Source organism: Paraflavitalea pollutisoli (assembly GCF_029360705.1).
Lineage (GTDB): Bacteria > Bacteroidota > Bacteroidia > Chitinophagales > Chitinophagaceae > Paraflavitalea > Paraflavitalea pollutisoli.
The window spans coordinates 173014-403699 of sequence record NZ_JARKMX010000003.1; the positions used below are offsets into that span (position 1 = coordinate 173014).

At 49.5% G+C, this 230686-nt stretch carries 207 protein-coding genes (1 of these 207 cut by a window edge); 118 read left to right on the forward strand and 89 right to left on the reverse strand.

Annotated features, from left to right (window positions below; translation table 11 throughout):
• Positions 1-158 carry the 3' portion of a FecR family protein gene (locus P2W70_RS08440; protein ID WP_276480999.1) on the forward strand. The gene continues 847 nt to the left of window position 1, outside the view, so 158 of the gene's 1005 nt are visible here — the last part of the coding sequence; its start codon lies beyond the left edge, outside the window; its stop codon occupies positions 156-158.
• A 122-nt stretch (positions 159-280) separates the two neighbouring features.
• Here P2W70_RS08440 and P2W70_RS08445 read toward each other — a convergent pair whose 3' ends face one another.
• Positions 281-751, reverse strand: coding sequence for a JAB domain-containing protein (locus tag P2W70_RS08445; protein WP_276481000.1), 471 nt, complete (start codon positions 749-751; stop codon positions 281-283).
• Between the two features lie 403 nt (positions 752-1154).
• Here P2W70_RS08445 and P2W70_RS08450 point away from each other — a divergent pair, with 403 nt between their 5' ends.
• Both P2W70_RS08450 and P2W70_RS08455 read left to right on the forward strand, forming a co-directional pair.
• Positions 1155-1451 (forward strand): hypothetical protein, encoded by a 297-nt coding sequence (locus P2W70_RS08450; RefSeq protein ID WP_276481001.1) that lies wholly within the window; start codon positions 1155-1157, stop codon positions 1449-1451.
• Positions 1448-1783, forward strand: a complete 336-nt coding sequence (locus P2W70_RS08455) for a hypothetical protein (protein ID WP_276481002.1) — start codon at positions 1448-1450, stop codon at positions 1781-1783. Before P2W70_RS08450 ends, P2W70_RS08455 begins: the two co-directional genes overlap by 4 nt.
• Positions 1784-2135: 352 nt before the next feature.
• On the opposite strand, the gene P2W70_RS08460 is transcribed toward P2W70_RS08455, so the two are convergent.
• From P2W70_RS08460 to P2W70_RS08490, 7 genes are all read right to left on the reverse strand, one after another.
• Positions 2136-2609: a hypothetical protein gene (locus P2W70_RS08460; RefSeq protein ID WP_276481003.1), complete on the reverse strand. Its 474-nt coding sequence runs from the start codon at positions 2607-2609 to the stop codon at positions 2136-2138.
• Positions 2610-2901: 292 nt separating this feature from the next.
• A complete protein-coding gene (locus P2W70_RS08465; protein ID WP_276481004.1) occupies positions 2902-3273 on the reverse strand; it encodes a MutS N-terminal domain-containing protein in 372 nt (123 codons plus the stop codon).
• Positions 3274-3312: 39 nt separating this feature from the next.
• A complete protein-coding gene (locus tag P2W70_RS08470) occupies positions 3313-3624 on the reverse strand; it encodes a J domain-containing protein (RefSeq protein WP_276481005.1) in 312 nt (103 codons plus the stop codon).
• Positions 3625-3882: 258 nt separating this feature from the next.
• Positions 3883-4263, reverse strand: a complete 381-nt coding sequence (locus P2W70_RS08475; protein ID WP_276481006.1) for a hypothetical protein — start codon at positions 4261-4263, stop codon at positions 3883-3885.
• Between the two features lie 49 nt (positions 4264-4312).
• Complete coding sequence (locus tag P2W70_RS08480) at positions 4313-4789, reverse strand: hypothetical protein (RefSeq protein WP_276481007.1); 477 nt, start codon at positions 4787-4789, stop codon at positions 4313-4315.
• A gap of 43 nt (positions 4790-4832) precedes the next feature.
• The gene (locus P2W70_RS08485) at positions 4833-5039 is read right to left on the reverse strand and encodes a hypothetical protein (RefSeq protein WP_276481008.1); all 207 of its coding nucleotides are present in this window, start codon (positions 5037-5039) and stop codon (positions 4833-4835) included.
• Positions 5040-5090: 51 nt separating this feature from the next.
• Entirely contained in the window at positions 5091-5330 is a 240-nt protein-coding gene (locus tag P2W70_RS08490) for a hypothetical protein (protein ID WP_276481009.1), read from the reverse strand.
• A 557-nt stretch (positions 5331-5887) separates the two neighbouring features.
• On the opposite strand from P2W70_RS08490, the gene P2W70_RS08495 reads away from it, so the two are divergent.
• Together P2W70_RS08495 and P2W70_RS08500 are read left to right on the forward strand one after the other, a co-directional pair.
• The gene (locus P2W70_RS08495) at positions 5888-6472 is read left to right on the forward strand and encodes a hypothetical protein (protein ID WP_276481010.1); all 585 of its coding nucleotides are present in this window, start codon (positions 5888-5890) and stop codon (positions 6470-6472) included.
• A 244-nt stretch (positions 6473-6716) separates the two neighbouring features.
• Positions 6717-7784 carry an AraC family transcriptional regulator gene (locus P2W70_RS08500; protein ID WP_276481011.1) on the forward strand — a complete coding sequence of 356 codons (1068 nt, stop codon included), beginning with the start codon at positions 6717-6719 and terminating at the stop codon, positions 7782-7784.
• Here the strand turns inward: P2W70_RS08500 and P2W70_RS08505 are convergent.
• The 3 genes from P2W70_RS08505 to P2W70_RS08515 form a co-directional block, all read right to left on the reverse strand.
• Positions 7781-8113 (reverse strand): hypothetical protein, encoded by a 333-nt coding sequence (locus P2W70_RS08505; RefSeq protein ID WP_276481012.1) that lies wholly within the window; start codon positions 8111-8113, stop codon positions 7781-7783. The genes P2W70_RS08500 and P2W70_RS08505 overlap by 4 nt on opposite strands.
• 84 nt (positions 8114-8197) lie before the next feature.
• Positions 8198-8602, reverse strand: coding sequence for a hypothetical protein (locus tag P2W70_RS08510; protein ID WP_276481013.1), 405 nt, complete (start codon positions 8600-8602; stop codon positions 8198-8200).
• A gap of 277 nt (positions 8603-8879) precedes the next feature.
• Entirely contained in the window at positions 8880-9557 is a 678-nt protein-coding gene (locus tag P2W70_RS08515; protein ID WP_276481014.1) for a hypothetical protein, read from the reverse strand.
• Between the two features lie 1224 nt (positions 9558-10781).
• On the opposite strand from P2W70_RS08515, the gene P2W70_RS34430 reads away from it, so the two are divergent.
• Positions 10782-11072 carry a helix-turn-helix domain-containing protein gene (locus tag P2W70_RS34430; protein ID WP_420832389.1) on the forward strand — a complete coding sequence of 97 codons (291 nt, stop codon included), beginning with the start codon at positions 10782-10784 and terminating at the stop codon, positions 11070-11072.
• A gap of 5 nt (positions 11073-11077) precedes the next feature.
• Here P2W70_RS34430 and P2W70_RS08520 read toward each other — a convergent pair whose 3' ends face one another.
• A complete protein-coding gene (locus tag P2W70_RS08520; protein WP_276481015.1) occupies positions 11078-11932 on the reverse strand; it encodes a HEPN domain-containing protein in 855 nt (284 codons plus the stop codon).
• Between the two features lie 380 nt (positions 11933-12312).
• Between P2W70_RS08520 and P2W70_RS08525 the strand changes: the two genes are divergently transcribed.
• Positions 12313-12891, forward strand: a complete 579-nt coding sequence (locus P2W70_RS08525; RefSeq protein WP_276481016.1) for a hypothetical protein — start codon at positions 12313-12315, stop codon at positions 12889-12891.
• 14 nt (positions 12892-12905) lie between these two features.
• On the opposite strand, the gene P2W70_RS08530 is transcribed toward P2W70_RS08525, so the two are convergent.
• Positions 12906-13328, reverse strand: coding sequence for a hypothetical protein (locus P2W70_RS08530; protein ID WP_276481017.1), 423 nt, complete (start codon positions 13326-13328; stop codon positions 12906-12908).
• Between the two features lie 233 nt (positions 13329-13561).
• Here P2W70_RS08530 and P2W70_RS08535 point away from each other — a divergent pair, with 233 nt between their 5' ends.
• The 20 genes from P2W70_RS08535 to P2W70_RS08630 all read left to right on the forward strand — a co-directional run bounded on the left by P2W70_RS08535 (position 13562) and on the right by P2W70_RS08630 (position 35532).
• Positions 13562-14434: an RteC domain-containing protein gene (locus P2W70_RS08535; protein ID WP_276481018.1), complete on the forward strand. Its 873-nt coding sequence runs from the start codon at positions 13562-13564 to the stop codon at positions 14432-14434.
• Positions 14435-15748: 1314 nt separating this feature from the next.
• Positions 15749-16168, forward strand: coding sequence for a hypothetical protein (locus P2W70_RS08540; protein ID WP_276481019.1), 420 nt, complete (start codon positions 15749-15751; stop codon positions 16166-16168).
• A gap of 343 nt (positions 16169-16511) precedes the next feature.
• Positions 16512-16838 (forward strand): DUF4134 domain-containing protein, encoded by a 327-nt coding sequence (locus tag P2W70_RS08545; RefSeq protein ID WP_276481020.1) that lies wholly within the window; start codon positions 16512-16514, stop codon positions 16836-16838.
• 10 nt (positions 16839-16848) lie between these two features.
• Positions 16849-17163: a DUF4133 domain-containing protein gene (locus tag P2W70_RS08550; protein ID WP_276481021.1), complete on the forward strand. Its 315-nt coding sequence runs from the start codon at positions 16849-16851 to the stop codon at positions 17161-17163.
• Positions 17164-17181: 18 nt separating this feature from the next.
• Positions 17182-19614: a TraG family conjugative transposon ATPase gene (locus P2W70_RS08555; protein ID WP_276481022.1), complete on the forward strand. Its 2433-nt coding sequence runs from the start codon at positions 17182-17184 to the stop codon at positions 19612-19614.
• A gap of 29 nt (positions 19615-19643) precedes the next feature.
• Positions 19644-20315, forward strand: a complete 672-nt coding sequence (locus P2W70_RS08560) for a conjugal transfer protein TraI (RefSeq protein WP_276481023.1) — start codon at positions 19644-19646, stop codon at positions 20313-20315.
• The gene (locus tag P2W70_RS08565; protein ID WP_276481024.1) at positions 20302-20940 is read left to right on the forward strand and encodes a hypothetical protein; all 639 of its coding nucleotides are present in this window, start codon (positions 20302-20304) and stop codon (positions 20938-20940) included. Before P2W70_RS08560 ends, P2W70_RS08565 begins: the two co-directional genes overlap by 14 nt.
• Before the next feature lie 4 nt (positions 20941-20944).
• Positions 20945-21577 carry a TerB family tellurite resistance protein gene (locus P2W70_RS08570; protein WP_276481025.1) on the forward strand — a complete coding sequence of 211 codons (633 nt, stop codon included), beginning with the start codon at positions 20945-20947 and terminating at the stop codon, positions 21575-21577.
• 50 nt (positions 21578-21627) lie between these two features.
• On the forward strand, positions 21628-22713 hold the full coding sequence (traJ, locus tag P2W70_RS08575; protein ID WP_276481026.1) for a conjugative transposon protein TraJ: 1086 nt from the start codon (positions 21628-21630) through the stop codon (positions 22711-22713).
• Between the two features lie 62 nt (positions 22714-22775).
• The gene (gene traK, locus P2W70_RS08580; protein WP_276481027.1) at positions 22776-23393 is read left to right on the forward strand and encodes a conjugative transposon protein TraK; all 618 of its coding nucleotides are present in this window, start codon (positions 22776-22778) and stop codon (positions 23391-23393) included.
• A 3-nt stretch (positions 23394-23396) separates the two neighbouring features.
• Entirely contained in the window at positions 23397-23888 is a 492-nt protein-coding gene (locus P2W70_RS08585) for a hypothetical protein (protein WP_276481028.1), read from the forward strand.
• A complete protein-coding gene (traM, locus tag P2W70_RS08590; RefSeq protein WP_276481029.1) occupies positions 23872-25158 on the forward strand; it encodes a conjugative transposon protein TraM in 1287 nt (428 codons plus the stop codon). The genes P2W70_RS08585 and traM overlap by 17 nt, the downstream gene beginning before the upstream one ends.
• A gap of 40 nt (positions 25159-25198) precedes the next feature.
• On the forward strand, positions 25199-26026 hold the full coding sequence (gene traN, locus P2W70_RS08595) for a conjugative transposon protein TraN (protein ID WP_276481030.1): 828 nt from the start codon (positions 25199-25201) through the stop codon (positions 26024-26026).
• A 19-nt stretch (positions 26027-26045) separates the two neighbouring features.
• Positions 26046-27473 carry a hypothetical protein gene (locus P2W70_RS08600; protein WP_276481031.1) on the forward strand — a complete coding sequence of 476 codons (1428 nt, stop codon included), beginning with the start codon at positions 26046-26048 and terminating at the stop codon, positions 27471-27473.
• A gap of 352 nt (positions 27474-27825) precedes the next feature.
• Positions 27826-28176 (forward strand): helix-turn-helix domain-containing protein, encoded by a 351-nt coding sequence (locus tag P2W70_RS08605; RefSeq protein ID WP_276481032.1) that lies wholly within the window; start codon positions 27826-27828, stop codon positions 28174-28176.
• A 182-nt stretch (positions 28177-28358) separates the two neighbouring features.
• On the forward strand, positions 28359-29033 hold the full coding sequence (locus tag P2W70_RS08610) for an HhH-GPD family protein (RefSeq protein ID WP_276481033.1): 675 nt from the start codon (positions 28359-28361) through the stop codon (positions 29031-29033).
• 139 nt (positions 29034-29172) lie between these two features.
• Entirely contained in the window at positions 29173-30414 is a 1242-nt protein-coding gene (locus P2W70_RS08615; protein ID WP_276481034.1) for a DNA cytosine methyltransferase, read from the forward strand.
• Positions 30415-30538: 124 nt separating this feature from the next.
• Positions 30539-32824: an ATP-binding protein gene (locus P2W70_RS08620; protein ID WP_276481035.1), complete on the forward strand. Its 2286-nt coding sequence runs from the start codon at positions 30539-30541 to the stop codon at positions 32822-32824.
• Positions 32805-34496 (forward strand): DEAD/DEAH box helicase family protein, encoded by a 1692-nt coding sequence (locus tag P2W70_RS08625; RefSeq protein WP_276481036.1) that lies wholly within the window; start codon positions 32805-32807, stop codon positions 34494-34496. The genes P2W70_RS08620 and P2W70_RS08625 overlap by 20 nt, the downstream gene beginning before the upstream one ends.
• Before the next feature lie 244 nt (positions 34497-34740).
• Positions 34741-35532 carry a hypothetical protein gene (locus P2W70_RS08630; RefSeq protein WP_276481037.1) on the forward strand — a complete coding sequence of 264 codons (792 nt, stop codon included), beginning with the start codon at positions 34741-34743 and terminating at the stop codon, positions 35530-35532.
• Positions 35533-35890: 358 nt separating this feature from the next.
• On the opposite strand, the gene P2W70_RS08635 is transcribed toward P2W70_RS08630, so the two are convergent.
• Positions 35891-36676: a DoxX family membrane protein gene (locus P2W70_RS08635; protein WP_276481038.1), complete on the reverse strand. Its 786-nt coding sequence runs from the start codon at positions 36674-36676 to the stop codon at positions 35891-35893.
• A 564-nt stretch (positions 36677-37240) separates the two neighbouring features.
• On the opposite strand from P2W70_RS08635, the gene P2W70_RS08640 reads away from it, so the two are divergent.
• Positions 37241-39034, forward strand: coding sequence for a T9SS type B sorting domain-containing protein (locus P2W70_RS08640; RefSeq protein ID WP_276481039.1), 1794 nt, complete (start codon positions 37241-37243; stop codon positions 39032-39034).
• A gap of 206 nt (positions 39035-39240) precedes the next feature.
• Here P2W70_RS08640 and P2W70_RS08645 read toward each other — a convergent pair whose 3' ends face one another.
• On the reverse strand, positions 39241-40341 hold the full coding sequence (locus P2W70_RS08645) for a BamA/TamA family outer membrane protein (RefSeq protein ID WP_276481040.1): 1101 nt from the start codon (positions 40339-40341) through the stop codon (positions 39241-39243).
• 256 nt (positions 40342-40597) lie between these two features.
• Here P2W70_RS08645 and P2W70_RS08650 point away from each other — a divergent pair, with 256 nt between their 5' ends.
• From P2W70_RS08650 to P2W70_RS08665, 4 genes are all read left to right on the forward strand, one after another.
• The gene (locus tag P2W70_RS08650) at positions 40598-40942 is read left to right on the forward strand and encodes a hypothetical protein (protein ID WP_276481041.1); all 345 of its coding nucleotides are present in this window, start codon (positions 40598-40600) and stop codon (positions 40940-40942) included.
• 97 nt (positions 40943-41039) lie between these two features.
• Entirely contained in the window at positions 41040-42044 is a 1005-nt protein-coding gene (locus P2W70_RS08655) for an ABC transporter transmembrane domain-containing protein (RefSeq protein ID WP_276481042.1), read from the forward strand.
• A 124-nt stretch (positions 42045-42168) separates the two neighbouring features.
• Positions 42169-43395, forward strand: a complete 1227-nt coding sequence (locus tag P2W70_RS08660) for an HlyD family secretion protein (protein WP_276481043.1) — start codon at positions 42169-42171, stop codon at positions 43393-43395.
• A 77-nt stretch (positions 43396-43472) separates the two neighbouring features.
• A complete protein-coding gene (locus P2W70_RS08665) occupies positions 43473-44957 on the forward strand; it encodes a TolC family protein (protein WP_276481044.1) in 1485 nt (494 codons plus the stop codon).
• Between the two features lie 12 nt (positions 44958-44969).
• Here the strand turns inward: P2W70_RS08665 and P2W70_RS08670 are convergent, their stop codons facing one another.
• The 3 genes from P2W70_RS08670 to P2W70_RS08680 form a co-directional block, all read right to left on the reverse strand.
• Positions 44970-45686 carry a porin family protein gene (locus P2W70_RS08670; protein WP_276481045.1) on the reverse strand — a complete coding sequence of 239 codons (717 nt, stop codon included), beginning with the start codon at positions 45684-45686 and terminating at the stop codon, positions 44970-44972.
• Positions 45687-45836: 150 nt separating this feature from the next.
• A complete protein-coding gene (gene ytxJ / locus P2W70_RS08675; RefSeq protein WP_276481046.1) occupies positions 45837-46172 on the reverse strand; it encodes a bacillithiol system redox-active protein YtxJ in 336 nt (111 codons plus the stop codon).
• A gap of 146 nt (positions 46173-46318) precedes the next feature.
• Positions 46319-47182, reverse strand: a complete 864-nt coding sequence (locus P2W70_RS08680) for an AadS family aminoglycoside 6-adenylyltransferase (RefSeq protein WP_276481047.1) — start codon at positions 47180-47182, stop codon at positions 46319-46321.
• Positions 47183-47276: 94 nt separating this feature from the next.
• On the opposite strand from P2W70_RS08680, the gene P2W70_RS08685 reads away from it, so the two are divergent.
• Positions 47277-48098 (forward strand): ATP-grasp domain-containing protein, encoded by an 822-nt coding sequence (locus P2W70_RS08685; RefSeq protein WP_276481048.1) that lies wholly within the window; start codon positions 47277-47279, stop codon positions 48096-48098.
• 18 nt (positions 48099-48116) lie between these two features.
• Here P2W70_RS08685 and P2W70_RS08690 read toward each other — a convergent pair whose 3' ends face one another.
• Positions 48117-49307 (reverse strand): DUF3738 domain-containing protein, encoded by a 1191-nt coding sequence (locus P2W70_RS08690; protein WP_276481049.1) that lies wholly within the window; start codon positions 49305-49307, stop codon positions 48117-48119.
• Positions 49308-49432: 125 nt separating this feature from the next.
• On the opposite strand from P2W70_RS08690, the gene P2W70_RS08695 reads away from it, so the two are divergent.
• Together P2W70_RS08695 and P2W70_RS08700 are read left to right on the forward strand one after the other, a co-directional pair.
• Positions 49433-50932, forward strand: a complete 1500-nt coding sequence (locus P2W70_RS08695) for a sensor histidine kinase (protein ID WP_276481050.1) — start codon at positions 49433-49435, stop codon at positions 50930-50932.
• Entirely contained in the window at positions 50929-51627 is a 699-nt protein-coding gene (locus tag P2W70_RS08700) for a response regulator transcription factor (protein ID WP_276481051.1), read from the forward strand. Before P2W70_RS08695 ends, P2W70_RS08700 begins: the two co-directional genes overlap by 4 nt.
• On the opposite strand, the gene P2W70_RS08705 is transcribed toward P2W70_RS08700, so the two are convergent.
• Entirely contained in the window at positions 51620-52414 is a 795-nt protein-coding gene (locus P2W70_RS08705) for a phytanoyl-CoA dioxygenase family protein (RefSeq protein WP_276481052.1), read from the reverse strand. The two genes, P2W70_RS08700 and P2W70_RS08705, sit on opposite strands and share 8 nt — an antisense overlap.
• Before the next feature lie 155 nt (positions 52415-52569).
• On the opposite strand from P2W70_RS08705, the gene P2W70_RS08710 reads away from it, so the two are divergent.
• A complete protein-coding gene (locus P2W70_RS08710) occupies positions 52570-52989 on the forward strand; it encodes a winged helix-turn-helix transcriptional regulator (RefSeq protein ID WP_276481053.1) in 420 nt (139 codons plus the stop codon).
• On the opposite strand, the gene P2W70_RS08715 is transcribed toward P2W70_RS08710, so the two are convergent.
• From P2W70_RS08715 to P2W70_RS08725, 3 genes are all read right to left on the reverse strand, one after another.
• Positions 52990-53613: a hypothetical protein gene (locus P2W70_RS08715; protein ID WP_276481054.1), complete on the reverse strand. Its 624-nt coding sequence runs from the start codon at positions 53611-53613 to the stop codon at positions 52990-52992.
• 31 nt (positions 53614-53644) lie between these two features.
• The gene (locus P2W70_RS08720; protein WP_276481055.1) at positions 53645-54913 is read right to left on the reverse strand and encodes a hypothetical protein; all 1269 of its coding nucleotides are present in this window, start codon (positions 54911-54913) and stop codon (positions 53645-53647) included.
• A 105-nt stretch (positions 54914-55018) separates the two neighbouring features.
• Positions 55019-55441: a secondary thiamine-phosphate synthase enzyme YjbQ gene (locus P2W70_RS08725; protein ID WP_276481056.1), complete on the reverse strand. Its 423-nt coding sequence runs from the start codon at positions 55439-55441 to the stop codon at positions 55019-55021.
• 329 nt (positions 55442-55770) lie between these two features.
• On the opposite strand from P2W70_RS08725, the gene P2W70_RS08730 reads away from it, so the two are divergent.
• The 4 genes from P2W70_RS08730 (at position 55771) to P2W70_RS08745 (ending at position 60464) form a co-directional block, all read left to right on the forward strand.
• Entirely contained in the window at positions 55771-57477 is a 1707-nt protein-coding gene (locus P2W70_RS08730) for a hypothetical protein (RefSeq protein WP_276481057.1), read from the forward strand.
• Between the two features lie 209 nt (positions 57478-57686).
• Positions 57687-58682, forward strand: a complete 996-nt coding sequence (locus P2W70_RS08735) for a lipase family protein (protein ID WP_276481058.1) — start codon at positions 57687-57689, stop codon at positions 58680-58682.
• A gap of 361 nt (positions 58683-59043) precedes the next feature.
• Complete coding sequence (locus P2W70_RS08740; RefSeq protein ID WP_276481059.1) at positions 59044-59328, forward strand: hypothetical protein; 285 nt, start codon at positions 59044-59046, stop codon at positions 59326-59328.
• Positions 59329-59372: 44 nt separating this feature from the next.
• Positions 59373-60464, forward strand: coding sequence for an ATP-grasp domain-containing protein (locus tag P2W70_RS08745; protein ID WP_276481060.1), 1092 nt, complete (start codon positions 59373-59375; stop codon positions 60462-60464).
• An 18-nt stretch (positions 60465-60482) separates the two neighbouring features.
• Here P2W70_RS08745 and P2W70_RS08750 read toward each other — a convergent pair whose 3' ends face one another.
• Complete coding sequence (locus tag P2W70_RS08750; RefSeq protein WP_276481061.1) at positions 60483-61082, reverse strand: FMN-dependent NADH-azoreductase; 600 nt, start codon at positions 61080-61082, stop codon at positions 60483-60485.
• 156 nt (positions 61083-61238) lie between these two features.
• On the opposite strand from P2W70_RS08750, the gene P2W70_RS08755 reads away from it, so the two are divergent.
• The gene (locus P2W70_RS08755) at positions 61239-61601 is read left to right on the forward strand and encodes a winged helix-turn-helix transcriptional regulator (protein WP_276481062.1); all 363 of its coding nucleotides are present in this window, start codon (positions 61239-61241) and stop codon (positions 61599-61601) included.
• Between the two features lie 153 nt (positions 61602-61754).
• On the opposite strand, the gene xth is transcribed toward P2W70_RS08755, so the two are convergent.
• The 7 genes from xth to P2W70_RS08790 all read right to left on the reverse strand — a co-directional run bounded on the left by xth (position 61755) and on the right by P2W70_RS08790 (position 68767).
• Complete coding sequence (gene xth, locus P2W70_RS08760) at positions 61755-62531, reverse strand: exodeoxyribonuclease III (RefSeq protein ID WP_276481063.1); 777 nt, start codon at positions 62529-62531, stop codon at positions 61755-61757.
• A gap of 168 nt (positions 62532-62699) precedes the next feature.
• Entirely contained in the window at positions 62700-63530 is an 831-nt protein-coding gene (locus P2W70_RS08765) for a copper resistance protein NlpE N-terminal domain-containing protein (RefSeq protein ID WP_276481064.1), read from the reverse strand.
• Positions 63531-63791: 261 nt separating this feature from the next.
• A complete protein-coding gene (locus P2W70_RS08770; protein WP_276481065.1) occupies positions 63792-64100 on the reverse strand; it encodes a hypothetical protein in 309 nt (102 codons plus the stop codon).
• A gap of 206 nt (positions 64101-64306) precedes the next feature.
• Positions 64307-64804, reverse strand: a complete 498-nt coding sequence (locus P2W70_RS08775) for a molybdopterin-dependent oxidoreductase (protein WP_276481066.1) — start codon at positions 64802-64804, stop codon at positions 64307-64309.
• A gap of 4 nt (positions 64805-64808) precedes the next feature.
• Positions 64809-65906, reverse strand: coding sequence for a cytochrome-c peroxidase (locus P2W70_RS08780; protein ID WP_276481067.1), 1098 nt, complete (start codon positions 65904-65906; stop codon positions 64809-64811).
• A gap of 9 nt (positions 65907-65915) precedes the next feature.
• A complete protein-coding gene (locus tag P2W70_RS08785) occupies positions 65916-67943 on the reverse strand; it encodes a TonB-dependent receptor plug domain-containing protein (RefSeq protein ID WP_276481068.1) in 2028 nt (675 codons plus the stop codon).
• A gap of 452 nt (positions 67944-68395) precedes the next feature.
• On the reverse strand, positions 68396-68767 hold the full coding sequence (locus P2W70_RS08790) for a winged helix-turn-helix domain-containing protein (RefSeq protein ID WP_276481069.1): 372 nt from the start codon (positions 68765-68767) through the stop codon (positions 68396-68398).
• A 110-nt stretch (positions 68768-68877) separates the two neighbouring features.
• Here P2W70_RS08790 and P2W70_RS08795 point away from each other — a divergent pair, with 110 nt between their 5' ends.
• On the forward strand, positions 68878-69096 hold the full coding sequence (locus tag P2W70_RS08795) for a DUF4287 domain-containing protein (RefSeq protein WP_276481070.1): 219 nt from the start codon (positions 68878-68880) through the stop codon (positions 69094-69096).
• A 327-nt stretch (positions 69097-69423) separates the two neighbouring features.
• Positions 69424-70281, forward strand: coding sequence for a sugar phosphate isomerase/epimerase family protein (locus P2W70_RS08800; RefSeq protein WP_276481071.1), 858 nt, complete (start codon positions 69424-69426; stop codon positions 70279-70281).
• A gap of 233 nt (positions 70282-70514) precedes the next feature.
• On the opposite strand, the gene P2W70_RS08805 is transcribed toward P2W70_RS08800, so the two are convergent.
• Together P2W70_RS08805 and P2W70_RS08810 are read right to left on the reverse strand one after the other, a co-directional pair.
• Positions 70515-72053, reverse strand: a complete 1539-nt coding sequence (locus tag P2W70_RS08805; protein ID WP_276481072.1) for an FAD-dependent monooxygenase — start codon at positions 72051-72053, stop codon at positions 70515-70517.
• A gap of 40 nt (positions 72054-72093) precedes the next feature.
• Positions 72094-72915 (reverse strand): helix-turn-helix domain-containing protein, encoded by an 822-nt coding sequence (locus P2W70_RS08810; RefSeq protein WP_276481073.1) that lies wholly within the window; start codon positions 72913-72915, stop codon positions 72094-72096.
• 197 nt (positions 72916-73112) lie between these two features.
• Here P2W70_RS08810 and P2W70_RS08815 point away from each other — a divergent pair, with 197 nt between their 5' ends.
• Complete coding sequence (locus tag P2W70_RS08815) at positions 73113-73475, forward strand: BlaI/MecI/CopY family transcriptional regulator (RefSeq protein ID WP_276481074.1); 363 nt, start codon at positions 73113-73115, stop codon at positions 73473-73475.
• Positions 73472-75988, forward strand: coding sequence for a M56 family metallopeptidase (locus tag P2W70_RS08820; RefSeq protein ID WP_276481075.1), 2517 nt, complete (start codon positions 73472-73474; stop codon positions 75986-75988). The genes P2W70_RS08815 and P2W70_RS08820 overlap by 4 nt, the downstream gene beginning before the upstream one ends.
• 143 nt (positions 75989-76131) lie before the next feature.
• Here P2W70_RS08820 and P2W70_RS08825 read toward each other — a convergent pair whose 3' ends face one another.
• Together P2W70_RS08825 and P2W70_RS08830 are read right to left on the reverse strand one after the other, a co-directional pair.
• Positions 76132-77043 carry an alpha/beta hydrolase gene (locus tag P2W70_RS08825; protein ID WP_276481076.1) on the reverse strand — a complete coding sequence of 304 codons (912 nt, stop codon included), beginning with the start codon at positions 77041-77043 and terminating at the stop codon, positions 76132-76134.
• A 901-nt stretch (positions 77044-77944) separates the two neighbouring features.
• Complete coding sequence (locus P2W70_RS08830; protein ID WP_276481077.1) at positions 77945-79351, reverse strand: polysaccharide lyase 6 family protein; 1407 nt, start codon at positions 79349-79351, stop codon at positions 77945-77947.
• A 188-nt stretch (positions 79352-79539) separates the two neighbouring features.
• Between P2W70_RS08830 and P2W70_RS08835 the strand changes: the two genes are divergently transcribed.
• The 5 genes from P2W70_RS08835 (at position 79540) to P2W70_RS08855 (ending at position 82612) form a co-directional block, all read left to right on the forward strand.
• Positions 79540-80145: a hypothetical protein gene (locus P2W70_RS08835; protein WP_276481078.1), complete on the forward strand. Its 606-nt coding sequence runs from the start codon at positions 79540-79542 to the stop codon at positions 80143-80145.
• 68 nt (positions 80146-80213) lie between these two features.
• The gene (locus P2W70_RS08840; RefSeq protein ID WP_276481079.1) at positions 80214-80543 is read left to right on the forward strand and encodes an ArsR/SmtB family transcription factor; all 330 of its coding nucleotides are present in this window, start codon (positions 80214-80216) and stop codon (positions 80541-80543) included.
• A gap of 60 nt (positions 80544-80603) precedes the next feature.
• Positions 80604-81449 (forward strand): arsenite methyltransferase, encoded by an 846-nt coding sequence (locus P2W70_RS08845; RefSeq protein WP_276481080.1) that lies wholly within the window; start codon positions 80604-80606, stop codon positions 81447-81449.
• 17 nt (positions 81450-81466) lie between these two features.
• Entirely contained in the window at positions 81467-81886 is a 420-nt protein-coding gene (locus P2W70_RS08850) for an arsenate reductase ArsC (RefSeq protein WP_276481081.1), read from the forward strand.
• 555 nt (positions 81887-82441) lie between these two features.
• Positions 82442-82612, forward strand: a complete 171-nt coding sequence (locus tag P2W70_RS08855; RefSeq protein WP_276481082.1) for a hypothetical protein — start codon at positions 82442-82444, stop codon at positions 82610-82612.
• 89 nt (positions 82613-82701) lie between these two features.
• Here P2W70_RS08855 and P2W70_RS08860 read toward each other — a convergent pair whose 3' ends face one another.
• Both P2W70_RS08860 and P2W70_RS08865 read right to left on the reverse strand, forming a co-directional pair.
• The gene (locus P2W70_RS08860) at positions 82702-83154 is read right to left on the reverse strand and encodes a hypothetical protein (protein ID WP_276481083.1); all 453 of its coding nucleotides are present in this window, start codon (positions 83152-83154) and stop codon (positions 82702-82704) included.
• Between the two features lie 92 nt (positions 83155-83246).
• Positions 83247-84647 (reverse strand): hypothetical protein, encoded by a 1401-nt coding sequence (locus P2W70_RS08865; RefSeq protein WP_276481084.1) that lies wholly within the window; start codon positions 84645-84647, stop codon positions 83247-83249.
• Positions 84648-84769: 122 nt separating this feature from the next.
• Here P2W70_RS08865 and P2W70_RS08870 point away from each other — a divergent pair, with 122 nt between their 5' ends.
• The 3 genes from P2W70_RS08870 (at position 84770) to P2W70_RS08880 (ending at position 87805) form a co-directional block, all read left to right on the forward strand.
• Positions 84770-86242, forward strand: coding sequence for an alpha/beta fold hydrolase (locus P2W70_RS08870; RefSeq protein WP_276481085.1), 1473 nt, complete (start codon positions 84770-84772; stop codon positions 86240-86242).
• Between the two features lie 94 nt (positions 86243-86336).
• Positions 86337-87212, forward strand: coding sequence for an AraC family transcriptional regulator (locus P2W70_RS08875; protein WP_276481086.1), 876 nt, complete (start codon positions 86337-86339; stop codon positions 87210-87212).
• A gap of 188 nt (positions 87213-87400) precedes the next feature.
• Entirely contained in the window at positions 87401-87805 is a 405-nt protein-coding gene (locus tag P2W70_RS08880) for an iron chaperone (protein WP_276481087.1), read from the forward strand.
• A gap of 129 nt (positions 87806-87934) precedes the next feature.
• Here P2W70_RS08880 and P2W70_RS08885 read toward each other — a convergent pair whose 3' ends face one another.
• A complete protein-coding gene (locus P2W70_RS08885) occupies positions 87935-88354 on the reverse strand; it encodes a helix-turn-helix domain-containing protein (RefSeq protein WP_276481088.1) in 420 nt (139 codons plus the stop codon).
• An 81-nt stretch (positions 88355-88435) separates the two neighbouring features.
• Positions 88436-90043 (reverse strand): tetratricopeptide repeat protein, encoded by a 1608-nt coding sequence (locus P2W70_RS08890; protein ID WP_276481089.1) that lies wholly within the window; start codon positions 90041-90043, stop codon positions 88436-88438.
• A 287-nt stretch (positions 90044-90330) separates the two neighbouring features.
• Between P2W70_RS08890 and P2W70_RS08895 the strand changes: the two genes are divergently transcribed.
• From P2W70_RS08895 to P2W70_RS08935, 9 genes are all read left to right on the forward strand, one after another.
• Positions 90331-91443 carry a Gfo/Idh/MocA family protein gene (locus P2W70_RS08895; protein ID WP_276481090.1) on the forward strand — a complete coding sequence of 371 codons (1113 nt, stop codon included), beginning with the start codon at positions 90331-90333 and terminating at the stop codon, positions 91441-91443.
• A 304-nt stretch (positions 91444-91747) separates the two neighbouring features.
• Positions 91748-92353, forward strand: a complete 606-nt coding sequence (locus tag P2W70_RS08900) for a TetR/AcrR family transcriptional regulator (RefSeq protein ID WP_276481091.1) — start codon at positions 91748-91750, stop codon at positions 92351-92353.
• A 382-nt stretch (positions 92354-92735) separates the two neighbouring features.
• On the forward strand, positions 92736-93950 hold the full coding sequence (locus P2W70_RS08905; RefSeq protein ID WP_276481092.1) for an efflux RND transporter periplasmic adaptor subunit: 1215 nt from the start codon (positions 92736-92738) through the stop codon (positions 93948-93950).
• Positions 93951-94061: 111 nt separating this feature from the next.
• Positions 94062-97217, forward strand: a complete 3156-nt coding sequence (locus P2W70_RS08910; RefSeq protein WP_276481093.1) for an efflux RND transporter permease subunit — start codon at positions 94062-94064, stop codon at positions 97215-97217.
• Positions 97218-97297: 80 nt separating this feature from the next.
• Positions 97298-98713 (forward strand): efflux transporter outer membrane subunit, encoded by a 1416-nt coding sequence (locus P2W70_RS08915; protein ID WP_276481094.1) that lies wholly within the window; start codon positions 97298-97300, stop codon positions 98711-98713.
• Between the two features lie 294 nt (positions 98714-99007).
• Positions 99008-101392 (forward strand): TonB-dependent receptor, encoded by a 2385-nt coding sequence (locus P2W70_RS08920; RefSeq protein WP_276481095.1) that lies wholly within the window; start codon positions 99008-99010, stop codon positions 101390-101392.
• Between the two features lie 3 nt (positions 101393-101395).
• Positions 101396-102316, forward strand: a complete 921-nt coding sequence (locus P2W70_RS08925; RefSeq protein WP_276481096.1) for a DUF4249 domain-containing protein — start codon at positions 101396-101398, stop codon at positions 102314-102316.
• 117 nt (positions 102317-102433) lie between these two features.
• On the forward strand, positions 102434-102904 hold the full coding sequence (locus P2W70_RS08930; RefSeq protein ID WP_276481097.1) for a (2Fe-2S)-binding protein: 471 nt from the start codon (positions 102434-102436) through the stop codon (positions 102902-102904).
• A gap of 52 nt (positions 102905-102956) precedes the next feature.
• A complete protein-coding gene (locus P2W70_RS08935) occupies positions 102957-105176 on the forward strand; it encodes a xanthine dehydrogenase family protein molybdopterin-binding subunit (RefSeq protein ID WP_276481098.1) in 2220 nt (739 codons plus the stop codon).
• Here the strand turns inward: P2W70_RS08935 and P2W70_RS08940 are convergent, their stop codons facing one another.
• On the reverse strand, positions 105177-105632 hold the full coding sequence (locus tag P2W70_RS08940; RefSeq protein WP_276481099.1) for a NanQ anomerase/TabA/YiaL family protein: 456 nt from the start codon (positions 105630-105632) through the stop codon (positions 105177-105179).
• Positions 105633-105810: 178 nt separating this feature from the next.
• On the opposite strand from P2W70_RS08940, the gene P2W70_RS08945 reads away from it, so the two are divergent.
• The 3 genes from P2W70_RS08945 (at position 105811) to P2W70_RS08955 (ending at position 109168) form a co-directional block, all read left to right on the forward strand.
• Positions 105811-106215, forward strand: a complete 405-nt coding sequence (locus tag P2W70_RS08945; protein ID WP_276481100.1) for a BlaI/MecI/CopY family transcriptional regulator — start codon at positions 105811-105813, stop codon at positions 106213-106215.
• An 18-nt stretch (positions 106216-106233) separates the two neighbouring features.
• The gene (locus tag P2W70_RS08950; RefSeq protein WP_276481101.1) at positions 106234-107970 is read left to right on the forward strand and encodes a M56 family metallopeptidase; all 1737 of its coding nucleotides are present in this window, start codon (positions 106234-106236) and stop codon (positions 107968-107970) included.
• Positions 107971-108148: 178 nt separating this feature from the next.
• On the forward strand, positions 108149-109168 hold the full coding sequence (locus tag P2W70_RS08955; protein ID WP_276481102.1) for a hypothetical protein: 1020 nt from the start codon (positions 108149-108151) through the stop codon (positions 109166-109168).
• 109 nt (positions 109169-109277) lie between these two features.
• On the opposite strand, the gene zwf is transcribed toward P2W70_RS08955, so the two are convergent.
• The 3 genes from zwf to P2W70_RS08970 all read right to left on the reverse strand — a co-directional run bounded on the left by zwf (position 109278) and on the right by P2W70_RS08970 (position 112350).
• Positions 109278-110783 carry a glucose-6-phosphate dehydrogenase gene (gene zwf / locus P2W70_RS08960; protein ID WP_276481103.1) on the reverse strand — a complete coding sequence of 502 codons (1506 nt, stop codon included), beginning with the start codon at positions 110781-110783 and terminating at the stop codon, positions 109278-109280.
• Positions 110784-110824: 41 nt separating this feature from the next.
• The gene (locus tag P2W70_RS08965; RefSeq protein WP_276481104.1) at positions 110825-111445 is read right to left on the reverse strand and encodes an HAD family hydrolase; all 621 of its coding nucleotides are present in this window, start codon (positions 111443-111445) and stop codon (positions 110825-110827) included.
• 146 nt (positions 111446-111591) lie between these two features.
• Positions 111592-112350, reverse strand: coding sequence for a S1/P1 nuclease (locus P2W70_RS08970; RefSeq protein WP_276481105.1), 759 nt, complete (start codon positions 112348-112350; stop codon positions 111592-111594).
• Between the two features lie 382 nt (positions 112351-112732).
• On the opposite strand from P2W70_RS08970, the gene P2W70_RS08975 reads away from it, so the two are divergent.
• The 3 genes from P2W70_RS08975 to P2W70_RS08985 are packed head-to-tail and all read left to right on the forward strand — an operon-like array spanning position 112733 to position 115341.
• Positions 112733-113527, forward strand: coding sequence for an MlaE family ABC transporter permease (locus P2W70_RS08975; RefSeq protein WP_276481106.1), 795 nt, complete (start codon positions 112733-112735; stop codon positions 113525-113527).
• Between the two features lie 12 nt (positions 113528-113539).
• Positions 113540-114316 (forward strand): ABC transporter ATP-binding protein, encoded by a 777-nt coding sequence (locus P2W70_RS08980; RefSeq protein ID WP_276481107.1) that lies wholly within the window; start codon positions 113540-113542, stop codon positions 114314-114316.
• A gap of 2 nt (positions 114317-114318) precedes the next feature.
• On the forward strand, positions 114319-115341 hold the full coding sequence (locus tag P2W70_RS08985) for an MlaD family protein (RefSeq protein WP_276481108.1): 1023 nt from the start codon (positions 114319-114321) through the stop codon (positions 115339-115341).
• 64 nt (positions 115342-115405) lie between these two features.
• Here P2W70_RS08985 and P2W70_RS08990 read toward each other — a convergent pair whose 3' ends face one another.
• The 8 genes from P2W70_RS08990 to P2W70_RS09025 form a co-directional block, all read right to left on the reverse strand.
• Positions 115406-115804 (reverse strand): ABC transporter permease, encoded by a 399-nt coding sequence (locus tag P2W70_RS08990; protein WP_338119826.1) that lies wholly within the window; start codon positions 115802-115804, stop codon positions 115406-115408.
• A gap of 121 nt (positions 115805-115925) precedes the next feature.
• Positions 115926-117200, reverse strand: a complete 1275-nt coding sequence (locus P2W70_RS08995; RefSeq protein WP_276481110.1) for a T9SS type A sorting domain-containing protein — start codon at positions 117198-117200, stop codon at positions 115926-115928.
• A 420-nt stretch (positions 117201-117620) separates the two neighbouring features.
• Positions 117621-118409 (reverse strand): NIPSNAP family protein, encoded by a 789-nt coding sequence (locus P2W70_RS09000; RefSeq protein WP_276481111.1) that lies wholly within the window; start codon positions 118407-118409, stop codon positions 117621-117623.
• Positions 118410-118619: 210 nt separating this feature from the next.
• The gene (locus P2W70_RS09005) at positions 118620-121493 is read right to left on the reverse strand and encodes an efflux RND transporter permease subunit (RefSeq protein ID WP_276481112.1); all 2874 of its coding nucleotides are present in this window, start codon (positions 121491-121493) and stop codon (positions 118620-118622) included.
• Positions 121441-121746, reverse strand: a complete 306-nt coding sequence (locus P2W70_RS09010) for an efflux RND transporter permease subunit (protein WP_276481113.1) — start codon at positions 121744-121746, stop codon at positions 121441-121443. Before P2W70_RS09010 ends, P2W70_RS09005 begins: the two co-directional genes overlap by 53 nt.
• Positions 121747-121891: 145 nt before the next feature.
• Positions 121892-122983: an efflux RND transporter periplasmic adaptor subunit gene (locus P2W70_RS09015; protein ID WP_276481114.1), complete on the reverse strand. Its 1092-nt coding sequence runs from the start codon at positions 122981-122983 to the stop codon at positions 121892-121894.
• A 23-nt stretch (positions 122984-123006) separates the two neighbouring features.
• The gene (locus P2W70_RS09020; protein ID WP_276481115.1) at positions 123007-124281 is read right to left on the reverse strand and encodes a TolC family protein; all 1275 of its coding nucleotides are present in this window, start codon (positions 124279-124281) and stop codon (positions 123007-123009) included.
• 159 nt (positions 124282-124440) lie between these two features.
• Positions 124441-124827 carry a hypothetical protein gene (locus P2W70_RS09025; protein ID WP_276481116.1) on the reverse strand — a complete coding sequence of 129 codons (387 nt, stop codon included), beginning with the start codon at positions 124825-124827 and terminating at the stop codon, positions 124441-124443.
• Positions 124828-125033: 206 nt separating this feature from the next.
• Between P2W70_RS09025 and P2W70_RS09030 the strand changes: the two genes are divergently transcribed.
• The 3 genes from P2W70_RS09030 to P2W70_RS09040 all read left to right on the forward strand — a co-directional run bounded on the left by P2W70_RS09030 (position 125034) and on the right by P2W70_RS09040 (position 130658).
• Positions 125034-127814, forward strand: a complete 2781-nt coding sequence (locus P2W70_RS09030) for a glycoside hydrolase family 2 TIM barrel-domain containing protein (RefSeq protein WP_276481117.1) — start codon at positions 125034-125036, stop codon at positions 127812-127814.
• Between the two features lie 72 nt (positions 127815-127886).
• Positions 127887-129050, forward strand: a complete 1164-nt coding sequence (locus P2W70_RS09035; RefSeq protein WP_276481118.1) for a helix-turn-helix domain-containing protein — start codon at positions 127887-127889, stop codon at positions 129048-129050.
• 114 nt (positions 129051-129164) lie between these two features.
• Positions 129165-130658 (forward strand): S41 family peptidase, encoded by a 1494-nt coding sequence (locus P2W70_RS09040; protein ID WP_276481119.1) that lies wholly within the window; start codon positions 129165-129167, stop codon positions 130656-130658.
• A 58-nt stretch (positions 130659-130716) separates the two neighbouring features.
• Here the strand turns inward: P2W70_RS09040 and P2W70_RS09045 are convergent, their stop codons facing one another.
• Positions 130717-132450 carry an amidohydrolase family protein gene (locus tag P2W70_RS09045; protein WP_276481120.1) on the reverse strand — a complete coding sequence of 578 codons (1734 nt, stop codon included), beginning with the start codon at positions 132448-132450 and terminating at the stop codon, positions 130717-130719.
• Positions 132451-132587: 137 nt separating this feature from the next.
• Complete coding sequence (locus P2W70_RS09050) at positions 132588-133901, reverse strand: OmpA family protein (protein WP_276481121.1); 1314 nt, start codon at positions 133899-133901, stop codon at positions 132588-132590.
• A 276-nt stretch (positions 133902-134177) separates the two neighbouring features.
• On the opposite strand from P2W70_RS09050, the gene P2W70_RS09055 reads away from it, so the two are divergent.
• Both P2W70_RS09055 and P2W70_RS09060 read left to right on the forward strand, forming a co-directional pair.
• A complete protein-coding gene (locus P2W70_RS09055) occupies positions 134178-135260 on the forward strand; it encodes a sensor histidine kinase (protein WP_276481122.1) in 1083 nt (360 codons plus the stop codon).
• A gap of 8 nt (positions 135261-135268) precedes the next feature.
• Positions 135269-136009, forward strand: a complete 741-nt coding sequence (locus P2W70_RS09060) for a LytR/AlgR family response regulator transcription factor (RefSeq protein WP_276481123.1) — start codon at positions 135269-135271, stop codon at positions 136007-136009.
• 209 nt (positions 136010-136218) lie between these two features.
• Here P2W70_RS09060 and P2W70_RS09065 read toward each other — a convergent pair whose 3' ends face one another.
• Positions 136219-136875, reverse strand: coding sequence for a J domain-containing protein (locus tag P2W70_RS09065; protein WP_276481124.1), 657 nt, complete (start codon positions 136873-136875; stop codon positions 136219-136221).
• 101 nt (positions 136876-136976) lie between these two features.
• Here P2W70_RS09065 and P2W70_RS09070 point away from each other — a divergent pair, with 101 nt between their 5' ends.
• The 4 genes from P2W70_RS09070 to P2W70_RS09085 all read left to right on the forward strand — a co-directional run bounded on the left by P2W70_RS09070 (position 136977) and on the right by P2W70_RS09085 (position 141137).
• A complete protein-coding gene (locus P2W70_RS09070) occupies positions 136977-137885 on the forward strand; it encodes a polysaccharide deacetylase family protein (protein ID WP_276481125.1) in 909 nt (302 codons plus the stop codon).
• Positions 137886-138099: 214 nt separating this feature from the next.
• Positions 138100-138837, forward strand: coding sequence for a LytR/AlgR family response regulator transcription factor (locus tag P2W70_RS09075; RefSeq protein WP_276481126.1), 738 nt, complete (start codon positions 138100-138102; stop codon positions 138835-138837).
• Positions 138838-139032: 195 nt separating this feature from the next.
• Positions 139033-140151: a T9SS type A sorting domain-containing protein gene (locus P2W70_RS09080; protein WP_276481127.1), complete on the forward strand. Its 1119-nt coding sequence runs from the start codon at positions 139033-139035 to the stop codon at positions 140149-140151.
• 320 nt (positions 140152-140471) lie between these two features.
• Positions 140472-141137 (forward strand): DUF4397 domain-containing protein, encoded by a 666-nt coding sequence (locus tag P2W70_RS09085; RefSeq protein ID WP_276481128.1) that lies wholly within the window; start codon positions 140472-140474, stop codon positions 141135-141137.
• An 80-nt stretch (positions 141138-141217) separates the two neighbouring features.
• Here the strand turns inward: P2W70_RS09085 and P2W70_RS09090 are convergent, their stop codons facing one another.
• From P2W70_RS09090 to P2W70_RS09105, 4 genes are all read right to left on the reverse strand, one after another.
• Positions 141218-142600: a glycosyltransferase gene (locus tag P2W70_RS09090; protein ID WP_276481129.1), complete on the reverse strand. Its 1383-nt coding sequence runs from the start codon at positions 142598-142600 to the stop codon at positions 141218-141220.
• A 214-nt stretch (positions 142601-142814) separates the two neighbouring features.
• Positions 142815-143450 (reverse strand): MgtC/SapB family protein, encoded by a 636-nt coding sequence (locus P2W70_RS09095; RefSeq protein ID WP_276481130.1) that lies wholly within the window; start codon positions 143448-143450, stop codon positions 142815-142817.
• A 5-nt stretch (positions 143451-143455) separates the two neighbouring features.
• The gene (locus P2W70_RS09100) at positions 143456-144010 is read right to left on the reverse strand and encodes a hypothetical protein (protein ID WP_276481131.1); all 555 of its coding nucleotides are present in this window, start codon (positions 144008-144010) and stop codon (positions 143456-143458) included.
• A gap of 35 nt (positions 144011-144045) precedes the next feature.
• Positions 144046-144606: an NADPH-dependent FMN reductase gene (locus tag P2W70_RS09105; RefSeq protein ID WP_276481132.1), complete on the reverse strand. Its 561-nt coding sequence runs from the start codon at positions 144604-144606 to the stop codon at positions 144046-144048.
• 471 nt (positions 144607-145077) lie between these two features.
• On the opposite strand from P2W70_RS09105, the gene P2W70_RS09110 reads away from it, so the two are divergent.
• The gene (locus tag P2W70_RS09110) at positions 145078-145278 is read left to right on the forward strand and encodes a hypothetical protein (RefSeq protein ID WP_276481133.1); all 201 of its coding nucleotides are present in this window, start codon (positions 145078-145080) and stop codon (positions 145276-145278) included.
• A gap of 177 nt (positions 145279-145455) precedes the next feature.
• Here the strand turns inward: P2W70_RS09110 and P2W70_RS09115 are convergent, their stop codons facing one another.
• Positions 145456-146007, reverse strand: a complete 552-nt coding sequence (locus P2W70_RS09115; protein WP_276481134.1) for a hypothetical protein — start codon at positions 146005-146007, stop codon at positions 145456-145458.
• Between the two features lie 156 nt (positions 146008-146163).
• Between P2W70_RS09115 and P2W70_RS09120 the strand changes: the two genes are divergently transcribed.
• A complete protein-coding gene (locus P2W70_RS09120; RefSeq protein WP_276481135.1) occupies positions 146164-146895 on the forward strand; it encodes a DUF481 domain-containing protein in 732 nt (243 codons plus the stop codon).
• Between the two features lie 79 nt (positions 146896-146974).
• On the opposite strand, the gene gcvP is transcribed toward P2W70_RS09120, so the two are convergent.
• Entirely contained in the window at positions 146975-149854 is a 2880-nt protein-coding gene (gene gcvP, locus P2W70_RS09125; protein WP_276481136.1) for an aminomethyl-transferring glycine dehydrogenase, read from the reverse strand.
• Between the two features lie 616 nt (positions 149855-150470).
• Between gcvP and P2W70_RS09130 the strand changes: the two genes are divergently transcribed.
• Together P2W70_RS09130 and P2W70_RS09135 are read left to right on the forward strand one after the other, a co-directional pair.
• Positions 150471-150950 (forward strand): nucleoside 2-deoxyribosyltransferase domain-containing protein, encoded by a 480-nt coding sequence (locus P2W70_RS09130; protein ID WP_276481137.1) that lies wholly within the window; start codon positions 150471-150473, stop codon positions 150948-150950.
• A gap of 120 nt (positions 150951-151070) precedes the next feature.
• Positions 151071-151805 (forward strand): O-methyltransferase, encoded by a 735-nt coding sequence (locus P2W70_RS09135; RefSeq protein ID WP_276481138.1) that lies wholly within the window; start codon positions 151071-151073, stop codon positions 151803-151805.
• Between the two features lie 40 nt (positions 151806-151845).
• On the opposite strand, the gene P2W70_RS09140 is transcribed toward P2W70_RS09135, so the two are convergent.
• Both P2W70_RS09140 and P2W70_RS09145 read right to left on the reverse strand, forming a co-directional pair.
• Positions 151846-152232 (reverse strand): hypothetical protein, encoded by a 387-nt coding sequence (locus P2W70_RS09140; RefSeq protein WP_276481139.1) that lies wholly within the window; start codon positions 152230-152232, stop codon positions 151846-151848.
• Between the two features lie 322 nt (positions 152233-152554).
• Positions 152555-153559: a virulence RhuM family protein/type II toxin-antitoxin system death-on-curing family toxin gene (locus tag P2W70_RS09145; RefSeq protein WP_276481140.1), complete on the reverse strand. Its 1005-nt coding sequence runs from the start codon at positions 153557-153559 to the stop codon at positions 152555-152557.
• A 130-nt stretch (positions 153560-153689) separates the two neighbouring features.
• On the opposite strand from P2W70_RS09145, the gene P2W70_RS09150 reads away from it, so the two are divergent.
• On the forward strand, positions 153690-154526 hold the full coding sequence (locus tag P2W70_RS09150) for a DUF3667 domain-containing protein (RefSeq protein WP_276481141.1): 837 nt from the start codon (positions 153690-153692) through the stop codon (positions 154524-154526).
• 46 nt (positions 154527-154572) lie between these two features.
• Here the strand turns inward: P2W70_RS09150 and P2W70_RS09155 are convergent, their stop codons facing one another.
• Positions 154573-155505, reverse strand: a complete 933-nt coding sequence (locus P2W70_RS09155) for a sterol desaturase family protein (protein ID WP_276481142.1) — start codon at positions 155503-155505, stop codon at positions 154573-154575.
• A 167-nt stretch (positions 155506-155672) separates the two neighbouring features.
• Positions 155673-156605 carry a sterol desaturase family protein gene (locus P2W70_RS09160; protein ID WP_276481143.1) on the reverse strand — a complete coding sequence of 311 codons (933 nt, stop codon included), beginning with the start codon at positions 156603-156605 and terminating at the stop codon, positions 155673-155675.
• Positions 156606-156746: 141 nt separating this feature from the next.
• On the opposite strand from P2W70_RS09160, the gene P2W70_RS09165 reads away from it, so the two are divergent.
• Positions 156747-157235 carry a YkgJ family cysteine cluster protein gene (locus tag P2W70_RS09165; RefSeq protein ID WP_276481144.1) on the forward strand — a complete coding sequence of 163 codons (489 nt, stop codon included), beginning with the start codon at positions 156747-156749 and terminating at the stop codon, positions 157233-157235.
• Positions 157236-157344: 109 nt separating this feature from the next.
• Positions 157345-159567, forward strand: a complete 2223-nt coding sequence (locus tag P2W70_RS09170; RefSeq protein ID WP_276481145.1) for a cation:proton antiporter — start codon at positions 157345-157347, stop codon at positions 159565-159567.
• A gap of 38 nt (positions 159568-159605) precedes the next feature.
• Here the strand turns inward: P2W70_RS09170 and P2W70_RS09175 are convergent, their stop codons facing one another.
• From P2W70_RS09175 to folK, 3 genes are all read right to left on the reverse strand, one after another.
• A complete protein-coding gene (locus P2W70_RS09175; RefSeq protein WP_276481146.1) occupies positions 159606-160856 on the reverse strand; it encodes an MFS transporter in 1251 nt (416 codons plus the stop codon).
• Between the two features lie 642 nt (positions 160857-161498).
• Positions 161499-162131, reverse strand: coding sequence for a deoxynucleoside kinase (locus P2W70_RS09180; protein ID WP_276481147.1), 633 nt, complete (start codon positions 162129-162131; stop codon positions 161499-161501).
• Between the two features lie 85 nt (positions 162132-162216).
• Entirely contained in the window at positions 162217-162702 is a 486-nt protein-coding gene (gene folK, locus P2W70_RS09185) for a 2-amino-4-hydroxy-6-hydroxymethyldihydropteridine diphosphokinase (protein ID WP_276481148.1), read from the reverse strand.
• A gap of 60 nt (positions 162703-162762) precedes the next feature.
• On the opposite strand from folK, the gene sppA reads away from it, so the two are divergent.
• The 6 genes from sppA (at position 162763) to P2W70_RS09215 (ending at position 167890) form a co-directional block, all read left to right on the forward strand.
• The gene (sppA, locus tag P2W70_RS09190; protein ID WP_276481149.1) at positions 162763-164517 is read left to right on the forward strand and encodes a signal peptide peptidase SppA; all 1755 of its coding nucleotides are present in this window, start codon (positions 162763-162765) and stop codon (positions 164515-164517) included.
• Between the two features lie 55 nt (positions 164518-164572).
• Positions 164573-165679 carry an ABC transporter permease gene (locus P2W70_RS09195; RefSeq protein ID WP_276481150.1) on the forward strand — a complete coding sequence of 369 codons (1107 nt, stop codon included), beginning with the start codon at positions 164573-164575 and terminating at the stop codon, positions 165677-165679.
• A gap of 22 nt (positions 165680-165701) precedes the next feature.
• Positions 165702-166196, forward strand: a complete 495-nt coding sequence (locus tag P2W70_RS09200) for an SRPBCC family protein (protein ID WP_276481151.1) — start codon at positions 165702-165704, stop codon at positions 166194-166196.
• Between the two features lie 36 nt (positions 166197-166232).
• A complete protein-coding gene (locus P2W70_RS09205) occupies positions 166233-166736 on the forward strand; it encodes a DUF2911 domain-containing protein (RefSeq protein WP_276481152.1) in 504 nt (167 codons plus the stop codon).
• 190 nt (positions 166737-166926) lie between these two features.
• Positions 166927-167559 (forward strand): HEAT repeat domain-containing protein, encoded by a 633-nt coding sequence (locus P2W70_RS09210; protein WP_276481153.1) that lies wholly within the window; start codon positions 166927-166929, stop codon positions 167557-167559.
• A 112-nt stretch (positions 167560-167671) separates the two neighbouring features.
• Positions 167672-167890: a toxin-antitoxin system YwqK family antitoxin gene (locus P2W70_RS09215; RefSeq protein ID WP_276481154.1), complete on the forward strand. Its 219-nt coding sequence runs from the start codon at positions 167672-167674 to the stop codon at positions 167888-167890.
• On the opposite strand, the gene P2W70_RS09220 is transcribed toward P2W70_RS09215, so the two are convergent.
• Complete coding sequence (locus tag P2W70_RS09220; protein WP_276481155.1) at positions 167887-168723, reverse strand: class I SAM-dependent methyltransferase; 837 nt, start codon at positions 168721-168723, stop codon at positions 167887-167889. The two genes, P2W70_RS09215 and P2W70_RS09220, sit on opposite strands and share 4 nt — an antisense overlap.
• Positions 168724-168772: 49 nt before the next feature.
• Complete coding sequence (gene bioA, locus P2W70_RS09225) at positions 168773-170050, reverse strand: adenosylmethionine--8-amino-7-oxononanoate transaminase (RefSeq protein ID WP_276481156.1); 1278 nt, start codon at positions 170048-170050, stop codon at positions 168773-168775.
• 90 nt (positions 170051-170140) lie between these two features.
• Between bioA and P2W70_RS09230 the strand changes: the two genes are divergently transcribed.
• The 4 genes from P2W70_RS09230 to P2W70_RS09245 are packed head-to-tail and all read left to right on the forward strand — an operon-like array spanning position 170141 to position 174191.
• Positions 170141-170701, forward strand: a complete 561-nt coding sequence (locus P2W70_RS09230; RefSeq protein ID WP_276481157.1) for an RNA polymerase sigma factor — start codon at positions 170141-170143, stop codon at positions 170699-170701.
• Complete coding sequence (locus tag P2W70_RS09235) at positions 170679-172304, forward strand: hypothetical protein (RefSeq protein WP_276481158.1); 1626 nt, start codon at positions 170679-170681, stop codon at positions 172302-172304. The genes P2W70_RS09230 and P2W70_RS09235 overlap by 23 nt, the downstream gene beginning before the upstream one ends.
• Positions 172305-172357: 53 nt before the next feature.
• Positions 172358-173623, forward strand: a complete 1266-nt coding sequence (locus tag P2W70_RS09240; protein ID WP_276481159.1) for an LVIVD repeat-containing protein — start codon at positions 172358-172360, stop codon at positions 173621-173623.
• A gap of 7 nt (positions 173624-173630) precedes the next feature.
• On the forward strand, positions 173631-174191 hold the full coding sequence (locus P2W70_RS09245) for a hypothetical protein (protein ID WP_276481160.1): 561 nt from the start codon (positions 173631-173633) through the stop codon (positions 174189-174191).
• 9 nt (positions 174192-174200) lie between these two features.
• Here the strand turns inward: P2W70_RS09245 and P2W70_RS09250 are convergent, their stop codons facing one another.
• Complete coding sequence (locus P2W70_RS09250) at positions 174201-174692, reverse strand: YdeI/OmpD-associated family protein (RefSeq protein WP_276481161.1); 492 nt, start codon at positions 174690-174692, stop codon at positions 174201-174203.
• Positions 174670-175626: a tRNA epoxyqueuosine(34) reductase QueG gene (gene queG / locus P2W70_RS09255; RefSeq protein WP_276481162.1), complete on the reverse strand. Its 957-nt coding sequence runs from the start codon at positions 175624-175626 to the stop codon at positions 174670-174672. The genes P2W70_RS09250 and queG overlap by 23 nt, the downstream gene beginning before the upstream one ends.
• Positions 175627-175835: 209 nt before the next feature.
• On the opposite strand from queG, the gene P2W70_RS09260 reads away from it, so the two are divergent.
• Complete coding sequence (locus P2W70_RS09260; RefSeq protein WP_276481163.1) at positions 175836-177323, forward strand: xylulokinase; 1488 nt, start codon at positions 175836-175838, stop codon at positions 177321-177323.
• 112 nt (positions 177324-177435) lie between these two features.
• Here the strand turns inward: P2W70_RS09260 and P2W70_RS09265 are convergent, their stop codons facing one another.
• Positions 177436-178491 carry a serine hydrolase domain-containing protein gene (locus P2W70_RS09265; RefSeq protein WP_276481164.1) on the reverse strand — a complete coding sequence of 352 codons (1056 nt, stop codon included), beginning with the start codon at positions 178489-178491 and terminating at the stop codon, positions 177436-177438.
• Positions 178492-178693: 202 nt separating this feature from the next.
• Here P2W70_RS09265 and clpB point away from each other — a divergent pair, with 202 nt between their 5' ends.
• Both clpB and P2W70_RS09275 read left to right on the forward strand, forming a co-directional pair.
• Positions 178694-181312: an ATP-dependent chaperone ClpB gene (gene clpB, locus P2W70_RS09270; protein WP_276481165.1), complete on the forward strand. Its 2619-nt coding sequence runs from the start codon at positions 178694-178696 to the stop codon at positions 181310-181312.
• A 209-nt stretch (positions 181313-181521) separates the two neighbouring features.
• A complete protein-coding gene (locus P2W70_RS09275; RefSeq protein ID WP_276481166.1) occupies positions 181522-182094 on the forward strand; it encodes a DsbA family protein in 573 nt (190 codons plus the stop codon).
• Positions 182095-182217: 123 nt separating this feature from the next.
• Here P2W70_RS09275 and aspT read toward each other — a convergent pair whose 3' ends face one another.
• Positions 182218-183918 carry an aspartate-alanine antiporter gene (gene aspT / locus P2W70_RS09280; RefSeq protein ID WP_276481167.1) on the reverse strand — a complete coding sequence of 567 codons (1701 nt, stop codon included), beginning with the start codon at positions 183916-183918 and terminating at the stop codon, positions 182218-182220.
• Between the two features lie 187 nt (positions 183919-184105).
• Between aspT and P2W70_RS09285 the strand changes: the two genes are divergently transcribed.
• The 3 genes from P2W70_RS09285 to P2W70_RS09295 all read left to right on the forward strand — a co-directional run bounded on the left by P2W70_RS09285 (position 184106) and on the right by P2W70_RS09295 (position 187650).
• On the forward strand, positions 184106-185536 hold the full coding sequence (locus tag P2W70_RS09285) for a DUF4403 family protein (protein ID WP_276481168.1): 1431 nt from the start codon (positions 184106-184108) through the stop codon (positions 185534-185536).
• A gap of 154 nt (positions 185537-185690) precedes the next feature.
• On the forward strand, positions 185691-186248 hold the full coding sequence (locus P2W70_RS09290; protein WP_276481283.1) for an RNA polymerase sigma factor: 558 nt from the start codon (positions 185691-185693) through the stop codon (positions 186246-186248).
• Entirely contained in the window at positions 186232-187650 is a 1419-nt protein-coding gene (locus tag P2W70_RS09295) for a porin family protein (protein ID WP_276481169.1), read from the forward strand. The genes P2W70_RS09290 and P2W70_RS09295 overlap by 17 nt, the downstream gene beginning before the upstream one ends.
• Before the next feature lie 74 nt (positions 187651-187724).
• Here P2W70_RS09295 and P2W70_RS09300 read toward each other — a convergent pair whose 3' ends face one another.
• Entirely contained in the window at positions 187725-188108 is a 384-nt protein-coding gene (locus tag P2W70_RS09300; protein ID WP_276481170.1) for an SET domain-containing protein, read from the reverse strand.
• Positions 188109-188153: 45 nt separating this feature from the next.
• Here P2W70_RS09300 and mgtE point away from each other — a divergent pair, with 45 nt between their 5' ends.
• The 4 genes from mgtE (at position 188154) to P2W70_RS09320 (ending at position 196426) form a co-directional block, all read left to right on the forward strand.
• Positions 188154-189536 (forward strand): magnesium transporter, encoded by a 1383-nt coding sequence (mgtE, locus tag P2W70_RS09305; protein WP_276481171.1) that lies wholly within the window; start codon positions 188154-188156, stop codon positions 189534-189536.
• Positions 189537-189570: 34 nt separating this feature from the next.
• Positions 189571-192033: a S9 family peptidase gene (locus P2W70_RS09310; protein WP_276481172.1), complete on the forward strand. Its 2463-nt coding sequence runs from the start codon at positions 189571-189573 to the stop codon at positions 192031-192033.
• Between the two features lie 229 nt (positions 192034-192262).
• The gene (gene glmS / locus P2W70_RS09315; RefSeq protein WP_276481173.1) at positions 192263-194098 is read left to right on the forward strand and encodes a glutamine--fructose-6-phosphate transaminase (isomerizing); all 1836 of its coding nucleotides are present in this window, start codon (positions 192263-192265) and stop codon (positions 194096-194098) included.
• Between the two features lie 90 nt (positions 194099-194188).
• Positions 194189-196426: a DUF4954 family protein gene (locus tag P2W70_RS09320; protein ID WP_276481174.1), complete on the forward strand. Its 2238-nt coding sequence runs from the start codon at positions 194189-194191 to the stop codon at positions 196424-196426.
• A 120-nt stretch (positions 196427-196546) separates the two neighbouring features.
• Here the strand turns inward: P2W70_RS09320 and P2W70_RS09325 are convergent, their stop codons facing one another.
• A complete protein-coding gene (locus P2W70_RS09325) occupies positions 196547-197776 on the reverse strand; it encodes a 4-hydroxy-3-methylbut-2-enyl diphosphate reductase (protein WP_276481175.1) in 1230 nt (409 codons plus the stop codon).
• A gap of 87 nt (positions 197777-197863) precedes the next feature.
• Between P2W70_RS09325 and P2W70_RS09330 the strand changes: the two genes are divergently transcribed.
• Positions 197864-199138, forward strand: a complete 1275-nt coding sequence (locus P2W70_RS09330) for an alpha-amylase family glycosyl hydrolase (RefSeq protein WP_276481176.1) — start codon at positions 197864-197866, stop codon at positions 199136-199138.
• A gap of 75 nt (positions 199139-199213) precedes the next feature.
• Here the strand turns inward: P2W70_RS09330 and P2W70_RS09335 are convergent, their stop codons facing one another.
• Positions 199214-200713, reverse strand: coding sequence for a trypsin-like peptidase domain-containing protein (locus tag P2W70_RS09335; protein WP_276481177.1), 1500 nt, complete (start codon positions 200711-200713; stop codon positions 199214-199216).
• A 304-nt stretch (positions 200714-201017) separates the two neighbouring features.
• Complete coding sequence (locus P2W70_RS09340; RefSeq protein ID WP_276481178.1) at positions 201018-202016, reverse strand: acyl-CoA reductase; 999 nt, start codon at positions 202014-202016, stop codon at positions 201018-201020.
• Between the two features lie 60 nt (positions 202017-202076).
• Between P2W70_RS09340 and P2W70_RS09345 the strand changes: the two genes are divergently transcribed.
• The 3 genes from P2W70_RS09345 (at position 202077) to P2W70_RS09355 (ending at position 203834) form a co-directional block, all read left to right on the forward strand.
• A complete protein-coding gene (locus P2W70_RS09345) occupies positions 202077-202424 on the forward strand; it encodes a 4Fe-4S dicluster domain-containing protein (protein WP_276481179.1) in 348 nt (115 codons plus the stop codon).
• Positions 202425-202881: 457 nt separating this feature from the next.
• A complete protein-coding gene (locus P2W70_RS09350; protein ID WP_276481180.1) occupies positions 202882-203286 on the forward strand; it encodes a hypothetical protein in 405 nt (134 codons plus the stop codon).
• 26 nt (positions 203287-203312) lie between these two features.
• Complete coding sequence (locus P2W70_RS09355; RefSeq protein WP_276481181.1) at positions 203313-203834, forward strand: hypothetical protein; 522 nt, start codon at positions 203313-203315, stop codon at positions 203832-203834.
• Between the two features lie 11 nt (positions 203835-203845).
• Here P2W70_RS09355 and P2W70_RS09360 read toward each other — a convergent pair whose 3' ends face one another.
• Positions 203846-204376 carry a hypothetical protein gene (locus P2W70_RS09360; protein WP_276481182.1) on the reverse strand — a complete coding sequence of 177 codons (531 nt, stop codon included), beginning with the start codon at positions 204374-204376 and terminating at the stop codon, positions 203846-203848.
• Positions 204377-204663: 287 nt separating this feature from the next.
• Between P2W70_RS09360 and P2W70_RS09365 the strand changes: the two genes are divergently transcribed.
• From P2W70_RS09365 to P2W70_RS09375, 3 genes are read left to right on the forward strand one after another with little or no spacing between them, the layout of a single operon-like run.
• Positions 204664-205665 (forward strand): D-alanine--D-alanine ligase, encoded by a 1002-nt coding sequence (locus tag P2W70_RS09365; RefSeq protein ID WP_276481183.1) that lies wholly within the window; start codon positions 204664-204666, stop codon positions 205663-205665.
• Between the two features lie 32 nt (positions 205666-205697).
• Entirely contained in the window at positions 205698-206519 is an 822-nt protein-coding gene (locus P2W70_RS09370; protein ID WP_276481184.1) for a PASTA domain-containing protein, read from the forward strand.
• A 17-nt stretch (positions 206520-206536) separates the two neighbouring features.
• Positions 206537-206845, forward strand: a complete 309-nt coding sequence (locus P2W70_RS09375; RefSeq protein WP_276481185.1) for a rhodanese-like domain-containing protein — start codon at positions 206537-206539, stop codon at positions 206843-206845.
• Between the two features lie 20 nt (positions 206846-206865).
• Here P2W70_RS09375 and P2W70_RS09380 read toward each other — a convergent pair whose 3' ends face one another.
• Both P2W70_RS09380 and P2W70_RS09385 read right to left on the reverse strand, forming a co-directional pair.
• The gene (locus P2W70_RS09380; RefSeq protein WP_276481186.1) at positions 206866-207498 is read right to left on the reverse strand and encodes an NnrU family protein; all 633 of its coding nucleotides are present in this window, start codon (positions 207496-207498) and stop codon (positions 206866-206868) included.
• A gap of 72 nt (positions 207499-207570) precedes the next feature.
• Positions 207571-208830, reverse strand: a complete 1260-nt coding sequence (locus P2W70_RS09385; protein ID WP_276481187.1) for a sensor histidine kinase — start codon at positions 208828-208830, stop codon at positions 207571-207573.
• Between the two features lie 320 nt (positions 208831-209150).
• Between P2W70_RS09385 and P2W70_RS09390 the strand changes: the two genes are divergently transcribed.
• Together P2W70_RS09390 and P2W70_RS09395 are read left to right on the forward strand one after the other, a co-directional pair.
• Positions 209151-211043, forward strand: a complete 1893-nt coding sequence (locus P2W70_RS09390) for an ABC-F family ATP-binding cassette domain-containing protein (protein ID WP_276481188.1) — start codon at positions 209151-209153, stop codon at positions 211041-211043.
• A 184-nt stretch (positions 211044-211227) separates the two neighbouring features.
• Entirely contained in the window at positions 211228-212757 is a 1530-nt protein-coding gene (locus tag P2W70_RS09395) for a M28 family peptidase (RefSeq protein ID WP_276481189.1), read from the forward strand.
• 125 nt (positions 212758-212882) lie between these two features.
• On the opposite strand, the gene P2W70_RS09400 is transcribed toward P2W70_RS09395, so the two are convergent.
• The 4 genes from P2W70_RS09400 to P2W70_RS09415 all read right to left on the reverse strand — a co-directional run bounded on the left by P2W70_RS09400 (position 212883) and on the right by P2W70_RS09415 (position 216595).
• Positions 212883-213839 carry a class I SAM-dependent methyltransferase gene (locus P2W70_RS09400; RefSeq protein WP_276481190.1) on the reverse strand — a complete coding sequence of 319 codons (957 nt, stop codon included), beginning with the start codon at positions 213837-213839 and terminating at the stop codon, positions 212883-212885.
• A 47-nt stretch (positions 213840-213886) separates the two neighbouring features.
• The gene (locus P2W70_RS09405; RefSeq protein WP_276481191.1) at positions 213887-215131 is read right to left on the reverse strand and encodes an MFS transporter; all 1245 of its coding nucleotides are present in this window, start codon (positions 215129-215131) and stop codon (positions 213887-213889) included.
• 224 nt (positions 215132-215355) lie between these two features.
• On the reverse strand, positions 215356-216078 hold the full coding sequence (locus P2W70_RS09410; RefSeq protein ID WP_276481192.1) for a DUF4197 domain-containing protein: 723 nt from the start codon (positions 216076-216078) through the stop codon (positions 215356-215358).
• 79 nt (positions 216079-216157) lie between these two features.
• Complete coding sequence (locus tag P2W70_RS09415; protein WP_276481193.1) at positions 216158-216595, reverse strand: acyl-CoA thioesterase; 438 nt, start codon at positions 216593-216595, stop codon at positions 216158-216160.
• An 86-nt stretch (positions 216596-216681) separates the two neighbouring features.
• Here P2W70_RS09415 and P2W70_RS09420 point away from each other — a divergent pair, with 86 nt between their 5' ends.
• The 3 genes from P2W70_RS09420 (at position 216682) to P2W70_RS09430 (ending at position 219126) form a co-directional block, all read left to right on the forward strand.
• Positions 216682-217008 carry a hypothetical protein gene (locus P2W70_RS09420; protein ID WP_276481194.1) on the forward strand — a complete coding sequence of 109 codons (327 nt, stop codon included), beginning with the start codon at positions 216682-216684 and terminating at the stop codon, positions 217006-217008.
• Between the two features lie 237 nt (positions 217009-217245).
• A complete protein-coding gene (locus P2W70_RS09425) occupies positions 217246-218187 on the forward strand; it encodes a hypothetical protein (protein WP_276481195.1) in 942 nt (313 codons plus the stop codon).
• Between the two features lie 165 nt (positions 218188-218352).
• The gene (locus P2W70_RS09430) at positions 218353-219126 is read left to right on the forward strand and encodes a BamJ family beta-barrel-assembly machinery protein (protein ID WP_276481196.1); all 774 of its coding nucleotides are present in this window, start codon (positions 218353-218355) and stop codon (positions 219124-219126) included.
• Positions 219127-219274: 148 nt separating this feature from the next.
• Here P2W70_RS09430 and P2W70_RS09435 read toward each other — a convergent pair whose 3' ends face one another.
• The 4 genes from P2W70_RS09435 to P2W70_RS09450 form a co-directional block, all read right to left on the reverse strand.
• Positions 219275-222523: a reprolysin-like metallopeptidase gene (locus P2W70_RS09435; RefSeq protein WP_276481197.1), complete on the reverse strand. Its 3249-nt coding sequence runs from the start codon at positions 222521-222523 to the stop codon at positions 219275-219277.
• A 282-nt stretch (positions 222524-222805) separates the two neighbouring features.
• Entirely contained in the window at positions 222806-223231 is a 426-nt protein-coding gene (locus tag P2W70_RS09440; protein ID WP_276481198.1) for a globin domain-containing protein, read from the reverse strand.
• Positions 223232-223448: 217 nt separating this feature from the next.
• Complete coding sequence (gene glgP, locus P2W70_RS09445; protein WP_276481199.1) at positions 223449-225101, reverse strand: alpha-glucan family phosphorylase; 1653 nt, start codon at positions 225099-225101, stop codon at positions 223449-223451.
• Between the two features lie 268 nt (positions 225102-225369).
• Positions 225370-226335: a hypothetical protein gene (locus P2W70_RS09450; RefSeq protein WP_276481200.1), complete on the reverse strand. Its 966-nt coding sequence runs from the start codon at positions 226333-226335 to the stop codon at positions 225370-225372.
• A 123-nt stretch (positions 226336-226458) separates the two neighbouring features.
• On the opposite strand from P2W70_RS09450, the gene P2W70_RS09455 reads away from it, so the two are divergent.
• Positions 226459-227133, forward strand: a complete 675-nt coding sequence (locus P2W70_RS09455; RefSeq protein WP_276481201.1) for a metal-dependent transcriptional regulator — start codon at positions 226459-226461, stop codon at positions 227131-227133.
• A complete protein-coding gene (locus P2W70_RS09460; protein ID WP_276481202.1) occupies positions 227123-229003 on the forward strand; it encodes an Nramp family divalent metal transporter in 1881 nt (626 codons plus the stop codon). The genes P2W70_RS09455 and P2W70_RS09460 overlap by 11 nt, the downstream gene beginning before the upstream one ends.
• A gap of 66 nt (positions 229004-229069) precedes the next feature.
• Here P2W70_RS09460 and P2W70_RS09465 read toward each other — a convergent pair whose 3' ends face one another.
• Positions 229070-230224 (reverse strand): PepSY-associated TM helix domain-containing protein, encoded by a 1155-nt coding sequence (locus tag P2W70_RS09465; RefSeq protein WP_276481203.1) that lies wholly within the window; start codon positions 230222-230224, stop codon positions 229070-229072.
• Between the last annotated feature and the right edge of the window lie 462 nt (positions 230225-230686).

Sequence of the window (230686 nt, forward strand, 5' to 3'; positions counted from 1 at the left end):
AACAATGGTACGCTGTCAGGTTAAAATTGTCTAAATACGGAGATAACTCAGCCCGCTATCATTTTGGCCCGGTATCCCGCAATCTTCCACTTGGGAAGGTATTGGGGAAGTTGAACAAGTTAACGGGAGACCGTTTCAGCGTAGTGGAGTTTCCATGATCCGTATAGCGATGGCTTAACGTTGGTGATAGTTCATAAGGAGAACATGTTTCTTCTAGGACTGAAGCAGGTAGGTTGTTTATGTTTTGAGTAGAATATCGAGTGAGTGATCAAAAAAGGGGTTATAACAACCCCTCGTCGGCAAATGAATAGTATTCTGTATCTGAAATGATGAGGTGGTCGAGAAAGTTTATGTCCAGCAGTTCTCCAGCTTCTTTTAATTTTCTGGTTATTTTTTGGTCTGACATACTAGGCGTCAGCCCTCCTGATGGATGGTTGTGGCAAAGAATAATTTGACAAGCGCAAGTCTTTAATGCTATTCCATAAATTATCCGAAGGTCTACGACGGTGGCGGAGATGCCTCCCGTTCCTAAATGAACGATTCCTAGGACTTTGCGCGATGCGTTAAGGAGTAAGATTTTGATTTCCTCAATAAATTGAATCCTGTCCATATTCCAATGGCCTAGAAAGATTTTGTAGCTGTCCCTGGAGGTTGTAAGTGTAGGCCGCTTTGAAGCCGGAATTTTATTACGGTAGGTAAATTCAATTTCCGCAACATTTTGCAAGTTGATATCAACTACTGTGTGTTCCATAATAAATAGTTTTAGCGTTAAAGAATTATGGAACAGTGCACCGGATGATCGCAAACAAGTCCAAACCAGCAGGCGGAATAAAAGACGGCTATGCGCGACGGATAGGTGTTTATGCCGAACTGTTTGGACGCTCTGCCGCGATCAGCCGAACTTTCGGAATAATTCGGAGAACGAAAAACTACTGCCTTCCTCATATCTGTTAAAGGTTTTAAAGAGTGTTTAGAATGATTTCATATTTGAATGAGTCAAAAAGATTCTTATGGAACATTGGATTTCGGGACAATGAGTTGAGATTCGCCTATTTTACCTGTGCGGATAAGGATACTGGTGAATTATCCATTCGTGTATTTAGTGAGATAGTTTTGTATTGATTAATGAATGGGTTTCACAAAAAAAGAAGTGTATGCTTAGTCAAAAGGAATTTGCAGTGTTGTATGAAACGGTCCTCGCATCGCCAGGTATGACCGATTCGGTGAAGCTGGTATTACACCTTCCGAGAAAGCAAGTATTGATTCTCTCCAAGATTATTGAAGTGGGAATTGCTGCCAAAGGAGATGGAGAAAAAGGCGGCTTACTCGCTTCTGTTGAAGGGCAATTGTTCGATGAATTGGCCGGGGTTAAAGACGAGCTGTTGCAAAAGGCCGGCTTAAAAGAAATGAGTGAACGGATCAATTCACTGATTTCGAAACAACCTTTATGAGGGGAACAGTATTATCCTGGAAACAGGCGATCACTCAGGGATATGAACCCCGGCAGTATGAATACCTGCCGGGGCCACTTCCCAATGACATATTCGATGCTATCCTTGATTTCAAAATTTGGGCAAAGGTGCCTGGAATTAACGGGTATTTTACCATTTCAGATACCGGAAAAAAAATTCAGTTGTCTGTTTACCTTTCAGCATCTCGCACGTACTACATTGGCAAACATTCCATCGACTTTTACCGGTGTCCGGTTGGTTGTCTTTATCAGCTGCAGATAGGGCGTACGGGAAAAGGCAAAACGGTGTTGCTAGACCTGATTGCTATTTAGTAGGGTGGCCTGGTCATTCTAATAAGCGAAAGCAATTGGTCATGGTAGATCTTTTTTTCGGTAGTGGAACCTAGGTGTTCCTCAAGGATCTTAAATAGCCAGAAGAAGAGATCATTGGGCGGATCATTAGTATAAGAAGAAATTTTACTTTCTGCAATTTCAAATGTCTTAAGCATTGTCTGAAATGACACAGGAAAGCTACGGGTGATCCCCATAAGAATGAAGACTAAGGGGAAAGTATAGCAACTCCGTAAGTGCTCAATTGCCAAACTGTCCCCGCTTTGCAGTGCTTTGATAAATTCGAGATGATAGTTCGGAGTCTGATCGAATTACTTATCCAAGGGTAGGGATTTTATAAGTTAGAAATTGGTGCAGAGACAGGATATGCGGTTTGGACCCAATTGTTGTTGTCGACTACAATTTTGATGAGTGATGAATCCTTACCGTTTTCGTCCCGTCCTATGATTCTACCTGCGTCCAGGAATCGATTATAGCTGCACACTTTAACGATTGGCTCGGCAGGCAATTGGTGTGCCTGGAAGATTAGTTCGGCAATCTCAGAAGGAGGAATTGTAAATTTTAAGGTTTGTAGCGAAGGCTTAAAAGGGGCGTAGTGCCGCCTCAGGATAACCTCCAGGCAATATGCAGTAAAGTGATAATCGGAAGGTGATGTCCACGGACCTGCTGCACGGGGTAACTGATACATGAGGTTGTGGGAGAGGGTGTTGAGGCTATTACGCATTTTTGCGAAGCACATAATAGCGTCGATGAATTTCTTTTCATCGAAATAGCCGGTAAATGCCGGTGGAGTGAAAGCGTTGTTCATGTTTGCAAAGGAATTTATTTGTTAATAAATCCAGCGTGAACAACAAAAAGACAGCATGAATGGGCAACTATTAGGCTGCTACCCAAAAGATAAAAAGCCGGATTTCTGTTGTCAAGGTCTGGCTTTCTCACGCCCAGATCTGGCAACGAAATCGAACCAAATATACGAAAATTAGGAACGTTAAAAGAGACTCTTTTTGGTGCTGGTGTTAAATGTTGGCTGGGAGCGTTTGCTTAAGGCATTAATAACCATCTGCCAAACGAAGCTGCTGCCCGCCAGGGCAGCAGCTTTTTTATAAAAAATCAAGCGGCAGCCGAAAGGCTGCCTGCTTGACGTCAGATTTAGAATAGTGTAAGCGCGGGCTTAATGCACCATCGGGGGAGTTTTCCTGTGAACAGACGCCAACCGATAATTGTCCTTTATTCAGGATGCCCACGTACTGATCGAAAGCATGTAGTGGGAATACGGTATGAACTACCGGGATGCGAGCAGTAGGCTCCCGTAGTGGCAGGTTCAGCAAATAGCTTATCAATTCTGCGTCCTCTCGAATTGATAAATAGGCACCTTCCGTTTTGAGCAGGATAATTGAATTGGGGTAATCAGCGGCCAAGCGCTGGCGAAGGTCTTGGATAAACTCGTTGATATTGTCTTGTGTGTTATTCATAGTCATATGTTGTTTGTGTGTGGTGAAAGTGACTACGTTTTAAGGATTGGTAAGAAGGGAGTAGGCGGCAATGAGCCTTTTACTAATCTCCTCCGCTTCTGAAATCCGGTGCTGATTCTTGTCAGGATGCCACTCGTTAATAAGGATTCGGAAAGCCTTTTTTATTGCGGCAATGGCGGCTGTTGGGGGAACGCCCAAAATTTCGTAAGGCGATTTCTCCGCATTGATCAAAACGCGGCGGGCTTCATCTTCCGTCATCCGCTCATTGAAGGCATTGCGCCATTTGTCGGGATCGCCAAAACCGCCCGTTGTGTCATAGGTTTTGTAGCCGTCTAAAAATCCTTTTGCCATAGTATTTAAGTTTTAATGATGTTTACTTCGCAGGGTTGTTCATTGCCGGGTAGCCCAAGTGCTTCGAGGTGCTTACAGTGGCGGTGTCTTTTCCAGCCGGGGCAGTTACAGGCCCAATGCCTTCTTCTTTTATTTTGAGATATAATGTAAAGGCGGTCTGAACTAGCGCTTTCAATCTGGAACCTGAATTGCCACTGGTCATTATCCGGCAGCAGGACGCTGCCGGATATCCTGAGTTGTAATTGCATAACGGTGGTTTTAATCGATGTAAAAAAGTAGTGTAGCGGCTTTCCTGAAAGGGTTTTGATCTGGTAGTGTTTTCGCGTAGCAGGCGATACAATGAGAAGTGTAGAGTGCGAGAAAACCGTCAAAAAGCTGATCGGCGAATAGGGTAGCTTTTGTAAGTCTTACGCCATACCTGTCAATACTGGTGCGTGTTTCCTTGGCCATATTGATCCAATCACGAGCGGAAAGAATGGGGTTAGGATTGTTGTCAAAAGATGTTTGCACCGTGTCAGGATCGGCGGTAATTTGGTCGCAATAGTCTTTCATGGCCTCTAAGAAAGCGGGAAGTTCTTCCGGCAGCAGGACGGCAAGGAGTTTTGCACGCTGCACATTGTTCATATTTTTCAGTGACATAATGTGATTTTTTGATGTTGATAAATGGAGGGAGAAGGAGTAACCATTGTTACTCCTGATCGATGATTTTGCGTCCTTGGGATGCGACGGACTGGGAACCGTATTTCGCGCGGATCTGTTCAAGGGTGCCGCCTTTACCGTGGCTTCTGAAAGCCTCATTTCGGTAGTACCAAGCCTTTTTTTGACTGGCGAAGAAATACCCGGCAGCTTTGATGGCATCTTTTACTGCGCGGGTATCACCGGTTACCCAAATCCAGTTGCCAACTATTTCGATGATGATACCGGGTAGGTGAATAATCTGTTCTATCTTCTGGCGGTACTCTTCGGACATCTTCAGTTCCTGATCAACTTCGGCATCTGTCATGCCTTCATTTTTGGAGATAAAGGCGCAGGCAAAAGCGTACTCTTTGTTAATCTCCTGCATGGTGGCCGTATCGCCTCCGCGATCCGGATGATGCTCTAATGCGAGTTGTTTGTATAGCTTCTTAACGTCTTCTAACGTGTTACATCCTGAAAAGTATTTCATAACAAGGCGCCTCTACCAACCCGGGCGCGTGGGTAGTTTTTGATCATGAATGAAAAAGGGTGAGTTTGCCCGCTGCTGTCTCTTGCACGGGTTTGCTGGTGCTGTGCTTGCGCAATAGGTAGTAGATGGTAACGTCTGCATTGCTGACAATAGCCCATGCAGCGGCAAGCGCTTTCGAACGGTTGCTTTGCCGGGTGCGTTGAATCTCCCATGACAGGTACATGAGGCGCGATAGCTGGTTAGCTTGCATACTGGTAAATTTTGAGGTGAAGAAAAAAGGGTACGGATGCGGGAGTTGTTTCTACTGTTTCACCAGTTCGTTGAGTTTTGCCTTTACCGCTTTGGCTGTCTCTCCGCGCCATGTGCGGGCGTTGGCAAGGAAATAGTTTACTACACTTCGACCGGTGTCAGCGCCGTAGTTGTCATTTACGCTTTGGCGGTCTCCCATGGCATCGAGGTATGGGAGGGCGCCGTAGTACACGGGACTACGGTCTTTGTGGATAATGGTGGCGATTTCGTGGAGCTTGTTAGGTACTTGCATAACCAAAAAGTTTTAGGTGAATGAAAGGCGGCATGTGCGCCGCGTTCTTTCTTTTTGGCACGCAAAGCGGCTAATTGCAGGACGAAGGCCGAAGAACAGCCTACCAGCAAAAAATACTACCGCCCTGGCGGTGGAGATTTTTTGCCAGGGATGTTCGCAGGCTCGGAGTAATGCAATACTGTATAGGGAAAATGAACCTGGTTGCAGGATAGGAAAGTGCACAAGAGTGCGACGCAACGGACGCTGGATTGATGAACTAGTGCTGGCTACATACCGTTTCCCTTCCCAGGATATTTACCGTTTAATAAATAGTAGTAAAGTCGAGGTTTTGGGAAATAATTCTGGCCTACTGATTGCAGCAAAATCGTCATAGAAGGGGAGAATGCCAGATGGTCTTCCATTCACATAAAAGTATCATCTGGCTGAGAACCACGGAAACTTGTGATAACCAGGCATCTGGATTCTGAATGGACACGGATAATGAAAATAATTTTTTGACGAGCCGTAAAGGGGGGTGTAACTTAGGTTCCACAGTACCACTCTACCAACAACACTACATGAACCTTATAGCGTGTTTTGTAATCTCTACACAGCAGGAACAGCTTTTGGACATTCTGCAACAGTATTCGGGCTTTGAGACGATTGTTAATGATGCCCCCATACAAGCAGCAGTGTGTGAAGTACTGGCCGATATTGATGCTGATCCGACCTTATACGTAGTAAATGGTGGGAAGGATCGAATCCTAATTGAGGTGAATAGCTACAAAAAGCTACATGACCTTGCCAGACAAGTCTCTTCCGATTTACAAACGGTCTTTTTTCAAGTCTGTTACAATGATTTAGTCGGGTATGCTTACTTCCTGTTATATGACCAGGGCGAGCTGGTCCGGGAGATAGAATCCCGGGGCAGTAAAAAGGACCCTGATGTCAACTACGGATTTCCGCTGACTTTTGAAGAAGATGGCGAGGTTACATTTTTCGACCTGGACATGATTGCCGAGTTCTGTGAACATCTGGGGGTAGATGTTGGCAACCTGTATGAAGATCCTACCTGCACAGTATTACAAGGGGCCACCAGCCGGCCTATGGTCCGACTGGATCAAGATAAGCAGTTGAGCCTTTTATTTTACCCACTTGGTTGATGTTTATTGCCTGTCATAGGCTTATGTATCCCTCTACTTTGCATATAAAGTGTTAAATCCGAGGCTTCTCTGGTCTCTGAGATTAAATTATATTTAATCAGGCATGTATAACCGATTAACAATCCAACCAATCGATACTAAAACCCGTACAATACCACGAAGTGGGAGTATTGAAATGAGGTAAGAGTTGTTTAATTTCGGAACAGGGACTGCTGTCTGCAGTAAATCTAACCTATGAAGGCTTATGGACAAGAAGGCGAGCAACTCTCTATCCATAACAATTAACCCAAAGCCTATGATTAGGATGTTTGCTCCTGAAGGGGTTATCCGCTTCCAGGAACACGACCAAGCGACTGCGTTGTTGAAACCGGATAGCTATATACCGGGTGCAACAACCTTCGAAGCAGCACCTCCTGCGGGTCAATTCCTGCTACAAACCTATTCCCAACCGAATTATACGATTTATAAGAGCACCTTTATACCTGCCCGTGACCAGGTATTGAGGGTAGAGTATGGCACTCAGTTCCTCGGCTTCCGGATCATGATCGATAACCACATCCGTTATCAACTTAACGGGAGTAGGTTTTATTTAATGCAAGGTCAGGTAAATATGGTGGTTGCACCGTGGGTGAACAGCGAAATGCAGCTGAGGAAGAATGAATTGTACGTAGCTTTTGACCTGCAGATCGACCCTCAGTGGTTCGCAAAGCTCAAGATCAACCACCCCGCAATTTTTGAGATAGCGGAGGGCATTGGTACCAATCAAACCATCATTTTACACGGCGGTCCGGGCTTTGCCAGTATTCGTGTCCTGGACAGAATGGAGGATCTTCTAAGAGATCCAGGTAATGAGTCGCTTGTCGAAGACTTAATCAGGGAGGTGGTGGAAGCTCGTGCGGTGAAACAATCCCACCGGCAGATCAGTGAACTTCAAATTGAGAGCCTGTTCAGGGTAAAAGCTGAGATCAAGAAGCACCTGGCTTCCAGACAGCAGTTACGTTATTGGGCGCGTTCTGCAGGCATGAACATTACTTACTTCAAGGAGCTATTCAAGACAGTATTTGGAATAACGCCTTATCACTACTTGCTGTATGAGCGTATCCGGGAGGCAAAAAGACTCATGCAGTTTTATCCGCATCTGACATTGTCAGAGGTGGCAGTGGCCTGCGGATTTACCAACTATAATAATCTTCGCCGGGCATTTTATGCGCTGGAGAATGTAACGCTTTCACAGTGGCAAAGGCTTTCAAATATTACTTGCTTGTTGGTCTCGATAGGAGTTGGGTGTATCCTTAAAGGCGGTATTGCTTAGGCTAAGAGGTGCGAAAGCGCTCTAAAAAGAATGTGAAATTTCCTAATAAGCAAGTCATAGGACTGACCTGCGACCAGGATAGCCTTTCGGTATTTACTTTTCAAGCTAATAATAAACCCTTTTCCATTGCTGGTATCATGGGCAAACTCATTTTCGGGTACGGTAGCCCGATTCCCCGGACGAACTGTAACACGAAGCGTAAACCCGGCAGCTTGGGTGAGGTGACGCTGGAGTTTTGAGTACATAGTAACTAATTGATCGTAGCTCTCATAGTCTTCTGTCGCAAAGAAGTGCTGATTTCCCCAAAAAGCATCGATATAATACGTCATGGGTTGAGATTTGAATGGTTAAGATTGTTTAGGTTAATTCATAAATAGAAATTTTGGAGCACCATTTCACTATGGTACATGTATTTATTGTGGCGTCACCCCTTCAGGAAAATAGCATTCTTTTCCTGAATCAACCAGATTAATAGCCGAGGCTAACAGGTGCTTTTCGTTTTGTACATAACCGACGATATTTAGGCCGCTATTAGTTTTGCTTTTTGCGAGGTCCATAGTGAGTCGTTGATCTTCCTGGCAAAAATATTCTGTTACGGCTAGTAGTTTGCAGGAGAATTCGTATTCATACCGGGCTATGTTAATGGTGCCAAAGTGGTAGCAAATAATATCAGGTGACAGTTGACGATATAGTTCGAGGTAATTATCCGAACAGGAAACATACCCCGTCACGTTAATTCGTTCATTTTCCAGGAAGGAATGATTTATTCGAAAAGTCGCTTCGGGGTTAAATGCAAAAAACATGATTCTAATTGACATAAGAGAATGTTTTATCCAACTAGGTGCAATCTGAATTAGTAATTGATGTGTTTTTACAGGTGAAACTTGGTGATCGTCCTCAAGCCATTCTTTCGAAAGTCATTTTCTATGTGAGGTTTGGTTTTCCTGGGATGCTATTTGCCGCTTGATTTCAGCGATTTCGGCTTTCATTGCTTTCACTAAGCGTAGTAGCTCAAGCACCACACTATGTAGCAGTTTATTGAAATCATCATCACGTTTCCGGAGACGGGTTCCTGAGAAGTGTTTCAACTCCATATTAGGCTTTCGTAATCTCGGTGGAATTATTTTCTGCTGTTTCATTGGCTTCGGATGTCGATAGATTAGTTTTGTTTAGTTTTTCTCTTACGTAAATCAAATGGCAGGCATCGATCATTTTGCCTAGTAGCCTGGGCTGTTTATATAGGTGGAATTCGGAGGTAGTAATATCGCTCTGAAACCTGCTTAAGGCCCGGTGTAAAATGTTGTTGATTTTTTCATTCCAATCAGATAACGAGTGTTCTTTGAACAACTTTGGGAATACCCTGTAAGGGTTCAGGAACTCTTTGCGGGATAAATTGCGGGGGAATGAATCGAATGCGCAATTGATGTACTGGGGAGTAACAAATAGGAGCGGGTCTAGGTAGTCCTTTTGGCTGTCTGTTGATAGGCTGATGATGGCGAGGCTTTCAGGGTGTTTCTTAGGACATAAAATCCAGCTTGCTTCCAGTAGTAGTGTCAGCATTTCGGTAAAGTAGAGGGTTTGACTTGCCCGCTGGGTTAGTTTTTTCTCTCTGCCATCCTGGGTCGACATTGTGAGCAAAAGTTTCAGGCCTCTTATGGCATCGATATGGTGATATGCGCTGAAGAAGTTGTCGATGATTTCTAAGGCTTGGTTTAGTCCATGCAGCCCTGGGCTTTGATCAAGGGTGGTGTGATTGGAAGTTGATATTGCCATGGAGTAAGATTAAATGTTAATGAGTACGGTTTATTGACGAATTGTAAATGTCCCGCCCCAAATGGGGAACCTGTATTCTACCTCCTTGTGAACAAAAGATTTGAATTGGAAAACCACCACGGCTAGTTCGAAAGAAGATAAAGGTTCCTCCATTATAAGGCGGGAACTTATTTCTATCCGCTTCCGTAAAGCGGGCATGAGTCACAATGCCGGTAAATGTCAGGTAAGTCGCCTGAATGAGTTGTTTGAATATTTTGAAATATTAAGCGGCATCCGAATTCTGTTTCTGTAAAATCGAGATATCGGGTGTGAAGGCATTTGGGGGCGTTCATTAACGCAGGGTAGGGAATAAAGAAGGATACCCTCCCAAAGCCCGATTGAGCATTCGGGAAGGTATCTATTAAACCCACCTTTCCTTTTCCACCCAAGTAGTTCAAAGAAACCGATACTTTGTGGAGATTGCTATCTGTATAATTCGTTCCATTGCCACCTCGACTGGTGGGTGTTTTATAATAGAAGGGGTATTTAACACTATCACCTGATGAGAGAGAAAATTGATGAGGACACTTATATACTGTAACACAAGAGAAGTTCGTTTGTGAAAGTGAAATTGAGGGTCGGTAATTAAGTCGCTCGGCTGTAGTCGGGATTGACTTTTTTGTCGAGCTGTTTCGCACCGTTGAGTGATCTGCATGTGGCCTTTCAATTACTTCAGCAACTTTTTCCGGATTGCAAGCGGTATTAAATATTGAATGATTCATGGTGCTGGGCATAGATGAACGAATGTGTAAAAAGCGGAGGGAGGGACTAGCTCCCTCCGCGGTTTTCATGGAATACTTAAACGGGCACTAGTTTATTCAACCATGTCAACCAGGTCATACTGAAAACCACAATAAAGCATGTTGAATGTATGCAGCTGAAGATTATCAGTGCATGAATCGAATGTTGAGTGTCGGTGTAAAAAGATAAGGCAGGGTTCCTGTTACCAAAATCGGGGCGTGAGAAAATGCTCCTGTTCTGGCAAAAGAAATGAACCCTGCACTTAATGATTTTATATGTTATGTCCTTTATCAGCATCTTGGTGTTTCTCACGCACCCGAGTTACTGGCATAAAGGAATAAACGCTATTTCAAAGCGAATATAGGACAAAAGATATAAAAATGTAGCTATAGCTACATTTTTATTTTTCACTATTGGGGCAGCTTTCAGGATTAATAAGTTATCATGGTTTCAGAAAATTTTGAGAGTGAATTAGTAAGAATTGGAAAACGGATTCGGGTTATTAGGAAGCATCGAGGACTAACGTTACTTGACCTGGCAACATTGAGTGGTATTAGTGACAGTATGCTTAGTCGATACGAAAGGGGCTTGGAAAATATTGGCTTACAGATACTATACAGAATAGCAAAGGAGTTGAAAGTATCAATAAAACAATTGGCTGACTATGATGGATCTCTTCCTGATAATGTAAATTGGAGAAGTCCACTACCAAAGCGTAGCAAGAAAAGAATGTAGAAATTCTAATCAATTTTAGATATGTGGTCAGTACAAATTCTTTCCACTATAGTAATCATCTTTTCAATTCTGTCTATTAGAAGCTTAGTGTCAGGTTCACTTATTTTCCATATTGGCTTATATCGAGCTTCTATATATCCCTGTTTCAAAAGTTCAAAGAGTCGTTCATCATTTTTGTCAGTTTCTGTTCGAAATTGGATGTGTAGCTCTTCTGAATAGGGTTTTGCTTTTTTTCTAAGTTTCCAGAGGTTATGGACTTTGGGTTTATAATCGGTGAAAACCAATAGTACCGTGTAATAGAGTGTTTCAGCAGTCTGATGCAGTTGGAAGTCCGATAAGTTATAGTCTCCCTCTTTATAGTAGAAATGAGCTCCTTTAAGTAGCTTTTGGGCCCGCGGGAACCAGGTTTCAAAATGTCCTAAGGCTTTAGTCTTCCTTTCCAAGGCTGAAAGTGGTCTTGGTCTCTTAAAGCTCACTGTTTGTTTGTCGTAGAGAACTATTCCCTCTTCAATTATATCGACCCAAAAGTAGCTTCCCCATTCCAGTCCTTTGTTGATGAAATCAACTCCATGGATTTCCAGATTTACTGGCGGATCAAATTTGTCAGCCATTTCAAGGATCTTATTCTCAAGTTCATACGTCTTTTCGATACTCTCCTTTGTTACCACCAGGAAGTCGTAATCACTAATGTATTCGTGTACAGTTCCTTCGGATATATAGCGGTCCTCTACGAAAGTGTTTTTCGCATAACTGCCAAACAGAATAACCATTTCGGGATCTACTACCTGTTTAATGAATTCCACAATCATGCGGATTTCATGCTGTTTTTTTTCAGGTAATTGGTCGAAGGATGGTTTCATGCTTGTTTGGTCTGATTGGAGTATAATTATAATAATGACCGACAAATATAGTTCAATCTAATCGATTATCGTGCCTGCCTACAATCATCTTACTTGGTGAAAGTAGGTCATTTTAGACCAGTTTTGTCTTTTGTATTGAAATATAAATTTCCTGGCCGTAGCCAAGGTTCCGCTGACAATGAAAAAAATGGCCTTTTTGCTGTAGTCTGTTATTGACACCCAATTCACATATTGCGTGTAGGCGTTCAGGTTTTTGGCGTCAGGAGGCGTAAATTTGTAGTACCCCCTAATGTTTCTTTATAGATTACCCTCTACTGGTAGCATGTAATATTGAAGGTGACTTTGCTTTTGAATTTTTCTAATAAATCAATTTTCGGTGTATGAAGAACAAGAACGCCATTTCCTGCATTTTAGCCGCCTTTATTTTGATGTGCGTCATTGGTACGCCAGGTATGGCGCAGGATGCAGTACCAGTACCTGATACCTCAGCGACTATACCTATTAAGGACTTGCCAATTGCCAGTGTGAAGGCAACTGGAGATAGGAAGACAGGCAACCTAACTGTTTCTATTGAATTTGAGAATAAATGGTCAAATACTGTGGATGTTTCGCTTTCTGTAGGGGGATGGGATAATTTCGGGTTTACTTCGGACAAAGGAGCAAAGTATAAGGTTCACACCTACTATAATAAAATGACCGATGAAAATCCAAACTCCGGGTATAAACAAGTTACCACTATAAAGTTTGGAGAAAAAGAAATGACAATGGCGACTGTTTTACCACAGTCTTTTTCGGCCGGTGAAAATAAGATTTTCGTTGTCAAAGTGACAAACTTTGAGAAACTAGGTAAGTCGATCAGTCAGCTTCATTTGGTATGCTCACACTATTACCAGTATGGTGGAGGCATAAATAGCTCAGGTGAGTATAAGCTGAAAAATATTCCAATTGTCTGGTATTAGTGGCGTTGCCTGACCTATTTACGGGGCGAAATGTTAGGGAATAATGCTTCTGCCATTAGTATGGCCACTCTGCGAGAATCTATTTCATCGCATATTTCTTCAAATCTTGGGTGCTTGTCCATTAATTGCAGGATAGGTATTCCTGAGGATGCTAATAGTTTACCAAGTTCAGACTCGAACTTACTTTTGAAATGGCTATCAGCAACCTTGTACTTACGCCTGAATTCTTGGAATGTGGAGCAGGGTTGAATCGATACATGGAATATATTGCATAGATCGATAGCAATTTGGTCGCAGACTTGTTTATACTCGTTACTCTTCCGGTCGTTGACTAGACAGTAAAAATCTGCCAGGATTAATACCGCTTCTACGAATGCTCCCTTAGTCGAATCCTCTTCCCAGAAAATCCAGTTTTTTTCAGCATAGCTAGCCTCCATTCGTCATGGTTTAGTTAGAATGAAATACAGCAAAATCTGTGTCAGGTATTGAAATTCGGGCTGATGTTGAAAAATATAATTGACGGCAATACGTATTTGAGAGATTGGCTTTTTTTGCTGTTTAAAGTTTCTTTTCTGCTGCAAGATATTATCTCATTTGGCGTATCAGCGAGCTATCGTAGCATAGACTTTGAGGTTAGTTAAGGTGTGCATTACCTTGTAAACGCCTTGTTATGAAAAGGGAATCCGTGAAAGATAAGGCTGCGTTTTGCGAATCCATCCTGAAGTCCATTGAAAAGCAGGAGCGACTGGTAGAATCTGCCGGAATCGACGTGCTGCGTATTGCTGAAAATATGCTTTCCTATTTGAAAGACTCTCTTCAGGAACTTAGAAAATTCGTAAGCGATAATAAATTCCTTGACGAAGAGGAGGAAGTTGAATTTTACAAGCGGCATCTGCCGGGCATACTTCGGTATTTCTTTTACTATGTAAAGTTGTACTCGCTGGAGCTTCGGTTGCTTACTTTGGAAGATAGCGCTCGAAAGAAGACTTTGAAATCTGAACGCAAAGATGTCGACAAATGGGTTCGAAAGAACGAAGGATTCTTTCGGTATTATAGAAGCGGCGCCATAAGTATGGATAAGAAATTCTATCTAAAAGGTAGTCGGGACAACAACCTTATCACTGATCCTGGTCAATGGCTTTTTGACGATGAGTTTCTTACCGTGCCCGCATATCTTACCGGCGAATTTCTTGCCTATGAGCGGTACAGAATATACTTGGACAATGAGCTCAAGTTTTTTGATCAAAAATCAAAGGTCAATGAGGGGGTAAGTGACGATGAATTGGTCTGGACTGCGACTCGCATGGCGGCTATTGAGATCCTCTATGGCCTTTTCACCGGGTCCGCATTTAATAATGGAAAGGCCCAGTTACGTCAGATCGCTAAACGAGTGGAGAAATTAACTGGTATCGACCTTGGGAATTACTACCGATACAATATCGACTTAAAAATAAGAAAGGTGCGTAATCAGTTTCTGAAGCACATGATAGAAACCTCTGACAAGTATGCCGACGAGCAGGATGAAAACCGACAATTTAAATAGGTACTCTTTAATATTCAGACTTTGGAAAGCAAGGCTTTGATGGAAATATTTGGATATCTCTTTTTATACGAATTGTTTTATGCTAAAGGTATCATGTCGAAGCGTTGTTGGCTAGAGATAGATTTGAGTGATCACTTAGCCCATGTAACTTTTTTTCTCCATTATCTTACCAGAAACTTCCATTGACAGTGTTTCCCTATAAACTGCAATTAACAGCCCAATAGACAATTTATTCGATAAAGAAAGTCTTATCTATTCAATTTGCAATTGAATACTTCCAAGGAAATTGAGAAACGTGATTCGAAAAGTGTGTCAAATATTTCACCTCCACCTGCTTTTCCGACGTCTGGCGACCAGGTAGCCATGTTTATCACCAAAGCTATAATACCAACGAAGTCGATGTTTTTCCGCGTAAAATGATATTTGGGTAGCTACGAGGTCAAAAGTAGTATCTTCCTTAACGTTAAGTAGATAGTCGATTTTGAGAAGACACTCGCCACTCAGCTGTTGGGGATGTTGAGTTAAGTAATTTAGTTTTTTTGAATTTATTGAGAGGAGAGCAGATAATTCTTTCCTTTTAATTAATGGATCTTTACCTCGAAAAAGGTCCATGAAATATCTGATTTTACCACGCTTTAGTCGACGTAAGGCGATGTTTGTGTTCCTCATCCCACAAATAACGACAAATCCCCGTACACCAAGCAGTACAGGAATGACAGAAAAAAGTGATGAATCGTCACATTTTTATTACTAGGAATAGCATTTCATTCAATGAAACGTCAAAATAAGTTGCAATTTTCTCAATTTCTACCAACGACATTTCTTTTGGCGTAAGGATCAGACGATTCATTCTAGCGTTATTTGTACCAAGGTATTGTGCAATTAATGTTTTAGGGAATAATGAATAAATCGACGCATATCGATCTATCTTGTTTTCCTTCATCATTGAATTTACTATAAGATACCTCGGGTCTCGATCCATTATATAAAACTAATAAGGTTAGTTTAGATAGCCAAAAAAATTAGTATTTCCGTGCTTGCCCGTGTGATTGGTTGGCGGGCATAGGACGGCACCAACGGTGCTTCATATTAGATATATTTCTCTCCGTATTGTGTCCATGTTGTAAAATGAAACCGCTGTAATCCCTTATGCTTTTCTGGACTCACTTACAAAGCTTCCTGATTATGAATTTATAGGGATGTCCTCGGATCCCTTATGATTTTACAAGATTTTAAAAAAAAGTTTTTCCGTAGTGTAATCGTAGTGTGAAATCACCTTTTCGTTTCGGCGCATTTTTGTTGAAACGAATCACAATGATTACATGGTCAACATATCTCTCCGCAGTTAGCATTTTCCTGGTAGTTTACTATGCTTTAGTGCTGCTTCTATTTTTCCGCAAGGAGATATTTAACAAGATGAAGATGACGCCTGCCAGGGCAGTCGTAACTAGCTCGCCTTTGCAAGCATCCGAAGTTGCCGCGCCTGTGGAGGGTAATGGATTCCAGCCGATGCCTTTGCTGGATGAGGTTCATGCTTATATGAACCAGGCCGCTTTGGATCTTCCCAAGGAGCAAGAAGAGATTGTTGCGGGTGTAAAGTCGATTCTACAAAAGTATCCGCCGCTAGTAGATCCTTTTTTCAGGTTGAGCATTAATGATCTGGTGGTTTCTCTTGCTGAGAGCAAGTGCCATGTGGAGGTCAGTCCGGATGTGTTAGGTCGATTGTGGAGGTAGGCGGTTGGCTTTTAACCACCTGCACCCTTGCAGGAAAACCAAGTGCGTAAAAGGGTGTGGGTGGTTGTTTTAAAGTTTTTTTCAATTGATGTTGAATAATGGTCTGTCAGTAGTTTTTTGTTTTTGATTGTTTGTAGGCGTTTGGTTTTAGTCCACCTACACTAGTGCAGGAGAACCAAGTGCGAGTGAGGTGTGGGTGGACTTGTTTTTTGCTTGTCCGTGTTTTTGTGGGTGTGAATAGCGCCGCCGTAGTACAGTGAGGTTGTGTTTGTGGGAATGAGTGTACAGGCGGCGCTTCCTTTAGTTGCTGGTTTACCAATCATCAATATAAAGCAAGTGAGTTATGAAAATGTGTGGAGTGAATTGCTTTTTAGGCAAGGTGGCACTGCTATGCGCAGTCTTTTCTTTAGTTGTTATTTGTGTTTTCGCCCAGGATGGGAAGGCCGGTATTGAGGAGGCTAATACAAAGGTCCGGGGGTACTTCGCAGTCGGTTGCAACCTGATGTACGCTGTGGGTGGCATACTAGGTTTGATCGGAGCTGTTCGCGTTTATCAAAAATGGGCAGGCGGACATCCGGACACCAGTAGTGTGGCGGCGGCCTGGTTTGGGGCTTGTGTGTTTCTGGTTGTGGTGGCTACAGTTATTAAATCATTCTTTGGGATTGCTTAAAACGACCGTGATGGCAGCAAGTGTATATAAGATTAATAAAGGTGTTAACCGTAGCATCGAATTCAAAGGATTGAAGGCGCAATACATCTGGTATCTGGGCGGCGGATTGCTACTTTGCCTAATACTTTATGTAGCTATGTACATCATCGGTGTTAATTCTTACGTATGCTTGTTTGTTGTCGGAGCTACCGCGGGGATGGTCTTCTACTATGTTTTCAAGCTCAGTAAAAAGTATGGTGAGCATGGGATGATGAAAAACATGGCAAGGCGGAGCATTCCAAAGGTAATCCGGTGCAAGTCGAGACAGTGTTTTATCAAAATGTGAAGTGCTAAAAATGTGAAGATGGAAAAGTGGTTGAATGACATGCTTCCTATACTGGAGGTCGAGCAAGATTCGATCGTCAGTAAGCAAGGTGATGTAACTATCGGCTTTAAGGTAAGTTTGCCGGAGGTATTTACCTCGTCGGCAGATGACTTCGAAACTATTCATCAGGCCTTTATCAAGGCTATTAAGCTACTCCCGAAGGAAACAGTTTTTCATAAGCAAGACTGGTTCACAAGAGATCAGTATCAACCTCTACCTGGTAATGGCAAGGGGTTTTTGGAAGGCAGGGCGGACCGGCATTTTGCCGGTCGCCGCTACCTTCGCCACCAATGCTACTTATTTCTTACCCGTAGGTCAACCAGCCGGAAAAAAGCGACTTCTTTATTCAGTAATCTCATCCGGCCCAATCTCTTTGCCGATCAGGTTCTAAATGTAGCAGCAATTCGTGAGTTTGAAGAAATTGGTGGTCAGTTTCAGCGTGTTTTGGCGGATTGTGGTATTGATATGGTTCGGTTGCGGCAATCGGACTTGTTAAGTACAGGAAAAAGGGCCGGTTTGCTTGAGCAATATCTTTTTCTGGCAGAGCAGCCGGAGCAGACATTGGTTAAAGACATTCAGTTTAGGGACGAGTTGCGCGTAGGTTCAAAGTTTTGCCAACTGTATTCTCTGGGCAGCAGTGACGATTTGCCGCATGTTTGCGGCCCACGTATCACTTATGAACCATTTTCGACTGACCGTACAAAATTCAGTATCGGGTTTGCCACGCCTCTTGGGCTGCTACTGGATTGTAACCATATATATAACCAGTACATTTTTGTTGGCGATGCGCAATCGACTGTGAAGAAGATGGAAAGCAAGCGTCTTCGCCATCAGTCGCTTTCCCAGTATAGCCGGGAGAATGCTATTTCGAAGGAGGCTACTGACGATTTTCTAAACGAAGCTATTACCCACCAGCGACTTCCTGTAAATGCGCATTTTAACATTTTGACCTGGTCTGAAGACCGTAACAGTTTGCAGGAAGCCAGAAATAGTATTACTGGTGCGCTAGCGCAATTGGACGCGACGGCAAAGTTGGAGACTATTGGAGCGCCACAAATATTCTGGGCGGGCATTCCGGGTAACGCAGCTGATTTTCCCAGTAACGATACATTTATAACGTTTGCTGAACAGGCTTGTTGTTTTTTGCACCTGGAGGGTAACTATCGGAGTGACCCGGAAGGTGGAATAAGGTTCTGTGATCGTTTGACGAATCGGCCTGTATTTATCGACCTGTTTGACCGCCCCCGGAAAATGGGAGTTTCCAGTAATATGGGAATGCTGATTTGTGGTACATCAGGCGGCGGCAAGAGCATGACAGCTAACCATATTCTGCATTCATTGTACAATCAGGGGGCTCATTGTGTAGTATGCGATATTGGCGGCAGCTACCGGGCACTTTGCGAGCTGGTGGGTGGATACTATTTCGAGTATAAGGAGGATACTCCTATTCAATTTAACCCGTTTTATCTTCCGCCCGGGCAACGCCTGGATACTGAAAAGAAGGAAAGTCTTAAATCTCTTCTCGTTGCCCTATGGAAGCAGGAGCATGAACAATTCCAGCGGAGCGAGTATGTCGCATTGAGCAACGCCTTGCAGGGGTATTATCGAAAGCTTGAGCAGGATTCTACAGTCGCTGCTTCGTTCAATACTTTTTATGATTACCTGCAAAACGAGTACGCGGCGGAAATTGAACAGTATAACGTCAAAGACCGTGATTTCGATCTGGCTAATTTCTTATACGTCCTGCGGCCCTACTATGCCGATGGTGAGTATGGGTATCTCCTCAATTCCGATGGAAAACAGGATTTGTTGAATCAGCCTTTTGTTGTTATTGAGATGGACAATTTAAAAGACCATCCTATTCTTTTTGGAGTTTGCACACTATTGGTCATGGAGATGGTCATTTCTAAGATGCGGCAATTAAAAGGAAAGCGGAAATGTTTTCTTATTGACGAAGCCTGGAAAGCTATTGCCAACGCGGGCATGGCGCAATTTGTAAAGTATGCCTATAAGACAATGCGAAAGTTTGACGGCATCCCTGCCGTTGTTACGCAGGAGTTGGACGATTTGATCAGTTCTCCCGTAATCAAAGATGCAATCATCGCCAATTGCGACATTAAAATTCTCATGGACATGAGAAAGTTTCAAAACAAATTTGACCAGCTTCAGTCTGTTTTGGGCATGTCTGAGAAGGGTAAGGAGATTTTGCTCAGTGTAAATCGGGATGACCGGGAGATATATATTGAAATTGGCGGGAAGATCATGAAGGTATTCAGGAACGAGCTGGCGAGGGAGGAGTATTTCGCATTCACCACAGAGGGTAAAGAACGTGTTATGGTTATGGAATACGCTCGACGATATGGTAGTATGGAAAAGGGAATTTCCGCACTGGTTGAAGAGCATGCCGCTTAGCGAATTTATCAAACGAAATAGGAGGTTGTATGAAACAATGGATTTGTGCTATCGCATTTTGTGTGGTGTTGACTGTTGCCCCAACACAGAAAAGCCATGCTTTTATATGGGATGTTGTAAAGCAGGCTTTGATTGCGGCCATTAAAGCTGCGGATTTGGCTGTACAGCGTTTGCAAAACAAGACTATCTGGTTGCAAAATGCGCAAAAAGCGTTGGAAAATACTCTATCCAAATTAAAGCTGGATGAGATATCCGGGTGGGTGGAGAAGCACAAAGAGCAGTACGCTAGCTATTTCGATGAACTGAGAAAGGTGAAGGAAGCAATTTCAGGGTACAAGAAAGTCAAGGTGATCATGCAGCAGCAATTGGCTATAGTCGACGAATACAAAGCTGCGCTTCGGCTTTTTCGTCAAGACAAACACTTCACCACAAAGGAGATTGAATACATGGTACAAGTCTATTCGGGCATCCTGGATCAGAGCATAAAGAACATTGATCAGTTGTTTTTAGTGATCAAGTCTTTGAATACCGAAATGACGGATGGCAAACGGCTTGAGGTTATTAACAGGGTCGCCTCCGCTATCGATGGAAATCTTGCTGATCTGCGGATGTTTAATGCTGAAAACGTTCAGCTTTCCCTGCAACGTGCAAAAGATGCCACCGAGGTAAAACGTGTAAAGGAGATTTATGGAATTAAGTAGCACATATTTCATGAAGTGTTTGGTCGTTCTAGTTTTTTTCGTTGGAAGATTCAGTATTGGCCAGGGGCAGAGTAGACAAATCAAAATGTACCTGGAACATATAGCTGCCGGTAAGGTTTATATTGAATACCTGCAAAAAGGGTATTCCGTGGCGCGGCGGGGACTGGGATTTATCAGCGAAGTGAAAAATGGACACCTGAAACTTGATCGATTGTTTTTTGATGGGTTAGTGACAATTAATCCGCGAATTCGGAATTATCCTCACGTAATAGACATCATGGTATTGGCAACGGGGATTATTGAAACCTGCAATCGTAATAAACGGGCTTTGGCAAGTGAGGGTTTGCTGTCGGCGGGGATGGTGACCTATTCGAATAGAATTACTGCGCTGCAGATCGCAGGTTGTCTGGCATTATTATCGGACCTGGCTGATTTACTCGCAGCTAATGTGCTGAAACTATCCGACGATGAGCGCATTCGTAGGATTGACGAGATCCATCGGGAAATGGAGGAGAGGCATAGTTTCATTACGAATTGGTCGACCGATACCGGGAAACTGCTTTTGCAAATGAAGAAGGAAAGCATGGAGTACGGTAGAATGAAAGGTGTGTATGATTTAAAATGAGTGTATGGTAAAGTTCATCGTGGTTATTTCATTGACGACGAGTTTGCTTTTAAATTTTCGCGCTACTGCCCAAGTGCAGGAACTGCAACAATTGGCGCTGAATATTGAGAAGTTGGCTCAGTTCAGGCAAATGCTGTCGGATATGAAGAAGGGATATGAAATCCTTACCAATGGTTACAACGTTGTGCGAGGTCTTAGTCAGGGGAATTTTCAGTTGCATAAGGTTTTTTTAGACGGACTCATGGCGGTTAGCCCAGCAGTGAGAAAGTATCGTCGGGTAGCAGATATTATTGACTACCAGGTGCGGCTTGTCAAGGAATATAAGAGTGCGTTTAGTGAGTTTCGAGGTTCGACCCTCTTTCGTCCCGATGAGGTCAGGTATTTGGGTAATGTCTATACCCGGCTCTTTAATTCGTCATTGGAGAATCTTGAGGATTTATTGACGGTGATAACAGCTAACCGGCTTAGGATGTCGGATGAGGAGCGATTGGTGGAGATTGACAAGATTTTCCTGGAGATGGAAGATAAATTGGTTTTTCTACGTGATTTTAATAATTCGACAAGCCTGTTGTTGCTGCAACGGAAAAAGGAGCAGATCGAGGCAAATCGAATGAAGCAGATTGAAGGGGTTAAATAGTGACGGTGTTTGTCAACATAGTTTATTGTAGAGAGTGAAAAAAGTGAAGTATGAAAAAAAGTGTTGTGTTTTTTCTAATAGGGTTGGTGCTGCCTGTGGTTGGTTTGGCACAGAATAACAATACTATATCAGGTACGTTGGATAGTTTGCATTCTGTGTTGGATAAGCTGTATGATGAGCTGATGCCGCTTTGTGCTAAACTAAAGAATGTAAGTGCTGGCATTGCTGCGTTTGCCACGCTGTTTTACATTGCCTATCGCGTTTGGGGACACCTGGCCCGGACTGAGCCCATAGACTTTTACCCTTTGTTTAGGCCATTCGTTTTGGGATTTTGTATTATGAATTTTCCATTGGTATTGGGAGTTATTAATGGTGTGATGAAGCCCACAGTTACAGGCACCAAGGAACTTGTGACGAACTCGAATTACACTATCGAAACGCTTCTCAAGCAAAAAGATGCCGCTATTAAGACTACAGACGTATATCAAATGTATGTTGGTCCAACAGGTGATGGGGATAAATCCAAATGGTATAAGTACACCTACGATAAGGAGATGCCGGAAAGTGAAGGGTGGCTTTCCGGAATTCACACAAGTTTGTCGTTTTCGTTTGCCAAGGCTGGGTATGCTTTCCGAAATGCTGTAAAGGAGGTGATTGCGGAAGTCTTGCAGATGCTTTTTGCAGCTGTTTCCCTATGTATTAACACGCTACGCACCTTTAACTTGGTCATTTTGTCGATTTTGGGGCCATTCGTTTTTGGACTAAGTACGTTTGATGGCTTTCAGCATACCGTTAAGCACTGGCTGGCCCGTTACATCAATGTTTTCATGTGGCTGCCGATCAGTAATATTTTCGGGATGATAATCGCCACGATTCAGATTAACATGCTAAAGCTCGATCTGTCTCAGATTTCTCAAAATGGTGATACCTTTTTCAGTCGTACGGATATGGGCTATTTGGTATTTCTGATTATAGGAATTTATGGATATACAACAGTCCCTGCCATTGCCAATCAAATTATGCACGTAACAGGTGCTGATGCCCTTACTGGCAAGTTTGCTAATGATGCCAAGGGGGCGGCAACCGCTGTCGTGTCTGGGCCGGCGAGCTTCATTCAGAGTAAGATTACGGGCTAGGTAATCTGATTACAGAACTCGGTGTGGGTTAAATATTTGTGGAGTAAGAAAATGTGGTAGTTATGTTTCCAAAGGTAAAAAGTATTGAAAGGTCATTCCAATACATACGTTTATTTACGTTGATCGTGATTGTTGCCTCTTTGTCGCTTTGTGGTTTAAGTCTATACAAGTCATTTCAGTTAACCGAAACGACCCAAAATAGGATTTATGTTCTTGTGAATGGAAAAGTATTGGAGGCGATTGCCTCCGATAGAAAGGAAAATGTGCCTGTTGAAGCAAGGGATCATGTTAAGATGTTCCACTATTATTTTTTTACGTTGGATCCAGATGAGCAAATTATCAAAAATAATATTACTAATTCGCTTTATCTGGCTGACGAAAGTGCAAAGCGCCAATATCTTAATTTGAAGGAGCAGGGTTACTATTCTAATATCATTTCGGCCAATATCAGTCAAGAAGTCCACGTCGAGAGCATTACAATAGATGTGAAGCAGTATCCATACCGTTTTAGGTACATGGGAAGTCAGCGAATCATCCGCTCGTCTTCTATTGTCACCAGGTCACTTGTGACAGAAGGGTATTTACGAAACATGGGTCGTAGTGATAATAATCCTCACGGCTTTCAAATTGAGCGGTGGACTGTATTGGAAAACAAAGATCTAAGTATTTCAAATCGATAAATCATGTTCAGAATATTTAAAAAGCCTGGGCGTCCTTCCTCAGCAGATAAGTTCCTGTTAAAGGGAGGTTTGTGGATGGAAGCAAAACTTCGCTTGTTGGCCGGGAAGTTAAATAAGCGTGCAGCAGGCTGGTCCCGCAGGTCTATAAAGATCGGCCTGATGGTGTTTTGCATGTTTTACGGAGGCGTTGGTTTCTACTTGCTATTTCTGCAAAGTGCCACTACGATTGCTGTAGACCAGATTTTAGTACCCGAGCACATTATTGCGCCAAACGACCGGATTATCCAGGATCGCTTGAAGCTATTGAGTGTTGAAGAATATAAAAGGCTTATGGGCTTCAGGGACTATCTGGATAGTTTGAGGAGAAGCCCGGTCGGAAGGCAGCAGTACGACCGGATCATTGAAGAGCATCCGGGCATCTTGGATAGTATTGAGTATATAATTGGTATTCACGAGGGACACGATAAAAATGTGGGGTATGGAAAAGAAAAATGAAATCAGACATTCTCAGAAATTTTTAAAACAGCGGAAATTTTTATTGCTACTGCCATTACTGGTATTGCCTTTTTTGACTTTCGTGGGTTATTCAGCCGGGATCATAGGGAAGGATGCACCAGCTAAGCAGGTAGAGCAACGTGGTTTTAATGCAAAGTTGCCTGACGCGGCACCATCTGCCGACAGCAATTGGAATAAGTTGGCATTTTACGAAAAGGCCGACAAGGACTCGGCGCTCCGTAGAGCTGGTGAACGGGCAGATCCATATCGGATTAACGACAATCAGCAAGCTGTACGGCAGGACACTGGCAGTAGCAGTACGTCGAGGTATAAGTATGAACCGTATCCTAACACGAGCAGTAGCCCTTTAGAAAGCGCTGCGGTAGACGCCAACGAACAACGGGTGTACAAGAAGCTGGCGGAACTAGATAATGAATTGAACCGTCGGCAAAGGCCCGCGACGCTTGTTGACCAGGCTGCGCCCACAACGAGCAATGCTGATGTGGATAGGTTAGAGCGAATGATGGCATCAGTAAGTGCAGATAATGGAGGAAATGAGTTTTCACAGATTAATGGCGTATTAGAGCGAATCCTGGATGTGCAACATCCGGAGAGGGTCAGGGAAAAGCTGAAAGAAAGGTCTTTTGAACACAAAACGAGCGTGTTTCCAGTAACTGCTTATCCTTCGGAAAATGGGGTCTCCCTGTTGTCTAATGTGGCTCCATCAGATACGGTTGGCTTACTACGGACGGAAAATGCCCGCTTTTATGGTCTCGAAGATGGCCGGAAACAGATCTCCGACCAGCGTTCAATTAGGGCTATAGTCCCTGAATTTCAAACTTTAGTTAGTGGTACTACCATCAAGCTCATGTTAACCGATGATGTATATATAAGGGGTGAATTGATCCCGCGCCACACATTTGTCTACGGTGTAGCAAGCATCGATGGCGATCGTATGCGTATTGCCATTGCTTCTCTTAAATATGAAGGCAACATTTATCCAGTGTCATTGTCTGCCTATGATTTGGACGGTTTAGAAGGTATCTATGTACCTGGTTCTATAAATCGAGAGGTTAGCAAGCAAACAGCCGATCAGGCTATTCAGAATCTGGGAATAGCTTCTCTTGATCCGTCCCTGGGTGCTCAGGCCGCCAGTGCTGGGTTGCAAGCAGCTAAAACGCTCGTAGGTCGAAAAGCACGTTTGGTGAGGGTTAATGTGCCGGGTAACTATGAAGTATTGTTGATGGACGCAAATGGCCGCGAAAGGTAAGATACAGGCAGCTTATTTTATTACTTTAAAATTGCATGTGATGAAAAGATATGTGTTGATGGTGGCAATCATCTCGTTTGTGTACTCAGGTTTAATGGCGCAGCAGTTATTGTCCGGTGGCTTTAAAGTCGAAATAATCAATCCAATTGGATTGGAGATTTCAAGTGATTTAACTACGAACTTGATATTTCCTTTTGCTATAAAGAGCGTGGACAGAGGTTCAAGTGATATCCTAGCTCAGAAAGCGCGGGGTGTCGAGAATGTTTTGCAGATTAAGGCGGCAAAGGAGTTTAAACAAAGCAATCTATCGGTGATTACTGCCGATGGCCGGTTTTATTCATTCTTGGTGAATTTCTCAGCAAGCCCACGTTTTCTTACTTTATCATTTTGTAGTGACTCCCTCGCTTCTCCCATTCGGCTTTCGGGAGTTGATCTAGCCGAAGATGTTGTCGCAGAAACTACCGAGGCGGTGTTGAAGGCTGGATTTTTCCTTCATCGAAGTAAAAAGAGTCAGTTTATGAAATTACGGCTTGGAGGGATTCATTTCGGGCAACGTCATCTTTGGTTTTCGTTTGAATTAAAGAATAGGTCGCTTGTTGATTTCGACATTGAATATGTAAAGTTCTTCGTCAAAGAGAAAAAGCAAGCTCGTCGTACCGCCATACAAGTAAAAGAGTTGACTCCTACCCCTTTTTCTCCATTTAAGACAACTAGTAGCGGAAGTCCCACCAGGTTTGCCATAGTCATACCGGCGTTCACTTTATCAGGAAATCAAGAGTTGCGAGTGCTTGTGAAGGAAAAGAATGGGGGGCGTGATTTGGAACTAGTACTCAGAAATGGTACTCTTTTGCAGGCGCGAAGCCTGTAGGATCATTTAAGTGAAATATATGGAAGTTGCTCGAAAAGATCTACTGTCTTTACGCGACCAGGCTGGTGACCAGTTGGTATATAGAAAGGCTGACACAGTATTCATTGGCGAAAGTAATGTCATCAGTTCAAAGAACATTCAATTTGGTTTTGCAGCGGACCAGCCGAAAATTTGGGATGGTGGCAAAACTGATGGTGGAATACGGAATTTTGAGCTGCCTACCATGTTTCACATATTGGATGCTGCGGCAAAACTGTTGTATTCAGTATTTCTTGGTCCGAGTGAGTCAATCAAGCTCGATGATTTGATCAGGCACTGGGGAGAACTAGGTAATACAAAGGATCGAATGCAAAAGATAGACTGGACCTATGATTACAGCGACGACCGTGGGGTAAGAGAGAAAGGCGCGCAGGAGGTTAAGCAGCTAACAAGTGATCTGTGCGTGTTTGCTGAGGTTGAAAAAAGGGCTTTAATACAAAGCATGTGGGAAAGGTATGTACCTCGGTATACAGTCAGAGTGCCTGAATTTTTGGAGATAAAACAAAAGATTATGAAGAGTGAAGACTTTGAATTCAATCAGCGCCAGTTTAAGGCTGCTGGAATGTTGGATCACTTTACTTCGGAAGTGGTTAAGCAGATGAGCGATGGTCTACCGAAAATCCGTGAAATTATTACTCCTGTCATTGACGGCGAGCAAGTGAAAGGTACGTTGCATTTGAATAAGACCAAAGAAGGTGATCGCTATTTCCTGAACAAATTTGATCTGGAGAAGGAAAAACCCAACGGATCGACTGTTAAGCAAACCTTTTACAACAATAACCGCCCGAAGCCTGGAGAGGAAGAAAGCGGACGTAGGCAACCACAGCAGTGGACACAAAAACGAGCTTTCAATTTCCTATCTGGCCGACCCATTTATGACAAGAACAACGATGAGTGGAATAAGATCAACCTAAGCAAGAAATTGCAGAATGGAAACTATGCCACCGACAGGTTCGATAAGAACTACGGTTTCAGTCTTGCCAAAACGATGAGCGGATATTCCTATGCCGATGCGGGGGATCCTCAAAAAATGGCCCAATTGGCCGAGGGATTCGAAAGGGGGAATTTGCAGAAGGTGAAATTGGTCGACAATTCTGGCAAAAAAGAAGACTACTATCAATCCATTTCAATTCGTACCGGTTCGATGAGAATATTTGATAAGGACAAAAAAGAAATTCCCCTGGAGCAACAGGTCGCAAAGGGGCTTATCACTAATGAACTTGCGGATAAACTTGTAGAACTTTTTGCCAATAAGCAAAAGCAGGCTGGGGAAAAGGTTGAAGGCGGTCAGGTTATGCAAGCCGGTGAGAAAAGCAATGAGACCCAGAAGGAGACTCAAAAGGATATAAACAAGGTTGCCGCGACGGATGAGGCAAAGCAAAAAGTTAAGCCTTCGCATAAGCATTAAACAGTGGAATCGGGGTTGTCTATATTGACGTTTCTTGAGCTGGCAGGGGAGGACCCAAAGATCGGTCCTTCCCACATCAGTTTATTTGCAGCATTATTGTACCTATCCAATAAATCAGGAAACCCTGTCAAGGCTTATGCTTCGGAATTACGGAAGTTATCCAAGATCAGTTCCAAAAGGTTGTATTACCAGCTGATGAAGGATTTAAAAGCTGGTTATTATATTACTGTAATTGCATCGTTTAATCCAAGCATACCCAGTAAAATATACTTGCGGAAATTGGATGGGTGAAAAAATTGGAGCTTAAGCTCTGCATTTAACAGTTGAAGTCGAATTTTTTAAAATGTTACTTATGAATATTGTTAATGGTGAGGAAAAGCCGGTTGTTAAATCGCCAATTTTAATTCCCTATGAAACGGACGAATTCTGGGCAACAATAAGGCATGTAATTAAAGAAGAGTTTGAAAAGGTCGTATCCGCTGCCACGTCTGCAAAACCTCCAACAAACCAGCATTTGCATGAGACGCCCGGTTTAACACAGAAACCTCTTTATAAAATGGCTGAAGTCTGCAAGTTGTTCCAGGTTACTAAACCAACAGTTTATGACTGGTGCAAGCTTGGAAAGCTCAAGCCACTGAAGATAAGGTCAAGGGTCTTCTTTTTGTGGCAGGATATTGAAGCGCTTTTGTCTTCTAGCAAATAGTTTATGAAGTATTATTGACGGGTATCCAAAAATGTGTTTTAGATAATGTAGGACGAAGAATCGTAAATATCTTAATGCTATTATAGTTGCAGGGAATACTACTTATTTGATCAATACGAGTTTTGTATTTTTGGGAGGTTTAATCAGGGTGGAGAAATGGAAATATTTGGATAATTTTAATTGTGGCTGCAGCAACAACGAAAAATATTAGTGAATTTCAAGAAAAGCTTCTTGCTTGGTTTGCTACAAATGGTCGGCATTTTCCTTGGCGAGAAAGAAGGTTAACTCCTTATCAAACTATTATTGCAGAAGTATTATTGCAACGGACTAAAGCAGAAACAGTATCAAAATTTTACCCAAAATTTATACAACATTTTCCTAACTGGTTAGCCCTATCCTTAGCAAACGTTTCTGATATTGAACACTATTTGAAACCGGTAGGACTTTACGCTCAGCGATCAAAGCGATTAAAAAGTCTTGCCCTGGAAATGATTAAACGAAATGAGGTCCTGCCTACTGATAGAAGAGAATTAGAAAGTATGCCTTTCATGGGACAGTATATGGCCAATGCTGTAGAACTTCTCCTTTATGATAAGCCGTTTCCTTTGCTTGATGTAAATATGTCTCGAGTGTTAGAAAGGTACATTGGAGAAAGAACAATGGCAGATATTCGCTATGACCCTTATTTGCAGAAGTTGGCTTTTAAAGTCGTAAAGCACAACCATTCTAAGGAATTAAATTGGGCAATTCTCGATTTTGCAGCAATTACTTGCAAAGCAAGAAACCCAATCTGCAAAACTTGTTTTCTTGCAAGAAAATGTGCTTTCATTAAAAGTGTTAGACGCCGTTTGTTATAAAAATTGGTTTACATATTGGCTAAATAAGTTAGCATTCAAGAGTTTGTGTTTTATCAAAGTGTTGATAATCAGTATTGTGTAAAAGTTGTTTTGTTTCCTAGAATTATTAAATTTGTGGGATATACTAACCTGTTGCAACTTGGAACAAAATTACTTGACTCATATTGACCTATTTGCCGGATGTGGAGGGCTTTCTTTAGGTTTACATAATGCTGGTTGGAGAGGATTATTTGCTATCGAAAAAAGCCCCTATGCCTTCGACACCCTTGAACATAACTTGATCAAAAAGCACAATCATTTTAACTGGCCTTCCTGGTTACCGAAAAAAAATCTTGATATTAATCAGGTTTTAATTGATTTCAAGGACCAACTGATCGGTTTGCAAAACTCTATAGACCTTGTTACTGGAGGTCCCCCATGTCAAGGTTTTTCCACAGCCGGGTTACGCAAAGAGAATGACGTCCGAAATGAACTTATTCGATCATACCTTCGATTTATAATGTATGTACGGCCTAAAATGATATTTTTTGAAAATGTTAAGGGCTTTACGCAGGAGTTTAAAACGAATAAGACTAAGGGATATGCATACTCCCAATATGTTCTGAGAGTTCTTAAGTTCTTGAAATACGATGTTGAAGGCCAGATGGTAGATTTTTCTGAATTTGGAGTACCACAAAAAAGAACCCGGTTTATTTTGGTCGGTATAAGAAGAGATATTGCTCAACAGTATAATATAGTTGCAAAGGCATTTTTTAAGCAGCTTAGGTTAAATAAAAAAGGATTTTTAAATAATAAAGACCTGCCACAGAGCCCTAATTTAGCAAATGCAATTTCTGATCTAATAAAAGGCAATGATTTAGATAAATTAGTTCCAACTCCTGACCGTGGTAAACAATTCCGCAGTGGGCTCTATGCTACTCCTCGTTCCAAATATCAGGAATACTTTAGAAGCGGCTGTTGCTTGGAAATTCCAGACAGTCATAGTTTCCCTAATCACAAGCCTGAAATAGTAAAAAGATTCAAATATTTATTAAACACGCAGGTTGCTAATAAAAATATCAGTAAAACTGCAAGGAAGAAATACAACATAAAGAAACATACTATCATCCCTTTATCTGCAAAACATAAAGCTCCTACAATTACAACCCTACCTGACGATTACATACACTATTCTGAACCAAGAATATTGACTGTTAGAGAATATGCACGAATACAGAGTTTTCCGGATTGGTTTGAAATTCGAGGAAAGTATACCACTGGAAGTAAGTTAAGGGTTCAGGAAGTGCCAAGATATACTCAGATCGGTAATGCTATACCTCCGTTATTTAGCGAACAAAGTGGCCTTGTTCTAAAGCAATTAATACAGCATATATCAACTTGAGTTGGATACAATTGAATATCTAAATTATCCTTTTGGGAACCAATCTCATGAATGTTCAAAAAGAGAAGGAAATACTTTTTGTTCATGTATACAATAACCTTTGCTTTTTATAGCTTGCCTTTATATGGAACAATTTGACTTAACACCAAGCCCCGCCTTGCTTGATCTTCTGGGGAAAATACCTTTCAAAGGATGGCAATGTGTTGCTGAATTGGTTGACAACTCAATTGATGCCGTGATAAATCATAGCAGCAAACTGAAAGATTATCAGAAAGTAATTTCTGTTTATATCCCAACGAAAGGAAGGATAATCGAAAATCAGCCTTTGATTGTTGAAGATTGGGGAATTGGAATGACTGAAGAGCAGCTTGAGAATGCTGTTAGGGCCGGTTTTTCAAGTAAAAATACAAACTCAAATCTTGGGTTATTTGGAATGGGTTTTAATGTCGCAACATCCCGGCTTGCTAATACAGTTCAAGTTTGGACTGCAACGGAAGAGATGGAAAGGGAGATTGGTGTGTGTATTGATTTAAGAGAAATGAAAAAAACAGGATCTTTTCATCGCCCTAAAATAGAAAGGGAAAAGAGGGCTGACAAAATATCGGGCACACGAATTGAAATTTATGATTATAAACCTGAAGCGACTAATCTACTTCAATCAAAACAAATCAGTAGAGAGTTGAATAAGGCGTATGCTGAAAAGATTTTTAATGAGTATGGAATAAAAGTTCTAATTAATAAAGAAGAAGTAAAGCCATTTAAATTTTGTGTTTGGGACAAGAAGCGTTCCGTCAAGCATAAATACGATGATGTTCCTTCTTATATAGAGATTGATCAACATTTATGTGATGAAATGTTTTGCGAAAACTGTTTTTCTTGGTTGGGAGAGACCGTTGACACTACCTTAAATATTGAGTGCCCACATTGCCATACCATTGGAAAAGTTGTAAAGAAAGAAATTTACATTTTGGGTTGGGTTGGCATTCAACGTTATTCCGATTTGGAGCATTATGGCATTGATATTTCACGAAATGGGCGAATCCTTAGCAAACTTGACAAATCTTTTTTTTACTGGGAAGATGAGAGAGGGAAAAATGACCCGCAAGGGAGGTTTAGTCCTGAATACCCGAGAGACACTACCTATGCTGGAGGACGAATTGTCGGACAGCTCGATGCAAACTTCGTTATTCCCAAATATACAAAAGATGATTTTGAGAGGGAGGATAGGGTTTGGAAAAAGGTAGTTGATTTCATTCGTGGTGAAATGCCATTACAGCCTGAACTTGCAAGCTCTTTTGGGTTCAAACAACCAAATCGTTCTCCTATCGGACGGTTATTTAATGCCTACAGAAAAATGAACGTAGCAGGCTCCAAAACTCTTGTTTTTTCAAAAGAAGACGGGAGTTGCGATCATGTTACGCCGAGAAATTGGGCAAATAAATTTTACGAAGGTGATGTAGATTATCAAGATGACACCAAATGGTGGGAGGCTGTTACAAAAGCAGATTTAAAAGATACCCAATCAACTTTTAATCCGCTTAACCCCACAGGGAAAGCGACCAGTACTAAATCAGGAACAAGTAGGCCCGCACCTGCTCCAGAAAAATATCAAGGTAAAAAGCTGTTCAAGAAGGCCCTTCGATATGATATTGAAAAGCTGATCGGTGAAAAACCAATAGACTTAACACTTATTGATTATTATCCTGAAAACGATTTGAGCATTCCAATCATTTTTGAATCGCAGGGGGCTATGTGGAAATTCAATGTTTATTTGAATAATAGTCACCCGATGTTTAGGGATTTTGCTGATGGCTATGAAGATTTAATATTCATGGAAGTTGCTTCTAAATATGCCCAAGCCAAGAATAATTTTGATGAATGGACTGTTACCCGAATTTATTATGAATTGAAATCGAGGTATGCTCTTGAAACAATGTTAAATGTGCCAAATTTAGTTGCTAAAGCGAGTAAGTTGTTGAGGGATATTCAAAATAAATTAGTAAGCGGAGAAGGGATTCTTTTGCCAAGGAAACCAAATCTACATTCCGCTGATGAAGCAGCTATCAAGAAAAAGTATCTTGACTTGGAAAGAAAGAGTATTTCTGATTTTAATGCCTTCGTTATGAATACGAAGTATATGAAGTACCTTGATCTAAATTACATTTTTAGGTTCGTCGAGGAGTTTCCTGATGTGATTTACGATGGGAAAATTTTCAATCTTCCTTATGTAGAGTTAGATGATGAAAGCAAACAACACCAATCAAAAAAATACACAGGATATTTTAGCGATGTCCGATGGTTTATGAATGACTTGTCTAAGGAAGGTGATGAAGCTGTGAAAAAGCAAAAGCAACAAATTATTCGTAATCGGTACAGTATAGAAATATTAGATGGAAGCATTAATAGATGATTCAAAAGGATTCCTTTCAACTGAACGGCTATCCAAGGGCACATGGCAAGCATTTGAACGAGGGATTGCCAGATTGCTTATGCACTGCGGGTGGGAAATAAATGAGTTGGTAGGCGGCTCTGGGGACCACGGTGCTGACATCATTGCAGCATTTCGTGATGATGATGGAAATCTTCTTGAATTTATTTACCAAGCAAAATTTTCAGAAACTAACAAACCTCTTTCTGTTGATATTATTGGAGATATAAAAAGAGCAATGGAGTATTACGGAATTGAAAGGGGGGTTGCTGCATCAAACCGATCAATTTCGGAGTCTCAAAATTTGCGGCTGAAGACTTTACAGGGTACTGGGTACAATATTCAAACTTTTCTTTCAAAAAGTATTTACGACACATACACACAACTTCCACCTTGGGCAACAGAAAATCGAGCATTAAAAGTATACCAAGCAGAAGCCCTTTCGAAGCTTCAAGGAGCATATTCGAGAGGTGACAAACATGGATTGATTTGTTTAGCCACTGGCTTAGGCAAAACTTTTGTTGCCGCCACTTTTTTGCGTTGGCTTTACCAAAATAATCCAAACCTTAATGTCTTGATTTTGGCAAACACAAAGTCGTTGATTGAACAATTTGATAGAGCTATCTGGTCTAATCTTCCGAAATGGATTGCAACGCATTTGCTTTATGATTCTGAGAAACCAACCTTTTTGGAAGGTGTCACACTCTCAACCTTTCAAAGCTTTCAGGATTTTTACAAAAAGATAGGAGGATTTTATTATGATGTTGTAATCGTAGATGAGGCTCATCATGCGCCTGCTGAGACATATTTGGCAGTAATAAAAAGGCTCGAGCCGAAATTCTTACTTGGACTAACTGCAACTCCATTTAGGAAAGATGAAAGAGACGTGACCGAAGTTTTTGGACAACCTTTGGTTTACTATTCAGTTTACAAAGCTTTACAGAAAGGATATTTGGCGAAAGTGGAATACCACTTGCACAATGATAACATAGATGAGGATTGGATAACCCAGAACAGCCGGAAGGGGCACACGATTAAACAGTTAAATAAGAAAATATTTTTGCCTGAACGAGATGATACTGTTTGTGAAGAAGTATACAGAATTTGGAATGACAGAAAGCTTGAAAGGGGAATAATTTTCTGTAATAGCAGCGAACATGCAGAGAGGATTGAAAAGCTATTGAAAGTAAATTTTCAATTGCCTGTTTGGTCTTTAACGACAAGAGTTAAGGACTCGAGGGAACGGGCTAAAAGGTTGCGCGAGTTCCGGACTGGTAAATGTTGTATTTTAACTTGCTATGACATGTTAAATGAAGGTGTTGATGTTCCTGATGTTGATTATATCGTTTTCTTAAGAGTCACACACAGTAGGGTTTACTTCTTACAACAGCTTGGCAGAGGGCTTCGCTACAAAGAAGGCAAAAAATTGGTAGTTCAGGACTTCGTTGCAGACATAAGAAGGATAAAAAGGCTGAAATCTTTTCAGCAAGAATTTGAAGAAGCGAGGCGCTATGAAATTGAAGAATTGTATTTTAACGATGCCTTCAAACTTACGTTTACCTCTGAGCAAACTACAAACTTTCTTGACCTTGTTACGAAAGATATTTCTGAAGAAATGGACGAAGATGAGGAAGTTTATTTAGATTCAATGTAAGTTTTTCGAAAAGCACTATGTTCTCATTTAAGGCATTTCCTATATAAGATAATTTTTCTGTTTTCGACAATTCTTAGCCTGGTAGGTTACTCAATACTGAGACGCTAAAGATCTGAAACTTAGTTTTCGCTTAAGTTAAACGATAGATTAAATTGAAGTATCATTTGATTTTGGTTGTTCATTAATCCACTCTTATAAGATTGAGATATGAGTAATCTTGATTTGCCACTCTAAAGTACAATTCATGTTGAAAGCCTCATTCCTATATATTTTCACAGTTCTTTATTGTTTTTTTATTCCAAAAATGATTTATGGACAGGTACTATCTGGTGATCTGGGAAAGTATAGTTATTTAATTTATTCTAATAACGGACAGTTTAGATATTCTGCTACAGGATTTTTCATACGGAAGAATGACAGATTATTTTTGATTGGTGCCGGACATACTTTTAACGGTAAAAACACTATAACTGGCGAGGACGACAAAGATTATCCAGATTCTATTTCAATTATTGCTTGTAGAGAATGTGGCGCCGATTCTGGAGTAATACATATAGACATCTCGAAGATTAAGAAATTAGCTCAATCAACAACATTCACGAAAGAACCAGAAGTGTATGTTTATGAAGTCGATAGCAAACTTCCTTTTTCGATTAAATCCGTTGATTTGTTTGTGAAAACTTTTGATGATGTAGACAAGAATTCAATAGATACTGTAATTATGTATGGCTATCCAAATTTGGCAGGGACTACAATAAGAGAGATTAAACAAACTGTGCCAACGATATCATTTGGAAACTTATTAGAGAAGTACTCAACGCTTAACTACTATGCCGAAATCAATACTTTTGATAAAATAAACTATTTAATGAAGCCAAATGAAAAAAGTCCAATGGGCGGCGGGTTTTCTGGCTCTCCTTGCTTTTTTAAAATTAGGAATGAATTTTATTTTGGTGGTATTTGTATTGGGGGGTCCATTAACAAACGACTCGTTATTAATGTAAGACCGGAAGAGGTCTTAAAGTTGATTCAGTAAAGAGGCTTCGTACAACATGGGGAAGGGATATGTGTATGTAGTTAAATGAAATAGTCAAGATTTGATCTGACAGTTGGGATTAACTTTAAGTAACCACACTTATTAATCAATCCCAAAAAGTCAATATACCTTATTCCACTGGCTCGAATACGCAGAAGTATCTTTTTTCGTATATTTAAGGTAACTTGTACCAAGCTAAACCTAAGCAGAGTAAAGTTCTTTGCAGATTGAAAGAGAGCGCGACAAAAAGCGCGACAGTTTTGGGTAATAATTGATAATCAATATTATAATGGGCCGGAAGGAGTCCCGTCCGGTCCGCAAAAAGCCTCTCAGAAATGTGAGGCTTTTTTGTTGGTGCCTACTGAACCATAGATTGTCTTCCTCCTATAACCCGCAACTCCGACAATAGATATGCCAGTCCGCTAAACGCCAACGCTTCAAAAGCCGCCGTCCATTCATTCGAATTGCCTGCTTCGCCAATCGCCCGTGGCAGGTGCAATACAAAGAACCAGCAAAGGATCACCAGGGAGATGATCTTGCCCACGATAACAAGCCGCCAACCAATCAGTAACAACAAGCCAGATAGTATCAAAAACACACCCGAAGCGTATACCCAAAATGCCGCGCCAGGTATCCAGACTGGTATCAGCAACTGCACAAAGTCAGCAAACAGGAAATGTTGAATGCCGCTGGCCAGCAGAAATATTCCCAGGCAATACCGGCACGAGGATCTCAAGACCACTAAAAATGCAGTTCGCTGTTGCGCGGTACCGTAGTTAAACGTGCTCAATACCAGGAATGCACCTGACCCCAGCGTAAACGACTTACCGGTATTCGTTAGCAAGGTACCGTAGTTGCCCTTGATCACCGTTTCTACCAGGTTGGGTAATGCCGCACAAGCCAGCAACAGAACACCGACCACCATCAATCCTTGCTGATGCTGACTACGCAGCAGCACCAGTATCCCCGTAATGATCATGAGTCCGCCCGAAGCATAAGCAATTATTGCTTCACCACCCGTTTGCGCAGACCAAGCCAGTGGCCGGCCTGCTATCAGTTTACCCATAACGCATTGCTGCACGCCGAAAAACACCAGTGCTACCGCATAAAAGCTACGGGCAATAATGATTAGTGTAGAATTCATGTTAGTTGTTTTTTTGGTTAAAGGCATACAGGCCCTTCTTTGCTTAAAGGTCTTCCAAATAGCCATTGTATGGTAAAACCAGCACCAACGACTGATTCCGATGTACTAAACTACACGGAGAATCGATCAGCGGCTAATCAACCTCTTGGTTATCCGCTCCAATAAGCTTAAATTACCATAGCCGGATCGTTGCCGCAGCCTCGATGGATGAAGGATTCCCTAAAGCATTTCACCATCACTGGCAGGTAATTTCGGTCCTAATGAACGTTCATGCCTTGCCGGATATCTTTGTGGCCTTTGTTATGCTCACTCCTGTATCTACTTCCTACAAGTAGCGCTGCACAAGTATGCATCAGCGACTATTTTCACGTTCGCTATACAACGCCTACCGTCCAGAATCTCCAACGCGCTGTATTGACAGGTAAAAATGAACTGCTGTTGGCCGGGGAAGTAATGCGCCCCAATTCAGTATTGCTGGATGGATGGGTTACGCTTTTATCTCCCCAGGGAACGTTGTTGTGGAGTAGGCGTTATACGTCCGTCCTGTATAACTATGTGAGATTTGTGAAAGCGCTGCCAATCGGCAACGAAGGATATATGGTGGCCGGTAATATCGGCAATGTGGATACCACTACTGTGCCGCCTGGCATCATCACGCAGCTCGGATTTGTGATGCGGATCGATAAGCAGGGTAATATATTGTGGTCGCGTGTATTTGTCAAAATGCTGGTCGGTGAAAAGGTGGTTGACATTGCAGATATGTTGGCCGGCCCGGATGGCGACTTCGTTATGGGCGTGAATTACGCCGCTGCTGTAAATAGTGCAAACATCCTTTGCAGGATCACAAAAGATGGAGGTATCAAATGGACGTTGCGACTTCATGCCGGTAGCCGGGGTGGGGGGTATGCAGCTCCGCGGCTATCTTGGTTGAAGAATGGCAATATAGCTGTGGCCAATTACATTCGACTGTATGACATCGGAAGCCCGGGCGTCACTACCCGGGAAGGATATTATGCCGCCTGCATACACTACGATGCTGGCCTCGTTGAATGGGAACGATTGTACGTATGGAACGGAACACCATCCAACCGCGAACGTAATTTTGGTGTTGTCGCGCAAATAACCGAACTCCCGTCCGGTAATCTTAGTTTTATAACCTCGCAGGCCGACACGGCTTATTTTTATTTTCGCAAGTCTACCCGCGTGCTCAATTTCCTGACCGACAAAACCGGTAGCCTGCTGCAAGTGCTTGCCTACAAAAGTGCACAACCTCCCATCTATGCCAGCGCAGCTGTACAAACAGGCACAAACGGTCACCAGGCAATCCTGTTCGACAATGCCGATGCTCCGGCACTAATGGAGATCGATGCAGCCGGAGCCATCGTGTGGCAAAAAAACTACCCTCAAACCGGAAGAAGCCAGGAAACCAAAGACCTGTTGGCTACACCTTATGGTTTTTATTTTTTCAGTTTCACACACGATGGAGGCAGCACCGATCCACACCTGGTTAAAACCGATCTACAGGGAGCTGCTTCTTGCCTAGAAGGTCCGAAGGCATTATCGATGTCGGATGTGTCAGGTTCGTTTGTACAACAACCCTTCAACCTGGATGTAGACGTAAACCCCGCGAGCCTGCAGGGTATTGTGGCATTGAACATGGTTGACTATCCTTTTACCAGTAATACACTATGTAAAATTTCCTGCTGCGAAGACGTGGTTGATACGGCAGCTACAAAAGAACTGTGTAATGCTACGTCTTATACATTGCCCAATAACTATGTAGTTACCACCTCAGGTACTTACCCCATTGTTTATACGACCCAAAAAGGGTGCGACAGCATTGTTTATTTCCCCGTTCGTTTCTCGGCATCTCCTGCAGTTGACCTCGGACCAGATGACTGCCTGAAAGACAAAGATTCGGTGGTGTTACTAGCTCCTCCAGGTTATGCCTCATATAATTGGATGGGAAGTATATCATCCAACAACAGGTACGTAATCCGGCAACCAGGCAACTACTGGGTGTCTGTTACCAACTCCTGCTCCACCGTCCGCGATAGTGTCGAAATTTTAGAGGACTGTGCTTTTACGATCAATATGCCCAATGCGTTTACACCAAACGGCGACCGGCAAAATGACGTTTTCCGCGTACCGCCATCTGTAAGAAACCGATTGGTGCAGCTGACCATTTACAATCGCTATGGCCAGATCGTTTTTGAAAGCGCCATCAATAATACAGCTTGGGATGGACGCGTAAAAGGAATTCCGCAACCTATAGGGACTTATGCATATACACTCGTCATGGAAACCCTGAATGGACAGCGGATAGTACAGAAAGGATTTGTCTCGTTAATTAGATAGTCTAATCGCCTTATATTTCTCGCTGATTGTCAGTTTTTTTATCCCCCTCGCAAGCTGTTCCAAACGGAAGCTTAACGATTTATTGTTATTCCCAACTGCGATTGGGGATTGTTAGTTGTGACAGTGATTACATGTCTTGAACGGTTCAAAATTATACCTATAGCGCGCAAACAGTAGAAGGTTTGTGGCTGTACCAGCCCAACCATCTAAAACGCCTCTCCCGTGAAGAAATAGAAGCCTGGACCTTCTTTCGTTAGCCCCATATCCAGCCGGATATAGATGTCTTTTTTCTTAAACAGCAGGTAACGTAAACCAGCACCTCCCGCAAACTGTACGCGGTCGAGCCGGAAGGCACTGACGGTGGGGGCCACTGTAGCCGTGCCTGCAAATAGGGTAGCGCCAAGGCGCTTGCTGAAGGTAAAAGGCAGCAGACGGTATTCGACCTGTGCCGCAAGCATATTCTTGTCACGGTACCGGCCCTGGTAGTAACCCCGCATCATCATCTCGCCGCCCATCAATGCCAGTTGATTGAATGGAATATCTCCTTGCATAAAATTGCCCAACACCTGCCAGGCCAACACATTGTTACGGGCTATAGGATGAAAAGCCCGTACTTCCACATTCACACTGCTAAACCGGTAGTCACTCCCAAGCGATGGAGTGTAACCGAGATAGCCGATCTCGCCAAACCAGCCCTTCCGTACGTTCAATACGTTGTGCCGGTCGTCGTACACGAGTGCCGCGCCCACGCCCAGGTTAGTGGTGCCGCTGCTACCAATAGGCAAGGTATGAGCTGGTCCTCCTTCCGGTTGATTGAAAGCCACACCAAACAAATGCTGAAAATCTACTTCCGGCCCCAGGAACAGATTGGGTTTGATTTTTCGTAACACCCGCTGGCGCAGTAGTATATAGTTCGCATCTACCACAGCGGGATGATCGCCGGAGGTATTGTTGCCGATGCCGTAATATAGAAGCGGAAATCGTTGAATCCTCGTCCTGCCAAGAAAAAACCATTTGTCTTTATCACCGTAGATCGCGTTATCGATCCATAGACCAAATTGTGCTTTAAAGGTAAAAAAGGCAAAGGTCTGTACTTCGCTCAACCGGTTCGTACTGTCACCTCGTGCTCGAAACAACCACAAGGCAGAAGCGCCTGGTTCCACACCTGTTTCCGGCGAATACCCCAGGGTGGGGTAGACCCTAAAACTTTTCTCTGCAGAGGAAGTCGTGTCGTTGAAGAATTTGTTGAACTGCCTGCTCGCCCAGCTGGCCGACTTGGCCTGTCCTAGCACAGTCACCGGTAACATAAATAACAACAGTACGCCAGCCATCGGCAGTCTGCACCGGCATAAACCCGTTCGCTTGTTGGACAATCTTTTCAGAATATTAACAATCATTCATTAAATTCTTCTGTTAACCCGATAATATATCACAAGGTTACGATACTTTGGGGCGTTTTTTATCCACTTATCGTGCTCTTCATTCAAATTAGAATATTCTAATACTTATTGCACCCGATGAAGGCTATTTTTGTCAGCAGCGGGTTCAGTACCCCCAACAACAATGCATATCCTTTGCCGTAAATATTGCCAGTATTTCATCGCCCTGTTGATGATGACCGTATTGTACGGTAAATCTATCCTATGCGTGAACTATGCCATATTGAATAGCAAGAACATTGCCATGGACACCGAAGAGAATTCCTCGCAAGACAATGAAACCGAGAAGGAAAACCTGTTGAAAGGTTGCAAAAAATCCTGGACCGAAATGGAGTCCGGTGAATTGCAACTCGCTGCACAACCCTTTGCACGGATCTCTACCATCAGGCAGTATCCATCCCAGTTTTCCAGCCCGATCAGTCTTTACCAGCGCGTACTCACTCCACCTCCACTTGCCACGCTGGCTTAAATCATCGGTATATTCTTATTGTTTTCTTATCTCGTTTCGAGACAGGTGATTGCATCATGCGTTATCCCAACACCGGAACACCAAATTGCTCAATTCAATGAAACGTCATCATGGTAACGGCCCATCACCCTGGCGCCGTCTGATCAATATGTTGCACCCTGAAAGAGTGCACATCAACTATATCTTTCTATACGCCTTGCTGACCGGTCTTATCAGTCTCAGCATACCACTGGGTATCACGGCCGTTTTCAACCTGTTGATGAATGGGGCGCTATACAGCTCTACTTATATCCTGATCGCAGTTGTCATTATTGGTGTGGTGCTGGCCGGTATCATAATGATCTGCCAGTTGACGCTGGTAGAGGCCATCGAACAAAAGATCTTCACCAAAGCAGCGATCGAGTTTGCATATAGACTGCCGCGCATCAAACAGCAGGAACTGGAAGGTACACACCCTCCTGAGCTCGTAAACAGGTTCTTCGATATCCTGACAATACAGAAAGGGCTCACCAAACTGCTGGTAGATATCGTCGCCTATGGAGTCACTGTCGTATTCAGTGTGGTACTACTCGCGTTTTATCACCCGATATTTATTGTGATGGGCGCTTTGACCATACTCATCATCGCCGGTATTGTACTACTGTATTTTCGCAGGGGAGTGGATACCAGTATTGAAGAATCGGCACATAAATACGATCTGGTCGCCTACCTCGAAAAGGTAGCGGGCAATCTGGGGCACTATAAGCAAGAAGAAAGCCGGCAAAAAGTGATACTCGATACAGATAAGATCAATGCACATTATTTGCAGGCACGCAATAGCCACTTCCGCATATTGCGTAGATTTTTTGCCAGCGCCGTAGTGATGAGAACCCTGCTGATGGGTGGCCTGCTGTTACTAGGATCCTGGTTTGTAGTAGAGCGGCAAATGACCCTGGGGCAATTCGTCGCAGCAGAAGTTATTATCGTGCAGATCGGCTATGCGATCGAAAAATTGCTCACCAATCTTAACACGGTTTTTGACATGGTTACCGGCAGCGAAAAGCTCGCGGCTGTAACCGACCTCGAAATTGAAGAAATAAAAAACAGTCATGCCGCACACTAAGCATATGCCTGAACAGGCTTATTTCGATAATCTTACCCCAAGCACCAACAAGGCATTATTGATGCCGCGCAGGTCAAAGTACCTCGGAAGGATCTTGTTGGTTGCACTGGGCTTATTTATAATTATGTTGTTTTTACCCTGGCGACAAACGATCCCTGGCCGTGGGCTGGTGACAGCCCTAAGGCCCGAAGACCGTAGCCAGACTGTACAGAACCAGATAGGTGGACGTATAGAGTATTGGGCAGTAATGGATGGTCAGGAAGTTGAACAGGGCGATACGATCCTCGTTTTGTCGGAAACTAGCCAATCTTACTTCGATCCGGAATTACCCGCGCGACTGGCCGAGCAACTGAATTCGGCCAAGGGCACTGAAGAGGCGGCTGACCAACGCATGGATGCTACCCGCACCCAGATGAGTGCCCTTACCAACCGCTTACAATTACAATTGTCGGCCGCTGAAAATAAAGTGATACAAAGAACCAATGTGGTGGCCATCGACAGCGCTGACCTGCAGGCAATCGAGAAGTTTTATGAAACAAGTCGTGCACGACTGGTGCGTTATGAAGAAGGGTTTAAAAACGGGTTGTTTTCTCTAACGGATATAGAAACCCGTAGGCTGAAACTGCAGGAAGATTATGCCAAGGTCATCAGCGCGCAGAATAAACTCAGCAATTCCCGGCAGGACCTGATCAACGCTACGATTGATCTCGATCATATCCGGGCCAGCTACCAGGAGTCACTGGCCAAGGCCCAATCTGATCTGAGTTCTGCCTTTTCTAGCAAGGTATCAGCACAGGGCAATATTGCTAAACTACGCAATGAGATCTCCAACGTCACCATCCGTCGGGGTTTGTACGTAGTACGTGCTCCGCAAAGTGGGTTTGTTGTAAAAACCCTCAAGGCCGGGGTAGGAGAGAATATCAAAGAAGGGGAGTCTATCGCTACCCTGCAACCGCGACAGCCGCAGGTTGCCGTAGAGATCTATGTCGATGCCATGGATGTTCCCCTGATCCAGGATAGCAGCGATGTGCGCCTGCAATTTGAAGGCTGGCCCTCCGTACAGTTTTCAGGCTGGCCAGCGGTGGCCGTAGGCACATTCGCCGGCAGAGTGGCCGTGATAGACCGGGTCAGCAGCGCCAATGGAAAATACCGTCTGCTGGTGCGGCAAACGAACCCTACGCCCGAAGGGGATGAGGTTTGGCCCGATCGTTTACGGCAAGGGTCGGGTGTATTCGGCAGGGTGATACTTCGCCCCGTTCCCTTGTGGTACGAGATATGGCGGCAGTTGAACGGCTTTCCACCAAGCCTGGAAAAAGAACCCAATGCTGGCAAGCAAACTTCGCCCAATTAATCACAGGATGGCTACCATCATCCATGAACGCTTTTGCTGTATCAGGCAATAAGCGCCACAAACCGTATTGTTAACTCATGACGCGTATTATTATCATCTATATACTTGTATTGGGTTGTTTTCACCTGGCACAAGCGCAGCCGGTGACGGGGCTTACCTGGCAACAGCTCCCTGCTTATGTTGTCCATAAAGAAAAAACACCCGATACGGCCGATATCTTCTCATTGGCGCAGTTCCAGCAACTGGTATTGAAGAACCACCCGATCGTTCGTCAGGCTGCGCTATTGACCGAGGAGGCCAGGGCTGGTGTACTGCAATCGCTGGGGAAATTTGATCCCCTATTACAGAGTTCCTTCGATAGAAAAGAATTCGGCAACCGCGACTATTACTCCAATTGGACGAATCAACTCAAAGTGCCGCTTTGGTTCGCCGGAGCCGATCTGAAAATTGGGTACGATCGTGTGGTGGGTGACAACGTAAATCCGCAGTACATCACACCCGATGAGGGATTGAGTGGAGTAGGTATTTCCATTCCACTCGGTCAGGGGTTGATCATCGACGCCCGCCGGAATGTATTAAGGCAAAGCAGACTGATGACCCGGTACGCAGAGGCAGAGCGGGTAAAACAGATCCTCTCCGTATGGTATACAGCCGTTAGCGATTATTGGAGCTGGTACCAGACCTACAGCGAATATGAACTATTGAAAGATGGCGTTGAACTGGCGTCCACCCGCTTCGTGGCTTTGCGCGGACAAACGCTCATAGGCGATAAGCCACCTATCGACACTGTAGAAGCCAGGATCACTGTGCAGGAGCGGGAGATAGAACTGGCCCGGTTGAGCATTGAACTAAGCAATCGTCGGCTCTTGTTGAGTAATCATTTGTGGGATAGTACAGGATCACCGGTGGAATTGCCAGGGGCTGCCATTCCCGAACAACCCAATGAAAAGCTGCTGCAGCCAGACCGCGTGGCCATCGATACACTTGTTCGGCATGCCGCGAGTAAACATCCCGAGCTATTAAAAATACGTACAAAGGCAGCTACGTTGGATGTGGAGCGCTCCTACCGACGCGAGTTATTGAAACCACGGATCGATATCAGCGGTACGCTGATAACAGCCCGTAACCGCTTCGGCATTTTCGACCCAAAGTATTACGATATTGGCTGGCGCAATTATAAAGTGGGAGTCGATGTGGCATTTCCCCTATTCCTGCGTGCCGAACGCGGCAAGCTTCGCTCGGTGATCATCAAACAGGATCAATTGCAGCTCGACCTGGTACAAACCGACCGGGAGATCAGGAACAGCATCCTTACTTCCTACAACAAGCTGGAAGCTTATAAAAATCAATTGGTGATACAGGTGTCCAGCATCGCGCAGCAGCAACAACTACTGGATGCAGAGCAGCAGAAATTTAAACTGGGCGAAAGCACCCTGTTCCTGATCAACAGCCGCGAGACCAAGCTCATCGATATGAAAGTCAAGCGTGCCAAGATGATTGCTGGCTATCAGCAATCACTGGCCGAACTGTATTATAAAGCGGGAACGCGGGAAAACTTTTGATGGCCATTCTCCTTAAAGTCGATAGCCAACTGTGATGAACAGGTTGCGGTTCTTGTATTCGTAACGGGGTTGAGGCGACTCGGGCGCGTTACCATAACTTTCTCCAATATCAGGCAATCCCAAATCATAGCCTGCGGAGAGTACAATGCGTTGGTAAGTGGCACCCAGGCCTCCGGTAACACCGTAGTCGAGTCTTTGCAGGCTATAGCCACCTCTTCTTCTGCGTTCCTGTTTGAACGTGCTCGCTGTAAACTTCTCGTCGCCTCTTACGGTCACTGGACGGGTCGTTTCTCGTTGCGTATCATTGCCGGCGATACCGTAAGCCACATAAGGACCAGCATTCAAAATGAGTTTTGTCTGGCTGCTTAGCGGAATTTGATAGGCCACTTTCAAAGGTACCTGCAGGTACACCTGGTTCGTCGTGATGGCATAGTAGGTGGTGGGGGCATTCGTACCACCGATCCACATTTCTCCTCCTCGGTGTTTCACTCCTTTGGTGGTCACGGAAAGACCTGACTGTAGCGAAAAAGAAGTGCTCAAATGATAATCAGCCCTGACGCCCACCTGAAAACCTGGCTTCGATTCTTTTTTACCGAGTAAATAGTCTGTATGCAGTGAAGCGTTGGAGAGGTTAAAGCCCGCTTGTGCTGTCCAGGAAAACAGCTTTTTTTGTTGGGCTGAAACCGAGAGCGCGAGGCAGAGTACGGCGATGGTCAGTAATGGCTTCATGTTAGCTAGGGTGTTATTGGTACGATATTATCGCCTTGACACCGTATGCTTCCCGTCCGTTGTATGAAACGGTAATTACTGTATAAACGGCAACCTGTATGGATAAAGGTCGCTGCTTACTTTTCTTGTGCCTTCCTCTCTATCTATACATTAAAGATGTTGCGCAATCGTCGCCGGATTGATCGCATGATGGGAAGTGGTGTACACTACTTTCTTATCCTTCAGCACAATGATCTGTGGCGATTGGTGGGTTACTTTCAATTCTTGGGCGATGAGGTTCGAGATCGGACGGAAGGTCAGCAGGTCGAGGTAGTGAAAGCTGGCCTTGTCCTTGATGAGGTCGTAACCAGTCTGTAATCGCTCTTTGGCATATGCGCTGATGCCACAAGTAAGACTGTCTTTGAAGATGATCTGGGGCTTTTCCGATGAGTTTTCCAACAGGGTATAAAAATCCGCTTGATTGGTCACAGTATTCCATTCATTCATGGGCGCAAATTTACAGCTTTTTCCTGTATCCTGGAAGTGGGGTAGCTACCTAGGTATTGCTGTAATGTGTTGAAAATCAGTTTGGTTAGGTTATGCAAAAGTTAAAGTTCACCGACCGCCACCCAGCTGTGGAAAGCCCTGGTAGATTATCGTTTCGAATGCACTTCCCGCAGGTACTTCATCACCTGCTGTTCTACGGCCAGGGGATAGTCAAACGCCAATCGATCGGCCAGGGAAGTACCGACCTCATGCACCAGTGTTCCATACGCAAAAAGGGCCTGCCAGTTGGCTTCGATATCGCTGCCAGAAAAGGTAGCTTCCACCTTTTGCCATAGGTCAGCAGGTAGGTATTTTTTGAATAGCCGGCCATGCTTGTTGGTGGTGATGTGCCAATGATGCTCCATAGCGATATACCATTCCAGCAAAGGCACCAGGTAGTCGGTCCGCATCATGTTTTCCGACATAAATTTGGCATAGAAAATTTCATCCCGTGTCAGGCATTTGGCTACATACGTAGTATCCCACCAGAAATCGTTCAGCACCTGCCTGAATTTTTGCTCGGTTGGTGGCTTGATAACGACAGATTGATAGGTGGGAGGCTGCATGGCGGTGGTTAGTTGATCTTTATCCAGCAGTACCCGGTAGCCGATATCCCAATCTTCAGGAAGCTCGCTGTTCGCTACTTCCTGCAAGAACTGCTCACGTTGGTACAGTTTAAAATCTATCTTTACATGGTCGTCGTACAGGACCATTTTCATGGCATGCTTACCATCAAAAGCCGCTTCGCTTTCTTCCACCATTGATATAGGGCTGCCAAACAGGGTAATCCAGCTATTGTTATCCTGGTAAACATGCATATTGTCGAAAATCAATTCGATATCGAGGTCACTGAAATCATCTACCGGTGCCGTTGGATTGGCCAGCGAGCTGGTTAGCAATACAACCCTGACATCCTCATTGGTTGTTGCCCATTCAAGTACCTGGGCTAGTTTTCTTGATCTGCTTTCCATCGGGTTGGCAAGTTTTTATGCAAAGAACATAAAAATACGGAAAGCCCGGTTAGCGTCATTTGCGAATAGCGCTGCCAGTTTGTATATTTATCACATGAACCCCGATTTTAACCACCTACAATGGGTGTTGCAACGCAACCTGACCAATACAAATGACCTGCACCAATTGCAGCAGGCCTGTGAGGCGATTGGCGTGCAGCATACAGATATCGATATCATCCCCTTTAGCGGTCAGTTACCTGCCTTCGCGCGCAAACCGCTGAACCTGTTTTACGGATCTACGACGTTGGGTGAGTTGGTCTTGGCAGATGCTTCCGTGCACCAGGGGTTCTTTTTCGATCCGGTCACCTTTTCGATGGAAAATTACTTTGCCCATTGGGGTGCTCAGATGCTGAACCATGGGGCGCAGGTGACCACATTTAGTACGTTGATGACGCAGGAACATCCACACGATCAACTGTTTTTCATACGGCCCGACGATGATAGCAAATCATTTTCAGGTGAGGTCCACAGTTTTGAAGAGATCGGCCAATGGTTCAATAGGTTACAAGCCATCGAAAATACCAACCTGACGAAGGATAGCAAGATCATCGTGTCGCAGCCCTACCACCTGCGGTATGAATGGCGCCTCTGGATCGTCAACAAGCAAGTAGTGGCCGCTTCTCAATACCGCCAGGACTTTCACCTGAAAAAGGAGCGGGGTTGTCCAGCTGAGGTAATTGCCTTTGCGGAGCAACGTTGTCTTGAATACACACCGCATGAATTTTTTGTAATGGATATCTGTGCCACCGGGGACAGCCTGTATATCGTAGAATGTGGCTGCCTCAATAGTGCCGGTTTTTATGCCGCCGACATAAACCAGATCGTCAGCTCAGTGACCAACTTTGTCGCTCAAGAACTGGCAGGCACCACATGATCCCTGCCAGCGCCAAGTCTATTGATAAATGATCAGCGCATCCATTTTGCGGTTGGTCTTCTCTACCGTCAGCCCCAGCTTTTGCAAGGCGGCTTTCACTTCCTCCTCGTTACGCAATACGTTGGTGGTTTCAATATCATACCGACCCGTCAACCCCGTCTCGTCGATGACTGGCAATTGCAACTCATTGGCCACATAATCTGCAAAAGGTTTCAAGGGTATGCCCGCTCCCTGAAAGCCCCTGCCACTAAAGCTATAGGTATTCGTTGTATCAAGCGATTCCTTCCAGGCTGGTGCATCCGGCAACCGGCGCAGTACATAGACCGGCATCTCCCGTTGCTCCAGTTTGGTCTTGATGGGCGATAAGCGGGCCAGCAGATCCAGCATGATGATCTTTAGACTGTCTTTTTGCTCCGGCTTAACCAACACATCAAAGCAAACATTCAGACTCGCCCTTTGCTGCCAGTCGCAAACCTCTTTCCGGGGCACTTCATAGATCACCTGCTGGTAAGAGAGGTCATACAGGTTTTGATAGATGGCCGGCACACACTGGTTGATGAAGGTCAACCGGCGTCCGTAAAAAGGACCGCCTTTATAACTTTTCGACATCGCAGGCAAGTCCTTGCGGTAGCTGCCCCAGGTCACCTGCATCCCCATCGCGGTATCTACGGCATTGGTCTCATCCTCCGCATTCTTTTGCACACCGGTCTCCGCCGAAGATCGGATCGTTTTCCGGCGTACCAGTTTATCAATCATCGCCTGGTTGATAGAGTCCGTCCTCACCAGGGCAATGATGCGGCGCTGATCATCAAGAATAGCAGACTGCCCTACATACGAAAACGCAAACTGTAGATACAGGTTCGAGGTGGTATCGGAAGCCAGCCACAAGGAAGACGGTTTTCGTTGCAGGTATCGTTGCAGCCGGTCCACCGGCTCGTTCGAAATGGCGATCACCTGCATGTGAGTGGCATTCTTAGCCTGTAGTTTGGCCAGACTGTCCATTTCTGGCAGGCAGGGGCTGCACCAGGTGCCCCAAAAGTTGAGGATCAGGAACTTGCTTTTGCTATTGTGAACATCCAGTGTTTTTACGGGTGCATTGAGGAGCGGCCGGATCACGACCTGCGGAAAAAGATCTCCTACCTTCAACAGGGGCTGGGCGGTTACAAAGGTTGTTGCCAGCATCAACAGGCTGATCAGGGTGTAGCGCATAACATTAATTTTACGCAAAACTCTACATCCGCCGCCGCAAACAGGGTTATCGGGATTGTTAGTCTTTGTTATTTTATGTTAACGGAAATTGAATCCTCACCGCCACGTCCCTACATTTGGTATATATGAAAAAGAACACCCGTGTAATTTTTATCGTATGTGTTGCTGCGGTGGCCATGGTGTTGGCACTGCAGTCCGGGTGGCTCGTCAATTATTACCAGGTCAACAAAGAAAGGTTTGAGAAAGATGCGAACCTGGCTTTTGAAGATGCGATCAAAACAGAATTTAAGCAACGCAATGATACCATCGAGGCATTGATCTATCAGTACGTGAAGGACACCAACAAAGTGATCATTACCAGTAAGTGGCGGCCAGGCGATAGTACCCATGTCTACACGGTGGCAGATAAGACGGAAAAAGGCGACCGGTTTTCTTTTTCGCTCAAGGACCTCAATGCCCCGATTCTCACGCAGACCGATTCAGTCCGGGAAAAAGTCGCCCGCCGTTTTACCCGCACCTACCGGGAAGAAGACCTGGAGCGGCACATCCTTTTTTTCAGAACTCAGGCCATTGGCCACTATATAGGCAACAAAGCCAAACAATTCAGTTTCGATACAGCCCGCCTGCGTCCTATCTATCAAACCCTGTTGCAGGAAAGAGGCATTCAAGAGCCATTCACCCTGATGATGGCCGACGAAGACAGCACGCTCAACAGGACCCGTTTTCCCGATAGCCTGCAGCGCCGCTATCCGGTGATCACAAAATCCTTTCCCACCTACAGGGCCGAAAACAACATCAATTTTGTGCGTGCCATGTTCCAGCCGCCAGTGGGCTACCTCCTGGGTAAAATGACGGGTATGGTCATCGCCTCCGTCGTGCTGCTCGCCGTCGTAGTACTGGCATTGTGGTACCTGCTGCGCATTATCCGTCGGGAGAAAAAACTGTCGACCATTAAGAACGATTTCATCAGCAATATATCGCACGAATTAAAAACACCCATTGCTACCATTACCGCCGCAGTAGATGCCATGGAGGGCTTTGGTGCCCTGCAAAGTCCCGAAAAGACAAAACGTTACCTCAACATTTCCCGGGAGGAATTGAATCGGCTCACGGAGATGGTGAACAAGATCCTGAACATCTCCATCTACGAACGGCAGGATTTTGAGTTGAACACCGAAGAAGTCAATGTCGATGAAATGATCGAAGCGCTGACGGGTAAGTATACGCTGGCCGGGGGAAAAGCGATCACCTTTCAATACGAAAACCGGGCAGGTACTGCATGGGTGAAGGCTGATAAACTACACCTGTACAATGTCGTCAGCAACCTGGTCGATAATGCTGTCAAGTATTCGACTGAGAAAGTTGCCATCGACATCGCTTATTACCGCGAAGGAGGCTACAACATCATCACCGTAAAAGATGATGGTATTGGCATCGATGCCGGTGACCTGCCCCATGTATTTGATAAGTTTTATCGCGTACCTTCCGGTAATATTCACAAAGTGAAAGGGTACGGCCTGGGCCTCAATTATGTGAAGCACATCATCGAGCGGCATGGCGGCTGGTGTATGGCCGAAAGCAAACCCGGTAAAGGCAGTACTTTCAAAATAGTCTGGCAGGCATGAGTAACAAGCGCACCATATTGTTTGTCGAAGACGAACTCAATCTCGCAGAGATCGTTCGCGAAAGCCTCGAAAGCAGGGGCTTTGCCGTGACACACTGTGCTACGGCATCGGCCGGACTGGAAGCCTATTACGCACAAAGACCCGAGATCATCTTGCTCGATGTCATGCTGCCCGATGCCGACGGTTTTGCTTGGGCACGCCAGGTACGGGCCACCGATATGGAAACCCCCATTCTGTTCCTGACCGCCAAATCACTTCCACAGGATGTAGTGACCGGCTTTGAAAGCGGTGGCAACGACTACCTCAAAAAGCCGTTCAGCATGGAAGAGTTGGTAGTACGCATCAAAGCCCTGATCAGTAAAAACAGAACCGTCATCACGCCCGATGCGGATACCACAACACCAGTCGGTATCGGTCAGCAATATGTATTCCTGTACCACCAGGCCCTACTGCAGCACCACGGACAAACCATTTCCCTCACCGCCCGTGAAGCAGAACTGCTCAAACTCTTTCTGCTCAACCGCAACCAGGTCATGGATAGAAAATCCATCCTGCTGCATATCTGGGGCAACGACGACTTTTTTACCGGTCGCAGCCTCGATGTATTCATCACCCGCCTGCGCAAATACCTCAGCCAGGACCCCGCCGTCAAGATCATGAACATTCGTGGCGTAGGGTATAAGCTTGTCAGCTGAAGTTAACGGGTAAGCCCACGCCTTTTCTGATGGCCGCTTCCACCGGCGTAAAGGAGCCGGATGCTCGGAAAGGATCGTATTGGCCATGAATGGCCAGTGGTGGCTGTGCCATGAATTTAGGCTGCATTCCCTGGTGCGCTTGCGCCGCATGCACCAGGAAAGGGTGACATAGATATACATCACCGGCCATGCCGGTAGCGTGTACAACAGGTAGTTCAGAAGTACCAGTAAGCCGTTGGGCCAGTTCCATAAACGACAGTCCCGTTTCTCCATAGGGCGCCAGCAGCTGCGCCACAGCCAGGTGCGAACCAACCCGTATACGCGTAGGTGCATCGTTGTCTCCTACCTCCGAAAAAAGAAACAACATCAGCAATGCACGACCCCGTGAAAACACGTTCGACCGCCAGGTGAAATAGTTGGCCGCATCCTCTCCCGGAAAGCTAACGTCTACATGCCATCCATCATCGCCCGGTGCTTCAGTAGAAGGAAACCGGATGGGAAAACTACCCAGGCTATTGCGGGGTATCCAAAGCCCCTTACCAGCCAGTTCATCAAAAGCCTGATGCAAGGGTGGGGTATTGGCGGCTGCAACAAAGGGCGGCAAACTCAACTCGCCGATCCTGACAACGGGTTGTGTCCACGTGCTGCGATCGTTGGGATCCAATCCCGTCGCCTTCCACAGGATCGTGCGGGCCGCTGCAGCCGTCTCCGTAGAAAACGCCTGTGGCAAATGAATAAAACCTTTTTCTATGAATTGTTGTAATTGTTGGGCATTGAATAATGACATGGTATGCAGTTGAAAAAATGAGGTAATAGATCCGCACAGAAGCGGATAGAATCTAAAGAAGATGTGAAAGCAGATGATTAGCCCAATGTAACTGCGTACCTCATAGAAGCCAAAGGTAAGAAATACGTAACTTGTAACAAAACCACCCACTGACCATGTACGAGAAGAAGATCCCGGAGAATTATGAATGTGGTATCAGCGTTGCCCTCAAGGTACTGGGGGGTAAGTGGAATCCCCTTATTATTGAATATATACACCTTGGTAAGCGCCGTCCCAGCGAACTGCACCGGGCCGTCGATCAGGCCAATCCCCGGGTCATCAACATGGCCCTGCGCGAATTGGAAGACTATGGCATGCTCACCAAAAAGATCTATCCTGGCCTGCCGTTAAAAGTTGAATATTACCTCACCCCGCTGGGCGAAAGCGTTATTCCCATCATTGAGGCCATGGAAGCCTGGGGCCATCAGCACCGCGAGCAGATCGTACCCGATTACAGCATGCCCGATCAGGTCATATGCAACGGTGCAGTGAAGTATAGTAAAGAGGGGGAAGAGAAGTTGTCCCAAGCGGAGTGATCAATCTACAATCTTATAGTGAAACAGTAAAGCTTCCTCCTTTGAGCGCCCACCTCGATCGTACAGGAGCGTCAGCTCCGTGTCGAAAGGAGGATCAGTAATCTCAAGGTCCCAATTTGCTGGTACAGCAGGAAATTGCTTCTTAAGGGCCTTATTAAAAATAATCCAGCCAGGCATTTCTTCGTGCAGGGTTAAGCCTTTTCCCAGGTCGGTAAAAATATCTATTGAAATAACATCGTAGGTCCTCGCATCTTCCTTGCGTCCAAAAACAGCCGTTATATTTTGCCACTCAAAATAAGTGCGGATCTTACCTTGGCAAAAGAAAAAGCCAGTGTCTGTGTATTCAAACAGGCCAGGGTCTTTCGAGTCACGCCGATACTGCTCTTCAAATATTTTCTCCAACAGAGGAGATCCTCCGGATACAAAAAGGTTTCCCGGATACAGCAACCTTACCAGCACCGCAAGGCCGCCGCCACCAAAAAAGACCAGTCCCCCCCAGTACATAAAAGCAGAAGAGGTCGGACCAACAAAAAGGATCAAGGCCACAAATCCGGAGGCTATAAGTACGGCGCGCCATTGCCTGGCCTTGTTTTCCCAAATGACTCTTTTACCTTGGTAACGCATAGTGGAGTGGAATTAACCCCACTAATATACATCACGGTTGTTTCACCAGTTCCCAGTTCTTTTCACCGCCTGTTGATTTTGTGCTGCCCCATTTGCCGCTGATGCGGTCCGCTCCCGAAAGCGTGCCCCGGAAAGGAATTGACTCACCATGCGTGAGTTGACAGTTGCCGGTAATCTCATAACCACTGACTGTATATTGACCGCTCCCCAGCACATTCCCCCTCACATCCAGCCACTGCATGCTGCCATCTTTATTGAAACGCATCACATAGCTGCCAGTCCGGGAAGCATTGTCCCAACTGCCTGCCCAGCTACCGGTAATATTCACGGACGTGGTGGTAGCATTCTTCCGAATATTCATGTTGACCGGTGCATTGGCCGGGTTCACGTTCGTTGGTACAACAGGCGTGGTGTTCGCTCTTGCTGCAGGCGGAGGCGCCACAGGGGTGGAAGAAGGAGCCACCGCATCCGGCTTGAACTCGATCTTGAACAGCATGGAGTAAATTCCTTTGTTGGCCGTGTTGCCCAGCGTTACATCGTTGAACAATACCGGCACTACACCGACCCCATACCCGAAATCTTTGTTGACCAGCAGCGCAGCCATCCGGGTATTGATTGCCAGCACCACAGAGCTGAATTCATGCCCCGCCGTCATTCCAATGGGTCTGCTGACTGGCTGACCCACAAATGGTTTGAATATAGGTGCATACTTCGTATCAAGGTCGAGATGACGGCCCGCAATAAGAAAACCATAATGATCGGGATTGTAACTAATATTGGTGTAATAGTTGACGATCTTTTGCTGAAAGAAAACACTTTTGCCTTCCTGTTCGGAAACGCGGCCAAATTCGCCGGATGGATAATTGCCCTGCTCGATGTCAAACTCCCACACCGATGGCATCACAAAAGCTACCTCATCGGCAGCCATCTTTTTATCCACCAGGATGATTTGGCGATTGGCTGTCTGCGTATACACATCGCCCGATTTAAACCCGCCCAGTACACCTGCAGTTCCTGCTTTTTCGCGTTGCCAGCCACATTTACCTTTCAGTGATCTTTCCACTTCACCATATACCTGGCAGCCTCCGTTGATGTTGAGTGTCGGTGCTACATAATTCGGTTTGGTCACAGCTGCATAGCTCATCACAAATACCTCATCGCCTACACCGTCCATGCCCAGCGGATTGTCGGTAGTAGGTTGCTGGCAATGGATGCCATAAAATAGAATTCTTAGCTGTCCCGATTGTGCAATCGTAGACTGCGCAACAAGAAAGAGGAGAGGGGCGAGTAGCTTTTTCATGCAACAAATAAACGATGCCCACTGCCCGACAGCAATCCTGCCAATACAGGATATTGTGGCCGCATGTCATCCCCCTAAAGCGGTAGGCGTGCAGGATCGATGCCATCAATTCCCCCACACCGTGATCACCAGGCGACGGTTGCCACCGTAGTTCCGGTGTTCACACAGGTAGATGCCCTGCCAGGTACCGAGCGCCAACCGGCCATTGGCGATCGGGATCAATACCGAACTACCCAATAATGCAGCTTTCAGGTGCGCCGGCATATCATCCGGACCTTCATCCGTATGTACATAGTCGGGATCATTTTCAGGAACCGCTTTATTGAACCAGGTCTCAAAATCCTTCCTCACCGTGGGGTCGGCATTTTCATTGATCGTCAGCGACGCAGAGGTATGTTGGATAAATACCTGGCACATACCCGCCTGTATCTCGCTGATTTGAGGCATCGCACGCAGGATCTCGGTGGTGATTAGGTGAAATCCCCTCGTTTTCTCCCGTAAGGCCAACCCTTGCTGATAGATCTTCATACTGCAAAATACGAACTAATGCAGGGCAACCACTCGGCAAAACAGTATGTCCACGAAATGTCATGACATTTAAAAAACGATAGGCCCGAAATTTGGAAAAGGCCTTTCGGCGATAGTAAGTTTGTAAGGCAGTCACAAGCATCGCAAGGTTACCGCTCCCTACTCGCTTCCGTACCGCTCCCATGGCGCTCCCATGGAAGTGTAATGAAAATAGCACAACTTTTCTAAATCAATCACTTACACCAAAAGCGAAAGGGCGCCTCGTGTACAACGATGGACAAAGCACACTGCACGATCAACAGTACAAAGAATCAACGAACACACCGCATATGATAAACACTTGCAGACAAACAGCCGCATGGCTCACCGCCATCACCTTGTTGGTTTCCTGCTCGCAAGCGCCCAAGGCGCCGTCGGCCGCGGCCATCGCTGCGCTGGAGCTCAGGCAGGGCAAGCTCATCACCTGCGGTCCGGAGCAGGCTGCCCTGGGCAAACTGTCTTTCAAGGCTACCGTCAGTGATCAACAGGCGCCCTTGTTTGCCACCGGTGTCAAGTTGCTGCACTCCTTCGAGTACGAAGAGGCCGAGAAGGTGTTTGCTGCTTTGATCGATGCTGAACCCAGTTGCTATATGGCTTACTGGGGTGTAGCCATGAGTAATTTTCATCCGTTATGGGCGCCGCCCTTACCAGGCGAGTTGAAGAAGGGAGCGGCTGCCATAGCCATTGCCCGTGGGCTCAAGGCGCCTACACCCCGTGAAGGAGCCTACCTCGAGGCGATCGCTGCTTTTTACGACGATTACCAGCAAACCGAACACCGTACCCGTACGGCACGTTTCGAGCTGGCGATGGACAAAATACAGGCAGCCTTTCCGGAGGATATCGAAGCAAAAGTATTGTATGCGTTGGCGCTTGATGCAGCAGCAGATCCTGCCGATAGAACCTATGCCAAACAAAAGAAAGCAGGTGTAATCCTGAACTTGCTCTATGCACAATATCCCCAGCACCCCGGCGTAGTCCATTACCTCATACATACCTACGATGTACCGGGTATGGCACAGCACGCACTGGTCGCTGCCCGCAACTATGCAACAATAGCAGCATCCTCCGCACACGCCTTGCACATGCCATCGCATATATTTACCCGCTTGGGCATGTGGAACGATTGCGTACAATCCAACCTGCAGTCGGTGGAGTCGGCGCGTTGTTATGCAGAGCAGGCCGGTATCAAAGGACATTGGGATGAAGAGATGCATGGGATCGATTACCTCATCTATGCTTACCTGCAACAAGGTGATAACAAGGCAGCAAAACGACAGCTGGCCTACCTCGCCACCATCAAAGAAGTGCATCCGGCCAACTTCAAAGTGGCTTATGCTTTTGCAGCTATTCCAGCCCGCTATGTATTGGAGAATAAAGACTGGGCCGCAGCAGCGATCCTCGAACCGCCAACGGCCAATTTTGCCTGGGCCGATTACCCCTGGCCAAATGCCACCGTGCATTTTGCCCGCGCCCTGGGCGCGGCGCATACTGGTCAATTGAAACAGGCAGAAGCCGAACTGATGATATTGAAAAGACTGCATGATACCTTGTCGGCACAAAAAGATAAATACAAGGCCGGCCAAGTAGCGGTGCAATGGTATATTGCCCGCAGCTGGTGGTTAAAAGGCCGCCAGTTGAATGACAGTGCAATTCAAGCCATGCAGACGGCAGCCAATATGGAAGATGCAACAGAAAAGCATCCGGTAACACCCGCAGAAGTATCACCGGCGCGGGAACAATTGGGTGACCTGCTCCTCGCGTTGCACCAACCTGCCGCAGCGTTGACAGCCTATGAAACCAGCCTGCGAAGAAATCCCAACCGGTTCAATAGCCTATACGGCGCAGCGACTGCTGCCCGCCTGCAAGGCGATAACCGGCTTGCCCAACAATACTACCAGCAATTGTTATTATTGAATAAACAGCAACCAGCACAACGACCCGAACTGGTAGAAGCCAGCCGGTATGTACAGCCCGCCCTGGCACTACGCCACCACTGATCGCATCATTACCTGTAGGAAGATCTGATCTTACCCGATACAGGTATGGAAAAGGGAATATCTGCGCGAAACTTGCGTAGAGTTACTTTGCTGAATGGTTTCCATACCAGCTACCTTCGTTCGCGAAGCAAGTCTCCTGCAGTACACTACGAAACAATTACTCCTTCCCTGAGCGCTGGTATTTTTTCATCTAAAAAACTATTTCTAACATGCAACCAACGGCAAGTAGCGGTGGCGTGAATGCTACCCCCAACAACAGTCAGCTCGCAGTATTGCTTTCCTGGGTATCCTATCTCACCAATCCCGTTACCGAGATCAGCGAGTACATTGACAATTGGGAGATCGTCTGGAACGGACAGGAAACGGAAGACGGCAACTATGCGTTTGTTGCCAGGCAAACCAATGGAAACTTCTATGCCCTGGGTGTTCGGGGTTCGCTGCCCGTCAACCAGGTGTTTCAGAACTGGTACACCTTTGCCAACTGGGTTATCGAAGACATGGATGTGGTGACCACCGTGGCCTGGCCTTATGCCACCACCGCCAACCCGCGCATCGCCAACGGCACTAATACGGCATTCACCAACCTGATCGACATGCAGGATACCCTGGGTTCGGGGCTCAGCGTTACCCAATACCTCATCAACAATGTATTCAATGCCGATATCCCCTTGCTGATCACTGGTCACAGTCTTGGCGGCAATATGGCCAACGTATATGCCTCCTACTTCGTTAGCCAGATCGCCAACCCTACTTACGCACAAAACAACCTGTCACTGTATACCTTTGCAGCTCCTGCCGCCGGCAACAGTGATTATGCCACCGACCTCGATGCCAAATTGCCCAATGCCTGGCACTACCACAACGACAACGATATCGTACCCGCCTATCCCGTATTCAGCCTGGTCGGGTTAGTCAGTTTGTTATACATTCCCACGCCGGCAGCCTCGCAGATCACGACCGTCATAGAGGGCGTTACCGTTAGCCTGCGCGAAGCGTTCCTCACGCAGGCCGGCGCTTTCCTGTACATCGGGTATACCCAGCAAGCCAACAACTACATCATCTTCTCCAATCCGCTGGACCCCACTTACAACCAAAACACGGTAGAAGATTTCTTTCAGCAGGCAGCTGCACAACATTCCCTGCTCAACTATGTCAAGTACCTGGGTGTCAACAACCTGGCACCCACTGCCGCTGCCACGCTTTAATTCAGGTCGGCTCAGTATAGAAAGAGGGCGTCTCTGGCAGGGGATGCCCTCCTGTTTTTGGGATTCGTCTGGCTATGGAAACAGGCTTTTCAGCACCGCTTTACCACAATCCGGTGGTGGAGGGCTTTGAACTACGCAAGGCAAATTGTTGCTTTGCAGTGTCCATTAGCCCCAGGGGCATTCAGAAAAACCACCAGCCCAACCATCGCATTCACTGCACCACCCAGTGCCAAGATCCATCATCCTGTAAGTCACAGCGTTCGCTTCAGTATTTAATTTTTTAACAGTAATCCCTGGTCACCCGGGTAGCCATTTACCTGTTTGCGGGAAAGGACTGCTCATGACCGTACCATCAACCTGTATGAAAGTAAACCGACCAGCCGGATGGCTTTTATTGACCCTTACCCCCTTACTGATGTCTGTACGCTCGCAGCAACCTACAGCCGTCGACTCAAGCGAAGAGCAGGTAGCGACACCTGCCGCGCCCGCTTCGATGATCGCCCATCAGCGTTGGCTGGCAGACCCTGTAAAAGTATTGTTACAACAAGTAGGAGAGATCAACCTAAAGTGCGGTCCGCGTGCCGGTGGAGGCTTGTACGGAAACAGCAACATTGGCTTGCCGATGAGCCAGGTCGTGAAAGAATAACTCTCTTTTGTAGATATTAAGATTCTTTTGCAGAAATTTGGAACATGTCCCTCACTGCAAAACAACCGCGTATAGCTATCGCCACCGGCGAAGACTACGCCCTACCCGGTAAAGATTGCTGGAAAGATGATCGCGATCTGCGAAAGGCCCTGCTATCGATCATGGGCCAGGAAGAAGGCGTCGATATCATCAATTGGCGCGACGAAAACCAGCCCTGGGAGCGCTACGATGCCATATTCGTCAGCAGTACCTGGGATATTCCTCATCACCCGCAGGCATTCTTTCAATGGGTCGATCGTTGCACCACCAATCGGCAACGACTCATCAACGACAGTCAGCTCATACTCGACAACGTCATCAAATCCTGCTACCTGCAGTTCCTGATGGATCGTTTTCAGCACGAGCCCCTGCCCAACTGTTCCATCATTCCTTGTGCCTTCTTCGGTGAAAAAGCAGATCCTATTTATAACGTCAGGGCAGTAAATGGCAAGACCCTCGATCAGCTGATCGATGATCTTACCATCGTAAACCCATTATGGCAAGCAAAAGGTATTGTCATCAAACCCGTCATCTCTGCCGATGCACTCAGTACCTATCTCTACAACACCAGCGGCAGCGAATTTCCCAACATCGCCAATCCTGCTCTGCTGCTGGATCAACCCGCTGCCCAACAAACCTTCGATAGGCTTACCCGGCAACCGCAGCTGCGCGGTATTATTCTGCAGCCCTACATCGACGGTGTAGAGCAGGGCGAATACTCCCTGGTATTTTTCAACGATACCTTCAGCCATGCCATCCGCAAACCAGGTGGATTTGTACAAAACAGTTCGAAGGACCGTGTACCGGTTACAGATCCTGCTGAATTAACAGACATGATCGCCTTCGGCAAAAAGGCACTGGAACACATGGCCGATCGCTACGGTAGCCATGCACTCACCCGCACCCGCATCGATCTCTTCAAAGACGGGGATCATTACTACCTGTGCGAATTGGAATGCACAGAGCCCAATACAAACCTGCAGCGCTTTGATGAACCAGCGCAGCAGGAAATATTGAAGCGCTATGCACTGGCCATCTACGACCAGGCTTTGGTATTAATGCAACAAGGCCAATGGTTGAGCAAACCTGCTGTATAAAAAGATGCGTTATCCTCTTTAGACCGCTACTGATTCCAGGCCGGCTTCCAGGGCCGTTTCCATCTTACCGGGCATGCCGGCGCCTTCCACACGGTATGTTGTAATATCGGTAATACCCATAAAGCCGAAGATGAAACGTAAATAAGGTTCGCTGAAGTCGAAAGGCTTCATCGGTCCGTCGGAGTACACACCATTGGAGGCAATGGCCAGGTACACCTTTTTTCCGGTCAGCAAACCTTCGGGTTTGCCAGTTGCGTAACTAAAGGTTTTACCGGCCCGCACAATATGGTCGATCCAGGCTTTGAGGGCCGAGGGCATATTGAAATTGTACAGGGCTACACCGATCACGATGATGTCGGCGTCCATCACCTGCTGTACCGCGGTTTCCGAACTAATTAACACTTTCTTTTGTTCTGGAGTTTGTTCATGTTCCGGCAGTCGGTAGGCCACAGGGTGTACCTCGTTGAGGTGGATATAGTTGGAAGCGACGGTATCGTTGACAGTAACCTCGCTACCAGGGTATTGAGCGAGCAGCAGATCCACGATGCGGTTGCCCAGCTGAATACTGTGCGACTCGGGGCCACGGGGGCTGGAGGTGACGTGCAAAATATGTTTCATGATTGTACAGAAAAGTAGTTTACAAAATGATTTGGGTGCGTCTGTGAATCCTGCGCAGGAATCATGATGCAAGCTATGTACATTTGTCGGTCTGGCACATAGACTAACCTGTAGGTTAGTGGTAACCAAAAGTATACTTACTTCAATATCAGTGTTATGGAAACAGTACAACACCCTCCTCATCTTACCAGTCAATGCATGTCCGTATTGCACAATGTAGATGATGCCCTGTATGTCATTGGTGGAAAATGGAAATTGAGGATCATTGTGGCCCTCGCCGATGGTCCACTTCGCTTCAATGAATTGCAGCGCACCATCACCGGCATATCGCCACGCGTGCTCTCCAATGAGCTGAAAGACCTCGAACAAAATGGATTTGTCAATCGTACGGTAGACAATACAACGACACCCGCTTCCGTCGTGTATGAAAGAACGAAGTATTCAGAAACATTGCGTGATGTAATAGGGGCGCTCGCTACCTGGGGCGCCACCCACCGAAAGAAACTAATGCAGCGATAGCGACAGCAAAATCAGCAGAAAGTCTGTTATCTGGCCCGGAATGGTCGACAGGTCAGCTGCCAGCGCTTCGTAAAAAAACTGCACCCGCCTTGATTGCTCAGGCGGTTGTCTCAACGGAACTTTATTTGTTTAGAAGGTCCTCGATAGGGGCCTTTATTTTTTCTTGAGCTCTATCCATACGGGCGCATGGTCGCTCGTTTTCTCCCAACCCCTTACTTCCTTGTCGACACCCGCCGACTTCAATCGGGGCGCTATCTCCGGACTCAACAGGAAGTGATCGATGCGCAAGCCGGCATTACGACCAAAGGCATCGCGGAAATAATCCCAGAAGGTATAGATGGTCTCGTCAGGATGCAGCGTACGCAAAGCATCTGTCCATCCCTGTGCCGCCAGCTTCGCAAACGCAGCCCTGGTTTCCGGGCGGAACAACGCATCCTCTACCCAGCGCTCCGGTTTGTATACGTCGAGCTCAGTGGGCATCACGTTGTAATCGCCAGTCAAGATCACTGGCTTCTTTTGTGCCAGCAATGATTGGGCATGCACCTGCAGTCGCTCAAACCATTTGAGCTTGTAGTCAAACTTGGGCCCCGGTGCGGGATTGCCATTGGGCAGATAAAGACAGCCAATCGTGATGCCGTCGATGATCGCTTCGATATAGCGGCTGTGCTCATCTTCGGGATCGCCCGGCAACGCACGGATCACCTCTTGCGGGGGCTCATGGCGCGACAGGATCGCTACACCATTCCAGCTCTTTTGTCCATGCCAGATGGCATGATAACCCGCGTTGCGGATCGCTTCTTCCGGGAACTTTTCCTGCGGCGCCTTCAATTCCTGCAGGCAGGCAACATCGGGTTGCGAGCTTTCGAGCCAGCGAAGCAATACGGGCAGGCGGCCGTTAACGCCATTGACATTATAGGTGGTAATCTTCATGGAATGCATTTAAGGATGATAGCGTGCGGTGCACAAGCTGATAAAGCTAGTTACTTTCGGGGGATGTACAAAAGCAACAGCTATAAAACAGCAAACAGGTATCAGGTACAACGAAAGAGCCAACCTGCCTGGTTGGCTCCTATAGTGTGTGAAGGGTGTGAGATCTGTTTAGTTGAAGGCTGATTTGAACCTCGCAATTGGCGCCATACGGGCTTTATTGAGCACCAGTTCATCGGCATTGATGGTAAAGTTGTCAGCCGTTTCCAGCATCTTCAGAAAGTCTCGCTCGATCTCCATATTGCGACAGGCCATCCTGGTCGAGATCATCTTCGAGAAATGGATCTTATTGAGCGGGCCCGTTTCAAACCGCCCCGAGAAATTGTTACAGCTGGTATTGCCACTCACGCGGTCTTCCTTATCATCGAACGTGATGAACGCTTCTTTTACATGGCTCGAATCCATCGCGATCGGTTTGCCATTCAGCTCTACCAGCTTCCAGCGTCGGCCAAGGATCGCATAGTTCGCCTTGCTCAATACATAATTAGGGGCCAGGTTGCCGGTGATCTTCGCACCGCTCATATCGAGCTGCGTTAACGTGTTCTCACCTACCGCATATTTGGCGGGCTGTCCACTAGCATCGAGGGTGATCGTTTGGCCATCGGCGTCCCAGGTAAATTTGCCTTTTTCTTCCTGCTCGGGCGCCGGCCGGTCCATATACTTGCTCTTCCGCACATAGGTAAGATCGCGGTTGAGGTAAATGGTCGTTTTGATGCCCGGGCAATCGGCGCAGGGCAATATGCCCCGGTAAATGCCATCCCAATCGAGGGAGTTGTTACTGGTATGCGCCGTAGCTGCGGCTGGTGTCGCGCTGTCGGGGCTGGTAATAGTAGCACTGTCGGTAGGTGGCTGGTTGGTTCCGGAGCCGTTATCGGCGCCGCCGCAATGGGCAAAAGCAATAGTGGTCAGCGCGAACAGCACTGTGGGCATGATCTTGTTCATGGTGCGATGGTTGGAACTGTTCCGCATACAAATCTTATGCCCGGTGATGCAGCGTATGGTTAGCCGCCTACCTGGGTAAACCGATCTGATCCTCATCCATATCCGTCCTACTTCCCGGTCGCTCGAAGCCAACAACAAAAGCCCGCCACGGACACGCCTTTTAATCAGAAAAGCCACCGTTACAGGCAAAACATATTCTGTACTGTGTACCACAGTACCCAAAAAAAGGAAGGTTAATGCTTAGCGAATGTTTAATCTTTCTTAGGCGCGTTTGTGCTGTGGCAGCACAAATAAACGAACGATGCTGTGCGCGATGAGCGAAAGCGCAAAGGCAACGACGATCAGCAGCACCTGTTTGAAAGGCGTGTCGAAGATGTCGATGATCGATGATTCGCCTTTACCGGCATACAAGACAGCGATCAGGTACCCAAAAGCGCCGGTCAGCCAAAGGGTGAGGTGAGACAGAAAATACCGCGTTTTTTTAACGCCGCCGCCACCAAAACTGGTGAACAGCATGATGACATGTGACAAGAAACAAAGGGCCATCAGGACAAGCAGTGTGGTCAGCATAAGAGAGGTTTTTACATGTTACCCAATAAATAAAACAACAGATGCAGTTGCGGGTTACCGTATGGTGGGTCCGCTTCGAAATTCAATATAGTTATTTTTTGGATATTTCAAAACCTCCCGCTGCTCCATCCTAAACCGGCAGCAACAAAAAAGCGAATTAACCTGGCCGTTATGGGTTATTCCGCTTCGTATTCGGGCATTTTTGATCAGTCCTTGGCAAACCGGATCACCATTTCTACCACCTGCTGGCAGCTCCGGGCAGGGCGTTTTTCGCCAGGCACCACCAACCGGAAAGGACCTTTGCCGGCAGGTAACGCATTGCCTTCCAATTGGTAGGCAAGGATGGCCTGCTTGTCGGTAAAAGCCGCATCGAGCTCGGCCAGGGAAAACAATACCTCGTAACCGTCGGCACATTTTACGAGTAAAAACTTGGCGAGATTTTCCCCATGCAATTGCTGACCTGTGGTGACGCCGGCCAGGGTTAAAATGTCGGATACAGCTACTCCGGTATAAGGGTGCTCCTTCCCGTCACGGTCTTTCAGAACGGCGGTAGCGGGCTTCATTTTCTGCAGGTCTTCCAGCGATAATTGTAAGGGCTTGGTTACTTCACCGCTGACTTTTACGGTCGCGCGATCCTGCGCAAAGAGCGTTTGAAAGCTAAGCAGGCTGGTCAGTAATAAGAGGAACAGTGTACGTATGCGCATGATGTTATGGTATGAATGGATTGGAAAAACGTTTGTCCTGTATAAAAGATGAATCGGTCAGCAGGTGCAGAAAGGCCAGCAGGTCTTTTCTCTCCGCTGTCGTGAGCCCGAGTTGCAGATCTCCGCGCCCGCTCATAGCGCTGCCCATACCCCCCTGGTTGCCCTGCAGAAAAGTACTCAGCGTTTCGCTGGGTTGAATATGCTCATTGTAATGATCCACGACGTCCTCCAGGTTGGCAAAGCGGCCATCGTGCATATAAGGCGCTGTAAGAGCTATGTTGCGCAAGGTTGCTACCCGGAATCGACCGCGGTCGATGGATTGTCCCGTGATCACCTCGCGCCCTTTATCAGCGGGCACGGTGTCGAGCCCATTGTTGTGAAACAACTCGATAAAAGTTTTCGGCCCGCCATGACAGTGTCCGCAGGAAGCACCACGGATATTTTTTTCGGCATTGGGATTGGAGAAGAACAGTTGTAGGCCGTTCAGCTCCGACGTGGTGGGCTGGTACTCACCCCGCAGGTATTGGTCATATTTCGAATTGGCTGAGATCAGTGTACGCTCAAACTGAGCCAGCGCCTGCACGATCCGCTGACCGGTAATCTGCGGCGTTCCAAAAGCCTGCGCAAACAGGGAGGCATACCGGCCATCCGCCTGTAGTTTTTGCGCCGATACGGCCAATGACTGACCCATTTCATGCGGGTCCGTCAGTGGGAAGCTGGCCTGCGCTTCCAATCCTTTCGCCCGCCCATCCCAAAAGAAGTTGCGCACCCACAACAGGTTCGCCAGCGACATGGCGTTGCGGGGGGTAGGGGTGTCGTCCACCCCTTGGCTGAAGCGCAACCCATCGGTAAACGCTTTAGCCTGTTGGTGACAGGTAGCGCAGGAAACACGGTTGTTGGCCGACAGCCTGGTTTCGTAAAATAACCGCCTCCCCAACTGCACGCCTTCTTCCGTCATCGGGTTATCGTCGGGAATGGAAATGCGGTTACCGAAATTGGCGGGGTACACCAGCGTCAACGGGGTAGCGCGCCTGATCCCGGATGCTCCGAGACCAATCACCGCAGCGATTGCCACTATCACTATTGCCAGCTGATGCTTCATAACTTTTTATTAGAGATGGTACACCACATTGACAAAATAATTCCTGCCTGGCTCGGGGTAACCTTCCACCAGTGCATAATTCACACCGGCGATATTGTTGATACCACCTTCTATCGAGAAGTACTTCCACACCGGCACCAGGGCCCGGGCATTCAGTAGTGTAAAGCCGCCGGCCTTCGTGCCATAGGTTGTGCTATAACGATCGGCATTGTACTCGATATTTGCCTGCAACGAAGCCCAGGTCTTCCATTGGTATTGTACAAAGCCAAATACTTTGTGTTCGGGCACATCGGTAAACAGGATTGTGGGGTTGCTAAGGTTGTTGCGTTTTACATACGTGTAGTTCACACCGGCTTTCAATGGCGCGATGACCTGGTATTCGATACCCGCTTCTACACCCATGAACTCCGCCTCACCGGTATTCTGCAATTGACTCTGCCATACTTTGCGCGCCGAATCATACTTCACGTTGCTCACCATCTGTATGGTGTTGTGGATCTTGCTGTAGAACAGGGCGCCCTGCACGGTCAGGCGGTTGTTGAAGTGGCCGCGGTAACCCAGTTCATAATTGAGGGTGTATTCAGCAGTAAGGTCTGGATTGGGAATGGCGGCGCCCATGCGATAGGAATAACGATCCTTGGTAGTGGCAAACCTTGTTTTGCGTGCCACGCTCGCGGTGAGCACGTTATTGCTGCCCAGACGGTATTCCAATCCACCCTGAATGTTTACAGCATCATTGTTGTTCGATGGATAATCAGCAACCACTTTGGTCGTAGAATTATAATCCTGCGCTTTAAGGCTGTTGCGGTTGTTGTAGCTGATGCCGGTCAGCAACAACAATTGGGGCGTGATCTTGAACTCATTTTCCACTCCCAGGGTCAGGGTATTATCGGACATGGTTCTCTCCGGCTCCCCTTCGTTGTGTTCCCGGTGTACATCCTGTTTGAATTGAACGGTAGCGCGCAGTTGATCGCGTTGTTGCCACAGGCTGTGGCCATATTCCGCGATAGCGCCCAGGGTATAGTCGTTGTAGAAGCTCTTGAACGCGTAGGGACGCGAGATCTTGGTATACGTCGCGTCGTCGTAGGAGTTGAGTTGGTTCTTGAACTTATCGTAGTACAGGCGGCCTTTGATATACTGGTTGCTGTCGATCTGCGTATTGGCGATAAAGTAAAGACTTTGTTTGTCCCAGTAAGGCCATTGCCAGAAGCGTGGGTTCTTGAACTGCGCATTGAGGGTATCGGTGCCGGTATAAACGGGCGTACCTTTTTTGCCGTGCTGGTAAATATAGCTCAGTGCCAGCGCTGTTTTTTTATTGGGCGTGAATCCCACTTTTACGCTGTATTTCTCATCGGTGCTCCAGGAGTTGTTGCGCCAATGGCCTTCTTCGGTTTTGGAAGGTTTGAAATCATTGGAGAGCGGAAAGGAGTCGCGGTTGAGTTTGGAGAAACCTGCCTGCACATAGAATTGGCCCAGGTTGCTGCCAATATTGATGTTGGTGCGGTAGCCGCCCGATTGCCAGCCGCTGGCACCGTTGAACTCAAACTTTTTGACCGGCCGGCTGCTGACGAGGTTGATGGCGCCGCCGAGTGCGTTAGGACCGTAAAGTACCGATGTATATCCCTTAGAGATATTAACGGCAGAAAGATCGAAGGTGGTGAAGCGGGCGAGGTCTACATAGCCATCGTAGGGAATATAGACGGGGATGCCGTCGATGAGCAGGGGTACCTGGCGCAGGTCGAAGCCGCGCAGAAAGATCATGGCTTCGTTGCGGGGGCCAACGGCCGAGAGATGTACACCGGGCAGCAGGTTGAGTGCTTTGGAAACGTCGTTTTTGGCGAAGGCCTGCAGCTTTTGGGCACTGAGGAAGCCGTTGATGTCGGATTGTCGTTTGCTGATCACTTCTACTTCACCCAAGGTGAAGAAGCGGGGGGCAGTCGTGTCGGCTGAGGAGTTGTTTGTACTGGCTACCAGGGCATCCTGAGCCAGGCACCATTGTGTGCACAGGCAGAGGGCCCATAAGAGTTTTTTGGTCATGAAGAGCGTACTTTTAAGCGTTATTCCTTCAAAGATATAACGCCACCGCCAGATAACCATTGTCACTTTCAGGGCGATTGGGGTATCGATAGTATTTTTCGACACCAGGTACAAAGTCTTCGACACCTACGATGGGTCAGGAAACTGCCTGCTATAGCTTGAATACTTTTCTACTACTTGTACTGAGGGGGGTATCCTACCATAGAAGAAATCGACCTTTTGAAAACAGTAGGAGAGGGGTGGCCGGGCAAACCAGGACGGGTTGAGATAGGGTAGCGGTGGATGCGTGGTAGCCTCGTTTGCTGCTTGTATCCAGGTATCTCGCGTTGCCGGAGCCTGTCCCGCCACATGGCGGGATTGCCTCGATGCCTTTTCCTGCCTTTCCCTCGTTGCCTTGTTGCCTTTATGCCTTGGTGCCTTTCTTCCGTCTCGTGGCCTATTTGCCTTGCTGCCTAGTTGCCTGTTAACCGCTTCGTCTCCGCCTCCAAAAACTGCTGGAAGCGCTCACGCATGCCATGGTGATAGGCGATCATCGCCCGGGCTGTTTCGGAGAGGGCCGAGCCGCCGCCCTTTTCACCGCCGGTAGCCGTCACGACCAGCGGTTCTTTACTCATGGCGTTGAGCCGGTTCACAATTTCCCAGGCCTTCTTGTACGACATGCCCATGGCTTTGGCTGCCTGGTTGATGGAACCGGTAGCGTCGATATGACCAAGCAACTCAACAGGACCCGGGCCCCAGAAGCGGGTGCCATCGCCCTCGATCCAGAGGCTGCCACGCACACGGTAATTACCTTCTTTGAGAAAATCGCTGATAGATTGTTTCATGCTGCTCCTATGTGCTGTGAATTTACACCCTTTAATGTCGCGATCACACGCGATGTGCTAAAAGGTGCTGCTGTATGTTTGCGGTATCAATAACAATAAATACCACGCATATGTCATTCCAGGCTTACATGGATAATATCCAGACAAAGACAGGCAAGTCGCCCGAAGATTTCAAGAAACTGGCCGAAAAGAAAAAGTTCCTCGTCAAAGGAGTACTCGATCCCAAAGTGAAAGCCGGCGAGATCGTACAATGGCTGAAAGAAGAATTCGACCTGGGCCACGGACATGCCATGGCGATCTTCGCGTACTTCAAGGGCAAGCGGGACTAGGGGTGTCCACAAGACGTTGACAGGCGAATGGACCAGAGGTTCCCTTGCCGGTAATCTTATTATGTCTACCCATTCAATAGCGCCAGGTCATTCAGGCGTAGTCAATGGGTACCTTTCAGACGTGTGCAGTAATGGGGAAATTATAGTAGCTGATGCTCCCAATCGCAGCAGCGTATAGCGGTAAAGCACAGTAGCCGTGACTAGGCAGGCGGAAAGTGGCAGGTTTTTGTCGTATTTTAATCAAAAGGCAATCGCATCTTGCTTATCTTGCCCCGGCCAATGGCGGTTATAAAAGCCATGGGTCCCATTTACCGCATTAAACTCCATATGATGAAGAGACTAGTATTGATCCCCTTTCTGTTCCTGAGCGTATTTGTAATGGCACAAAGCAATGCGCCGATGTTGCTGCCCGATTCACTGGGCTGGCGCCTCGGTAGCCAGGCGTATACCTTCCGCCTGTTCTCGCTGGAAGAAGCCCTGGGTAAGATGAAAAGCATCGGCATCAAATATGTCGAACTGTTTCCTGGTCAGAAGATCACCAAGGCTGGCACCGGCACCACAGCCCCCAACGCTACACCCGAAGAGCGTGCGCAGATCAAAAAACTGCTGAAGGACAACGACATCAAAGCGGTTTGTTATGGTGTTGTAAACGGTAAGAATGATGAAGAGTGGAAAGCGGTGTTTGAATTTGCCAAAGACCTCGGTATCGAGCACATCACCACCGAGCCGCCTTTCAACCAACTGGAAACCCTCGACAAATTCTGCAACGAATACAAGATCAAAGCAGCCCTGCACAACCACCCGGTGCCTACTACCTACTGGCATCCTTCCATCGTGCTCGACCAACTGAAAGGCCGCAGCAATATGATCGGTGTATGTGGTGATATCGGTCACTGGGTACGTTCTGCCCTCGATCCGGTACAGTGCATCAAGCAACTGCAGGGCAAACTGATCGCCTTCCACGTAAAAGACCTGCACGTTTACGGCGTTAAGAATGCCCACGATGTACCCTGGGGTACCGGTGTCAGCAATATCGCCGGTGTACTCAATGAACTCAAAGCACAAGGTGTAAAGGGATATTTCTCCGTAGAGTACGAGTACCAGTGGGAAAACAACCTGCCTGCCGTACAGGAAAGCACACAGTATTTCATGCGTGTTGCCCGCCGCATCAATGCCGGCAACTAAGCAGTAAGATAATAACGATAGCGGATCATTGTTGATCCCTGTCATGCAGCCACCCGATCGCTGTTCAGTGGGTCTTTCTATGGAAGACACTCCTGAACAACCCAAGATCGGGTGGCTGTTTTATTGTACAACTACCTGGTCGCTTTTCCTTTCCGGACAGACTGCTGATCGGTGGCTGCCTTAGTGTAGGGCAACCCAACCGCATTTCGACAATGTATTTCAACCTGCTTCATTTACGCCCGCTTCACCAACCATCGATCCGCCGCTTGCTGCAGTTCGTTCAAGTCAACCGCTCCATCCGTCGCCCAGGCCACGATGCCATCAGGTCGTATCAACACCGCGCTAATGGCTACAGCATCTTGAATACCGCCAGTGATATAGTCGATCTGCCCACCATAGCCGGCAGCCCATGTGGCCAGTGAATCACTTCCAGCCACATCGAGCAACAGCGCCTTACCAGGCCGCAGCCGTTCGCCGATGGTAGTACTGTCTGCAAAGCTGAAATTAGGAACACTACGGCCCACCAGTGGATGGCCGGCGCCCAGATCGTAATGCGTATGAATACCCCACACCCTGCCGGCCATATAGGTAGCGCCATCGCGCGTCTGCATCAGGTCACGGATAATGGCATTCAGCGCGCGGGCCTCCGGCGTAGGCCGCATAATGGCCACCTGCGCCCGCGACCAGTCCAGCACTTGCGCACCCAGCGGGTATCTTTCGGCTTCATAACTATCCAGCAAACCTTCCGGTGCACGACCTTGCAGCGTAGCTGCCAGCTTCCAGCCCAGGTTCATCGCATCACCCAAGCCCAGGTTCAAGCCCTGGCCACCCAGGGGCGAATGAATATGCGCCGCATCACCGGCCAGCAGAATGCGCCCGTTGCGGTAATGCGTGGCTTGCCGCGCCCGGTCCGTCCAGGTAGTAGCCATGTGCAGCTCCGTCAGGGTTACATCGGTTCCCGATACACGCCGTAACACAGCCTGCACCTGCTCCAGTGTTAATGGTTGATCTCCCTGGTGTGCTGCACCGCCATCAAACTCCAGCATGTTCAGGTAACCGGGTTGCGATTGCAGGTACATACCGCCCGGCGTCAGGTTGCGGCCCGGTAACAGTTGCTCGGGGTCGGCGATAGTTACTTTGGCAGAGTAACCCGTAAAGGCGGGCTCGGTTCCCGCGAATTCAAATCTTGCAGCTTTACGCACCACACTGCGACTGCCATCGCAGCCCACCAGCCAGCGGCCGGTATAAGAAGATGACCCTGCCTGCACAGTTACCGCATCAGCAGATTGCGACAAACCCGATATCGCCGCTCCGCGAACCATGGTAACGCCCAGCGATAAGGCACGCCGTGTAAATACGGTTTCCAGTTCTTCCATCTCTGCCATGAGGTGGGTATCGGTCGATCCTGCCACACGATGTCCCCATTGTGTGGTGTCGATATCGCTTTCGTAAAAGGGAATGCCAGCGAAATGTCCCACCTGTCGTTTGGGACCTTTCACGAAGATCTTATGCGGATCTTTCAATCGTTTGGGCACTTCCAGTTCATCCAGCAGGTTACGGCGATAGAGCGCTTCTACCGAGGGCGTGGAAAGCCCACGTATGCCAAAGGGAAATCGTTTTATGGGAGAAGAAAGCTCCTGCTGCTTTTCCAGTATCAGTACCGAGCAGTGAGCAAGCGCTAGCTCGCAGGCGAGGAACAAACCGACCGGTCCGGCTCCGGCAATGATGACATCATAATGGGTGGTGGTGGGTGGGGGTGTTGTGTCTTTCATAGTGTATGATTGAGACACAAAGTTGCGCCGGACTTATTCCTTAGGCTTGTACAAACGCGACAAAATCCCGGCTGACGGTCTGTTTCGTTTGCCGCGCTTTGCGCGCAAAAGCGGCAGGCGTGGTACCACTATACCGCTTGAACTCACGGCTCAGGTGCGATTGATCGGTATACCCCAACTCCGCCGCAAGGCCCGCCAGGCTCATTGCCGGATGCCGCCATAGCTGATTACGCACCTGCTCGAAACGCATCAGGCCCGATACGTCTTTCACCGTATGCCCGGAGGATTGCTTGAAGTTCCGCTCCAGGGTACGCACCGTTGCGTGGGCGGCCGCAGCCACTTCGCTTACGGGCAACATCCCATTGGCCTGACGCAATGCCATGCCCGCTTTGTGCAGCATGCTGTCCATCGCTACCTGCGCTCTGATCTCCAGGAAATAATCAATGACCAACCTAAGCGCCCCATCGATATCGCCCGATGTCAGTTGTTGTTGTAAGATCGGTTGCAGCCCGGCGATAGGATGGGTAAAGATGTGTATGCCGCCTTTGCCAGCCGGTAAGCCGAGCAGGTCAAACACCGTCCAGGGAAAACAGCGGATGGCCAGTATGGTCAGTTGATGGGTTGAATAAAATCGCACTGGCTGATCCAGCAAGCCCATCATAAACGGAGAAGGCAAAGGTTGCCGGCCACCGGGCAATACCACACTGCAATCGCCACCAACATGAAAGATGATCTCGGCAAAACCATCCGGCAGCACCTCAAATTCGGCACCCGCAGCTCCCGATTTCCGGCTGTCGAGCCAAAAACATTGGATCACGTCGCGCAGTGCCTCCGGCGGCTCATATTCCTGGTGTTGATGCATACCGAAAGGTAGCTTTTTTGCCGGTTAGGAGCAGTACAGGCGGTTGCTAAATATATTTTTAGACCTCCTTAATCACTGAATATTAAATACTTGTAACCTGTAAAATGCCCTCCGCCAGCCCCGCTGGATAATTATTCTCCGAATAAATTAGTTGATCTCCTAATTGATTAGTAGTATTGCTATACAAAGCCGTTAGTATGCAAAAACTCGCTAAAAGGGAAGAACAGATCATGATCGTTTTCTGGGAATTGAAAAAAGCCTTTATCCGGGAAGTGATCCCTCATCTGCCCGATCCCAAACCGCATTACAACAGTGTGGCCACCATGGTAAAGATCCTGGAAGACAAAGGTTTCCTGAGTCATGAAGCGGTCGGCAACATGTACAGCTACTTTCCCCTCATCGACCGGGAAGATTACCAGAAGCACGCGATCAAGGACATTGTCAGCCAGTACTTCGACAATTCCTATCCCCGCATGCTCGCCTTTTTTGCCAAAGAACAAAACCTCTCCGAATCCGAGCTTAATGAAATAGTGAACATCATTAAAAACAAAAAGCAATGATGCAGTATATCACCAACGCAGGTATTATCCTCACCGGATGTTTCCTCTTCTACAAACTCCTGTTGCAGAAAGAAACCTTTTTCCGGGCCAACCGCTGGATACTCCTGGCCTGCCTGGCGCTATCTTTTAGCCTGCCATTGATCAAAATACCACAGCAGTGGTCGCTGCGCGGCACCGAAACCGTACAGGAATCGCCGGTGACAGACGCTACACCAACGTCGCCTCTGGTGGTACCGTCTGTCACCCAGCCTGCCGGCGTCGAACCGTCAACTACACAACCCGCCACGCCAGCTACGCAAGTGACACCTGCTACGACCAATAATACCCGGCCTTCCTTCAGCTGGCAACAGGCCCTTACCTGGATCGGCTACCTCTACTGGTTTGGTGTCATCGTATTTGCCGGTACCTTCCTGGTGCAAATCATTACGTTGCTCTATAGAGCCTATACCAGCCCGGTGATCAAAGATGGCCGCTTCCGTATAATTGAGTTGAGCGGCGATAAAGCGCCTTGTTCTTTTCTCAACAACATCTTCATCAATCCTGAGAAGTACGATTGGGATACCTACAACCAGATCCTGCAGCACGAAAAGATCCACATCGAACAAAAGCATAGCCTCGACCTCATGCTCGCCGAACTGGTCATCGTATTCCAATGGTTCAATCCCTTTGCCTGGAAATACCGTAAGGCGCTTGAAGATAACCTCGAATACCTGACCGACGACCAACTGGTCAATCACTACCAGGTAGAGAAAGAAGCTTACCAGCTGAGCCTGCTGCGTGTGTCGGCGCCTCATTTCCCGCTGGCACTGACGACCAACTACAACCAGTCACTCCTTAAAAAAAGAATAGCCATGATGAACGTCAAGAAATCAAACCTGCACACCGCCTGGAAATACTGCTTCCTGCTGCCGGTACTTGTATTATTCGTATGCCTGCTCAATGAACCCCGGGTATACGCCAACGAACCGGCTGCTAAAAAGGCCATCTCCGAGACCGGTTTTTCGTTGGATGAAATGTCCACAGAAGGCGTTTGGTTCGCCACCATCAAAGGAACCGAAGTCACCATTCAGTTCAAACACGATGGCGATGACCATTCCACCAACAGTAACACCTTCCAGTTGTCGGAGCTCGGTGACCTTCCCAAAGACAAAGCCGGCGTATTCAGCGCTACCCGCGAGGCGGGAACCATGCAGTTCACCGGCCGTTTTGAAGATGGGCAGGGTATGGGCCGCTACAAGTTTACCCCTGCCGCAGGTTATGCCGATAAGATGAAACAGGAAGGTATTGAGATGCGCAACGACAACGATGTCATGATTTACTTCCTCGTGAACGTAACCGGCAGCTATGTGAAAATGCTGAAGGCACAGGGGTATACCAACCTCAATCGCAACGATGTCATCCCATTGGCAGCACTCAGGATCGATGAAGCTTATATCACCGGTCTCAAGGCAAGTGGCATCCGTGGACTTACCCTCAAGGATATAGTGCCTTTCAAAGCACTCGGCGTAAACGGCGATTACATTGCCGAGATCCGCAAAGCTGGTTACCCCGATGTGTCGGCCAGTCAGCTCATCTCTTTCAAAGCGCAAGGCATCGATGCCAAATACATCGCCGACGTACGGAGTGCCAAGGCCAGCCTGGGTGAACCTGCCCGCAGCAGCCAGTCCACCAGTGCCGGCAGCAACAAAGCAGACCGCAACAAAGACAACGATAGCGAGGTGTCTATCAACACCAACACCAATTCTCAGGTCAATGTCAATCCCCAGGTAGATGTATCCATCAATGACCTCATCGCAATCAAGTCGCTCAATATTAATGAAACGTATATTAAATCGTTGGCGGATGCTGGTATGACGGGCCTCACCAACCAGCAACTCATTTCCATGAAATCACAGGGCATTACCGGCGAATACATCAAAGGCCTGCGTACAGCTGGATTCAAGGATCTCCGTGCGAACGATATCATCTCGATCAAATCATTGGGTGTGGATGCTGAGTTCGTAAAGTCGATCCATGAAGCGGGATTTACGGAGATCTCCAACAGTCAGCTGATGTCTTTCAAGTCTTTGGGCATTACCGGGGCTTATATTAAATCGCTCAAAGCTGCAGGCTATGACGATATCAGGATTCAAGAGGTCACAGCATTCAAAGCACAGGGTATCACCCCGGAATTTGCCGCTTCTTTTGCGCCCCTGGGCTATAAGAACATTCCTGCCCGCGAGATCATTTCGCTCAAATCACTCGGCGTTACACCAGAATTTGTAAAAGGGTTTAAGGATGCCGGGGTAAAAGAGGTGAGCCTCAACCAGGCCATTGGTTTCAAGGCCCAGAGTATTACGCCGGCGCTGTTCAAAGAGTACAATGAACTGGGTTTTGGAGAAGTATCCATCAATGATGTGGTAGCCGCCAAAGCTACGGGCACTACACCCGCCTTTGTTACTGCCATGAAACAAAAAGGACACAACTTCAAGACCCTGCAGAAATATGTTCAACTGAAGACCATCATAGATTAAGCGGTCTTCCACATAGCCATGACAACAAGAAAGCTGCCTCCTTCACAGGGGGCAGCTTGTTTTTTGTGACAGCTTCTTGATGCGCGGACCGGATCAATCAATGGAATAAACTCACTACAGCAAGGGAGTTGTCTTCGCTAGACCTACTTCAAATGTTTCGCCAGAAAGCTGAATATTTTGGCCCGGATATCATCCGCGTCAAACATCACGCCGTAGTGCGGCGCGCCGGCTACCATGATGAGCTCGGTAGGTACGCCGTGCAGTTTGAGCCAGCTGTTGAGGATGACCGCTTGGGTATTGGGCACCTGGTCGTCTTTTTCTCCCTGGATGATGAGGAAAGGTGGATCGTTCTTGTCGACATAGGTAGCAGGGCTGGCAACGCGGGCAAGGTCGGGCCGGTCGATGGCGCGTGCACCGAGCAGTAAGGTAAGCGCATTCTTATCGTCCAGGGCTGCGGGTGTGGTGCCAATGGCGATGAGGTCAGAGGGGCCATAGAAGTCGACTACACAGCTAATGCCAAAGGATGGTTTTGTTCCGTTGGCATAGAAGGTATTCACTTTATTATTGAGCGACAAGGCCTGTAGCGACGCCAGGTGACCGCCGGCAGAAAAGCCCATGAGGGCGATCCTGTTCTTGTTCAGTTTATAAGTAGCGGCATTTTTATACAACCATTCCAGTGCCAGGTTGCAATCCTGTATTTGCGCCGGGAAAATGGCGGTGGTGCTGAAGCGGTAGTCGATAGAGGCGAGTGCGTAGCCGCTGTCGAGTATTCCGGCAATGGTCTTGCGCATATAGCTCATATCGGCATACTTGTCGTTGACCATCCAGCCGCCGCCATGTACCCATACTACGAGTGGCGTAGAGGGGCCTGCATTGGCGGGCAGGTAGATGTCCAGCAGGTGTTTTTGGAACGTATCGCCGGCATAGTTGATATTTGGGTGAATGATGGTGCCGGTGGGGAAATATTGTCTGACGGGCGATTCCTGGCTGTAAGCTGCCAGGGGGAGTGCCAGGCCCAAAAGGGCGGCAAAGGACAAGGCGTGCAAGCATTTCATGATAGCAGGAGTTTGCTACAAGGTACGAAAAGCCGGGTTTTGTGGTTGACCCTGGTCGGTTAAGGTATGTTTTATGCAATTTGAAAGTTAGACTTGCAAATTGCAAAGTTTTAGGCCCTTTTTCATGCAATTTGAAAGTTTGACTTGCAGATTGCATGATTTTAGGTCTGTTTTCATGCAATTTGAAAGTTAGACTTGCAAATTGCACAATCGGGTCGTTTTCGACATGGCACACTCGTGGCAGCCGGCGTGGCTGGTGATCAAGGGTGATATAGATGCAGTGACATAGTACTGGACATGCTCTGGATGTGCAGAGGCACTTCACTGGTAAAATCCGCTGTTTTAGAGCAGTGCCAGAACTGTGACAGAGCTGTGCCAGAGGAGTGACGGCGGTTTTCTTCGGGAATTCTTCGGCTTTTCATTGGTAATATCCCGGTATTTCCCGAAGAAGTCTCGAACAAGAGGCGAAGGAGGGACGAAGCAAACCCGATCGAGGTCGCCCGGATTTCCGGAAAATGAGCGGGTTCTGCCGGTTGCTTTAAAGCCTTTTCTTCCCCACCATTTCAGAAAACGGCTAAACGTCGCCAACCCGCTAAAAATTCTCTAGCTGAATTAGCCATTAACAATCCGAATCAGCCATTTTAGATGCTTTTTGCACTTTCCCGAAAAATGGGGCTGGCAAATTTTATTGTTTGATGATAATTTATTATATTTGGCTATAAGCTGATGCCTGCCAATAGGTTGAACGCTTAGTACCCCATGGCCTGCTGATGGCCTACACATTGCCTACACACTGGGAAAACATTGCCTGCCGTCATTGTGCAGCCAGGCAATGCGCAGGCAATCTGTAGGCATAGCGTAGGCAAACCTTAGGCAATCCTATGCCTATATGCCCGCAATGCTACTTATCACCAGACCGCATAGCCGCTTCATGTCCCACATCTGCCTTCTGCAGCACACGCGCTTTTACCGCCGTCGTTGACAACTGATCTGCACCCGCATCGAACGGAGCCTTGCGCAACTGTCCATCCATATCGACCGTAATACCCCTAAAATCGTCTTTCGCCACCGCGCCGATGGCTGGGCTGCCTTTCTGCAAATGATAGATTCCTGCCCCATCCCTGGCCAACAGGGGATCGATCTGCCGGAAAGCGGTATCGGGCAACTGACCGGCGCCTTTGGTCTTGAACAGGATATTTCCCTTCCATACCGGCTGTATATACAGCGGTCCCTGTATACTCACTGCCTCGCCACCACCCTGAATAATGTTGTACGCAATCGTAATATGGGTGGAGCCAATGCCCTTGGGGCGCTCGGTACGCGTGATGTTCTCTTCATTATCGACGAGCGTATTGAAAGCGATCAGCACCCGGTCGGGCCGGTCATGCGAGCGTACATCGGCGCCATCGGCCACCTCTGCACCGCCATTGCCGATATTGATCGCCGGCTTGCACTGCTCGAAGTAATTGCTGTGGATGATATGGTCGTCGCCAAAAATGCGCAGGCCTGGCGTACGGCAAAAGTAATTGCCATACACCTCACAATGGTTGCCATGCCGCAGGGTAAACTGCGCTTTGCAGTCGCGGATGGTGTTGTACCGGATGGTTACAAAGGAGGCCTTCACCGACAGCAGTTCGTTTTCACCGGCACATTGTTCAAACAGGTTGTTCTCAAACAAACTATGACTCGAAGACAAGCTGTAGCCACTCAGGCCAAACTGTACCGCCTCCGCGCCATTACCAGTTTGCGGCAGGAAGTCGAAGAAATAGTTGTGGTGGATCCATAACCGCTCAGCGATCTGACTGCCTTCACCACGTACACCGATGAATTTGCCCAGCGAATTCTTGTGCTGAAAAGTATTGTAATCTACCTGATGATCGCTACCCATCAGGCTGAGGTAGTTGCCTTCACCGGTAGTCTCGAAAATGTTTTGTGTCCAACGGCTGAATCGGCTGCCAGGTTCCGTCAGCGCTTTGTCTGAGCTGTGTTTGAATACAAAGCCACGGATCACGATATAAGCGCCAGCAATGCGAAACCCACCCTTGCCGAGCATGGTGGTGCGTCCTTTTTGTTGGGCAGCGATGGTAATCGGCTCCGCAAACTGACCGCTGTTGCGGATCACGATATCGGCCGTGGTGGTATAGTCGCCAGGCGCAACGCTGATCACATCGCCGGGCGCCGCCTTATCGATAGCAGACTGTAAGGCAGCAATGGTTTTTACAACAATCTCTTTGGCGGAAGCAGTGGTAGGCAACAGGCCGGTAATAACAAGGGCAATAGCAATACGAAGAAACGTGTTTTTGTACATCTGATGTGGATTGAGCAAGGTCACAAGTAAGTATATAAAAACCAAATCGCAGCCTGGCCGATTTGCATTGTATACAGCGATTTTGGCCAACCTACCGAAAGAATGAGTGAATGGTGGGATTGAATGAGCGGGCGGGTGGAGGGCAATCAACGATTTCAATAATTTTAGGATGCATAAACTATGTGCCCATGGCCGTCATCAACTATGTAAAGCACCGTTTCCAGAATCCGGGTGTACTCACGCTGGATCAATACCACCAGTTAAAACAATTGTGGTCTACCGATCCTGCTTATAATCCCGGCAGGTTATCAAAAGCAACGTTCACCTATTATTTCCGGAAACGGCTGTGGTGGATCGTTGGCTGTGCGTTGGTATGTTTGGTGGCGATCCCCCTGTACCTTCATTTGTTTCCGGAGAAGCCCAATGGACTTGAATGGGACCGGGTGGCCCTGGTGGGGCCCGCCATTCTCGCGGGCTTGATCGGGTTTTTCATCCTCGCACAATTGCTCCTGGAAGGGCCATCGTATGCTACCTTCCTGGCAGATCGGCAACGTTACTACTCCCAACTCGCCGTGGCGGTCCAGGCCAGCCGCGACTACCATAGCTTCACCCAACAATTCTATCCTTATGTGCCGGGCAACAAGCCAGCCAGGAAGTTGACGGCAGCCACCGGCACTGGCGACAGATTTCTCACTGCCCTTTTCCACTGGATCGATAAACATATGTGGAAGGTATTCCTGCTTGTTCTTGCGCTGTGGTTGCTGAATAAGTATGTATTCAGGATATCATTTTGAGGAGGCTAGCCAGGCCCTTGAAAGATTTCTTTTGCTGATTAATTAATCAATCGTAATATTGCGATGTAATGGGAATAACGAAGTCGGAGATATTTACAGACAAGCAGAATAAGCTGGCGCAAATGATGAAGGCCCTTGGTCATCCTGCCCGCATCGCTATTATTCAACACCTCATCAAGGCGCAGGCTTGTATTTGTGGCGACCTGGTAGAAGAATTGGGCCTGGCCCAGGCTACCATTAGCCAGCACCTGAAGGAGTTGAAAAATGCCGGTCTCATCCAGGGCACTATTGAAGGGACCAGTGTGTGTTATTGTATCGATCCAAAGGTCTGGAATAAATACAAGGCAGCCTTCGATGCTTTTTTCGTCTCCTACGTAAACAAGGACAGCTGCTGCTGACCTTTTTTTTGAACTCATTCATCGTAATATTACAATTAAACAATAAAAACGATACAAGCCATGCAAACCAACGAACAAATAAAAGACATGGTAAGGCAGAAATACAGTGTCATTGCCTTACAGGATAAAACCGACAATGCCGCCTCCTGCTGCGGGGCAGGATCTTGTTCACTGGAGACCTCCAATATCATGACAGATGATTACGCCGGCCTGGAAGGATACAACCAGGATGCTGACCTCGGCCTGGGTTGCGGTCTGCCTACACAGTTTGCGAAGATCAAAAAAGGGGATGTGGTGATAGACCTCGGCTCCGGGGCCGGTAATGATGCGTTTGTAGCGAGGGCGGAGACTGGTGACACGGGCAAAGTGATCGGTATCGATTTCACGCCAGCCATGATTGAAAAGGCCAGGACCAACGCCGAAAAGCTCGGCTACCACAATGTCGAGTTTAGGCAGGGCGATATTGAAAATATGCCGGTATCGGCCAATATAGCCGATGTGATCGTCAGCAACTGTGTGCTCAACCTGGTGCCCGATAAAGCAGCCGTGATCCGGGATATATACAGGGTACTCAAACCCGGTGGCCATTTCAGTATTTCCGATATCGTGTTGGAAGGCGATCTACCGCCTGCGATACAACAGGCGGCAGAAATGTATGCAGGCTGCGTGTCGGGCGCCATTCAAAAAGAGGTATACCTCGATTTGATTGTAGCCAACGGGTTTGTTAACAGGACGGTCCAAAAAGAAAAGGTCATCAACATTCCCAATGATGTCTTGTCGCCCTACCTCAGCCCGGAAGAGATTGTTCAATTCAAGGCAGGCAATACGGGTATTTACAGTATCACGGTATATGCAGAAAAACCAGTGGAGCCCGCAGCTTGTTGCGCCCCCGGTTGTTGTCAATAACCCCAAACGGCAAACCCATGAATGAAAAGAAGATACTGGTTCTTTGTACGGGCAACAGTTGCCGCAGTCAGATCGCAGAGGGCTATCTGAAACATTTCGCCGGCGACAGGGCAATGATCTATAGCGCTGGTGTAGAAACGCATGGCGTAAATCCACGGGCAATCGCTACCATGGCCGAAGATGGTATTGACATCAGCACGCACACTTCTAATCATGTTTCCGAGTACGTAGGGGTCGATTTTGATTTCGTAATAACCGTCTGCGACCATGCGAAGGAAAGGTGCCCTGTATTCCCCACAAAGGCTATACAGCTGCATGAAAACTTTCCCGACCCGGCTAAGGCTACCGGCAGGCCAGAAGAAGTAATGGATGAGTTCAGACGGGTAAGGGATATTATACGTGCGTATGCGAGGGCCTTTGTCGAACAGCATTTATAAGCCACGAACGCCACCGCGGGAGGTGGCGTTCGTTTTTGTGACCTACCCCTTGGTGATCACATAGGCCGCCGTAGCCAGGTCGGTCAGGTTTTTAAACAGGCGGTTATCGACAGCTGGTTTTTTATAAGTATTCCTAGGAAAATGTTATCATAAACGATCACGATATGCCTGTAACGGATCAATAAACGCTAAAATAAATACGTAATTATTTTCTTATGAATTTTAAATCTAAGGGTAATTGCTTAGGGTATGTTTCATCATAGGATAAGGTTTAATGGTTAACGCATATGAATGGGAGCGCCCGCTTTTTCAAAGGCGGGCTTTTGTTTTTATTTAGATCACCTATTGCCCGACAATTACCGGTTGCTGTTTAACCGGCTTCCTATGACCATCAGCTTCATGAGTTTCCTGGCCACTACCATCTATTAATGGATCTCACCTCGACTTGAGAGGCAGTTGTTTTATTTTCTGTTGTTAATAGGCTTTTTCAGCCTGTGGTGGTATTACACGGAACAGCCACGGAGGCGTAATCTGCAATTCAGCATCACCAAAACCATGGTGCCTATCCTGCAAACGGAAACCGTCAACGCCTACGGCGACTGCAGGGTAGAGAATGGCGATTGCGCACCACTGCAGTCCTTCGAGTTCAATGCGAAAATGGCCTTTGGTACCGTCTTCGAACCGGTGTTTACTGTCAACGTGAATCGTGTCAACTGCCTTTATTGAACCAATACCTGCGTGACGGCCCACACGCGCAAAGTGATATTTCAGTTCCACGATACCCGTAGGGTTATTAGTAAACAGGTGGAAATATGTTATTGGTCAAAGTCAAGGCTATGAGACCAGTTCTTGATATCAACCGATCCGTTTTTTTCCTGCACAGCTTTTTTAAATGCTTCAAAAGCATCTCGTCTTGGCAAAAATCTTACCGCAGACTTCTCCCCATTACTATTCAAATATTTAATTTTCCATAAATTCCGGTCGTTTACTTGCGTCATCGTGAGTTTGATGGAATAAATAGCTGCCAGTGGAACGGTTTCAGTAACGTCTTTACGTGAAATATACATACTCCCTTCATCAAATTCCACGGTTTTAGCCTTGTCATGCAGGTAGTACAAAAAGCCTGCAATGGCAACCAATACCCCACAGACGATTACTGTTTGGGTTTCCTCCCATGATCGGATTAATATAAAAAGGGCAACAAGCCCCACAAGAAGTGCGATATACCTACCGGATCGTAGGTTACTTGATATTTGTAATCTTTCCATAAAGCCGGGATAGGGGATTCCTGATTGTATAATTTTAAACAGATAAGTTTAACCGAAGTGCAAACTAAGCATATCGGACCAACGAAACGAATTTATCGGGTCCCAAAATCATACACCCTGTCTCCATCCCGAAACCAGGTGTCTTTGATAGCGCCCACTCCGGGAAAGCGGTATTGCAGGCCCACCACCCCGGTAGGGTCGTTGGGGAAGGTAAGGCGATAAGCCTCTTTACCATTCACGGTAAATACCAGCTCGCGGTTCTTGCTGCTGACGTGTAGCGTCACCCATTCGTGCAGGTCGGCCCCAAAGCCCGATAGATCGGCGTCCTTACTCCTGGCCCCCGCGCCACAGGCATACAGGTTCAGGTCGCCGGTACAGGTTTTCGCCGCCAGCGGAATGATCATGATATCGTCTTTGCATTGGATCAGTACCTGCACAAACTGGCAGGCACCTGCCCCCTGTGAGAAATTACTCTTCACCTTCGTTTCAAACTCAAAGCGGTCGCTCATCAGCGTGTCCAGGTCGCGCTGGTTGAAAAAACGCAACCGTGGCGCCTGGGGATACAGCGACACGCCATAGCGCAGCAGTACAGACGAGTCCACACCAATGCTATCGCCCCGCAGGTATTCCTCATTTTTGAGGTAGGTGGGCACCGGGTCGTTCTCCAGCAAGCCCAGCCAGCCATCGGAAGTGATCTGCAGGTCATGGTGCTTCACCACCTGCCCGTCTACGATCAGCTTGGTCCTGAAAAAGCCGGGATAATAATACATGGCCGAATGCGCATGTTTATCTTTTGGCACATGCGTCTTGCGACTGAAATCCCAGGTCTGCACGATATAATTAGAATCTGTTTCCGCTGCCGAAGCATCGTATTGAAAGATGACTGTATTGGGTACGCCTTCTGTCACCACCTTATTGGCCGAGAAACTAAACCGCGAAGGATCGGGCCTGTACAAGCGCTTTACACTCATGATGCCGATGATGGTAATGAGCAGCAACAGTGTGATGCCGGCCACCAACCATCGCCTGCGTTGTCGGCGGCGGGTGGGGGTAGGTACTGTAGTCGTGTTGTCGAAGGAGGGATCGGTTGCTGTGGAGGCGTCAGCAGCGGTTGGCGAAGATTCAGTCTCGGCTACCGGATCGATACCCGTGTTAGCGTCCTGGACGACTTCCTTATTGACCGCTTGGTGGCCCTCCATCGCGGCGGGTACCGGCGGACGAAACTGCTGCTGGTAAGTCCGCCAATCCGCATAGCCCAGGTAGCGGGCCAGCGCATGCAGGGTGGTGAGGGAGGGCGCATGGGTGCTGGCCACCTTGCCCCACAATCTTTTAAGGGTGGATACACTCAGCTGCACCCCGGTAGCCGCAGCGATCTGCTCGGCGAGTTTTTCAAAGTCACTGTTGCTCCAGTCTTTTGCTGGTCCCCAGTTTACCTGGGCCTCTATCGCTTGCAGGCAGGCCCTGATATGAAGCTGCTCATCATTTGTAGTCATATGATAATGAGCTGGTTAATGCATGAACAAAAATGAACCGATATGATCGACTGCTGATCAGGTAGTGTGACTGGCCTGTTACAATTTTGGGTCTTACTCAACACCAGTATCAACACCATAGCATGAAAAAGATCCTTCGTTCGTTTGCCCTTTCGCTACTCGCCAGCCTTTCCGTCAGCATCGTTGCCGCCCAGGGCAAAATACAAAAACTACCGCTGGGCGACCCTACCGCCTGGCAAATTTACAACCGTGAACTGCAGACTACCACCAAAGACAGCGTTGCGCTCCAGGCCGGCCCCGGCGACGGCATGTATATCTGGAAAAACGCCTGCCAGCCTTCCGCTATCGAGTTTGACGTGCGGGGTGATAATTTCATGAACCAGAGTTTCGTCGGCTTTGCCTTCAATATCCAGGATAACAAGCAGTACGAGGTCATCTACCTGCGTCCCTTCAATTTCTTCAATCCCGATACCGTGCGCCGCTGGCGGGCCGTGCAATACGTCTACATGCCCGATCACCCCTGGGAGAAACTGCGCGCCGAAACACCCGGCAAGTATGAAAACCGGATCGTGCAGCCTCCCAATCCCGACAAATGGTTTCATGTAAAGATCACGATCCAGCATCCGGTCATTAAAGTATATGTCAACCGGAAGGCCGAGCCCTCGCTGGTCGTCAATAGCCTGGCGCCCAATACCCCGGGCAAGATCGGTCTGTGGGTAGGCAACATGGCCCGCGGTAGCTTCTCCAATGTGGTTGTCTTGCATGGTGCCGCATCGACCTCCAAAAGTCCGGCTGCCGGTAAGCCCGTAGCCAGCACCACGGCAACCGCTCCCTATGGCAACAACCCGGCCGCCGGCAAATACCTGACCATCGGCGACACGAAACTGTATTATGAAACCTATGGCAAGGGATCACCGGTATTGCTGCTCCATGGTGGTGTGTATGGGTACATCGACGAGTTTCAACCGCTGATCGATTCCCTGCGCCAAAAGCACCAGGTGATCTGCCTGGCTACGCGTGGCCACGGTAAATCGGATATCGGCCACGCCCCCTATAGTTGGCTACAACGTGCGGAAGACGCTTACACATTGATCAAGGTCGTTACCCGACAAAAGGTAACCGTGATCGGCTTCAGCGATGGCGGAGCAGCAGCCTTCAAGCTCGCTGTCCTCCATCCCGAAGTGGTGGGCAAACTGGTCGCTATTGGTTTTGGAGATGCGCCCAAAGGACGTTTTCAGCCCCCGCTGGCCTATTCGCCCGAGATGCTGCTGGGGCAGGCTAAGCAATTGTTTGAAAGCCGCCTGGCCCTGATGCCCGAGCCGCAGCGCTGGGCCGAATCGCTCAACTGGCTCAACGCCTTATACAATGAAGATCTGCTGAGTACGGAAACCTTTTCGCGGGTCAAATGCCCCACGCTCGTCATGACCGGCGACAAAGATGTGTACCACGCTGTCGACCAGGTAAAGATCGCCGCCGACGCCATCCCCGGCAGTCAGCTCGCAGTGATTCCCGCCTGCGGCCATGTGGTCATCAACTGCAATTTCCCCCTGGTTTGGCAGCACGTCGCCGGTTTTCTATCCGGCAAAGCCGGTTAAGCAGTACCCGGTACCGGCAACATTAATTAGCGATCTATAAACATTAATTGTCCCGGATTGGCTAAAAAATGCAGTAATTTGGTAATATTGGTTAATGAAAGTGCTGCAATTCACTGTACCGATGACAGAGCGGGGATCGGTTATCGTACAGGAAGACAACCTCCCATACTTCTACAATTACTTCCACCGGCATATCGAGGGACAGGTAACGCTGATCCTGAAGGGGGAGGGCACGCTCATCGCCGGCAACTATACACAGCCTTTCAAAGCAGGAGAGATTTATATCCTGGGCGCCAATCAGCCGCATATTTTCAAAGCCGATCCCCGGTACTTTGAGCACGAAGCACCGAACAGCATCCAGGCCATCCATATCTATTTCGATCATGACAAACTGTTATCCGGGGTATTCAACATGCCCGAGTTTGAACTGATCCGTAAGTTTGTACGCATCAGTAATAACGGATTGCAATTGCCGCCCGGTTTTGCCCCGCAGGCAGCCCGGCTCATCAAAAAGATCAACCTGGCCAGCGGTACGGAACGATTGATCACCTTGATCCGCCTCTTCAATTATTTCGCCACCGAAGTAGGGGAATGGCGTTCACTGTCGACCGGTACCTCCAAGCAAGCCTTTACCGATATGGAAGGTTTGCGCATGAACGATATCTACCAATATACCATCGAGCATTATGCGATGGATATATCGCTGAAGCAGATCGCCGGTATCGCGCACATGACGCCCCATGCCTTCTGCAAATACTTCAAGAAGCATACGCGCAAAACCTATATGGGTTTTCTCAACGAAGTGCGCATCAGTGAAGCCTGCAAGAAACTCATCAACGGCAAATACGAATCCATCTCCACCATCGCTTACGCCAATGGGTTCAACAATACCATCACCTTCAATCGCGTCTTCAAAAAAGTGATGGGCATGAATCCTACAGATTATATGAACAGCTATAAGCGGAAGTAAGGCAACTAGGCATCGAGGCATCGAGGCACAGAGGCAACTAGGCATCGAGGCATCGTAGGCATCAAGGGAATACAGTTGCGGGTAACCTGCGATCCTGTTGCGCCGCATTCAGCCCTGCCTTAAGTCAGATTGGCCCCCTGCCATAGCCGGCAGAACCCACTACATTTGAGCAAACAACCCGCTACAACATGGCAAAGACAGACTTCAAAACGGTAGACCAATACCACGCCGGTTTTCCACCTGAAACAGTGGAGCGCCTGGAAACCATTCGCGGCATCATTCACAAAGTGGCGCCCAAGGCAGAAGAGGTGATCAGCTACCAGATACCCGCTTTTAAAACCGATGGTTGGCTGATCTATTACTCCGCCTACAAAGCGCATATCACGCTATCTTATCCGTGGACGGCTGCCTTCCTGGCCCATTTCAAGAAAGAACTGGCAGGTTATAAAATGAGCAAGTCGGCCATCCAGTTACCCCTCAATGAGCCCCTGCCCGATGCGCTGATCAAAAAGATCGTGCAGTTTCGGCTCAAAGAGAACAAGGAAGCCGCCCAGGCAGCGAAGCCTGCAGCGAAAAAAGCAATGGCGAAGTAACTTACTGTTGGAGCTGATCGTGATGAAGTCATGGCGGCCCAAAACAGCTGTTGCAGCAACCGCCAGCTTGGTTAACAACAGGCGGCAATTCCGACGGCAGGGAGGGGTTAGGTGGATATTGGATCTCGTTTACCCTGCTTTCCGGTAGCTGACAGGTAAGTCCAGTGTTTGGCCGTTCTTTAGGTAGGCAGAGGGTATCTGACCGGTAAAGCGCTTGAAGGCGTCGCGGAAGGAGTTACGGTTGCTGAAGCCACATACGGTTGCCAGGCCATCGAGGCTCCAATGACTGGCATCGCCTTGTTTGATCAACAGGATGGCATGGCCGATGCGGTGCAGGTTCACAAAGTCGGTGAAGCGCATAGCATACTCCTGATTGATGAGGGCTGAGATGCGGTAAAGGGGGGTGCTGAGGTTGTCGGATAATTCCCGTAGGTTATACCCTTGTTTGAGGTAGGGTTTCGCTTCTGTAAACAAACGCTCCAGTAAAGGTTTCAGACCCGCAGGGCTGAATGCCTCTTTCATTTCGTCGGATGGTTGAATGGTACTCATTAGGATAAATTTGAGGCCATAAAGGTATGAGTAACCTCATTTTACATCCGGCATTATACCGTTAATTAACCGTATAACCGATCACAATGGCCGCGCCGGGATACCGGCAGCGGCGAGGCCTTCCAGCAGGTCTTCGGTTACCTGATCGGCAAGGATAAACTTCTGTAAAAATGGTTTGATCTCGCGGTCCACCGCAGGCCAGTTGGCTGTGAGCTCCCGGCCGAGTGCCATGCCCTCCTGTAATAAGCCCAATTTGCCCAAAGTAGCGGTTCGTACCACCAGGTCAAATTTGAGCGAGGGCATATTGATCTTCTCGCCCCAATAACGCGCCATCTCATAATTGGCCTGGGCATAATAATACACCGTCATGGTAAAGCAATAACACCAGGGATAAAAAGGATTGATGTCCATGGCTTTCTCTAGCAAACTTCTGCCGCGTTCAAACTCTCCGATAAAGATCAGCGTCATGCCCAGCCAGCCAATATTGTTGGAGGCATTGTAGTTGAGGGCCAGGCAGTCGTCGATCACCCGGATACAGGCCTGCCGGTTCTTCTGCAGCATATAAGCCCAGGCCAGCGACTGGTAGCCATGCAGGCAATAACGGTCGAGGTGAATGGATTTATTGGCACATTCGATGCCGTAGTCGATGATGGAGGCGGGCTGCATTTCCAGCAGGTAGCTGTCGAGGTGGATCTCTCCGAGTACTGCCCAGGCGAGGGCATTGTGTGGCGTGGCTTGCAAGGTGGCTTCAACAGCCGCCTGTGCCTGCAACAGTATGGGAACGGTGTAGGCTTTGTGGTATTTGTAATGCCAGAAAGCGGCGTTGTGGGTGCCCAATACATCTGCCTGTTCGTGTACGGTTACCATGGAGATATGCTGAATGATGGCGCCGTAGTATCCGGCAATCACGGAAGCGATGTGCTGGGTAACGTCATCCGACACGTTTTGAAGCGGCAGGGCAGAGAGGGGTTGCTCATAATTACCTGCCCATATCTGCTCCGACGTGGGTGTATAGATCAATTGTACATGGATGCGGATATGTTCCTCTACCAGCTGCACGCTGCCGGTGAGTACGTAGTGTACGCCGTATACGTTGTACAGTTGGTTGAGGTCGGTAAGCTGTTGAGCGATCAGCCGCATGGAATAATAAGAGATGACGGAGATATTCCTGAAATGCGCGATCTCCGTGCTCAGTTGTTCGCTGACCACATCGGCAAAATAATTCCTGCCCGATTCCGGACCTCGGTTTTGAAAGGGCATCACCGCCATGGTCAACCGGTTATTGGGGCTGGATGCCGGCGAAGGGGGAGTTAGCCCGGGAGTAGCCGGCTCTTCGTGGGCCACAGAAAAGATGGGTACATAAGTGCCCTTGGGGATCATGATCCGGATGGGGTCCGCCTTGCCGGTATCGGCATAGTAGGCACCCAGGGCCTGCCGCAGGCGGCCTGCATGGATACGCACACAGGCATCGAACTGGGGATTGAAGTCGCCCGGCCGGCCCAGGGCGCGGGTGCCAATGGTGTATTCCTTGATCTCGTTTACCCGGCCGGCCATGGTCTCTGTGACCACGTAATCCAGGAAGCGGCAAAGCAGCTCTTTGCTACTGAACTCTTTGCTGCCGCGAATGCGGTCCATTTGCCCGGCAATATCTTCCCATACCGGGGTTTGCTTTTTTACTTGATTGGCCATATGCGCATAGTTGGTTGAAGGTAGTCAGGCTACCTGTCTAAGACAATCAGTATCAGTAAGCAATAGAAAGCAGTGTAATTGGGTAAGGAGGAAACAGTATGATGTCCAATTTAAGTAATATATCCTAGACTTGGTTGCCCGCAATTGGCCGGTCTTTGAGGCTAATTGGCATTTCTTCCGCTCGTTGTTCAATATGTCTCGATTGACCAATCTGTCATGGCAGGCACGTGGATTGTACCGGATATGGATTAAATTGTAGTTCAATTCCTCACTTCAAAAGCCTTGCTATGAACACACGCCGCTCTTTCCTGCAACAACTTACCACCGCCGCTATCACGTTACCCTTATTGTCGTTTGAAGAATGTACGGACGCGCCACAGGCAGATGTACCCTATGATGGTCCGGTATTGCGGGTAGCTATCATGGGCCTGGGTGGTTATGGTACCCGGGTGGCCGATGCCATGCAGGCCTGTAAAAAAGCCAAGCTGGTAGGTGTCATCAGTGGTACGCCGGCCAAGGTAAAAGCCTGGCAAACGAAATACAATATCCCCGAAAAGAATTGCTATAACTACGACAACTTCGATAACATCCGCAACAATCCCGACATCGATGCAGTGTATGTCATCACGCCCAATGCCCTGCATCATCCGCAGGTGCTGCGGGTAGCGAAAGCAGGTAAACATGTGATCTGCGAAAAGCCAATGGCCCTGAATGCAAAGGAGGGGCAGGAGATGGTGGATGCCTGTAAGAAAGCCAATGTCAAACTGTTGGTGGGTTACCGCATGCACTTCGAGCCCAAGACCCTCGAGATCGTGCGCATGCGTAAGGCTGGTGAGTTTGGGAAAGTATTGTTCTTCCAGGGACTGTCAGGATTCCGCATCGGCGATCCTACACAATGGCGGCTCAACAAGCAACTCGCCGGTGGTGGATCGATGATGGACATTGGTATCTACAGCATCAATGGTACACGGTATATGCTGGGTGAAGAACCCATCTGGGTAACGGCGCAGGAAACGAAAACCGATAAAGAGAAATTCAAAGAAGGCGTAGATGAAACCATACAGTTTCAGATGGGATTTCCTTCGGGTGCCGTAGCCTCTTGCTTATCGACTTATGCCATGAGTAACCTCGATCGCTTCTTCCTCGATGGCGTTAATGGTTATGCAGAACTGCAACCCTCCACAGGTTATGGGCCTATCAAAGGGCGTACCCACAAGGGTGAATTGACGCAACCACATAATACCCATCAAACCGTACAGATGGAAGAAATGGCGGGTATCATACTCGAAGGCAAGCAGCCCGAGATACCCGTAGATGGTGAAGAAGGACTGCGTGATCTAAAGATCATCGATGCCATTTATGAGGCCTGTAAAACGGGTAAACGCATCGATTTGAAATAAGAGCTATCGTTCGTTAGCCGCCATTCAATGTTGTGAACATCAATATTGATTGGCGGCTTTTTCATGTATAATATATACATAAATATGCGTGATATGCCCTACAGAATGGCGCATTCGCCCCGCTGCGGCAGACAAAAATGAATTTACTTTTGTTATGGTGAACCAACCAACGGTAAGCTTGTTACTTATTGCCTCAATCCCCACCATAGTTCTTTAAAAAGCCTTTAACGGAAAAATATTTGGAAAAAACTTGTCGGTATCTCAAACGTTGTTACTTTTGCTAACACTGTTAGAAAAAGTAACAATGGGAATATCAGAAAGAAGAATACGGCAAAAAGAGGAAGTAAGGAATAATATTCTGGCTACTGCCTGGCAGATCGTACGGGAAGAGGGGTGGCAGGCGCTATCGATCCGCAAGATTGCCGATGCCATAGAATACAGTGTACCAGTGGTGTATGACCATTTTGTGAACAAGGAATGTATTCTGTTGGAGTTTGCCCGTGAAGGATTTTGCCTGCTGGGGCGCAAAATGGCGCAAGCCAAAGGCAAGCACGCCGATCCGGCAGCACAGCTCAGGGCCATGGCAGATGCCTATTGGAATTTTGCATTCAAGAACAAAGAATACTACCAGGTCATGTTCAACCTGGGCATACCCTGTGCAGAAGCAGAAGCCTGTACCTGCCTGCCCGAGAAGATCAACTTCCGGACACTGGTGGGCGAATCGATCGGAGAGATCATGACCAACAGCAAACGAACAGACATTAGTGTATGCATGAAAAGCCATACGTTCTGGTCGGTGATACATGGTCTTATCTCCATCAAAATGATGCGTACCTCCGATATGCACGATGATTTGAACAAGCTGGTGATGGAAGATGCAATAGAAGGTTTCATTAAGAACCTCACCTGAGGCGATTGCGAATCCTAACTTGTCCAGTGGATAAAAAAGACACTAATTAATTTAGTGCTTCGTAACTAATTTAATTAGCTTTGTTGCCGCTGTTTAATATATAAGATGGGCGTGTCATGAAAGCGCCGGGATAAACAGTTTTTAGAAAGGGAAAGATAGCCATGAAACAACAGATCCTCCTGCGTTGCCAGTTCACCGCGATTTGTCTGTTTCCGTTCCATTAGTTCGTCTTAACTACAAAGTATTGATTATCCTGCCCGACTGATAGAAACTCATGTCGATTGCCATGCTTTTGCCATAAGCACTTGCTAAATTCTGACCGTAAATATAAACCGGTGGGCCTGGAGCCTGCCGCAAACAACCTGTTATGCAATACACAAAGATGAATACAAGACCAAACAAATCACAAGCTGCTGCTGGCACAGCGCTGCATCCCTGGGGTGCTCCGATACGCCAGCTGATCCTGGGCGTTGCCGTAACTATTCTATTATATAGCTGCGGATCTTCCGCCGCGCCCGCTGGATATGGAGCAATGCCTCCTCCCAATTTACAGGTACTGGCCGTAACAACAACGCCGGCTACTACACACAAAGAATATTCAGCCTCCCTCGAAGGACGGGTGAACGTAGAGATACGCCCGCAGGTAGAAGGGTACCTCGAGAAGATCTACGTCGATGAAGGCGCTTTTGTAAAGGCCGGTCAGCCCCTCTTTAAGATCAATGACCGCCCCTACAACGAGCAACTGAACAGTGCCCAGTCGAGCGTATCGGCTGCACAGGCCAACGTCGCGAAAGCACAGGTAGAGGTAGACCGCCTGGTACCGTTGGTAGACAACAAGGTGATCTCTGAAGTACAATTGAAAACAGCCCGTGCTGTACTCGATGCTGCCAAAGCAGCGGAAGAGCAGGCCAAAGCCGCTGTAGGCAATGCCCGCATCAATGTAGGCTATACCTATATCACGGCGCCCGTGAGTGGCTATATCGGCCGCATCCCTTACAAAACCGGAAGCTTGGTGGGTAAAGGTGAAAACATGCCCCTGACAGTATTGTCCGATATCAACGAAGTGTACGCTTACTTCTCCATGAGCGAGCCCGACTTCATTGCTTTCAAACAACAGTTCGAAGGTGCTACCATCGAAGAGAAGGTAAAGAAAGTGCCCCCGGTCGAATTGCTGCTGGCCGATAACAGTGTGTATGCACAAACAGGCCGCATCAGCTCCATCGATGGACAGTTTGACCGTACCACCGGTTCCATCAGCTTCCGCGCCACCTTCCCCAACACCGGCGGTACCCTCCGCTCTGGTAACACCGGTAAGGTGCGTATTCCGCAACAACTGGCAGATGTACTGGTAGTACCACAGGAAGCGACCTTCGAAATTCAGGACAAGGTGTTCGTATTTGCCCTGGGCGATAGCAACAAGGTAGCCAGCAAGCCGATCACGGTTACGGGTAAAACAGCCGCCTGGTATTATGTATCAGCTGGTCTGAAGCCCGGCGAAAAGATCGTATACTCTGGTGTTGGTAACCTGCAGGATGGTATGGTCATCGTACCCAAGCCTATCTCGGCAGACAGCTTGTTGAAGGCTAAACCACTTTAATCAATCTATAGAAGTACACGGTTACGTGGCCCGTCCCGTACCCGTGGCTGGTAAGTTGGACTATTGATTTCTTATTGATGAATTCTGTAACTGAATTCAAATACAATTCCCATGCTTAAAAAAAAATTCATTGAAAGGCCGGTATTATCAACGGTCATATCGATCATATTGCTGCTGTTGGGTGGCTTGTCACTGTACACATTGCCAGTGACCCTGTTTCCCGACATCGCGCCGCCCAGCGTACAGGTTACTGCACTGTACCCAGGTGCGAACGCCGAAGTAGTAGCACGCTCCGTAGCGACCCCGCTCGAAGAAGCCATCAACGGGGTGGAGAACATGACTTATATGACCTCCAACTCGAGTAACGACGGTAGTATGACACTCACCGTATTCTTCAAGCAGGGCACCGACCCCGATATCGCTTCGGTAAACGTACAGAACCGCGTATCGAAAGCGGTCAACCAGGTGCCTTCCGAAGTCGTGCAGGCGGGTATCTCTACCCAAAAAGTACAGAACAGTATCATCATGTTTGTGGCCCTGTCGAGTGAAGACAGCACGCAATACAATGAGCTGTTCCTGGAAAACTATATCAAGATCAACCTGATCCCGCAGGTACAGCGGGTTCCCGGTGTGGGCCAGGCCCTCGTATTCGGTACCAAGGATTACTCCATGCGTATCTGGCTGCGCCCCGATCGCCTCATTGCCAACAACCTGTCACCACAGGATGTACTCAACGCCATCCGCGACCAGAACCTGGAAGCAGCGCCCGGTCGTTTGGGTCAAAGCAGTGCCGAGACCTTCGAGTATGTCTTGAAGTACAAAGGCAAGCTGAGCCAGAACGAAGACTATGAGAATTTCGTGATCAAGGCCAACAATGATGGATCGATGCTGAAGCTGAAAGATGTGGCCCGTATCGAGTTCGGTTCTTATACTTATTCCAGTAACAGCCGTATGGATGGTAAACCGGTATCTGGTTTTGCCGTGTTCCAAACAGCTGGTTCTAATGCCAACGATATCCTCACGATCATCGAGCAGCAGCTGAAGGACTTTGAAAAGACGCTGCCCAAAGGCGTGAAGACGACGGTGATGTACAACTCCAAGGAGTTCCTGGATGCTTCTATCCACCAGGTAACCGAGACCCTGGTCATCGCCTTCATTCTCGTGTTCCTGGTGGTGTACATCTTCCTGCAGGATTTCCGGAGTACTTTGATCCCGGCCATTGCGGTGCCGGTAGCGATCATCGGTACCTTCTTCTTCATGCAGTTGTTTGGTTTTACGCTGAACCTGCTTACGCTCTTCGCCCTCGTACTGGCCATCGGTATCGTGGTGGATGACGCCATCGTGGTGGTGGAAGCGGTACACTCCAAAATGGAACGTACCAACCTGCCGGCCCGAACGGCGACCGTACAGTCGATGAACGAAATTTCCGGTGCCATCATTTCGATCACGCTGGTAATGGCCGCGGTATTTATTCCCGTAGGCTTCATGCAAGGCCCGGCCGGTGTGTTCTATCGCCAGTTTGCCTTTACCCTGGCTGTGGCGATCCTGATCTCCGCGCTCAACGCCTTGACGCTGAGTCCTGCCTTGTGTGCCCTGTTTCTCAAGAGCCCACATGGTGAAGAAGGACATGGCAAGCGCAAAGGATTTGGTGCCCGTTTCTTTGGCGCCTTCAATGCAGGCTTTACATCGGTTACCAATCGTTACGTCAAGAGCTTACAGTTCCTGATCAAAAATAAATGGGTGCCCATCAGTGCCCTCGTACTCATCAGTGCGATCACCTTCTACCTCGTCAAGCAATCGCCAACCGGCTTTATTCCTGACGAAGACCAGGGCTTCGTACTGTATGCGGTGAACACCCCTCCCGGTAGCTCACTCGATCGTACGCAACATGCTACCAAGGCCATCGAAGGTATCATTGCCAAAGAAGAAGCCGCCAATCACCACTATGTGATCAATGGTCTTAACTTCATCAGCAATGCGAATGCTTCGCCTTATGCAGCTGGTTTCATCCGCTTGAAGGATTATAAAGACCGTGGTGCTGTGAAAGATGTGAACATGATCTCCAACGGTATCGCTGGTAAGGTAGGTGCCGTGGATGATGCGAAAGCCTTCTTCTTCAACTTCCCCACCGTACAGGGTTTTGGTAACGTGAGTGGTTTCGAATTCATGTTGCAGGACCGTAGCAACGGACCGCTGGATAAACTGGGCAATACTGCCTGGGGCTTTATCGGTGCCCTGATGCAAAGACCGGAGATCGCTTATGCGTTCACCACCTTTGCTACCGGCAACCCGCAATTCATGATCGAAGTGGATAATATAAAGGCCAAGCAACTCGGTGTATCCATCACGGAACTGATGCAGACCATGCAGATCTACTTTGGTAGTAGCTATGTGTCCGACTTCAACCGTTTCGGTAAATACTACCGCGTGATGGCACAGGCCGATCCTGCCTTCCGTACCGATGCAGGTTCGCTGAATGGTATCTATGTGAAGAACGATCAGGGTGAAATGGTGCCTGCAAGTACCCTGGTGCGCCTGAAACGTGTATATGGTCCAGAAACAGTAACCCGCAACAACCTCTTCAACGCGGTAACCATCAACGGTATTCCCAAGCCTGGCTACAGTACTGGCGACGCCATCAAAGCGATCGAAGAAACAGCCAAGCAGGTATTGCCCCGTGGTTATGCTTATGAGTGGACAGGGGTTACCCGTGAAGAGATCAAGACCGGTGGTCAAACCGGTTTCATCTTCCTGTTGAGTATCATCTTCGTGTACTTCCTGCTGGCAGCGCAATACGAAAGTTATATCCTGCCGCTGGCCATCATCCTCACCATCCCAACAGGGGTACTGGGCGTATATGCCTTCATCGGCTGGGCAGGTATCGAAGCGAACATTTATGTTCAGATCGGCTTGATCATGTTGATCGGTCTGCTCGCGAAGAACGCGATCCTGATCGTGGAGTACGCGGTGCAACGTCGCCGGGCAGGTATGGGCCTCATCGAGTCGGCCCTGGAAGGTTCCAGGTTGCGTTTACGCCCGATCCTGATGACCTCCTTCGCCTTCATCGTAGGTCTGTTGCCTTTGATCTGGACGCATGGTGCCTCTGCAAAAGGTAACGCCTCGATCGGTACCAGTGCAGTAGGTGGTATGTTGACCGGTGTAGTACTTGGTGTGTTCATCATACCTGTACTGTATGTGATCTTCCAGTACCTGCAGGAGAAAGTAACGGGCAGAACCGGACCCAGAGAGATCAGCTTAAGCGAATAATAACCCAAGCAACGTATAATACCCGGCAGGTAGATCCTGCCGGGTTATCATAAACACTGAAGAATTAAACCGGATATAGCATGCAACACAAGCATATTCATTTTTACACGATAGCACTGGCCGTACTGTTGCTGGCTGGCTGTAAGGTAGGTAAGGACTATCAACGTCCTGAAGTAGCCTTGCCGCAGCAGTTCAACGGGCAGAGTTTTGCAGATACCAGCAGTATTGCCGACCTGGCCTGGAAAGATTTCTTTACCGATCCCGTTTTACAGGGGCTCATTGGCAAGGGTATTACTTACAATAATGACCTGCTGATAGCGATCAAGCGCCTCGATATTGCACAAGCACAGGTAAAGCAGGCCAAGCTGCTGCAATTGCCGGAAGTAAACCTGTCGGCAACCGGACAGATCAACCGGCCTTCCGACAACAGTTTGAACGGGCTGAGTACAAAGACCTTCCTCAAACAAAGTTATTTGGAAAACTACCAGGTGTTAGCGAACATTTCCTGGGAAGCAGATATCTGGGGTAAGATCCGCCGGCAGAAAGAAACCGTGCTGGCGCAATACCTGCAAACACAGGAAGCTGCCAGGGCCGTACAAACGCAGGTGGTAACGAGCATTGCCCAGGGATATTACAACCTGCTGATGCTCGACCGTCAACTGGTCATTGCCCGCAACAATCTGGCGCTGAACGATACGTTTGTCAACGTAACGCGGATACTGCGTGATGGTGGTGTGGTGACCACACTGGCCGTGAACCAGGCCGAGGCGCAGAAAAAAACAACGCAATTGCTCATTCCTCAACTGGAGCAGGATATCGCTTTGCAGGAAAACGCCTTACAGGTGTTGACGGGGCAGCTGCCAGGCACCATTGCGCGCACTTCCACTTTGCACGATATCGCTTTACCGGGAACGCTGTCTACAGGCTTACCGGTAGCGATGGTGAGCAGACGGCCGGATGTTCGCACCAATGAAATGGCCCTGGTGGTCGCCAATGCACAGGTAGGTATCGCGCAAGCCAATATGTATCCCGCATTGAGCATCACTGCTGGCGGTGGCCTGGAAACCTTTACAGCCAGCAACTGGTTCAATATTCCGGGTTCACTGTTTGGTTTGGCTGCCGGTACGATCGCGCAACCCCTCTTCCGCAAGAAGGCGCTGAAAACGCAGTTTGAAGTAGCCAAAATCGAACGGGAGCAGGCAGTGATCCAGTTCCGTCAATCAGTATTGCAGGCAACCAGCGAAGTGAGCAATGCCCTGGTGCAGGTAGACAAACTGAAGGAGCAGCGCGTGTTGGCAGGCGACCAGGTGGATACCTTGAAGCTGGCCGTAGGCAATGCACAACTGCTGTTCAAAAGTGACCTGGCCAATTACCTGGAGGTGATCACTGCGCAAAGCAATGCCTTACAGGCAGAACTGAACCTCGCAGCGATCCAGCGCAGCCAGCTGGGCGCCGTGGTAGAACTGTACCGCTCCCTGGGCGGTGGTTGGAAGTAAGTGAAATAGCCGTGAAATAACAAATGGGCCACCCGGTAGTTACCGGAGTGGCCCATTTTTTGTTATGCAAAGCCTACGCTACTTTTTTAATTATTCCAGGTGTCGCGTTATTTCATTCTATTGCTGTGCCAGTTATGCAGGCAGGATATTGTCTATCCTCGTCTATAGTACCCCATACGGGGAATCCCCTCAACGACCGATCGTAGATCATGTTACGCTTTTGGTGCTATCACGTCAATGATAGACGACCGTTCTATGCGTCCCGACCCCATCCTGAATTGGAACTAATTTAGTATGAGCGCATCGACTAACAACCAAATGATCCGATATCTTGTACTGCTGCTATTGGGTATGACTGCCCAGATCAGCCAGGCACAGCTGCATACCCTTTCCATTACGGTGGCAGACAGTGCGCAGTATGCAGTGGCCAATGCAACGATCAAGATTAATAAGCTGGAGCAATTCGTCGATTCGACGGGCCATTATGCGACCAGCCTGCCGCCCGGCAAATACAGATTGTACTTCACCGCTGTTGGCCATACACCGGCCAGTTTTGTGTTCCACCTGCATTCCGATACCGCTGTCAAAGTCATACTGTACCCCCGCGAAAGTTTACTGAACAACGTTATTGTCACCGCCCGTTCCACAGTACACCGCAACCAGATGAGTACACAGGCACTCAATATCAACCAGATCGAAAAACTTCCCGTGATACTCGGAGAAGTAGATCCGTTGAAGACCATCACGCTGTTGCCAGGTGTCAAGAATGGGGGAGAGGCCAGTGCTGGTCTATATGTGCGCGGCGGTGGGCCTGATCAGAACCTGGTTTTGCTCGATGGTAATCCCATCTACAATCCTAATCACCTCCTCGGCTTTTTCAGCATCTTCAATGGCGACGCACTCAGGAACATCGAAGTGATCAAGGGTGGCATACCAGCCGAGTACGGTGGCCGGCTCAGCAGTGTCATTGCTGTTGATACGCGGGAGGGTAACCGTGATAGCCTTCGGGTGAAAGGAGGCATTGGGTTGATCTCTTCCCGCCTGGCGGTGGAAGGACCCGTCGATAAAGGGAAATCGTCTTTTCTCGTGAGTGCGCGGCGCACCTATATCGACCAGGTGGCCAAGCTGGTTGCTAAAGACAGTCTGGGTGACAATGGCTATTACTTTTACGATGTCAACGCCAAGGTCGACTTCCAGTTGAACAAGAACAATAGCCTGGGCATCAACTTTTACCTCGGCAAGGACAATTTTATGTTTGTCGATGAAGATGATGATGGTCCTTCCCGGCGATTCAATGCCTTGTGGGGCAATACGATCCTGGGGCTTACCTGGAAGCAGCAACTGGGTAAGCGGCTTCGGCAGGAGCTGTCCATCGTGCGCAATGATTTTGATCTCGACAGCCGCATGATATACGGTGCCACCACCTATATCTATAGTTCGGGGCTAACCGACTACGGCGCCAAAAACGATTGGGTATACAGTCCGGGCAGGTGGCTGAAAATAAAAGCAGGCTGGCAATACACCTGGCACAATTTCCGGCCCGGTGCCGGTAATACTACTGCAGGCGTACAGGATTTCAAGAACAATATACAGGATCAATTCGCCCATGAAGCTGCCGCTTACCTGAGTACAGACCTGAAGCTTACATCAGGCATCAGCGTTACCGCTGGTCTGCGGTACAGCTATTTCAACCAGGTAGGTCCTACTGCGTTTGTCAAATATGCACCTGATGGCGCACCCACCGGCGACAAAGAAAGCTACTCCCACGGACAAAGCATTGCCCGCTACCACTATCCTGAACCAAGGGTGGCTGCTTTATTCCGGTTGTCGCCCAGTTCAAGCATTAAATTATCATATACCCGTACGGTACAATACCTGCACCTCGCCACCACCAGCGCCGCTACCTTCCCCGGTGATCTATGGATACCCGCCGGTAAAAATATTCAACCGGCGTTGGCCGAGCAGGCTGCGGCGGGTTATTCGAAGGATTGGAACAACGGCGCCTGGGAAATGAGTATCGAGACGTATTACAAGACCATGTCCAACCAGATCGAATTCAAGCCGGGCGCCCGGCTGCTGCTGAACCAAAACCTGGAAGGTGAAATGGTATTTGGTAAGGGAACAGCTTACGGGGTGGAATTGTTTCTGCAAAAAAAGACAGGTCGCCTGACCGGTTGGGTCGGCTACACATTGAGTCGCACTGAGCGGGAATTCCCCGACCTGAACGGGGGTAAACCATTTCCTTACCGATACGATCGTACGCACGACGGTAGCCTGGTGCTCAATTACAAGATCAGCCGGCAATGGGATGTGTCGGGCGTTTTTGTATATGGTACCGGCAATTCGTTGACGATGCCTTCAGGACGCTTTGCTTACGGGGTGGGCTACAACCGCAATGAAAGGCAGCCGGTATTTACCAGTATCAATCACTACGACCAGATCAACGACTACCGGATGCCGGCTTATCATCGGCTGGATATCTCATTCACATATGTCCGCTGGCGCGAGCAGGAGAAGCGGTTCAGGAGTAGCTGGAATTTTGGCATTTACAATGTTTATAACCGTTATAATCCGTATTTTATTTACCTTGACGTGGAAGAGGAAACGCAGACCATACAGGGTAAAAAAGTGTTCCTGTTTCCCATCGTACCATCCGTTACCTGGAATTTTAAATTCTGAACTATGAAAAGCATGCTACTAAAGAAGATCTGCCTCCCTGTATTGGCCAGTACGTTGTTGCTGGCCTGCGAACGCGACTATGATATTACAGTAAAAGACGGCCAGCAGCAGTTGATCGTAGAGGGATACATCAACAATGAATTTCCCCTGTACAATTATGTGGTACTTTCCCGTAGTAAGGATTTCTATGATCCGGGTTTGGAGAACCTGGCGGTAAGTGGGGCCACCGTCTCTATTACTGAAGGTGAGCGGGTGTCAGGTGATATTCAGTGGGATGAAGCGACCAGGACGGTATTGACAGAAGGCAGGTTACCCCAGCTGGCCAACTCCGCCTTACCAGGGTTTTATTTCGACCAGCGGCTGCGATATGATTCGCTGAATGCGCTGGTAGGCAAACCGGGTAAATGCTACAAACTGACGATCGAGGTGGAGGGTAAGCAGTACAGCGCCATCACCCAACTACCAGTGCCGGTTGCCATCGACACCCTGACCTGCGGTTTCTATTATACAGATTCCAATGCAGATACTACCTATTCCAAAGCCCGCATCACCGTCAACTACAAAGACCCGGATACCATTGGTAATACCCAACTGTTTTTCTGGCGTCACTGGGACAACCGGAAAAGTTTTGGTTGGGGTGCACTGGGTACCAACCGGTTTGCTTCAGGCGCGGATGACCTGGTGAATGGCCAACAAATTGCCTTTACGCAGTCCTATGGGTTTGTATTGGGCGATTCGGTCAGCATATACATGGCCAGTGTAGAGCGGCCGGTTTATAATTTCTGGGACAGCTTCAATAAAGCGCGCAGCAACGATGGTCCTTTTGCCACCCCGGTCACCCTGCAAAGCACCATACAGGGAGAGCTGGTAACGGGTTGCTTTAGCGGGTTCAGCGTCAGTGTGAAGTCGGTCGTTGTTCAATAATCCTGAAAATCATTGGGCAGGTGTAATTTTTGCAGGTCCATTGCGACCTATCGATCGGGCGAAGAACCTGTGGGATAGATCATGCCTGTAATGATATAGGACTTAAATGACATCTGTATGGAAAAGACAGTCGTACTGCGGGTCAACGGACATCCCAATTCCGTGACCATCGATCCCGAAACGCCGCTACTGTATGCACTACGCAATCACCTGCAATTGAACGGTCCCAAATATGGATGTGGTGTCGCGCTATGCGGCAGCTGTATGGTGTTGCTGGATGGTAAAGCCCAGCCTTCCTGCATCATGCCTTGTTCGGCAGCGGCCACCCACGAGATCACTACCCTGGAAGGCATCGGTAACCAGCAACAATTACATCCCGTGCAACGGGCGGTGATCGACCTGCAGGCAGCCCAATGTGGTTATTGCCTCAATGGGGTGATCATGTGTGGCAAGCAATTGCTGGACGAAAACCCCGATCCCTCCGACGAAGAGATACGCGAAGCCCTGCAGCGGGTGTTGTGCCGGTGTGGCACGCATACCCGGTTTATCGGCGCCATCAAAAAAGCCGCTGTCTACAAACGCCAATAATGCGTTTCTCATCGAGTCTCCTTATTGATCATCTTCTAACAGACTATACGATATGCCTTCCCCTTCGCAAGACCAGGCTTTCTCTACCAGTCGCCGACGCTTTTTACAACAGACCGGTCAACTATTGATCGGCTTTTCGATACTACCCGCCTTGGGAAAGCTCAGCACCGCTGTAGCTGAGTCCGGTACACCCCCATTCGCCGATGCCATCAACACCTGGTTGCGGATCGATGCCGACGGACAGCTAACCGTGTTGACAGGAAAAACGGAATTGGGGCAGGGCATCAAAACGGCCCTGATGCAAATTGCTGCCGAAGAATTGGACATCCCCATGAAGAATGTGCACATTGTGATTGCCGATACCGGCCGCACCCCCGACGAACGGTATACGGCCGGTAGTGCCTCCATCGAATCGAGTGGCGGTGCCATACGCGAAGCAGCGGCAGAAGCGCGCAGGGTATTGTTGGGAATGGCTGCTACGGAACTGAAAGTGCCAGTCGATCAATTGCTCGTCAAGGATGGTGTAGTAACGGCCGCTACCTCTCAACAATCGGTGAGCTATGCGGCGCTGCTGAAGGGCAAAGCCATAGAAGGGACGGTGACCGGCAAAGCGCCGCAGAAAGATCCGTCCAAATACACCATAGTAGGTACTGCCTGGCCCCGGGAAGATATCAAGCTGATGGCCACAGGCCAGCCGGTGTATATCCAGGATATGCGATTGCCCGATATGGTGCATGCCCGCATACTGCGTCCACCGGTATATGGGGCCAAACTCAAATCATTACCCGATAACGCCACGGGCAATGCTGCCGGCATCATCAAGCTGGTGCGCAATGGCAGCTTTGTGGGGGTCATCACCCGCGACGAATACCAGGCCATCAAAGCGATCCGGAACCTCCAGCAAAAAGCGGTATGGGATCGGCCATTGCTGTTACCTGCGCAGGATGGCCTGTACGACCATCTGCTGCAGCAAACCGGCAACAGCGAAGTGGTAGAGCGCAATGACAAGGTGGAGCCTGCCATTGCAGCGGCCAGCAACCAGGTGGAGGCGGTGTACAAACGCCCGTACCAGATACATGGTTCTATTGGCCCTTCCTGCGCCATCGCCCTTTGGCAAAACAATGAACTTACGGTATGGTCCCATACACAAGGCGCCTTTCCGTTAAGGAGTACGCTCTCGGATCTTTTGCGTTTGCCCGAAACCAGCATCCGGGTGATCGCCACGCCGGGCGCCGGTTGTTATGGTCACAATGGGGCCGATGATGTAGGGGCAGATGCAGCTTTGCTGGCGATGCAGCTGCCGGGCAAACCGGTGCGGGTGCAATGGATGCGCGAAGATGAGCATAGCTGGGAGCCATATGGTTCGGCGATGGTCATGCGGTTGAAAGGTGGTCTCGATAAAGATGGCAAGTTACTCGCGTTGCATACGGAATTATGGTCCGATACGCATAGCTCACGTCCAGGTGGAAAAGCAGGCCATTTTATTGCCGGCCGCGACCTGGAACAGCCATTCACCTTCACTGCTGGCCGCTTTTCGGGTGGCAGCTACCGCAATGCCCTGCCGTTGTACGACACGTTGCGGCAGGTAGTGCTGAACAATTGCAAAGGCCCCCTGCGTTCCTCGGCCTTGCGCAGCCTGGGTGCTTATGCGAATATCTTTGCCCTGGAATCATTCATGGACGAGTTGGCACACAAAGCCGGCAAAGACCCGGCAAGGTTTCGCCTCGATAACCTCAAAGATGACCGGGCGAAAGCAGTGATCGAAACGGTGATGAAGATGACGCAATGGAATGATCGCATGGAGCGACGTGAACCGCAGCGAGGACTGGGTATTGCCTTTGCCCAATATAAAAATGATGCAGCTTATTTTGCGGTAGTAGCAGAAGTCGAGATTGATACCGCTGCCAAACAATACCGCCTGAAGAAATTGACGGGTGCTATCGATGCGGGACAAGTGATCAACATCGATGGCGTAAAGAACCAGACAGAGGGCGGCATGATCCAATCGGCCAGTTGGTCAATGCTGGAGTCGGTGCGCTACCATGAAAAAGGTATCATTACCCGTGGGTGGGATACCTATCCGATCATGCGATTTAAATCAGTACCCGCTATAGAAGTAGCTGTCCTCAACAGGCCTGGTATGGAACCGATGGGCGCCGGAGAAGCAGCCCAGGGACCCGTCGCAGCAGCCATTGCCAATGCCCTTTTTCAGGCTACCGGCAGCCGGTTGCGGGAATTGCCCCTGCGCCCCGCTCAGATCAACTGGAAATAGCTAGTCTACCCGAAGTTTCAGCACTACCTTTTTCACCGGCGTGGGTTCGTGTACGCGGATATTGGGCATGTGCAGGTCGGTGGGGAAGAAGATGGCAAACATACCAGCCTGCATCTTCGAAAAGAAAGTAGGGGTATCGGCAAACAGCCAGAAATCATTCTCCGCATCATAGGCCTTGGAAGGCACCTGCTGCTGTAGCAGGTCATGACCGATCAATTCCTCACCACTTACAATATATTGTACATCGATGTATTTCTTGTGAGCTTCCATTTGCTCACCCAACTGGTCGATGGTATCATATTCATTAACGATGGCAATCAGGTTGGTACCATCCAACTCATACTTTCCTTTGGCAACCTGCGAAAAATCGGTCTCCCGGAGATATTTAAATCCCTGGGCAAATCTTGGCCCCAGGTTTTCGTAAAGCGCTGCATTCTCTAACGTGTCGATGACCATGCGGATGGATAATTTGGCGGCAATATACTCAATAAGCTGGGGAGTCAAAATCTACAAAACAATTCTTTTAAGTTACAAGACCTTATTAATCAGTGAAAAATGCATTGTCCTGGATAGCGGAAAGAAAAATATTTGGGGTTACTTGTATAACGTACGTTTTTTATCGTACCTTGGTGATATGAAAGTCAGGAAAGAGCAAAATCAGCCCGAAGCAGTGCCTACCAAGGCAGAGATGGATGTGTTGCAGGTGCTGTGGAAACACGGACCTGCTACCGTGCGTTTTGTACACGACACCCTCAATGAACAAAAGGAAGCGGTACAATATACTTCTACGTTGAAGCTGATGCAGGTGATGACCGAAAAGGGCATGTTGACCAGAGACGAGTCGAGCATGAAACATATTTACAGTCCCGTACTGGAAGAAGACAAGACAAAGGGATCCATGCTGACCCGCTTTGTAGATAATATGTACGACGGGTCTGTCAGCAACCTGATGATGGCCTTACTGGGCAATGATAAAACCTCGGATAAAGAATTGAAAGTGCTGAAGGAAATGTTGAAGCAGTTGGATGACAAGGCCTAAACGGAAAAATAAAGACACATGACAGGTCTATTTATGAACAGCGCATTTTTTGATAAAGCACTACATGCCTTCTCCTACATGTTGCTGCACTCGGTGTGGCAGGGCTTGCTGCTGGCGTTGGTGACGGGGTTTGCCCTGCTACTGGCCAGGAAATGGGCGCCTGCTTCCCGGTACCTGATCATGTGTTCATTGTATGGTGCGTTTGTGATCACCTGCCTGATGACCTTTGTAAATGGCTGGCAGCTGACTGCTGTTTCCAAAGCGACAGTCGATGCAACATTGCCTACGGCGGGTAATCCGGTTTACCAGGGTTTTCAATATTGGGTAACACAATTGGCGGCATTTTGCAGCCGGTACAACCATCTTATTATCTCGCTTTGGCTGGCTGTGTTTGTGTTTCGTTGCTGGCAAATGATCAGGGCAGTTCGCTATATGGGTGCAATCCGGGCGAGTCAATTAAAGTCGGCTGGTGAAGTGTGGAATCAACGACTGGCAGCCATGATCGATCAACTGGGTATTCAGCGCGCCGTTCAGTTATTCGAATCCGGATTAACCCGTGTGCCGGTGGTTATGGGGCACCTGAAGCCGGTGATCTATGTACCGTTGGGCATGCTCAGCGGCTTACCAGCCGATCAGGTCGAAGCGATCCTGTTGCATGAACTGGCACATGTAAAACGATCTGACTACCTGGTAAACCTGTTGCAAACGATCGTGGATGCTGTCTTCTTTTTCAACCCGGGTTTACTATGGGTGTCGTACCTCATCAAAGAAGAACGTGAGCATTGTTGCGATGACGTGGTATTGACGCAAACCGGTAATAAGAAGCAATTCATCGAAGCCCTGATCGGCTTCAAGGAGCAAACCCTGCAACGCCCCTCCTTGTCATTGGCTTTTCCAGGTCGCAAAAGTCAACTGATACAAAGAGTTTCGCGCATTGTATATGGTCGCAATAACCCATTCAGCAAAATAGAAAAAGGCTTTCTGGCGCTGAGTTTTCTCATCTGTTTATTTGTGCTGGTTTCATTAGGAGGCAGCCAATGGGGTACCTCACTGGCCAACGAAAACAGCCAACCCAAACAGGATAAAGTATTAATGATCGCGCAGCGGACGCCGGAGCTAAATGTGCAGCAAGACTCCATATCGGCCGACTTGCAGCTGAAATTGATGGCTGTGAAGGAAGTGGTCAAAGCGAATAACGAAAAACGCCGCGCTGGCAGCAATGCCGACAGGGCACGCCAGCAACAACTTTTGATAGATAAGGAAATCGCTGCGGCAGACGAAGCACGTCAACGCACAGAAGCAGCTAATGGGATGGATCAGACAGCCGATCAGCCATTAACGGCTGCCCTGCCTGCGAACAGGCCAACAAGCCAGGAAGACCAGCAAGGGCTATCAGCAAAAAAACTGGCCCAGCAGCAACGGGAACTGGCGGCCATTGCCAGAAAACATGCAGAGGAAGCACGCGTGCAGGCCGATGCGGAAAGAGTAAAAGCGGAACTGATGCGCGTGGAAGCATCCAAACAGCGGGAACTGGCGGATATAGCGCGGGTCCAGGCCGACAAGGACAGGGTGCGTGCCCAGGAGGCCAGGGCAGAAGCCGAATTGATGCGTGCAAAGGCAGAAAAAGAGCGGGAGAAAGCCAACGAAGCCCGCAAAGTAGCAGAAGCACAACGTTTCAAGGCAGAAGCCGACCGTCACTATAATGAACAGCAACGCCAGGAAAACCAACGAAACAGCACCATTCAATTGCCATAAAAACTACCGACCAGCCCAATCTTTCTGCCAGCCATTGATGCGCACAACCTGGTAAGATACATGCCCGGCCGGGCTATGGATAGCTGGTTATTTCAACAACAGTTTTGAACAGTCAAAAAACTCACCGACAGGTGTACAGGGAAAGTATTGCCCTTTCTTAACAAGTAAAAAAGAAAACATGAAAAACAAATCAATCGTTGCCAGTACGTTCTTCGCAGGTCTATTCATGATCACCACCGGAACACAGGCTATCGCGCAAAACAAACAAGGTGTTACAACACATACCTACAGCTCCAACGCTACGGAAAAGGATAAATACGGTGTTACCTGGTACAATGTGGAAGCGAAAGGGGATAATGAAGAATGGAAACAAATTACGCTATACAGGAACGGAGAGGTACACAAGATTACCATGGTCAACGATAAGGTAACAGAGATGTACATCGGTGAAAGGAAGGTGGCCGAAGCAGATTTTGCCCAATACGAACCGATGCTCAAAGAAATGCTTGAACGCCTGAAGAAACAACGGGAAGAAGCCAACAAGGCAAGGGCAGAAGCAGAAGTAGCGCGTGCACAAGCCGAAAAGATGCGCGAACAGGCTGCCCTTGACCGGGAGCAGGCTATGAAGGCGCGGGAACAAGCCGATCGCGAACGCGAAAAGGCAGAGGTCGCCCGCGAGCAGGCTGAGATGGCCCGTAAAGTAAGCGAGAAAGACCGGCAGGAAGCCAATGAGTTGAGAAAGAAAGCCGAGCTCGCCAGGGGAGAAGCTGCACAAGCGCGGTTATTAGCAGAAAAACAGCGTGTGCAGGCCGAGCAGCAACGGGTGGAAGCGGATAAAATGCGCATGAAAAGCGACGAACAGCGTGTGCTGGCTGAGAAGGCTCGTGCAGAAGCGGCAGTAGCCCGGGTACATGCGGAGAAAGCCCGCGGAGAGGCAGAGATCGCCCGCAAAAGATCGGATGAAGACCGTAAGCAGGTCGAAGACCTGATAGATGAACTCGTACAGGGTAAAGTGATCGGCGGCCGAGAAGACTTGCATGTATTGCAGCTGACCGATGAATCACTCATCGTCAATGATAAAAAACAATCCGCTGAACTGCACCAGCGCCTGAAGACCAAGTTCCTGAAGAAATCAGGTCAGATCATCAGTTTCAAATCAAGTGCAAGCGGCACTTACTGGAACATCAACAACCAGTAGAGCAAAGTATGAGCTGCGTTTCACCGGCAACACCAGTATAGCCAATCCCAAAATGACAAAAGCCGTTTGGAGATCGATGCTCCAAACGGCTTTTGCTATTATAAGTCTCTTATTTATTTCTGGACAGTGCCGACCAGGTATGCCCCTGACGGGCAATCAATGCCTCGGCATTCTCTGGTCCCCACATACCGGCGGAGTAATTGGGGAAGTCGATCGAGTTGTGCGATTCCCACGACTCGAGGATGGGCGTTACCACATCCCAGGCAATCAATACCTGGTCCGAACGCATGAACAAGGTTGCATCGCCTTGCAGGGCATCCAGCAACAAGGTCTCATACGCTTCGGGAGACGCCGTAGAGCAGGTGTCGTAGTCGAATACCATTTCCACCGGGTTCAGGTTCATTTCCAATCCCTGCCGTTTGGCGGTAAAACGCAGGCGGATGTCCATCTGCGGCTGTATATTGATGATAAGCCGGTTGGGCGTTACGCTATCGTACAGGTGTTCCGGAAAGGACGAGTGTGGAATGGGGTGAAACTGGATGGTGATGGAAGAGGTTTTCTCCGGCATCCGCTTACCGGTGCGGATATAAAACGGCACACCCTGCCAACGCCAGTTATCGAGGTGGAATTTGACCGCCACATAGGTTTCTGCATTGGAGTGGGGGCTTACGCCGGGTTCCTCGCGGTAACCGGGTACCTTCTTGCCCTCGATCCAGCCAGCATCGTATTGACCACGTACAGCTACTTTACTTACTTCGTCGGGCTTGATGGGTTTGATAGCGCGCATCACATCGGCCTTGCGGTTACGGATCTCTTCCGCATCGAAGGATACGGGGGGCTCCATCGCGATCATGCAGAGCAACTGCAGCAGGTGGTTTTGCACCATATCACGCAGGGCACCGGCACTTTCATAATAACCGCCTCGTTCCTCCACCCCGACCTGCTCGGCCACGGTGATCTGTACAGAGTCGATATAGTTACGGTTCCACAAAGGTTCAAACAACGCATTGGCAAAACGGAAAGCGAGGATATTCTGCACCGTTTCTTTACCCAGGTAATGGTCGATGCGGTACAGCTGGCTTTCCTGAAACAGGCCTGTCAACAGGTTATTCAGGGCCATCGCACTTTCCTTGTTGTGGCCAAATGGTTTCTCGATCACCACGCGGTCGGTAGTAGGGTTGGACGCCAGTCCCTGTTTGTGCAGGTTGACAGCCACCACTTCTACAAAGCGGGGAGCGATCGAAAGATAGAACAACCGGTCGGCCCGCACATTCCATTGCTGATCTAGTGCGTTGATCTTGGCGGCCAGGTTCGAATAAGTTACCTCTTCGTTCATATTGGCCGGGATATAATGCAGCCGGCTCTTGAAATCATCCCAGGTAGGGCCGGAGGGTTTGCCCTTGCGGGAGAACTGTCCCAGACCGTCCTCGATAAAGTCAACATATTGCTGGTCGTTGAAATCATTGAGGCCAAGTCCGATGATGGCAAAGGTGTCGGGCATCCAGCCGTCGAGGAACAGGTTATAGAAAGCAGGCAACAACTTTCTCTTGGAGAGGTCGCCGCTGCCGCCAAATATCACAATGATGGTGGGGGTGGTCTTTTTCCCGGAGATCATAAAGGGTATTTTGGTAATAGGCCTTAAAGATAAGTATTGGTTCAGGAAACCGACAAACCGTAAGGCAACAATTGCTGCCGGGTCTCCTCCACACTCGTATGGTGAATGCCCTGAATGCCCAGGCTGCGTGCCACCTGCACAAATATCAGCCGGTCATCAAAATACAAGGCCTCATCCGGATTGACAAAAGCAATATCGAGTGCCAGGGTATAGATCTCTTTATCGGGTTTGCGCAGTTTTACGATGGCAGAAGAGATAAAACCATCGATAAAGGTATCGAGTTGGAACTGCTTGATGCGGTAGTCGTTCAGTTCCCGCCCTTCATTGTTGAGGGCAAAGATCTTGATACCGTACTGCTTCTTCAGTTTTTGTACAAACTGCAACATCTCTTCCAGTGGCTGCGATTGCTGGTACATAAACTCGGTGAAAGTTTCTCGCGAGAATGTGCGTGGCGTGTAGAACACAGTATAGTCCAGGTATTCATTCAACGTCATCTTGCCCGATTCGTAGGTATCGAAAGCCAGCTTGTGGCGGTCGTTGAGGTCATTGAGGTCGAGTGAGAATTTTTCGGCAGCTAACTTGCGGGAGCCTGATCCCCATCCATTCGTTAAAATCACGCCCCCCATATCGAGGAACAGTGCTTTGATCGGTGTATTCATCATAATGATCTATAATACAACAAAGCTATACGGTCTGTTCGAAGGCGCCAATGGGTAAAACGGGACCCCTGTTGTATATATCATCGAAAAACGGGGAAGTATCGTTACACAAACGACGCTTCCCCGTTTCACTATTCGGTTGGATCTTCTTATCCGAAAATCTCATTCAGTACGCCGGCGAGTCGCACGCCACCTTTCAACAAGCGGTCATTGAGCGTGTCCACGTGATCGAAATTATAACGATAGCTTAATTTTTGGTTGGGTTCCTTGATCTCGGCATACAAGGAGTTGCTGATCGTGTAGGATTCAAACAACCACTGCCGGATGGGTTGTGCCTGCCATTCCTGACGTTGTGTTTTCGTGGTAAAGTTGATGGCTTTCGTATATTCTGTATAGCTCAGTTCCTGGTAGCTGATCAGCTTTTCGTCCCATACGCTGTGCAGGTTGGTGGTTTGGTTAAACCAGGATACGCTGATCCGGTTGCCGCCCAGGTCATCGGGGCGTCCGGTATGCATGGGCTGGTGGGCATCGCCTACCAGGTGTATCAGAATGCGGAGGTAAAGCAACTTTTTATCCTGCTCCAATGATTTATTCTTCAGCTCACCAATCACAAAATTCAGTTTGGTATAGATATCCGTTGCGGTGTCTTTGGCGAGGTAGTCGTACACCTGCTGCTCGCTCAGGCCTTCTTTGAAATTGACATAATGCCAGGGGCTCAGATAATTGTAAGCTGGGTCCGACTTGATGAAATCGGGCCAGTTGGCAGACATCGCCAATGATTCGTTGCCCAGTATGGCAGCGATTTGCCGACGGGCTTTTTTAGTGAGGTAGTGGTCGGCAATTTCTCCGGTGATGCGGTGGCCGAGCATGCCCCATGCCATCGAATGAGCGGGGATGTAAAACAACAAACAGGCAAGCAATATTTTCCTGAGGTTACACATGGTAGTAGATAAATGTTTGGCCCAAATATAAGCCGTTGGCCCCATGCCGCCCATTAAGCCTGTTTTAAATCAAATGGGGCATAAAAACACCTTAAACGGGCCAATATCCCTAAATACCTCGCTGGCTTGCCATTTACATAGCCAGGGTGACTGTTTTTGGGCTTTCTGTCTGTATGCTGTGAAGGGGGTAAGGGCCAACACTGCCGCCAACAGTATACAAAGCGGTCCGGAACGGACAAAGAACCAGTCCTTTACGCCGGAGTGAGACTGGCTGGCATAAGATTGGAAAAAATCCTGTAAACAACCTTAAACGGGGAAATTGGTCCCCGCTCATCAATCCTGGCTCGATATGAATGAACGGCCTAGAAAAACGCGTACACAGGTTTTTACGCGGAAGTTGGATGCTTTCTTCCTGGATATCTATTCCATCGGACAGTTTACCGGTCGCTTTTTCCGGGAAGCGTTCCGGCCCCCGTTTGAATGGAAAGAGGTCATCCGGCAATTCTATATGGTAGGCTATAAGTCGCTGGCGCTTGTCTCCGTTACGAGTTTCGTGACCGGGATCGTATTTACCAAGCAATCACGCCCATCACTGGCCGAGTTTGGCGCCACCTCCTGGTTGCCTTCCCTGGTAGCCATTGCCATCATCCGGGCGCTGGCGCCACTGGTGACAGCCCTGATCGCAGCCGGTAAAGTGGGGTCCAATATCGGGGCCGAACTGGGATCGATGCGGGTAACCGAGCAGATCGACGCGATGGAAGTATCGGCGGTCAATCCCTTTCGTTACCTCGTAGTGACACGGGTATTGGCGACCACCTGCATGTTGCCCCTGCTGATGTTGTACATGGCAGTGATTGCCCTGCTGGGCGCCTACCTCAATGTACACAACAACGAGCAGACCAGCCTGGCAGCCTTTTTTCAAAATGCTTTTGAGCAGATATCCTTCCTGGACATCTTCTCCTCCAGCTTTAAATCGCTGTTGTTTGGTTTTACCATCGGCATTATAGGATGTTACAAAGGGTACTATACCACACAGGGCACGCAGGGCGTGGGCAAGGCAGCCAATTCGGCGGTGGTCATTTCCATGTTCCTCATCTTCATCGAGGAGATCATTGTTGTACAGGTCGTCAACTCGTTCAGGTAATCAAGACAAAGTATGAAGAAGAACAACGCACATATCAATAAAGACAACACGGTGGTGGCCATCCGCAACCTCTACAAGTCATTTGGCGACAACCATGTGTTGCGGGGCATCGACCTGGATATTTACCAGGGCGAAAACCTGGTCGTGCTGGGGCGGTCGGGTACTGGCAAATCGGTACTCATCAAGATCATTGCCGGTTTGCTGAAACCAGACAGCGGCACGGTAACTGTGTTGGGGCAGGAGGTGGATCAACTTGCCACCAAAGAACTCGATGCACTGCGGCTGAAGATCGGCTTCTCCTTCCAGCACAGCGCCCTGTACGATAGTATGACGGTGGGGGAGAACCTGGCTTTTCCCCTGCAAAGACACAACCGGAGTTTGTCGGCCGATGCCGTAAAGAAAGAGGTGGCGCGTGTACTTGAAGCAGTAGGGTTGTCGAAAGCGCTGCACCAGTTACCATCCGAATTGTCGGGTGGACAAAGAAAACGCATCGGCATTGCGCGTACTCTCATTATGCAGCCGGCCATCATGTTGTACGACGAACCTACGGCAGGTCTCGATCCCATCACGAGTATGGACATCAACAACCTGATCAATGAAGTACAGGAAAGCTACCATACCAGTTCGGTGATCATCACCCACGACCTTACCTGTGCCAAGTCGACCGGCGACCGGATTGCCGTACTGCTAGACGGACAGTTTCTGCAAACAGGCTCTTTTGAAGAAGCGGTGGAGAATAGCACCAATGAACAGGTGAAAAGTTTTTATGACTATAATTTTATCGACTAACCATGAATAGTAAAAATAAACATGCGATCACGGTAGGCTTTTTCATCTTCCTGGGCACCGTCATTTTAGTGGTGGGGATCTTCACCCTTGGCGGACAAAAGAAGACCTTCTCACCCATGTTGCATGTAAAGGCCATCTTCAACAATGTGAATGGACTCCAGAAAGGCAACAACGTGTGGTTCTCCGGCGTGAAGATCGGTACCGTAAAAAGCGTAGGCTTCTATGGTACTTCGCAGGTAGAGGTCACCATCAACATCGACCGCAATGCCCGCGAATACATACGCAAAGATGCCCATGCCAAAATCTCCTCCGAAGGCCTGATCGGCAATAAGCTGATCGTGTTGTCTGGTGGTACCCCACAGGCAGGCCCCATCGAGGGTGGAGAAACACTGGCCACCGATGAAGCCATGAATCCCGAAGAATTGATGACCACCCTGCAGACCAACAACAAGAACCTGGTAGATATCACGACGGATTTCAAATTACTAAGTCGCCGCCTGGTGGAGGGCCAGGGATCGATGGGCGCCTTGTTGAAAGATGATAACCTGTACAAAGATCTGCAGAAGACCATGGCTACGCTGCGCACCACTGCTGCCAACCTGCAAGTGGCGGCCCACAACAGCCAACAGTTGACGAGCAGCATCGCCGATTATACCGCACAGCTCAACAAACCCGGTACGCTGGCAGGTGATCTCGTGACCGACACGGTGGTGATGGCCAATCTGCGTACCTCGGTAGAACAGGTCAACCTGGCCACCGCGCAGGCCAACGCTTTTGTACACTCGCTGCGCAATGCCGGCAAGAAGTTGGATGAAGCCGACAATGCAGCTGGCTTGTTGCTGAACGATGAGCAGGTGGCGGATGAATTGCGCAATACCCTGGAGAATATCAACAGCAGCAGTAAAAAGCTCGACGAGAATATGGAAGCTCTGCAACACAACTTCCTGCTGCGCGGCTTTTTCAAGCGCAAGGCCCGGCAGGAAGCGAAAGCAGCCCGCGATAGCGCCAGGGCACAAAAAAAATAAGCCGGTCATTACGGTGACCGGCTCTGACAGGGTACTGGGTATCTCTGGCTTCTCTATAATTGACTTATTCCGATTTCAGGCTTTTGACGGGGTTGGTCAGTGCCGCTTTGATGGCCTGGTAGCCTACCGCGATCCAGGCGATGATCACGGAAAAGAGAATGGCGGCAATAAAAATACCAGCGCCCACCTGGATATGATAATGGAAATCCATCAGCCACTGTTGCATAAAGTTATAACCTACCGGTGCGGCGATCCCAAACGCCAGCAGGATCAGAATCGTAAACTCTTTCGAAAAGAGATACACGATGCTTTGAACCGAAGCCCCCAGTACTTTGCGGATACCGATCTCCTTGGTTTTCTGCACAGCCATTAAGGCGACCAAACCATACAGTCCCAGGCAGGAGATGAAAATAGCCAGCCCGGCAAATACTTTGAATAACTGTGCAATGGTAGCTTCGAACAGGGAGGGGGCAACTTATCAAGCCTGAAGTCGCTGGGAGCATGACCTGGTGACCCCAAAATAAACGGGGCAGGAACTTCAGCAAAAGCCGCTTTTCCTGCCCCGTAGTAAATATCTATTGAGCCTAGTGGCCGATTATCACAGATTGGGTAAAGTCGGCTTTCGCACCTTTTACCTGGATAAAGTATTGCCCCTTGGCCAACTGGCCTACAGGAATGGTTCTTTGCCAATAACCTGCTTCCTTGTCAAACTGTAACACCTGCACCTGCACACCCTGCTGGTTCAGTACCTTCACGGTCAGCCGGTCCTTGTCGGGCTGGTTGAACCCTACCGTGATCGAGGTAGTGGCGGGGTTGGGGAATAGTACCAGTTTACCAGCCTGCACGTCGATGGTCGACCGCAGTATAGTGAAGTAGGTCAGCTTGCCATCGAGGTCAGTCTGGCTGAGGCGGTAGTAGTTATCGCCGGTGAGCGGGCTGGCATCTTTGAAACTATAGTTGCTGCCGTTAGCCTCATTGGTGGCTGTAACACGGCCAATCGTTTTAAAGGTAATTCCATCATCCGAACGTTCAATGCTGAAGTACTGGTTGTGCTGCTCAAAACCAGTAGACCAGGTAATGGTAACACCCTGTTTGCTGGCGTCGGCGATGCGGTAATTGGTGAGGGTGACCGGCAATACCGCTTCCAGCCGGGTATATTGCAAAGCCCATTGAAAAACGTTCACGCCACTTTCCGTGAAGGTCGTTTTATAGGTTTCGGTCCAGGCATCATGTTCGTTCGATTGGAAGATGGTGGCTTTTGCGAGGGGCGTAGGAGGTGTCCGCCGGTTGTTGATGAGGCGAATATAGTCAAGGGTAGCCGCCACATCGACGTTGGGATCTCCATCGTTATGGGTAGCCCATACCGGCAGGTTAGCAGCCGCGATGTTATCGGCCTTTGAAGTCAGGGGAAGGGTGTATCCACAAATGGGAATGATACCTGCCAGTCCTTTAGCTGCAGCCAGGCTGCTGCCGGCATATTCCCAGACAATCCCACCACCCAGGCTCATACCAGTCAGGTAGATCCGGTTGGTATCGACCCTGTAGTTATCCTTGATATATTTGATGATACTGCCAGTTTCGGTTTCGTTGAGTTTATTGGCATATTGCGGAGCAATGACGATGAACTCAAAGGTTTCACCGTTCACCGTAAAGGACCGTGGAAACCCGCCCTGCCCCAGGTAGTAGGGTAAAGCATTCGCCACCATTTTATCCAGGTCGGCCGACGAACCACTGCCGCGATCACCGTCACCATGGAAATAAACCAGTACCGGATACCGCTGGTTACCAGCAGCATTGTAGTTCTGCGGCAGGTATTCCCAGTAGCCACCGGCATTGGGAATAATGGCGCGGTTAGCCATTTTTCTAAGAGATTGCGCAGCTGCCTCCAAATTCAATAAAATGCACGCCAGGGCCAGGCATGCTGTACAGACCTTGTACAAATGCTTCATGTATTTTCGTTTTCAGGATTTACCTAAGTGGATGACTGCAGCCTTTTGGGACTGCTGTGGAGATTGGATCTATGGCAAGGGAAGAATCAGAAGGTAAGCGAACAACAACGAATAAAAATCATGCCCAGGGCATTTTTATAATAGGAACGGGTTGTATTGCATGCCGCAATTTATAAATAGCGGCAAATCTTCCACAAGATATTGCATTCTGGTGTGTGCGAACTCAATTCAATGTATATTTTTTGATGCTGCATAGGCAGCACAGACCGGGACTGCACAATAGATGCAGGTAACCGATAGAAGGTTCACGTTAGTCGACCAGTGGCGCGATCAGATCTGCGAGTAAGTAGTTGGTTTCAAAAACGTGCGCACAATACGCGAGATGATTAATTTATCGGCATATTCAGGAATACTACTGATCTTTTTCCACTCGGGATCATTGACAAATGTTTTCCAGTTGCTGTCGTGGGCAGCCATATTGTCAAAAGTGAGCAGGTAGGTCAGGTTGGGCCGGGCCTCTCCAATGACGGTCTCTCCAAAAAATACGGGTGTAAGGCCGGTTCTTTTGAAGATCTCGATCTCTCCGCCTTCGTTGAACATCTCTATTTTCTTTTTACCGGCGTACTCAGTTGGACTCTCATACCGGCGCAATTCAAAGATCCTTTCTTTGAGGGCGGGAGCCACCAGCTTGGGCATTTCGGAGAACGACTTGAGCAGCGAGCTTTGGATGCGCTCATAAGCAGGGGCGTCGGCCGGTGCGCTGAGGTAATCGGCAGCAGCCTGCTGGTAGGTGATATCTTTCGCAAGGTTCATATCCGCTGACGAGAAATCTTCCACGGATGGGAATGCAATCACCACAAACAGGCGTGTACGCCCCTCAGGCTGTAATTCGGTAAAGACACCCACATTTTTTGCTCCCAACCGGTTCAGTGCGGGAATACCTGCCTGTGCCAGATAGGCCTCGGTAAGCTTTTGCTGGTCATCGTTTTTGAAAGTATATACGCGGAGCTCGTAGAATTCCTGTTTCTTTTTACCGGCATCGGCCAGGGTAGCGGCGGGTGATACGGTAGCGGCAGTAGCAGTCATAAGGCTCGATTGAATAAAGGTTCTTCTTTTCATAAACAGCATTGGTTGGGATCAAATGGAAACATTGACACCCTAAAAGTATTGAAACCTGCGCGAATTTGAAGGGCCTGGTGCAGGTAGGTTGATAAAGATCAAGTAAAAACAAACGGCCCGGACTGAATGACTTCAGCCAGGCCGTGAAGAAAGCAGTCCCTATGGCCGGAAAACTGCCGTCTATCGATGGGTACACAGGAAATATTACTACTAGGTTGTTATGGCCACCTGCTTCTTTTGCTTGCGCTTGTGCGATCGCCGGTAAACGATCTCGACGATCAGCGGGAAAATCAGCAGCGTCAAAATGGTCGAGCTGATCAGGCCGCCAATCACCACGATCGCCAGGGGCTTCTGGGTTTCTGAACCAATGCCCATCGAGATCGCGGCTGGCAGCAGACCAATCGCCGCCATCAGGGCCGTCATCACTACCGGCCTGATCCTTGAATTCACCCCTTCGCGTATCGAATCCAGCAGCGGCATCTTATGTTGAATGTTCTGCTTGAATACAGAGATCAGGATCACCCCGTTTTGAATACAGATCCCAAACAGGGCAATGAAACCAATACCTGCCGAGATACTGAAAATGGTGCCGGTAATATGGAGGGCGAGTATGCCACCGATCATCGCAAAGGGTACGTTGATCAATACCAGGCCGGCATCGGCGGCATTACCGAATGTGATAAAGAGCAGGATGAAGATGGCCACCAGCACAATAGGCACCACTTGCGATAGTTTCTTCTGCGCCCGCACCTGGTTTTCGAATTCACCACTCCACTCGATACTCATACCCTTGCTTAGTTTTACCTGTTGTTTTACCCGCTCCTGGGCATCGGCAATGGTGCTGCCCATATCCCTTTCGCGGATGGAAAACTTGATGGCAATGAAACGGGTATTTTTATCACGATAGATAAAGGCCGGACCGGTTACTGTACTGATGGTCGCGATCTCTTTGAGGGGTACGGTAGCACCATGCAGCGTGGGCACCCGCAGTTTGCTCATGGCGTATTCACTGTTGCGGAACTCCTCCGGATAGCGGATGCGGATGGGGAACTTACGGTCGCCCTGGTAAAAGTAGGACGCCGACTTACCACCGATCGCCGTTTCGATCACCGCATTGGCATCGGCAATCGTTACCCCATACATCGCCATCTTTTGTTCGCTCAATACAATACTGATCTCCGGTTGCCCCAGGTTGCGTATTACCCCCAGGTCTTTCACCCCTTCTACGGTTTTCATCACATTGTATACGCTATCGGCCACTTTATCGATGCTCTCCAGGTCATTGCCAAAGATCTTGACACCAAAGGAGGCTTTGAAACCGGCTACGGCTTCGGCCACATTGTCGATGATCGGTTGCGAAAAGTTGAGCACGATGCCGGGATATTGATTGAGCCGCTCATTCATCTCTTCGATCAGCTTGTCCTGGCTGATCTTTCGTTTCCATTCTTTTTTGGGTTTCAGGTCTACCTGAAACTGCGTAAAGTAAAAGCCGTTCGGGTCCGTACCGTCGTTGGAACGGCCGATCTGCGATAGTACGCGGCTCACCTCGTCATATTGCCCCAGTTCCTTGCGGAAGGTTTCTGCCATTTTACGGGTCTCCGTCAGCGAGTAGCTCATCGGCAATTCGGCGGTCACCCACAGGGCACCTTCATTGAGTGTAGGGAGAAACTCGCTACCCAGGAATTTGAAGGAGAACAACACAATACCCATGAAACCAAAAGCCAAAGACAGGCTGAGCTTTTTATGCCTCATCGTAAAACGGAAAGCGCTGGTCACGATGCGGTTGAAGAAATTGACCACCGGGTTATTGCGTTCGCGTACATCCTTGTTGAGCAGGATGCTGGCCAGTACGGGTACCAGCGTAAGGGTAAACAACAGCGCACCCAACAGGGCAAAGCTCAGTGTCCAGGCCAGGGGAGAGAACATCTTGCCTTCTACCTTCTCAAAAGCGAAGATGGGAATAAGGCTGGTAATGATGATCACCTTGGCAAAGAAGATCGCTTTGGCCAGCGACGAACCGGTTTGGCGGATCATACTCAGCTTGGCCATCTTATTGTATCGCTGCATGCCCACCTCGTGGGCCTTGTGCGCCATGACCACGAATAGCCCCTCGACCATTACCACCGCGCCGTCAATGATGATGCCGAAGTCGATCGCTCCCATCGACAGCAGGTTGGCACTCATGCCTTTCATGCGTAAGCAAATGAAGGCAAACAGCAGCGAGAGGGGAATGATGATCGATACGATTACGGTAGTCCGCCAGTCAAACATGAAGATGAATACGATCAGCGTTACCAGCAGAATACCTTCAATCAGGTTGTGCGTAATGGTCTCCGTGCAGAAATCCATCAGCTTGTCGCGGTCATAGAAAGGCACCATCTTGATACCCGTAGGCAGGATATTGTCGTTGAGCTCATCGATCTTGGCTTTCACCTTCGACAGCACCTCACGCGGGTTCTCGCCCTTGCGCATCACCACGATACCTTCCACCACGTCATTGTCTGCATCGAGGCCCACCTGGCCCACGCGGGGTACATGGCTCTCGATGACGGTAGCCAGGTTCTTGACGAGCACCGGCGTGCCATTGATATTGTCGACGATGATGTTTTCGATATCGCGTGTTTTGTCGAGCAAACCGATGCCCCGCACCACATAGGCCTGGCCGTTCTTTTCGATCACATCGCCACCTACGTTGATATTACTTTTGGAAACGGCATTGAACACTTCCAGCGGCGTGATATCGTACCGCAGCATCATGGCCGGGTCGACCTTGATCTCGTAGGTTTTTTCAGCACCGCCAAAAGCGACGACGTCGGCAACGCCGGGTACACTGCGCAGCTGCCGGTCGATCACCCAGTTCTGAATGGTGAGCAGGTCGGTGCTGGTCTCTCCCTTGCCCTGTACGGTATACCGGAATATTTCACCCGTAGGGCCATAGGGCGGCTGCACTTCCGGCTCTACGCCTTCGGGCAGGTTTACATTGCCCAGTAGGTTATTGACCTGTTGCCGGGCAAAGAAATCCTCCACATCATCATCGAAAATGATCTTGGTCACGGAGAGGCCAAACATGGAGATGGAACGCAACGAAGTCTTCTTTTTGAACCGGGTTCAGGTTGACCTCGATGGGCACGGTTACAAACCGTTCCACTTCTTCGGCACTGCGGCCCGGCCATTGTGTAACGATGACGATCTGGGTGTTGGTTACATCGGGAAACGCCTCCAACGGTGTTTTGATGTAGCTCCATACGCCGGCAACAATCGTCAGCAGCGTCATGAAAAAGATGAAGAACCTGTTCTTGAGCGAAAAGGTTACAATATTGGAAATAAACTTGTTCATTGTCTACAAACTTTTGCAATATGACCCGTTGACCAGTGCCCGTCTGTTGGCGGTCAAAACAATTGCCGCCATAGGAAAAGTCAGGCTCCCTGCAGCGACATCCCTTTCGCGTATCGGCTGCCGGCCAACGGTTGAATAGATCACGTTAATTGTTCAGCGCTCCGTATACCAGCAGTTGATACTGGGAGATCACTTTTTCACCATTTGCCAATCCCTGTTTGATATAAGTGGTACTGCCAATCGTTTTAAAGGGTTCGATCTCCCTGGTTTCGATATTGCATTTGTCTTTATAGACCATGACGAAATTCCGGTTCTTGTCGAAGATCACCGCTTGTGCCGGAATGGCCGGCATGCTTTCTTTGCCCTCGGTATATTCGATGTTGATCTGGGCAAACATTTCCGGCTTCAGCAGGTTGTCGGTGTTGGGTATGCGGATGCGTACCTTCATCACCCGGCTTTGCGGATCGAGAATAGAGAAAATGCGGTCTACCTTGCCTTTGAAGATCCTGTCTTTGTAAGCGATCACACTCACGTTGGCATCATAGCCCAGCTTGATCTTCGAGATATCACTTTCAAACACATTACCCATCACCCATACCTCATCGAGGTTGGAGATGATGAAGAAGGGCTGGGAACCATCCACCCGGAACTGCATCTGATCCGTAACATTCTTTTCGATGATATAGCCCGATACCGGAGCGGTAATCGTTACCCGGGCATTGTCTTTGGCACCATAGATGGCATTGGTTTCCCGGATACGTTTCAGGTCCGACTTGGCTTTCTCCAGTTCGGTCTCGGCGGCCACCACATCTTTTTCGGTAGCGAGGCCGGCTGCAAACATGTCTTTATTGGAAGCCAGGCTTTTTTCTGCGAGGCGCACATTCGATTCGGCAGAAGACTGTTGTCCCTGGTAATCGGCGATCTCACTACTACGAATGGTAGCCAGCACCTGGCCTTTGGTAACATAGTCGCCCAGCTGTACACGGAGTGCTTCTACTACGCCGCCAACAACGGGATATACTTTGATCCACTTGTCTTCATTGGCTTCGATCTTGCCCGACAGCGCGATCTCATTCTTGACGGTATCGGATTGTACGGTTGCCAGCTCTACCTTTTTCTGTAAGGTGTCGGTAAGGCAAAAGGCGGTAGGTGTGGGAGCAGGGGCAACAGTTTCTCCGCAGGATAATAATTGGAAGATCAGCACACTGCCTGCCACACGGATTATTAAGGATTTCATATCTGGTAATGTTTTAGATCGGGTTAGTTGAAGAGGGCTTTTCCGATAGCGAAATTCAGGGCTTCCTTGGCCTGGTCTTTCTCGTTGCGCAGCTGATTAAAGCGAAGCACATTGTCGCGCCAGGATTCATAGAAGTCGGTAAACTCCAGCAGGCTGATATTCTTCTTCTGGAAGTTCTCCGTAATGCCTTGCAGTAGTTTGTCGAATTGCTGCCGGAAAGCAGGATCGAAGGAATCGAGCATACGGTCCGTATTCAGCGCTTTCACATAGGCCTTCTGTACTTCATTCTCGACGGTGAACTGTTGTTGCTTGTGCAGCACCTTGCTTTGTTCCACCTGTGCCTGGGCGGCTTTGATATTGCCCTGGTTGCGGTTGAAGAAAGGAATGTCCATGGCTGCGTGCAGGAAAGTCGCGTTGTCGACATGCGCACCACGCTTGTCAAACTCAAACCCCAGTTGCAGATCCGGCGTGCGGCGCGCTTTCTGCAGCTGAAGGTTTTGCTGTGTACCGAGGGTATACGCATCGGCCGCTTTCAGGTCATATCGGTTGCTGTAGGCCGTATCGACCAGTGATTGCAACGGAAACTGCTGTAGGGTGGCCAGGTCATTGTCGGCCTCCATGGGCAAATAGTAATGGTGGTTGTCGCCGAGCAGCAATTGCAGTTCTGCCTGCAGGTCATTGAGCTCATTATCGAGTGCTGTTTGCTCGGCCTGCAAGGTGTACAACAGTGAGCGGATACGCACAGCATCCTTGAGCGTTACGACGCCCTTGGCCTGCAGGTCGCTGTAGGCTGCGTTGAGTTGCTGCAAAGTTTTGATCTGCACTTCATACGCGGCCCTCGATTGGTATTTCCGGAGGATCGAGAAATAGTTGCTGCGCAACGAATACCGCAGGGTCCGCAACAGATCATAGAACTGGTATTCGGCAATGCGGGCATTGGTGGTCGCCAGTTTGATCTGCTTATTGCGTTTGCCGGCCAGGGTGACCAGCTGTTCTACCTGGATCACGTACTGACCTGTTCGGTTGCTGATATCGAGGTATTTCCGCAGGTCGGGGTTGTACAGGTTGCCACTTACTTCCACATTCGGATTGTTGTAGAGCCTGGCCTGGATGATCTCGGCCTGCGCTACCGTGATATCGAATTTGGCAGACAGTATTGACAGGTTGTTCTGGATAAATTGTTGTTCGGCAGCTGGCAGGGTAATGCGTAAGGTATCCTGCGCCTGGGAAGCGAGTCCCGGCAGAATTACAGCAATACACACCATGCAATGCCTGAACAGAAAAAGACTGCTATTCATACATGGATAATTTTGTCAGGGCACGGAAGAACGGGCCATGAAGACATACGGAAGGCTGGAAGCTGTTTAGGCGGATTACCAGCCCATCAACGGGTTGTACACGTTTGGAAAATAAAAGAGAGCAGCAGACAGGTGGTTCTCTGTGCTGCGAGCCAATGATCAGGCTACCGAAAGGTCGGGGGGAGGTGTGAAAATATGGGAGTACCCTTTGCAGGTAGAGGTCAGTTGCAACCAGGCACTCAGTGAGTCTTTATCGATGCCATAGTTGGCAGCTACCATGGTTTTGTGGGCATGTTGAAAGTACAAGGGGTTCCAGGCAAACTTCTCCATGCCTTTCGCCTTGGGCATACCATCGCTGTCGTCGTCGTTGTCGGGCACGATGCTGTCGTCATCGAGCAATTGCTCGATGACATATTCTGTGATGCTGTCGAAGTCATCGTACTGGGCGGTAGCCGCCGTTGCGTTGAAGGCATGCGTCAGGTAGTCCAGATCGATACTCTGGTTGAGTATGGAGAAGGCGACCAATATGAGGATTATCCTTGACATGCTTTTTGACAGATTGCAAATATATAGATAGCGTTGAGAAAATGATGAGCGTAAAAATATACCGGGCGTTAAGGTAGCGTTAAGTTCCGGTAAATAATGACCGGATATAGGCACGCATTAGAATTGTATTAGAATGCAGGCTGCTATTTTTTACTATCTTGTAACATAGAACGATTGAAAGCTAATCAACACAACAAGCCAAAAACATGCTTCCATCCTTTGTACTGCTGTCTCGTCCGGTTCTTCGATATACCCTTTGCTTCCTGCTCAGCCTGCTAGCCCTCGCGTCCCGGGCCCAGCAAACGACAATTCAATACCTTTCCGGCACCGATAAAGATCATACGGTAAACTGGGATTTTTATTGCACGTCCGGTAGCAACAGTGGTAAATGGACAACCATTCCGGTTCCATCCTGCTGGGAACTGCAGGGATTTGGAACTTATAACTACGGTCACGTGAAACTCGCCGAACAGGCGGACGAAGTAGGTAAATACAAATACCGCTTTCCTGTAGACAAACGTTGGAAAGGACAAACGGTGAAGATCGTATTTGAAGGATCGATGACCGATACCGAAGTAAAGATCAATGGCAAATCCGCGGGGCCCCTGCACCAGGGCGCTTTTTACCGCTTTAGTTACGATATCACTTCCCTGTTACGCTATGGCAGCTCCAACCTGCTGGAAGTGCAGGTCAGTAAAAAATCTGCCAACCTCTCTGTCAACCGGGCCGAGCGTGAGTCCGACTTCTGGATATTCGGCGGCATTTTCCGTCCCGTATACCTCGAGGTGGCTCCGCCGGTACATATTGACCGGGTAGCCATCGATGCCGATGCGAAAGGAAACTTCAACGTGTCAGTGATCAAGCGTGGGGCAGACAACGGCTACCGGGCAGAAGCGGTGATCACTAAACTGGATGGTTCGTCCGTAACGGCCAATTGGAATGCCAATACGTATGCCGATACGATCGATGTATTAAACGCAACCGTGTCGAACCCAGCTTTGTGGAGCCCCGAATTTCCCAACCTATACAAGGTAACCGTATCGCTGAAAGATAAACAAGGCAAGCTGGTACATACGCTCGAGAAGCAATTTGGCTTCAGGACTGTAGAGTTGCGTCGACAGGATGGTTTCTACCTCAACGGGCAAAAAGTACTATTTAAAGGCGTCAACCGGCATAGTTTCTGGCCCACCTCCGGCCGTACGCTCAGCAAGGAGATCAGTATAGGTGATGTGACACTCATGAAGGATATGAACATGAATGCGGTGCGCATGTCGCATTATCCACCAGACCAGCATTTCCTCGATGTCTGCGATTCATTGGGCCTGATGGTGATCGATGAGCTCACGGGCTGGCAAAAAATGTATGACGATACCACGGCGCGCCGGTTGGTGAAAGAGCTGGTGATCCGGGATGTGAACCACCCAAGCATCGTATTGTGGGCCAATGGCAACGAAGGCGGCTTCAACAGAACGGTCGATAAAGACTACCACTGGTACGATCCGCAAAAACGCCAGGTGATACACCCCTGGGAGAAATTCAATGGTACAGAAACAAAACACTATCCCGATTATAACTACCTCGTCAACCAATCACTCTATGAGAAAGAAGTCTTCTTCCCCACAGAGTTTATGCACGGCTTGTATGATGGTGGACATGGTGCTGCCCTCGATGATTTCTGGAACCTGATGGTGCAAACGCCGCGCTCTGCCGGTGGTTTCCTCTGGGTATTTGCCGATGAAGCCGTCGTGCGCCACGATAAGAAGGATAGCCTCGACAGCTGGAAGAATGCGGCTCCCGATGGCATCGTAGGTCCTTATCATGAAAAAGAAGGCAGCTATTATACGATCAAAGAGATCTGGTCGCCCGTGCAGGTAGCTACACCTACTTTGAATACCGGTTTTAATGGCAAACTACGCGTGGAGAACAGGTATATGTTTACGAATCTCGCGCAGTGCAAGTTTGTCTGGAAGCTGAAGACGGAGAAAGATGGTGCAATGAGTATCCGGGACAGTGGTATAGTTGCATCTGTATCAGCAGCCCCCGGTAACCAGCAATGGATCGACCTGGGCCTGCCTGCCAACTGCCAGGATCAGGACGCGCTGTACCTGACCGCTTACGATCCGGGCGGCAAGGAAATATATACCTGGAGCTGGCCCATCCATTACAAAGCAGCCGGCAATTCGGTCAAGACAGCCGATCACCAGCTAAAGATCGAAGAGGATAACAGCCGGCTGATTGTGCTGGACAAGTCTGGCGCCATACATTTTGATAAAGCGACTGGTTATATCACTCAGGTGACCAAAGGTAATCAGGTGATCTCACTGTCTGGCGGTCCGGCACTGGCAGGTTTCGAACAGCAATTGACAGCTTTCAAACACGGGAAAGGGGAAGGCAGTGTAGAAATAGTAGAAGCAGAATACAAAGGCAAAGACAACTGGCTGAAGATAAAATGGACATTCAGACCCGCAGCACCGGCCGTACTTGAATACAGCTTTTCTCAGCGCGGCGAGGCGGAATTTATTGGTATTACCTTCAACTACCCGGAGGAAAAGATCAAAGGCATGAAATGGAAAGGCCGGGGGCCTTACCGCGTGTGGAAGAACCGGTTGAAGGGACAGCAATGGGGCATTTGGGAAAAGGCTTACAACAATACGGTCACGGGTGAGTCGGGTTGGGAATATCCCGAGTTCAAGGGCAACCATGCTGATGTACGTTGGGTAACCATTCAAACCACCGAATTTCCTTTTACGGTTAGCGTTTCAAATGAAAACCTGTACTTCCAGATGCTGAAACCCGTAAGTCCCACCGGTGCTTACAACAACAATACAACGGTGAACTATCCCGCCGGTAATATCGGTTTCCTGAATGCCATACAACCCATCGGCACCAAGTTCCAGGCTGCCGGCGCGATGGGACCACAAAGTCAGAAGAATACACAGTTAAATGCACCATTTGCAGGCACCCTGACCTTCGATTTCGGATGGTAAGGCCAGCCACCTGTATAAAAAAACATAACCTGATAGCCAGACGACCTATTTTCGGGTAGTCAATCGATCTGTATGAGCGCACCCTTATGGCAGTTTTGGGACACGATCATTCTGTTGGGCATCCTGCAGGGATTCATTCTCAGCGCGATGCTCTATCGTTCCCGCAGGCAGCCGGCCAACCGTTATCTGTCTTTGCTGATATTCCTGATCACATTGGCATGTGTGAACATCTATTGTATCGATGCACCCTGGCTCGATGCTCATCCGGTATTGACTGGCCTGGCCAGTTACCTGCCATTGGTAATCGTGATGCCGATGGGCCCGCTGATCTGGTTGTATGTGCGCGCCAGTACCGATGCGCAGTTTCAAATGACCGATCGGTACCGCCGGCATTTCCTGACGACAATCATTGATCTGTTGCCCTACTGCCTGGTATTGGTAGCAGATATCGGGGTGGCCACCCTTACAGTGTCGGCCACGCAACGATCCTACATCAGCAACCTGGTCGATCAGTACAATGTGTATGCAGATATTCCCCGCTGGATGTCGACCACCGTTTATTGTTGGATGGCATTACAATACCTGCGTAGGCAGCAAACCATGGCCGGCAACCACCCATGGCTGCGTCAGTTCCTGTATGGCTTCCTGGCTTTTTGTGGCATCTGGTTGCTGTACCTGATACCATACGCAATACCGGCAACCCGGCAGTCGCTGTTGGAAACCTTCAATTGGTACCCGATCTTTGTACCGCTCGCTATCTTGATCTACTGGCTCGGTATGAAGGGATACCTGGTGGGGCTTTCCGGCACACCCCGTGCCGAAGAAGGCGACAAGGCGGCTACACCCATGCCCCGGCTCCAGGACGAATCGATCGAGCGGTGGTTGCCACGGCTCACCAGCGTGATGGAATCGGACAAGCTCTACCTCGATCCCGAACTCACGGTAGCCCAACTGGCAGCAAGCGCCGACCTGACGCCCAAACTGGTGTCCACGCTCCTGAACCAACACCTGGGTAAAAGCTTTTCCACCTTCGTCAATGAATACCGCCTCGCTGCCTTCCGGCAACGGGTGGTGGAGCAGCCGGCCAGCAACCTGACCATATCGGGCATCGCCGCAGAATGCGGTTTTAGTTCGCCCGCCACCTTCCAACGTATCTTCAAGCAAATGACAGGTACCACCCCGTCGCAATACATCCAGCAAGCCAGGCGCAGCGAGGAGCAGGCAGCGCAAGGGTAAGGCACCAGGGGAGGGTACCTGAAGTCCGATAAATACCCCTCAATTCCGGATCTGAGCACTGCTTTTTTATGCTGAACCCACATGAATACAGAGGTTTGCAGCAAATAGCCACGCATGAAAAATGGATTGACCTTACTGCTTCTATTAGTCTTCCCCAGCTTATTATGGGCCCAGTCGGGCCCGGCCAACCGCGATACCTTACTCGATCGCACCGTCACCCAACAACAGGCCATAGACGACCTGCGCTATCTGCGGAAAGCCCTGGAGGCCGTGCACCCGGGTTTATACCGCTACACCCCCAAACCCATCATGGACCAGCGCCTGGATAGTTTCGAGCAAAAGATCACAGGTACCATGCCTTTCTACGATTACTACCGTTTGCTGACCGCGCTCATGGCAGCGGTACGATGTGCGCATACCGGTATCTATCCCGGCAATGGTTGGGAAAATCATTTCCGCAGCAAGCCATTGATGTTCCCTTTTTCCGTACAGGTCATTAAGGGGAAAATGTATGTCGCAGCCAACCTCACGAGCGATACCCTTATAAAACCAGGGTATGAATTAACCGTCATCAACGGTCAGCCGTTACCGGAAATCCTGCATACCCTGTATGCCTTGAGTTGGGCCGACGGCTACAATGAAACGGTGAAGCAGGAGCGGCTAAACCGGGGCTTCTTTGGTCCCAGCTATTATATGTACATTGCCCGCCCCGATAGTTTTACCGTCGCCTGCAAGGACCTGCAGGGGCAACCTGTGCAGGTAACCTATCCGGCCGTCAATGTAACGGCAGGCAATGCCGCCGTTTTCAGCAATCCCGTCAACAAAGAGATTGTACGCCTATATGTCAACCGCAAGCGACCCGACCTTGACCTGAAGTTTGAAGAGGACCTTAGCACAGCAATCCTATCGATTCGCACCTTTGGTGGAAAGCCCGCGCGTGACCTCCCCAAATTCCTGGAGAAGTCGATGAAAGAGATCAAGGCAAAGAAAACCAAACACCTCATCATCGACCTGCGTGCCAACCCCGGCGGCTCCGACAGTGCCGGTGTGTTGCTCTTTACCTACCTCATCAGTCAGCCGGCCCGCTTTTATCTACGGCAGCATACGATCAGCGACTCCTCCGAATACCTGGCGATGAGTGACCTCGACGCCAAGACGATTAAAAATGTGAAGCAAGAGCTGGTAGCAGAAAAAGATGGCACCTTTTCCATCAAGCCCGAATACGCGGCAGGGCTTCCGTTGCAATACCCCAAGCCAGATCATTTCAACGGAAAACTGTATTTCCTGATGGATGGTGGCAGTGCTTCCACTACCTCAGAATTGCTAGCCGCCGTACGTGCTAACCAGCTGGGCATACTTATTGGGGAAGAGGCTGCTGGCGCTTATGAAGGGGGGAATGCGGGCTCCTTTGTAAACCTCTTATTGCCCAATACAAAGATGCGGGCGACGATCCCCCTGGTATATTATGACAATGCTACAGGGCCGGTGCAGGTGAAAGGAAGAGGCGTACTGCCTGACCATGAACTACCGTACAATATAAGCGACATACTGATCGGTGTAGATACCCAAAAACGATTTGCCCTCGAGCTTGTCCGCAAAGGACAATAAAAAAAAGCAACCCTGCATCGATCGATGCGGGGTTGCTTTTTTTAGTCTGGTTTGCAGATCACTGTATGAAATACACTTCGGCGATCTTGTTGTTCCGGATCTTGTAAATAGCAATCGCCTTCAAAGGCTTGTCGCCAAACCCGGTGACATTTTCCTGGTCTACCACCGTATCGCCTTCTACGATTCGGTTCACCAGTTCACAATGCAATTCCTTCACTTGCGTAAACATGCCACTGTATTCCTTACGCATGGCTTCTTTGCCTTCGGCTATCAGTTGGTTGGGAAACATATAGACACGCACACTGTCGCTGTAGGGTGCCAGAAACCCTTCGATGTCGCGTGCGTTGTAAGCATTCAATTGTTGTTGGACTAGTATCGCTGGCGATACCGGTAGCAATTGCGTAGGTTGCATGGGTACGCCCTGGTGAAAGACCGTATTAATATTGCTCAGTATGGTAATGTCCTGCAATGGATCTTTGTCCAGCAACAGCAGGTCGGCCACCTTACCTTTTTCAATACTACCGTAGTCTTTGTCCTTGCCAAAACCTTTGGCGGCATTGATCGTGGCAGCTCGTATGATATCGGTATTGTTGAGGCCCGCTTGCTTCATGGCCAATAGTTCGGTATAATAGGAAGCAGCATGGTGCGTACCAATATTACCGGCATCGGTACCCGTTACTACCAATACCCCGGCATCCTGTGCCAGTTTAAGATTGGTCAACATGGTACTGTCTTCTCTGTCCGGTACGTGAATCCTGGAGCGCAAACCTTTGTAGTTGAGCGGCGATTGCTTCTTGTCAAAATGCTGAAAGTCCATCAGTGTGCCCAACATAAAAGGATCGGCATAGGCGAAGTCATGCGCGCTGAAGTTGAACTGCTGGGTAAACGTGCGGTTGTAGTTTTGAGACACCAGGAGGGTTGGTATGTATACGGTGCCTTTCGACTTCAGGAGCTGCAGCATCTCCGGATCCAGCACCTTGTCATCCACACTGTGTACGAGGATGTCGGCACCGGCAGTGACAGACAGTTTGGCCGTTTCATACTGGGTGGCATGCACCGCTACCTTGAGGCCGTGGGCATGACTTTCCTCGATGGCGGCTTGCACAATGGGCAAAGTGGCCTCGGCTTTCTGGTTAGGTAATACGATGTACCATATCTTGATGAAATCTGGTTTGGAAGGAAGCTGCCGCCGCACCAATGCACGGGCTTCCTCAGCATTGTTCACCTTAACGATCGGTGGGTCCTTTTTGTCGAGGTTGGGCGGAAGAAAAGTAGAAACCAGTGGTCCTGTCGCCCAGGCATGAGGTGCATTAACGCGCTTGTTGACGGAATCACGCACCTGGTAATTGCTCATCGGCCCACCCACATCGATCACCGTAGTAATACCGCAGGCCAGGTAACGCGCCATTTGGTTGTAGAGATTGTCCTTCACCCATTGCTGGTCCTTTTCGTACGAATAAATGGTGCTGAGGTTCACACCATCGGGCCGGGTATACAAGCCGCCACTTTGAAAGAAATGGATATGAGCATCTGTCATGCCAGGCATCAGGAATTTACCCGTGCCATCGATCAGGGTGGCATTGGCTGGCACCTTGATTTTTTTGGAGGGCCCACTCGCTATAATGCGTTGACTATCGATGACAACCGTCTGGTCGGCATCGAGCTTGCCGGTGATTACATTGATCACATTGACTTTACTAATGACGATAGGACCAGCAGGGGCGGGATTCGTTTGAGCACCCGCAGTCAGCAAACTGCTGCAGGCAACAAGCAGGAAGGACCATTTTCTCATGGAATGTCAGTTTTTGGTCGGCTAAAGATAGCTGAATTCGACTTCAATGATGCCTGGCAACTTACTGCTGCAAAAAGAAAGGGCCGGTGCGTACACCGACCCCGATTGTATCCGTGAGGCGTAAGAACAAAAGCTGGTCATAACATCTTTTCAAACTCGACCCTTCGGTTATTGGCCTTGGCCGTTGGCGTATTGGCCTTATCGGCCGGGGCTGTTTCTCCTTTGCCATCCGTCTCCATCCGGCCGGTATCGATACCAAACTCGGTGGCCAACGCCTGCCGCACGGCGGCAGCGCGTTGTTTCGACAGGGTCAGGTTGTAAGCCGCATCGCCATCGCTATCGGTATGTCCCGTGATCTTTACTTTGAGGCCCGCATTGTCTTTCAGCACGGAGGCGATCTCTTTCAATACGCCATACGACTCTGGTTTGATGCGGTCGCTGTTGACATCAAACAGGATACCCGTGGTGGTGAACTTTCCTTCGGTGAGCAGTTTATTCCGCAGGTCGGGGGCGCCTACGGCCAGGCGTATGTTCGACAGGAAATATTGGTCCGGTTCGGTACGGGCGGTAGTCAGCGAGAATACCAGCGCATTGTACATCGGGGCCATCAAAGCCCGGGCTACATCCGCCACCTTCTCTTCATTGAAGTAAACCCGTATCCTTGTTTTCTGCCGCCAGATAGAGACTTTCATAAAGTTCTTCGTGGGAGCATGTAGTTGTAGTGTGATTCCATTGCTTTGGCTGGTGCTTTCATTGCCATCCACAGAAGCCTGGTAACCATAACGCGCAGATTTTCCATCTGTGGAAAGTGGTAACACCCAGGTATTAAAACCGGTGCGCCCCCCCGATCCCTGCATATAGCGGGTATAGTCTTCCGGCTTTTTAAGGGAAGCGATCGCAAAAGAGATAGGCGAGGAGAGGTTGCGAAATCCCGGGTTGCAGCCTACTTCAAATTCAAGCGTGAAATTGTCGGGCAGTTCAGTAATGAACTCCGGCATATATACACCTGTTTTGTTGATCGCCAACCATTGGCCGGGCTTGCCGTCGATCGTCACCACCTCGCCGCCAGCATTGGTATTCCATTTGACCGGGAAGTCGCCCTTACTTTCCTGCGAGAAGTCTTCCCAGGCAATCACGGTAGAGCCCGGCACAAAATCATAATTGGTATACACCTTGAAGCCGGGCAGATTGGCGGGTGTGCTATCACCCGTTGCCTTATCGGTGGTCGCCTTGGCCGGTAGGGATGATGGAGCAGCCGGCTGAGTAGTAGCGGCTTTATCGCCCGCGGGCTTTTTGCCCTTACCATCGAGCACCGTATCCACGACTTTGCCGGTTTCGCGAACGACCTTGTTCTCTGCTTTGTCTTTGGCCATGTGTTTGAGTTTGTTCAACAGTTGGGCCTGCACGCTGCCTGCCATCAACAACACCAATACAGCAAAGAGATATTTCATAACGAAGTTTTAAGCGGGGTGATAATAGACTGGGTTATAATGACCAAAATTAATCGTCCGTGCTGCCGTTGGCAGCCGCAAAACTACCAGCGTACCAAATAGTAGACGAAGGTCCGGAAACATGATTGGCAGACCTATGAGGTATCCTGTCGGATAATAGGGCCGTTCGTCGCTCATTCACTGCATGCTGCCGGTTAATGCTGCTACTCATCGGCGCTATGATGGTTTCGTCGGATAAGCCCCCGCATACCCAACCGCTCATAGTAATTTTATTCCATGAGCAGCATTGCCTGGAGAAACCTGTCAACCCGAAGCGTTTTATGGACCATCACGGTCAAGGAGCTATTGCTATGGCTGCTGTTTAATATCGTATACGGTTTGTTATTCTATGTGGCCCTGCACACCATCGCCGGTGGGGTGAAGGTGCACGGATTCTATATCTGGTTGCTGTTGGATGTATTTATCGAGCTGTTTATCCAGGGGCTGTTCACCATTCCACTCTGGTGGCTGTTCTTTCGCAAACTGTCCAACTATCGGCTGTCGGTGGTCCTGTTTACCCATATCGTAGTGCTGTCTGCCTTTCTGTACCTGCGTGGTATCAGCGAAGGCCTGGTGAGCCGGCTTACCTGCAAAGAGCCGGGCAACTTCTTTTACTGGCATGCCTACTACCTTCCCTTACTGTTTTACGTGATACAGTTCTCCATCTTCCACGCCTATAACTTCTGGCGCAAGAGCCAGCGGCAGGTGGAAAAAGAAAAAGAGCTGTTGTCGCTGGCCTATCAAAGTGAGGTCAACGCCCTAAAGGCACAGATACAACCGCATTTCCTGTTCAATACCCTCAATTCGATCAGCGCTACCGTGCCGCCCGAAATGGAGGCCACACGGGTCATGATCGCCCGGCTGGCCGATACTTTCCGCTATGCCCTGCGCAGTACACAAAAGCACCAGGTAACCCTGGGAGAAGAACTCGATTTTATCCGTACCTGGATCGAGCTGGAAATGCACCGGTTCAAATCGCGGTTGAAAGTAGAGTACCATACCGATGAATCCGTGTTGCAATTGAAAATACCACCCATGTTACTGCAGCCACTGGTAGAGAATGCCGTGAAGCATGGCATCGGGGGCAGCATCAGCGGCGGTACCATCAGGATCTCGTGTATCCGGGAAGGCCGGCATGCCAAGATCATCATTAGCGACACCGGTACCGGTTTCGACGGCGACCTGCAACAACTGGAGCTCAAAGAAGGTATTGGCCTGAAAAACACGCGCCTGCGTTTACTTCGTTTATACAACGAGGAGTTATTTGTAGAACCCAACACACCTTCCGGACTAACATCGTATTTTTACATACCCTTATAATTGCTACCATGGCGAAAAAAGTACTGATCATTGATGATGAAGACGCTGCCCGGCTCGTGATCCGGCAATACCTCGGCGCTTTTGAAGAACTGCAGATCGTGGGAGAGTGTAGCCATGGCCAGGAAGCCGTGACCGCCATCAACCGGCTCGAGCCCGACCTGGTTTTCCTCGATGTACAGATGCCTGGATTGAGTGGCTTCCAGGTAATTCAGCAGATCGTACATGTGCCGCAGATCATCTTCACCACAGCCTACGACCAATATGCACTGAAGGCCTTCGACTCGAACGCGATCGATTACCTGCTCAAGCCCTATACCCTGGAGCGGTTCCGCCAGGCCGTGTCGAAAGTATTGCTGCGACCCGGTAATGCTTCGCTCGAAGCAGTACGCCAGCTCGCCGATCAGGCTGCCACCGGTAGTACGACCTATTCTGAAAGGATACTGGTAGAAAGCGGCAACAAGATGACCAATATCCAGACCTCCGAGATCATCTACCTGGAAGCGGAAAGGGATTATACCCGGTTACATACCGACAAGAAAAACTACCTCAGCAACTATGGTATCGGGGTGATCGTACAGCGACTCGATCCGCGGTATTTCATCCGCATCCATCGTTCTTATATTGTCAATATCAACCACATCAAAGAAGTATACCGCGAAGACAACGGTATACTGGTCGTCACTTCCAATAATGTATCGCTAAAGGTAAGCCGCAGTTATACGGATGATCTGCGCAGGCTGATGTACTGATCGCCGACGAATCAACCAATAGAGCGATGAACTGCTGTGGGTACCATTCGTCGTCCGGCAATATCGTTGGTAGTTTCTGCTCCTGGTTTCATGGTGTGCGATCCTACATTTGTTTTCGCAACCTGGCCGGGGCAAGAAATGACAGAGGGTGGTAATTTTTTGCTGACTGGCGGGTTGCATTTTTTTTTGCTCGCTACAAAGAATTGCGCTCACGAAGGTCGTCCTACCAGGTACATGATCCAGCAGATCACGGCAGTGATCACCAGTACCAACACCCATTTGTATTTTTCCCAGTTTTCACGGCGTGAACGTTGTTTGACGGCATCGTCGATCTGCCTGATCAGCTGTTCATCGTTACCGGCCAGTTGGGTCAGCAACAACACGATCGGTTGCAGGTAGCGAAGGGGGAGGGGGTCGGAGGCTTTCAGCAGCGACTCACCGATCTGGCGGTTGGTGGCCGATTGTTGCGCCTGGTGCAGAATACCAATATTAGCCTCGCTCAGCAGCTGACGGATGTGAAAGCTCAGGGCATCGTAGTCGAGCTGAAAGATATTCATCGTATTGACATAGTTGCGCAGCTTACGACTTTCGGCCAGGATCGTATCGGGGGTGAGCGCCTGCTCAACAAAAGCTTCCCCGATGCTGCGATTATACCACCGTTTGTAATTGTACTCCTCCCGTTGTTTCGGGTCCGACAAAACCTCCCAGGCCTCCTGTATCTCGCGAAATACGGCAGCCGACAAATGATCGCCTTCGTTCTTGTCAGGATGGTACTTCAGGGCCAGCCGCCGGAACGACTTTTTGATATCCTGCTGCGTAGCCATCGGTGTCACTTCCAGTATCTTATAATAGTCTTTCAGCTCCATGTATAACTTTGCGAAAATAGGTGGTATTTGTGGTACTTATAAGACAACAAAAACCTAAGTTTGCCGTTTAAAAAAAGGATCATACCCCACGCTCATAAACTATGAAAACCACTGCCCTGCAAGCAATAGCCCGGACCCTGTATGTAGTAGCCGGCATGTCGATGGTACTTAGCTGCCAGAATATGCCCGAATCGAACGTGGCCATTGCCGCTTCACCGGCTGCCCCCAAAGAGGCCACCGCCACTACGCCTGCCATCAACGAATCAAACCCGGCACCGGCAACAGCGCCGATCACCAAACCGATACCGGTAGATGCTGCCTCGGTATTGGCCAAAAAGGAAGTGCCCATTCTTTGTTACCACCAGATACGCGACTGGCGCCCCACGGACTCCAAAACAGCCCAGAACTATATCGTTCCGGTGGAGAATTTCCGTAACCAGATCAAGGCCCTCGCCGATAGTGGTTACCATACCATTTTGCCCGACCAGTTGTATGCTTACCTGACCACAGGCGCTGCCTTGCCTTCCAAGCCGATCATGCTCACTTTCGATGATACCGATCTCGATCAATATACCGTTGCCCTGCCCGAAATGAACAAGTACGGCTTCAAAGGTGTGTTCTTTGTGATGACGGTATCGATCGGTCGTCCCAACTATATGACCAAAGCCCAGATCAAAGACCTGGCAGATAAAGGACATTCCATTGGTTCACATACCTGGGATCACCACAACGTAAAACAGTACCAGGGGCAGGACTGGGTTACCCAGATCGAAAAGCCTTCCAAAACACTGGAAACCATCACCGGCAAGCCGATCAACTATTTTGCGTATCCGTTCGGTCTCTGGAATCCCCAGGCAATCCCTCATTTGAAAGAAAAGGGAATGATCGCTGCCTTTCAGCTGGCAGGCAAGCGCGATCCGCAGGATCCCCTGCACACCATCCGTCGGATCATCGTACCCGGGGCCTGGAAGCCCAATACCTTGAACAAGGTGATCCGCGAAAGTTTCTAACATTATCAACGTTCTTGAATACGGGGCCGCCAGTCGGCCCCTTTTTATTGCCCTTGCCACTGCACCGCACCCCGACGGTTCATCCACGATTTCATTCGGTTTATTCTTTTTGATTGACTGTCTATTACCTTCCTGCTTTTTACCGCAAAGGGTATTTCTACATTTGTCGGCCTGACAAAGGGATCAAATTTCTCAACCGATAAAGTATAGCATCATGAAGGTATTAGTCGTGGAAGGTGAAAAACGTGTGGTACGTATCCTGGAACGTGCGTTGAAAAGGATCGATCAATCCATACGCATCATCGGTACCATTCCCGCCATTTTTTCTTCTGCGCACTGGTTGCAGCAGCACGGCGTACCCGATATCATCCTGATGAGTGAAGAAGCCGTACGCGAACATGGCATCATGGACCTGTCCAATGGTCGCATCAACGCTACCGTCATCTTTACCGTACAATCGGACCAGTTCACTTTTTACGCCTTCCGCCTGGGCCACCTCGAGCACTTACTGCCCGCCGCTTTTATGGAGCGTCAGCAGGACGAAGCCGATACAGACGTGCTCACCGCGCCAGCCCCCACCAGGGCTGCGCTCGGCAAAGTAATACAGGCTACCTGGCGTACCCGCTTTCTCGTGCGGCAGGGCCAGAAATTCGCCTCGGTAGAAACGGCTACCATCGCTTATTTTTTCTCCGAAGGCCGCTTCATCTTCTTCAAAACCTACGACGGTCAAAAGTTCCTCGTCGAGTACACGCTCGAAGAACTGGAGACCATGCTCGACCCGCAGCAGTATTTCCGCATCAACCGATCCCTGCTCATTTCCTTTAAAAGCGTAGAGCAGATCCATCCTTATTTTGGCAACCGCCTGAAGCTCTTCCTGGAGCCTGGCCTGGAAAAAGACGTGCTCGTCAGCCGGGAAAAGGTCAATGACTTCAAAAAGTGGTTGGGACAATAGATCAATCACTAAGTAGCACTGCACTTCAATGACCGGTAAAGCTGGAGGATTGGTAAACAAGCTTCGCTACGCGGATGTTGCAACTCGCACAGCCTGTTGTGCAGCTGGCGCCCAATCACTTTAAAGGTCCGGAGGAGGTTGGTATTTTGGACAGGAAACCCGATACCTGTCGAAAACCCTCAAACCCCTCTACCCATGCGAGCTATTGCTATGCTATGCAGCCTGGCTATTTTGCCATTGTGTTTTCAGTCGGCCTTTAGTCAATGTTTGCCGGCACCACCGCCACCTGCTGCCTGTACGGGCAGCGAACCTGCCGCGCTCAACAATGAAATATTGACCCCCGGCATCACGAAATGGTACGCCGGTCCGGTGGCCAGTTTCAGCCAATTGACATTGCGGGGCGGCACCCTGATCATCTGCTCTGACCTCACCATTAATAACCTGACCATCGATTCCGGCACCGTCATTATTCGACCTGGTGCCCGGCTTACGGCCGGCAGCTCAGCGGGATTGACCCTGCGGGGTGGCTGCGCGATTTACAATTACGGCACCTTCGAGATAACCTCCCATCTCTCCATGGAAGGACCTTACTCATCGGCTTCCAGGCCCAATATCGTGATGAATGCTTCCACGGCTGCATCCTGCCGCTCCTTCAATTATTATATCATCAACGATCCCTGGTCTTATTTCATCAACTACGGCCTGGCACAGTTTCACGGCATCATCACCGACAACAATTCCCGGGCAGGCAGTGTATGTCTGGGCCCCTCGAGCGAGCTACGGCAATCGGTCGTGATCAATAAGATCAAGGATACCTACCGGGCGCCCTCCGGCAATGCCTGCCTGTCGGTGGCGTCGTACTCCCAGTTTCTCGATACACTCACCAATGATCCCACGGTATTGACCTGTGTGGCCAGCGGCCATACTTCCGCCACCGGAGGCAGCAACCGGCCCAATGCCTGGGGCGAGGCGACCCTCTTTCCGGCCTGCGCCAATTGCACGGGGCTCACCTTATTGCCCGTTACCCCACGGGCGGAAAGGTTACCGGCGCCTGAGTCCGGAAGCCGGGCAACGCCCAGGGTATTTCCCAACCCCTGTACAACCGTCGTGCAGATCAGCTGGCTGGCCGGGAAAAAACCGGCAGCTGTCAGTATCCTCGACAATATGGGGCAGATGGTCTATCATTGTCGGATGAGCCGCAGCGCTGGCAACAGCCTGTCGGTCACCTTGCCGCCGGGCCTGGCAGCGGGCAGTTACCGGGTGAAACTGCTGTACGCCAGCTCCGTGGAGGTGCTGCAGCTGATTAAAAAATAGCCGTAAAACCTTAATCTGAAGCCTGATATTATTGCAATACATTGTAAACTAAATGGTTGAAGTTTGTGTGGTCAACCGGTCTGTCGAGCTTCCCGGCGGCAATGCAACGATTGGAGAGGGCCGGATGTCTAACAGCCAGCAGGGAAATGTAGAGGAACGCGCAATCTTTCCTATAATTGCAGTCCAATCTATCCTGTGTATTCGTTCGCTTGACCCAATTATTATTTAAGCCAATAAAAATCAAAACGGTGCAAAAGAGTAAGGTGAATATTTTCTTCTGGAGTGTTTTAGCAGTCTTAGGTATTTCAATGACGGGTTGTTTGAAAACAACCGAGCAGCAGCCACAGGAAGCGAAAGCTTATCTGTCGATCATGCACCTGGCCACCAGGCCAACTGCCGTATCACTGAATGTCTATTTCAACGACCAAAAGGCCAATGACAATGCCTGGCCCGCGGGTGGTGTTTCGCAATTTTACTCGGGCATTACCAAAGGTAATTACCGGATCGATTTTAAGAAAGCAGGTGGCGATAGCCTGGTGACCAGCGTACCGCCCAATTTTTATGATTCCTTGCATTTCTATTCGATCATGTTGTACAACACCGGCACGACTTCGAATGCTGTTGGCTCTTTCCTGGTAGAGGATGATTTTTCCGATCTCACCCTCGACAAAGCATTCTATCGTTTTTGGCATGCCAGCCCTGCGGTCAATGCATTGGGCCCTGTTGATGTATACATCGACAACGTGAAGGTGCAGTCCAATCGTCAATTGGCCGATAACCAATACAGCGATTACTACAATACGTTCCAATTGGGTACGGTAGGTAGTCACGTGGTGGAAGTGAAAAAGGGCGACAGCTCGATTTTCAAGACCAAATCCGACATCGTATTCCAGCAAGGCAATGCCTACACCTTGTACCTGGCAGGATCGCCCGACGGTCAGGGACCAGATGCCCTCAATATCGGCTTCCTCCGGGCTGCCAACTAAGCTGAATTAACTTCTATATATAAAAGGATGCACTGTTGTTAGTGCATCCTTTTTTGTTGCTATAGGTTGGTGCGAAATCCTTATTGATTCACCAGCGATTTTTTAGCAAGGCCCGATCGGCTGTTGAAAGGAGCCTTGGTTCCTTGTAAAAGCTCAGCCACATAACCGGCGCACAACAGGTGAGGGTCAAAGCGGTTGAATTCTTTCGCCAGTACTTGTACATTTTTACGGTACTGCTCGTCGGCGAATACTGCCTCCACACTTTCACGTACCTGGTCGGGTGTCGGTTTTTCGGTTTTCATGTTGACGCCGAGCTTGAAATAACCCACCCGGGCATTGATCTCCAGCTTGCCTTCATGTACACCACCCACCACCAGGGGCAACAAGTGCTGGATGCCCAGCAGCACGCCGCCATAGCCACCATTTGTAACATACACATCGGCATACGGCATCACGTCGTCGAAAGGAATGAAGTCTTCGATGATGATGTTGGGGGCATTGTAGCGGGCCCTGAGTTCCTCCGTTTTGGAGCCGCCGGTCGTGGCGATCACCAGGTGCTTCGAGTTCTTGAAGGCCTCCAGGGTGGGTACGATGATCTTCTCCGGATCTTTCTCCACCGTGCCCTGGGTCACCAGGATCACACGGTCATATTGCTCCAGCCTGGCATCAAACCATCGCGGGGCTTGTTGCGACGACTGGTGGGGCAGTAGTGGACCGAGGAAGCGGATATTGCTGCCCAGGTCACTGCGCTTGTACTCGAATCCCGGTGTACCGCTTTGCAGCAACAGGTTCGATTGACGGGTCAATGCATCAAACACATTGGAGCCGGCTACGTCGATATCATAGTAGTGGAACATTTTACGGAAAGCAGCGTTCGATTTGCGGAAAATGATATTGTCCGCGATGAAACGCATCATATCCTGCTTGCGCCTGCCGAAGAAACTCGTTTCGGGCAGCAGGCCAAGTCCGGCTGGGCCCAGGTCGCGGGAAGTTTCGGTGAGCGGCACGATGCCGATCGCAATCACGGGAATGTTCAGTTGTTTCTTGATCAGCGGAAGGGCGCCAAAGCATACATCGGCGATGACCATATCGAAAGGAAAGGTCTTGTAGATCTCCAGCATATCTTCATAGTATTCCGGAGACCGCAGGATAAAAACATTGATCATATCGAAGTTGAGCTTGGCCACCTGTCCTTTATAGCGGTCACGTTCCGGGAAGATCTGGTCTACCGGACCACCCGAAATGTCGAAAGCGCGTACAAAGGGATAATGGGGAATACCCAACTTATTGATCTTGGGAGCGTAGGTGTTGGAGGAATACCACCTTACATCGTAGCCAATACTTTTGAGGTGCATGGCCAGGCCGGTAAGGGGATTGAAATGTCCGTCGGCAGGCACATTGGCAAACAGGATCTTCTTCCCATTACCCTGCCCGGGGATTCCATACAATTGCTTATTTTCCATAATAACCGGTTTTTAGTTTGTTGCAGCAGCAATATTAAAAACCGGCCACCGGGTTACCAGTGCCGTTTGGAATGAAATGCCCGTTTGGGGTACTCAACCGTCAAAAGAGAAGGTGGGGATTGCCCCGGTGGCCATTCATCCGGCATCACCCCCCAGTGTTTGAACGTGGTAGCGGGACCGCAGCAGGGTAAAAACAGGCTTTAGGCAGTCTGCCTTAAAACTCAAAATCCTTCACCGTTTCATCCTTCAGCATTGCATCCACAAATCGTTCATGATTGGCCTTGCCGCCCTTCACTTTCAGGAAGAAATTGATCTCGTTTCCTTTCTTGGTTCTCCGCTGTTTACTGCATCGCAAATGGTTATCTGCGATCAATTTTTTGTACCGGTCGAGAATCTCCGGGCTACTGTTGCTCACGATCCGGTAATTACGCTCTTTGTGAAAGGTATCGATGATGGGTTCCAGGCGTACAAACAGCGACAGCACGATCAGGGTGCATAGGGTCGTGCCACCTGCCACAAAATACATACCCGAGCCGGTAGCCATCCCGATGGCGGCGGTGGTCCACACGGTAGCAGCAGTCGTAAGACCATTGATACCATTATCGCCTTTAAAGATAACTCCCGCGCCCAGGAAACCGATACCCGTCACGATGGTGGAGGCAATCCGGTCGGTGGTGCCATTGCTTAAAAGTTGCGATACGATACAGAAAAGGCAGGAACCGACGCAAATGAGGGTGAGGGTGCGCAGGCCGGCAGTCTTATCATGGTATTCCCGTTCGGCGCCGATAACGCCGCCCAGGAGGACGGATAGACCAATCCGCCACAGAGCAGTTTCCCAATCAAATAACATGTAACTTATTTTTCTTCGTCTTCGTTTTCTTCGTCTACGCTGTAGGCATTGTTCTCTTCATCTTCTTCACCAGTCGCTTCGTCACGGTCATCGGCTTCACTACCTGGTACATCGAGATCGCTGCCGCTGTACGCGTTGCGAAATCCCTTTTCATTGAGCGGATCTCCCTCCTCGTCGGTGCTGTCGAGGGCAGTCGAGCGGATGATGGCATCTTCTTCCTCGGAAGCGTTTGCTGCGGCATCCCGCAGGGCATTGGCCTCCTCGCTGGACACATTCGTATCACCGCGGTCAGCCCGGATATCTTCGTCTTCCGGATAGTCCAGCACACCAACCCCTTCTTCATCGTCGGAAGAGGCCGTGATATCGGCAAATTCCCGCATCCGGGGCACGTGCACATGTTCCTGGCCAGGTATGTCTTTTACCTCAGGCAGATCCAGGGTGACCTCCTCTCCCTGCATTTTTGCTTCGTCTTCCGGGCTATCGGTAAGGTCTTGTTGGCTGACAGGTTGCTTGGGAGTAGCACCAGGCGAGGTGGCGGGGTTCGACTTTGTCTTTTTCATAACTGCTGAGTTTATAGCAACAACGCGCAAAAATCTTATGCCAATCCATCGAGGATGAACTGCCGGAAGGACTGGAGTTTTTTGGCAATGATCTCGCGGGTAGCAACATCTGTCAGGTTACCACCCTTGTCAAACTTCTTGACGGCTTCATTCACGAGCACTTCCGGCTGATAATGAGGTTTCATGCTCAGGTATTGAAATACGGGTAAAAACGATAGCTGCATGCGAACGGTACCCCACAAACTGATGGTGGCGCCCATGAGGGCGACCGGTTTGTGGCGCAGGGGAGCATCTTCCCCACGCGATGCCCAATCGATGGCATTTTTCAACCCACCGGGAATACCGTAATTGTACTCTGGCGAAGCGATCAGAATGCCGTGCGCCGCTGCCAGCTGTTCCCGTAACCTGACCACGGTGGCCGGCCGATCCGCAACGGCAGGCTTGTCCAGATCGGCGTTGTACAGCGGAAGGTCGTCGATCGCAGCGATGGTCAGCGAAACATCTGGGGGCAACATAGCGGCGGCAGCTTGTAATAGAGCGGTATTGTAAGAGCCTTTGCGCAGGCTGCCGGATAATCCTACCAATTGTATATTCATTCCGGTACTGCTAAAAAAACGATGCCCATGAAGGGGTGGCCGGCACAGCCGGCGATGGCGTCCAGCAAGTTAGAGGCTTCATGACAGAAATATGATCTTAACCATGTTTTTTGGCCGGCTGCCGAATTGCGCTGTAGGGTCGAGGTGAGAGGGGTCAAATGTGTGTATTACACACGACAATTGCTACCTGGAGAACTACTTAAAAATCAATCTAAGAATAAGATTAAAATGTATGATTTTTTAAGGTAGCCATTGGGTCGATTGCTATTTTCCCTATCTTTGAAAGGACCGAATGATTCAGAAGCAACCTTCTTTCTCCGTCAACATTGAGCGCCTGCCATATTAAAAGTTTTCCCGATTTTTTGCCAAACGTTATGCATCTGTACCCCGCGACCGGAAACTTTGTCAGCTAACCACTGCACATGCCAAGTATCCATTCAGTAACCTGATATATCTATAAAATCTGATCGCATGAAAAAGCTACAGTACAACTATCTCCCTACTGACGCAACCAGTACCGGGAAGGCAACAAAGGGAAAAACAACAAAAGAAACTGCGAAGCAAGCCGTTCCGGCACCTCCTACCGAGGAGACGCTCCGCCGACTCAATGCGATCGCCAACGAATACCCATTCTGCGTGTATTTCAAGCAAAGCAGTCTTTCCATTTTGTAAGATTTCAACTGTCCATATGTGTGATACCAGCGGCTTCCTCCGGCTGTGTCTGCATGTGACTATGCAATAGTTTTCGACCCGTACACTCCAGCCTTAGAGGCTGACAACAAAACCAACTGCTACAACTCAAAAGGGCCGTCTCAGCAATGAGACAGCCCTTTTTTGCAGGTGACCCGCTTATCCGGCCCGGAAACTGATCGTATGATCATCATCCACCGGCAGGGATTGAAACCAGAGCCTTACGGGGTAATTGCTTCCGGGGCTATAGTCGAAATAAAAGCGATTGTTGTTGGTCAGCTGAAGTACTTCGGCATCGTTCGCGGTACGGTCGATCGTTTTCGTACCACTCCTCCAACCCCGGTAATGTGCTTCACATACTTTGAACTCGAGGGTCTGCTCCTCCTCATCGAATACTACAGAACCATACATTTTCGTGACCGACTGCAGACCACTGTGATAGCCACCATCGATCAGCACCACGAGCTCTGCATTTTTACCATTGGCGTCAAATTTCAGGTACTGACCAGTCTTGAAACCGGTACCCACATACTTGCCATTGTACGAATCTACCACCACTGTGGCAGAGGCATCGCCATGCACCCAGGCGCCGGCCATACCGGTAGGGGCATTGCTGGCGGGCAGGTCGCAGGATTTACTGTTCTTGTCTTTGTCACAACTATTGAACGTGGCCAGCAGGCTGGCCATCACCACATACACGAGTTTACGCATGACTATACTTTTTAGGCTTGATAGAAATTACGGAGCGAAACTACAACCGGCGATGACCAGCGGTCAACCAGGCACTGGCTGAACTGGGCATTCAGGCTGGTGAATTGTAGGCAGCACAGAGGCATTACCTTTGCTGGCATTGGAAATAGAACGGATATGAAAAGATTGTTACTGGTGGCGCTCGGCTGGATGATCGCGTGGCAGGCCGCAGCCCAATTCAACGATTCAACCCATTACCACATAAAGTATAGTACAACAGGCATCATCAACAAAACGAATGACGCCCGTTCTTTCGTGCTCAACAACGTGCTGGGCTTCCAGGTCAGCAAGGAGCGCTTTACGCTCAACAGCACCAATGCCTGGATCTACGGGCGGCAGGGTAATAACCTCACCAACAACGACTTTACGTCGGCACTCAATGTCGATTACCTCAAGAATAAACAAAAGCTGTATTACTGGGGGCTACTCACCTTTACATCCAGTTACTCGCTCAAGATCGACCACCAGTTTCAGGCAGGTGCGGGACTTGGCTACAACTTCATCAATACCCCCAAGGCCGAGCTGGTCGTGAGCGACGGGTTGCTGTATGAAACCAGTAAGCTCAAGCTGCCAGCGGGAACCGACTTCGACCATCAGACGGTGCGCAATTCCCTGCGGATAAAATACAAATGGCTGCTCACAGATATCATCCAGCTGGATGGATTGCATTTCTGGCAACCATCGCTGGAGCGCATCGATGATTATATCCTGCGGTCTACCAATTCGCTGTCTATCAAATTGCGCAAATGGCTGAGTCTTACCACGGCGCTGACCTACAACAAACTGAGCCTTACCCAACGCGAGAACCTGCTGGTCAACTTTGGTATTACGGCAGAGAAGTTTTTCTGAGGCTCCCAGCCTGGCCGCAACAAAAAGGGCCGGCGCGAAGCCAGCCCTGTATTGCAATTTCCAAATAAAACGCGTGTGCTTATTGCGCTTCCACTTCTGCATAAGAGCTAACAGGCTCACAGGTGCAGATCAGGTTGCGGTCGCCGTGCGTGTTGTTGACACGGGCCACGGAAGGCCAGAACTTATTAGCGCGGATATAAGACAGGGGGAAAGCAGCGGCTTGACGGCTGTAAGCATGCTTCCACTCGTCGGCAGTGATCACGTGCTGGGTATGCGGTGCATTTTTCAGCACATTGTCCTTCTTATCGGCCTTGCCTTCTTCTACAGCGCGGATCTCTTCGCGGATGCTCAGCAGGGCATCGCAGAAGCGGTCCAGCTCAGCTTTATCCTCACTCTCCGTAGGCTCGATCATGATGGTGCCCGGTACGGGGAAGCTCATGGTAGGCGCGTGGAAACCGTAGTCCATCAAACGCTTGGCCACATCTTCCGCTTCGATCTCGGCGCTCTTCTTGAAAGGACGCAGGTCGACGATGAACTCGTGCGCACACTGACCATTGTGGTTGGTGTACAGGATCTCGAACTCTTCCTGCAAACGGGCACGCATATAATTGGCGTTGAGGATCGCGTATTCGGTCGACAGCCTGGTACCTTCCTGACCCAGCATGCGGATATAACCGTAGCTGATGAGCAGGATAGAAGCAGAGCCGTAAGGAGCAGCAGATACAGCGCCTTTGCCTTGCAGCGACACGTGGCCGGGCAGGAAAGGAGCGAGGTGTTGCTTCACACAGATGGGGCCCATGCCGGGACCACCACCACCGTGGGGGATCGCAAAGGTCTTGTGCAGGTTGAGGTGACAAACGTCGGCACCGATGAGGCCGGGAGCAGTAAGACCCACCTGGGCATTCATGTTGGCACCGTCCATATATACCTGGCCACCGTGTTCGTGGATGATGTCGGTGATCTCCTTCACGGTTTCTTCATACACACCGTAAGTAGAAGGATAAGTGATCATGATGCCGGCCAGCTCCTTGCTGTATTGAGCAGCTTTGGCTTTCAGGTCTTCGATATCGATATAACCGTTTTCCAGTGCTTTTACAACTACCACCTTCATGCCGGCCATCACAGCGCTGGCAGGGTTGGTACCGTGTGCGCTGATGGGGATCAGCATCACATTGCGGTGACCTTCGCCACGGCTTTCGAAGTAGTCGCGGATCACGAGCAGACCAGCGTATTCGCCCTGTGCACCACTGTTGGGTTGCAGGCTGCAGGCGTCGAATGCCGTGATCTGGCAGAGGTATTCGCTCAGTTCATCAACGATTTGCTTGTAACCAGCTGTTTGATCCTGGGGCGCAAATGGGTGGATCTTGCTCCAGTGTGCCCAGCTAAGGGGGATCATTTCGGAAGCTGCATTCAACTTCATGGTGCAGGAGCCGAGGGAGATCATGGAGGTATTCAGCGAAAGATCTTTGTTCTCGAGTTGTTTGATGTAACGCATCATCTCCGTCTCACTGTGGTGTGTGTTGAACACAGGGTGGGTGAGGAAGGCTGATGTACGGGTGAGGGTAGAAGGCAGGTGATAAAGACCGGCGTCTTCATTCACGCTGAAGCCAGCTACACTGTGCTCGTTGGGTTGATCGAGCAGTAACAGGATGTCCAGCACGTCGCTGTGGCTGGTGCTCTCATCGAGTGAGATACCCACGAGATTATTGCCATAGTAACGGAAGTTGATGCCTGCTTTTTCAGCTTTCGCTTTGATCGCAGCTTCATCGTCTACTTTGATCACGATGGTATCGAAGAAATTGTCGTGCAATACTTCATAGCCTTCAGCTTCCAGTTCTTCTGCTACGGCATTGGCGAGTACGGTAACGCGCTTTGCGATATCCTTCAGACCATCGGGGCCATGGAATACAGCGTACATCGCCGCCATATTGGCCAGCAGGGCCTGGGCAGTACAGATGTTGGAAGTAGCTTTTTCACGTTTGATGTGTTGCTCACGCGTTTGGAGTGCCATGCGCAGCGCGCGGTCACCCTGGGCGTCGATAGACACACCGATGATACGGCCGGGAATATTGCGTTTGAATTCGTCCTTGGCAGCGAAGAAGGCGGCATGCGGGCCACCGAAGCCGAGGGGTACACCAAAGCGTTGGGCAGAACCACAGGCCACGTCGGCACCCAGTTCACCGGGAGGGGTGAGCAGCGTCAGCGCCAGCAGGTCGGTAGTCATTACGACATAAGCTTCTGCCTCGTGTACGTTATTGATGAAGGCGCGGTAGTCCTCGATAGCGCCTTTGTCGTTGGGGTATTGTACCAGCGCACCAAAGTAAGACTTATCGAAAGTGGCGGTCTTGTAATCACCGAATACGACTTCGATGCCTACAGGAATGGCACGGGTAACGATCACATCCTTGGTTTGCGGGAAAGTATCGTTGTCGATAAAGAATTTGGGACGGGTGATATGGTCGTGGTCGCGGTTGAGGGTGTTGAAGAACATGGTCATGGCCTCGGCAGCGGCGGTTGCTTCATCGAGCAGGGAGGCGTTGGTGAGGGGCAAACCGGTAAGGTCGGCCACCATAGTCTGGAAATTCAGCAGGCTTTCGAGACGGCCTTGTGAAATTTCGGCCTGGTAGGGCGTATACTGGGTATACCAACCTGGATTTTCGAAAACATTGCGGAGGATGACGCTGGGTACGATGTTGTCATAGTAACCCTGGCCGATATAGTTTTTGAAAGTCTTGTTTTTGAGGGAAATTTCTTTCAGTTCCTGCAGGTACTCATGCTCACTGATGCCGGCTGGAATATTCAGTGCCTTGCTCATGCGAATAGCCGGGGGCACCGTTTTGTTGATCAGGGCATCCAGATTGGATTCCCCGATCGTTTTCAGCATTTGCTTCGTTTCGTGGTCGCGGGGGCCAATATGGCGACGGATAAATTCGGAGTTTTGCTTTTCAAACAGACTCATATATAGTTTTATATTTCTTGCTTTATTGATGGGAGCAACCGCGGGGAGGCGATGGAGGTGCAGGGAAAAGACTACCTCGGAATCGACCACAAACCTTTTGGTAACCCTTCTAAAAGGGTGCAAAGTTACGCTGATTATTCCAGACGAACAGGTGTTTGCGCAAACCGTGCATATAATGGGGAAAACCCATTGACGTACAGCCGGATAGGGCTATGCACGGATTACCGGTCAATAGACGCAGCCAATGCCGCAGTCGGTTGCATCGCCCTTCCCGGATCCAGCCAGGGCCCCGGCTGGTTATCCCGATGGATCCTGAAGGCCGCTTTCTGCCCACTGGTTGCCTGCGGTATTTCCCCGGATTGCCTGAATATGGCCTGAACCCCCGTAAAATAAGGCGTTTAGGCAATCCGTAGGCAATAAGTGGGCAATCCGTAGGCAATCCGCAGGCAATAAAGAGCTAATTAAAAGGCAGGAGTGGGGATACCAAATATACTTATATCTATTGATAAACAATTGAGTAGCGTTGGATTGAACGCTGCAGTTATTTTGCGTTTGATTTACACAAAATTAGAAAAGCTCCCCAATGAGGCTTACATTTGTGTCAAACGAACGCAAAATGAGTATCTCCGTAGTTATGCCACCACAGCCCGTCGAATCCGGGCACCGGGTGACCGTATTTCTAGCTGGGTCCATCGAGATGGGAACGGCTGTCGATTGGCAAACGCAGGCAATCGCTTTATTTAACGCTTTGCTGCCGGCGGAGGTACAGGAAGACTGGCTGCTGTTGAATCCGCGCCGCCCCGATTGGGACGCCAGCTGGAAGCAGGATCGGGCTGATCCGCAATTTTATGGGCAGGTAAGCTGGGAGTTGGACGGCCTACGACGAGCCGACCACGTGCTGGTGTATTTCGATCCTGCTACCAAAGCGCCGGTATCCTTGCTCGAGCTCGGCGCCTTCCACCAGAAAGCAGTAGTGGTATGTCCGGATGGTTTTTGGCGCAAAGGTAATGTCGATATCTTCTGCGAGCAGTTTGGCGTGCAGCAGATCAAAGACCTGGCGGCGGCGGTGGAGTATATTGTACAGCAGTGTCAATAAATCAATAAGATTGGTTATATTTAGTTGGTTCTTCAATAATAGACCATTACTACCCCTTTGCATAGACCGTATAATATTCATTGAGCGCTATAAACAAAGCGTTTATCAAAACGGGTATATATGCACAACCTTTTGGAGAATATCCTCGAAACAAAGTCCTTTGCAACACGTGATAGCGGGCCACTGCAAGTTCATTCCGGGATCAGTAAGGGACAATGTGAATTCCTGCAGCAACTCATCCGCGCCAATCAATTCAACAGCTCGGTGGAAGTGGGATTTGCCTTCGGTATTTCAACCCTCGCCATCATTGAAGAAATAGCCCGCAACGGAGGATCCCATACCGTCATCGATAAATATGAATTATCTGCCTGGAAAGGAGCGGGGCTAGACCTTGTAGAGCAGGCCGGTTTTGGCCATGCGCTGCAGTTCCATGAAGAATTTTGCTACATCGTGTTGCCTGAATTGCTGGCAGAAGGAAAAAAGTTCGACTTTGCTTTTATTGACTCGACCAAGCAACTGGATTGGCTGCTGGTTGACTTCTTCTACATTGATAAAATGTTGGCACCAGGGGGCATGGTCGTATTTGATGATGTGACCTGCCCCGGGATTCGTAAGTTACTGCGCTACATAGCACAATTTCCCAGTTACCAGGTGCATGCTACCTTTCCAGGAAACCTGCCACCTAGTCGAAAACGTAAAATAGTAACCGCACTTAAATACCTGCCCTACTCGGAGAAGTACATTAAAGAAAATGTTATCAGAACCGATTTCGACATGGGACTTAACACACACTGTGTAGCACTCAGAAAGAAAGGCGACGACAAGCGGAACTGGGATTGGCACGTAGACTTTTAGTGGGGCCGCCAGCTTACCCCAACCCCATTATTTCCTTATTTCAATCCTTGCCATCCACCACATTGCGCAAATACGAAAAAGCCCGTGGCAATGTTTTCCCGAAGAAGTCCCGTTGCCAGCCCGGCGCCAGGCGATCGATCAACAAGAAGATGGCCAGGCCCTCTTCCTGCGACCAGGAAGCTGATCGCTGCAACAGCCACTCCAGCACTACATCCTGCCGCATGCCCTCAGGAGGGTTGGTTAGCATCAATCGGTATTGCGCCCACATGGCTGAACCTTCCAGCGACAGAAAAATATCATCCAGCGGATCATACCCCGCATACTTACCAATAAAGAAATCCTTTTTACGGCTGGTGGCTGTTGCCAACGCCTGCCGTGCGTACTCCTTACAGCTATCTGCGTCTCGCGTAAATACCGCCTTCCACAACAACGACTTTTCAACCAGGAAGCGCTCTTGATTGCTTGATAACGGGCTGCGCGAACGCCAGGCGCGTAATAAATAACACCAGCCAAAGCAAAAGGGCAATCCGGCTCATAATACTGATTTGTAATATCACCATGGGGTAAGGGGGAACGTTGACGAAGGGTAGGGCCCAGGACGTATGAAGTTAGTCATTTATCGGGACAGGTCCTGTCCACTGACAAACCGCGATGCAGCATGTTGTGAGCTATTTAGTAAGGCATATTGATAGCCGTTAAGTTCAGGCGGTAATGTGCTCGTTGCTAAAGCGTTCAGCAACAAGGGCAACCTAGTTGTTACCATTAATCAAGTTCACAACAACCTGCGTAATGATGTCTTTTTCATCAGGCTTGCTTTCTGCGATCATTAAGGTGAGTGCAACCAGTGTGTTGTCTGCAATCCTCTTGAAACCGTCCTCCCTGTAGAGAATACCATTTTTATCCAGAAACCAAACAAACAGGAAGGCCGCAATCCTTTTATTGCCGTCTGAAAACGAATGATTCTTAACGACAAAGTATAGGAAGTTAGCCGCCTTTTCCTCTACGCTTGGATAAAGGTCCGACCCATCGAAGGATTGGTAGATCGCTGCAATCGAACCTTTAAACGATTCATCCTTTTCATTGCCAAATAACTTGCTACCTCCAAATTTATCTTTCAGGCTGTGAATGGCAGACATGGCTTCATCATAAGTTGCTGTGAATAAGGATCGTTGGCGAATTGCCTCAATAGTTAACGTGCGATGATCGTACCTATCCAACACATCCAAAGCATAGGCGTAATCTGACAGAACCTTTAGTAGCCCGGTGGCTTCTTCTGAAGTTAGGGAGGTGGATTCAACTACATTATTAAGGATGCCGACAGTTCGCTTTAGATTTTTTAATTGCTGAACCTGCTCCTGCAAAAATTTTTCATTCAAAGCATATCCTTGTGTCAGGTAGTCCTTTAATATCTTGTTAGCCCAAATACGGAACTGAGTACCGCGAACGGAATTGACTCTATAGCCAACAGAAATTATAACATCCAGGTTGTAACGGGTGACCTTTCGTTTGATCTCTCTGTTTCCTTCTTTTTGAACTTGTGCAATTTTTGCACAAGTTGATTCCTCCTTTAACTCAGCAGATTTATATATATTTTTTATGTGTTTAGAAATAGAAGTTCGATCTGTTTGAAATAGATCTGTAAGTTGTTGCTGATCAAGCCACACGGTATCAAGCGCTAAAGCTACTTCAATGTTTGTCTGACCATCCGCTGTCTGATATATGACGATTTTACCCTGTTCCATAAGCTTACTCAATGTAAATGTTTTCTACATACGGTGTATGGGAAGATTCGGATGTGGTTTATAGGATAAAGTTTCATGACCTATACTTAACTTGATGCTCCCCCATTATTTCCTTATTTTCGGAAGTAAGCCAACAAAACCCATGCACACCAACAACTGCTTAAACTGCCAGGCCCACCTGCAGCCAGAACAGCGTTTTTGTTCCCAATGTGGTCAGCAAACCGCCATCCACCGGTTTTCTATGCCCCATTTCTTCCATGAATTCTTCCATGCCTTCACACATACTGATAAAGGAATTTTCCACTTGTTGAAATGCCTGGTTACCCGCCCCGGCCTCACCGCCCGTGAATACCTGCACGGCCGGCGCAAAGCCTACTTCAATCCCTTCACCTTCTTCCTGATCGTGATGGCCGTGTATGTACTCGTCGATCCGTTTTTCGTACGGTCCATTCCCGAAGTGCATCCGGATCCTGCCATACTCGCCCGCATACCCACGGCCGAAGGCCGGGAGAACTACATCGGCATACTGCACCGGGCCAACCAGATGCAGTACATCCTGACCGGCAAGGCCAATTTCGTGGCCATGGTAGCCGTACCGCTCATAGCCCTCATCTCCTGGTTGTGCTACTACCGGCGCGGGTTCAATTATGCCGAACACCTCACGGCCAATATGCTGTTTGTGGTATTCGCCAACCTGCTGATGGTGGTGCTGATATTTCCGTTAAAAGCGTTGTTGAAGGATAGCCCACTGGGCTACAGGCTGCCTTTTCTCGGCATGCTATTCCAGATACTCTACCTCTGGTGGTGCTACAATGGTTTTTTCCAGCTACACAGCATAGGAGCACGCACCAGGTCATTCCTGGTAAGCCTCTTCGCGATCGCGTTTTGGTTCATGTTCTCACTCACCATAACAGCAATCTACATCTACCAAAGCTGGGATTTCTATAAATTCTTTGGAAGAATATTCGGCAGTCATTAAGCGCAACGATACTGCGCCCAGCAAACGAACCGCGCGGCCTCGCCGGTTATTTACCGGAAGCTTTTACAGTAACAGGCTCTTCCGGCAAGTTACCAGCCTCTACCTCGCGCAGTTGTTCACTCGTGAGTCGGCTGCCGTCATGGCTCCAGCCGGGAGGGCCAAATACATACCCAAACTTCTCTTTCCAGCCAATATCGGCGCGGTTAACGTCTTTGAAGATACTCTGCCACTCATGAAAGACCACCGTCACCGGCGTTTCCTTCTTGATCGGAGAAGTAAGACCGTACTTGATCGGCTGGTATTCTTCCGCAGGCAATTCGGCCTGGAAGGTGCCAAACAGCTTGTCCCAGATGATCAGGAACATGCCCATGTTCTTATCGAGGTATTTTACATTGGAAGCGTGGTGAACCCGGTGGTGCGAAGGCGTCACGAGCACATGCTCGAGCCAGCCCATTTTACCGATCAGCTCAGTATGAACGAAGATGCCCCAGATCTGCGTGGCCGAATACACGAACACTATATCGACAGGAGAAAATCCCATCAGGGCCAGTGGGATGAAATAAATGAAACGGTACAGCGGCTGAAATACAGAAGAACGGAATCCCACGGTAAAGTTCATGTGCTCCGAAGAATGGTGCGTCACATGCACGGCCCAGAAAAGGCGGACCTCATGGTCAAAGCGGTGTAGCCAGTAGTACAGGAAATCTTCCAGCAATACCAGCATGAACCAATACACCAGCACATGGCTGAAGGAGAAGATCTGGTGCCGGTAGAAATAGTCGAGCACGATGATATAAACACCACGGAATAACAGATCAAGTGCCCCATTCATCAACATCAGGTAGCAATTGACAGCCGTGTCTTTCCACGTATACAATTTACGGTGCCGGTAATTGCTGAGCAATACTTCCAGGCCGATGATGATGAGGTAGATCGGAGTACTGATCAGGATCAGTAACTGTTCGCGTAGTGAATCCATGTGGGGACAAAAGTAAGCAACTGGCGGTAAATGTTTTGCCAAAAACTGCAGACGGGTTGGTACTTATCTTGACCACCGATCATATTGTTACTGAACAACATACAAGGAAATTCTAATAGGACGGCACCCTTTCGCACCCACCTTAATAAAAGCTTAAAACGAAAAGTTTACCCGTGGGGGTTATCGACACTGGCGGGTGGTACCCACATCGGCCTGGACTCCCTGGCCCGCAACTGATCACTGGTAGAGCGGCTGCCGTCATGACTCCACCCGGGAGGGCCAAATACGTACATCCATCGTTGCCAGGCGGTAAGCCCTGGTTGTCGCACGTCGCGCCAGATGGCCGACCATTCATGAAAGATAAGATAGGGAATAGTATCATGCTGCGGCTGCGTGGTGAGCCCATAGCGGATCGCTTCGTACTTGTTATCAGGCAGCTCCTCCTGGAAGGTGCCAAAGAACTTGTCCCAGAAAATGAAAGCAGTTCCCATATTCCGGTCGAGGTATTTGACATTGGAAGCATGGTGTACCCGGTGGTGAGAAGGGGTCACAAAAATATACTCCAGCCAACCCAGCTTGCGCACCTTTTCAGTGTGCGTGAGAATAGCCCATATTTCGGTAATGGAATACATCAATAAGATATCGATAGGCTGAAAGCCGAGCAGGGCGATGGGAATGAAAAACAGGAACCGGTACAGCGGTTCAAGTACACCCGCCCGGAAACCAACCGTAAAATTGAAGTGCTGGGAAGAATGGTGGTTGACATGCACGGCCCAGAACAGGCGACAGGTATGCCCTAGCCGGTGCAGCCAGTAATGCATCATATCGACGAGCAGCAACAGCCCCAGCCAATACAGGAATCCATGACCGGCTTGGAAAAAGCGATACCCGAACGCAAACGTCAGCAGGGCAAAACTGACTCCACGCATCACCAGGTCGACCAGGCCGCCGCAAAGACTGAGGGCAAAATTGTGGAAAGTGTCTCGGGTACGGTAACTATGGGTGTGGTGGAGATTGCTGAGGATGATCTCTACCCCAATGATAATGGCGTATAAAGGGGTGGTGATCAATACCAGTAGCTGCTGTGTAAGGGAGCCCATGCCGTCACCCAATCAAAAAAAGTACCATACAATCCTGCCTGGGTTCAGTAACTTGCGGGCTGGAAACAAAATCTAATCAGATTCTAATCGTGTCATAAATCCCGGGGCTGTATAATTGGCTCCTGTGGAATGATTTAGCGGATGCAGATAAATTTAAACGATAACTGGCAAAAAAAAGCGGCTGCTAATCAAAAGCAGTACAAGCAGTTCCTGAAGCAAGCTGACAAAAACAAAGTGTTGAGACAATTGCCCGAACTGCACGAAGAAGCTTTCAGTAAGGTAGACTGTTTACAGTGTGCTGCCTGCTGTAAGAACTATTCGCCGCGTTTTAAAACGCCCGATATCAAGCGCATCAGCAAACACCTTAGGATGAAGGAAAGTGCCTTTATTGATACTTACCTGCGCCTCGATGAAGATGGAGACTATGTCGTGAAATCATCGCCCTGCCCGTTTCTCGGCAGCGATAATTTTTGTTCGATCTATGAGCAACGTCCCTCCGATTGCGAGCGCTTCCCCTATACGGATGAAGATGTGCTGTTGAAAAGACCGCAACTCACTTTGAAGAATGCCAGCTTTTGCCCGGCCACCTACTACGTGATGGAAAAATTGCTGCAAACAACAGCGAAATAATCCGGAAATCGCCACTACCCATTCAACAACTGGTTCACATTATTTGTATTATCAGCGGATATCATTTTGCTCATAGTAGATTTTTAGACGAGATAAACCCAGAGAGCCCATGCACTTGCCAAACCTGATCATAGATCTCGCCCTGATTTTGGGGGTAGCCGGTATTACTACGCTCATATTCAGAAAACTGAAGCAGCCGGTAGTACTGGGTTATATCCTCGCGGGATTACTGGTCGGTCATAATATTCCCTGGACGCCCACCATCTCCGATGAAAAAAGTGTATCCGTATGGGCAGAGATCGGCGTCGTATTCCTGCTGTTTAGTTTAGGACTGGAGTTCAGCTTCAAAAAACTCATGCGCATCGGAGGTACTGCTTCCATTACCGCGATCGTAGAGATCGCCGGTATGCTGGGCATTGGCTTTCTCGTAGGCCGACTGATGGGATGGTCAACGATGGATAGCTTATTCCTCGGTGGTATCCTGTCTATCTCTTCCACGACCATCATCATACGCGCGTTTGAAGAGCTCGGCATCAAGAGCCAGCGATTCGCGGGCATCGTGTTTGGCGTACTCATCGTAGAAGACCTAGTAGCCATCTTATTGATGGTGATCCTCTCTACCGTTGCAGTAAGCCAGAAATTTGCAGGTGGCGAAATGCTGATATCGTTGATGAAACTGGTTTTCTTCCTGGCCGTCTGGTTCCTCTCCGGCATTTTTATATTGCCCACCTTTCTGCAGAAAGCCCGTAAACTCATGAGTGAAGAAACCTTGCTCATCGTATCGTTGGGGCTTTGCCTGGGCATGGTGGTGCTGGCCACCAATGTTGGTTTTTCGCCGGCACTGGGCGCCTTCGTAATGGGGTCTATCCTTGCAGAAACCACCATGGCCGAAAAGATCGAACACCTCATCAAACCCGTGAAGGACCTTTTCGCAGCTGTCTTTTTCGTGTCTGTCGGAATCATTTTTGATCCTGGTACCATTGTCGAGTACAAATGGCCCGTGTTGATCCTTACAGTAGTGACCATCCTGGGTAAGATACTCAGTACAACGGCGGGCGCTCTATTATCGGGCCAACCCTTGAAGCAGTCCTTGCAATCGGGTATGAGTCTCGCACAGATCGGTGAATTCTCTTTCATCATCGCAGGGCTCGGTCTCACCCTCAATGTAACCAGTGCATTCCTCTATCCAATCGCGGTAGCCATTTCTGCCATCACCACCTTTACGACCCCTTACCTCATCAAGTTCTCCGAGCCCTTGTACAATTTGTTGGAGGCAAAACTGCCCCAACGGTGGAAGGCAGCCATCAATCAATACGGTACCGGTGCCCAAACCATCCAGGCCGAAAGCGACTGGAAGATCGTATTGCGCAATTATATCTCCGTGATGGTGGTCAACTCGGTGATAGTGATCGCCCTCGTATTGCTGTCGGAAAAATTCCTATGGCCGCTGATCAGTGAATATGTTTCCAGTCCAACCCTGTCGTCCGTATTTACCTGTTTCATTACGTTGATTGCCGTAGCACCCTTTCTGTGGGCGCTCGCGATCCGTCGCCCGAATTCTTTTGCGTATGCCAACCTCTGGCTCGATAAAAAATACAACCACGGTCCGCTGGTGATGCTAGAAGTGATCCGCAATATCTTACTGGTATTGCTGGTGGGGTTCCTGGTCGATCGGCTCTTCACAGCCATGGTAGCACTGTTTGCCGTATTGCCGGTGATCATTGTAGTATTGCTGATCTTTTCCCGGAGACTGCAATCCTTTTATTCGCGCATCGAAAAGCGGTTCATGTCCAACCTCAACGAGCGGGAAGGAACCACCAATGGCGTACCCGACCTGTCGCCCTGGGATGCCCACATCGCTTATTTCACCATACCGCCCGAGTCGCCCAATGTGGGCCATACCCTGCAGGAACTCGCCTGGCGCGAACGATATGGTGTGAACATCGCGTCGATCGAAAGAGGTAAGCGCACCGTCTATGCGCCTACCCGCAATGAAAAGATCTTTCCCTACGATAACATATCGGTGATCGGTACCGACGTACAGCTCGAAAAATTCCGCACAGTGGTAGAGATGGAGATCACCGGTATCGATACACAAATTGCCAGGGAAGATATTACGCTCAACAAACTGATCATCGATGAACATACCGACCTGCGCGGTAAATCCATCCGCGGATCGGGCATCCGCGAAACCGTCAATGGATTGGTAGTCGGCATCGAACGCAATGGCGAACGCATCCTCAATCCCGACTCTACCACCATCTTCGAATGGGATGATGTAGTCTGGATCGTGGGCGAACGCAAGCAGTTGCAGAAACTAATGAAGGAATAACGTCTTTACCTTTCTGCCTCGTTGACTCACTGCCTTTCCTAATACTCAAACTTCCGCAGCGACGGCGCCTTGAACCACATCACACCCACGACCAGCAAGGTCATGGCGCCGCCAAAGATCACGGAGGGCACAACGCCCAACAGGCGTGCGGCAAGTCCACTCTCCACCTGGCCGATCTCATTGCTCGAGTTGATGAACATCGAGTTGACAGAAGATACACGCCCGCGCATATTGTCGGGCGTTTTTAATTGCAGGATGGTACCGCGGATCACCACACTGATGCCATCGAGCATACCACTGACCAGTAAGGCAATGAACGAGAGCCAGAATACTTTCGAGAAACCGAAGATGACGATGCACAACCCATAACCCGCCACCACATAGAGTAGCGTAAGGCCCTGTTTTCTTTTGATGGGGAAGAAGGTGAGCGACAGGATCATGATCATGGAGCCGATGTCGGTAGCCGCGTTGAGCCAGCCAAAACCAACCGGACCCACATGCAGAATCTCTGCAGCAAAGAAAGGCAGCAACGCTACTGTACCGCCAAACAATACGGCCAGCATATCCAACAGAAAAGCACCCAGCAGATCTTTCGTATTCCAAACAAACTTCAATCCTTCCTTCACACTCTCCCAGGTCTTCTGCTCCGCATTGGTGTGTTGAATGGGCTTGGGTTTAATAAGCCACACGCAGATCGCTGAAATAGCGAGGTAGCCCATCACGATCGGCAAAGTTTGGGAGTAACCGACATAGGCGATCAGCAAACCAGCCGATCCATGACCTAGCACCGAGCCCGACAACCAGGTGGTAGAACTCCAGGTTACCGCATTGGGCAATAAACTTTTGGGAACCAGTTGCGCGAGGAAGGAACTCGTGGTGGGGCCCGAGAAAGAACGGATGACACCCGTGCAGAAAATAATGAGGTAGATGCCATACTGCACGAAGTGCTTGCCCATATTGGCTTCAACCGATGGGAAATTGATGAACAGCAGCGCGGTCACACACAACAGGTACAAGAGAATGCTGCGGAACAGCAGGTTGCGTTTGTTGCTCTTGTCGACCACATGGCCCGAGTACAAGGCCAGGGAAATAGCCGGAATGGCTTCCGACAACCCCACCAGCGATACCTGCAACGGATCTTTGGTGAGCAGGTAGATCTTCCACAACACCATGGTAGCAACCATGCGCATGGCCATGATGAAGAAAAAGCGTTGAATGATGAAGTAGCGGAATTCGGTGATGCGGACGGCGGCGAATGGACTGTTGAGACTGGGCTGTTCGGTTTCCATGGCCGCAAAAATAAAGCATTCCCCGTTTTTGACCGTTGTGGGTTGGTTAACAGGGGGCAAGATAGGGGCTCACCCGTCCGGGATCGTACAAGACCCTTCAGTCAAAAAAACGGCGACGGCCCATGTCATGACATTTTGCTGAAAACTTGGATTCCCCCTGCACGCGACCGTACATTTGCCCCGTTTTGATCGTTTTGAGCAGCCCCCGCACCCGCACCGTTCCCGTACCCATCCCGTACCGTTCCCGTACCGATCCCGTATAAATAGCTCAATGATTAAAACGAGGCCATTTTCACCAAAAACGGCAGGAGGAGATATGCCTGGGGCCAGCAGCGACGGGTAAAAGAGCGTGTTTTGGAGCAACCGGAAGGTACCGCTCCCTACTCGCTTCCATGCCGCTCCCTACTCGCTCCCATGGAAGTGTAATGAAAATAGCACAACTTTTCTAAATCAATCATTTACGCCTATAAATGAACGGATCGTCATGCAGATGGGTTAGCGGGCAACACATATGATGGCGGAGGCCTGGCAAAAGGTAGTCCCTGGAATGCTCAAAGAGCAGCCGCAAAACAAAGCAGATGATGAGATCAGCCAGGATCTCGGCGGCAAAGGTCGGCAGAAACTATCGGATAAAGCAATCCATCAGGGCAAAGTCAGGTAATGCTGTCCGTAATCGTAGTCCTTTTCCAGCGCATCGGTGATCACCTTGAGGTGTTTTTCATTGCCCAGGAAATCGGCATTGCTAGCATCAACAAACAGTGTTTTAATGTTGTGCTGCTTGATGTAATGCGTATAGGTTTCCTGGATCTTGAACAGGTATTCATCGGGAATAGCCTGCTCGTAAGGACGGTTGCGCTTGCGGATGTTGAACTGCAGCTTGTTGACCGGCGCATGGAGGTAGATGAGGATCTCCGGCTGTGTGATCTGCTGATGGATGATATCGAATAATTTCTGGTAAAGGCGAAACTCCTCTTCGGGCAGGTTTACTTTGGCAAAGAGCAGGCATTTGGTAAACAGGTAATCGGTGACCGTGACGCTCTGAAAGAGGTCTTTGGTATGGATCAGTTCTTTGAGCTGTTTGTAACGTTCCGCCATAAAGAACAATTCGAGCGGAAAAGCGTACTGCGTTGGATTCTCGTAAAATTTGCTGAGAAACGGATTGTCTGCAAAAGCTTCCAGGATCAGGCGGGCATTGTATTTTTTAGCCAGCAAATGCGATAGGGTGGTTTTACCCGCCCCGATATTGCCCTCGATAGTAATAAAGTGATAATTCATAAATAAGTGCGGGAATCGTCAACGCCTGCCAAAATAAAGGAAATGGACACAGACCCCGGCATGCTGAAGGCAATTTGTGGAAAAGTTAGATCCCAAATAATTTCACGGGCAGTTCGTCCGGGCAGTCGGTCAGCAATTCGCAGATGGTTTGGTGCAACAGGGGATGGAGGAAGCCGGGTGCAATCTCTGCCAGTGGTACCAGCGCAAACCGCCGGTTTTGCACTTCAGGGTGGGGGACCGTCAGTTGCGGTAGATCGATGACGGCATCATTAAAAAAGATAATATCGATATCGATCACCCGGGGGCCGTAACGTTCCTCCCGGATGCGGCCAAGGGATGTTTCCACGTCCAGCACGGCTTGCAGCAGGTTTTCGGCCGGTAAGGCCGTCTCGATGGCCAGGGCCTGGTTGAGGAAGGCCTGCTGGTCCGTTTTACCCCAGGCGGCCGTTTCGTACACCGACGATTGGCGGATCACCCTTCCACAGCGTTCGTCGATGGCTTTTACAGCCTGTTGCAGGTTTAGGGGCCTGTTTCCCACGTTGCCGCCTATCAGTAAATACGCTTTATTCATATATTGCACAATCCCGAAGGGGCAAATATCTTTGAATTTTGTATTAAAATCAATTAGTTGATGAATAGCTTCCTGAAAATATTCCTGGCTTCCCTCGCTGCGCTTTTTCTGTTTACGGTGATCATGTTCTTCATCACCATGGGCTTTGTGTCGGGGTTAACAGCGCAGAAGAAAGAAACGACCGGCGAAAAGGCCGTCCTGGTACTCGACCTGTCGCAAACTTTCTCCGAGGTGAAGAAAGAGAACCCATTGGCAGGCTTTGGTGGTGGAGATCAATATTCACTGCCTTCGCTCTATGAAACCGTACGGCTGATCCGCTACGCCAAAACCGATTCCTCCGTAAAAGGCATCTATATCAAGGCCGGCGGCAATGGCAATGGATTTGGTGCCAGCGACGAGCTGCGCAACGTACTGCTCGATTTCAAATCCAGCGGCAAGTTCATTTACGCCTACGCCGATGTGATCACCCAGAATGCCTATCACGTCGCCAATGTGGCCGATAAGATCTACTGCAATCCCAAAGGTGGCCTCGACTGGCACGGTATGTCGATGCAGATGGTTTACCTGAAGGGCACGCTGGAAAAACTGGAGATAGAACCGCAGATCTTTTTCGCCGGCAAATTCAAAAGCGCCACCGAGCCTTTCCGCGAAGAAAAGATGACCGACGCCAACCGCCTTCAGTCTACAGTCATCCTCAATGACCTCTATGGTCATTTCCTGCAGCAGGCTTCCAACACCCGCAAGATCGATACCGCCACCTTGCACCAGTATGCCAATGAAAACAGCGTTCGCTACGCACAGAATGCGCTCGACCTGAAACTCGTCGACGGACTGAAATACGACGATGAAGTGAAGGATGAGATCAAGGAACGCCTCAAGGTGAGCAAATACGATAAGATCAATTTCATCACAGCCGGGAAATATGCAGCGGCAGTCGATTATAAATCCACCGGCGAAAAGAAGATTGCCGTGATCTATGCAGAAGGCGATATTGTCGATGGCAAGGGCGACCAGGAAAATATCGGCGGCGATACCTACCGCAACCTGGTCCGCAAAGCACGCCTCGATACTGAAGTGAAGGCGATTGTGATCCGTGTCAACTCAGGCGGTGGCAGCGCCATGGCCAGTGAGAACATCTGGCGCGAGATCAAGATGGCGCGGGAAGACAAACCCGTCGTCGTGAGCTTTGGTGATGTGGCGGCCTCCGGCGGCTATTATATGTCCTGTAATGCCGACAGCATCTTTGCGCAACCCAATACCATCACCGGTTCTATCGGCGTATTCTCCCTGTTGCCCAATATGCAGAACTTCTTCAAGAACAAACTGGGCATGACCTTCGATGGGGTAAAGACCTCCCCCGATGCCGACCAACTGTCGGTGGCCAAGCCACTTACCCCTGCACAACGCCAGTACTTCCAGAATGATGTCGATACGATCTACCATACCTTCAAACAACGGGTGGCCGACGGTCGTAAAAAGAGCCTGGAGTTTGTAGACAGCATTGGCCAGGGCCGCATCTGGAGTGGTACCCGCGCCCTGGAACTGGGACTGGTCGACCGCCTGGGTGGCCTTGATGACGCCATCGAATGTGCCGCCAAACTGGCCCGCATATCGGGATATGGTCTGAAAGAATTCCCCGAGGCACGCAGCCTGTTCGAACGGATCTTTGGCGACTACCAGCAAAACGCCAAACAATCGGCTATCCGGGAAGAACTGGGTGCCAGCGGCATCAAGACCTACAATACCCTCAAGCGGGCTAAAGCCCTGGTGGGCGTTACACAAACCAGGTTACCCTTTGAATTTACCATCGAATAACAAGTTTTCCCGTTGTAAGCCATAGCTTTGCTGCTCATTTAACCAGTCGATCCCCATGCCGCAACCTTATAGTCAGTTCCGGGCAATGCTGGCCATCACCAGGGCCAGCCTGAAAGGTATTTTCAGAAGTCCCAGCGCTGTAACGTTCAGTCTTTTCTTCCCAATGATCTTCATCCTCGTGTTTGGGTTCATTGGCGGTGGAGGCGGCATTAACGTGCGGATCGCTTTCGATCCAAAGGCAGATACGACAGCGCCTATGTACCAGTCTATCAAACAGGCACCGGGCATTCGCATCGTCGACAAACCCGAAAAGGAACTACTGGAAGACCTGGAAAAAGGGCGCATCGCAGCCATCCTCAATATTCAACCCAGCAAGGACAGCCTGTCGCTATACAAACTCACCTTTAAAAGCTCGGGAGCGGTGAATCCGCAGAACCTGGCGGTGATGCGTTCGATCTTTGAATCGAACGTACGGGCTGCCGACCAAAAGGTCTATGGCAAGCAAAAGACATTGGTAGAGATTGATAAGCAAACAGAGATGATCCCCGGACGTATCTACCGCCAGATCGATTTCATCTTACCCGGTCAGTTGGGCTTCTCCCTGATGAGCGCCGGTGTGTTCGGCGTAGCCTTTGTATTCTTCAATATGCGGCAAACACTGGTATTGAAACGGTTCTTTGCTACGCCCATTAAGCGTACCTATATCGTACTGGGCGAAGGATTTGCCCGCTTGTTCTTCGGGATGATTACGGCCATCGTAATCCTGCTCGTGGGGCATTTCATTTTCCATTTCACCCTGATACACGGGGTATTGACCATCCTGGAGATCCTGGTACTGAGTGCCATCGGGCTATTGGTATTCCTGGGCTTCGGGTTCATCGTCAGCAGTGTAGCGAAAAACGAAAGTGTGATCCCGTTGATGGCCAATATGTTCACCTTGCCCCAGTTCCTGCTGGCCGGTACTTTCTTTTCCATCGATAATTTCCCTTCCTGGCTGCAGCCGCTGTGCCGCATCCTGCCACTGACCCATATGAACAATGCCATGCGCAACATTGCCTTCGAAGGCGCCCACCTCACCGATTGTGGACTCGAGATTGGCGTACTGGTGCTGTGGGGCATAGGCGTTTATGCAGTGGCCGTCAAAGTATTCAAATGGGAGTAATTCCCGCTACTAAATATCCAATATGCGATTTGTAAAGTTAGGCCTGATCAGTATCGTCGGTTTGTTTATCGTGATCTTTGCGATCTCCCTGCTGATACCGGGTGAAATCCGGGTGTCGAGGGCCGTGAACATCATAGCGCCGAAAGACAGTATTCATGACCGCCTGGCTGACCTGCGGCACTGGAAACAGTGGAATGCGCTCACCAATGTCGCCGGTGTGCTCAACCAGCAATATGCGGCGAATACCATTACGAGCGACGAGCTTACCGTGAAGCTCCGGGAAGCCCGGGCCGATTCCATCACCACAACCTGGCAGCAAAAAGAAGGCCGTACCATCGAGAGCGGATTCAACCTGCATACCGTTGATAACACCACTGTGGTTCAATGGTATTTCGACTTTCACCTCAAATGGTACCCCTGGGAAAAATTTGGTAGCATCATTTTTGATAAGCAATTAGGGCCGCCGATGGAGCAATCGCTGGCAGAACTCAAAAAGTTGCTGGAACAAGCTCCCTGATACCTTACATTCACGTTCACTAATAAACACGTTTATATGAAAAAGCTATTATTCCTTTCTGCGATTGTTGCCCTGGCAACTTCCACTACGCTGGCTCAGAATGCCAAGCCAAGTCCCCCGGCTACGGTGACCGAAACTACCACCAAGGGTACCACCATTACGATCAATTACAGCCAGCCTGCCCTGAAAGGCCGCAGTGTTGGTAAAGAAGTAGCGCCTTATGGCAAAGTGTGGAGAGCAGGCGCCAACGAGCCTACCACCATCGAAGTGAGCAAAGACGTAAAAGTAAATGGCAACGCACTGCCCGCTGGTAAATACAGCCTCTGGGCCCTTCCCGGCGAAAGCGAATGGGAAGTGATCATCAATAAAGAAGTACCTCGTTGGGGAACTATGTACCCCGAAGGCAAAGATGCTTTCCGTGTAAAAGTTAAGCCCACCAAAGCACCCGCTACGACTGAGCGTATGACCTTCACCATCAGCAAAGCTGGTAAGGTGGCGTTGCTGTGGGGCGATACTGAAGTAGCATTCAATGTAGAATAATTGCCTTTTAATGCACGGGCCAATGGCTCCGCTGCACAACATACAATCCTGGTTATAGCAAAACAGGAGGCGGCCTTTCGGGGCCGCTTTTTTTATGCGGATAAGTTGCCCCGCTTTGCTGCATAACCAGTTGATCTACCTATACCGTAGGTATGATCCGGAAAGTTTATCTTTAATAAAACAGTGTGACATGGCAATAGTAGATCAACTGGCGTCATCGCTGGGCCAGCGTGATGAAGCACCCAATACGGCATTGGCAGCCCGTATTGTTAAAGAACAGGACAAAGAAGCGGTTGAAGAGCTGGTAGCGTTGCTGCAACACAAAAGCAAGGACGTCCAGAGCGACAGCATCAAAGTATTGTATGAAGTAGGGGAACAGCGCCCCGCACTGATTGCCGCTTATACCCCTGTGTTCATTGACCTGCTGTCGCACAAGAACAACCGCCTGCAATGGGGGGCCATGACTGCCCTCGATGCCGTAGCGACAGAAAAACCAGCCCTCGTACACAAGGCCTTACCCCAAATACTACAGGCAGCTGATAAGGGCTCCGTCATCACGAAAGACCATGCTGTCAACATATTGATCAAACTCAGTGCGCAGAAAGCGTATCAGCAAGACACATTTTCCCTGTTGCTCGAACAATTGGCAGGTTGTGCCACCAACCAGTTACCCATGTATGCCGAAAGAGCCTTGCCCGTCATCTCCCCCGGCAATCGACCAGCTTTTGTGGCAACCCTCACCAAAAGATTGCCCGACATCGACAAAGAAAGCAGGCGCAAAAGAGTGGAGCAGGTGATCAAAAAGCTTAGCAAACAAGGCTAACCAGCTACACTTAATATTTAAGTAACATCGGGTTGTGGCGCGTTCATTATTTTTAAGCATGAACCTGACCCTACCCCTCCGCTGCAGTTTTGTACTGTTTATACTGCTTGCAATGTCAGCCCCACCAGCCAATGCCCAATCGGATATCCGGATCGGAAAGATCAAAGCCAACCATGTCGACAAACAAAAAAAGAAACAGGGAGACTGGATCTTTTTCGATGAGGAGGGCAATATCGCGGTCAGTTGCCTGTACAAAGATGATGTGGTGGTAGGTCCGATCGTTTATTACAAGAGTACATATCTGTCGGTTACCCAAATGCACCGGTATTAGATCTTATAGCCCAATACCACAGGCTCACCTGCCTGGATGGCATGGTGGCTGTAAGTGGTCAGTTCAACGGCGGAGATCACCCGCACGGCAAAGCCTGCAGCAGTTAGCCGTTCTACGTAGTCGTCGAGGGTGTAGATCCTGACATGGTCTCTTTGTCCAAATAACCTGGCTTGCTGGATAGGGTCTGCGATCGTCGGCTCTTCAATCGTAGCCGGTAGGCTTTGAGACCAGGGCGCCTGCAAAATCGCGACACCCTGTTGCTGCAGCACCCGGTATATTTCCCGCATCGCTTTCCGGTCATCGGGGATGTGCTCCAAAATATGATTGGCGATGATGATGTCGAAGCTGTTATCTGCAAACTGAAGTTGTGTTGCGTCTGCAAATGTGATCGATTTGTCGATGGACTTATAAAATCCCGGTTCGATATCTACGGTAGTCACCATGGATCGCCGGGAGAGATTGGCGAATAATTGTTTTTCGGGTGAAAAGTGCAGCACTCTTTTGTGGTTGCTGTCGAGGTAATGGTCCAACACCACTTTTACCAGCCTGTCACGATTCTTACTCAGGCAACGTGGGCAATATACGTGTTCCCCAAAGCCTGCAATGACCTTCTGGCCATAGATAACCGGGGCGATGTCGTTAGACGGATATTCGGGTACGAATTGACTGTAGGAGGCGCCACAGAAATTGCAGGTAAATCCACTACCGCTGTATTTGCGGTATAGGATCCGGTACCGCAGGTTGGTCAGCTGTAACCGCGTATTCCTGTACAGTGATTGCAATGGATGGTACCACCCAATTTGTTTGAGCAGTTGCTTGGCTTTTTCTTTCATGATTAGCTGTAGGGAGGCAAGATACTATATTTTGGGGCTTCGCTTTTACCTATACGCTTCTCGCCTGGAAAGTCGCAACGATGGCTGTAACCACTTCATATACCTGGTTCAATTCGGCTTCCGTAATACAATAGGGCGGCATGAGGTATACCGTATTGCCCAACGGACGCAGGTACACGCCTTTGGATAGCGCCATCACCGTGATCTCCCGGCTGATATGGTTGAGGTATTCATCTTTTCCCTGGACCAGCTCAAACGCCAACAGGGTTCCCCGGCAACGGATATTTTTGGTAGCAGCGGGAAACAGGCTACCCAGGGTAGCTGCAAAAGCCTGGTGTTGCGCCGAAATGCGCTGAATGCGTTGTTGGCAGTCGTCTTCCTGCAATAGGTCGAGGCTCGCCAGTGCGGCGGCACAGGCCAGGGGGTTGGCCGTAAAAGAATGGCCATGAAAAAAGGTCTTCAGTTTATCCTCTTCGAGAAAGGCTTCATAGATCTCCTGGGTACAGGCCGTTACCCCAAGGGCCATCGTACCGCCGGTCAGTCCTTTTGAAAGACAAACGATATCAGGTTGCTCCGTCAGGTAGTCGGAGGCAAACAGGCGGCCGGTACGGCCAAACCCCGTCATCACCTCATCGGCAATGCAAATCACGCCGTGCGCATGGCATTGCTGCAGGAAGGCATCCAGGGCCGACGGTTCATACATCAACATGCCACCGGCACCCTGCACCAGGGGTTCGTAGATCACACAGGCCACCTCGTTCCAGTTCAGGTCCTGCAACACGTCGGCCGTTCGGGCAATATCCACGAATTGCACCTCAAACAACTTCTCCTGGAAGGCAAGGGTAAAAACACTGCGTTCGCTGACACTCATCGCGCCAAACGTATCGCCGTGGTACGAATGATTGAAAGCAAGGATTTTTTTTCGATGCTGAATGCCTTTATTCCACCAATATTGCAGCGCCATTTTGAGCGCCACTTCCGTGGCGGTCGATCCGTTGTCGGAGTAAAAAATACGGGAAAACTCTCCCGGCAATACCTTTAACAGCCTTTCTGCCAGTAAAACGGCTGGTTCGTGGGTGAATCCGGCGAAGATGACCTGTTCCAGGGTCAGTGCCTGTTTATAGATCTTTTCTGCAATGTATGGGTGGGCATGGCCGTGCAGGGTAACCCACCAGCTGGAAATGGCATCGAGGTAGGCGTTGCCTTCATCGTCAAATATGTAGGTTCCATCACCTTTTACTATGGGAATTGGATCAGGCATGTACTTTTGTGGCGTGTAAGGATGCCAGATTACTTGCTTGTCCCTGATTCTCAATGAATTTGCCATGAAGTAAAGGTAAGGGACCAGGCTGGCGCGGCAAAAAAGAGCCCGGGGTGCAACGTCCGGGGATTGTAAATTGTCAAGTGGTGTACGAAAATGGATTATAACAGGCTGGTTAAAGATTGTATAAAGGGGCGAGCGGATGCCCAGCGACAACTCTACGAGCATTTTGCCGAAGGGATGTTGGGTATCTGCTATCGATATACAAAGTCGATGACCGATGCCGAAGATGTGTTGCAGGAAGGATTTATCAAAGTTTTCAAGCACCTGGATCAGTACAAGGCAGAGGGCGAACTGGGAGGATGGATCCGGCGCATCATGGTCAATACGGCCCTCAATTACCTCAAAAAGAACAGTCGCTACCAGACCGACCTGGCTTATTTCGACACGAGCCTGCATCCTGTATCATCAGACAATCCGGAGGTGAAATTACTGGCCAAGGACCTGGCCGAACTGATACGACAATTACCGACAGGTTATCAAACAATATTCAACCTCCACGCCGTGGAGGGTTTTTCACATGTAGAGATCGGAAAGATGCTCGGTATCAACGAAGGCACTTCCCGTTCACAATATGCCCGTGCCCGTGCTTTGCTCATCACCTGGTTGAGAAAGCAAAACATGGAAACCAAAAATGAAACGTATGTCCGACCATGATTTTGAGAAACAAGTTCAGCTGCGGCTGGAGCAACTGAAGTTGCGTCCTTCCACCGCAGTGTGGGCAGAGGTGGAGCGAAATATCCGCCTCCAAAAGCGCCGCCGCCGGTTATTGATCTGGCTGCCTGCTGCTCTTTTGGTAATGATTGCCGGAGGCTACCTCGCCCTGCAGCAAACAACCCGGCATGATGCGTCGCCAGCGATGACGGCACAAACCGTGGAAACCACGCAACCCGCCAACACACCTGTTTCACCAAATCAAATACCATCGACCGATAATTCTACTTCTACACCAACCGATCAAACGGTACCCGATAATAATACCGCCACGACTGCAGCGCCAGAGACCGTGACTGCCCCTGCTGCCACCGGCCCGTCCAGCAATGGTACATCCGCAGTGGCCGATACAAAATCAGCCAAACAGCCTGTTCGTGCGCCCGAAGCCGATGATCACGTTGCCACGCACCAGCAGTTCGCCACCGTTCGCCCCGCCCGTAACAACAAGAACAACCATACCGCGAAGAACAATAAACATCGCCAGCAAAGCAACGACAAAGACCTGGCCGGCCGCAAACCATCCGCAGCCGCCAGCTTATCTGGTGTGAACGTTCCTGCACCAGTGACGAAGCAGGTCGACCAGGATATAGACAAAACAGCACACACGGATTCCACCCTGACCGCTGCAGTGCCTGCTACGGATACAGACCTTGCACAGGCAACGATCACCGACAGCACCCGTACCGATAGTGCTACGACCACAGCGGCCGTTACGCCTGCTGCCAAAACACCGGTTGTCGCCAAAGCAACACCTGTTCAACGTAAGCAGGAAAGCAATAAAGAATCGAAATGGCAATTCGGGGTTACCGCCGAAGGGGGTGCTTCCGGCGTCAGTTCAGATGGTCTCTTTGGATTCCTGGAAAAGGAAGCAGCAGTGCCCGATCTGGCAGCTGCGCCCAATTACAACAGTATAGGGAATAGCCAGGCCTTCGCCCCGCAGTTTCCCCGCCCACCCGTCAACAGAGCTTCTTCCCTGTCCATGGGGCCGTCATTCTCGATCGGTGCCTTTGCACAGCGTAAGCTGAGTAACCGGTTGAGCCTTTCAGCGGGTCTTCAGTATACCTTGCTCACCGCCCGCCAGGTAGTAGGTAACAAGATTAACAATGACCGCACGGTCAACCAGGCGCCGGCCTCCTCCCGGTTGGTAAACTCTTATTACGACAATTCTGCGTCCACTACCAATAAGTACACCAATAAGTATCATTACCTCGAACTGCCTGTCACCTTGCACGCACAACTCAATGAGGGCAGGCATCTGCCTTTTGGGGTAGATGTAGGCCTCTCGGCCATGCACTTATTAAGCACCACGGCGCTGCACTATGATGGCATCGGTAATGTTTACTATAAGGATGATGCCCTCTTCAATAAAACGCAATGGACAGCTTCTGCCGGTTTCTACCTGAAGTTGTTTAATCAGACCAATTACCCGGTATCACTGGGACCCGTAATGCGCTACAATATGACACCCATGCTGGTGAAAGATTTCTCCACCGGTCAGCACCAGTGGTCTGTAGGGCTGCGGGCCAGGGTATTGCTGAAAAAATAGGGTATAGGCAACGGTTGTAAACATTCTGCTGTCAGATAAGAAACCCTTTTTTTATGACCAGGATTAACCAACGCTTGCTGCTATGGATAGCTTCAGCCGTGCTCACCATTACCTTGGGTGGCTGTTTGAAGGACAATTGTAAACGTACCTATACACTTTACTTACCCGTATACAGAACCGTTGCGGAGGTGAGGGCGCAAATGAAAAGCGGTACACCCCAGGAGGTGAAAGCGCCTGGCAAGCTCTATATCTACAATAACTATATCTTCCTCAACGAGCAGCAGAAAGGTATACATATCATTGACAATACCAATCCTGCCGCACCCAGGAACATCGCATTCATCAATATCCCGGGCAACGCAGATCTCGCCGTAAAGGGTAATATCCTGTATGCAGATGCGTATACAGACCTGGTGGCCTTCGATATCTCCAATCCCCAGGCAGTAGTAGCTAAAACGTTCGTAGATGGCGTATTCCCCCACAGGGCCATGTACTACTATATAAGGGGCAATGGCAACCCCGATTCTGCGAAGGTGGTAGCCGAGTGGGTCAAGCGCGATACCACCGTCGATTGCGAAACCTACGAAAGGTTGTATTCAAGCTTCTACCTGGCCAATGCTGCCGATAAATCTGGTAGCTATGCATCACCGAATGTAGGTGGCCGTGGTGGCTCGATGGCACGGTTTACCCTCATGAACAATTTCCTGTACACGGTGTCGAACAGCGATCTCAATTCGTTTGATATTTCCACAGCCCTGTCTCCCAAATTGGTATCGAAGAAAAACCTGAACAACTGGGGTATCGAAACCATCTTCCCCTTCAGGGATAAATTATTCATCGGCTCCACAACCGGCATGTACATCTTTAATGTCAATTCGCCTGCTTCGCCGGAGCAGCAGGGAACTTTCTCGCACGTTCGAAGCTGCGATCCGGTGATTGCCGACGACAACTATGCCTACGTAACACTCCGGTCCGGCACTGCCTGCCAGGGCTTTACCAATCAACTGGAAGTATTGAACATCACAAACCCGTCGAGCCCCGCATTGGTCAAGACCTACCCAATGACCAATCCTCACGGCTTGTCCAAAGACAATCAGTTCTTGTTCATTTGCGATGGTAGTGACGGTGTCAAGGTATACGACGCCGCAAACGTCAACGATCTCAAACTGTTGAAAAAGATCGACGGTATCAATGCTTATGATGTCATTGCTTACAACAACCGCGCGATTGTGGTAGGTGATGACGGTTTATACCAGTTCAGCTACGCCAATGTCAATAACATCAAATTGTTGAGTAAGATCACCCTGCAAAAGGACTAATCATCACATGCTGAAACAAACTATTTTACTACTGTTCATAGCAGGCTGCTGTACCAAAGCAGTCCATGCCCAGGAGGCAGCTGCTGCCGGTACATCCGGTAAACTAAAGAACTGGGGTTTCAATTCCATCAACCTGGTGGGAGGTGCAGCTGGGGAGAACAATAGCGACTTTACCTTGCAAACGATCAATGGTGTGCGCTACAAGACCTGGTTCCTGGGCCTCGGGGCAGGCCTGGATGCCTACCAGGATAAGACCTATCCCCTCTTTGCCTCCCTGCGCAAAAGCCTGTTTCGCAAAAGGAATACGCCCTTTGTGTACGCGGGTGGTGGTATGCAGGTTATGGGTGAAAAAGATCTTACAGAAAAAGAGGGCGGCTGGAACTGGCACCTGTATGATGCCGGTGGTTATTACGAAGCAGGTATCGGATATTATGTCGGTATTGGTAAAAAGGGGGCCGTATCGATGTCGGTCGGCTACACCAGGAAGGATTATGAAAAGACTACCGCGTCAGGCGTATATGCCTATCAGCTGAATCGCTATGCTATGCAGCTGGGGTATAGATTCTGATCGTAGATATTATTCGTCGCCGCTTTTTTGTCGCAATGTTAAACCCCGGGAAACACGGTTAATGGCCTCCGCCATTCTGTCGACCCGGGTTTCTTCTTTTTTAGCGGCATAGATCCAGTCGATGTATAGCTTTTGCTCACCTTCAGGCAGGGCAAAAAAAGCTTTGTGGGCACGCGGTTCATCCCGCAGACAGTCCAGCAATTCTTCCGGTATGTCGAGGGGAGCGTCATGCGCAAACAGAACAAGTTTTACGGAGTCGCCTTCTCCCTTTTTGATCTCCTTACGGATGGCCGCTTTTACCGGCATGAACATAGCGCCATTCGCCATGGGCATCAGGTTCAATGCCTTGATTTCGTAGGTGTCGATGAAGCCACGCACTTGCACCACGCCCCGCTTACCGCGTTGCTCACGGGTGATCTCTTTGATCACGATATAAGTCCAGCCACCCTTGCCGGGCATCCTTTGCAGGATATACTTTTTATTGACCAGGGGTTTCTCCATCAAAACTGTTTTGTACAAACGATAAGTTACGTTGAATGCCCTGGAATTTGGAGCGCTTCAGGGGCGAGTGGCGGAATATTTTCCGGAAGGCGTCTTCGGTCATAGCCTGCCATTCGGACGTGGTAAAGTTGAGGAGTTCGGGTATAGGTTCAAATTCCGCTTCCCGGGTAGGAGAGGAGAACCGGTTCCAGGGACATACATCCTGGCAGGTATCGCAGCCAAAGAACCAGTTGTCAAACTTATCCTTCATCTCGGCAGGAAGCAGTTTGTCTTTCAGTTCGATGGTAAAGTAGGAGATACATTTACTACCATCAACCACCTTGTTCTCGAGGATGGCATCGGTAGGGCAGGCATCGATGCATTTGCGGCAGGTACCACAAAAATCTTTGGCAAAGGGGTCGTCGTACTGCAACGGAAGGTCCGTGATCAGGGTGGCAATGAAGAAAAATGAACCGGCTTGTTTGGTCAGCAGGTTGCCATTGCGGCCAATCCAGCCCAGGCCACTGCGCTGGGCCCAGGTCCTTTCCAGCACGGGGGCCGAATCGACGAATCCCCGGCCCTGTACCTCGCCGATCGATTCGCGCAGAAGGGCGAGGAAATGATTGAGCTTGGCCCTGATCACTTCGTGATAATCTTTTCCGTAAGCATATTTGGCTACCTGCAGCGAGTCGGGGTCCTGTTGCTGGTTGGGGTAATAATTGAGCAACAACGTGATGACCGATTGCGCCCCGGGTACCAGCTTGGTGGGGTCGATGCGCAACTCGAAATGGTTTTCCATATACGCCATGGCGCCGTGCATGCCCTTGTGCAGCCATTGCTCCAGGCGGCGGGCATCCTCATCGAGCCGCTGCGCCCTGGCTATACCACAATAGTCGAACCCCAGCCTGGCGGCCAGTGTTTTAACGGTCGTAGTATGTTGGGCAATGCTGTTCATGGTAATGTTTGCACGGACCTCGGTGTATCCGGACGCAATTTAGCCAAGAAAAACGGGATGACCGTAGACACGACTTTTGGTTAAATAGTATCAAATTGTCGATGATCGGAGCCATGGGCCTCTTTATTGCCGCCAAATCCTTTCCTGCTGCCGATAAATTACCTAAATTGGCTACCCGATAGAAAATGTAAACTAATCAAACAGCGATTGTGAAATACTTACTTGGTGTAGACGTAGGCTCCTCTTCCGTAAAAACCGCCCTGATAGAAATAGCCAATGGAAAGATAGCCGCTACGGCTTTTTCCCCTTCCGAAGAAATGCCCATCGATGCGCCCCAGGCCGGCTTTGCCGAGCAGGACCCTGATCGTTGGTGGCTGGAACTACAAAACTCCCTCAACAAGATGCGCCAGCAGGTCGCCTTTCGGGGCGATGAGGTCGCCGCCATCGGCATCTCTTACCAGATGCATGGCCTGGTATGTGTAGACAAGGCAGGCAAACCCTTACGCCCCTCCATCATCTGGTGCGATGGCCGCGCGGTAGGGTATGGCAACAAAGCCTTCCATGACCTGGGAGAAGATTTCTGTCTCTCAAATTTCCTCAACTCACCCGGCAATTTTACCGCCTCCAAACTGAAATGGGTACGGGAAAATCAGCCCGACCTGTATAAAAAGATCGATAAGATCATGTTGCCCGGCGATTACATCGCCTTGCGCATGACGGGCGAAGCCACCACCACCGTTTCTGGTTTGTCGGAAGGTATTCTCTGGAACTTCCCCCAGAAAGCCATTGCCCGTGATCTGCTGAACTATTATGGTATCGATGAAAGCCTGTTATCGACCATCGTACCAACGTTTGGCGAACAAGGCCGCCTCACCGCCGAAGCAGCAGGTATATTGGGTCTGCAAGCTGGCACACCGGTCAGTTACCGTGCCGGCGATCAACCCAACAATGCCTATTCCCTCAATGTACTGCAACCCGGCGAGGTAGCTGCTACGGCAGGCACTTCGGGCGTTGTGTATGGTGTTACCGACAAGGTCGAGTATGATCCCTTGTCGCGCGTGAACACCTTTGTACATGTTACCCATACGGAAGAAATGCCCCGTTATGGCATCCTGCTCTGTGTGAATGGAACCGGTATCCTCAACAGCTGGCTACGCAAGAACTTCTTCGGTAATGCCTCCTATAGCGATATGAATGCAGAAGCCGCGGCGATAGCTCCCGGGGCAGATGGCCTGCAATTCTTCCCCTTCGGCAATGGCGCCGAGCGGGTATTGGAGAACAAGGATCCTGGTGCCCTGCTCAAAGGGCTGCAATTCAATCGGCATCACCGCGGCCATGTAGCCCGGGCTGCGCAGGAAGGCATTGTATTCTCGCTGCAGTACGGCGTAGAGATCATGCAGCAGATGGGTATGCAGATCAAAAATATCCGCGCAGGCTATGCCAACATGTTCCTCAGTGATGTATTCCGTTCGGTGTTTGCCAATACCACCGGCTGCACGGTCGAGCTGTACAATACCGATGGTGCTGCAGGGGCAGCACGGGCAGCCGGTGTAGGAGCAGGCATCTATCCTGACTTCGTAAGTTGCTTTACCGGTATGAACGTGATCAAAAGGCTGGAGCCGGATGCTGCCCTGCAGCAGCAGTACCAGGATGTATATGGTGAATGGAAAACAGCTCTGTTGAAAAGCTTGCAATAAATGACGGACACGAGTTCACCTGGCGTGTATAGCGCTGCTCGTTTTCAACAACATCAAAGGGGCGGTATCGTTGGATGCCGCCCCTTTTTCATGCTGACAGAAAGCGATGATCTTATTGTTTGCAGGCTCCGATCTGCTCGTCGACGATCTCTTTAAACTGTTGGTACACGTCTTTTTTCTGCTCGCTTAAAATGCTCTTCACAAAGATAATAGCCGCATAGCCCCGGCATTGGTCGATATAAGGCCAGGTACCAAACAAGCCGGGACTGCTGATCACGGTCGCTTTACCCTGGGCGTCTTTTTCCTTTATCCATACACCCAGCCCGTATTCGTAACCTTCAGCTACTTTGGGAGTATACTTGATCGGTAAACCGGGGAAATGATTCTGCTGCATCTCGGCAATGGCTTCCTCACTCAGAATACGTTTGCCTTCAAACATACCTTTATTAAGGATCATCGTCATGAAGTTCATATACTCCAGTGCACTGGATTGGGCGCCGCCGGAAGGATTGGGGCCGCCGCCATTATCGTTCTGGAAAGTGGTGGAACGCATCTTCAGCGGGCGGGTAATACGTTCCTGCACGAGCCGTACAAAATCCTTTTTCGAAACGATCTCGGCTACCCGGGCAGCCAGGTTGAGGCCGCTGCTGCCATAGGCAAACTCTTTTCCCGGATTGGTGGAAATCTCTTTCGCGGCAATGGCGCTCGCTTCTTCGGTCAGGCTCTCGAATTTGCGACGCTCGAGTAGCTTGGCAAGGCCATTCTTATCGCCATCGATCCCGGAGGTGTGCGACAGGCATTGCCGGATGGTGATGTATCCCTTCATGTATTTGTCGAGCTCGGGAATGTATTTGACAACCGGGTCGTCGAGTTTGATCTTGCCTTGGTCTACCAGCGTCATGATCGTGGCTGCAGTGATCCACTTGCTGGCACTGGCAATGGGGGCCTGGGTCTTCGCCGTGAAATCGGTCCCGATCTCTTTTTGGTAAACCATCTTGCCGTCTTTCCAGACCAGGGCTACCACATTGTTTCCCAATAGTTTCTTGTTCCTTTCGAGAAGTTTGTCGACAGCACTGAAATCGTATTGGGCGTGCGCAACCTGCAAGAATAACAGGCCAAACAGGAATAAACTGAATTTTGGACAGGTTCGGGGGCGTTTTAATGACATAAATGCCGGAAATTTTTGGTTGGATTGCGATTTGCGATAAGGGATAAAGTTATTGGAAGATACGGCAACCGAACCATCGGGGTTGGCATAATGTTGTTATAAACGAATTAATTGCCTCCTGCTCCCAGTCCTTCCGGCATCTTTCGCCAGGAAGGCTTAGCTCCCGACCCGGTTACCGCCATCAAATCAAAAAGAAGAGACTATGAATCTGAACAATTTTACTATCAAGGCCCAGGAAGTGATCGCGCAGGCGCAACAGATTGCTTTTAACCAGGGAAACGTGAACATAGAAACGGAGCACCTGTTGAAAAGCCTGCTGGATCAGGAGGATTCTCCCATAGAATACCTGTTGAAGAAAAATAATGTGACGGTCAATCTGCTGGAAACAAAGCTGGGTGAGGCCATCGATAAACTGCCCAAAGTAAGCGGAGGCGCACAGCCGGCCCAGGCGATCAGCCGGGACGCCAACAATGCCATCTTACGGGCTGGCACCATCCTCAAGCAATTCGGCGACGAATTCGTTAGCGTGGAGCACCTGCTCGTATCTCTATTACAGGGAAGTGATAATACAGCCCGGCTGCTGAAAGATGCAGGACTCACCGAGAAAGGACTGGTAACCGCCATCAAGGATCTGCGCAAAGGTGACACCATCAAGAGCCAGACCCAGGAAACACAATTCAATGCTTTAAATAAATACGCCAAGAACCTCAATGAGCTGGCCCGTCAGGGTAAGCTCGATCCGGTCATTGGCCGCGACGAAGAGATCCGCCGCACGTTGCACATCTTATCGCGCCGTAGCAAGAACAACCCCATCCTCGTGGGTGAACCCGGTGTCGGTAAAACCGCGATTGCAGAAGGCCTGGCCATCCGCATCGTCAATGGCGACGTGCCCGATAACCTCAAATCCAAGATCATCTATGCACTCGATATGGGGCAGTTGATCGCAGGTGCCAAATACAAAGGAGAATTCGAAGAAAGGCTGAAAGGCGTGGTGAAAGAAGTGAGCACCAGCGACGGAGAGATCGTACTCTTCATCGATGAGATCCACACCCTCGTAGGTGCCGGTGGTGGCGAAGGTGCCATGGATGCTGCCAATATCCTCAAGCCTGCACTGGCAAGGGGTGAGTTGAGAGCGATTGGTGCCACCACCCTCAACGAATACCAGAAGTTCTTTGAGAAAGACAAAGCCCTGGAACGCCGTTTCCAGAAAGTCATGATCGAAGAACCCTCTGTGGAAGATGCCATCTCCATCCTGCGGGGATTGAAAGACCGCTATGAAACACACCACCACGTGCGTATCAAGGATGAAGCGATCATTGCGGCGGTAGAACTATCGCAACGTTACATCACCGATCGTTTCCTGCCCGATAAGGCGATCGACCTCATCGATGAAAGTGCAGCCAAGCTACGCCTCGAAATGAACAGCATGCCCGAAGAACTGGACAAGCTGGAAAGGCAGATCCGTCAATTGGAGATCGAGCGCGAAGCGATCAAGCGCGAGAATGATGAACCCAAGTTGCGTGAACTCAATACCGAGATCGCCAACCTGAGTGTAGAGCGGGATACCTTCAAAGCGAAATGGAAAGAAGAAAAAGAAATAGTAGATAAAGTTCAAAATGCCAAAGCGGCGATCGAGCAACTGAAGCTCGAAGCCGAACAGGCAGAACGCAATGGCGAATACGGCAAAGTAGCTGAAATACGCTATGGTAAGGTCAAAGAACAGGAGAAAGTGATCCAGGACCTGTCGGTACAGTTGGAAGTGATCAATGAAAAGCGCTTGTTGAAAGAGGAAGTAGATGCGGAGGATATTGCAGAGAATGTGGCGAAGGCGACGGGTATACCGGTGACGCGCATGATGCAGAGTGAAAAGCAGAAGTTGTTGCACCTGGAAGAACACCTCCATGAACGTGTGGTAGGACAGGAAGAAGCGATCACCGCTGTAGCGGACGCTATCCGCCGTAGTCGCGCAGGCCTGCAGGATCCCAGGAAGCCTATCGGTTCCTTCATCTTCCTTGGTACAACCGGGGTAGGTAAAACGGAACTGGCGAAAGCCCTGGCCGAATACCTCTTCGACGACGAGAGTATGATGACGCGTATTGACATGAGTGAGTACCAGGAAAAACATACGGTGTCGCGGCTGGTAGGCGCCCCTCCGGGATATGTAGGTTACGATGAAGGCGGTCAGCTCACAGAAGCGGTACGCCGCAAGCCGTACAGTGTGGTATTGCTCGATGAGATCGAGAAAGCACACCCCGATGTATGGAACGTGTTGCTGCAGGTACTGGACGATGGCCGTCTTACCGACAACAAAGGCCGTGTGGTGAACTTCAAGAACACCATCATCATCATGACCAGCAATATCGGTAGTCACCTCATCACCGAAGCTTTCGAAGGGGTTACCGAACGTACCCTCGACGAGGCAGCCGAAAAGGCCAAGACCGATGTGATGAACCTGCTGCGGCAAACCATCCGTCCCGAGTTTCTGAACCGGGTCGATGAGGTGATCATGTTCCAGCCACTGCTGAAGAAGGAGATCCGGGGTATCATCAATATCCAGCTCAACAACCTGAAAAAGATGGTGGCCGGCAATGGAATCGATCTGCAGTTCAGCGAATACGCAGTAGACTACCTGGCAGAAAATGGTTTCGAACCCCAGTTTGGTGCCCGACCATTGAAGAGGCTGATCCAGAAGGAGATCGTGAACCAGTTGTCTAAACGGATACTGGCAGGCGATATCGATAAAACACATCCGGTGCTGGTCGATGTATTCGATGGAGTAGTGGTGTTTAGGAATGAAGTACCCAACCACATCGCTTCTTAAACCGGCATGCCACCTATGAGACACTAATTTCGTCTATATAACAGATTACCAAAGCCATTCTGCTACGTGCGGAGTGGCTTTTCTTTTAGGACGCAGATAACCAACTAGTTAGCAGCGTTACGTACAATACTTGCCGTCGGCCACGTTCCGTCGGCTGTTTCTCTGGTGACCATCCGTCACCCTTGTAAAAGATAAAAAGGAGTCCGAATATGGCAATAAACAATAGATCCAAGGTCATCGACATCATTCCGCCCAAAGACATCTGGCAGGGACCTGCCACTGCCCCGGTTGAGCTGGTGGAGTTCGGTGATTACGAAAGTGAAGATTGCGCCAAAGCCCATGAAGTGGTCAAAAAGCTATTGGCAACTTATGGCGATCAATTGCGGTTCAATTTCAGACATTACCCCATGACCCAGGTACACCAACGGGCACACAAGGCGGCAGAAGCAGCGGTAGGTGCCTGCCAGGCCGGTAAGTTCTGGGAAATGCACGAAATATTGTTCAAGAACCGAAAGCACCTTGGCCCCGTAAGCCTGAAAGAACACAGCAGGGATGCGGGCATCAGTGATAAACATTTTCTTACCCGGCTACTGGATTCATTTTATGGCTGGACGGTTCGTGCTGACGTGATGGACGCCGTGGCGTTGGGCGTTAGAGATGTACCAACGTTCTTTATCAATGGACAAATGTATAGCGGTAAGAACAGTTTCGACGGTCTCAGCAAAGCCATTGACGAATCACTAAAGACGGTGAAAAAGAAGCCTGCCAAACAGCGGGCATAGATAATGCAGCAGGCTGCGCGTCGTACAAAAATGTATCTTCCATAGTGTGCATAGTCTGACATAGGCCACCTTCGGGTGGCCTTTTTTGTCTGATACAGTAGTGATCGCACTGACACCCGAATATCACGCGGCATGAAATAGCAGGGCAACGATGACGGCCCCCGAGATGGTGAGGATGATATTAGCTACGGCATAGGTAACCGTATACCCCAAAGCCGGGATCTTACTTTGTACGGCATCCTGTACAGCCAGTAATGCAGCCGACTCATCATGAGCACCCGCACAAGCCCCCAGGGCGATGGCCGGGTGGAACTTAAACACATACCGGGCGAGGTACACCGCCAGGATCATCGGCAGGATACTAAGGATCACCCCGGCGATAAAAAGATTTACGCCTTCCTGTTGCAGCCCTTGTACGAAGCCGCTGCTGGACGTAATACCGACAATGGCGATAAACATGTGCAGGCCCAGTTTCTGTAACAACCAAACCGAGGGAGCGGGTATATTGCCAAATACCGGCCGCCGGGTACGCAGCCAGCCGAAAAACAACCCGGCAATGAGTGATCCGCCACTGGTACTGATGCTCAGGGGGATATTGCCGACTTTTACCGTCAGCGCACCCACCAGCGAACCAATAACGATACCCAGGCCCATATATACGATATCTGTTTCGAGACCGCTTTTCTCTTTGTATCCCAACCGGGCAACGGCATTGTTGAGGTCTTCGCGGGTACCTACCAGTTCCAGTACATCTCCTTTTTCGATCTTCGTGCGGGCTGTCACGGGCATTTCGATCCCGGCTCTCTCCAGTTTGCGGATGGCAACACCATGTACCGAATCCCTGCGGCGGAGACTCATAAGGTTGTGGCCCAACACTTCTTTTTTAGTGATGGTAACGCTGGCTACTTCAATCGGAAAACTTAACAAAGCTGCATCGGTGATCTCCGCGCCGATAAAATCTTCCACGCCGATGATCTGATCACGCTGCCCGCTTACGGCCACAATATCTTCCTGCACGATGATGGTATAAGGAGTGATATCGATCAGGTTGCACTTGCGCTTAATGCGCTGTACATAGATCGGTTTGTCGTGCTGCAGCATATAGGCTTCCAGGTCCCTGACCGTGAGGCCATTTTTGAAGAGCTCGCTCGTAACGGCATACGCACGGAAAGCTACCTGGTCGTAAGCCGTCGAAATGTTGTCGTCACCTTCATCGATGGTGCCCATTTGGGCCTCCAGTTCTTTGGCTTTTTGGGCCACCTTGCCACCCAGTAAAATGGGGCCAATGACCGAGAGAAACCAGGCTGTACCCGCCGTGCCGAAAATATACGTGACGGCATAGGCTACAGCGATCTGGTCGGTCCAGAGCTCTTTTTGGCTATCGGGAATATCCAGCTTGTTAATGGAATCACCGGCCACACCAATGATGGCCGAGCAGGTATTGGCGCCAGACAACAGGCCTGCACCAGTACCCGGCGTAAATTTGAACACAAGTGCCAATACATAAGCGAGAATAAGGCTGGTGATACAGATAGTAGCAGAAAACAAGGCCTGTGAAAGCCCGTCCTTTTTAAGACCCTGGAAGAACTGGGGGCCAATGCTATACCCCATGGAAAAGAGGAACAACAGAAAATAAGTGGCTTTGCTGGAGGCCCCTATGTTGATATCGAGTTGCCCCACCAATATGCCTACCAGCAGTACGGCGGTAACAGTTCCCAGGGTGAACTTGCCCAACTTGAGTTTACCGATAAAAAATCCAATGGCGAGGGTCAGAAATACGGCTATTTCGGGATAATGCCTGAGCGTTTCTTTGAGCCATTCCATGCCTACGAGGTTTATAAATGAGCGTCACGGTTTGCAGGAAATAGAGGCGGAGCAAAGGATTTAGTCAGTAAGACAAATTACGCTATAAATCCATGTGATTTATCTTTTCATTAACAGGAGATGATCAAAATGTTGCCTGTTTTTATACAGGGCTGTCCAATCGCCCGTCGCGCTTTATATTTACGCCATGAAATCTCTGTCCCTTGCTGTTCTGATAGTTACGGTATTGTTCCTGGGCGCCTGTGGTAGCTCCAAAAAAGCGACCAGTCTAGTCAACGAGCCTGCTGCACGTTTGCTACCGGCCTTGCCTGTTTCGCAGATCAATATTCCCATCAAAGTGTACATGAAACCGTTGTTGAGTCTGATGGACAGTATGACGGCTAAAGAATTTACCAGTGAAAAATGGCCCAACTACTTTCAAAGTGGCTGCGATTTCCGGTATAAATACCGCTTCGTTCGTTCCCCCTTCAGCTTTTCGGTAGTCAACAACAAAGTGAATATTGCTTTTAGGGGTAATTACCAGATTGCAGGCAGTAAATGCGTGTGTGCGTTCGACAAGCAGGTGTCGCCCTGGGTTAGCGGTAGCTGCGGCTTTGGCGACGAGGCGCTCCGCCGGGTAGACCTCAACATCAGCTCGATGCTGAACCTGCTGCCCAATCACCAGGTAAGTACGGTAACGCGATTGGAAACCCTGAAGCCGATCGATAAATGCCAGGTAACCGTGTTGCAGAACGATATGACGAAGGATATCATGGATAGCATCAAGGCTTCTGTCGAAACCTATTGCACCACCTTCGATCAGTTTGTGCAAGCCGTCAACAACAATGATTTTCTGAAGCAATGGCGGGGAGGCGGTAGCCGCGTAATGCCGGTCAGTAAATACGGGTACCTCAACCTCAATCCAACGGCCTTGCGGGTCAGCAAGTTCAATGTGAGCAGGGATACCTTGTATTTTGCCCTGGGTTTTCACGGTTCACCCAAGTTCTCTTCCGATAGCCTTCGCTTGGTGACGCGGGCGCCCCTGCCACCGATCAGTGGTACCGATAATGTAGGGGCCATCAGTACCTACCTCGATGCCGTCTATGAGTACAAGTTCTTCAACAAGCTGCTCAATGATAGTTTGGCCAACAAACCCTTCGAGGTAGAAGGCCGCACTTTTGTGATCAAGGACGTGAACATCCGGGGCAGCAATGACGGCAAGATCGCGGTGGATGTGTCATTTACCGGCAACCGGAAGGGCGTATTGCACCTCAGTGGTACCCCGGTTCTGGATACGGCGCGCCAGTACCTGTCGATGGATGACCTCGATTTTGCACTCGATACCAAGGATATCCTGGTCAATATTGCCAAGGGGATGTTCCGGCGCAAGATCATCAAAGAGTTACAGGGTAAAAGTGTATTGGACATCGCCGCACTGATCCAGAAGAACAAAGCGGTGATTGAAGCCAGGCTCAACCAGCCCGTTACCGAGTGGATGAGTACCACCGGCAAGCTGGAAAGCATTAAGATCGTTGGCCTCCTTCCACAAAAAGACTACATACAGGTACAGGCATTCATCAAAGGACAGATGGTACTGATTGGTCGCCCACCAGCTAACTTGTTGAGTATGAAACATTAATTTATTTTTAGAAAATTATTGGTGGAGGCAACCAGACGGCAACGGCTTGCGTATTATGGGGTGAAATCAAAAAACATTGTAACTTATTAGATAAGTTTTACAATTGTAAACCAACCATCCCTTGCTCGGAGATAACCCGAAAATTTCTGCCCTGTTGCATGGCTGTCGCCAGAATGACCGGAACAGCCAGAAGGAGCTATATTATTTGCTCCGCGGGTTTGCTATGAAGATTTGTTACCGCTACACCAATGCCCAGGAAGAGTCCGAAGAGATCATGAACGAAGGTTTTGTCAAGCTGTTCAAGCACATCAGCCAGTTTGACGAACACCGGCAGGAAGACACCCTGTTATCGTTAAAAGGGTGGTTCAAGCGCATCCTGGTAAACACCTGTATAGATCATTACCGAAAATCGAATGCTTCTGTGAATGGCCATGTGCTGAACACGGAGTCGGAGTCCATTCCCGATCACAGTGAAACAGGCATTGATATCTTATCGTACAAGGAGATCATTGAAGCGATCAGGCTGTTATCGCCGGGCTACCGGGCGGTATTCAATTTATTTGTGATAGAAGGCTTAAGTCATGAAGAAATAGCCCAGGTATTGGGCATATCTATAGGCGCATCGAAATCCAATTTGTCAAAAGCGCGTGACAACCTAAGAAAACTATTGTTGAACAAAAGACAGTATAACGTGTATGTATCCCCTCAATGACAACGACCTGGACCGCTTGAGTCGGGAAGCTGCCGACCAGTACGATGTGGAACCACACACATCGGGTTGGGAAGCGCTCGAACACCGGCTCAACAAGGAACTGCCTCCGAAAGAGGACAAGGAGCGGCGACGCTTCCTGTTCTGGCTGTTCCTGATCGTATTGCTGTCGGGTGGAGGTGTATTGTGGATGATGACCAATAAAGATCGTCCGGCAACCGTACAGTTCACGGGAGCCAATAAGGGGCCGGCCATGCAGGAGGAACGTTCGGCCAACGAAAATAAACCGGAACCGGCCACGGCCACCGATCACAACAGTAACAAAACGGCTACTGCGAGTGCTGATCAGCCAACTGCCGCAACTGTTCAACAAGGCACCACGCTTGCAGAGCTGGCGACCGGTTCACTACCCGCTGCCAGTCGCCGCGGCGATGACGCCGCTCGTGTGCCCCAGCACAATAGCAGAAACCGGAAAGCAGGTTTTGTCGCGGCACCGCAGTCTGCTGCGCCGATAAACGCACGCGGCACAAAGAATGTACCCGTTACTATAGCTGATCGTGGCAGGAACACAGTTACCGTGCCGGCCGATGGCGTAAGTATACAAGGCCAGCCAAGGGCTGTCATTGCTGCTGATCCAACTATATCCGACATTGATCGACCAGCAACAGGGGCAGCTTACAAGGACCCCGCTCCAAGCCTGGTGCAGGATCCCGGTGATATGGCCGGAGCTTTGGGCATTATTACAGCACCTGCCTATACGCCTGTGATTGAGAATAAAGAGAAGGCAGCGCCGCTGGAGCGGATCAAAGAGCCACGTGGATGGGAAGTGAGCGTACTGGCCGGTCCGGATTTGAGCAATGTAGGTTTTACCGATGTAGACAAAGTAGGGTACAATGTGGGCGCCCAGGTGGCTTACCGCTTCAACAATCGCTGGTCGGTGAATACAGGCCTTATTTACACACGCAAAAATTATACAGCGCAGGGTAAAGACTTTACCAAGCCCAACAACAACTACTGGAATAACGCCGATGTAAAACAGGTAAGTGGTGATTGCGTCATGTTCGATATACCACTCAACGTACGGTACGATCTTTCTTTGAATAAGAAGACGCGGTGGTTTGTCAGTGCAGGTGCTTCTTCGTACATCATGACCAACCAGAACTACCTGGTCAATTATGAATACAACGGGTCACCACGCGTTTACCCCCATGAAGAATACGGTACCAGTAGCTATCTCTTCTCCATCGTAAACTTCTCGGTCGGCTTCGAAACAAAACTCAATAAACGCCTGTCGTTGCAGGCTGAACCATATTTCAAATTGCCTACCAAAGGATTGGGGTACGGTAAGCTGGACCTCAACAGTTACGGACTCTATTTCTCCCTGCGCTATCAGTTACATAAATAATATACAGCCCGGAGGCTGGCGGTCGCAACGGTCGGTTCTACCTGCACCCGGCAGGTGACGGCCATGGAGGGAAGTTATTTGGCATCAAACCAAAGCGGCTTGGTATCGTCCCAGGTACCATTGTAGTTAATGAACAATTCTTCTCCCGCTTCGATTGGCCTCACGGTTTTGATCGTGATGGTGTCATGTTCGTAATCCATATCGTATTCGCAGTTGGCCGAGTAGGAATGATTGTAGATAGGCACATATCCCAGGGCCATACAGCATTTCTGCTGGTCATCACCCCATTCGAAAATATAATCGTGCAGCGTGGTCTGGTCGATCAGTATACGGTCCTGGGCATTCATGACGACCACGGGGGCGATCTCCACAATACTGTCGGCTTCCAGGGCAGCGGAGGTAAAAACACCGCGACCCATGTCGGGGGTGGGGGCGATAAATAAGCATGGCAGGATCATACGTAATTCGTGGTATTGACAAGCCAAAATAGCTAATTTTGGTTAATGAGCACGGAAAACATCACCCTACAGGAACAGTTTGAAGAGCTGATGCGCAGCGGCAATGAGATCTCCGTCAAGGAGTGGCTCAATGACCAGAACATCAGTGATGTGGCAGAGCTCATCTTTGAATTGCCCGAATACGAAAGTCAGATCATCCAGCATATGAACATGCACCGGGCGGCCAGCGTGTTCAAGATCCTCGACCTGTCGACCCAAAAGGCCGTCATACAGGAACTGCCCCCCTATAAAACAGCCGAGCTGCTCAACGAACTGCCGGCGGATGACCGTACGGCTTTCCTCGAAGAACTGCCCAGCGAGGTGGTGAAAGAATTGATCCGCCTGCTCGATCCGGAAGAACGGCGGGTGACCTTGTCCTTGTTGGGGTACCCCGAGGGTAGTGTGGGCAGGTTGATGACCCCCGATTATATTTCCGTGCAGGTCGACTGGACCGTGCAGGAGGTCCTCGAGCATATCCGGGAGGTAGGGAAGGAGAGTGAAACGATCGATGTGATCTACGTGGTGACCGACAAAGGAGAGTTTGTCGATGACATGCGGATCCGCGAGATACTGCTCGCCGTTCCGGACAAGCAGGTAGGCGAATTGATCGATAACCGGTTTATCGCTTTGCATGTAAATGACGACCAGGAAGAAGCCAACCAGGTATTTAAAATGAACAACCGGGTGGCCTTGCCGGTCATCGACGATAAGAATATATTGCTCGGCATCGTCACCATCGACGACATCCTCTGGGTGGCCAATGAGGAGTTCAGTGAAGACATGCAAAAAATGGGGGGTACAGAAGCCCTCGATGAGCCTTATCTCGAAATACCCCTCGGCAAGCTGTTCAAAAAAAGGGTGGTATGGCTGGTGGTACTGTTCCTGGGCGAGATGCTGACGGCCACCGCGATGGGGTATTTTGAAGAAGAGATACAAAAATTTGTGGTCCTTGCTTTGTTTGTGCCGCTGATCATATCGAGTGGTGGCAACAGCGGGTCACAGGCCTCCACCCTGATCATCCAGGCTATGGCAGTAGGCGAGATCACCATCGTCGATTGGTGGCGGGTATTGCGCCGCGAAATACTGTCGGGTCTTATGTTGGGCGCTATGCTGGGACTAATCGGTTTTTGCCGCGTCGTATTCTGGAACTCTATTTTTCATACGTATGGAGAGCACAGCGTATTGGTGGCGCTTACCGTAGGATTCTCCCTGGTAGGCATCGTATTGTGGGGTACCATCTCGGGCTCCATGTTGCCGATCATCCTTAAAAAGCTCGGGGCCGACCCCGCCACTTCCTCTGCTCCTTTCGTAGCGACGCTGGTGGATGTTACCGGCCTGATCATATATTTTTCGACTGCTTATTTGTTTTTGGGGGGTATTTTGCTTTAATTACAGACACTCCCTAATATCACAAATATTATCAATGAGAAAATCTACGCTGTTCCCCCTGGCGATGTTGCTGGCTGCTCAGGCCGCGCATAGCCAGACAGGTTCCCTTGCGCCGCTAACTGTCGACAAGATCATGCGCGATCCCAAGTGGATCGGTACTTCCCCTTCCGAACCCGAATGGTCACTGGATGGAAAATACCTGCTGTTTAATTGGAATCCTGAAAAGGCCGTGTCCGATTCCGTCTATTCCATCACCCCCACCTCTCTCGTTCCGCAAAAAACAACCTATGCTTTCCGAGAACAATTCCTCGATGAAAGCAGTGTTGCGTACAATACGAAACGCACCCATTACCTCTTTACCCGCCAAGGCGATGTACTGCTCGTTGATGTAAAAACCGGCCAGCAACGCATCGTCACACAAACTGTCGAATTTGAAAGCAATCCCCGCTTCTCTTTCAATGACAGCAAAGTGGTGTATACCCGTGGGCAGAATTTATATGCCTGGGATATCGCTACCGGAGCAACCACCCAGCTTACCAATTTCCAGCAGGGAGCAGCATCGCCTGCTGTTCCTGCCTTTGCCGGTCCGCAACGGGGCGGTGGCGGACAAGGCGGTGGCGGTGGTTTCCGCGGCGGCAATCGCCCGGTTCTGGTGGGCAATACCCCCGAAAAATGGCTGGCAGATGAAGCCCTCGAAAACTCGCTGGTATTGCAAAGCCGCAAGGAGAAAAGAGACCTCGCCGATTCGGCCCGTAAGGCTTTGCCCAAAGAAAAGACCTTGCGTGTACTTAATACAGAAGACAAATCCTTATTCGGCACCGCCATCAGTGCCGATGGTCGTTTCATTAGCTACCGCCTGATCAAATCGGCCAACGGGGGCAAAAACACCATCGTACCGAATTATGTAACCGAGTCAGGTTTTACGGAAGACATTCCGGGTCGCACCAAAGTAGGCGCTCCGCAAAGTACCCAGGAGTTCTTCCTGTACGATACGCAAAAAGATACCGTGTATGCCATCAAAACAGATTCTATTGCCGGTATCAAGGATTTACCAGACTATGTAAAAGACTATCCGAAAGTATATGCAGAGCGTTCGAAGAATCCTGCCGTTCGTGCTGTGAATTTCAACAATACTACCTGGTCGCCCGCCGGCAGTTATGCGGTGGTGGAAGTACGCTCGCAGGATAACAAAGACCGTTGGTTATTGCTGCTGGATGGCAATACCGGTAAATACAGCCTGCTCGACCGTCAGCGCGATGAAGCCTGGATCGGCGGTCCTGGCGTAAGTGGTTTCGGTAATTCAGGTAGCGGTTGGATTGATGCCAACACGTTTTGGTTCCAGTCGGAAGCCACCGGCTATTCACACCTGTACACCTACAACGTGCAGACCAAAGAGAAGAAAGCGCTGACCAGCGGCAATTACGAAGTACAGCGCACGATCCTGTCCAAAGACAAGAAATATTTCTACCTCACCACCAATGAGGTGCACCCCGGCGAGCAACATTTTTACCGCCTGGCGGTAACCGGCGGCAAGGCCGAGAAGATCACGAAAATGACAGGTGCCAACCAGGTAACCCTGTCACCCGATGAGAAAACGTTGGCCATTCTGTATTCCTACAGCAACAAACCCTGGGAGTTGTATCTCCAGGAAAATAAACCTGGTGGTAAATTGCAGCAGGTAACAACAGGGGCCACCACGCCCGAATTCAACTCCTACGCGTGGAGAGAACCTGCCGTCATCACTTTTAAAGCGCAAGATGGTGCCGACGTACATGCCCGTCTCTATCGTCCCACACAAGCCCATTCGTCCAAACCTGCTGTGATCTTCGTGCACGGCGCAGGCTACCTGCAAAATGCCCACAAATGGTGGAGCAGTTATTTCCGCGAATACATGTTCCATAACCTGCTCGCCGATCAGGGATATACCGTACTGGATATAGATTACCGCGGCAGTGCCGGTTATGGCCGTGACTGGCGTACAGGCATCTACCGCCACATGGGCGGCAAAGACCTGAGCGACCAGGTGGATGGCGCCAAATACCTCATCGAAAAAGAAGGGGTCAATCCAAAGCATATCGGCTTGTACGGCGGATCTTATGGTGGCTTCATCACCCTGATGGCCATGTTCAACGCGTCGGACGTATTTGCTGCAGGCGGCGCACTGCGTTCCGTGACCGATTGGGCCCATTATAACCATGGCTATACAGCCAACATCCTCAACGAACCCATCAACGACAGCATTGCCTATCAGCGTAGCTCGCCCATCAACTTCGCCGCTGGCCTGAAAGGTAACCTCCTGATGTGCCACGGTATGGTGGATGTGAACGTACACTTCCAGGACATCGTACGTATTTCCCAAAAGCTGATCGAGCTGGGCAAGGATAACTGGGAGCTGGCCGTTTACCCGGTAGAGGACCACGGTTTTGTAGAACCCAGCAGCTGGACAGACGAGTACAAGCGTATCCTGAAACTATTCGATACACACCTCAAAAAATAGTAGCGGACACCCGCAGTCACGAAAAAGGCGTCTCTGTACAAGCAGGGCGCCTTTTTCCATTTATTCCATTAATTGCCTTTTTGTGCCTGCTATAACGGTTTATGTCCTCCACTAATTTACCGGGCAGGCATATTCTTGCACAATCGGCATAATTTTCAATAAATTGCGCAAACGTTTGTCCACTGCCGGCAAGCCATTTATTGTAAACAAAAAGCCATTAACGACTCATATGTGTGGAATTGTAGCTTACATAGGCCCCAAAGAAGCCTATCCTGTTATCCTGAAAGGATTGAAACGCCTTGAATACCGTGGATACGACAGCTCTGGCGTGGCCCTGCTCAATAGCGGTCTTAAGGTGTACAAGAAGAAAGGTAAAGTTGCAGAACTGGAAGAAAGCCTGGTAGGAAAAGACCTGCACGCTCATGCAGGTATAGGACATACGCGCTGGGCTACTCACGGGGAACCCAGTGACCGCAATGCCCACCCACATATTTCAGAAAACGGCAAGCTGGCGATGATCCACAACGGCATCATCGAAAACTATACGCAATTGAAAGGTGAGCTGGTCAAAAAAGGCTACACCTTCCAAAGCGATACCGATACCGAAGTATTGCTGAAGTTCATAGAAGATATTCAACTCAACAATGAGTGTGGCCTGGAAGAAGCTGTGCGGATTGCCCTCAAGCGGGTGACCGGTGCGTATGTGATCGTAGTGATCGACCAGGACCATCCCGATACCCTCATCGCAGCCCGTAAAGGAAGCCCGCTCGTGATCGGTATTGGTAAAGGAGAACATTTCCTGGCTTCCGATGCCTCGCCCATCATCGAGTACACCAAGGAAGTGGTATACATCAACGACTACGAACTGGCGATCATTCGTCCCGATGAACTGATCCTGAAGAACCTGGGTAATGAAAAGATCACTCCTTATATCACCAAGCTTGATATGGAACTGGCTGCCATCGAAAAAGGTGGTTATGATCATTTCATGCTGAAGGAGATCTTCGAACAACCGCATACGATATTCGATTGCCTCCGTGGCCGCCTGGATGCCAATGCCGGTACCATTACCATGGCGGGGGTACAAAACCATATCGAGCAATTGAAGAATGCGTCGCGTATCATCATCGTAGCCTGTGGCACCAGCTGGCATGCCGGCCTGGTGGCAGAATACGTGATCGAAGAGCTTTGCCGCATTCCTGTAGAAGTGGAGTATGCGTCGGAGTTCCGGTATCGTAACCCGGTTATCCATAAAGGCGACGTCATCATTGCCGTGTCGCAGAGTGGTGAAACGGCCGATACCCTCGTAGCCATCGAAAAAGCCAAAGAGCAGGGAGCTACCATCTTTGGCGTCGTGAACGTGGTGGGGTCTTCGATCTCCCGCATTTCGCATGCGGGTGCCTATACCCATGCCGGCCCGGAGATCGGCGTAGCCAGTACCAAGGCCTTTACGGCACAGCTGGCCGTGCTGACCATGATGGCACTTAAGATCGCACAGGAAAAAGGCAGTATCGACAACAAGCGCTTCATGTACCTGCTGAATGAACTGCAGGCTATCCCTGAGAAGGTGCCAGCAACCTTGCAAACCAATGAGCAGATCCGCAAACTGGCAGACAAATACAAAGACGCCAAAGACTTCCTCTACCTGGGCCGGGGATACAACTTCCCCGTGGCACTGGAGGGCGCCTTGAAACTGAAAGAAATATCCTACATACATGCAGAGGGTTATCCCGCTGCGGAAATGAAGCATGGACCGATCGCGCTGGTAGATGAGACCCTTCCGGTTGTTTTTGTAGCGACCAAAGACTCGTACCACGAAAAGATCGTGAGCAATATCCAGGAGATCAAAGCCCGCAAAGGAAAGGTGATCGCCGTGATCACCGAAGGCGATGAGGTCATCAGCAATATGGCCGATGATGTGATCGTGGTGCCCGCGGCCGATGAACTGGTGGCGCCCATGCTGAGTGTCATTCCGATGCAATTGCTGGCGTACTACATTGGTGTGGCCAAGGGCCTCGATGTAGACAAACCCCGTAATCTTGCCAAGAGTGTAACTGTTGAATAAAGCTTGTGAACCTGTGTACCCCGTACTGTCCGCTTAGCCGATTACAGTCAATGATCCTGTGTAGTTGATCACTTTTAACAACGTCCACCAATGAATGTCATTAAGAAAAGCCCGTTGAATACACTGGGTTATCATTTCATTCCAGCAGAGTATGTGCCCAAAGGGAAAGATGAGTATTACCTCCGAAACCGTCAAAATAAGAACGGCATTCAGTACCGTCACCTGACGGCTTACGAGATCGAGGTGTTGGTGCGCAACCGCAATACATCCGACAACTGGAACCATCTCCTGGTGTCAAATGCTTTCAATCCCGAACTGGTGCAGAACTGTAAGTTCTTTGGCCTGGTACGAATCGGAAAGCTGGAACCCTTTTACCTGGAGTTTCACAACCTGCGCAGGCCGGTAGGGTTGTACAACAGTACCATCATCAGCTGCGATTTCGGCGACAACGTGGTGGTCGACAATGTCAATTTCATATCGCATTATATCATCGGCAGCGAAGTGATCCTCGTCAACATCAACGAGATCGATGCCACCGATCATGCCAAATTTGGTAACGGCATATTGAAGGATGGCGAGCAGGAGAACATCCGCATCTGGCTGGAAGTGTGCAATGAGAACGGTGGCCGCAAGATCATCCCATTCGATGGCATGCAACCAGGTGATGCCTGGCTGTGGACACAGTTTCGCGATGACAATGTGTTGCAGGAGAAATTCAAGGAGTTTACCCAGCACCAATTCGATACCAGCCGCGGTTACTACGGGACCATCGGCGATCGTACGGTCATCAAGAATTGCCGTATCGTGAAGGATGTGATCGTGGGTACCGATGCTTACATCAAAGGCGCCAATAAGATCAAGAATGTAACCATTAAATCGTCGGCCGAAGCGCCCACACAGGTAGGCGAGGGCTGCGAACTGGTAAATGGTATTGTAGGCTATGGCTGCCGGTTGTTCTATGGGGTAAAGGCAGTCCGTTTCTTCCTGGCCTCGCATTCGCAGTTAAAGTATGGTGCCCGCCTGATCAACAGTTACCTGGGCGATAACTCCACCATATCCTGTTGCGAGGTATTGAACTCGTTGATCTTTCCCGCGCACGAGCAGCACCACAACAACTCATTCCTCTGTGCTGCACTGGTACAAGGGCAAAGCAATATGGCCGCTGGTGCCACCATTGGTTCCAACCACAATTCACGCAGCCCCGATGGCGAGTTGATCGCCGGCCGGGGATTCTGGCCGGGGCTTTGTGTGAGCATTAAACACAACTCCCGGTTTGCGACCTTCACCATCCTGGCCAAGGGCGATTTTCCAGCCGAACTGGATATTCCCATTCCTTTTAGTCTCGTCAGCAATGACGTTACTAATAACCGGTTGGTGGTGATGCCAGCCTATTGGTTTATGTACAATATGTATGCATTGGCACGCAACTCCTGGAAATATGTTGACCGCGATAAGCGAATCGAAAAGGTGCAGGATATCGAGTTCGATTTCCTGGCGCCGGATTCGGTCAATGATATCCTGCATGCGCTCGACCTTTTGCAGCTGTTCACCGGTAAGGCCTGGTTGAAGCGGGAAGGCAACCATAAAAAGCTGACGACTGACGAGGTGAAAGTTATCGGCAAAAAACTACTGGATAGTGATGACCCCATAGTCAGTGAACTGGAGATCCGTGCGGAAGGATTTGAAAACAGCACGCGGCCGATGGTATTGGTGAAAGTACCTGCCGCTTACCGGATCTTTAAAGAACTGATCAGTTACAACCTGGTGCAGCAAATCATTAACTGTGAAACCAAAGGTGTCCGAAAGCTTACCTATGAAGGTTTCCAGAATTTACTGTCAGTGAAGACCGTTGTGAAACCATGGGTCAATGTCGGGGGGCAGTTGATTGCCCGCGATGCCCTCGACCACATGCTGAATCGTATCCGTCGGGGAACTGTTACGAGCTGGACAGCGGTGCATGCGTTTTATGAGGCGGAAGCGAACAGGTACATTACGCAAAAATTGGATCATGCTGTTGCGGCGTTTAAACAGGTGTATGGGATCAATCTCAGAAAAGCCAACCGGTCTGTTCTGAAGCAACTATTGAAAGATAGCATCGCGACCAAAGAATGGATGGTGAAAGGTATCTATGAATCGCGTGCCAAAGACTACCGCAACGAATTCAGGCAGATGGTGTACCAATCCAAAGCGGAAATGAACAAGGTGGTCGGCAAGCTGGAAGACAATGCCTTCATCCTGCAGGAACAGGAAGCGTTGGAAACCTATAAGCAAACCATCCAGACGCTGATCCGCCGGTGGAAATTGAACCAGGAAGCACAGCCCGCATAACAACCACAGAACTATTAATAATGGTAAAGGCCTCGCAGATCCAATCCGCGAGGCCTTTGCTATTATAGAGTGGTGTTACCGTGTTTATTCCGCGATAGGTGTGGGCCGGCCATGGCGGGTTTATGATTCAAAGCTGCGTGTCAGATCCTCTACCTTTTCACTCACCCCATAAAAGCCCGCCAGTTTCCGGATTACCCCTTCTACAATGGCATCGGGACAGGAAGCGCCACTGGTGATCAGTACCCGAAGGGGCTCCTTTGCAGGCAGGTAATTGGCCGTCAGCAGTTCCTGCTTCGTATGATAGTCATAATGGAGTACGTCGGTGGCGGAGTTGAGTTTATCTTCCGAATTGATAAAATAGGTCGGTAGTTGAGCTTCGCACAGTTCTACCAGGTGAGTCGTGTTCGAAGAGTTGTAGCCACCCACCACAATGGCCAGGTCGGCCGGTGTTTGCAGCATATGTGTGATGGACGTTTGGTTGTCATTGGTGGCATAACACAAGGTATCGCGGGTATCGGCAAAGCGGTCGCCGATGTTGGCATCCGTCAGTGCATAATGTTGCCGCATGGTTTGCTTGAGGTAGTCGGCAATGGCCTGCGTGTCGGTGGCCAGCTGCGTGGTCTGGTTCACCACACCGATGCGCTGCAGGTGTTGCGTAACATCGAAGCCGGGTGAATAGCGCCCTGCGAAAGTGGAGTAAAAGCTGTCGGGTTCCTGTTCTCCGGTCAGGTATTGAGCCAGCAGCATCGCTTCCTGGATATCATTGACGACGATCGAGGGGGCATTCTCCGAAGCATGCGAGAAGGTGGCACGGGTCTCTTCATGTTTGGGTTTGCCATGAATGACGATGGTGTATCCCTTTTTGGCGATCTGTTCGCTGCGGTTCCAGACCTTTTCCACGAAGGGGCAGGTGGTATTGTATTTCTCCGTCGGTATGCCAAAGCTGTTCAGTTTGGCTTCTATTTCGAGGGTGGTACCAAAAGCGGGAATGATGACCACATCTTCGGGCGTCAGCGTTTCGAAAGGGATCAGTTGTTGGCCATAGGTATCCTGCAGAAATTGAACACCGCGTTGTTGCAGGTCGGCATTGACCTGTGGGTTGTGGATCATTTCACTCAACAGGAAAATACGTTTACCGGGATTCTCTTCTATGGTGCGGAATGAAATTTCAATTGCATTCTCCACCCCGTAGCAAAACCCAAAATGCCGTGCCAGGTAAATGTGCAGCGGCCCCAGGTCAAGCAGGGTAGGCGTGAAGTCCTTTTTCATCTTATCGGCCGCCTTGCGTGTGGCCTTGATGGCATTGATCAGCGGACTGCGATACAGGAGTGGAACATTAAAAGATTTCATCGGAGCAAAGGTACAAACTTGCTGCTGAATGCACCATTTACGGCTGGATGGAGCTATATTCGTATCGTTTCCAATCCATAACGACCTATGCTAAGACGATTTACACCGATAGCCTGGAGCACTGATACGAATATTTACGAAGTCAATATCCGCCAATATACAACCGAAGGGACCTTTCAGGCTTTTGCACAGCACCTGCCCCGCCTGGCCGATATGGGGGTGGAGGTATTGTGGTTCATGCCCATTACCCCGATCAGTGTGGCAGGCCGCAAGGGCACCATGGGTAGTTATTATGCCTGTTCCGATTACACCACCACCAATGCAGAGTTTGGCACCGTGGCCGACTTCAAACAACTGGTGCAGCAAGCCCATGAGGCCGGTATGAAGGTGATCGTCGATTGGGTGGCCAACCATACCGGGCTCGATCATGTTTGGACAAAGACCCATCCAGAATATTTCAAGAAAGACATCGACGGTAAATTCTACGATACCCACGGCTGGGATGATGTGATCGACCTCAACTATTACGATCAGCCCATGCGGCAGGCGATGATCGATGCCATGATCTTTTGGGTGAAGGAATGTAATATCGATGGTTTCCGTTGCGATATGGCCCACCTGGTACCGCTCGATTTCTGGCGGCAGGCGCGTACGGCGCTCGACCAGGTCAAGACCTTGTTTTGGCTGGCTGAGACAGAAGATATTCCTTACCTTGATGTGTTCGATACCTGCTATGCCTGGCGCTGGATGCACCATACCGAGAAGTTCAGCAAAGGACAACTGACCCTGCAAGCGCTGGTCGATCTGCTGGGGCTCTATCGCCAGCAATATCCTTCCGGCACCTGCCCCCTGTTCTTTACGGCCAACCACGACGAGAACAGCTGGAATGGCACCGAGTATGAGAAGTACGACGGCGCCGTGCGGCCCCTGGCCGTCTTCAATGCTACCTGGTTTGGCATACCGCTCATTTATAGCGGACAGGAGTTACCCAACCTGAAGCGACTGAAATTCTTCGATAAGGACCCCATTGAATGGACGGGCACCTTTCAGTTGCACAGCTTTTACCAAACGCTCAACCGCCTGCGCAAGCAGCATCCGGCCATCAATACTTCCAAAGACACGCAGCCAATACTCCTGTCATCGACAGAACCTGACAAGGTATTCTTTTTCATGCGTCAATACGAGCAACGCCGGTTAGTGGTATTGCTCAATTTTACTGCGCAACCCATTTCCCTGCAGTTGATGGACGAACGGGCCACCGGCATCTTCATCAACATCTTCGATCACAAAACCTATTCGCTGGCACTGCGCCAAACGATCGAATTGCAGCCCTGGGAATACCTGGTGCTCAATGACCAGTAAGATCGGCAGCGTAGTAGCCTATAAAAAAAGCGGAACCCGTACGAGTTCCGCTTTTGCTTTTGGAGAAGCGTTGTATTAATTGCTGGCTCCCATGGGAATGACGATGGGATAGATACCTTCGTAACCGGGATACATCCCTTCCACTTTCACATTGCCGGAAGCGCCATCCAGTATTTTTCGTAAGTCATCCACTGTTTTCACTTCCTTGCCATCCGCTTTCAGGATCACATATCCTTCCTGTACACGTACACGGGCGAGGGCGCCTTTGCCACTGATCCCTTTGATCACTACGCCACCGTTCACGCCCAATTCCTTGGCTTGCTCTTTGGTCAGCGACTCGAGTTGAGCGCCCAGTTTGTCGAGGGCCGAGGTGCGTACGATATCGGTAGAGCCGGTTTCATTGCGCAGGGTTACGTTGGTGGTCGACTCTTTACCATCACGACGGTAGGTCAGGCTGATCTTATCGCCAGGGCGGAAAGTAGCGATCTGGCCAACCATGTCGGCACCGCTCACTACAGGGACGCCATTGATCTTGGTGATGATATCACCTTTCTTGATACCCGCAGCGGCGGCAGCACCTTCGGTGCGTGCATTCAGTACAAATACACCTTCACCATCCTTGATACCGTTTTGTTCCTTCACTTCGTCGCTCAGGTTCTCACGGGGATATTCGATGCCGAGGTAAGCTCTTTGTACGGTACCATGCTTCATCAGGTCGGCAACGATCTTCTTAACGATGTTGACGGGAATGGTGAAGGAGTAGCCAGCGTAAGCGCCCGTGGGCGAAGCAATGGCGGAGTTGATACCGATCAGTTTACCATCAGTGGTAATCAACGGACCACCACTGTTGCCGGGGTTCACGGCGGCGTCGGTCTGAATGAACGACTCCACCGGTGTACGGCTCTGGCGGCTATTGATATCGAGGGTACGTCCTTTTGCACTGACGATACCAGCGGTAACGGTGGTTTCGAGTGTCAGGGGATAACCTACTGCCAGTACCCACTGTCCTACCTTCACTTCATCGGAGTTGCCATAGATGAGGAAAGGAAGACCTTTTGCCTCCACTTTGATCACAGCGAGGTCACTGCTGGGGTCGGCGGCTACAAGCTTGGCCTTGAATGATTTCTTGTTATTGAGGGTTACATTGATCTCGTCGGCACCTTCCACTACGTGGTTGTTGGTGACGATATAACCGTCTTCGCTGATAATGGCACCGGAACCAGAGGCCATCTGCGGCACAGAACGGGAACGATCACCGAAGAAATCATCGAGATCCATATCAAACAGATCGCCGAAAGGACTTCTGCGCGGCAGGTTGTTGCTGGCCGTGCGGGTTGCTTTTGTTTTGATGTGTACGGTGGCGGGAATGGCCGCATTGGCTGCCGGCGTGAAATCTGCCGGTGCGTTGGTTAATCCTTTAAAATCGGCATAGTTGGCCGGGATCTTACCGCTATCATTGTTATCGTTCTGGTAAACGTATGTGCCCGACTTGCCGTACTTCTGATAGCCCCACATGGTAGCAAAAGAAGTAGCAGCGCTGAGTATCACAATGCCTGCTATTTGGGTAAACTTCATATGAGATGATATTTTATAATTGCTGTAAAAATATACGGTTTCAAATTGTATGCCTGCTCACAACAAAATAACAGCACAGAATCAATAAGGCTCACGAGGCAACAATGGTTTAACAATTAATTTACTAAAGTCTTCGTACTTCGTTGACCAAATTTAACACAAAAAGGCGGAAACTCAGCCAGTTAGCGCGCACAAAACTGCCCGGAAAAATAAAAAAAGCGGCTATTGAGCCGCTTCTGTAAGTCATTGTTATCGGTAAAGAAAGTAAACCAGCACATTAAAGCAAACTGAGTCGGGACCCAGGTTACAGGCCAACGAGGAATTGCATCGTGTCGACACCATCCGCATAATCGGTCAGGGAGGGTTGTTGGGCCTGACCGAAGGGCAACCATTTTTTTCCAACGATGCACTGTATGTCATCATTGCCGGTCAAAGCGTCGGTCACCGCTGACAAATCGGTATAAAACGAATAGTGCAGCTGGCTGATTGGTGAGAAGGGCGACGCGTCTTCGTGCAGGATGATACTGCCATTGGTCATGTAATACTGCTTGTTTAGTATCAGGATGGCCAATTGGTAGTCGTAGTTGTTTTTGTATTTGTGGTGATCGGCGAGGGCTTCATATTTCTTGAAGGTCTCGAGCAGCGGCACAAAATCGTATCCTTCGGGTACATAAAGCTTGGTCACGTTGCGGCAGCCCAGTCCGAAATACTGGTACACGTCATCGGCCAGCAGGGCCAGTTCTTCTACGGTTTCGTTGCCGTCGAGAATGGCAACCGACGTGCGATTGCGACGGATGATGTGCGGATATTTGGCGAAATAGTAATCGAAGTAGCGGGCTGAATTATTGCTACCCGTAGCGATGTAGGCGTCGCAACCCTTCAGCATGGGCTGAAAAGTAATGAGCGCCTGCGTGGCCGGTTCCCAGGCATGGAGCTGGCTTACCAGGTGCTTCAGCAGGGTATCGTCTTTAGACGAGGGTTTGATGGTTTGACGGTGACCGCTGATGAACACGGCGAGCAGGTCATGAAACCCCACGAGGGGGATATTACCGGCCATCACGATCCCGATGTTTTTTGGATGGGCTTGTGTGTCGGGTACGTTGTATTGTGAGGCCCAGGCCTGCAGGGCAGCGGGGTTGAGCCAGGATTGTGCAATGCCGTTGGCGGCCAGGTCGATGAATGCCGGGGTAAACCAGCCATTTTCCCGGGAGGCACGTTCCTTGGTCGCCGTCCATTGATTGTCAGTCGATAAAATATAGCTACCCAATCGCGTCATTAAATCTATCCGTTGTTGTAAATTCATTACAGCTTATATTTGTGGTGCAAAATAACTGTATTCGATCCATTAAAATTCAAGGAATATATGTCAATTAAGATAACTGAGGAATGTATTAATTGCGGTGCTTGTGAGCCGGAATGTCCCAATAATGCCATCTATGAAGGTGGTGTGGAATGGGCTATTACGGATGGTACCAACATCAAAGGTTCATTTACCCTGCTGGATGGTACAGTCGTGGATGCTGAAGAGCGCCTGGCACCGGTAAGCGTTGATACATACTATATTACTCCCAATAAATGCACAGAGTGCCAGGGCTTTCATGAAGAGCCCCAGTGTGCGGCCGTCTGTCCGGTGGATTGCTGTGTACCCGATGAGATGTACCAGGAAACGGTGGATGAGCTGATGGCTAAAAAAGCCAAATTGCACGTTTAATACAAGTGTGCAAAAACAGGCCTTCCAAAATTTGGAATGAGTTGCCTGAAAGTTGTAACTTAACAGTATTCAAATAGTGAATGTAGTCTAAGTACTACTTAAAGCAGGCGGGTGATATTTCCCGTTGTAGAATGGTGAAGCGACAATCGTCCTTCACCATTCCGATTTTTACGCCTGTCCGGATGTTTCGTTTACTCACTTACCAGCTGAATCGACACACCTATCGGCTCTTTTTGCACAGATATGGCTTTGGGGTTGCAAGTTTGGTCGTTTCGCGTTTATTTAGCGAAAGGAAAAGCGCATAGGCGTTGCCTTTCCCGAACCCGTTAACCAAACTAAGATTGCCTCGTGAAAATGCGATCCTTACTGCTATTGAAACCTGACCGCTACCGGCCAGCCTCCTCGCTGCCAGCCCTTCCCAATCATTGTTGCTTATTTCCTGCTTCAACGCCTTTATATGAATAACCACGAATGGCCCCATAAATGGTTTGGCGTATGGCGGGAGTATGGAAAGGGATACGAACAGTACCCTTCGGTCTGGGACTTTGTACAGCCCGAACTGAATGCGGGTTACGAAAAACCACGCTTACTGAAATATATACGCAGTGGGTATGCGCTGGCCTCCTCCAGCAGGCGTCACTATCCGCATCCCGTAACCGGTATGGTGAAGACGGGATCCATTTGCTATCGTACGGATGGTGTATGGCTCTGGCTCGATGACCTGGGCGATTATATCGAGAAGAGCGGCGTCGTGATACCGGATGCCTGGTACCGGCATATACAAAACAACCAATTCGTCATTCCGGTATTGGGTGCCTCTATTGCCAATAGCCTGGAGTGGCCAGGTGTGAAGACCGTGTGATTATTATTCAAATAAATCCTCCGTAAATGAATGAAAAAAGCTTGCCCATACGATCTCCAGGAAGCAGCCTATTCAAGATAGTGGCGGCCTTTCTGCTGATCGTGGAGTGTGTCTTGCTGGTCGGGTGTGCTGATGGCAAGGATAGATCAAGGGTTAAGTTTCCCGACTTGGATACGCCTTCAATCGCGTGGAGCGGAACTGTCGAAATACCCGGAGCTACTAATTTGTTTCCGGTTTTCCTGGATTCGGTGAATCGTTATCAGGCCGGACAACCATTGCCTTCTTTTTTATTCAATTATCGATTGGATCTTGATTATCCATGGATAGGTTCTGACCGCGATTTTTCTCTTCGGAAGAGGATTTTTGAAGACACGGATAACATAATTTTTTTGAAAGCGGTCCTTCAATCAAAGGATAACTTACTGAAAAAAGTAGTTGATCGATCGGATGTTCCGGATTCCAACTATTACCGAAATATTCCCGACAGGGAATCGCCGAACCATGAGCTGGCGAAAGCGCGGCTGGCAGAACTAAAGAAACGTAAATAGAAGTTGGATAGTCATGATCCTCCGCTCCATGCGCTCTCCCGCGCGCTCCGTCGCAATTCCTTATCCCGCTCCCGCCATTTCTGCAGGGCGCGAGGAATGCGCCTGGTCTTCGGTGCTTTCGCAATCTCCAACAGGGTACGCCGCAAGCCCGGCCGGGGAGGCCGGTAACGTGCGCGCAATACGGTAACCCGTCCTTCGGGTGGGGGAGGTGTATTGCCCGCATACTGCCGCGTAAGGTATTCAACGATGTCCTGCGCCGCCCATTGGTATTTCAGCCAGGTCATAGCTTCGCCGGTCAGTTTGCGGTACAGGGTATGCTTACGCCGCTCAGCCGGCACAAGGGCATACACCGTCGAGCCGATCTTCGAAGCCTGGGCCAGCAACCCCGCATAGGCCATCGTTTTGCGGAAAGCCGGGTCTTTCTTCACCCGCTCACCGGTCAGCGAGCTCCGCGTACGCATAAAATAGCGACCGTACATCTGGTAGATGCAAACAGGGCCTTCACTGCCCACAAAAGTTGGTATGCCGTCGAATTTGGCCATGGTAGCACTCAATAGCCCTTAAATTACGAAAAATAAGTATGTCTGGATGGGCGGAAAGCAGCTTTTTTTAAGCCTGAAGGCTCTTTTTTGCACCCTTGTCATCCTTCCGCCACCCATGCACCAACCTGGCCTCATCCATGCAGGTTAAAGCGCACTCGACCCAAGCCTCGTCGAAGGATGGCAGGTCGTTGGCGCCACTGAAGCCGCAGGTTATCAATGCCCTCCGAAACAATTATACCATCCCCACTGCTTTTTTCGTTTATTTGCTGAAAATTCCAAATCAAGCAATGAAGCCTGTTATTGCCTTTGTAACCGGGGGATACTCCTCAGAAGCCGTGATCTCCTATAAAAGCGCGGTGACCATTGAAAACAACATCGATACCGATAAATACGAAGTTTTTAAGATAGATGTCACCACCGATGGCTGGTGGTACGAAACTTCTACCGGTCGCAAGATCCCGGTAGACCGCAGCGACTTTTCCATCGCCGCCGACGGTCGTAAAGTGACCTTCGATGCCGTACTGATTGGTATTCACGGAACCCCCGGCGAAGACGGCAAGCTGCAAGGTTATTTCGACCTTCTCGGTCTGCCTTACACCTCCTGCGATGCCGCTACCTCGGCCATCACCTTCAACAAGCGCTATACCGTAGCGGTGGCTGCTTTCGGTGGCATCCACGTGGCCAAATCTTTGCATATTTTTAAGCATAGCCCCATCAGCCCGGCCGATATTTTGAAACAGGTGAGCCTGCCGGTATTCGTGAAGCCCAACAACGGTGGATCGAGCATCGGTATGAGCAAAGTGAGCAAGGCAGATGACCTGGCAGCCGCCTTGGAGAAAGCCTTCAACGAAGATGACCAGATCCTGGTAGAAGAGTTCATCGCCGGACGTGAGTTTACGGTCGGCGTGTTCCGGACCCTCGAAGGCATCATCGTGCTGCCCATTACGGAGGTAGCTGCTGATGCTGACAAGGAATTCTTTGACTTTGAAGCCAAATACCAGGGTAAGAGCACTGAAACGACACCGGCACAGATCGACGAGCACAAAGCGGATATCATTCGCAAAACAGCCCGTAAAGTGTATGAGATCCTGAACTGTCGTGGCGTGGTGCGGATCGATTTCATTTACAACGAAGCCAAAGACGCACCCTACATGCTCGAGATCAATACGGTTCCTGGCCAAAGCGAAGCCAGCATTGTACCCCAGCAGGTGAAAGTGATGGGATGGTCGCTCAAAGACTTCTACACTTCGCTCATCGAAGACGCACTGGATAGGGGTAAGCGGAAATAAAATGCCAACATTCTAAATCGAAATACAACAACGTGTTCAAATTCATCACCCGTCGACCTTTATGGCAGAACATCCTTTTCGCGGTGCTGCTGGTGCTTATCCTGTTGTTCCTGTTCCTGCAATCCCTCAACCTGATGACCCGTCACGGCGCTACCCTGATCATTCCCTCCGTGACCGGCAAATCGTATGAAGACGCGAAGAAGGTACTGGAAGCAGAAGGGTTCGACGTACAGATACAGGATTCTATCTACAACGATACGGCCAAACCGATGTCGGTACTGCGCCAGTTTCCCGATGGGGAAGAGATCGTGAAGGTGAACCGTACCGTATACCTGACCATCAACCGGGCCGTAGCGCCAGAAGTAGAGATGCCCAACCTGGTCGGTCTTTCCTTCCGCAGCGCCGAACTGGCCCTGAAACAATACAACCTCCGCCTCGGCGATACTTCCTATAAACCCGACTTCGGCCGGAACTCCGTACTCGAACAACAGTTCAAAGGCAAAAGCATCAAACCGGGTACCCGCTTACCCATGGGCAGCGATGTTTCGCTGGTACTGGGCAGTGGCCTTGGTTCCGAAGCATTGCCCGTACCCGATCTCTTTGGTAAAACACTGGCAGAAGCGCGAGTGTTCCTCGAATCGTATCACCTCGGTCTCGGAGCCCGCGTATTCAGCGGTAGTGTAGTTGACAGTGCCAACGCTTATATCTTCAACCAAAAACCCGACGCAGTGTTGCCCGACGGACGGTATGGTATGATCCGCCCCGGCCAGTTCATCGACGTATGGCTGCAGGCAGAAAAGCCCGTACGCGATACCACCAACATCCCTTCACCACAGCCAGAGCAACCAGAATAACAATTAATCGTAAGCATATGCAAAACATCACAGCAGAAGAAGTAAAAGCACGTATTGATGCCGGTGAATCGCTGAACCTCGTCGATGTACGCGAACCTCATGAACATGCTGATTTCAATATCGGCGGAACACTGTATCCCCTTGGTAAGATACAGACCATGCAGGTAGACGAGCTCGAAGGGCTCAAAGAAGAAGAAGTGATTGTATATTGTCGCAGCGGCAACCGCAGCGGTCAGGCAGCCCAGATACTCGACATGCTCGGTTTCAAGAATACCAAGAACCTCGTAGGTGGTATGATGAACTGGGAATCCGTATACGGCCGGTAAGCTTTAATACATCGGAACAACTATACTGACGGTCCTTTGTCCCTCCGGGCAAAGGACCTTTTTCTTACAGGCAATAACATGGGCACCCGCTGCTGGTAAGCTACATACGCAGCGCCAAACTCCTTCACCAGTTTACGCTCTTCCCATACCGTACCGATCACCGTATACACAGTGATCATCACACAACTGATACCGTAGGCAAGCCTCGGCCAGATGAACCAGCAACTCCACACGGTCAGCAAGGTGCCGAAATACAAAGGATGCCGTACAAAACGGTGCAGCCCTCCTGTTTCCAGTCCGCCGACAGACGGCCGTGCCGGTAGCAATACATCGATACCGCTCAGGTAGAAGAAATACCGGCGAATACAATACCCCATGATCAGCAGTCCAGTGATAGCCGGGATAGCCGCGACCATTTGGGCCCCCAGACTGGGTTGCCATAGCCAGTTGGCGGGCAGGCCCAATTCATAAACGATAATGACGATTAATAAGGCTAAGGAGAAAAGCGAGTAGGAGAGACGATAGTAAGGATAGTGCCTGCCCAGCAAGGTTTGCATACGGCGCTTCCACCAAAGTGCCGCAAACAGGCTGTGGGTGATGCCAAACAAGGCCCACAAGATGACCAGGAAACCATATGGAGGTAGTGGCAACATGAATATGCTATGATCACCAATTGTTGTGCCCGGCCGGCTTATCGTTTTCAAGGAACGCCTCTGCAGGCCCCTTCACACTTTCACACGCAGGCTGCAACCATTGCCCGGTGCGGAATCGATCTCCATTTCACCATTGAATACTTCGATGCGGTTGCGGATATTGTTGAGGCCCATACCCGGGCGTACATCAGCTACGTTGAAACCAACTCCATTGTCGCGGATGGTCAGCTGCGTGTGAGCACCACTGGGCTTCAATTCAATGACGACCTCTTCTGCCTGCGAATGCTTGAGTACATTGTTCAGTTGCTCCTGGATGATCCGGTACAGGACCAGCCGGCGGTTATCCGCCACTTTCGATTCATCGAAACCGGCATGACGGACGTGGATCTCCATATCCCTGGCATGACCAATATCTTCCACCAACTGGTAAAGACTTTCCATGAATCCTTGCTCGTTGAGCGACGGAGGCAACAACGAACGGGATAAGCTCCTGATCTCCTCGATGGTCTGTGTGATATAACTGGAACATTTATGCAACAGTTCTTCTCGTACCGCTGCGTTCATCAACGCATGTTGAATATACAGCTTTACCACCCCCAATAGCTGGTTGATGTTGTCGTGGAGTTCTTCACCCAGTTTCTTGCGCTCGGCTTCCTCGGCCTGTAGCACGCTTCTGGCCAATACATCTTTATGATGGCTCTGCGCTTCGATCAGCGTTTCTTGTAAAATACGTTGCTCGGTAACGTCCTGCATGGCGCCAATGAGGCGGTAAGGCTGTCCGGCCTTGTTGCGCATGATAAAGCCCCGGTCGAAGATGGTCTTGAAATCACCGTTCTTGCAGCGGAAGCGGTATTCATCCTGCCACACGGTACCTCCCATATCGAGTTTGGCATCGATGGTATCCAGTACGCGGTCTTTGTCTTCAGGATGCAGGTTGTTGGTCCACCAGGTATAGTTGTCCTGCAGCTCGTCGGCCGTGTAGCCAAACAATTCCTGCAGGGTGCGGTTGGTATAACATTGTTTCGTTTCGATATTGTAATCCCATACGGCATCATTGGTAGCCATGCCCAGTAGTTGATAGCGCTCTAGTATCTCTTCCTGTTGCCGGCGTGATTTCTCGATACTTTCATATAGACGGCGGCTGACGAAATAGATGAGCAGGGAAGCCAGTGTGACGAAGAGAATGCCTTTGTAGCGTTGTATATTGTAGTAAGTATCGGGCACATGATCGCTCAGCGACCAGGCTATTGAATCGGAAAACAATATCCAGGCCGTGCCGAAAATGAGAAACGTGATGGAGAGTTTTACAGAGGAGGGCAGTGGATTTTTCATAACAACAGGCTATATCTGCAATATTGCGAAAAAATATCTTGTATTCCATACCGATCATCGATTTCATACTAAAATTTCTGATCATAAGTTCACCACCGGCCCGTGCCACGTCAATCCCGCAATCGGTTGCGGAACAAGGTGGTGATTAGTTTACAATTTGATCACAGACTGTCGGAACTCTGTATTTATTCGAATGGCCAGTTTGGCCCCACCCTTTCAGCAACTCATTCCTTTATAGGCCATTTCAACGGTCAAACATCCCGCTACTGCTCCTGTTTTATGGAGCTGGTCCTTGGCTTCCCATTTACTATCTTTGCGCCATGCATTACGTTTCTGTAGAGGGATTATCCAAGTCATTCGGTGTAAAGCCGCTTTTTGAGAACATTTCATTCCACATCGAAGAAGGCGACAAGATCGCCCTGGTAGCCAGGAATGGCAGCGGTAAATCGACCCTGCTCAAGATCCTGGCGGGTACGGAGACCGCTGAAAGCGGTAAAGTGTGGATCAATAAGGAAGTAACGGTAGCCCTCTTCGACCAGGAACCTGTATTCAAAGAACACCTGTCGGTACTCGATAATATCTTTCAGCACAACCACCCCATCATCAATGCCATCAAAGCCTATGAAGCGGTGGGGGAAGATGGTACGCCCGAGCAGATCAGTGATGCCATCGTTCGTATGGATGAACTGGGCGCCTGGGACTTCGATGCCAAGGTGAAGCAAATTCTCGGCAAGCTCAATATCCACCACCTCAACCAGCCCACCGGCACCTTATCGGGCGGTCAGCGCAAACGCGTAGCCCTCGCCAAAACCCTCATCGATATCGGTTTCGAACACAAGCACGTATTGCTGATCATGGACGAACCGACCAACCACCTCGATGTGGAAATGGTCGAGTGGCTGGAATATTACCTCAACCAGCAACATGTTACCCTGTTGCTGGTGACACACGACCGCTATTTCCTCGACAACGTTTGTGAAGAGATCTGGGAGATGGACCGCAGCAGCCTGGTGGTGTACAAAGGCAAATACGAAAATTACCTGGAGAAGAAAGCTGCCCGCATGGAAAGCGAGTCAGCTTCGATCGATAAAGCCCGGAATAGCTATCGCCGCGAACTGGAGTGGATGCGTAAACAACCCAAAGCACGTACCACCAAATCCAAGAGCAGGCAGGATGCCTTCTATGTGGTAGAGGCTAAAGCCAAACAACGCATCGAAGACAGCCAATTACAGCTCGATGTAAAGATGAGCCGACTCGGTGGTAAGATCATCGAGCTGAAAAAAGTGTACAAGAGTTTCGGTGACAAGAAGATCATGCAGGGATTCGACTACACCTTCAAAAAGGGAGAGCGGGTAGGCGTGGTCGGAAAGAACGGTGTCGGCAAATCTACCTTCATCAATATCCTGCAGGGCATCGAGCAGCCCGACAGCGGCAAGATCAATGTGGGCGAAACGGTCATCTTCGGCAACTATTCGCAGCAGGGCCTGCACATCAAAGAAGACATGCGCCTGATCGAGTACGTGAAGAATATTGCCGAAAGCTTCCCGCTGGCCAGTGGCGGATCTTTGAGTGCCTCGCAGTTCCTCGAACTGTTCCTTTTCCCGGCAGAACAGCAATATACCTATATCTCCAAACTGAGCGGTGGCGAAAAACGCCGCCTGCATTTGCTATCAATACTGTTCCGCAATCCCAACTTCCTGGTGCTCGATGAGCCCACCAATGACCTCGATCTGCCGACCCTGGCCATCCTGGAAAATTTCCTCAGTGAGTTCCAGGGCTGTCTCCTGATCGTATCGCACGACCGGTACTTCATGGACCGCCTGGTCGATCACCTCTTCGTATTCGAAGGCGATGGCGTGATTAACGACTTCCCCGGCAACTATACACTGTACCGCATCGCGGAAAAGGAAAAAGAAACGAAACCCGTAGCGGTTACCGCAAAACAGGAGCAGGCAGCTCCTGCACTGGCAGAAGCTACCAGTAAGCCTGTCGAAAAAAAGAAATTTTCCTTCAAGGAGAAGCGTGAGTTTGAAACGCTGCAACAAGAGATCGCCAACCTGGAGAAAGAAAAGGCAACGCTATCCGAAAAGCTCAACAGCGGTAACCTGCCCTTCGAAGAGTTGCAGCAAGCTGCCAACCGGATTGGTGAAATTACCAACCTGCTCGACGAAAAAGAGCTGCGCTGGCTCGAACTCAGTGAAATAGAAGGGTAAAAGCGCTTGTTCATGCATGGCATCGCAGACCTTACACGTCTGCCGGAATAGATCCTGGCCGCGATTGCCACTTGCAGTCGCCAGCCAACCGTTTGTAGCCATCAGCTTTTTCCACCAATGGCAATAGAAACAAGGTCCCTTGCCTTACTTTTGACATCCTAAAATCATATAAATACAATTTTTCATGAGAAAACTATGCCTGGTTATGGCTTTGGCAGCTCCACTGGGAATGATGGCCCAGAAAGCAGTCAACCCTACTCCCTTCGCCAATACCATTACGGCGGAAGACCTGAAGAAGCACCTCTACATCGTAGCGGGCGCTGAGATGCAGGGTCGCGAGACAGCTACAGAAGGACAGCGCAAGGCTGCCACTTACATCGAGAATTATTTCAAACAGGTAGGACTTACACCCGGCAACAATGGCGCCTGGCAACAGTCGTACCCGGTATACCAGGATTCACTGGGTTCCGCTTCTATCGAGATCAACGGTAAAAAGTTTCAGCCTTATACCGACTTCACCGCTAACCTGGGCGGCTCTTCTTCGTCCTCGCTCATGGCCAGCGAAGTCGTATTTGTAGGATACGGTATCAGCGATGCCAACCGCGATGATTACAAAGGCATCGATGCGAAAGGTAAAGTAGTACTGGTATTGGCTGGTGCACCACCTGCCGCCGGACAGCCCGCTGCAGCTCCCCGTCGAGGTGGCATGTCGCCCGTACTGGAAGCAGCCTTCAAGAACGGCGCTGTTGCCGTATTGCAGGTGCAGCCCGGTTTCCCCCGCAAAGCTGGTTCTACCCGGGGTTACCAATACATCAACGGTTTCAGAAAGACGATTTATCCCAACGTATACGCGGTATCCGAGCAGGTAGCGCAGTCGATCCTCGGTGCTGATTTCGCCCCCGCGCAGGAAGCCATGAAGGCCGGCAACCCACAAGCAAAAGCATACGCAGCCAACATCGCGATCGATTTCCAAAAAGTGATTACCAAGCTGGAAAGCTCCAACGTGGTAGGTGTACTGGAAGGAACCGACAAGAAAGATGAGTACGTATTCCTGACGGCTCACTACGATCACGTGGGCGTGAACGCTGCCGGTCAGATCCATTATGGTGCAGATGATGATGGCTCCGGTACCGTGACCATTCTCGAACTGGCAGAAGCATTTATCAAGGCGAAAGCCGCTGGTAAAGGTCCCCGCCGTACGATCGTGTTCATGACGGTATCTGGTGAAGAGAAAGGCCTGTGGGGTTCTGAATACTATTCAGAGCATCCTATCTTTCCGCTCGATAAGACGACGGTCGACCTCAACATCGACATGATCGGTCGTATCGATCCTACCCGTAAGATCGGCGACTCTACCAACTATGTATATGTAGTAGGTGACGACAAGCTCAGCTCCGACCTGCGTATCATCAGCGAAGCAGCGAACAAGAAATACACCAAGCTCGAACTGGATTATAAATTCAATGATCCCAACGACAAAGAGCGTATCTACTATCGCAGCGACCACTACAACTTCGCGCGCAAGGGTGTTCCCATCATTTTCTATTTCAACGGAACGCACGCGGATTATCACCGTCCTACCGATACCCCCGACAAGATCGATTACGTGCAGATGGCCAAACGTGCCAAGCTCGTATTCTACACTGCCTGGGAAATGGCCAACCGGAACGACATGCTGAAGCGTGACATTCCCTTGAACGTGCCTGGTAGATAATCTTTTGAAGTACAATGCTTCATTATAAACGACAGCGGGTGTATCAAGAGATACACCCGTTGTCGTTTATAATCCTTTATAACTCGTTGCCTCGATGCCTGGCTGCCTCGTTGCCTTTCGTCCGCCTAGTTGCCTGCTTTCACAATTTTAAAACATTGCCGGTGCAGCTTCCCCTGGAAGTCGAAGGGGGTAGTGGCTTTGGTGATATCGCGGATAGAAGTTGATTGAATATTCTCCTGATCGATCACGAATTTGCGGTAATTGGTACTGAAGTACAGGATACCACCGGCCGTCATGGCGTGCAGGGTCTTATTGATGAGCTCCACATGGTCGCGTTGAATGTCGAGAAAGTCGAGCATGCGCTTACTGTTGCTGAAGGTAGGCGGGTCCATCACTACCAGGTCAAAAGATCCGGGTTTCAGCGTATCGAGGTATTGCTTTACATCGGCATGTTCATAAACATGCTTTTGCGGATCGTACATTTCGTTGAGCTGCATATTCTCTTCGCCCCACTTGAGATAAGTTTTGGAGAGGTCGACAGAGGTCACTTCCGACGCGCCACCTGCCGCTGCATATACCGAGAAGGAAGCGGTATAACAAAACAGGTTCAGTACGCGCTTACCGGCAGATTCTTCCCGCACCATGCCGCGGGTAATGCGGTGGTCAAGAAATAATCCGGTATCGAGGTAATCGGAGAGGTTGACTTTAAACGTGAGCCCCGCCTCTTTAGCTTCAAAGAAAACACCTTCGGTAGCTACCCGTTGATACTGACCGAGGCGACCTGCCTTGCGTTGCCGTTGCTTGATGTATACATTATCCGATGGCATCTCCAGAATCTCGCTGATCACCTGGATACAGTCTTCCAGCCATTGTTCATGCTCTTCTTCCGTGAGCGAATGGCGGCGTTTGTATTCTGCGAGGTAAATATTCTCTTCATAGATCTCGATGCAAAAAGGAAATTCGGGCAGGTCGTGATCGTACACGCGATAGCAGGTAATGCCCTGGCGGCGTGCCTGTTTGCCGATATGCTTATACACCTTGGTAAGCCGGTTCCTGAACATCTCCATTTTTTCGGTCGACATGCGCCAAAGATACAGTAACTGGTATTAGTGCGGGAAGTGAAGACTGACTAAAGCTGGTGCGTGGCGGATGTCAGTACGCGTCGGGCATGGTCGCGGCGATACATGATGTAAAAGCCCAGGCTGCTAATAAAGAAGAGACCACTGACCGTCCACCACAGCGTCGTCCAGCCAGCCCGGTCGGCTACCTGCGAACCCAGGAAGGGACCGATGGCCTGCGCAACCGACCAGGCAATCGTAAACAAGCCGGCATACTGACCACGATTGTGGTGCGCGCTGCGCGCGATCCAGTACGAGTTCATGAAAGGCATAGAGAGCATCTCCCCAAAGGTGATGATGACGATCATGACGATCGTGAGCCCCGCATTCATGTGAAAGACATTGAGCATACAGTAAGCGAGACCACAGAGCAATACGCCCAGGGTGATATAATACAGCTTGTTGTGCCGTCCCTCCAGCTTGAACACGAGTACCATCTCTACCAGGGTGATGAGCAGCCCATTGATGGCATTGAGCATACCGATGTACTGTTCCGAAAAATGAAGAACGTTTTTGAAGTAGGCAGAGAGATTGTTGAATACCTGGAAGAAGCAGCCGGCGAAGATCGTGGTGAACAGCAGGAACCACAGGAATATTTTATCGCGATAGGCTGTTTGCGTAGTATCTACAGGCGTAGCGTTGATGGCCGCAGCAGGCGCCCGTTGCCTGGCCGGAGGCAGCAGAAACAGCATCAGGATGCCCGCGGCGATATTGGTACAACCATCTACCCAGAACAGCAGTTCGTATCGATAAGCGGCAATAAGACCACCGGCAGCGCTTCCTACGGCCCAGCCCAGGTTAATGGCGAGCCGGTTAAGAGAGAAAGATCGCGTACGGTTCTCCGGGGTGCTATAGTAGGCAATGGCTGCTGCGTTGGCCGGTCGAAAGGATTCATTGACCATGCTGAGCAAAAAGCTCATGATACAGATGCCCGAAAAAGAATGCATCTGGCCCAGTATCATAAAAAGTACACCGCCACCGATCAGGGCCATGAACTGTATGCGCGAGAACCCGATCTTGTCGGTGAGCCAGCCGCCAAGGTATCCACCTGCAACGGCACCCAGGCCAAAAAGACCCATCACGATACCGGCCTGACCGATACTGTATCCTACTTCGGGGCTGATGAGGTAAATGGTCATGAAGGGCAGCACCATCGTGCCGCTCCGGTTGATCAGCATGATCAGCGAGAGCCACCAGGTGGGGGAGGAGAGGCCGCTATAGGCATTTCTGTAAAGGGACAAGGCGTTGGCAAACATGGCGTATACTTCCTGGCAAAAATAAGGAATGGCAGTGGCTCGCTGCCAGGAGAATGCTGTAAAAGTGACCGGCGACCGCCGGGCTACACTGCCTGGCGCGCTCTATGTCCCTGGTAAAAGGGCTCATCACAAAAACAAAAGCCTGTATCTTTTTCGATACAGGCTTTGAATGTATTGTGGGGTCGGTGACCACGCTTATTGGTCAAAGGCCTACTGTTTGGCGACTATCCGAATACCTTCTTCAGGGTATCGGTAACGCGGGCAGCTGGGTCCTTGCGGATCTTCTGTTCTTCCTGGGCTACCTGGATGAACATACCGCTGAGTGCCTTTTCGGTTACATATCCCGACAGGTCGGAATTGATCTTATTGAAAGAAGTAGGCAGTTTATTATAGGCTTCCGTTAATGCTTTCCAATGTTTGGTAGCTCCTGTTTTCTCCAGCGCGCCTTCGATCACGGGACGGAAAGCAGTGGTCAGAGCAGGTGTTGTTTTGCCACGTAGATAACCAGTGGCGGCTGTATCGGATCCTTTGAGGATACCCAGTGCATCCTGGAAGCTCATGGTCTTCACGGCATCGACGAAGATAGGAGCGGCTGACTTAGAAGCATCTTCAGCAGCCCTGTTCATCGACAGGATGGCGTCGTCTACCAGTTTACCCATACCCACTGAGCGCAAGGCTTTTTCTACTTTTTGTGCTTCTGGAGGCAACAATACTTTGATGGCGGCATTGGCAAAAAAGCCATCAACTGCAGAGAGCTTATTCGCGCCATTGGTAGCGCCAATAGAAAGGGCTTCCTTGAGGCCAGCAGCAATATCTTCACTGCTCAGCGAGCCACCTTTGGCCTTGTTCAGCAGACCACCGGCTTTCTTCAGCAAGCCACCACCGGATTCTTGCGAAAAACTGACTACAGAACTCAATAACAATAAGGGGAGTATTACTTTTTTCATAGCGGACATTATTTCGTTAAAAGTAACGTCGGTTTCCGTAAAAAGTTGTTAAGCCGCCCCCGAATACAGCCATTAAATTCTAGTTAATCCATTCAAAGTCGACGGCTCTGGGCATGTTGTTAAAAACATGCAAAATCTGCGCTGGCGGAGCTGCTATTTTACGCAGTTGGGTATTGATCCAGGCGCCTTCTACGGTGATCACAGCCGCCAGTACATCGGCTTTTTTGTAGATATGATGCTGGATGCTCCAGCGAGACTGATCTTCCTTGGCTTTCAGCAGGTGCAGGTCGATAGTAACATCATCGCCCAGGCGGATCTCTTTCCGGAATATACATTCCTCCCGAAACAATACAGGACCCAGGTGGTGCTGCGCCATAAAGGCAGCCGTGAGACCATGGGCATCCAGGAAAGCAATACGGCAATAAGCGCCGTAGTCGTAGTACACGGAGTGGCGCAAATGAAAATTAGGATCGAGATCCGACCAACGTACTTCAACCGGTTTGATGTAACTGCTCATAGATGAATTTTAAAAAGCTGTCTATAAAATTAGACCATACAGCAATTATTATCTAATTTTCGTATGGCATTAACTTGCCCGAATGTATGCGCAAACTGCTCGCTTTACTATGCCTTGTTACTTTCACCTTTCTCCAGTATGGGAAGGTGATCAGCTACTGGCATTGCCGCGTGGCAGCCCCCATCGATTGCGATTGCGCCAAACAGCTCACCGGTCACTCCGATAGCGATCACCAGCATACACCGTTGTTGATCGCGAAAGAGAAGTCGGAAGAAGTATTCGTGCACCACGATGTGGTGTTGCCCGTATTCAGGACCATGGCAACCGCTGCAGTAGCTGCCAGTCGTTACCTGCCCATGTTACCAGCAGATCATAGTGTCTCCATCTTTCAGCCGCCCCGAAGCATCGCTTAGTTAACACAATTCACTTATTATCGATTCATTAAGCCCGAACGGGAATAGACGGGTATGTCTGTCACAGATTGCAACATCGCGTCACAGCGGTTGGGCAATCGCACAGCATACTCATGGAGTTGCACGCCCTTGACAGGCTCCCGCAGCTGCCAACAACCGATGTATGTATAACAGCCAACTATGGTTGTTATGGCATGCAGTAGCCAACTATTGTCATTAACACAACAACCTGTAATCATGAAATTATCATTCAACTATAGCCTCCTCGCTTCCGTATTATTGATCACCACCGCTTGCCAACACAAAGCGGCACCCGTTGCAGGCTCCGGCAGCCAGGCCACTGTGCAAACACCCACAACCGACCGTACCTACATGGATGCTGCCGGCAACCTGCATCTGCTGGGCCTCAGTACACGTGAACGGCTGGCACAGGCGCCTTTTGCTTCCTGGTTCGATCAGTTTTACAACGGTTATACGATCGATACGGCTACCGCCGGTCAGCTGAAACCTTTGCTGAAAAACAAGAAGTTTGTCATCTTCATGGGTACCTGGTGTGGGGATAGCAAGCGGGAGGTACCACGCATGTACAAATTGCTGGACTACTGTGGAGTGAAATCATCTCAGATCAAACTGATCAATGTAAACAATGCCGACAGTGCTTATAAACAAAGCCCGGGTCACGAGGAAAGAGGTTTGAGTATATTCCGCGTGCCCGATCTGCTGGTGTATGACAAAAACGGAGAAGCGGGCCGCATTGTGGAATCGCCCATCGTGTCACTGGAAAAAGACCTGCTGGCCATCGTACAAAAGCAACCGTATACACCCAAATATCCCGGGGTGGCTTACCTGATCCAGCAGTTTCAGTCCTCGAATTGGCAGGCAACGCCCGCGATGTACGAGCAGGCAGCTGCGCAAATGAAGCCGCAGATAAAGCATTGGGGCGAACTCGCCTCTTTCAGCCGGGTGATGCTAACCAGCGGCTATACCGATCGGGCCATCGATGCCATGCAAATTGCTACCCTGCTCTATCCGGCCGAAACGGGCGCCTTCCTGTACCTGGCCACGGCGTATGTGAAAAAGGGCAATACGCCCGCTGCAAAGGCCTGCTGTGAAAAAGTGTTGCAGTTGCAGCCCGGTAATGCCGACGCAATGGCGTTCCTCAAGGGGTTGGAGAAATAATAAGTTGGGGGCAGGGTGTCTGCCCCCCATTCTAGCTGGCGCACCCGCCGGCCCGTGGTGGGTAGCCGGCTACCCGGATTGGGCAGTGTCCGCGGGCTGGCAATTGTGGGTTTTTTTTACTGAAGGGTTTCACTACATTTGAGCCCTTATTAAAAAATCTATTGAATGAAAAGAACAACCTTGTTGATAGCAGGCTGTTTGGCAACGGCAGCTTCCTTTGCACAAACCAAGCCCGCCGCCAAACCTGCCACCAAACCAGGTGCTGCTAAACCTGCTGCCAAGCCCGCCGCTGCAGCAGTGCCTATGAAGAATGCGACCGACTCCTTCAGCTACGCCATTGGATTGAGCATTGCCAACTTCTACAAGCAATCGGGCATTACCAATATCAATAACCAAATGGTGATCAAAGCCCTGAATGACTCCAAGAGCGGCAAGCCCGCCCTCACCGAAGAGCAGTCCAACGCCTGCATCATGGGTGTGATGCAAACTGCCCGCTCGGCCAAAGCCTCCGGTGCTAAGAAAGCCGGTGAAGCTTACCTGGCGCAGAACAAGTCCAAAGCGGGTGTTATCACCTTGCCCAGCGGCTTGCAATACCAGGTGGTTAAAGAAGGCACCGGTCCCAAGCCCACGATCAACGACCAGGTAAAATGCCACTATATCGGTTCATTCATCGACGGCAGGGAGTTTGAAAGTTCTTACAAGAACGGACAGCCCGTCACCTTCCCTGTGGGTGGTGTGATCCGTGGCTGGACAGAAGCCTTGCAACTAATGCCGATCGGCAGCAAATGGAAACTGTTCATTCCTTCCGACCTCGGTTATGGCGATATGGACAATGGTCCGATCGCTGGTGGATCTACCCTCATTTTTGAAGTAGAACTGATCGAAGTCGTGAAGGCAGAACAACCCACTACACAGCCCGCCACCGGTGGTGGACAATAAGCAAAAGAATCATCTTTTTTATAACGAGTAAGGCCATCTCCGCGGAGATGGCCTTACTCGTTATAACAGTTTGCTGATTTGTCGAACCTGGTGCCTTCATGCCTTACCTAGTTGCCTCTGTGCCTTGCTGCCTGGGTGCCTTTTCTTCTTACTGCTTAATAAACTTCTGCTGGTATAGTGGCTTCCCTTTCTCATCCGTCACGATGATCATATACACGCCCTGGGCAAATCGCTGCACATCCAGGGGCGTGGTGCCATCTGTCACCGGCTTGGTGATGAGCAGGCGGCCGGCGGCATCCAGCACTTTGATCACCGATCGGGCCGCAGTACCGGCAATGTTCACCTGCAAGGTGCTGGCTACCGGATTGGGGAATACCTTGAAGACAGGCTTTCTGGTAGAAAGGGCCATGCTGTTGGTGCTGCGAAGGGAGGTAGCTGTACCCACCTGCAACGTGTAGCAAAGCGCCTCATGATGGGCGCCGTTGTAGCCCCATACCTGCACGTAATACGTGCCGGCCGCAGCCAGATAGTTGATCACCTCATTGCTGGTACCACCCAGCATCGACGTACCCAGGATTTCCTGCGCAGGGCCTAGCAATCGGATATCATAATCATCGGGCAGATTACTCAACGTGATGGTGAGCGTAGCAGGCTCGGTGAGCGTAAAGCTGTAATAGTCCTGGTCGCCAGCCACACTGATCCGCCCGTTGACCTCCGTGTTGAGTGGGATCGATACTGCCTGGCTGTATGTATCATTATCACCGCTGTCGCTGGTGCCTGCACAAGCGACCAGGTAGGTGGTTTGGATCTGAAGATTGTAACAAGTGGTAGCACTGAACTCGCCCCCATAGCCAAACACCAGGATATAATACGTGCCGGCAGGCACATTCGGACGGGCAATCGTTTCGGGACTGGTGCCGCCATATTGCGACCGTTGCAGCTCCATGCCATCTTGATCATACAACACGAGATCAAAGTCTCCTGCCAGGTTGCCCAACTGAATGTTCAGGTCGCCGGCGCTCGCCACATTGATCACATACCAGTCAACGTCTGTACTGCTGGAAATAGCTGCCGACAGGTTGGCATTGGTGCCGACAATCGTAGCCGTTTCGCGCGTGTCGTTCGACTCCATGGCGTTGATGCAGGGAGGAATACCGGGCGTAGTAAACTGGGTGCTGCTATAAGCGCTGGTACCTGAGGCGCAATTGGTGCGCACACGCCAGTCATAGGTCGTGTTGGGTACCAAGCCGCCGATCATTACCGATACCTCCGTAGAGCCGACCGCTGCGCTCGACCAGGTAGTGGCCGTGCTGAGCTTGTACTCCACATTGTAACTAACGGCATTGGGTGCAGCCGTCCAGGACACCGTGGTCAGTAATGGAGTGATATCTGTAACGGTTAATCCCACCGGGCCCGCGCAAAGGGGGGGCGTACCATTGATCGTAAAGTTGGTATTGGAGATGTCGAAAAAGATATTGTTGACTGCTTCTACCTTGACCCTTGCCTGTGTGGTGAGGGTGGTAGGTACGCGAATGATCTCTGAGCCGTCATTGGGCGTATTGGCCGCCAACACCGTCGGAAAGCTGTTACCACCATCGGTCGATAACAGGATCCTCACGTGCGTGCAATGAATGGGTGCGTTGTTGGTGCCGTTTACACTCCACATAATCGTTTGTGCAGCACCGGGTATCCAGGTCACCGTCGTATTGGGTGTCGTGACGGCAAAAGGACCGGCGGCACAAACCGTCACCTGCACATCATCACTCGTATTGCTGCCACCCCCCAGGTGATTGTCCCGCACCGTAAAGCGGAAATTAAGTGTACGGGCGATGGAAGGCAGGGCTTCCCACTTATTGCCATTCGCACCGCTGAGCACAGAAGACAATTGCGGGAACATGCGGGAGGGATTGGTAGAATGTCCCTTGCTGCGGAACTGCGGGCCCGAGGGCGCCATGGCAGAGGGAATGGATACGGTACCATCACCATAAGCATCAAATTGCTCCCAGGTATAGGTCAGTACATCCGTGAGGTCGGCATCACTGGCTGTGCCGGTGAGCGTAAAAGGAGTAGCATGGGGAATGATATAGTCGCTGCCTGCATTAGCAACGGGAAGCGCATTGCCGGTGCTCGTCAGCGTAGCGCAGATGCCTGCGGGATTGTATTTCGCATAGTTGGTGACCTGCTCGATGGTCTTGGCATGGAAGTAATCGTCGCTATGCGGTTGTATGTCTGTATCTGGACCCGAAATGCCTGCATAACCCATGATGGTACTGCCACTACCGGGTTCTACATTCGAGCCGGTGCCTTCATTATAGTAGGTGAAGGTGTGGGTAGCGCCAAACTGATGTCCGATCTCATGGCTGGTATAGTCGATCACAAAGGGATCGCCTTCGGGGATGGTATGTGATGTATATCCCCGCCCTTTGCTGCCATTCACACAAACACAACCCACACAACCTGCCGCACCATTATTGGCACCCCGGTGCAGGAGGTGACCAATATCATAATTGGCGCTGCCGATCGCTGCATCGATGGTTAACTGTGTCTGGCTGTTGAATTCACTGGTCCAGGGATCGGTGGCCGGATTGAGGAAGATGAGGGTGTCGTTGCCCGCAACGAGTTGCAAGCGTATACCAAAGTCGCGCTCATAGATGCCATTGATCCTGGTTAGCAGGGTATTCATAGCGGCCAGTACCTTGCCCTTGCGTTGCGCATCGCTGGTCTCCGTACCATCTAAAAAATAGCTGGCATATTCGCCAGAGGCGGCCAGGGCCAGTCGATACGTACGTAGCTGTCCATCATCGGCGCCGCGTAAAGTGGCACCGGATGCATTGGCTTGTCGCCTGGCAGGCCCAGCCTGTTGACCCGTGAGGCATTTGAACAATTGTTGGTAGTCGATCATTTCGCCGCGCGAGAAAACGACATAATGCGGATCGTTGCGCTTAACCGGATCGATGTACACCGTAGGCCGGTCTACCGAGAGGATCATGCCATGAAAGCCGCGCGGCGATACATCGAAGCGGATGATGGAACCGGGATGATCGAGGCTCCGGCCCGCATACGACTGTATGCCCGGATACCTGGCGGCCAGGGCAGGGTCCATCGTTCCGGAAGGGGTAACGTTGAACCGCTCCAACACACCTTCGGCATTGGGAATGCTGATCGTCATAGTAGGCACAGCTCCGCTGGCCCTTGCTAAAGAAGAGCTGCTGCGTAAGGAAGTTTGGATGGCTGTTTCATTCAGGCGAAAGAGCTTGTAGGCCTGCGGACGGATATGGGAAGTGAAAAGATCGTTGGTGATGGTGGATTCGTTGACCGGGGTCCAGGAACTGTTTTGTTGCGAAAAGGACCAGAAACCTATTACCATTGATCCCAGAAATAGTAAAAGTATTTTCATGAGACAATCGTTTTGGCCTGCCTAAAAGTAAGTCAAAAAAGCATTAGCATTATCACCATAAAGGGTGTACGGGCATACAACTTAGTGGTGATGGACTAAAGGTGTAACATGCTTTGACAATTAATAAGTACATAGGCCATAAAGTTTAAAGCATCACTATGTTTATTCAACAAGTGTTCAACTAACTTGATCAGGACTCCGTATAATAGCAAAGATGTCTCACGATACCGTGAGACACCGGTGCCAGCGAATGGCAGGGAACATCGTCGTGTTTATGAATCGTTATGCAGAGACGGGACTAGGGTAAGAGGCGCCGATCATGGCTCCGGCCAGTGTGGTATAACAAGCTACCCAGGCTTCCTTCAACTCATTGTGCCAGAACTTATCCAACTCTTTTTCCAGCGTCCACAACAGGGCCACACCCACAACCTCATAGTGCTTCTCTTCCACCCCATACTTTACATGTCGCCGGGCAAGCTGCGCCACTTCGTCCAGTATATCTTCCAGGGTATCCAACCGGCCAATCACATACTGGATCATGGCCATCAGTTTACGGGATTGTTCGGGTTGCGGAACGCGAAACAGGGGGCGCAGGTGCGGAGCCAGTTCAAACAGGCGGCCATAAAACAGCTGTCCTACCTCTTCGGTGGGCAGGCAGGCCACCAGTGTCCACGATCGCTTAACCAGTTGTATTTGCGCTGCTGTCATGTGATAAATGATTTATACCTCAAAAATGCAGCGACCGGCGGCGGCATAAAAACTTATGGCAGCGAAGTGTGGTAAAATCAAAAACAGGCGGTGGTATCAGCTACTGATCCTTTGATACCGAGGGTTGAGATGTTGTGATTGGTAGCCCGCATAAAAAGATCCGGAAGTGATCGGTGTCGATCGACTTCCGGATCAGTGGAACATTATCCCTTATCAATTATTTGTACAACAGTTCGTAGTACTCGGTAGCCATGCGGCCCGCTTCAAAACGGAAGCGTACATCGCGCATACCATTCTTAGCCACCTGGCGCCACGTATCGTAGTTGTCGTAGTAGAGTGGGAGGATCTCTTTTTCCAGAATGTCGTACAATTTCTCATAATCGTAGTCATCCTGTTGTTGCACGTTCATGTGTGCATAATCTCCTTTAGGCACCACAAAGCCATTGTGACCGTGGTCCATGAACTCGGGTATCCAGCCATCATCGGTCGAGAAGTTGACAGCGCCGTTCATGGCAGCCGTCATACCACTGGTGCCCGATGCTTCGCGGGGTACACGGGGATTGTTGAGCCAGATGTCGGAAGCCTGCTTCATCCTTTTGGAAAGGGTCAGTTCATAACCGATCAGCACGGCTACATTCTTGTAGTTCTTGCTGAAGTGTACCAGGTTGTTGAACTCGTTGATGGCGGGATAGTCCATCGGGTAGGGTTTACCTGCCCAGATGATCTGCACCGGATATTTGGTATTGCTGAGTAATTTCTCGAAGCGGGCTTTGTCGCGGGTCAGGAACTCCGCGCGTTTGTAGCCCGCAAAGCGGCGTGCCCATACGATAGTAAGGACATTTGGGTCGAATACCTTGCCCGTCTGGTCGGCTACGATCTCGAAGGCACGTTTCTTCAGGTATTTCTTGCGGTCGTCAAACCAGATATCGTTGCTTTCATCAGCTGCGCGGTACAGTTGCTTATCGGCCCAATAAGTCCAGTTCTGTGCATTGGTGATCGAGATAATAGGGCAGATGCCAGGATATTTACCCCACATCTGGCGGGATACCTCCCCGTGCAAGGCCGATACGCCATTGGCGAGATGGGCAAAGCGCAGTGCTACCAGCGAGTGGTTGAACTGATCATCCTGCAAACCGGTCAGCTTGCGCACTTCATCGAGCCCCAGCCCACAGAAATAACTCATCTTATGGCAGAGGTTGATATCGTGCTTTTCATTGCCGGCTTCTTCCGGTGTATGCGTAGTAAATACGAGTCGTTTTTTGATCTCTTCTACATTACCGAACTTCTTATAGAGATAGAATACCGACGAAACGCCATGGGCCTCATTGAGGTGATAACGCTCGGGGTTGAAGTTGAGCTCGTCGATCAGTTTGGCACCACCGACACCCAACAGGATGAACTGCGCCACTTTAGTAGCCACATTGGCATCGTACAGGCGGTGGGTGATGGTTTGCGATACGTAATCGTTCTCGGGCAAGTCGGTGCTCAGCAGGAACAGCGGAGCCGTTTTGAACGTTTCGGGATTCAGGTAAAAGACCTTGATCCACACTGGGTGGTCATGGATGATGATCTGAAACTTGATGCCGGTATCTTCGAGAAAACTATAATTCTTCTCCATCCAGGTGGTCTGTAAAGTCTGATCCTGGTTGCGTGCCTGGTCGTAGTAACCATATTTCCACAATATCCCTACGCCGATCAGGTTCTGGCGTAGTTCATACGCGCTGCGCAGGTGCGATCCGGAGAGAAAACCAAGTCCTCCGCTATAGATCTTCAGCGGCTGGTGAACGGCAAATTCCATCGAAAAATAAGCTACACTTTTCGAAAAGCGCTCATCTGTCTGGTACGGTACTTTGTAATTGATAAAGCTCATATGGTGTAATACAATTATTCCTGGTTGATTAAATCCTGTTATCCCCACCCACTCCGGGCAATTACGGGGCCAGCCTTACTAAACATGCTATGTGTACAAAATACACAAATGCGGTGCAATATAATGGTAAAAAACTACATGTGAAGTTTTTTACAACTTCTTGCACAGGCTGATACCAACGCTGCAGTAATGGGCTTATTGTATGGGGAACGGGCTGTTGTAAGGGACTACGGTATTTGGAATGGTGGTTACGGCGCAGTCGCTGGGCTTATTTTTTCCCTGTTTTGCCTTTGGCGTCAGGTTTGGCGGTCGCTTTCTTTTTCGGATAGCTGCCTTCAAAAAAGCAGGTGATATCGCGGTAAGTACCGCATCCGCCGGTTTCTTTCATACTCACCTTGCCAGCTGTGAAAGCGAATTCCAGCGTGCAGGGGTTGCCACTTTCCTGAAACACTGCCGTAGAGGCTGATACAAAACGGGCAATGCCTTTTACCTCACCCCGGCAATCGCCTTTTTCAAAATGCACGAACACCAGGGGTTCATTGGTCCTTTTGCCATCGCGTACCGAGATAAAGTTCTTCTTGTCTTTCACATAATCACCCGAAAACTTGTTTTTGGCAGGCAGGGTATCGATGGGGTTGATCACGTTCTCGATGATCTCTTCATTGGGCTCGGTCATGATGAGCGTAAACTCATTGGCGCCGCTGTTGAAGATATAGACATTGCGTTTAAAGCTGGTCTCGCTGCTGGCCTTTTTCCTTTCCACATAAGTGGTGATCTGGATCTTTTTGTCGAGCATGCCATAAGCGGAAGAGTATTGTTCAAATCCCTGCTTTACGATGGGCAGCATCGACAAAAACTGATCGTCTTTGTTGAAGGTAGCCAGGTAGCCAATACGTTTGACGCCTGTAGTAGCTTTAATGAAGAGGTAAGTTTCCTTATCATTATCGTTGTAACGGGCGAGGGGGAAGATGCGGGGGGTAGCACCCTTGCCAAAATCACGCTGAATGAGGCTGTCTGGCACAAATTGGGTGAAGATCTTGTAGCCGATCTGCAGGGAGTCTGTCGACTTCTTCACCAGGGTAGTATCGGCAATGCGGATGGGTAGCGGTGCTTCCGGAAAAAACTCGATGAATTCTTTGGCTGTTACGGTTTCATCATCCTGCAGGGAAGTCTTTTTTCCTTTACAGGCAACGATCAACAACAGAAAGGGTAACCAAAGTAAATATAACTTCATAATCCGGGTTAAAACATTCACGGTTAAAAGTAATACATCCCCTGCACTCCTTGAAAAGATTGTGTTTTTATATTGGTAAATTAATTTTAGATTTGTCTAAATTAAAATTTAGCCAGATAGTAAATGAGTGCGGCCCCGAAATATTCCAGCAGTACAGAAAATTACCTGAAAGCCATATTCCACCTGCAAAAGAACGATGGCGTAGTAACCACCAACGATGTAGCCAATGAGTTGCAAACGAGGCCTGCCTCGGTGACCGACATGCTCAAAAAGTTGAAGGCGCAGAAACTGCTCCTCTATGAAAAATACAAGGGTTTCAAGTTGAGCAACGAGGGCAAGAAGGTAGCCCTGCAAATCATTCGTAAACACCGCCTGTGGGAATTCTTCCTCGTAGAGAAGTTGAATTTTGGGTGGGACGAAGTGCATGAGATTGCCGAAGAATTGGAGCATATCAGCAGTAAAAAGCTGATCGACCGCCTGGATGAATTCCTCGGTTTCCCCAAGCAGGATCCCCATGGTGATCCCATTCCCGATAGCAACGGCAAGTTTACCGTGCCCAAGCAGGTGGACCTGCTCAACCTGCCCGTCAACAAAATAGCAGAAGTATCGAGCATCGGCGACCAGAGTCCGGAAATGCTGGAATTGCTTGGGCACAAAGGCATTGCACTGGGTACACGCGTAGAGGTTAAGAAAAAGTTCGCGTTCGATAATTCCCTCGAGCTGAAATTTAAGAACCAATCGATCGTTACAATCAGCGAGCATGTGGCGAAAAATGTGTATGTAAAGTATGATGAATAGACTAAAACATGAGCAGTCGCTCAGTGAAGTACATGGTTCCGTCGACGTCAATAGTAAAGCGATTGGCTGGAAGAGAGTGCTGTCATTCTTTGGTCCCGCCTACCTGGTGAGTGTAGGTTATATGGACCCGGGCAACTGGGCCACCGACCTGGCGGGCGGTAGCAAATTTGGTTATTCGCTGGTATGGGTATTGTTGATGAGTAATATCATGGCGTTGCTGCTGCAAAGTCTTTCTGCCCGCCTGGGCATCGTGCGTGGTCGTGACCTGGCGCAGGCCAACCGCGAAACTTATCCCAAAACCATCAATTTCTTCTTATACATATTGGCCGAGGTGGCTATTGCCGCCACAGACCTGGCCGAGGTATTGGGGATGGCCATCGGCATCCACCTGTTGACGGGCATGCCCATCATTTGGGGTGTTGGCATTACCGTGCTGGATACCTTGTTGTTGTTGTACCTGCAGAAGCTGGGCATGCGCAAGATGGAAGCTTTTATCATCGGCCTGGTGGCCGTGGTGGGGTTGTCCTTCCTGGTCGAGATCATACTCGTAAAGCCCGATCTGGCGGAAGTGGCCACTGGCTTTGTGCCCACCTTCCCCAATGACGAAGCCTTGTACATTGCCATCGGTATCATCGGTGCTACCGTGATGCCACACAACCTGTACCTGCATTCGGCCCTCGTACAAACCCGTAAGATCGACCGTACGCGGGAAGGTATCAAGCAGGCCCTGAAATGGAGTTTCGTCGATTCGACCATCGCGTTGAATATCGCCTTCCTCGTCAATGCCGCCATCCTTGTACTCGCCGCCACCGCCTTCTTCAAGAACGGCATCGTGGTCGATCAGATCAAAGATGCGCACCAGTTATTGTCAGGCGTACTGGGTTCCAAAGTGGCGCCTACATTATTTGCCATCGCGTTGATCGCTGCCGGTCAAAGTTCTACCGTCACCGGTACACTCGCCGGGCAGATCGTGATGGAAGGGTACCTGCGCTTGCGCATCAATCCCTGGATCAGGCGTTTGCTCACGCGTTTGCTGGCGATCGTGCCTGCTATCATTGTCATCTATATTTTTGGAGAAAAGGAAGTGGATTACCTGCTGATCCTGAGCCAGGTGATCTTGAGTATGCAACTAGGGTTTGCGGTGATCCCGCTGATCCATTTTGTGAGCGACCGCAAAACGATGGGCGCTTTCACGATCAAACCCATTGTTCAATTGGCCGCCTGGTTGATTGCCGCGGTACTGGTATACCTCAATATACGCATGGTGATTGCAGAGGCCAGTGGCGTGTTTGAGCACGAGGGCAACCTGTTCTGGAAGGTCGTGATTGTGCTGGCAGCGATCGGCTTCCTGGTATTGCTGGCCTATACCACCTTGTATCCCTTCTTCAGCAAGCGTACCAAACCGGTATCCATCCAGATGCACCCACAGGTAGATGCTTTGAAGCCGCTGGTGGTACCTTCCTATAAAAGGATTGCCGTAGCGCTTGAGTTTGGCGAGCACGACTCAGCCATCCTGGCGCATGCGATCGGGCAGGGGCGTCCAGAATCCGAATATGTATTGATCCATATTGTGGAGAGTGCTACTACAAGGTTGCTCGGGAAGGAAGCAGATGATTTTGAGACCCGTGCCGATGATGAACGTCTGCAATTTTATATACAGCAATTGACGGAAAAAGGGTTTGCCACCACTGGTCACCTCGGTTTTCATCACCGTGCCAAAGAGATCGTGCGCCTGGTAAAAGAAAGCGGGGCCGATATGCTCGTGATCGGCGCACACCGCCATACTGGTGTCAAAGATTGGTTGTATGGGGAGACGATTAACTCCGTACGGCATGAGCTGACGATACCAGTACTCGTTGTCAACTTCTAACCAAACAAGAATACATAAAAAAGGTGGGCCGATCGGCCCACCTTTTTTATGTATCATATGAGGCTTTTAAGCTGTTGCGGGTGTCGGCGCCATCGCAGGGCGCGGTTTGGCGGCCGGCTTTTTCTTCTTACGGCCCCACCAGATCATGAATCCGGTAATGGGCAGCGAAGCTGCGATCAGGCTCGCAAAAAAAGCGAGGAACTTACCGGGTAATCCAAGCACGGCACCCGTATGCACATCGTAGTTCATCCGGTATACCTTGTCAGATACTGTCGCCTGATCGATCCTGCCCCAGATATGGGCTGCCGGCACTTCTTTCAGGGTGTATTGATCATAGTAGATATAATCCGTTTGCCAATACGTCTTCTTGTCCACGTTGAGCGCAGCTTCGATGGTGCCGGAATCGGTAGCCGGGAAATGCACTTCCAGGGAACCGCCATCCTGCCGTTTGCCTTTCAGGTTGCTCCAGATAGCATCGATGGGCTGGGCATATTGGCGTGCTTTGGTGGTGTCGGAGAGTGGTTCTACGTACTCGATCGACTTCTTACCGCCGATCAGGGCATAGGAGCCTTTGGCAAACCACTGGAAGCCCCAAACCAGGCCGGTGAGGGCAATAAAGATCACCACCCAGGTCATATAAAATCCAAATACATTGTGCAGGTCGTAGTTCTTACGGCGCCATTTGGCATCCCACTTCACGGAAAAGCGTTGCTTGCGGGCGGCTTTATTCTTAGGCCACCAAAGTACGATACCGGTGATCATCATCACGACAAACACCAGGGTAGCACTGGCTACCACGGGCTGGCCGATGGTCGGTGGCAGCCAGAGATAGAAATGGCCGTCTAGTATCCAATGGAAGAAATCGACTTCCATATCTTTTGTCTTCAGCACTTCTCCTGTATACGGGTTGAGGTATACCATATAGTAATATTCTTCAGGCTCGAAGGCGTAGAAGGTGACGCGGGCGGCATCGGTTCGGTCAAAATAACCGACGCTGTGAATGGCTTTGCCAGGTAGTTGTTTTTCGGCGATGGTCCTCAGCTGGGAGGGTGGCAGATAGGGTTTGTCAGACGCCTCCACAAAGCGATAGGGCTGCGTCGTATTCGAAATCTCCTCCTGGAAGGCGTAAATACATCCGGTAAGGGAAATGATGACTACGAGCAGGCCAGACGCCAGTCCGAGCCAAAGATGAACCTTACCAATGATCTTCTTAAACGACATGAACAGTTTTTAATAGACTGATTATCAAAATACCATAACCCGTAAAGCACCTTTGTTTTTTGAAGGGAGCCTTACGGGCGGGCGAAAAGGACGGTTTAACAGTACCTAATACTTTTCGGTTTCAGGACCCCAAAGTTGGCATTCCTGCTGCGAAATGGTTTATATAATCGGGAAAATCGGGCTTACGCAAGCCGAAATAGTGGTGACTGGCGGTGGAGCGCGCCGGGGCTTGTTCGGCACAAACGCGGACCAAACGCGCACTAAACGCGGGCCAAACCCGGACAAAACGCGCACGTGAGCGCGTTTCGTGTGCGTTTGACCTGGCTTTGAACCGTTTTTGTTAGGCGTTTGGTCCGAATGAGGTCTGGAGTAGCATGCGTTCAGTACGCCAAATACCGCCATCAAACTGCGCCTCTATACGTGACGCAGTATCTACGCTGTATCCTCTATAACGCATTGACT

Bases quoted from the DNA above. Each gene is read 5' to 3' on its own strand.
- P2W70_RS08445 (WP_276481000.1), bottom strand. From the start codon at position 751: ATGGAACACACAGTAGTTGATATCAACTTGCAAAATGTTGCGGAAATT.
- P2W70_RS08450 (WP_276481001.1), top strand. From the start codon at position 1,155: ATGCTTAGTCAAAAGGAATTTGCAGTGTTGTATGAAACGGTCCTCGCA.
- P2W70_RS08455 (WP_276481002.1), top strand. From the start codon at position 1,448: ATGAGGGGAACAGTATTATCCTGGAAACAGGCGATCACTCAGGGATAT.
- P2W70_RS08460 (WP_276481003.1), bottom strand. From the start codon at position 2,609: ATGAACAACGCTTTCACTCCACCGGCATTTACCGGCTATTTCGATGAA.
- P2W70_RS08465 (WP_276481004.1), bottom strand. From the start codon at position 3,273: ATGAATAACACACAAGACAATATCAACGAGTTTATCCAAGACCTTCGC.
- P2W70_RS08470 (WP_276481005.1), bottom strand. From the start codon at position 3,624: ATGGCAAAAGGATTTTTAGACGGCTACAAAACCTATGACACAACGGGC.
- P2W70_RS08475 (WP_276481006.1), bottom strand. From the start codon at position 4,263: ATGTCACTGAAAAATATGAACAATGTGCAGCGTGCAAAACTCCTTGCC.
- P2W70_RS08480 (WP_276481007.1), bottom strand. From the start codon at position 4,789: ATGAAATACTTTTCAGGATGTAACACGTTAGAAGACGTTAAGAAGCTA.
- P2W70_RS08485 (WP_276481008.1), bottom strand. From the start codon at position 5,039: ATGCAAGCTAACCAGCTATCGCGCCTCATGTACCTGTCATGGGAGATT.
- P2W70_RS08490 (WP_276481009.1), bottom strand. From the start codon at position 5,330: ATGCAAGTACCTAACAAGCTCCACGAAATCGCCACCATTATCCACAAA.
- P2W70_RS08495 (WP_276481010.1), top strand. From the start codon at position 5,888: ATGAACCTTATAGCGTGTTTTGTAATCTCTACACAGCAGGAACAGCTT.
- P2W70_RS08500 (WP_276481011.1), top strand. From the start codon at position 6,717: ATGGACAAGAAGGCGAGCAACTCTCTATCCATAACAATTAACCCAAAG.
- P2W70_RS08505 (WP_276481012.1), bottom strand. From the start codon at position 8,113: ATGACGTATTATATCGATGCTTTTTGGGGAAATCAGCACTTCTTTGCG.
- P2W70_RS08510 (WP_276481013.1), bottom strand. From the start codon at position 8,602: ATGTCAATTAGAATCATGTTTTTTGCATTTAACCCCGAAGCGACTTTT.
- P2W70_RS08515 (WP_276481014.1), bottom strand. From the start codon at position 9,557: ATGGCAATATCAACTTCCAATCACACCACCCTTGATCAAAGCCCAGGG.
- P2W70_RS34430 (WP_420832389.1), top strand. From the start codon at position 10,782: ATGGTTTCAGAAAATTTTGAGAGTGAATTAGTAAGAATTGGAAAACGG.
- P2W70_RS08520 (WP_276481015.1), bottom strand. From the start codon at position 11,932: ATGAAACCATCCTTCGACCAATTACCTGAAAAAAAACAGCATGAAATC.
- P2W70_RS08525 (WP_276481016.1), top strand. From the start codon at position 12,313: ATGAAGAACAAGAACGCCATTTCCTGCATTTTAGCCGCCTTTATTTTG.
- P2W70_RS08530 (WP_276481017.1), bottom strand. From the start codon at position 13,328: ATGGAGGCTAGCTATGCTGAAAAAAACTGGATTTTCTGGGAAGAGGAT.
- P2W70_RS08535 (WP_276481018.1), top strand. From the start codon at position 13,562: ATGAAAAGGGAATCCGTGAAAGATAAGGCTGCGTTTTGCGAATCCATC.
- P2W70_RS08540 (WP_276481019.1), top strand. From the start codon at position 15,749: ATGATTACATGGTCAACATATCTCTCCGCAGTTAGCATTTTCCTGGTA.
- P2W70_RS08545 (WP_276481020.1), top strand. From the start codon at position 16,512: ATGAAAATGTGTGGAGTGAATTGCTTTTTAGGCAAGGTGGCACTGCTA.
- P2W70_RS08550 (WP_276481021.1), top strand. From the start codon at position 16,849: ATGGCAGCAAGTGTATATAAGATTAATAAAGGTGTTAACCGTAGCATC.
- P2W70_RS08555 (WP_276481022.1), top strand. From the start codon at position 17,182: ATGGAAAAGTGGTTGAATGACATGCTTCCTATACTGGAGGTCGAGCAA.
- P2W70_RS08560 (WP_276481023.1), top strand. From the start codon at position 19,644: ATGAAACAATGGATTTGTGCTATCGCATTTTGTGTGGTGTTGACTGTT.
- P2W70_RS08565 (WP_276481024.1), top strand. From the start codon at position 20,302: ATGGAATTAAGTAGCACATATTTCATGAAGTGTTTGGTCGTTCTAGTT.
- P2W70_RS08570 (WP_276481025.1), top strand. From the start codon at position 20,945: ATGGTAAAGTTCATCGTGGTTATTTCATTGACGACGAGTTTGCTTTTA.
- traJ (WP_276481026.1), top strand. From the start codon at position 21,628: ATGAAAAAAAGTGTTGTGTTTTTTCTAATAGGGTTGGTGCTGCCTGTG.
- traK (WP_276481027.1), top strand. From the start codon at position 22,776: ATGTTTCCAAAGGTAAAAAGTATTGAAAGGTCATTCCAATACATACGT.
- P2W70_RS08585 (WP_276481028.1), top strand. From the start codon at position 23,397: ATGTTCAGAATATTTAAAAAGCCTGGGCGTCCTTCCTCAGCAGATAAG.
- traM (WP_276481029.1), top strand. From the start codon at position 23,872: ATGGAAAAGAAAAATGAAATCAGACATTCTCAGAAATTTTTAAAACAG.
- traN (WP_276481030.1), top strand. From the start codon at position 25,199: ATGAAAAGATATGTGTTGATGGTGGCAATCATCTCGTTTGTGTACTCA.
- P2W70_RS08600 (WP_276481031.1), top strand. From the start codon at position 26,046: ATGGAAGTTGCTCGAAAAGATCTACTGTCTTTACGCGACCAGGCTGGT.
- P2W70_RS08605 (WP_276481032.1), top strand. From the start codon at position 27,826: ATGAATATTGTTAATGGTGAGGAAAAGCCGGTTGTTAAATCGCCAATT.
- P2W70_RS08620 (WP_276481035.1), top strand. From the start codon at position 30,539: ATGGAACAATTTGACTTAACACCAAGCCCCGCCTTGCTTGATCTTCTG.
- P2W70_RS08625 (WP_276481036.1), top strand. From the start codon at position 32,805: ATGGAAGCATTAATAGATGATTCAAAAGGATTCCTTTCAACTGAACGG.
- P2W70_RS08630 (WP_276481037.1), top strand. From the start codon at position 34,741: ATGTTGAAAGCCTCATTCCTATATATTTTCACAGTTCTTTATTGTTTT.
- P2W70_RS08635 (WP_276481038.1), bottom strand. From the start codon at position 36,676: ATGAATTCTACACTAATCATTATTGCCCGTAGCTTTTATGCGGTAGCA.
- P2W70_RS08645 (WP_276481040.1), bottom strand. From the start codon at position 40,341: ATGTTACCGGTGACTGTGCTAGGACAGGCCAAGTCGGCCAGCTGGGCG.
- P2W70_RS08650 (WP_276481041.1), top strand. From the start codon at position 40,598: ATGCATATCCTTTGCCGTAAATATTGCCAGTATTTCATCGCCCTGTTG.
- P2W70_RS08655 (WP_276481042.1), top strand. From the start codon at position 41,040: ATGAAACGTCATCATGGTAACGGCCCATCACCCTGGCGCCGTCTGATC.
- P2W70_RS08660 (WP_276481043.1), top strand. From the start codon at position 42,169: ATGTTGTTTTTACCCTGGCGACAAACGATCCCTGGCCGTGGGCTGGTG.
- P2W70_RS08665 (WP_276481044.1), top strand. From the start codon at position 43,473: ATGACGCGTATTATTATCATCTATATACTTGTATTGGGTTGTTTTCAC.
- P2W70_RS08670 (WP_276481045.1), bottom strand. From the start codon at position 45,686: ATGAAGCCATTACTGACCATCGCCGTACTCTGCCTCGCGCTCTCGGTT.
- ytxJ (WP_276481046.1), bottom strand. From the start codon at position 46,172: ATGAATGAATGGAATACTGTGACCAATCAAGCGGATTTTTATACCCTG.
- P2W70_RS08680 (WP_276481047.1), bottom strand. From the start codon at position 47,182: ATGGAAAGCAGATCAAGAAAACTAGCCCAGGTACTTGAATGGGCAACA.
- P2W70_RS08685 (WP_276481048.1), top strand. From the start codon at position 47,277: ATGAACCCCGATTTTAACCACCTACAATGGGTGTTGCAACGCAACCTG.
- P2W70_RS08690 (WP_276481049.1), bottom strand. From the start codon at position 49,307: ATGCGCTACACCCTGATCAGCCTGTTGATGCTGGCAACAACCTTTGTA.
- P2W70_RS08695 (WP_276481050.1), top strand. From the start codon at position 49,433: ATGAAAAAGAACACCCGTGTAATTTTTATCGTATGTGTTGCTGCGGTG.
- P2W70_RS08700 (WP_276481051.1), top strand. From the start codon at position 50,929: ATGAGTAACAAGCGCACCATATTGTTTGTCGAAGACGAACTCAATCTC.
- P2W70_RS08705 (WP_276481052.1), bottom strand. From the start codon at position 52,414: ATGTCATTATTCAATGCCCAACAATTACAACAATTCATAGAAAAAGGT.
- P2W70_RS08710 (WP_276481053.1), top strand. From the start codon at position 52,570: ATGTACGAGAAGAAGATCCCGGAGAATTATGAATGTGGTATCAGCGTT.
- P2W70_RS08715 (WP_276481054.1), bottom strand. From the start codon at position 53,613: ATGCGTTACCAAGGTAAAAGAGTCATTTGGGAAAACAAGGCCAGGCAA.
- P2W70_RS08720 (WP_276481055.1), bottom strand. From the start codon at position 54,913: ATGAAAAAGCTACTCGCCCCTCTCCTCTTTCTTGTTGCGCAGTCTACG.
- P2W70_RS08725 (WP_276481056.1), bottom strand. From the start codon at position 55,441: ATGAAGATCTATCAGCAAGGGTTGGCCTTACGGGAGAAAACGAGGGGA.
- P2W70_RS08730 (WP_276481057.1), top strand. From the start codon at position 55,771: ATGATAAACACTTGCAGACAAACAGCCGCATGGCTCACCGCCATCACC.
- P2W70_RS08735 (WP_276481058.1), top strand. From the start codon at position 57,687: ATGCAACCAACGGCAAGTAGCGGTGGCGTGAATGCTACCCCCAACAAC.
- P2W70_RS08740 (WP_276481059.1), top strand. From the start codon at position 59,044: ATGAAAGTAAACCGACCAGCCGGATGGCTTTTATTGACCCTTACCCCC.
- P2W70_RS08745 (WP_276481060.1), top strand. From the start codon at position 59,373: ATGTCCCTCACTGCAAAACAACCGCGTATAGCTATCGCCACCGGCGAA.
- P2W70_RS08750 (WP_276481061.1), bottom strand. From the start codon at position 61,082: ATGAAACATATTTTGCACGTCACCTCCAGCCCCCGTGGCCCCGAGTCG.
- P2W70_RS08755 (WP_276481062.1), top strand. From the start codon at position 61,239: ATGGAAACAGTACAACACCCTCCTCATCTTACCAGTCAATGCATGTCC.
- xth (WP_276481063.1), bottom strand. From the start codon at position 62,531: ATGAAGATTACCACCTATAATGTCAATGGCGTTAACGGCCGCCTGCCC.
- P2W70_RS08765 (WP_276481064.1), bottom strand. From the start codon at position 63,530: ATGAACAAGATCATGCCCACAGTGCTGTTCGCGCTGACCACTATTGCT.
- P2W70_RS08770 (WP_276481065.1), bottom strand. From the start codon at position 64,100: ATGCTGACCACACTGCTTGTCCTGATGGCCCTTTGTTTCTTGTCACAT.
- P2W70_RS08775 (WP_276481066.1), bottom strand. From the start codon at position 64,804: ATGCGCATACGTACACTGTTCCTCTTATTACTGACCAGCCTGCTTAGC.
- P2W70_RS08780 (WP_276481067.1), bottom strand. From the start codon at position 65,906: ATGAAGCATCAGCTGGCAATAGTGATAGTGGCAATCGCTGCGGTGATT.
- P2W70_RS08785 (WP_276481068.1), bottom strand. From the start codon at position 67,943: ATGACCAAAAAACTCTTATGGGCCCTCTGCCTGTGCACACAATGGTGC.
- P2W70_RS08790 (WP_276481069.1), bottom strand. From the start codon at position 68,767: ATGAAACAATCTATCAGCGATTTTCTCAAAGAAGGTAATTACCGTGTG.
- P2W70_RS08795 (WP_276481070.1), top strand. From the start codon at position 68,878: ATGTCATTCCAGGCTTACATGGATAATATCCAGACAAAGACAGGCAAG.
- P2W70_RS08800 (WP_276481071.1), top strand. From the start codon at position 69,424: ATGATGAAGAGACTAGTATTGATCCCCTTTCTGTTCCTGAGCGTATTT.
- P2W70_RS08805 (WP_276481072.1), bottom strand. From the start codon at position 72,053: ATGAAAGACACAACACCCCCACCCACCACCACCCATTATGATGTCATC.
- P2W70_RS08810 (WP_276481073.1), bottom strand. From the start codon at position 72,915: ATGCATCAACACCAGGAATATGAGCCGCCGGAGGCACTGCGCGACGTG.
- P2W70_RS08815 (WP_276481074.1), top strand. From the start codon at position 73,113: ATGCAAAAACTCGCTAAAAGGGAAGAACAGATCATGATCGTTTTCTGG.
- P2W70_RS08820 (WP_276481075.1), top strand. From the start codon at position 73,472: ATGATGCAGTATATCACCAACGCAGGTATTATCCTCACCGGATGTTTC.
- P2W70_RS08825 (WP_276481076.1), bottom strand. From the start codon at position 77,043: ATGAAATGCTTGCACGCCTTGTCCTTTGCCGCCCTTTTGGGCCTGGCA.
- P2W70_RS08830 (WP_276481077.1), bottom strand. From the start codon at position 79,351: ATGTACAAAAACACGTTTCTTCGTATTGCTATTGCCCTTGTTATTACC.
- P2W70_RS08835 (WP_276481078.1), top strand. From the start codon at position 79,540: ATGGCCGTCATCAACTATGTAAAGCACCGTTTCCAGAATCCGGGTGTA.
- P2W70_RS08840 (WP_276481079.1), top strand. From the start codon at position 80,214: ATGGGAATAACGAAGTCGGAGATATTTACAGACAAGCAGAATAAGCTG.
- P2W70_RS08845 (WP_276481080.1), top strand. From the start codon at position 80,604: ATGCAAACCAACGAACAAATAAAAGACATGGTAAGGCAGAAATACAGT.
- P2W70_RS08850 (WP_276481081.1), top strand. From the start codon at position 81,467: ATGAATGAAAAGAAGATACTGGTTCTTTGTACGGGCAACAGTTGCCGC.
- P2W70_RS08855 (WP_276481082.1), top strand. From the start codon at position 82,442: ATGGTGCCTATCCTGCAAACGGAAACCGTCAACGCCTACGGCGACTGC.
- P2W70_RS08860 (WP_276481083.1), bottom strand. From the start codon at position 83,154: ATGGAAAGATTACAAATATCAAGTAACCTACGATCCGGTAGGTATATC.
- P2W70_RS08865 (WP_276481084.1), bottom strand. From the start codon at position 84,647: ATGACTACAAATGATGAGCAGCTTCATATCAGGGCCTGCCTGCAAGCG.
- P2W70_RS08870 (WP_276481085.1), top strand. From the start codon at position 84,770: ATGAAAAAGATCCTTCGTTCGTTTGCCCTTTCGCTACTCGCCAGCCTT.
- P2W70_RS08875 (WP_276481086.1), top strand. From the start codon at position 86,337: ATGAAAGTGCTGCAATTCACTGTACCGATGACAGAGCGGGGATCGGTT.
- P2W70_RS08880 (WP_276481087.1), top strand. From the start codon at position 87,401: ATGGCAAAGACAGACTTCAAAACGGTAGACCAATACCACGCCGGTTTT.
- P2W70_RS08885 (WP_276481088.1), bottom strand. From the start codon at position 88,354: ATGAGTACCATTCAACCATCCGACGAAATGAAAGAGGCATTCAGCCCT.
- P2W70_RS08890 (WP_276481089.1), bottom strand. From the start codon at position 90,043: ATGGCCAATCAAGTAAAAAAGCAAACCCCGGTATGGGAAGATATTGCC.
- P2W70_RS08895 (WP_276481090.1), top strand. From the start codon at position 90,331: ATGAACACACGCCGCTCTTTCCTGCAACAACTTACCACCGCCGCTATC.
- P2W70_RS08900 (WP_276481091.1), top strand. From the start codon at position 91,748: ATGGGAATATCAGAAAGAAGAATACGGCAAAAAGAGGAAGTAAGGAAT.
- P2W70_RS08905 (WP_276481092.1), top strand. From the start codon at position 92,736: ATGAATACAAGACCAAACAAATCACAAGCTGCTGCTGGCACAGCGCTG.
- P2W70_RS08910 (WP_276481093.1), top strand. From the start codon at position 94,062: ATGCTTAAAAAAAAATTCATTGAAAGGCCGGTATTATCAACGGTCATA.
- P2W70_RS08915 (WP_276481094.1), top strand. From the start codon at position 97,298: ATGCAACACAAGCATATTCATTTTTACACGATAGCACTGGCCGTACTG.
- P2W70_RS08920 (WP_276481095.1), top strand. From the start codon at position 99,008: ATGAGCGCATCGACTAACAACCAAATGATCCGATATCTTGTACTGCTG.
- P2W70_RS08925 (WP_276481096.1), top strand. From the start codon at position 101,396: ATGAAAAGCATGCTACTAAAGAAGATCTGCCTCCCTGTATTGGCCAGT.
- P2W70_RS08930 (WP_276481097.1), top strand. From the start codon at position 102,434: ATGGAAAAGACAGTCGTACTGCGGGTCAACGGACATCCCAATTCCGTG.
- P2W70_RS08935 (WP_276481098.1), top strand. From the start codon at position 102,957: ATGCCTTCCCCTTCGCAAGACCAGGCTTTCTCTACCAGTCGCCGACGC.
- P2W70_RS08940 (WP_276481099.1), bottom strand. From the start codon at position 105,632: ATGGTCATCGACACGTTAGAGAATGCAGCGCTTTACGAAAACCTGGGG.
- P2W70_RS08945 (WP_276481100.1), top strand. From the start codon at position 105,811: ATGAAAGTCAGGAAAGAGCAAAATCAGCCCGAAGCAGTGCCTACCAAG.
- P2W70_RS08950 (WP_276481101.1), top strand. From the start codon at position 106,234: ATGACAGGTCTATTTATGAACAGCGCATTTTTTGATAAAGCACTACAT.
- P2W70_RS08955 (WP_276481102.1), top strand. From the start codon at position 108,149: ATGAAAAACAAATCAATCGTTGCCAGTACGTTCTTCGCAGGTCTATTC.
- zwf (WP_276481103.1), bottom strand. From the start codon at position 110,783: ATGATCTCCGGGAAAAAGACCACCCCCACCATCATTGTGATATTTGGC.
- P2W70_RS08965 (WP_276481104.1), bottom strand. From the start codon at position 111,445: ATGATGAATACACCGATCAAAGCACTGTTCCTCGATATGGGGGGCGTG.
- P2W70_RS08975 (WP_276481106.1), top strand. From the start codon at position 112,733: ATGAATGAACGGCCTAGAAAAACGCGTACACAGGTTTTTACGCGGAAG.
- P2W70_RS08980 (WP_276481107.1), top strand. From the start codon at position 113,540: ATGAAGAAGAACAACGCACATATCAATAAAGACAACACGGTGGTGGCC.
- P2W70_RS08985 (WP_276481108.1), top strand. From the start codon at position 114,319: ATGAATAGTAAAAATAAACATGCGATCACGGTAGGCTTTTTCATCTTC.
- P2W70_RS08995 (WP_276481110.1), bottom strand. From the start codon at position 117,200: ATGGCTAACCGCGCCATTATTCCCAATGCCGGTGGCTACTGGGAATAC.
- P2W70_RS09000 (WP_276481111.1), bottom strand. From the start codon at position 118,409: ATGAAAAGAAGAACCTTTATTCAATCGAGCCTTATGACTGCTACTGCC.
- P2W70_RS09010 (WP_276481113.1), bottom strand. From the start codon at position 121,746: ATGAACAAGTTTATTTCCAATATTGTAACCTTTTCGCTCAAGAACAGG.
- P2W70_RS09015 (WP_276481114.1), bottom strand. From the start codon at position 122,983: ATGAAATCCTTAATAATCCGTGTGGCAGGCAGTGTGCTGATCTTCCAA.
- P2W70_RS09020 (WP_276481115.1), bottom strand. From the start codon at position 124,281: ATGAATAGCAGTCTTTTTCTGTTCAGGCATTGCATGGTGTGTATTGCT.
- P2W70_RS09025 (WP_276481116.1), bottom strand. From the start codon at position 124,827: ATGTCAAGGATAATCCTCATATTGGTCGCCTTCTCCATACTCAACCAG.
- P2W70_RS09030 (WP_276481117.1), top strand. From the start codon at position 125,034: ATGCTTCCATCCTTTGTACTGCTGTCTCGTCCGGTTCTTCGATATACC.
- P2W70_RS09035 (WP_276481118.1), top strand. From the start codon at position 127,887: ATGAGCGCACCCTTATGGCAGTTTTGGGACACGATCATTCTGTTGGGC.
- P2W70_RS09040 (WP_276481119.1), top strand. From the start codon at position 129,165: ATGAAAAATGGATTGACCTTACTGCTTCTATTAGTCTTCCCCAGCTTA.
- P2W70_RS09045 (WP_276481120.1), bottom strand. From the start codon at position 132,450: ATGAGAAAATGGTCCTTCCTGCTTGTTGCCTGCAGCAGTTTGCTGACT.
- P2W70_RS09050 (WP_276481121.1), bottom strand. From the start codon at position 133,901: ATGAAATATCTCTTTGCTGTATTGGTGTTGTTGATGGCAGGCAGCGTG.
- P2W70_RS09055 (WP_276481122.1), top strand. From the start codon at position 134,178: ATGAGCAGCATTGCCTGGAGAAACCTGTCAACCCGAAGCGTTTTATGG.
- P2W70_RS09060 (WP_276481123.1), top strand. From the start codon at position 135,269: ATGGCGAAAAAAGTACTGATCATTGATGATGAAGACGCTGCCCGGCTC.
- P2W70_RS09065 (WP_276481124.1), bottom strand. From the start codon at position 136,875: ATGGAGCTGAAAGACTATTATAAGATACTGGAAGTGACACCGATGGCT.
- P2W70_RS09070 (WP_276481125.1), top strand. From the start codon at position 136,977: ATGAAAACCACTGCCCTGCAAGCAATAGCCCGGACCCTGTATGTAGTA.
- P2W70_RS09075 (WP_276481126.1), top strand. From the start codon at position 138,100: ATGAAGGTATTAGTCGTGGAAGGTGAAAAACGTGTGGTACGTATCCTG.
- P2W70_RS09080 (WP_276481127.1), top strand. From the start codon at position 139,033: ATGCGAGCTATTGCTATGCTATGCAGCCTGGCTATTTTGCCATTGTGT.
- P2W70_RS09090 (WP_276481129.1), bottom strand. From the start codon at position 142,600: ATGGAAAATAAGCAATTGTATGGAATCCCCGGGCAGGGTAATGGGAAG.
- P2W70_RS09095 (WP_276481130.1), bottom strand. From the start codon at position 143,450: ATGTTATTTGATTGGGAAACTGCTCTGTGGCGGATTGGTCTATCCGTC.
- P2W70_RS09100 (WP_276481131.1), bottom strand. From the start codon at position 144,010: ATGAAAAAGACAAAGTCGAACCCCGCCACCTCGCCTGGTGCTACTCCC.
- P2W70_RS09105 (WP_276481132.1), bottom strand. From the start codon at position 144,606: ATGAATATACAATTGGTAGGATTATCCGGCAGCCTGCGCAAAGGCTCT.
- P2W70_RS09110 (WP_276481133.1), top strand. From the start codon at position 145,078: ATGAAAAAGCTACAGTACAACTATCTCCCTACTGACGCAACCAGTACC.
- P2W70_RS09115 (WP_276481134.1), bottom strand. From the start codon at position 146,007: ATGCGTAAACTCGTGTATGTGGTGATGGCCAGCCTGCTGGCCACGTTC.
- P2W70_RS09120 (WP_276481135.1), top strand. From the start codon at position 146,164: ATGAAAAGATTGTTACTGGTGGCGCTCGGCTGGATGATCGCGTGGCAG.
- gcvP (WP_276481136.1), bottom strand. From the start codon at position 149,854: ATGAGTCTGTTTGAAAAGCAAAACTCCGAATTTATCCGTCGCCATATT.
- P2W70_RS09130 (WP_276481137.1), top strand. From the start codon at position 150,471: ATGAGTATCTCCGTAGTTATGCCACCACAGCCCGTCGAATCCGGGCAC.
- P2W70_RS09135 (WP_276481138.1), top strand. From the start codon at position 151,071: ATGCACAACCTTTTGGAGAATATCCTCGAAACAAAGTCCTTTGCAACA.
- P2W70_RS09150 (WP_276481141.1), top strand. From the start codon at position 153,690: ATGCACACCAACAACTGCTTAAACTGCCAGGCCCACCTGCAGCCAGAA.
- P2W70_RS09155 (WP_276481142.1), bottom strand. From the start codon at position 155,505: ATGGATTCACTACGCGAACAGTTACTGATCCTGATCAGTACTCCGATC.
- P2W70_RS09160 (WP_276481143.1), bottom strand. From the start codon at position 156,605: ATGGGCTCCCTTACACAGCAGCTACTGGTATTGATCACCACCCCTTTA.
- P2W70_RS09165 (WP_276481144.1), top strand. From the start codon at position 156,747: ATGCAGATAAATTTAAACGATAACTGGCAAAAAAAAGCGGCTGCTAAT.
- P2W70_RS09170 (WP_276481145.1), top strand. From the start codon at position 157,345: ATGCACTTGCCAAACCTGATCATAGATCTCGCCCTGATTTTGGGGGTA.
- P2W70_RS09175 (WP_276481146.1), bottom strand. From the start codon at position 160,856: ATGGAAACCGAACAGCCCAGTCTCAACAGTCCATTCGCCGCCGTCCGC.
- P2W70_RS09180 (WP_276481147.1), bottom strand. From the start codon at position 162,131: ATGAATTATCACTTTATTACTATCGAGGGCAATATCGGGGCGGGTAAA.
- folK (WP_276481148.1), bottom strand. From the start codon at position 162,702: ATGAATAAAGCGTATTTACTGATAGGCGGCAACGTGGGAAACAGGCCC.
- sppA (WP_276481149.1), top strand. From the start codon at position 162,763: ATGAATAGCTTCCTGAAAATATTCCTGGCTTCCCTCGCTGCGCTTTTT.
- P2W70_RS09195 (WP_276481150.1), top strand. From the start codon at position 164,573: ATGCCGCAACCTTATAGTCAGTTCCGGGCAATGCTGGCCATCACCAGG.
- P2W70_RS09200 (WP_276481151.1), top strand. From the start codon at position 165,702: ATGCGATTTGTAAAGTTAGGCCTGATCAGTATCGTCGGTTTGTTTATC.
- P2W70_RS09205 (WP_276481152.1), top strand. From the start codon at position 166,233: ATGAAAAAGCTATTATTCCTTTCTGCGATTGTTGCCCTGGCAACTTCC.
- P2W70_RS09210 (WP_276481153.1), top strand. From the start codon at position 166,927: ATGGCAATAGTAGATCAACTGGCGTCATCGCTGGGCCAGCGTGATGAA.
- P2W70_RS09215 (WP_276481154.1), top strand. From the start codon at position 167,672: ATGTCAGCCCCACCAGCCAATGCCCAATCGGATATCCGGATCGGAAAG.
- P2W70_RS09220 (WP_276481155.1), bottom strand. From the start codon at position 168,723: ATGAAAGAAAAAGCCAAGCAACTGCTCAAACAAATTGGGTGGTACCAT.
- bioA (WP_276481156.1), bottom strand. From the start codon at position 170,050: ATGGCAAATTCATTGAGAATCAGGGACAAGCAAGTAATCTGGCATCCT.
- P2W70_RS09230 (WP_276481157.1), top strand. From the start codon at position 170,141: ATGGATTATAACAGGCTGGTTAAAGATTGTATAAAGGGGCGAGCGGAT.
- P2W70_RS09235 (WP_276481158.1), top strand. From the start codon at position 170,679: ATGAAACGTATGTCCGACCATGATTTTGAGAAACAAGTTCAGCTGCGG.
- P2W70_RS09240 (WP_276481159.1), top strand. From the start codon at position 172,358: ATGACCAGGATTAACCAACGCTTGCTGCTATGGATAGCTTCAGCCGTG.
- P2W70_RS09245 (WP_276481160.1), top strand. From the start codon at position 173,631: ATGCTGAAACAAACTATTTTACTACTGTTCATAGCAGGCTGCTGTACC.
- P2W70_RS09250 (WP_276481161.1), bottom strand. From the start codon at position 174,692: ATGGAGAAACCCCTGGTCAATAAAAAGTATATCCTGCAAAGGATGCCC.
- queG (WP_276481162.1), bottom strand. From the start codon at position 175,626: ATGAACAGCATTGCCCAACATACTACGACCGTTAAAACACTGGCCGCC.
- P2W70_RS09265 (WP_276481164.1), bottom strand. From the start codon at position 178,491: ATGTCATTAAAACGCCCCCGAACCTGTCCAAAATTCAGTTTATTCCTG.
- clpB (WP_276481165.1), top strand. From the start codon at position 178,694: ATGAATCTGAACAATTTTACTATCAAGGCCCAGGAAGTGATCGCGCAG.
- P2W70_RS09275 (WP_276481166.1), top strand. From the start codon at position 181,522: ATGGCAATAAACAATAGATCCAAGGTCATCGACATCATTCCGCCCAAA.
- aspT (WP_276481167.1), bottom strand. From the start codon at position 183,918: ATGGAATGGCTCAAAGAAACGCTCAGGCATTATCCCGAAATAGCCGTA.
- P2W70_RS09285 (WP_276481168.1), top strand. From the start codon at position 184,106: ATGAAATCTCTGTCCCTTGCTGTTCTGATAGTTACGGTATTGTTCCTG.
- P2W70_RS09295 (WP_276481169.1), top strand. From the start codon at position 186,232: ATGTATCCCCTCAATGACAACGACCTGGACCGCTTGAGTCGGGAAGCT.
- P2W70_RS09300 (WP_276481170.1), bottom strand. From the start codon at position 188,108: ATGATCCTGCCATGCTTATTTATCGCCCCCACCCCCGACATGGGTCGC.
- mgtE (WP_276481171.1), top strand. From the start codon at position 188,154: ATGAGCACGGAAAACATCACCCTACAGGAACAGTTTGAAGAGCTGATG.
- P2W70_RS09310 (WP_276481172.1), top strand. From the start codon at position 189,571: ATGAGAAAATCTACGCTGTTCCCCCTGGCGATGTTGCTGGCTGCTCAG.
- glmS (WP_276481173.1), top strand. From the start codon at position 192,263: ATGTGTGGAATTGTAGCTTACATAGGCCCCAAAGAAGCCTATCCTGTT.
- P2W70_RS09320 (WP_276481174.1), top strand. From the start codon at position 194,189: ATGAATGTCATTAAGAAAAGCCCGTTGAATACACTGGGTTATCATTTC.
- P2W70_RS09325 (WP_276481175.1), bottom strand. From the start codon at position 197,776: ATGAAATCTTTTAATGTTCCACTCCTGTATCGCAGTCCGCTGATCAAT.
- P2W70_RS09330 (WP_276481176.1), top strand. From the start codon at position 197,864: ATGCTAAGACGATTTACACCGATAGCCTGGAGCACTGATACGAATATT.
- P2W70_RS09335 (WP_276481177.1), bottom strand. From the start codon at position 200,713: ATGAAGTTTACCCAAATAGCAGGCATTGTGATACTCAGCGCTGCTACT.
- P2W70_RS09340 (WP_276481178.1), bottom strand. From the start codon at position 202,016: ATGAATTTACAACAACGGATAGATTTAATGACGCGATTGGGTAGCTAT.
- P2W70_RS09345 (WP_276481179.1), top strand. From the start codon at position 202,077: ATGTCAATTAAGATAACTGAGGAATGTATTAATTGCGGTGCTTGTGAG.
- P2W70_RS09350 (WP_276481180.1), top strand. From the start codon at position 202,882: ATGAATAACCACGAATGGCCCCATAAATGGTTTGGCGTATGGCGGGAG.
- P2W70_RS09355 (WP_276481181.1), top strand. From the start codon at position 203,313: ATGAATGAAAAAAGCTTGCCCATACGATCTCCAGGAAGCAGCCTATTC.
- P2W70_RS09360 (WP_276481182.1), bottom strand. From the start codon at position 204,376: ATGGCCAAATTCGACGGCATACCAACTTTTGTGGGCAGTGAAGGCCCT.
- P2W70_RS09365 (WP_276481183.1), top strand. From the start codon at position 204,664: ATGAAGCCTGTTATTGCCTTTGTAACCGGGGGATACTCCTCAGAAGCC.
- P2W70_RS09375 (WP_276481185.1), top strand. From the start codon at position 206,537: ATGCAAAACATCACAGCAGAAGAAGTAAAAGCACGTATTGATGCCGGT.
- P2W70_RS09380 (WP_276481186.1), bottom strand. From the start codon at position 207,498: ATGTTGCCACTACCTCCATATGGTTTCCTGGTCATCTTGTGGGCCTTG.
- P2W70_RS09385 (WP_276481187.1), bottom strand. From the start codon at position 208,830: ATGAAAAATCCACTGCCCTCCTCTGTAAAACTCTCCATCACGTTTCTC.
- P2W70_RS09390 (WP_276481188.1), top strand. From the start codon at position 209,151: ATGCATTACGTTTCTGTAGAGGGATTATCCAAGTCATTCGGTGTAAAG.
- P2W70_RS09395 (WP_276481189.1), top strand. From the start codon at position 211,228: ATGAGAAAACTATGCCTGGTTATGGCTTTGGCAGCTCCACTGGGAATG.
- P2W70_RS09400 (WP_276481190.1), bottom strand. From the start codon at position 213,839: ATGTCGACCGAAAAAATGGAGATGTTCAGGAACCGGCTTACCAAGGTG.
- P2W70_RS09405 (WP_276481191.1), bottom strand. From the start codon at position 215,131: ATGTTTGCCAACGCCTTGTCCCTTTACAGAAATGCCTATAGCGGCCTC.
- P2W70_RS09410 (WP_276481192.1), bottom strand. From the start codon at position 216,078: ATGAAAAAAGTAATACTCCCCTTATTGTTATTGAGTTCTGTAGTCAGT.
- P2W70_RS09415 (WP_276481193.1), bottom strand. From the start codon at position 216,595: ATGAGCAGTTACATCAAACCGGTTGAAGTACGTTGGTCGGATCTCGAT.
- P2W70_RS09420 (WP_276481194.1), top strand. From the start codon at position 216,682: ATGCGCAAACTGCTCGCTTTACTATGCCTTGTTACTTTCACCTTTCTC.
- P2W70_RS09425 (WP_276481195.1), top strand. From the start codon at position 217,246: ATGAAATTATCATTCAACTATAGCCTCCTCGCTTCCGTATTATTGATC.
- P2W70_RS09430 (WP_276481196.1), top strand. From the start codon at position 218,353: ATGAAAAGAACAACCTTGTTGATAGCAGGCTGTTTGGCAACGGCAGCT.
- P2W70_RS09435 (WP_276481197.1), bottom strand. From the start codon at position 222,523: ATGAAAATACTTTTACTATTTCTGGGATCAATGGTAATAGGTTTCTGG.
- P2W70_RS09440 (WP_276481198.1), bottom strand. From the start codon at position 223,231: ATGACAGCAGCGCAAATACAACTGGTTAAGCGATCGTGGACACTGGTG.
- glgP (WP_276481199.1), bottom strand. From the start codon at position 225,101: ATGAGCTTTATCAATTACAAAGTACCGTACCAGACAGATGAGCGCTTT.
- P2W70_RS09450 (WP_276481200.1), bottom strand. From the start codon at position 226,335: ATGAAGTTATATTTACTTTGGTTACCCTTTCTGTTGTTGATCGTTGCC.
- P2W70_RS09455 (WP_276481201.1), top strand. From the start codon at position 226,459: ATGAGTGCGGCCCCGAAATATTCCAGCAGTACAGAAAATTACCTGAAA.
- P2W70_RS09460 (WP_276481202.1), top strand. From the start codon at position 227,123: ATGATGAATAGACTAAAACATGAGCAGTCGCTCAGTGAAGTACATGGT.
- P2W70_RS09465 (WP_276481203.1), bottom strand. From the start codon at position 230,224: ATGTCGTTTAAGAAGATCATTGGTAAGGTTCATCTTTGGCTCGGACTG.